This window comes from Sphingomonas sp. Sphisp66 (genome assembly GCF_047324325.1).
Taxonomy (GTDB): Bacteria; Pseudomonadota; Alphaproteobacteria; order Sphingomonadales; family Sphingomonadaceae; genus Sphingomonas.
The window spans coordinates 3,366,169-3,590,971 of the sequence record NZ_CP168508.1 but is presented as its reverse complement, the minus strand read 5'-3'; the positions used below and the strand labels follow the sequence as shown (position 1 = coordinate 3,590,971).

The 224,803-nt window shown below is 66.2% G+C and carries 210 protein-coding genes, 3 tRNA genes and 1 pseudogene (2 of these 214 running past the window's edge); 98 read left to right on the top strand and 116 right to left on the bottom strand.

Going from position 1 to position 224,803, the window contains the following annotated elements:
* From ACEN8G_RS16190 to ACEN8G_RS16180, 3 genes are all read right to left on the bottom strand, one after another.
* A protein-coding gene (locus ACEN8G_RS16190; protein ID WP_413417182.1) for a TonB-dependent receptor crosses the window boundary here: on the bottom strand, positions 1-1,921 show its 5' portion. Its footprint begins 953 nt before the window's first position; the window shows 1,921 of its 2,874 coding nt (coding positions 1-1,921); its start codon is at positions 1,919-1,921; its stop codon lies beyond the left edge, outside the window.
* A 167-nt stretch (positions 1,922-2,088) separates the two neighbouring features.
* Positions 2,089-3,192, bottom strand: a complete 1,104-nt coding sequence (locus ACEN8G_RS16185; protein WP_413417180.1) for a LacI family DNA-binding transcriptional regulator — start codon at positions 3,190-3,192, stop codon at positions 2,089-2,091.
* Positions 3,193-3,269: 77 nt separating this feature from the next.
* The gene (locus ACEN8G_RS16180; RefSeq protein WP_307117562.1) at positions 3,270-3,899 is read right to left on the bottom strand and encodes a helix-turn-helix domain-containing protein; all 630 of its coding nucleotides are present in this window, start codon (positions 3,897-3,899) and stop codon (positions 3,270-3,272) included.
* A gap of 149 nt (positions 3,900-4,048) precedes the next feature.
* Here ACEN8G_RS16180 and ACEN8G_RS16175 point away from each other — a divergent pair, with 149 nt between their 5' ends.
* From ACEN8G_RS16175 to ACEN8G_RS16145, 7 genes are all read left to right on the top strand, one after another.
* The gene (locus ACEN8G_RS16175; protein ID WP_413417178.1) at positions 4,049-6,022 is read left to right on the top strand and encodes a serine hydrolase domain-containing protein; all 1,974 of its coding nucleotides are present in this window, start codon (positions 4,049-4,051) and stop codon (positions 6,020-6,022) included.
* Between the two features lie 10 nt (positions 6,023-6,032).
* Positions 6,033-7,049, top strand: a complete 1,017-nt coding sequence (locus ACEN8G_RS16170) for a dipeptide epimerase (RefSeq protein ID WP_413417176.1) — start codon at positions 6,033-6,035, stop codon at positions 7,047-7,049.
* 148 nt (positions 7,050-7,197) lie between these two features.
* On the top strand, positions 7,198-9,390 hold the full coding sequence (locus ACEN8G_RS16165; RefSeq protein ID WP_413417174.1) for a TonB-dependent receptor: 2,193 nt from the start codon (positions 7,198-7,200) through the stop codon (positions 9,388-9,390).
* 11 nt (positions 9,391-9,401) lie between these two features.
* On the top strand, positions 9,402-10,439 hold the full coding sequence (locus tag ACEN8G_RS16160) for a DUF1611 domain-containing protein (protein WP_413417172.1): 1,038 nt from the start codon (positions 9,402-9,404) through the stop codon (positions 10,437-10,439).
* Entirely contained in the window at positions 10,436-11,563 is a 1,128-nt protein-coding gene (locus ACEN8G_RS16155; protein WP_413740621.1) for a hypothetical protein, read from the top strand. Before ACEN8G_RS16160 ends, ACEN8G_RS16155 begins: the two co-directional genes overlap by 4 nt.
* Positions 11,560-13,134 carry a serine hydrolase gene (locus tag ACEN8G_RS16150; RefSeq protein ID WP_413417422.1) on the top strand — a complete coding sequence of 525 codons (1,575 nt, stop codon included), beginning with the start codon at positions 11,560-11,562 and terminating at the stop codon, positions 13,132-13,134. Before ACEN8G_RS16155 ends, ACEN8G_RS16150 begins: the two co-directional genes overlap by 4 nt.
* Positions 13,131-14,318: a dipeptidase gene (locus ACEN8G_RS16145; RefSeq protein ID WP_413417424.1), complete on the top strand. Its 1,188-nt coding sequence runs from the start codon at positions 13,131-13,133 to the stop codon at positions 14,316-14,318. The genes ACEN8G_RS16150 and ACEN8G_RS16145 overlap by 4 nt, the downstream gene beginning before the upstream one ends.
* Here the strand turns inward: ACEN8G_RS16145 and ACEN8G_RS16140 are convergent.
* The gene (locus ACEN8G_RS16140) at positions 14,315-14,782 is read right to left on the bottom strand and encodes an Lrp/AsnC family transcriptional regulator (RefSeq protein ID WP_413417426.1); all 468 of its coding nucleotides are present in this window, start codon (positions 14,780-14,782) and stop codon (positions 14,315-14,317) included. The two genes, ACEN8G_RS16145 and ACEN8G_RS16140, sit on opposite strands and share 4 nt — an antisense overlap.
* A gap of 126 nt (positions 14,783-14,908) precedes the next feature.
* Between ACEN8G_RS16140 and ACEN8G_RS16135 the strand changes: the two genes are divergently transcribed.
* Complete coding sequence (locus ACEN8G_RS16135; protein ID WP_413417428.1) at positions 14,909-15,976, top strand: Glu/Leu/Phe/Val family dehydrogenase; 1,068 nt, start codon at positions 14,909-14,911, stop codon at positions 15,974-15,976.
* Positions 15,977-15,979: 3 nt separating this feature from the next.
* Positions 15,980-16,210 carry a hypothetical protein gene (locus ACEN8G_RS16130; RefSeq protein ID WP_413417430.1) on the top strand — a complete coding sequence of 77 codons (231 nt, stop codon included), beginning with the start codon at positions 15,980-15,982 and terminating at the stop codon, positions 16,208-16,210.
* Between the two features lie 85 nt (positions 16,211-16,295).
* Here ACEN8G_RS16130 and ACEN8G_RS16125 read toward each other — a convergent pair whose 3' ends face one another.
* Positions 16,296-16,925 (bottom strand): TetR/AcrR family transcriptional regulator, encoded by a 630-nt coding sequence (locus tag ACEN8G_RS16125; RefSeq protein WP_413417432.1) that lies wholly within the window; start codon positions 16,923-16,925, stop codon positions 16,296-16,298.
* An 89-nt stretch (positions 16,926-17,014) separates the two neighbouring features.
* Here ACEN8G_RS16125 and ACEN8G_RS16120 point away from each other — a divergent pair, with 89 nt between their 5' ends.
* The 3 genes from ACEN8G_RS16120 to ACEN8G_RS16110 are packed head-to-tail and all read left to right on the top strand — an operon-like array spanning position 17,015 to position 21,184.
* The gene (locus ACEN8G_RS16120; RefSeq protein ID WP_413417434.1) at positions 17,015-18,487 is read left to right on the top strand and encodes an efflux transporter outer membrane subunit; all 1,473 of its coding nucleotides are present in this window, start codon (positions 17,015-17,017) and stop codon (positions 18,485-18,487) included.
* A complete protein-coding gene (locus ACEN8G_RS16115) occupies positions 18,480-19,643 on the top strand; it encodes an HlyD family efflux transporter periplasmic adaptor subunit (RefSeq protein WP_413417436.1) in 1,164 nt (387 codons plus the stop codon). Before ACEN8G_RS16120 ends, ACEN8G_RS16115 begins: the two co-directional genes overlap by 8 nt.
* Before the next feature lie 11 nt (positions 19,644-19,654).
* Positions 19,655-21,184 carry a DHA2 family efflux MFS transporter permease subunit gene (locus ACEN8G_RS16110; RefSeq protein WP_413417438.1) on the top strand — a complete coding sequence of 510 codons (1,530 nt, stop codon included), beginning with the start codon at positions 19,655-19,657 and terminating at the stop codon, positions 21,182-21,184.
* 20 nt (positions 21,185-21,204) lie between these two features.
* Here the strand turns inward: ACEN8G_RS16110 and ACEN8G_RS16105 are convergent, their stop codons facing one another.
* Genes ACEN8G_RS16105 through ACEN8G_RS16095 form a run of 3 tightly spaced genes read right to left on the bottom strand, consistent with a single transcriptional unit; the run spans position 21,205 to position 23,302 of the window.
* The gene (locus tag ACEN8G_RS16105; RefSeq protein ID WP_413417440.1) at positions 21,205-22,296 is read right to left on the bottom strand and encodes an HlyD family secretion protein; all 1,092 of its coding nucleotides are present in this window, start codon (positions 22,294-22,296) and stop codon (positions 21,205-21,207) included.
* On the bottom strand, positions 22,293-22,712 hold the full coding sequence (locus tag ACEN8G_RS16100) for a PaaI family thioesterase (RefSeq protein ID WP_413417442.1): 420 nt from the start codon (positions 22,710-22,712) through the stop codon (positions 22,293-22,295). The genes ACEN8G_RS16105 and ACEN8G_RS16100 overlap by 4 nt, the downstream gene beginning before the upstream one ends.
* On the bottom strand, positions 22,709-23,302 hold the full coding sequence (locus tag ACEN8G_RS16095; RefSeq protein ID WP_413417444.1) for a TetR/AcrR family transcriptional regulator: 594 nt from the start codon (positions 23,300-23,302) through the stop codon (positions 22,709-22,711). Before ACEN8G_RS16095 ends, ACEN8G_RS16100 begins: the two co-directional genes overlap by 4 nt.
* A 65-nt stretch (positions 23,303-23,367) precedes the next feature.
* Here ACEN8G_RS16095 and ACEN8G_RS16090 point away from each other — a divergent pair, with 65 nt between their 5' ends.
* Positions 23,368-24,915, top strand: coding sequence for a DHA2 family efflux MFS transporter permease subunit (locus ACEN8G_RS16090; RefSeq protein ID WP_413417446.1), 1,548 nt, complete (start codon positions 23,368-23,370; stop codon positions 24,913-24,915).
* Between the two features lie 179 nt (positions 24,916-25,094).
* Here the strand turns inward: ACEN8G_RS16090 and ACEN8G_RS16085 are convergent, their stop codons facing one another.
* Complete coding sequence (locus tag ACEN8G_RS16085) at positions 25,095-25,493, bottom strand: winged helix-turn-helix transcriptional regulator (protein ID WP_413416819.1); 399 nt, start codon at positions 25,491-25,493, stop codon at positions 25,095-25,097.
* Between the two features lie 72 nt (positions 25,494-25,565).
* On the opposite strand from ACEN8G_RS16085, the gene ACEN8G_RS16080 reads away from it, so the two are divergent.
* Entirely contained in the window at positions 25,566-26,678 is a 1,113-nt protein-coding gene (locus ACEN8G_RS16080) for an NADH:flavin oxidoreductase (RefSeq protein WP_413416817.1), read from the top strand.
* Between the two features lie 97 nt (positions 26,679-26,775).
* Here ACEN8G_RS16080 and ACEN8G_RS16075 read toward each other — a convergent pair.
* From ACEN8G_RS16075 to infA, 5 genes are all read right to left on the bottom strand, one after another.
* A tRNA-Phe gene (locus tag ACEN8G_RS16075) sits at positions 26,776-26,851 on the bottom strand.
* 30 nt (positions 26,852-26,881) lie between these two features.
* On the bottom strand, positions 26,882-27,067 hold the full coding sequence (locus tag ACEN8G_RS16070) for a DNA gyrase inhibitor YacG (protein ID WP_413416815.1): 186 nt from the start codon (positions 27,065-27,067) through the stop codon (positions 26,882-26,884).
* A 2-nt stretch (positions 27,068-27,069) separates the two neighbouring features.
* Positions 27,070-28,014: a ribonuclease gene (locus ACEN8G_RS16065; protein ID WP_413416813.1), complete on the bottom strand. Its 945-nt coding sequence runs from the start codon at positions 28,012-28,014 to the stop codon at positions 27,070-27,072.
* Positions 28,007-28,576 carry a Maf family protein gene (locus ACEN8G_RS16060; protein ID WP_413416811.1) on the bottom strand — a complete coding sequence of 190 codons (570 nt, stop codon included), beginning with the start codon at positions 28,574-28,576 and terminating at the stop codon, positions 28,007-28,009. Before ACEN8G_RS16060 ends, ACEN8G_RS16065 begins: the two co-directional genes overlap by 8 nt.
* Positions 28,577-28,588: 12 nt before the next feature.
* Positions 28,589-28,807, bottom strand: coding sequence for a translation initiation factor IF-1 (infA, locus tag ACEN8G_RS16055; RefSeq protein ID WP_003049127.1), 219 nt, complete (start codon positions 28,805-28,807; stop codon positions 28,589-28,591).
* Between the two features lie 248 nt (positions 28,808-29,055).
* On the opposite strand from infA, the gene ACEN8G_RS16050 reads away from it, so the two are divergent.
* Together ACEN8G_RS16050 and ACEN8G_RS16045 are read left to right on the top strand one after the other, a co-directional pair.
* The gene (locus ACEN8G_RS16050; RefSeq protein ID WP_413416808.1) at positions 29,056-31,944 is read left to right on the top strand and encodes a VIT domain-containing protein; all 2,889 of its coding nucleotides are present in this window, start codon (positions 29,056-29,058) and stop codon (positions 31,942-31,944) included.
* Complete coding sequence (locus ACEN8G_RS16045; protein WP_413416806.1) at positions 31,941-32,768, top strand: hypothetical protein; 828 nt, start codon at positions 31,941-31,943, stop codon at positions 32,766-32,768. The genes ACEN8G_RS16050 and ACEN8G_RS16045 overlap by 4 nt, the downstream gene beginning before the upstream one ends.
* A 56-nt stretch (positions 32,769-32,824) precedes the next feature.
* Here ACEN8G_RS16045 and ACEN8G_RS16040 read toward each other — a convergent pair whose 3' ends face one another.
* The 3 genes from ACEN8G_RS16040 to nusB all read right to left on the bottom strand — a co-directional run bounded on the left by ACEN8G_RS16040 (position 32,825) and on the right by nusB (position 36,572).
* Entirely contained in the window at positions 32,825-35,005 is a 2,181-nt protein-coding gene (locus ACEN8G_RS16040) for a sodium-translocating pyrophosphatase (RefSeq protein WP_413416804.1), read from the bottom strand.
* 111 nt (positions 35,006-35,116) lie between these two features.
* Positions 35,117-35,959 carry a thiamine-phosphate kinase gene (gene thiL / locus ACEN8G_RS16035; protein ID WP_413416802.1) on the bottom strand — a complete coding sequence of 281 codons (843 nt, stop codon included), beginning with the start codon at positions 35,957-35,959 and terminating at the stop codon, positions 35,117-35,119.
* Positions 35,960-36,110: 151 nt separating this feature from the next.
* Positions 36,111-36,572, bottom strand: coding sequence for a transcription antitermination factor NusB (gene nusB / locus ACEN8G_RS16030; protein WP_269573964.1), 462 nt, complete (start codon positions 36,570-36,572; stop codon positions 36,111-36,113).
* A 29-nt stretch (positions 36,573-36,601) separates the two neighbouring features.
* Between nusB and ACEN8G_RS16025 the strand changes: the two genes are divergently transcribed.
* Complete coding sequence (locus tag ACEN8G_RS16025; protein ID WP_413416800.1) at positions 36,602-37,039, top strand: hypothetical protein; 438 nt, start codon at positions 36,602-36,604, stop codon at positions 37,037-37,039.
* Here the strand turns inward: ACEN8G_RS16025 and ACEN8G_RS16020 are convergent.
* From ACEN8G_RS16020 to hisG, 3 genes are read right to left on the bottom strand one after another with little or no spacing between them, the layout of a single operon-like run.
* On the bottom strand, positions 37,036-37,425 hold the full coding sequence (locus tag ACEN8G_RS16020) for a hypothetical protein (protein WP_413416798.1): 390 nt from the start codon (positions 37,423-37,425) through the stop codon (positions 37,036-37,038). The two genes, ACEN8G_RS16025 and ACEN8G_RS16020, sit on opposite strands and share 4 nt — an antisense overlap.
* Complete coding sequence (gene hisD, locus ACEN8G_RS16015) at positions 37,425-38,717, bottom strand: histidinol dehydrogenase (protein ID WP_413416796.1); 1,293 nt, start codon at positions 38,715-38,717, stop codon at positions 37,425-37,427. The genes ACEN8G_RS16020 and hisD overlap by 1 nt, the downstream gene beginning before the upstream one ends.
* Positions 38,714-39,367, bottom strand: a complete 654-nt coding sequence (gene hisG / locus ACEN8G_RS16010) for an ATP phosphoribosyltransferase (RefSeq protein WP_413416794.1) — start codon at positions 39,365-39,367, stop codon at positions 38,714-38,716. The genes hisD and hisG overlap by 4 nt, the downstream gene beginning before the upstream one ends.
* A gap of 63 nt (positions 39,368-39,430) precedes the next feature.
* On the opposite strand from hisG, the gene ACEN8G_RS16005 reads away from it, so the two are divergent.
* Positions 39,431-40,528: a DUF2332 domain-containing protein gene (locus tag ACEN8G_RS16005; RefSeq protein WP_413416792.1), complete on the top strand. Its 1,098-nt coding sequence runs from the start codon at positions 39,431-39,433 to the stop codon at positions 40,526-40,528.
* Positions 40,528-40,908, top strand: coding sequence for a DUF6157 family protein (locus ACEN8G_RS16000; RefSeq protein WP_413416790.1), 381 nt, complete (start codon positions 40,528-40,530; stop codon positions 40,906-40,908). The genes ACEN8G_RS16005 and ACEN8G_RS16000 overlap by 1 nt, the downstream gene beginning before the upstream one ends.
* Before the next feature lie 253 nt (positions 40,909-41,161).
* On the opposite strand, the gene ACEN8G_RS15995 is transcribed toward ACEN8G_RS16000, so the two are convergent.
* Positions 41,162-42,049 carry an alpha/beta fold hydrolase gene (locus ACEN8G_RS15995; RefSeq protein WP_413416788.1) on the bottom strand — a complete coding sequence of 296 codons (888 nt, stop codon included), beginning with the start codon at positions 42,047-42,049 and terminating at the stop codon, positions 41,162-41,164.
* Between the two features lie 101 nt (positions 42,050-42,150).
* Here ACEN8G_RS15995 and ACEN8G_RS15990 point away from each other — a divergent pair, with 101 nt between their 5' ends.
* On the top strand, positions 42,151-42,636 hold the full coding sequence (locus ACEN8G_RS15990; protein ID WP_413416786.1) for a hypothetical protein: 486 nt from the start codon (positions 42,151-42,153) through the stop codon (positions 42,634-42,636).
* A 271-nt stretch (positions 42,637-42,907) separates the two neighbouring features.
* Here the strand turns inward: ACEN8G_RS15990 and ACEN8G_RS15985 are convergent, their stop codons facing one another.
* A complete protein-coding gene (locus ACEN8G_RS15985) occupies positions 42,908-43,804 on the bottom strand; it encodes a pirin family protein (RefSeq protein ID WP_413419147.1) in 897 nt (298 codons plus the stop codon).
* Positions 43,805-43,868: 64 nt separating this feature from the next.
* Here ACEN8G_RS15985 and ACEN8G_RS15980 point away from each other — a divergent pair, with 64 nt between their 5' ends.
* Positions 43,869-44,477 carry a DUF6445 family protein gene (locus ACEN8G_RS15980; RefSeq protein ID WP_413419145.1) on the top strand — a complete coding sequence of 203 codons (609 nt, stop codon included), beginning with the start codon at positions 43,869-43,871 and terminating at the stop codon, positions 44,475-44,477.
* Between the two features lie 3 nt (positions 44,478-44,480).
* Here ACEN8G_RS15980 and ACEN8G_RS15975 read toward each other — a convergent pair whose 3' ends face one another.
* On the bottom strand, positions 44,481-44,765 hold the full coding sequence (locus ACEN8G_RS15975; protein WP_413419143.1) for a BolA family protein: 285 nt from the start codon (positions 44,763-44,765) through the stop codon (positions 44,481-44,483).
* Positions 44,766-44,801: 36 nt separating this feature from the next.
* On the opposite strand from ACEN8G_RS15975, the gene ACEN8G_RS15970 reads away from it, so the two are divergent.
* Positions 44,802-45,416: a J domain-containing protein gene (locus tag ACEN8G_RS15970; protein WP_413419141.1), complete on the top strand. Its 615-nt coding sequence runs from the start codon at positions 44,802-44,804 to the stop codon at positions 45,414-45,416.
* Here the strand turns inward: ACEN8G_RS15970 and ACEN8G_RS15965 are convergent.
* The 8 genes from ACEN8G_RS15965 to ACEN8G_RS15930 form a co-directional block, all read right to left on the bottom strand.
* Positions 45,413-46,054: a glutathione S-transferase family protein gene (locus ACEN8G_RS15965; protein WP_413419139.1), complete on the bottom strand. Its 642-nt coding sequence runs from the start codon at positions 46,052-46,054 to the stop codon at positions 45,413-45,415. The genes ACEN8G_RS15970 and ACEN8G_RS15965 overlap by 4 nt on opposite strands.
* Positions 46,051-46,839 (bottom strand): VOC family protein, encoded by a 789-nt coding sequence (locus ACEN8G_RS15960; RefSeq protein ID WP_413419137.1) that lies wholly within the window; start codon positions 46,837-46,839, stop codon positions 46,051-46,053. The genes ACEN8G_RS15965 and ACEN8G_RS15960 overlap by 4 nt, the downstream gene beginning before the upstream one ends.
* 181 nt (positions 46,840-47,020) lie before the next feature.
* Positions 47,021-47,371 carry a DUF1428 domain-containing protein gene (locus tag ACEN8G_RS15955; protein ID WP_413419003.1) on the bottom strand — a complete coding sequence of 117 codons (351 nt, stop codon included), beginning with the start codon at positions 47,369-47,371 and terminating at the stop codon, positions 47,021-47,023.
* Between the two features lie 23 nt (positions 47,372-47,394).
* Complete coding sequence (locus tag ACEN8G_RS15950; RefSeq protein WP_413419001.1) at positions 47,395-48,048, bottom strand: glutathione S-transferase family protein; 654 nt, start codon at positions 48,046-48,048, stop codon at positions 47,395-47,397.
* A 10-nt stretch (positions 48,049-48,058) separates the two neighbouring features.
* Positions 48,059-48,538, bottom strand: coding sequence for a VOC family protein (locus ACEN8G_RS15945; RefSeq protein ID WP_413418999.1), 480 nt, complete (start codon positions 48,536-48,538; stop codon positions 48,059-48,061).
* Between the two features lie 40 nt (positions 48,539-48,578).
* Positions 48,579-48,959 (bottom strand): DoxX family protein, encoded by a 381-nt coding sequence (locus ACEN8G_RS15940; protein WP_413418998.1) that lies wholly within the window; start codon positions 48,957-48,959, stop codon positions 48,579-48,581.
* A 27-nt stretch (positions 48,960-48,986) separates the two neighbouring features.
* Complete coding sequence (locus tag ACEN8G_RS15935) at positions 48,987-49,427, bottom strand: VOC family protein (protein WP_413418996.1); 441 nt, start codon at positions 49,425-49,427, stop codon at positions 48,987-48,989.
* A 25-nt stretch (positions 49,428-49,452) separates the two neighbouring features.
* Complete coding sequence (locus tag ACEN8G_RS15930) at positions 49,453-50,145, bottom strand: DUF899 family protein (protein WP_413418994.1); 693 nt, start codon at positions 50,143-50,145, stop codon at positions 49,453-49,455.
* Positions 50,146-50,304: 159 nt separating this feature from the next.
* Between ACEN8G_RS15930 and ACEN8G_RS15925 the strand changes: the two genes are divergently transcribed.
* The gene (locus tag ACEN8G_RS15925; RefSeq protein WP_413418992.1) at positions 50,305-50,919 is read left to right on the top strand and encodes a winged helix-turn-helix transcriptional regulator; all 615 of its coding nucleotides are present in this window, start codon (positions 50,305-50,307) and stop codon (positions 50,917-50,919) included.
* Positions 50,920-51,260: 341 nt separating this feature from the next.
* Here the strand turns inward: ACEN8G_RS15925 and ACEN8G_RS15920 are convergent, their stop codons facing one another.
* A complete protein-coding gene (locus tag ACEN8G_RS15920; RefSeq protein ID WP_413740620.1) occupies positions 51,261-51,818 on the bottom strand; it encodes a hypothetical protein in 558 nt (185 codons plus the stop codon).
* A 275-nt stretch (positions 51,819-52,093) separates the two neighbouring features.
* On the opposite strand from ACEN8G_RS15920, the gene cobS reads away from it, so the two are divergent.
* Positions 52,094-53,098 (top strand): cobaltochelatase subunit CobS, encoded by a 1,005-nt coding sequence (cobS, locus tag ACEN8G_RS15915; protein WP_307117630.1) that lies wholly within the window; start codon positions 52,094-52,096, stop codon positions 53,096-53,098.
* 41 nt (positions 53,099-53,139) lie between these two features.
* Here cobS and ACEN8G_RS15910 read toward each other — a convergent pair whose 3' ends face one another.
* A complete protein-coding gene (locus ACEN8G_RS15910; RefSeq protein WP_413418177.1) occupies positions 53,140-53,529 on the bottom strand; it encodes a hypothetical protein in 390 nt (129 codons plus the stop codon).
* A 54-nt stretch (positions 53,530-53,583) separates the two neighbouring features.
* Between ACEN8G_RS15910 and cobT the strand changes: the two genes are divergently transcribed.
* The 6 genes from cobT (at position 53,584) to ACEN8G_RS15880 (ending at position 60,149) form a co-directional block, all read left to right on the top strand.
* Positions 53,584-55,410: a cobaltochelatase subunit CobT gene (cobT, locus tag ACEN8G_RS15905; RefSeq protein WP_413418175.1), complete on the top strand. Its 1,827-nt coding sequence runs from the start codon at positions 53,584-53,586 to the stop codon at positions 55,408-55,410.
* 34 nt (positions 55,411-55,444) lie between these two features.
* Entirely contained in the window at positions 55,445-55,933 is a 489-nt protein-coding gene (locus ACEN8G_RS15900) for a hypothetical protein (protein ID WP_413418173.1), read from the top strand.
* Positions 55,930-56,187 carry a ribbon-helix-helix domain-containing protein gene (locus ACEN8G_RS15895; RefSeq protein ID WP_413418171.1) on the top strand — a complete coding sequence of 86 codons (258 nt, stop codon included), beginning with the start codon at positions 55,930-55,932 and terminating at the stop codon, positions 56,185-56,187. Before ACEN8G_RS15900 ends, ACEN8G_RS15895 begins: the two co-directional genes overlap by 4 nt.
* Positions 56,188-56,322: 135 nt before the next feature.
* Entirely contained in the window at positions 56,323-58,737 is a 2,415-nt protein-coding gene (locus ACEN8G_RS15890; RefSeq protein WP_413418169.1) for a TonB-dependent receptor, read from the top strand.
* Between the two features lie 12 nt (positions 58,738-58,749).
* Positions 58,750-59,466, top strand: coding sequence for a tetratricopeptide repeat protein (locus ACEN8G_RS15885; RefSeq protein ID WP_413418167.1), 717 nt, complete (start codon positions 58,750-58,752; stop codon positions 59,464-59,466).
* The gene (locus ACEN8G_RS15880) at positions 59,466-60,149 is read left to right on the top strand and encodes a Fe2+-dependent dioxygenase (RefSeq protein ID WP_413418165.1); all 684 of its coding nucleotides are present in this window, start codon (positions 59,466-59,468) and stop codon (positions 60,147-60,149) included. The genes ACEN8G_RS15885 and ACEN8G_RS15880 overlap by 1 nt, the downstream gene beginning before the upstream one ends.
* A gap of 332 nt (positions 60,150-60,481) precedes the next feature.
* Here the strand turns inward: ACEN8G_RS15880 and ACEN8G_RS15875 are convergent, their stop codons facing one another.
* The 4 genes from ACEN8G_RS15875 to ACEN8G_RS15860 form a co-directional block, all read right to left on the bottom strand.
* Complete coding sequence (locus tag ACEN8G_RS15875; RefSeq protein WP_413740619.1) at positions 60,482-61,366, bottom strand: FAD:protein FMN transferase; 885 nt, start codon at positions 61,364-61,366, stop codon at positions 60,482-60,484.
* A 256-nt stretch (positions 61,367-61,622) separates the two neighbouring features.
* Positions 61,623-62,549, bottom strand: a complete 927-nt coding sequence (locus ACEN8G_RS15870) for a DUF4198 domain-containing protein (protein ID WP_413740618.1) — start codon at positions 62,547-62,549, stop codon at positions 61,623-61,625.
* Between the two features lie 21 nt (positions 62,550-62,570).
* Positions 62,571-63,095, bottom strand: a complete 525-nt coding sequence (locus ACEN8G_RS15865) for a DUF2271 domain-containing protein (protein WP_307117640.1) — start codon at positions 63,093-63,095, stop codon at positions 62,571-62,573.
* Between the two features lie 14 nt (positions 63,096-63,109).
* The gene (locus tag ACEN8G_RS15860) at positions 63,110-63,769 is read right to left on the bottom strand and encodes a PepSY-associated TM helix domain-containing protein (protein ID WP_413416035.1); all 660 of its coding nucleotides are present in this window, start codon (positions 63,767-63,769) and stop codon (positions 63,110-63,112) included.
* Between the two features lie 156 nt (positions 63,770-63,925).
* Here ACEN8G_RS15860 and ACEN8G_RS15855 point away from each other — a divergent pair, with 156 nt between their 5' ends.
* Positions 63,926-64,168: a hypothetical protein gene (locus ACEN8G_RS15855; RefSeq protein ID WP_413416036.1), complete on the top strand. Its 243-nt coding sequence runs from the start codon at positions 63,926-63,928 to the stop codon at positions 64,166-64,168.
* A 69-nt stretch (positions 64,169-64,237) separates the two neighbouring features.
* On the opposite strand, the gene ACEN8G_RS15850 is transcribed toward ACEN8G_RS15855, so the two are convergent.
* Together ACEN8G_RS15850 and ACEN8G_RS15845 are read right to left on the bottom strand one after the other, a co-directional pair.
* Positions 64,238-68,836 (bottom strand): NAD-glutamate dehydrogenase, encoded by a 4,599-nt coding sequence (locus ACEN8G_RS15850; RefSeq protein ID WP_413416037.1) that lies wholly within the window; start codon positions 68,834-68,836, stop codon positions 64,238-64,240.
* Between the two features lie 250 nt (positions 68,837-69,086).
* Positions 69,087-70,376: a hypothetical protein gene (locus ACEN8G_RS15845; protein WP_413416038.1), complete on the bottom strand. Its 1,290-nt coding sequence runs from the start codon at positions 70,374-70,376 to the stop codon at positions 69,087-69,089.
* Between the two features lie 195 nt (positions 70,377-70,571).
* Here ACEN8G_RS15845 and ACEN8G_RS15840 point away from each other — a divergent pair.
* Positions 70,572-70,647 (top strand) — tRNA-Thr (locus ACEN8G_RS15840).
* A 251-nt stretch (positions 70,648-70,898) separates the two neighbouring features.
* Here ACEN8G_RS15840 and ACEN8G_RS15835 read toward each other — a convergent pair.
* Genes ACEN8G_RS15835 through ACEN8G_RS15820 form a run of 4 tightly spaced genes read right to left on the bottom strand, consistent with a single transcriptional unit; the run spans position 70,899 to position 77,953 of the window.
* Complete coding sequence (locus ACEN8G_RS15835; RefSeq protein WP_413416039.1) at positions 70,899-74,042, bottom strand: type I restriction endonuclease subunit R; 3,144 nt, start codon at positions 74,040-74,042, stop codon at positions 70,899-70,901.
* Positions 74,042-75,064, bottom strand: a complete 1,023-nt coding sequence (locus tag ACEN8G_RS15830; RefSeq protein ID WP_413416040.1) for an SIR2 family NAD-dependent protein deacylase — start codon at positions 75,062-75,064, stop codon at positions 74,042-74,044. The genes ACEN8G_RS15835 and ACEN8G_RS15830 overlap by 1 nt, the downstream gene beginning before the upstream one ends.
* The gene (locus ACEN8G_RS15825) at positions 75,064-76,341 is read right to left on the bottom strand and encodes a restriction endonuclease subunit S (RefSeq protein ID WP_413416041.1); all 1,278 of its coding nucleotides are present in this window, start codon (positions 76,339-76,341) and stop codon (positions 75,064-75,066) included. Before ACEN8G_RS15825 ends, ACEN8G_RS15830 begins: the two co-directional genes overlap by 1 nt.
* On the bottom strand, positions 76,334-77,953 hold the full coding sequence (locus tag ACEN8G_RS15820; protein ID WP_413416042.1) for an N-6 DNA methylase: 1,620 nt from the start codon (positions 77,951-77,953) through the stop codon (positions 76,334-76,336). Before ACEN8G_RS15820 ends, ACEN8G_RS15825 begins: the two co-directional genes overlap by 8 nt.
* A gap of 551 nt (positions 77,954-78,504) precedes the next feature.
* Between ACEN8G_RS15820 and ACEN8G_RS15815 the strand changes: the two genes are divergently transcribed.
* The 3 genes from ACEN8G_RS15815 (at position 78,505) to ACEN8G_RS15805 (ending at position 81,633) form a co-directional block, all read left to right on the top strand.
* A complete protein-coding gene (locus ACEN8G_RS15815) occupies positions 78,505-78,741 on the top strand; it encodes a hypothetical protein (protein WP_413416044.1) in 237 nt (78 codons plus the stop codon).
* 227 nt (positions 78,742-78,968) lie between these two features.
* A complete protein-coding gene (locus ACEN8G_RS15810; protein ID WP_413416045.1) occupies positions 78,969-79,631 on the top strand; it encodes a hypothetical protein in 663 nt (220 codons plus the stop codon).
* Positions 79,632-79,932: 301 nt separating this feature from the next.
* A complete protein-coding gene (locus tag ACEN8G_RS15805; RefSeq protein ID WP_413416046.1) occupies positions 79,933-81,633 on the top strand; it encodes a hypothetical protein in 1,701 nt (566 codons plus the stop codon).
* A 110-nt stretch (positions 81,634-81,743) separates the two neighbouring features.
* On the opposite strand, the gene ACEN8G_RS15800 is transcribed toward ACEN8G_RS15805, so the two are convergent.
* Positions 81,744-82,145 carry a MerR family transcriptional regulator gene (locus ACEN8G_RS15800; protein WP_413416047.1) on the bottom strand — a complete coding sequence of 134 codons (402 nt, stop codon included), beginning with the start codon at positions 82,143-82,145 and terminating at the stop codon, positions 81,744-81,746.
* A 122-nt stretch (positions 82,146-82,267) separates the two neighbouring features.
* Between ACEN8G_RS15800 and ACEN8G_RS15795 the strand changes: the two genes are divergently transcribed.
* The 6 genes from ACEN8G_RS15795 to ACEN8G_RS15770 all read left to right on the top strand — a co-directional run bounded on the left by ACEN8G_RS15795 (position 82,268) and on the right by ACEN8G_RS15770 (position 89,868).
* Positions 82,268-82,600 carry a hypothetical protein gene (locus tag ACEN8G_RS15795; protein WP_413416048.1) on the top strand — a complete coding sequence of 111 codons (333 nt, stop codon included), beginning with the start codon at positions 82,268-82,270 and terminating at the stop codon, positions 82,598-82,600.
* Between the two features lie 76 nt (positions 82,601-82,676).
* Positions 82,677-83,831 (top strand): efflux RND transporter periplasmic adaptor subunit, encoded by a 1,155-nt coding sequence (locus ACEN8G_RS15790; RefSeq protein WP_413416049.1) that lies wholly within the window; start codon positions 82,677-82,679, stop codon positions 83,829-83,831.
* Between the two features lie 3 nt (positions 83,832-83,834).
* The gene (locus ACEN8G_RS15785) at positions 83,835-87,020 is read left to right on the top strand and encodes an efflux RND transporter permease subunit (protein WP_413416050.1); all 3,186 of its coding nucleotides are present in this window, start codon (positions 83,835-83,837) and stop codon (positions 87,018-87,020) included.
* Positions 87,021-87,395: 375 nt separating this feature from the next.
* Positions 87,396-87,482: transfer RNA gene (locus ACEN8G_RS15780), tRNA-Leu, on the top strand.
* 164 nt (positions 87,483-87,646) lie between these two features.
* Entirely contained in the window at positions 87,647-88,912 is a 1,266-nt protein-coding gene (locus ACEN8G_RS15775) for a tyrosine-type recombinase/integrase (RefSeq protein ID WP_413413786.1), read from the top strand.
* A 140-nt stretch (positions 88,913-89,052) separates the two neighbouring features.
* Complete coding sequence (locus ACEN8G_RS15770) at positions 89,053-89,868, top strand: MerR family transcriptional regulator (protein ID WP_413413792.1); 816 nt, start codon at positions 89,053-89,055, stop codon at positions 89,866-89,868.
* Between the two features lie 163 nt (positions 89,869-90,031).
* Here ACEN8G_RS15770 and ACEN8G_RS15765 read toward each other — a convergent pair whose 3' ends face one another.
* The 5 genes from ACEN8G_RS15765 to ACEN8G_RS15745 all read right to left on the bottom strand — a co-directional run bounded on the left by ACEN8G_RS15765 (position 90,032) and on the right by ACEN8G_RS15745 (position 95,458).
* Positions 90,032-90,187: a hypothetical protein gene (locus tag ACEN8G_RS15765; RefSeq protein WP_413413785.1), complete on the bottom strand. Its 156-nt coding sequence runs from the start codon at positions 90,185-90,187 to the stop codon at positions 90,032-90,034.
* 22 nt (positions 90,188-90,209) lie between these two features.
* Positions 90,210-90,638 (bottom strand): winged helix-turn-helix transcriptional regulator, encoded by a 429-nt coding sequence (locus ACEN8G_RS15760; protein WP_413413784.1) that lies wholly within the window; start codon positions 90,636-90,638, stop codon positions 90,210-90,212.
* Positions 90,635-93,739: an efflux RND transporter permease subunit gene (locus ACEN8G_RS15755; protein WP_413413782.1), complete on the bottom strand. Its 3,105-nt coding sequence runs from the start codon at positions 93,737-93,739 to the stop codon at positions 90,635-90,637. The genes ACEN8G_RS15760 and ACEN8G_RS15755 overlap by 4 nt, the downstream gene beginning before the upstream one ends.
* Positions 93,736-94,758 (bottom strand): efflux RND transporter periplasmic adaptor subunit, encoded by a 1,023-nt coding sequence (locus tag ACEN8G_RS15750; protein ID WP_413413791.1) that lies wholly within the window; start codon positions 94,756-94,758, stop codon positions 93,736-93,738. The genes ACEN8G_RS15755 and ACEN8G_RS15750 overlap by 4 nt, the downstream gene beginning before the upstream one ends.
* A 136-nt stretch (positions 94,759-94,894) precedes the next feature.
* A complete protein-coding gene (locus ACEN8G_RS15745; protein WP_413413781.1) occupies positions 94,895-95,458 on the bottom strand; it encodes a TetR/AcrR family transcriptional regulator in 564 nt (187 codons plus the stop codon).
* A 135-nt stretch (positions 95,459-95,593) separates the two neighbouring features.
* On the opposite strand from ACEN8G_RS15745, the gene ACEN8G_RS15740 reads away from it, so the two are divergent.
* Together ACEN8G_RS15740 and ACEN8G_RS15735 are read left to right on the top strand one after the other, a co-directional pair.
* Positions 95,594-97,069: an efflux transporter outer membrane subunit gene (locus ACEN8G_RS15740; protein ID WP_413413780.1), complete on the top strand. Its 1,476-nt coding sequence runs from the start codon at positions 95,594-95,596 to the stop codon at positions 97,067-97,069.
* Positions 97,070-97,134: 65 nt separating this feature from the next.
* Positions 97,135-98,028, top strand: coding sequence for an NAD(P)/FAD-dependent oxidoreductase (locus ACEN8G_RS15735; RefSeq protein ID WP_413413779.1), 894 nt, complete (start codon positions 97,135-97,137; stop codon positions 98,026-98,028).
* A gap of 95 nt (positions 98,029-98,123) precedes the next feature.
* Here the strand turns inward: ACEN8G_RS15735 and ACEN8G_RS15730 are convergent, their stop codons facing one another.
* From ACEN8G_RS15730 to ACEN8G_RS15670, 13 genes are all read right to left on the bottom strand, one after another.
* Positions 98,124-98,324 carry a hypothetical protein gene (locus tag ACEN8G_RS15730; RefSeq protein ID WP_413413778.1) on the bottom strand — a complete coding sequence of 67 codons (201 nt, stop codon included), beginning with the start codon at positions 98,322-98,324 and terminating at the stop codon, positions 98,124-98,126.
* Positions 98,321-98,530: a DUF2274 domain-containing protein gene (locus tag ACEN8G_RS15725; protein WP_413413777.1), complete on the bottom strand. Its 210-nt coding sequence runs from the start codon at positions 98,528-98,530 to the stop codon at positions 98,321-98,323. Before ACEN8G_RS15725 ends, ACEN8G_RS15730 begins: the two co-directional genes overlap by 4 nt.
* A gap of 1 nt (position 98,531) precedes the next feature.
* Positions 98,532-99,746, bottom strand: coding sequence for a TrbI/VirB10 family protein (locus ACEN8G_RS15720; protein ID WP_413413789.1), 1,215 nt, complete (start codon positions 99,744-99,746; stop codon positions 98,532-98,534).
* 5 nt (positions 99,747-99,751) lie between these two features.
* On the bottom strand, positions 99,752-100,699 hold the full coding sequence (trbG, locus tag ACEN8G_RS15715; protein ID WP_413413776.1) for a P-type conjugative transfer protein TrbG: 948 nt from the start codon (positions 100,697-100,699) through the stop codon (positions 99,752-99,754).
* Positions 100,696-101,508 (bottom strand): conjugal transfer protein TrbF, encoded by an 813-nt coding sequence (gene trbF, locus ACEN8G_RS15710; RefSeq protein ID WP_413413775.1) that lies wholly within the window; start codon positions 101,506-101,508, stop codon positions 100,696-100,698. The genes trbG and trbF overlap by 4 nt, the downstream gene beginning before the upstream one ends.
* Positions 101,508-102,812: a P-type conjugative transfer protein TrbL gene (gene trbL, locus ACEN8G_RS15705; protein WP_413413773.1), complete on the bottom strand. Its 1,305-nt coding sequence runs from the start codon at positions 102,810-102,812 to the stop codon at positions 101,508-101,510. The genes trbF and trbL overlap by 1 nt, the downstream gene beginning before the upstream one ends.
* Positions 102,813-102,924: 112 nt before the next feature.
* On the bottom strand, positions 102,925-103,665 hold the full coding sequence (trbJ, locus tag ACEN8G_RS15700) for a P-type conjugative transfer protein TrbJ (RefSeq protein WP_413413772.1): 741 nt from the start codon (positions 103,663-103,665) through the stop codon (positions 102,925-102,927).
* Between the two features lie 5 nt (positions 103,666-103,670).
* Entirely contained in the window at positions 103,671-106,109 is a 2,439-nt protein-coding gene (trbE, locus tag ACEN8G_RS15695) for a conjugal transfer protein TrbE (RefSeq protein WP_413413771.1), read from the bottom strand.
* Complete coding sequence (locus ACEN8G_RS15690; protein ID WP_413413769.1) at positions 106,103-106,375, bottom strand: VirB3 family type IV secretion system protein; 273 nt, start codon at positions 106,373-106,375, stop codon at positions 106,103-106,105. The genes trbE and ACEN8G_RS15690 overlap by 7 nt, the downstream gene beginning before the upstream one ends.
* Positions 106,372-106,701 carry a TrbC/VirB2 family protein gene (locus ACEN8G_RS15685; protein ID WP_413413768.1) on the bottom strand — a complete coding sequence of 110 codons (330 nt, stop codon included), beginning with the start codon at positions 106,699-106,701 and terminating at the stop codon, positions 106,372-106,374. The genes ACEN8G_RS15690 and ACEN8G_RS15685 overlap by 4 nt, the downstream gene beginning before the upstream one ends.
* Positions 106,698-107,687, bottom strand: a complete 990-nt coding sequence (gene trbB / locus ACEN8G_RS15680) for a P-type conjugative transfer ATPase TrbB (protein WP_413413767.1) — start codon at positions 107,685-107,687, stop codon at positions 106,698-106,700. The genes ACEN8G_RS15685 and trbB overlap by 4 nt, the downstream gene beginning before the upstream one ends.
* Positions 107,684-108,085 carry a CopG family transcriptional regulator gene (locus ACEN8G_RS15675; protein ID WP_413413766.1) on the bottom strand — a complete coding sequence of 134 codons (402 nt, stop codon included), beginning with the start codon at positions 108,083-108,085 and terminating at the stop codon, positions 107,684-107,686. Before ACEN8G_RS15675 ends, trbB begins: the two co-directional genes overlap by 4 nt.
* A 1-nt stretch (position 108,086) precedes the next feature.
* A complete protein-coding gene (locus tag ACEN8G_RS15670; protein WP_413413765.1) occupies positions 108,087-110,108 on the bottom strand; it encodes a conjugal transfer protein TraG in 2,022 nt (673 codons plus the stop codon).
* 695 nt (positions 110,109-110,803) lie between these two features.
* Here ACEN8G_RS15670 and ACEN8G_RS15665 point away from each other — a divergent pair.
* Positions 110,804-111,259 carry a carboxymuconolactone decarboxylase family protein gene (locus ACEN8G_RS15665; RefSeq protein WP_413413763.1) on the top strand — a complete coding sequence of 152 codons (456 nt, stop codon included), beginning with the start codon at positions 110,804-110,806 and terminating at the stop codon, positions 111,257-111,259.
* 378 nt (positions 111,260-111,637) lie between these two features.
* Here ACEN8G_RS15665 and rlxS read toward each other — a convergent pair whose 3' ends face one another.
* The 6 genes from rlxS to ACEN8G_RS15635 all read right to left on the bottom strand — a co-directional run bounded on the left by rlxS (position 111,638) and on the right by ACEN8G_RS15635 (position 116,259).
* Positions 111,638-113,593, bottom strand: coding sequence for a relaxase/mobilization nuclease RlxS (gene rlxS / locus ACEN8G_RS15660; protein WP_413413762.1), 1,956 nt, complete (start codon positions 113,591-113,593; stop codon positions 111,638-111,640).
* Between the two features lie 255 nt (positions 113,594-113,848).
* Positions 113,849-114,205, bottom strand: coding sequence for a hypothetical protein (locus ACEN8G_RS15655; RefSeq protein WP_413413761.1), 357 nt, complete (start codon positions 114,203-114,205; stop codon positions 113,849-113,851).
* A 219-nt stretch (positions 114,206-114,424) separates the two neighbouring features.
* A complete protein-coding gene (locus tag ACEN8G_RS15650; RefSeq protein ID WP_413413760.1) occupies positions 114,425-115,018 on the bottom strand; it encodes a lytic transglycosylase domain-containing protein in 594 nt (197 codons plus the stop codon).
* A complete protein-coding gene (locus ACEN8G_RS15645) occupies positions 115,006-115,596 on the bottom strand; it encodes a S26 family signal peptidase (protein WP_413413759.1) in 591 nt (196 codons plus the stop codon). Before ACEN8G_RS15645 ends, ACEN8G_RS15650 begins: the two co-directional genes overlap by 13 nt.
* Positions 115,593-115,823: a helix-turn-helix domain-containing protein gene (locus ACEN8G_RS15640; protein WP_413413788.1), complete on the bottom strand. Its 231-nt coding sequence runs from the start codon at positions 115,821-115,823 to the stop codon at positions 115,593-115,595. Before ACEN8G_RS15640 ends, ACEN8G_RS15645 begins: the two co-directional genes overlap by 4 nt.
* 136 nt (positions 115,824-115,959) lie before the next feature.
* Complete coding sequence (locus tag ACEN8G_RS15635; RefSeq protein ID WP_413413757.1) at positions 115,960-116,259, bottom strand: DUF736 domain-containing protein; 300 nt, start codon at positions 116,257-116,259, stop codon at positions 115,960-115,962.
* Between the two features lie 380 nt (positions 116,260-116,639).
* Here ACEN8G_RS15635 and ACEN8G_RS15630 point away from each other — a divergent pair, with 380 nt between their 5' ends.
* Positions 116,640-116,855 carry a hypothetical protein gene (locus ACEN8G_RS15630; protein WP_413413756.1) on the top strand — a complete coding sequence of 72 codons (216 nt, stop codon included), beginning with the start codon at positions 116,640-116,642 and terminating at the stop codon, positions 116,853-116,855.
* Positions 116,842-117,237 carry a thermonuclease family protein gene (locus ACEN8G_RS15625; protein ID WP_413413755.1) on the top strand — a complete coding sequence of 132 codons (396 nt, stop codon included), beginning with the start codon at positions 116,842-116,844 and terminating at the stop codon, positions 117,235-117,237. The genes ACEN8G_RS15630 and ACEN8G_RS15625 overlap by 14 nt, the downstream gene beginning before the upstream one ends.
* A gap of 36 nt (positions 117,238-117,273) precedes the next feature.
* Here the strand turns inward: ACEN8G_RS15625 and ACEN8G_RS15620 are convergent, their stop codons facing one another.
* The 3 genes from ACEN8G_RS15620 to ACEN8G_RS15610 all read right to left on the bottom strand — a co-directional run bounded on the left by ACEN8G_RS15620 (position 117,274) and on the right by ACEN8G_RS15610 (position 120,486).
* Positions 117,274-119,049, bottom strand: coding sequence for a ParB/RepB/Spo0J family partition protein (locus ACEN8G_RS15620; protein ID WP_413413753.1), 1,776 nt, complete (start codon positions 119,047-119,049; stop codon positions 117,274-117,276).
* Between the two features lie 100 nt (positions 119,050-119,149).
* Positions 119,150-119,548, bottom strand: coding sequence for a DUF2958 domain-containing protein (locus ACEN8G_RS15615; RefSeq protein ID WP_413413752.1), 399 nt, complete (start codon positions 119,546-119,548; stop codon positions 119,150-119,152).
* A complete protein-coding gene (locus tag ACEN8G_RS15610; protein WP_413413751.1) occupies positions 119,545-120,486 on the bottom strand; it encodes an ArdC family protein in 942 nt (313 codons plus the stop codon). Before ACEN8G_RS15610 ends, ACEN8G_RS15615 begins: the two co-directional genes overlap by 4 nt.
* Positions 120,487-121,090: 604 nt before the next feature.
* Between ACEN8G_RS15610 and ACEN8G_RS15605 the strand changes: the two genes are divergently transcribed.
* The gene (locus tag ACEN8G_RS15605; RefSeq protein WP_413413750.1) at positions 121,091-121,333 is read left to right on the top strand and encodes a hypothetical protein; all 243 of its coding nucleotides are present in this window, start codon (positions 121,091-121,093) and stop codon (positions 121,331-121,333) included.
* A gap of 39 nt (positions 121,334-121,372) precedes the next feature.
* On the opposite strand, the gene ACEN8G_RS15600 is transcribed toward ACEN8G_RS15605, so the two are convergent.
* Genes ACEN8G_RS15600 through ACEN8G_RS15585 form a run of 4 tightly spaced genes read right to left on the bottom strand, consistent with a single transcriptional unit; the run spans position 121,373 to position 125,974 of the window.
* Entirely contained in the window at positions 121,373-122,767 is a 1,395-nt protein-coding gene (locus ACEN8G_RS15600) for a TolC family protein (protein WP_413413749.1), read from the bottom strand.
* Positions 122,764-123,660: a biotin/lipoyl-binding protein gene (locus ACEN8G_RS15595; RefSeq protein ID WP_413413748.1), complete on the bottom strand. Its 897-nt coding sequence runs from the start codon at positions 123,658-123,660 to the stop codon at positions 122,764-122,766. Before ACEN8G_RS15595 ends, ACEN8G_RS15600 begins: the two co-directional genes overlap by 4 nt.
* Positions 123,657-123,872: a DUF1656 domain-containing protein gene (locus ACEN8G_RS15590; protein ID WP_413413747.1), complete on the bottom strand. Its 216-nt coding sequence runs from the start codon at positions 123,870-123,872 to the stop codon at positions 123,657-123,659. The genes ACEN8G_RS15595 and ACEN8G_RS15590 overlap by 4 nt, the downstream gene beginning before the upstream one ends.
* On the bottom strand, positions 123,869-125,974 hold the full coding sequence (locus ACEN8G_RS15585) for an FUSC family protein (protein WP_413413746.1): 2,106 nt from the start codon (positions 125,972-125,974) through the stop codon (positions 123,869-123,871). Before ACEN8G_RS15585 ends, ACEN8G_RS15590 begins: the two co-directional genes overlap by 4 nt.
* A gap of 76 nt (positions 125,975-126,050) precedes the next feature.
* Here ACEN8G_RS15585 and ACEN8G_RS15580 point away from each other — a divergent pair, with 76 nt between their 5' ends.
* On the top strand, positions 126,051-126,875 hold the full coding sequence (locus ACEN8G_RS15580) for an AraC family transcriptional regulator (protein WP_413413745.1): 825 nt from the start codon (positions 126,051-126,053) through the stop codon (positions 126,873-126,875).
* 501 nt (positions 126,876-127,376) lie between these two features.
* Here the strand turns inward: ACEN8G_RS15580 and ACEN8G_RS15575 are convergent.
* The gene (locus ACEN8G_RS15575; RefSeq protein ID WP_413413744.1) at positions 127,377-127,781 is read right to left on the bottom strand and encodes a hypothetical protein; all 405 of its coding nucleotides are present in this window, start codon (positions 127,779-127,781) and stop codon (positions 127,377-127,379) included.
* A gap of 200 nt (positions 127,782-127,981) precedes the next feature.
* On the opposite strand from ACEN8G_RS15575, the gene ACEN8G_RS15570 reads away from it, so the two are divergent.
* The gene (locus tag ACEN8G_RS15570) at positions 127,982-128,818 is read left to right on the top strand and encodes a TIGR02587 family membrane protein (RefSeq protein WP_413413743.1); all 837 of its coding nucleotides are present in this window, start codon (positions 127,982-127,984) and stop codon (positions 128,816-128,818) included.
* A gap of 14 nt (positions 128,819-128,832) precedes the next feature.
* On the top strand, positions 128,833-129,225 hold the full coding sequence (locus ACEN8G_RS15565) for a hypothetical protein (protein WP_413413742.1): 393 nt from the start codon (positions 128,833-128,835) through the stop codon (positions 129,223-129,225).
* Between the two features lie 127 nt (positions 129,226-129,352).
* On the opposite strand, the gene ACEN8G_RS15560 is transcribed toward ACEN8G_RS15565, so the two are convergent.
* Positions 129,353-130,243 carry a LysR family transcriptional regulator gene (locus ACEN8G_RS15560; RefSeq protein ID WP_413413741.1) on the bottom strand — a complete coding sequence of 297 codons (891 nt, stop codon included), beginning with the start codon at positions 130,241-130,243 and terminating at the stop codon, positions 129,353-129,355.
* A gap of 103 nt (positions 130,244-130,346) precedes the next feature.
* Here ACEN8G_RS15560 and ACEN8G_RS15555 point away from each other — a divergent pair, with 103 nt between their 5' ends.
* Positions 130,347-131,210: an SDR family oxidoreductase gene (locus ACEN8G_RS15555; RefSeq protein WP_413413740.1), complete on the top strand. Its 864-nt coding sequence runs from the start codon at positions 130,347-130,349 to the stop codon at positions 131,208-131,210.
* 111 nt (positions 131,211-131,321) lie between these two features.
* Complete coding sequence (locus ACEN8G_RS15550; protein WP_413413739.1) at positions 131,322-131,564, top strand: hypothetical protein; 243 nt, start codon at positions 131,322-131,324, stop codon at positions 131,562-131,564.
* 72 nt (positions 131,565-131,636) lie between these two features.
* On the opposite strand, the gene ACEN8G_RS15545 is transcribed toward ACEN8G_RS15550, so the two are convergent.
* The 7 genes from ACEN8G_RS15545 to ACEN8G_RS15515 all read right to left on the bottom strand — a co-directional run bounded on the left by ACEN8G_RS15545 (position 131,637) and on the right by ACEN8G_RS15515 (position 139,100).
* Entirely contained in the window at positions 131,637-132,164 is a 528-nt protein-coding gene (locus tag ACEN8G_RS15545) for a hypothetical protein (RefSeq protein WP_413413738.1), read from the bottom strand.
* 487 nt (positions 132,165-132,651) lie between these two features.
* Positions 132,652-133,647: a DUF1861 family protein gene (locus ACEN8G_RS15540; protein ID WP_413413737.1), complete on the bottom strand. Its 996-nt coding sequence runs from the start codon at positions 133,645-133,647 to the stop codon at positions 132,652-132,654.
* A gap of 40 nt (positions 133,648-133,687) precedes the next feature.
* Entirely contained in the window at positions 133,688-134,746 is a 1,059-nt protein-coding gene (locus tag ACEN8G_RS15535; RefSeq protein WP_413413736.1) for a glycoside hydrolase family 130 protein, read from the bottom strand.
* Positions 134,747-134,771: 25 nt separating this feature from the next.
* Positions 134,772-135,626, bottom strand: coding sequence for a carbohydrate ABC transporter permease (locus tag ACEN8G_RS15530; RefSeq protein WP_413413735.1), 855 nt, complete (start codon positions 135,624-135,626; stop codon positions 134,772-134,774).
* Positions 135,623-136,504 (bottom strand): carbohydrate ABC transporter permease, encoded by an 882-nt coding sequence (locus ACEN8G_RS15525; RefSeq protein ID WP_413413734.1) that lies wholly within the window; start codon positions 136,502-136,504, stop codon positions 135,623-135,625. The genes ACEN8G_RS15530 and ACEN8G_RS15525 overlap by 4 nt, the downstream gene beginning before the upstream one ends.
* Positions 136,501-137,790, bottom strand: a complete 1,290-nt coding sequence (locus ACEN8G_RS15520) for an extracellular solute-binding protein (RefSeq protein ID WP_413413733.1) — start codon at positions 137,788-137,790, stop codon at positions 136,501-136,503. Before ACEN8G_RS15520 ends, ACEN8G_RS15525 begins: the two co-directional genes overlap by 4 nt.
* On the bottom strand, positions 137,787-139,100 hold the full coding sequence (locus tag ACEN8G_RS15515) for a hypothetical protein (RefSeq protein WP_413413731.1): 1,314 nt from the start codon (positions 139,098-139,100) through the stop codon (positions 137,787-137,789). The genes ACEN8G_RS15520 and ACEN8G_RS15515 overlap by 4 nt, the downstream gene beginning before the upstream one ends.
* A gap of 138 nt (positions 139,101-139,238) precedes the next feature.
* Here ACEN8G_RS15515 and ACEN8G_RS15510 point away from each other — a divergent pair, with 138 nt between their 5' ends.
* The 3 genes from ACEN8G_RS15510 (at position 139,239) to ACEN8G_RS15500 (ending at position 144,252) form a co-directional block, all read left to right on the top strand.
* Positions 139,239-140,309, top strand: coding sequence for a LacI family DNA-binding transcriptional regulator (locus tag ACEN8G_RS15510; protein ID WP_413740617.1), 1,071 nt, complete (start codon positions 139,239-139,241; stop codon positions 140,307-140,309).
* Positions 140,306-141,400 (top strand): ABC transporter ATP-binding protein, encoded by a 1,095-nt coding sequence (locus ACEN8G_RS15505; RefSeq protein WP_413413729.1) that lies wholly within the window; start codon positions 140,306-140,308, stop codon positions 141,398-141,400. Before ACEN8G_RS15510 ends, ACEN8G_RS15505 begins: the two co-directional genes overlap by 4 nt.
* Before the next feature lie 131 nt (positions 141,401-141,531).
* Positions 141,532-144,252 (top strand): TonB-dependent receptor, encoded by a 2,721-nt coding sequence (locus ACEN8G_RS15500; RefSeq protein ID WP_413413728.1) that lies wholly within the window; start codon positions 141,532-141,534, stop codon positions 144,250-144,252.
* Positions 144,253-144,469: 217 nt separating this feature from the next.
* Here the strand turns inward: ACEN8G_RS15500 and ACEN8G_RS15495 are convergent, their stop codons facing one another.
* Positions 144,470-145,120 carry a GAF domain-containing protein gene (locus ACEN8G_RS15495; protein ID WP_413413726.1) on the bottom strand — a complete coding sequence of 217 codons (651 nt, stop codon included), beginning with the start codon at positions 145,118-145,120 and terminating at the stop codon, positions 144,470-144,472.
* A gap of 365 nt (positions 145,121-145,485) precedes the next feature.
* On the opposite strand from ACEN8G_RS15495, the gene ACEN8G_RS15490 reads away from it, so the two are divergent.
* Complete coding sequence (locus tag ACEN8G_RS15490) at positions 145,486-145,689, top strand: hypothetical protein (protein WP_413413725.1); 204 nt, start codon at positions 145,486-145,488, stop codon at positions 145,687-145,689.
* 148 nt (positions 145,690-145,837) lie between these two features.
* On the opposite strand, the gene ACEN8G_RS15485 is transcribed toward ACEN8G_RS15490, so the two are convergent.
* A complete protein-coding gene (locus ACEN8G_RS15485) occupies positions 145,838-146,653 on the bottom strand; it encodes a hypothetical protein (RefSeq protein WP_413413724.1) in 816 nt (271 codons plus the stop codon).
* A 56-nt stretch (positions 146,654-146,709) separates the two neighbouring features.
* Positions 146,710-148,158 (bottom strand): thiol-activated cytolysin family protein, encoded by a 1,449-nt coding sequence (locus ACEN8G_RS15480; RefSeq protein ID WP_413413723.1) that lies wholly within the window; start codon positions 148,156-148,158, stop codon positions 146,710-146,712.
* Positions 148,159-148,598: 440 nt separating this feature from the next.
* On the opposite strand from ACEN8G_RS15480, the gene ACEN8G_RS15475 reads away from it, so the two are divergent.
* Entirely contained in the window at positions 148,599-149,417 is an 819-nt protein-coding gene (locus ACEN8G_RS15475) for a hypothetical protein (protein WP_413413722.1), read from the top strand.
* 179 nt (positions 149,418-149,596) lie between these two features.
* Here ACEN8G_RS15475 and ACEN8G_RS15470 read toward each other — a convergent pair whose 3' ends face one another.
* On the bottom strand, positions 149,597-150,139 hold the full coding sequence (locus tag ACEN8G_RS15470; RefSeq protein ID WP_413413721.1) for a DNA -binding domain-containing protein: 543 nt from the start codon (positions 150,137-150,139) through the stop codon (positions 149,597-149,599).
* Positions 150,120-150,398 (bottom strand): transcriptional regulator domain-containing protein, encoded by a 279-nt coding sequence (locus ACEN8G_RS15465; RefSeq protein ID WP_413740616.1) that lies wholly within the window; start codon positions 150,396-150,398, stop codon positions 150,120-150,122. The genes ACEN8G_RS15470 and ACEN8G_RS15465 overlap by 20 nt, the downstream gene beginning before the upstream one ends.
* Positions 150,399-150,519: 121 nt before the next feature.
* On the opposite strand from ACEN8G_RS15465, the gene ACEN8G_RS15460 reads away from it, so the two are divergent.
* The 10 genes from ACEN8G_RS15460 to ACEN8G_RS15415 all read left to right on the top strand — a co-directional run bounded on the left by ACEN8G_RS15460 (position 150,520) and on the right by ACEN8G_RS15415 (position 166,101).
* The gene (locus ACEN8G_RS15460) at positions 150,520-150,915 is read left to right on the top strand and encodes a hypothetical protein (protein WP_413413719.1); all 396 of its coding nucleotides are present in this window, start codon (positions 150,520-150,522) and stop codon (positions 150,913-150,915) included.
* Positions 150,916-151,364: 449 nt separating this feature from the next.
* On the top strand, positions 151,365-152,306 hold the full coding sequence (locus tag ACEN8G_RS15455) for a hypothetical protein (protein WP_413413718.1): 942 nt from the start codon (positions 151,365-151,367) through the stop codon (positions 152,304-152,306).
* On the top strand, positions 152,303-153,421 hold the full coding sequence (dbpB, locus tag ACEN8G_RS15450) for a DGQHR domain-containing protein DpdB (RefSeq protein WP_413413717.1): 1,119 nt from the start codon (positions 152,303-152,305) through the stop codon (positions 153,419-153,421). The genes ACEN8G_RS15455 and dbpB (ACEN8G_RS15450) overlap by 4 nt, the downstream gene beginning before the upstream one ends.
* Positions 153,418-154,749: a tRNA-guanine transglycosylase DpdA gene (gene dpdA / locus ACEN8G_RS15445; RefSeq protein ID WP_413413716.1), complete on the top strand. Its 1,332-nt coding sequence runs from the start codon at positions 153,418-153,420 to the stop codon at positions 154,747-154,749. Before dbpB (ACEN8G_RS15450) ends, dpdA begins: the two co-directional genes overlap by 4 nt.
* Positions 154,700-155,794, top strand: coding sequence for a DGQHR domain-containing protein DpdB (dbpB, locus tag ACEN8G_RS15440; RefSeq protein WP_413413715.1), 1,095 nt, complete (start codon positions 154,700-154,702; stop codon positions 155,792-155,794). The genes dpdA and dbpB (ACEN8G_RS15440) overlap by 50 nt, the downstream gene beginning before the upstream one ends.
* Positions 155,791-156,423: a 7-carboxy-7-deazaguanine synthase gene (gene queE, locus ACEN8G_RS15435; RefSeq protein ID WP_413413714.1), complete on the top strand. Its 633-nt coding sequence runs from the start codon at positions 155,791-155,793 to the stop codon at positions 156,421-156,423. Before dbpB (ACEN8G_RS15440) ends, queE begins: the two co-directional genes overlap by 4 nt.
* Positions 156,423-156,797 carry a 6-pyruvoyl trahydropterin synthase family protein gene (locus ACEN8G_RS15430; RefSeq protein ID WP_413413713.1) on the top strand — a complete coding sequence of 125 codons (375 nt, stop codon included), beginning with the start codon at positions 156,423-156,425 and terminating at the stop codon, positions 156,795-156,797. The genes queE and ACEN8G_RS15430 overlap by 1 nt, the downstream gene beginning before the upstream one ends.
* Positions 156,794-157,489 carry a 7-cyano-7-deazaguanine synthase QueC gene (gene queC, locus ACEN8G_RS15425; protein WP_413413712.1) on the top strand — a complete coding sequence of 232 codons (696 nt, stop codon included), beginning with the start codon at positions 156,794-156,796 and terminating at the stop codon, positions 157,487-157,489. The genes ACEN8G_RS15430 and queC overlap by 4 nt, the downstream gene beginning before the upstream one ends.
* 27 nt (positions 157,490-157,516) lie before the next feature.
* Complete coding sequence (locus tag ACEN8G_RS15420; protein WP_413413711.1) at positions 157,517-159,814, top strand: PD-(D/E)XK nuclease family protein; 2,298 nt, start codon at positions 157,517-157,519, stop codon at positions 159,812-159,814.
* Entirely contained in the window at positions 159,811-166,101 is a 6,291-nt protein-coding gene (locus ACEN8G_RS15415) for an AAA domain-containing protein (RefSeq protein ID WP_413413710.1), read from the top strand. The genes ACEN8G_RS15420 and ACEN8G_RS15415 overlap by 4 nt, the downstream gene beginning before the upstream one ends.
* A gap of 74 nt (positions 166,102-166,175) precedes the next feature.
* Here ACEN8G_RS15415 and ACEN8G_RS15410 read toward each other — a convergent pair whose 3' ends face one another.
* From ACEN8G_RS15410 to ACEN8G_RS15395, 4 genes are read right to left on the bottom strand one after another with little or no spacing between them, the layout of a single operon-like run.
* Positions 166,176-166,874 carry a hypothetical protein gene (locus tag ACEN8G_RS15410; RefSeq protein WP_413413708.1) on the bottom strand — a complete coding sequence of 233 codons (699 nt, stop codon included), beginning with the start codon at positions 166,872-166,874 and terminating at the stop codon, positions 166,176-166,178.
* Positions 166,871-170,233, bottom strand: a complete 3,363-nt coding sequence (locus tag ACEN8G_RS15405; protein ID WP_413413706.1) for a hypothetical protein — start codon at positions 170,231-170,233, stop codon at positions 166,871-166,873. Before ACEN8G_RS15405 ends, ACEN8G_RS15410 begins: the two co-directional genes overlap by 4 nt.
* Entirely contained in the window at positions 170,230-171,135 is a 906-nt protein-coding gene (locus ACEN8G_RS15400; RefSeq protein ID WP_413413705.1) for a hypothetical protein, read from the bottom strand. The genes ACEN8G_RS15405 and ACEN8G_RS15400 overlap by 4 nt, the downstream gene beginning before the upstream one ends.
* The gene (locus ACEN8G_RS15395; RefSeq protein ID WP_413413704.1) at positions 171,132-173,600 is read right to left on the bottom strand and encodes a DEAD/DEAH box helicase; all 2,469 of its coding nucleotides are present in this window, start codon (positions 173,598-173,600) and stop codon (positions 171,132-171,134) included. Before ACEN8G_RS15395 ends, ACEN8G_RS15400 begins: the two co-directional genes overlap by 4 nt.
* Positions 173,601-174,307: 707 nt before the next feature.
* Between ACEN8G_RS15395 and ACEN8G_RS15390 the strand changes: the two genes are divergently transcribed.
* From ACEN8G_RS15390 to ACEN8G_RS15380, 3 genes are all read left to right on the top strand, one after another.
* Positions 174,308-175,120: an alpha/beta fold hydrolase gene (locus ACEN8G_RS15390; RefSeq protein ID WP_413740615.1), complete on the top strand. Its 813-nt coding sequence runs from the start codon at positions 174,308-174,310 to the stop codon at positions 175,118-175,120.
* Positions 175,113-176,258, top strand: a complete 1,146-nt coding sequence (locus ACEN8G_RS15385) for an ATP-binding protein (protein ID WP_413413701.1) — start codon at positions 175,113-175,115, stop codon at positions 176,256-176,258. The genes ACEN8G_RS15390 and ACEN8G_RS15385 overlap by 8 nt, the downstream gene beginning before the upstream one ends.
* Before the next feature lie 74 nt (positions 176,259-176,332).
* Entirely contained in the window at positions 176,333-176,707 is a 375-nt protein-coding gene (locus tag ACEN8G_RS15380; RefSeq protein WP_413413700.1) for a response regulator, read from the top strand.
* A 58-nt stretch (positions 176,708-176,765) separates the two neighbouring features.
* Here the strand turns inward: ACEN8G_RS15380 and ACEN8G_RS15375 are convergent, their stop codons facing one another.
* From ACEN8G_RS15375 to ACEN8G_RS15360, 4 genes are all read right to left on the bottom strand, one after another.
* Positions 176,766-177,818, bottom strand: coding sequence for a calcium:proton antiporter (locus ACEN8G_RS15375; protein ID WP_413740798.1), 1,053 nt, complete (start codon positions 177,816-177,818; stop codon positions 176,766-176,768).
* A gap of 61 nt (positions 177,819-177,879) precedes the next feature.
* Complete coding sequence (locus ACEN8G_RS15370; protein ID WP_413413698.1) at positions 177,880-178,059, bottom strand: hypothetical protein; 180 nt, start codon at positions 178,057-178,059, stop codon at positions 177,880-177,882.
* A 58-nt stretch (positions 178,060-178,117) separates the two neighbouring features.
* The gene (locus ACEN8G_RS15365) at positions 178,118-179,074 is read right to left on the bottom strand and encodes a transglutaminase family protein (protein ID WP_413413697.1); all 957 of its coding nucleotides are present in this window, start codon (positions 179,072-179,074) and stop codon (positions 178,118-178,120) included.
* A gap of 206 nt (positions 179,075-179,280) precedes the next feature.
* Complete coding sequence (locus ACEN8G_RS15360) at positions 179,281-179,643, bottom strand: YegP family protein (protein ID WP_286711945.1); 363 nt, start codon at positions 179,641-179,643, stop codon at positions 179,281-179,283.
* A 153-nt stretch (positions 179,644-179,796) separates the two neighbouring features.
* Here ACEN8G_RS15360 and ACEN8G_RS15355 point away from each other — a divergent pair, with 153 nt between their 5' ends.
* The 3 genes from ACEN8G_RS15355 (at position 179,797) to ACEN8G_RS15345 (ending at position 182,062) form a co-directional block, all read left to right on the top strand.
* Positions 179,797-180,042 (top strand): hypothetical protein, encoded by a 246-nt coding sequence (locus ACEN8G_RS15355; RefSeq protein WP_286711946.1) that lies wholly within the window; start codon positions 179,797-179,799, stop codon positions 180,040-180,042.
* Positions 180,043-180,197: 155 nt separating this feature from the next.
* Positions 180,198-181,820: a chaperonin GroEL gene (gene groL, locus ACEN8G_RS15350; RefSeq protein WP_353681871.1), complete on the top strand. Its 1,623-nt coding sequence runs from the start codon at positions 180,198-180,200 to the stop codon at positions 181,818-181,820.
* A gap of 32 nt (positions 181,821-181,852) precedes the next feature.
* Positions 181,853-182,062, top strand: a complete 210-nt coding sequence (locus ACEN8G_RS15345; RefSeq protein ID WP_286711947.1) for a hypothetical protein — start codon at positions 181,853-181,855, stop codon at positions 182,060-182,062.
* Between the two features lie 4 nt (positions 182,063-182,066).
* Here the strand turns inward: ACEN8G_RS15345 and ACEN8G_RS15340 are convergent, their stop codons facing one another.
* From ACEN8G_RS15340 to ACEN8G_RS15320, 5 genes are all read right to left on the bottom strand, one after another.
* Complete coding sequence (locus ACEN8G_RS15340) at positions 182,067-182,393, bottom strand: DUF6481 family protein (protein WP_286711948.1); 327 nt, start codon at positions 182,391-182,393, stop codon at positions 182,067-182,069.
* A gap of 79 nt (positions 182,394-182,472) precedes the next feature.
* The gene (locus ACEN8G_RS15335; RefSeq protein WP_116841228.1) at positions 182,473-182,679 is read right to left on the bottom strand and encodes a cold-shock protein; all 207 of its coding nucleotides are present in this window, start codon (positions 182,677-182,679) and stop codon (positions 182,473-182,475) included.
* A gap of 152 nt (positions 182,680-182,831) precedes the next feature.
* The gene (locus tag ACEN8G_RS15330) at positions 182,832-183,110 is read right to left on the bottom strand and encodes a hypothetical protein (RefSeq protein WP_286711949.1); all 279 of its coding nucleotides are present in this window, start codon (positions 183,108-183,110) and stop codon (positions 182,832-182,834) included.
* 189 nt (positions 183,111-183,299) lie between these two features.
* Positions 183,300-183,488 carry a hypothetical protein gene (locus tag ACEN8G_RS15325; protein WP_286711950.1) on the bottom strand — a complete coding sequence of 63 codons (189 nt, stop codon included), beginning with the start codon at positions 183,486-183,488 and terminating at the stop codon, positions 183,300-183,302.
* Positions 183,489-183,525: 37 nt separating this feature from the next.
* Positions 183,526-183,747 (bottom strand): hypothetical protein, encoded by a 222-nt coding sequence (locus tag ACEN8G_RS15320; protein WP_413413696.1) that lies wholly within the window; start codon positions 183,745-183,747, stop codon positions 183,526-183,528.
* Positions 183,748-184,094: 347 nt separating this feature from the next.
* On the opposite strand from ACEN8G_RS15320, the gene ACEN8G_RS15315 reads away from it, so the two are divergent.
* From ACEN8G_RS15315 to ACEN8G_RS15305, 3 genes are read left to right on the top strand one after another with little or no spacing between them, the layout of a single operon-like run.
* A complete protein-coding gene (locus ACEN8G_RS15315) occupies positions 184,095-186,170 on the top strand; it encodes a catalase (protein ID WP_286711957.1) in 2,076 nt (691 codons plus the stop codon).
* A 21-nt stretch (positions 186,171-186,191) separates the two neighbouring features.
* Positions 186,192-186,659 (top strand): hypothetical protein, encoded by a 468-nt coding sequence (locus tag ACEN8G_RS15310; RefSeq protein ID WP_286711952.1) that lies wholly within the window; start codon positions 186,192-186,194, stop codon positions 186,657-186,659.
* Entirely contained in the window at positions 186,656-187,432 is a 777-nt protein-coding gene (locus ACEN8G_RS15305) for a transglutaminase-like domain-containing protein (RefSeq protein ID WP_286711953.1), read from the top strand. Before ACEN8G_RS15310 ends, ACEN8G_RS15305 begins: the two co-directional genes overlap by 4 nt.
* A 76-nt stretch (positions 187,433-187,508) precedes the next feature.
* Here the strand turns inward: ACEN8G_RS15305 and ACEN8G_RS15300 are convergent, their stop codons facing one another.
* The gene (locus ACEN8G_RS15300) at positions 187,509-187,679 is read right to left on the bottom strand and encodes a hypothetical protein (protein ID WP_289024851.1); all 171 of its coding nucleotides are present in this window, start codon (positions 187,677-187,679) and stop codon (positions 187,509-187,511) included.
* 252 nt (positions 187,680-187,931) lie between these two features.
* Here ACEN8G_RS15300 and ACEN8G_RS15295 point away from each other — a divergent pair, with 252 nt between their 5' ends.
* Positions 187,932-188,714, top strand: coding sequence for a hypothetical protein (locus tag ACEN8G_RS15295; RefSeq protein ID WP_286711955.1), 783 nt, complete (start codon positions 187,932-187,934; stop codon positions 188,712-188,714).
* Here the strand turns inward: ACEN8G_RS15295 and ACEN8G_RS15290 are convergent.
* The 4 genes from ACEN8G_RS15290 to ACEN8G_RS15275 form a co-directional block, all read right to left on the bottom strand.
* Positions 188,711-189,373, bottom strand: coding sequence for a hypothetical protein (locus ACEN8G_RS15290; RefSeq protein ID WP_286711956.1), 663 nt, complete (start codon positions 189,371-189,373; stop codon positions 188,711-188,713). The genes ACEN8G_RS15295 and ACEN8G_RS15290 overlap by 4 nt on opposite strands.
* Positions 189,374-189,613: 240 nt before the next feature.
* Positions 189,614-190,246, bottom strand: a complete 633-nt coding sequence (locus ACEN8G_RS15285; RefSeq protein ID WP_413413787.1) for a tyrosine-type recombinase/integrase — start codon at positions 190,244-190,246, stop codon at positions 189,614-189,616.
* Between the two features lie 211 nt (positions 190,247-190,457).
* A complete protein-coding gene (locus ACEN8G_RS15280; protein WP_413413695.1) occupies positions 190,458-191,381 on the bottom strand; it encodes a HEPN domain-containing protein in 924 nt (307 codons plus the stop codon).
* Positions 191,381-191,674 (bottom strand): RNA polymerase sigma factor, encoded by a 294-nt coding sequence (locus ACEN8G_RS15275; RefSeq protein ID WP_413413694.1) that lies wholly within the window; start codon positions 191,672-191,674, stop codon positions 191,381-191,383. Before ACEN8G_RS15275 ends, ACEN8G_RS15280 begins: the two co-directional genes overlap by 1 nt.
* A 477-nt stretch (positions 191,675-192,151) precedes the next feature.
* Here ACEN8G_RS15275 and ACEN8G_RS15270 point away from each other — a divergent pair, with 477 nt between their 5' ends.
* From ACEN8G_RS15270 to ACEN8G_RS15260, 3 genes are all read left to right on the top strand, one after another.
* Entirely contained in the window at positions 192,152-192,622 is a 471-nt protein-coding gene (locus ACEN8G_RS15270) for an RNA polymerase sigma factor (protein ID WP_413413693.1), read from the top strand.
* Positions 192,619-193,668, top strand: a complete 1,050-nt coding sequence (locus ACEN8G_RS15265) for a FecR family protein (RefSeq protein WP_413413692.1) — start codon at positions 192,619-192,621, stop codon at positions 193,666-193,668. Before ACEN8G_RS15270 ends, ACEN8G_RS15265 begins: the two co-directional genes overlap by 4 nt.
* 509 nt (positions 193,669-194,177) lie before the next feature.
* On the top strand, positions 194,178-196,271 hold the full coding sequence (locus ACEN8G_RS15260) for an ATP-binding protein (protein WP_413413691.1): 2,094 nt from the start codon (positions 194,178-194,180) through the stop codon (positions 196,269-196,271).
* 78 nt (positions 196,272-196,349) lie between these two features.
* On the opposite strand, the gene ACEN8G_RS15255 is transcribed toward ACEN8G_RS15260, so the two are convergent.
* Positions 196,350-197,885, bottom strand: a complete 1,536-nt coding sequence (locus ACEN8G_RS15255) for a putative bifunctional diguanylate cyclase/phosphodiesterase (RefSeq protein ID WP_413413690.1) — start codon at positions 197,883-197,885, stop codon at positions 196,350-196,352.
* Positions 197,886-198,290: 405 nt separating this feature from the next.
* Positions 198,291-200,258, bottom strand: a complete 1,968-nt coding sequence (locus ACEN8G_RS15250; RefSeq protein ID WP_413413689.1) for a putative bifunctional diguanylate cyclase/phosphodiesterase — start codon at positions 200,256-200,258, stop codon at positions 198,291-198,293.
* Between the two features lie 286 nt (positions 200,259-200,544).
* On the opposite strand from ACEN8G_RS15250, the gene ACEN8G_RS15245 reads away from it, so the two are divergent.
* Positions 200,545-202,368, top strand: a complete 1,824-nt coding sequence (locus ACEN8G_RS15245) for a methyl-accepting chemotaxis protein (protein ID WP_413413688.1) — start codon at positions 200,545-200,547, stop codon at positions 202,366-202,368.
* Positions 202,369-202,465: 97 nt separating this feature from the next.
* Here ACEN8G_RS15245 and ACEN8G_RS15240 read toward each other — a convergent pair whose 3' ends face one another.
* Positions 202,466-203,494 carry a nitrilase family protein gene (locus ACEN8G_RS15240; protein WP_413413687.1) on the bottom strand — a complete coding sequence of 343 codons (1,029 nt, stop codon included), beginning with the start codon at positions 203,492-203,494 and terminating at the stop codon, positions 202,466-202,468.
* 81 nt (positions 203,495-203,575) lie between these two features.
* Between ACEN8G_RS15240 and ACEN8G_RS15235 the strand changes: the two genes are divergently transcribed.
* Positions 203,576-204,472: a LysR family transcriptional regulator gene (locus tag ACEN8G_RS15235; protein ID WP_413413686.1), complete on the top strand. Its 897-nt coding sequence runs from the start codon at positions 203,576-203,578 to the stop codon at positions 204,470-204,472.
* 246 nt (positions 204,473-204,718) lie between these two features.
* On the opposite strand, the gene ACEN8G_RS15230 is transcribed toward ACEN8G_RS15235, so the two are convergent.
* The gene (locus ACEN8G_RS15230; RefSeq protein WP_413413685.1) at positions 204,719-205,468 is read right to left on the bottom strand and encodes an SDR family oxidoreductase; all 750 of its coding nucleotides are present in this window, start codon (positions 205,466-205,468) and stop codon (positions 204,719-204,721) included.
* 72 nt (positions 205,469-205,540) lie between these two features.
* Between ACEN8G_RS15230 and ACEN8G_RS15225 the strand changes: the two genes are divergently transcribed.
* Positions 205,541-206,128 carry a TetR/AcrR family transcriptional regulator gene (locus ACEN8G_RS15225; protein WP_413413684.1) on the top strand — a complete coding sequence of 196 codons (588 nt, stop codon included), beginning with the start codon at positions 205,541-205,543 and terminating at the stop codon, positions 206,126-206,128.
* A 114-nt stretch (positions 206,129-206,242) separates the two neighbouring features.
* On the opposite strand, the gene ACEN8G_RS15220 is transcribed toward ACEN8G_RS15225, so the two are convergent.
* Positions 206,243-208,156: a CocE/NonD family hydrolase gene (locus tag ACEN8G_RS15220; protein WP_413413683.1), complete on the bottom strand. Its 1,914-nt coding sequence runs from the start codon at positions 208,154-208,156 to the stop codon at positions 206,243-206,245.
* Positions 208,157-208,332: 176 nt separating this feature from the next.
* Here ACEN8G_RS15220 and ACEN8G_RS15215 point away from each other — a divergent pair, with 176 nt between their 5' ends.
* From ACEN8G_RS15215 to ACEN8G_RS15180, 8 genes and pseudogenes are all read left to right on the top strand, one after another.
* Positions 208,333-208,632, top strand: a complete 300-nt coding sequence (locus ACEN8G_RS15215; protein ID WP_413413682.1) for an EthD family reductase — start codon at positions 208,333-208,335, stop codon at positions 208,630-208,632.
* 74 nt (positions 208,633-208,706) lie between these two features.
* A complete protein-coding gene (gene bdcA, locus ACEN8G_RS15210) occupies positions 208,707-209,417 on the top strand; it encodes an SDR family oxidoreductase (protein ID WP_413413681.1) in 711 nt (236 codons plus the stop codon).
* A gap of 61 nt (positions 209,418-209,478) precedes the next feature.
* Positions 209,479-209,781, top strand: a pseudogene (locus ACEN8G_RS15205) (NAD(P)-binding domain-containing protein); the annotation flags it as partial.
* Between the two features lie 85 nt (positions 209,782-209,866).
* On the top strand, positions 209,867-210,433 hold the full coding sequence (locus tag ACEN8G_RS15200) for an NAD-binding protein (protein ID WP_413413679.1): 567 nt from the start codon (positions 209,867-209,869) through the stop codon (positions 210,431-210,433).
* Positions 210,430-211,278, top strand: a complete 849-nt coding sequence (locus ACEN8G_RS15195) for an oxidoreductase (RefSeq protein ID WP_413413678.1) — start codon at positions 210,430-210,432, stop codon at positions 211,276-211,278. Before ACEN8G_RS15200 ends, ACEN8G_RS15195 begins: the two co-directional genes overlap by 4 nt.
* Positions 211,279-211,301: 23 nt before the next feature.
* Positions 211,302-212,144, top strand: coding sequence for an alpha/beta fold hydrolase (locus tag ACEN8G_RS15190; protein ID WP_413413677.1), 843 nt, complete (start codon positions 211,302-211,304; stop codon positions 212,142-212,144).
* A gap of 112 nt (positions 212,145-212,256) precedes the next feature.
* Positions 212,257-212,787 carry a VOC family protein gene (locus ACEN8G_RS15185; protein ID WP_413413676.1) on the top strand — a complete coding sequence of 177 codons (531 nt, stop codon included), beginning with the start codon at positions 212,257-212,259 and terminating at the stop codon, positions 212,785-212,787.
* A 142-nt stretch (positions 212,788-212,929) separates the two neighbouring features.
* The gene (locus tag ACEN8G_RS15180; protein WP_413413675.1) at positions 212,930-213,433 is read left to right on the top strand and encodes a GNAT family N-acetyltransferase; all 504 of its coding nucleotides are present in this window, start codon (positions 212,930-212,932) and stop codon (positions 213,431-213,433) included.
* Positions 213,434-213,514: 81 nt separating this feature from the next.
* Here the strand turns inward: ACEN8G_RS15180 and ACEN8G_RS15175 are convergent, their stop codons facing one another.
* Positions 213,515-214,375, bottom strand: a complete 861-nt coding sequence (locus ACEN8G_RS15175) for a LysR family transcriptional regulator (protein ID WP_413413674.1) — start codon at positions 214,373-214,375, stop codon at positions 213,515-213,517.
* Between the two features lie 324 nt (positions 214,376-214,699).
* Between ACEN8G_RS15175 and ACEN8G_RS15170 the strand changes: the two genes are divergently transcribed.
* From ACEN8G_RS15170 to ACEN8G_RS15140, 7 genes are all read left to right on the top strand, one after another.
* Positions 214,700-215,203 (top strand): sigma-70 family RNA polymerase sigma factor, encoded by a 504-nt coding sequence (locus ACEN8G_RS15170; protein WP_413413672.1) that lies wholly within the window; start codon positions 214,700-214,702, stop codon positions 215,201-215,203.
* The gene (locus tag ACEN8G_RS15165; RefSeq protein ID WP_413413671.1) at positions 215,193-215,834 is read left to right on the top strand and encodes an NrsF family protein; all 642 of its coding nucleotides are present in this window, start codon (positions 215,193-215,195) and stop codon (positions 215,832-215,834) included. Before ACEN8G_RS15170 ends, ACEN8G_RS15165 begins: the two co-directional genes overlap by 11 nt.
* 112 nt (positions 215,835-215,946) lie before the next feature.
* The gene (locus ACEN8G_RS15160) at positions 215,947-216,525 is read left to right on the top strand and encodes a DUF308 domain-containing protein (RefSeq protein WP_413413670.1); all 579 of its coding nucleotides are present in this window, start codon (positions 215,947-215,949) and stop codon (positions 216,523-216,525) included.
* 57 nt (positions 216,526-216,582) lie between these two features.
* Positions 216,583-217,008 (top strand): organic hydroperoxide resistance protein, encoded by a 426-nt coding sequence (locus tag ACEN8G_RS15155; RefSeq protein ID WP_413413669.1) that lies wholly within the window; start codon positions 216,583-216,585, stop codon positions 217,006-217,008.
* A gap of 86 nt (positions 217,009-217,094) precedes the next feature.
* Positions 217,095-218,480, top strand: a complete 1,386-nt coding sequence (locus ACEN8G_RS15150; RefSeq protein ID WP_413413668.1) for an FAD-containing oxidoreductase — start codon at positions 217,095-217,097, stop codon at positions 218,478-218,480.
* Between the two features lie 117 nt (positions 218,481-218,597).
* On the top strand, positions 218,598-219,881 hold the full coding sequence (locus ACEN8G_RS15145) for a TIGR02281 family clan AA aspartic protease (RefSeq protein ID WP_413413667.1): 1,284 nt from the start codon (positions 218,598-218,600) through the stop codon (positions 219,879-219,881).
* A gap of 121 nt (positions 219,882-220,002) precedes the next feature.
* Positions 220,003-220,989: an alpha/beta hydrolase gene (locus ACEN8G_RS15140; RefSeq protein WP_413413666.1), complete on the top strand. Its 987-nt coding sequence runs from the start codon at positions 220,003-220,005 to the stop codon at positions 220,987-220,989.
* Between the two features lie 558 nt (positions 220,990-221,547).
* Here ACEN8G_RS15140 and ACEN8G_RS15135 read toward each other — a convergent pair.
* The 3 genes from ACEN8G_RS15135 to ACEN8G_RS15125 all read right to left on the bottom strand — a co-directional run.
* On the bottom strand, positions 221,548-222,426 hold the full coding sequence (locus ACEN8G_RS15135) for an NAD(P)H-binding protein (RefSeq protein ID WP_413414255.1): 879 nt from the start codon (positions 222,424-222,426) through the stop codon (positions 221,548-221,550).
* A 49-nt stretch (positions 222,427-222,475) separates the two neighbouring features.
* On the bottom strand, positions 222,476-223,381 hold the full coding sequence (locus ACEN8G_RS15130; RefSeq protein ID WP_413414254.1) for a helix-turn-helix transcriptional regulator: 906 nt from the start codon (positions 223,379-223,381) through the stop codon (positions 222,476-222,478).
* A 469-nt stretch (positions 223,382-223,850) separates the two neighbouring features.
* On the bottom strand, positions 223,851-224,803 hold the 3' portion of the coding sequence (locus tag ACEN8G_RS15125; protein WP_413414253.1) for an NAD(P)/FAD-dependent oxidoreductase. The gene runs 226 nt beyond the window's last position; only the last 953 of its 1,179 coding nucleotides appear in the window; its start codon lies beyond the right edge, outside the window; the stop codon is at positions 223,851-223,853.

The window sequence follows — 224,803 nt, the reverse complement described above, 5'->3', positions numbered from 1 at the left end:
TATAGCTGTCGGTCTCGAACACCTGCGACAGCGCGATCGGAGTGAGCGTCTGGTTGATCCGCAGGCCCGAGGACGACTGGAACTGCTGCACCACCTGCACGCCGACATTGCCGCGCAGCCGGCCCCAGTCGATGTTCGCCTTGGCCTTCCAGCTGATGACGTCTTCCTTGATCTTCCACGTCTTGTCGAAGTGGTTGGCGTCCTCGAGCGGGGTCTTGTCGTAATAGTTGTCGAGCGCGGCGGGCACGTTCCAGGCGATCACGTTGCCGAAGCCGACGAAATCGAGCGAGGTGGGGTCGAGCAGGTATTGCGACCCGATCAGCACCTGCTGGCGGCCGTTCTTCAGGTTGAGATCGAGCTCGTCGACCGTCTTGTGCTTGTTGCGCTGGGTGTAGTTCACGCCCAGCTCGATGCCGCTGAAGAAGCCCTCCAGGTCGTGGCTCAGCGTGAGATCCACCGCGCCCAGCTCTTCCTTGACGTGCGGCGACTTGAGCAGGCCGTCATGGCCCCAGCCGCCCCAGGGCGCGCGGTCGCCGAGCGAGACCTTGCTGGCATCGGCATAGTCCAGCCCGAAATCATAGCTCGGATAGGCGCCGTCGACCGGGAAGGAGAAGTCGTAGCTGTCCGGCGTGCGGGTCTGGAACGGGCCCGCGCCATAGCCGCTGTACGTCTCGATATAGGTCTCGTCGCGCTTGTTGGTCGAATAGCTGAGATCGGCGACGAAGCGGGTGCGGTCGTCGAGCTTGAACTCGTTGTTGAGCCCGATCGCGAACAGCTCGTCCTCGCGCGTGTTCATGTCGTTGCGCAGGATCGGAATGGCATTGGTGACGCGGCCCGAGGTGGCGAGCTGCGATCCGCCCACGGTGGTGGTGCCGATATTGGAGAAGGTCGCGCTGTCGGCCCAGCCGTTCGAGAACCACTGCGCGCCGCGGATCACTTCCTTCTGCTTGAAGCGCGAATAATAGAGGTCGAGCACGCTGTGGACGGTGTCGCTCGGCTTCCATTCGAGCGTGCCCATCACGCCGTCGCGCTGGTTGCGGCGATTGGTCGCCCAGGCTTCCTGGCCGTTGAGCTGAAGCGCGGCATCGGCGGAATCGGGGGTGACCGTGTCGGGCGAGCAGGACGGGGGAAGCGCGGTCCCCGGCTCGCAGACGCCGCCAAAGGCTTCATAGCCATAGGCCTTGTAGTGATCGACATGGCTCGGCGAATCGAGATGGGCATAGCCGATCGACCAGCCGAGCGTGCCGCTGGCATTCTGGTCGATATAGCTCGCCGTGCCGCGCCAGCCCCATTTGGAGAGATCGGCGTTCCGGCCGCCATCGGCATCGAGCTCACCGCGGATGTTGAGCGCGATCACCCGCTTGCCGAACGCGAGCGGGCGCACGGTGCGCAGGTCCGCGCTGCCCGACAGGCCCATGCCCGCGATGCTGGCGTCGGGCGTCTTGTAGACGACGACGCTCGACAGCAGCTCGGACGGATATTGATCGAACTCGACGGCGCGATTGTCGCCCGAGCTCGCCTGCTGGCGGCCGTTGAGCAGCGTGGTGGTGAAGTCGGGCGCGAGACCGCGGATCGAGATGACCTGCGCGCGGCCGTTGACACGCTGCGCGGCGAGGCCGGGCAGGCGGGCGATCGACTCGGCGATCGAGACGTCGGGCAGCTTGCCTATGTCCTCGGCGGATACCGCTTCGACGATCGAGGTCTGGTCGCGCTTGATGTTGATCGAGTTCTGCAGGCTGGCGCGCAGGCCGGTTACGACGATCGCATCCTCTTCGGCCGGCTGGTCCTGGTTGGCGGCGGCGCCGCTGTCCTGCGCCCAAGCCTGCACTGGCAACGTTGTCGCCAGAGCCAGCGTCGAAATGGTCAGCCCGAGATTGATCTTCGCGCGATTCATGACGCGCAACTGCGGAAGCTCCGCCATCGCCTCTTCCCCTCTCCTGTTAAGCGGCCGTTATCGACCGTCTTGTCCCCTGCAACGCCTCAAAACTGGAAGCGCTTCCAATTGGTATCATCGCGTCGCGCGAAATTGTCAACGCGTTACGGAAAACGCGTGCGGAGGAAGTTGGTGCCGCGCGCCTTGTGGCGGGTTCAGGCGCGGGGCGAGGCGACCGATTCGCGCAGGACGAGATGGTGGTCGATCACGTCGAATCCGGGGGTGCCGGTGCCCTGGCCGCGCAGCAGAGTCTCGATCAGGCGCTCCACCGCGCGCGAGGCGATCCGGCGGATCGGCTGGTGGATGGTGGTGAGCGGCGGCCAGATATAGGCGGCGACCGGCGCGTCGTCGAAGCCGACCACCGAGAGGTCGCCGGGCAGCGTCAGGTGCATGCGGTGCGCGGCGAACATCGCGCCCACCGCCATGTCGTCATTGGCGCAGACGATCGCGGTCGGGCGTTCGGGCCGGGCGAGCAGTTCCTCGGCAAGCTCGACGCCCGAGCGGAAGCTGAAGTCGCCGCGCAGGGCGATCACCGATTCCTCGCCGATCCCGACTTCGGCGAGCGCGCGCAGGAAACCGCCATAGCGCATCTCGGCGGCGAGATGCCCTTCGATGCCGAGCATGTAGCCGAAGCGGCGGTGCCCGGCGGCGACGACATGGCGCGCGATCTCGTATCCGGCCGCCGCCTCGTCGAAGCCGACGCTGGGCAGGAGCGCGCGGACTTCGTCGCTAGGCGAGATGCAGACCAGCGGACAGCCCTGCGCCATCAGCCTGCGGACGAGCGGCAGGTTGGCGGAAAGCGGCGGTGACAGGACCATGCCCGCGCTGCGGCCCGAGGCGAACAGCTCGACCAGCCGGTCGTCGCGGTCCTCGTCCTCGATATGGAGGTTATAGGTCGTCAGCTCGAAGCCGGCCGCGGCGGCGGCGCGCAGCGCGCCCAGCTCGATCGCGGCGAAATAATAGCTGTTGGGCGGCGCGTCGCGCGCGTTGCAGTTGATCAGGGTGAGCGTCTTGCTCGTCCGGCTGGCGAGATTGCGCGCCTGCGGATTGACCCGATAGTCGAGTGCTTCGACCGCGCGCATCACCCGGTCGCGCATCCGGTCGCTGACATGCGCCTGGTCGTTGAGCGCGCGCGACACGGTGGCCCGGCCGACCCCGGCCAGCGCCGCGACATCGTCGATCGTCGGCGGGCGGCCGTTGCGAATGGCATCGGAACCATGTGCGCCCGGAATTGGCGAAGATCTGGACAGCGATGACATTTCCGCCGCGATGGGTGGCACAGGCGCTGGCGAAGCGGCAACCTAAAATGCGTGTCCCGCTCGTGCCCGGGAAGCGCCTAGCCGTGCAGGTTGAGCAGCGAATCCATCAGCCCGTCCTCGGCGCTGGAGCAGACGCCCAGGATCACTGCCTCGTCGCAATCCTCGCCGGTCACATAGCCGTGGCCCATGTTCGAATCGATGTAGATCGATTCGCCGGCCTTGAGCGTGACCGGATCGTAGAATTCGGTATGCACGACGATGCTGCCGCTGACGACGTAGATATATTCCTCGCCCGAATGGTGGACGAGGTCGCCGAACTCCTCGGCGGTCTTGGCGCGCACCTTGGTGATCACCGGGATCATCCGCTTCCGGCGAAGCTCGGTGCAGAGATAATAATAGTCGTAGTTGGCGGTGTTCACCCGCACCGCGCGATCGAGATCGCCGATGCTGCGCCGCGCGGTGACCTGGGTCTCGGGCGCCGAATCATTCTCGGCGAACAGCTCCGACATGCGGATGTTGAGCCGCTGGCTGAGCTGCAACAGCTTGTCATAAGTCAGCGTCAGCCGGTCATGCTCGACCTTGGACAGAGTCGATACCGGAATGCCGCTCTTCAGGCTCATCTCCTTGAGCGTCCAGCCATTCCTTGCACGCAGCGCCTTCAGCAGCGTTCCCAGCGTCGGATGTTCGGCCTTCAGCTTCGTGGCCATGCGGCACCTCGGTTTGACATTTCTCTGAATAGGATCATCATGTCCCAATCAGGCGTATCTGTTTACATATCACAGCCTAGCCGCAGACACATACCGGCGCAATCGACATGCCGGAGTCCTGGCCAGGGAAGAGGGAGGACGACGCGCTCATGTGGAAACGTTCGCTCGGGGTGCTGGCAGCGGGGTTGCTCGGCATCGCCATTTCGGTGCCGGCCTTTACCCAGGCACCCGCATCACTCACGCCGGTAGCGCAGACCAACGCGCCGGCACCGACGGCCCGGCCGGCGGTCGCGCCGAACCTGACCAAGGCGGATGCGGACGCCTGGCTCGACGGCTTCATGCCCTATGCGCTGGCCCGCGGCGACGTCGCCGGCGCGGTGGTAGTGATCGTCAAGGACGGCCAGGTCGTCACCCAGCGCGGCTTCGGCTATGCCGATGTGGCGAAGCGTAAGCCGGTCGATCCGGCGACCACGCTGTTCCGTCCGGGCTCGACCTCGAAGCTCTATACCTGGACCGCGGTGATGCAGCTGGTCGAGGCGGGCAAGCTCAACCTCGACGCCGATGTGAACCAGTATCTCGACTTCAAGATCCCGCCCTATCAGGGCAAGCCGATCACGCTGCGCAACATCATGACGCACACGGCGGGGTTCGAGGAGATCATCAAGGGGCTGCTGGCCTTCGACAAGCCGGTGCCGAGCCTGGGCGACGTGCTCAAGCATCGCATCCCCGAGCGCATCTATGCGCCGGGCACGACGCCGGCCTATTCCAACTACGCCACCGCGCTGGCCGGCTACATCGTCGAGCGCGCCTCTGGGATGAGCTTCGACGCCTATGTCGAGAAGAACATCTTCGGGCGGCTGGGCATGCAATATGCCAGCTTCCGCCAGCCGCTGCCCGCCAACCTCAAGCCGTTCATGTCGCAGGGCTATGAGCTCGGCTCGGGCCCGGCCAAGGGCTATGAGCTGATCGGCATGGCGCCCGCTGGCGCCTCGGCGATCAGCGGCGGCGACATGGCCAAGTTCATGATCGCGCACCTCGCCAATGGCGGCCCGCTGCTCAAGCCCGAGACGGCGAAGCTGATGCACGGCCCGCAGGCGAGCGCGATCCCGGCGATCAACCAGATGGCGTTCGGTTTCTACGAGCAGCGGATCAACGGCCACCGCGCGATCGCGCATGGGGGGGATACGGTTTACTTCCACAGCGACCTGTGGATCTTCCCCGAAGACAATGTCGGGCTGTACATTTCGATGAACAGTGGCGGCAAGGACGGGGTCACCCGCGTGCTGCGCGGCTCGCTGTTCGACGAGTTCGCCGACCGCTACCTGCCCGATCCCAACAAGGCGCCGCCCAAGGAGCTGCCCACCGCCAAGGAGCATGCCAGGCTGCTCGTCGGCACCTGGACCAACAGCCGCCGGATCGATTCGAGCTTCGCCAAGATCATCGGCCTGATCGGCGATACCAAGGTGAGTCTCGACGCCGAGGGCCGTCCGGTGATCCCGGCGCTGACCAGCCCGGGCGGGGCGCCGCGCAAGCTGATCGAAGTCGCGCCGTTCGTCTGGCAGGACGCCTATGGCCATGAGAAGCTCGCCGCGCAGGTTGTCGACGGCAAGGTCGTGCGCTGGAGCTTCGGCGAAGTCTCGCCCTTCATGATCTGGTACCGCACGCCCGCCGCGCTCGACTCGGCCTGGCTGCTGCCGGCGGTGCTGTTCGGGCTGGGCGTGGTGCTGCTCACCGCATTGTCCTGGCCGGTCGGCTGGTTCGTTCGCCGCCGCTATGCCGCGCCGTTCAAGCTCGAGGGCGAGGCGAAGCGCACCTACCGCGTGCTGCGCGGCTTCGCCTGGCTGGTGCTGGCGGTGTTCGTCGGCTGGTTCCTGATCATCAGCGGGATCGAGAATTTCGAGAGCCATGGCTCGACCGACTGGCTGATCCTGCTCGTCCAGTTCGTCGGCACGCTGGCATTCTTCGGGATGTTCGGCCTGTCGGTGTGGAACGCCTGGCTGACCTGGCGCGACAAGCGCGGCTGGTTCGCCCGGATCTGGAGCGTGCTGCTCGTGCTCGGCAGCTTCTTCATCCTGTGGATGGCGCTGGTCTACAAGCTGGTCTCGTTCGGGACCGAGTTCTGAGGGCGTGGTGATGCGCCGCGTGCTCGATGTGACGGTGGAACGGCTGCCCTTCGCCAAGCCGTTCCGCATTTCCGGCCATGTCTTCACCGAGTCTCCGGTGGTGGTCGTCAGCCTGTCTGACGGCCTCCACACGGGGCGCGGCGAGGCGAGCGGCGTCTATTATCTGGGCGATGACGAAGCGACGATGACCGCCGCGCTGGCAAGCGTGCGCGAGGGGCTCGAACGCGGCATGACCCGCGCCGAGCTCCAGCACGCGCTGCCGGCCGGGGGCGCGCGTAACGCGGCGGACTGCGCGCTGTGGGAACTGGATGCGAAGCGCGAAGGCGTGCCGGTTTGGAAGCTCGCCGGCCTGCCCGAGCCGCGGCCCTTGCTCACGACTTTCACCTTGGGCGCCGACGATCCGGCGGTGATGGCCGAGGGCGCGCGGGCCTATGCGGACGCCCGGGCGCTCAAGCTCAAGCTGACCGGCGAGCTCGAGCTCGACATCGCCCGGGTGCGGGCGGTGCGGGCGGCGCGGCCGGAATGCTGGATCGGCGTCGATGCCAATCAGGGCTTCCGGATCGACGAGCTCGATCCGCTGGTCGCGGTGCTGGTCGAATGCGGGATCGCGCTGCTCGAGCAGCCGCTGGCGCGGGGGCGGGAGGCGGATCTGGACGGATTCAGAACGCCGATCCCGATCGCCGCGGACGAGAGCATTTTGACGCTTGCCGATGTCGATGGACTGGTCGGGCGGTTCCAGACGGTCAACATCAAGCTCGACAAGTGCGGCGGGCTCACCGAGGCGATCGCAATCGCAAGGCGGGCGCGGACGCTCGGGCTCGACGTGATGGTCGGCAACATGGTCGGATCGAGCTGGGCGATGGCGCCGGCCTGGCTGCTCGGCCAGCTCTGCGACGTGGTCGATCTCGACGGGCCGACGTTCCTGGCCGCCGACCGCGATCCCGGCATCGTCTATCGCGACGGCCATATCGATTGCCCCGCCGCGGTATGGGGAAACATTGCGACGGCTGCGCACGCGGCATCGTAACATAATTGCAAATTAGGTTGACTCTTCTCTAATCAGGATAATAGCATCCTGATCAGGCAAAGAGAGGGCCGGGAAGCGCCAAAGCGCGCACGGCCGCCACCGCCCCGAACCGGGCGGGTGACATCGAACTCCGAGGGGGAGACCGACGATGACGCGCATGACCAACCGGGCCAGTTTGTTGATTACCGTCGCGGCGGGAGCGCTGCTGCTGCCCGTCGCCGCCTTCGCGCAGGATGCGCAGCCGGCCGCCGCCCAGACGCCGGTCGCCGGCGACGACGAGATCGTCGTCACCGCGCAGAAGCGCGAGGAGCGGCTGCAGGACGTGCCGATCTCGATCAGCGTGGTCGGCGGCGAGCAGATGCAGCAGAGCGGCGCCTCGCAGCTTGCCGACTATGCCGCCTATGTCCCCGGCTTCCAGATCGACAATGCCGGCTCGCCGGGTCGATCGACGTTGTCGCTGCGCGGCGTCGCCCCGATCGGGCCGAGCGCCACGGTGGGCATCTATCTCGACGACGCCCCGATCGGCTCGAGCGGCATCTACAACCGCGCCCAGACCTTCTCGCTCGACCTGCTGCCCTATGACGTCGAGCAGATCGAAGTGCTGCGCGGCCCGCAGGGCACGCTCTACGGCGCCAGCTCGATCGGCGGCCTGCTGAAATACGTCACGGTGCAGCCCGACCTGAACAAATTCTCGGTACGCGCCGGCGGCGAGGTCTTCACCATCGCGCATGGCAGCGATGCCGGCTGGGCGGCGAGCGGGCTGGTCAATGTGCCGATCGTCGCCGACAAGCTGGCGATCAGCGGCAGCTATGCGCGCCGCAAGACGCCGGGCTTCATCGACAATGTGCTGACCGGCGAGAAGGACGTGAACTCCGCCGTCCAGCAGGGTGCCCGCGTCGCGCTGCTGTGGAAGCCGGACAACAAGTTCACGCTCAAGCTCAGCAGCCTGTGGCAGCGCACCGAGTCGGACAATTTCGGCATCCTCTACGAGACCCAGGGCAGCCCGGTGCCGCTGGCGCCCGGCGCGTCGTGGCTCAGCACCAACTCGCAGCTGCCCGAGCCCTTCCATAGCGACTTCAAGTTCGTCTCGGGCACCGCCAGCTACGATCTGGGCTTTGCCGAGCTGGCCTCGACCACCTCGTACAGCGAGCTGAAGATCCTCGAGACCAGCGACGCCTCGCGCGTCTATGGCGTGATCTGGGGCGGCCTCGCCAATTATCCGGCCAATTTGCACCAGAAGAAATGGACCGAGGAGGTCCGCCTCACCTCGGCATCGAGCAACCGCTTCGAATGGCAGCTCGGCTTCTTCTACACCGACGAGGACAACAACCACAGCCAGGTCGTCCGCGCGCTCGACGCCAGCGGCCAGCCGCTCGCGCCGTTCGATCCCTTCGCGATCGTCGGCCTGCCCAACACCTACAAGGAATATGCGGTCTTCGGGAACGCCACGGTCAAATTCGGCGAGGTCTTCCACGTCACCGGCGGGCTGCGCTGGGCGCGCAACGACCAGACCTTCACCCAGTCGACGCAGATCCCGCTGCTCGGGCTGAACAGCGGCGGCGACGGTTCGTCGAGCGAGGACATCGTCACCTGGAGCGTCAGCCCGCAGGTCAACATCAACCGCGACACGATGCTCTATGTCCGCGCGGCCAGCGGCTATCGCCCGGGCGGCCCGAACATCGCGCTGCCCGGCTTCCCGGCCACGGTGACCTCGGAAAAGGTGACCAGCTATGAGGCGGGCATCAAGGCCCGCTTCCTCGACCGCAAGGTGACGTTCAACGCCGCCGCCTTCCTGCTCGACTGGAACGACCTGCAGGTGGCCCAGGCATTCGCCAACGGCATCAACGGGCTGGTCAATGCCGGAACCGCACAGAGCAAGGGCGTCGAGGCGCAGCTGCTGATCCAGCCGGTGCCCGGGTTCAGCGTCGGCGGGAATTTCGCCTATACCGACGCCAAGTGCACCCAGACCACGCCGAACTGCACCGATGGCGACCAGCTGCCCAACGTGCCCAAGCTCGCCGCGGGCATGACCGCGGACTATGACTGGGCGCTGGGCGGATCGACCCGGGCGCATGTCGGCGGCGCGGTGCGCATCGTCGGCGACCGCATCTCGGCAGTGGCGAGCGATCCGCTGTCGGTGCCGGTCGACGGCTATGCCACCTTCGACCTCAACGCCTCGGTGACGTTCGACAGCAAATGGACGCTGCGCGCCTATGCCCGTAACCTGACCGACAGCCAGGGGCGGATCACCACCAGCGTCGCCACGGTCAATCCGGGTTACCTCTCCACCGTCCCCGTCCAGCCGCGCACGCTTGGCCTCGCGCTCGACCTGGCATTCTGATCGGAACGCACATGAACGCGCCCTTCGCCGCGCGCGGCACCGCCACGGTGCTGCCGCAGCCCTATCTGCTCTTCCTCGGCGACACGACCGAGCCCGGCTTCGCCAAGACCGCGTTCGGCCTGCGCGACTGGGCCGGCGAGAAGTGCGTGGGCGAATATGCGTGCGGCGCCACCGTCTCCACCGGCCTGCCGCGGCTGACGCCGGCCGAGGCGGTGGCCAAGGGTGCGCGCGGGCTGGTGATCGGCGTCGCCAATCCGGGCGGGGTGATACCGCCGAGCTGGCGTACCTCGCTGGTCGAGGCGCTGGAGGCGGGGCTCGACATCGTCTCTGGCATGCACGTCCGGCTGGCCGATATCCCCGAGGTGGCCGAGGCGGCTGCCTTGCTCGGGCGGCGGCTGATCGACATCCGCGTGCCCCCGGCCGACATCCCCGTCGCCACCGGGCGCAAGCGCAGCGGCAAGAGGCTGCTCACCGTCGGCACCGATTGCGCGCTCGGCAAGAAATACACCGCGCTCGCCATCGCCCGGGCGCTCGAGGCGCGCGGGATCGATGCGGACTTCCGCGCGACCGGCCAGACCGGGATCATGATCGCCGGCGGCGGCATGCCGATGGACGCGGTGATCTCCGATTTCGAGGCGGGTGCGGCGGAGGTGCTTTCCCCGGATGCGGCGCCCGGACATTGGGACGTGATCGAGGGGCAGGGATCGCTGGCGCATCCCGCCTATGCGGCGGTGTCGCTCGGCCTGCTCCATGGCAGCCAGCCCGATGTGTTCGTCGTCTGCCATGAGCCGGGGCGCAGCGTGATGCTGGGTACCGCGGGCTATCCGGTCGCGACGATCGAGGAGATCATCGACCTGACCACCGCGCTCGGCAGGCGGACCAACCCCAGCATCCGCTGCGGCGGGGTGAGCTTCAACAGCTCGGCACTGGACGAGGCCGAGGCGGCGGCGCTGATGGAGGCCGAGAGCAAACGCCTGGGCCTGCCCGTCGCTGATCCGGTGCGCGGCGGCCCCGCCTTCGACGCGCTGGTCGAAAGCTGCCTGGCATGAGCGCGCCGGCGGCAGGGTCGAGCTGGTTCCAGCGCTTCCTGCTGCCGGGCTTCGCGATGAAGGCCGTCATCATCGGCGGCGGCTATGCGACCGGGCGCGAGCTGGCGGAATATTTCCTGCCCGCCGGCCCCTGGGGCGGGCTTGCCGGCATGGTGCTGGCGATGCTGCTGTGGAGCGTGATCGCGGCGGCGACCTTCGCCTATGCCCGGATGGTCGGCGCGCTCGACTATCGCGCCTTCTTCGCCGACCTGCTCGGGCCGGCCTGGATCGCGTTCGAAGGCGCCTACATCCTGTTCGTCGTGCTGATCCTCGCGGTGTTCGGGGCAAGCGCGGGGGCGATCGGCGCGGCGATGTTCGGCTGGCCGGTGTTCGCCGGCACGCTGGCGCTGGCGCTGGCGATCCTCGCCACCGTGACGCTGGGCAATGCGGCGGTGGAGGGCGTGTTCAAATATGTCTCGTTCCTGCTCTACGCCGTCTATGCGATCTTCCTCGCGCTGAGCCTGTGGCGCTTCGGCCACCGCATCGCCGCCGGCTTCGCGACGCCCGCGCCGTGGAGCGGCTGGGCGAGCGGCGGGCTGACCTATGCGAGCTACAACATCATCGGCGCGGTGGTGATCCTGCCGGTGCTGCGGCATTTGACCAGCACGCGCGACGCGGTGGTCGCCGGCCTGGTCGCCGGGCCGCTGGCGATGCTGCCGGCGATCCTGTTCTTCACCTGCATGATCGCCTTCTATCCCGGCATCGGCGCCGAGACGCTGCCTTCGGACTTCCTGCTGCGCCAGCTCGATGTGCCCGTGTTCCACTGGGCGTTCCAGATGATGATCTTCGCGGCCTTGCTCGAGAGCGGGGCGGGCGCGGTGCATGCGATCAACGAGCGGGTGGCGGGGGTGGTGCGCCGGCGGCGCGGCGTGGCGCTGGGGGCAGGGGCCCGGGCCGCGATCGCCGGCGCGCTGCTGCTCGTCTGCATGTTCGTCGCCGACCGGGTCGGGCTGATCGCGCTGATCGCCAGCGGCTACCGGCTGCTCGCCTATCTGTTCCTCGCCGTCTTCGTGCTGCCGCTGCTGACCATCGGGCTGGCACGATTGCTCCGGCGCCCCGCCATTCCCCAGGAGATTGCCGCATGAAGCTGCGCCACCTGCTCGCCCTGCCGTTGCTCGCGCTCGCCACCCCGGCGCTGGCCGATCCGCCCGGCGGGCTCGACGCCAAGGTGGAGGCGCTGCGCAAGGCGAGCGGCGCGCCGGGGATCGCCGTCGCGATCGTCGAGCATGGCAAGACGACGCTCGCCAAGGGCTGGGGCTTCCGCAAGCTGGGCGACCCGGCAAAGGTGGATGCCGACACGATCTTCCAGACCGGATCGACCGGCAAGGCGTTCACTGCCGCCGCGCTCGCCATCCTGGTAGACCAGGGCAGGATCGGCTGGGACGACAAGGTGATCGACCACATGCCGTGGTTCCGCATGTACGATCCCTGGGTGACGCGCGAGATCACGATCCGCGACTTGCTCGTCCACCACTCCGGCCTGGGGCTGGGGGCAGGGGACCTGCTGTTCGTTCCGCGCGGGAGCCTGTCGCGCAAGGAGACGGTGAAACGGCTCGCCTTCATCAAGCCGGCGACCAGCTTTCGCTCCAGCTATGCGTACGACAACATCCTCTACATGGTCGCCGGCCAGCTGATCGAGGAAGTCAGCGGCAAGAGCTGGGAAGACTTCATGACCAGCGAGGTGCTCAGGCGCGGCGGCATGGCGACGGCGACTGCGACCTATGAGGCGCGCTGGGCGACCACGGACCGCGCCTTTCCGCATGCCCGGATCGGCGGGGCGGTGCGCGGCGACGGGCCGAACTCGGTGCTCGACGAGCGCGAGGAACTGGGCCGCGCGGCCGCGCCCGCGGGCGGGCTGGCGCTGAGCGCCAACGACCTGGCGCAATGGCTCAAGATCCAGCTCGGGCACGGCGCGCTGCCGGGCGGCGGGCGGCTGTTCAGCGCTGCGCAGGCGGCGGAGATGTGGAAGGGCGTCACCGTCCAGCCGCTCACCCCGTACCCCGGCAGCCTTGCGCCGCTGACGCCGAAGTTCAGCACCTATGCGCTCGGCTGGGAGGTCGAGGATTACAAGGGCGCGCGGATCATCTCGCATGGCGGCGGGGTGTTCGGATCGATCACCCATGTGATCCTGCTGCCCGACCAGGATGTCGGCATTGCGGTGGTGGTGAATTCGGAGGATGTGGCGCTGCTGCGCGGCGTCGCGCACCTGCTGGTCGACCATTATCTCGGGATACCGGACCAGGACTGGCCGAAGCGGTTCGGCGAATTCATGACCACGCGGATCGAGGGCGGCAAGGCCGCGCTCTCCGCGGTCAAGGCGGCGCCCGCCAAGGTCGGGCCCTCGCTGCCGCTGGAACGCTATGCCGGGACCTATCGCGATCCCTGGTACGGCGATGTCGCGGTGACGCAGGGCGCGGACGGGCTGCGGATCGACTTCAGGACGACCCCGCGCATGGCCGGCAAGCTGGTCCATTGGCAGTACGATACCTTCGTCACCCGCTTCGACGACAAGGCGATCGAGCCGGCCTATGTGACCTTCGCGCTCGATGCCGATGGCAAGGTGGCGCGGGTGACGATGAAGCCGGAAAGCCCGATCGCCGACTTCAGCTATGACTATCGCGATCTCGACCTGCGGCCGGTGGAAGACAAGAAATGACCAGGCATCTCGCGTTGCTCGCCCTGCTCCTATCCGGCTGCGCGGCGGCGCCTGTGGCCCAGGCGCCCGCGCAAAAGCCGCACAAGGACTTCCTCGTCCTCGACACGCATCTCGACACGCCGCTCCACTTCGCCCGGGCGGGGTGGAGCTTCGACGGCCATCACGATCCGGCGACCGACCTGGTCCAGGTCGACATGGAGCGGATGGCGGCGGGGGCGCTCGATGGCGGGTTCTTCGCCATCTACACCGAGCAGGGGCCGCTGACGGCCAAGGGCTATGCCGATGCGCTGGCCTATGCGCGCGGGCGATCGGACCTGATCGACTCCACGCTGGCGAAGTTTCCGGGGAAGATCGGGCGGGCGTTGACCCCCGAGGATGCGCTGCGGCTAAACCGCGAGGGCAAGCTCGTCGCGTTCAAGAGCATGGAGAACAGCTACGAGCTGGGCGAGGACGTCGCGCTGCTCAAGGAATTCCATGACCGCGGCGTGCGGCTGGCCGGGCCGGTGCACGCGGCCAACAACCAGTTCGCCGACAGCTCGGGCGACAAGCCGAAATGGAACGGCCTCTCTCCCCTCGGGCGCAAATGGGTGGCGGAGATGAACCGGCTGGGCATGGTGATCGACGCCAGCCATTCGTCGGACGCGACGTTCGACCAGATGCTCGAACTGTCCAAGACGCCGCTGCTGCTGTCGCACTCCAGCGGGCGCTGGGCGTTCGACCATCCGCGCAACCTGGACGACGGGCGCATCCGCAAGCTGGCCGCGAAGGGCGGGGCGATCTGCGTCAGCACGATCTTCCTGGCGAACATGAACATGACGCCCGAGCGCGCGGCGCTGTTCACCCGGTACGAGCATATCTCGGACCTGTCGCCGGCCGAGCAGGTGGAGCTCGCCCGCAAATGGCGGGAGCTCGACAAGACCCAGCCGATCTGGGGCAAGGCCGATTTCGAGCGCTACATGGAAATGGTCCTGCATGTGATCCAGGTCGCAGGCGTCGACCATGTCTGCTTCGGTGCGGACTGGGACGGCGGCGGCGGGCTGCCGGGGATCGCGGACATCTCGGCCCTGCCCAAGGTCACCGAGCGGCTGCGCAAGGCGGGGTACAGCGACGCCGACCTGGAGAAGATGTGGAGCGGCAACATCCTGCGGGTGGTCGGTGAAGCGCAGAAGGCGGCGGGGCGCTAGGGGATCGGCAGTGCCGTCGTCGCCTTGACTTGGCTTAGCGCGACGGTCGAGTTGATCTCCTGCACGCCGGGCAGCTTGGAGAGCTTGGTGAAGAAGAAGCGCTCATAGGCCTCGATGTCCGCCGCGACGATGCGCAGCATGAAGTCGAACACGCCCATCAGCACATAGGCCTCGAGCACCTCGGGGAAGGAGCGGATCGTCGCGGCGAACTCGTCGAGGTTCGCGCGGCCATGGGCGTTGAGCTTGATCTGCGCGAAGATGTGCGCGTTGAGGCCGACCTTCTGCCGGTCGACCAGCGCGACCCGCCTGGTGATGATCCCGTCCTTCTCCAGCCGGTCGACCCGGCGCCAGCAGGGTGAGCTCGACAGGCCGACCATCTCGCCGAGCTTCGCCGTGGGCATCGAGGCGTCCTCCTGGAGGACCTGGAGGATCTTGCGTTCGAACGGATCGAGGTCGGCGGGCAAATCTGTTCTCCGATGCGGCGAATATCGGTCAGATCATGCTGATCCTATGCCGAAAGCTGCAAACAAGGCCACATTCTCCCGCAAATCCATGGAAGAGTCACCTCCAGATTTCAGGAGCCCTTTCCCATGGTCGATACTGTCTGCGATACCGCCACCCCGCCCGAGAGCGTGCACGTGCTGCGCGACGAGGAGAGCGGGCTGAACGGCGTCATCGTGCTGCACTCGACCCGGCGCGGGCCGGCGGCGGGCGGGTGCCGGCTGTGGCGCTATGGCGACCATGCCGCGCTGGTCGGCGACGCGATGCGGCTGGCCGAGGGGATGACCTACAAGAACGCGATGGCCGACCTGCCGCTGGGCGGCGGCAAGGCGGTGCTCAACCTGCCCGAGGGCGAGTTCGACCGGCGCCGGCTGTTCGCCGCGTTCGGCCGGGCAGTGGCGCGGCTCGACGGGGCCTATGTCACCGCCGAGGATGTCGGCACGAGCGTCGCCGACATGGAGACGGTGCGCGGCGAGACCCGCCATGTCGCCGGCCTGCCGCCGCGCGACGGGCGGCCCGGCGGCGATCCCTCGCCCTGGACCGCGCGCGGCGTGTTCCTGGCGATGGAGGAAGCGGCGCGGCGCCAGCTGGGCAGCGAGCTCAGGGGCGTGCGCGTCGCGGTGCAGGGGCTCGGCAATGTCGGCTCGGCGCTGTGCGGGATGCTCCACGAGGCCGGCGCCCGGCTGATCGTCGCCGAGCCGCGCCCCGGCGTCGCCGCCGAGATCGCCTGCCGCTACGATGCCGAGATCATGGGACGCGACAGCATCCTCGATGCGCGCTGCGCGATCTTCGCCCCCTGCGCGCTGGGCGGGGTGCTCGACGGCGACAGCGTCGCCCGGCTGCGCGCCCGCATCGTCTGCGGCGCCGCGAACAATGTGCTGGCCACGCCCGAGGACGGCGACCGGCTCGCCGATCGCGGCATCCTCTATGCGCCCGACTATGTCGTGAACGCCGGGGGGATCATCAGCGTCGCCGGCGAATATCTCGGCTGGAGCATCGACGAAGTGGCGACGCGCGTCCATGCGACCGGCCTGCGGCTCGGCGCGGTGCTGAGCCATGCCGGGCGCGCGGGACTGGCGCCGCACCGCGCTGCCGACGCGCTTGCCCGCGCGCGGATCACCGCCGCGCCGCTTGCCCCGGTACGCGAAGCTGCCTGAGCGATGCGCCTGGACATCGTCGGCGAATCGAGCGCCGCCCTGTTGTGCCGGCTGGTCGGGCTGGCCGCGCAGCACGACCTGGCGGCGCCCGACATGGAGGTGCGCGTGACGGATGACGGCATGACCGTCCGGCTCGATCTCGAGCTGGACGGGCCGCCCGGCGTGATCGTCGCGGAGAAGATGCTGCGCTGCATTGGCGTCGAGGCGGTCACGCTCGACGGGGTGAGGCTCTAGGGCGTATCGACATTCATCTATCCTCCCCCTGGCGGGGGAGGATAGGGTTCGGTTGCATTGCTGAATGTCGATCGGCGCTAGCCGCTCACTCCGGCGCGAAGGCGCGCAGGAAGATGTCGGCCATCTCCCCGGCTTCGCGGTCGCGCTCGGCGGCCGACAGTTCAAATCCCCAGATCATCCTCTGCTGCACGCCGAGGCAGAGCGACGCGAGCACGCGAGCGGCGAACAGCGGGTCCACCCGCCGCAGCTGCCCCGCATCCATCGCGCGCTCGAAGAACGCCGCGAGCATCTGCTGGGTGGGCAGGGGGGCGCGGCGATAGAAGATTTCGCCGATCTCGGGAAAGCGGGCGACTTCGGAGGCGATCAGCCGGTGCAGACGCAGCCCGTCGGGCGAGCAGACCTTGGCGAGGAAGCCGCGGCAGAACTGCCGCACGGCGGCGCCGACATCCTCGCCGGGCTTGAGCACGTCGGCGAGCTGGGTGCGATACTCCCTGGTCGCGTCGTCGAGCACCGCGGCGAACAGCTCTTCCTTGGACGGGAAATAGCTCCAGAGCGTGCCCTTGGATCCGCCCAGCTCGGCCGAGATCGCCGACATCGATGCGCCCGAATAGCCCTGGTCGAGGAACACGCGCTTGGCGATCGCCAGGATCGCCTCGCGGCGTTCCTCCTTGCGTGCCTCGCGCTTGCCGGGCGCCTTCTCCACTATTTTTGTCATAACCGTACTATAGGGTACGATTTTGGGTTGACAAGATGGCAGGTCGCGCCCATTTGCGGCGCCGTACCAGACAGTACGGTATTTAAATCATGATCCGATTCTCTCTTCGCCCGTTGCTGTTCACTGCGACCGCCGGGACCGCGCTTCTTTCCGCTTGCGCACCGGTGCCGAACCTCGGCGCCCGCCCCGAAGTGCGCGCGGCGACGGCCTATGCCGCCGACCAGTCGCTGGCTGCCAGGGCCGATGCCTCGAACTGGCCCGCGAACGACTGGTGGAGCGCCTATGGCGATCCCCAGCTCAGCGGCCTGATCGCCGAAGGCCTGGCCGACTCGCCCGATCTCGCCGCCGCCGCCGCGCGGCTCCGCTCGGCCCAGGGCTATGCCCAGCAGGCGGGCGCGGCGCTGCTGCCGTCGGTCGGCGTCCAGGCCGGCGCGACCGAGGGCAAGCAAAGCTATAACAACGGCATTCCGCCGGCCTTCGTGCCAAAGGGCTGGAACGACAGCGGCCATGTCGATGCCAATCTCAGCTTCGATCTCGACCTGTGGGGCAAGAACCGCGCCTCGCTCGCCGCCGCCACTTCGGATGCCGAGGCCGCGCGGATCGAGCTCGACCAGTCGCGCCTCGTCCTTTCGACCAACATCGCCAGCGCCTATGCCGATCTCGCACGCCTCGCCGCGCAGCGCGAAGTGCAGGCCAAGGCGCTGGAGCTGCGCAGCCAGACGCAGAAGCTGGTCAGCGACCGGGTCACCAACGGCCTCGATACCCGGGCCGAATTGAAGCAGGCCGATGCCGCCGTCCCCGCCGCCCGCGCCGATCTCGCCGCGACCGACGAGGCGATCGGTCTGACCCGCAACCGGATCGCCGCGCTGCTCGGCAAGGGTCCGGACCGCGGCCTGACCATCGCGCTGCCGACCGGCCCGGCCGAGACCCACGGGCTTCCGGCCGGCGTCACCACCGACCTGATCGGTCGCCGCCCTGACATCGCTGCCGCCCGCGCCCGGGTCGAGGCCGCCGCCAGCCGGATCAAGGTGGCACGCGCCGACTTCTACCCCTCGGTCAACCTCAGCGCGCTGATCGGCTTCCAGTCGTTCGGCATCGGCAATCTGTTCAAGAGCGGATCGACCTATGGCTCGGTCGGCCCCGCCGTCAGCCTGCCGATCTTCCGCGGCGGCGCGCTTGCCGGCCAGTACAAGGGCGCGCGCGCTGGGTTCGACGAAGCGGTCGCCACCTATGATTCGACCGTCACCACCGCCTATCGCGAAGTCGCCGATGCGGTGACCAGCAAGAACGCGCTGGTCACCCGCCTTTCCGAGAGCCGCCAGGCGCTGAGCGACTCGGAAGCCGCCTATTCGATCGCCCGCCAGCGCTACGAGGGCGGTCTGTCGACCTTCCTCGACGTGCTGACCGCCGAGCAGAGCGTGCTGCAGAACCGCCAGATCGTCGCCGACCTCCAGGCGCGGGCCTTCACGCTCGACGTCCAGCTGGTCCGCGCGCTCGGCGGCGGCTTTTCCACCAACACCGCGGCAGCGAACGCCGCTTCCAAGGACTCGACCCATGGCTGACGCCGAACCCAATCTCCATGTCGCGAACGCCGCGCCCGAAGCCGCTGCTCCGGAGGCCCCGGCCAAGCCGAGCCTGCGCAGGCGCCTGCTGACCGGCATCGCCGGCGCGGTGCTGGTCGCGGGCGTCGGCTATGGCGGCTGGTACGCCTTGGTCGGCAGCCATTATATCAGCACCGACAACGCCTATGTCGGCGCCGACACCGCCAGCGTGACTCCGATGGTCGCCGCGCAGGTGGCCGGCGTCGCAGTGTCCGACACCCAGGTGGTGAAGAAGGGCGACATCCTCGTCCAGCTCGACGACAGCGACGCGCGGATCGCGCTCGCCCAGGCCGAGGCGGATCTCGCCAAGGCCCGCCGCCAGTACGGCCAGACCTCGGCCACCAGCGCGGCGCTCGCCGCGCAGGTCCAGGCCCGCGGCGCCGATATTTCCCGAGCCCGCGCCCAGCTCGTCGCCGCCGAGGCGGATTACGAGAAGGCGCGGGTGGACCTCGCCCGACGCCAGCGCCTCGCCCCCAATGGCGCGGTGTCGGGTGAGGAGCTCACTTCGGCGACCAACGCCTTCTCCTCGGCCAGGGCCAATCTGGAGCTGGCACGCGCCGGCGTCGCCCAGGCCAACTCGACCCGCGGCGCTGCCAGCGGCGAGCTGGCCGCTAACAACGCGCTGATCAGCGGCACCACCGCCAATTCGGCGCCCGAAGTCCTCGCCGCCCAGGCCAGGGTCGATCAGGCCCGGCTCGACCTGACGCGCACCGTGATCCGCGCGCCGGTCGACGGCGTCGTCACCCGCCGCGCGGTCCAGGTCGGCCAGCGCGTCGCCCCGGGCGCGCAGCTGATGCTGATCGTCCCCGTCGGCCAGCTCTATGTCGACGCGAACTTCAAGGAAGGCCAGCTGACCAAGGTGAAGGTCGGCCAGCCGGTGACGCTCAAGTCCGACCTCTATGGCGGCGGCGTGGAGTATCACGGCAAGGTCGTCGGCCTGTCGGGCGGCACCGGCTCGTCCTTCGCGCTGATCCCGGCACAGAACGCCACCGGCAACTGGATCAAGGTGGTCCAGCGCCTGCCGGTGCGCGTCGCGCTCGACCCGAAGGAACTCGCCGCGCATCCGCTGCGCGTCGGCCTTTCCATGGACGCCGAGATCGACGTCTCGAAGAACTGAGGACCCAGGCCATGAACGGCAAGGCCGAGGAAATGGCGCCGCTGAAAGGCGTGTCGCTGATCCTGGCGGGCGTGGTGCTCGCGCTGACCAACTTCATGGTGGTGCTCGACACCACCATCGCCAACGTCTCCGTGCCGCACATCGCCGGCAGCCTGGGCATCTCGGGCAGCCAGGGGACGTGGATCATCACTTCCTATGCGGTGGCGGAAGCGGTGTGCGTGCCGCTGACCGGCTGGCTCGCCGGCCGCTTCGGCACGGTGCGCACCTTCACCTTCGGGATGATCGGCTTCGGCGTCTTCTCGGTGCTGTGCGGCCTGTCGAGCTCGCTCGGCATGCTCGTCGCCTGCCGGATCGGTCAGGGCCTGTGCGGCGGCCCGCTGATGCCGCTCAGCCAGACGCTGCTGATGCGCATCTTCCCGCCCCAGCAGCGTGCCCAGGCGATGGGCGTCTGGGCGATGACCACCGTCGTCGCGCCGATCCTCGGCCCGATCCTCGGCGGCACCATCTCGGACAGCTGGTCGTGGCACTGGATCTTCTTCATCAACATCCCGGTCGCCGCGCTCTGCGCGTTCGGTGCGATGCGCCTGCTGTCGAAGGTCGAGACCCCGACGAGCCAGCTGCGCGTCGACCGGGTCGGGCTGATGCTGATGCTGCTGTGGATCGGCGCGCTGCAGATCATGCTCGATCTCGGCCGCGAGCATGACTGGTTCAACGACGGCACCATCGTGATGCTGGGCGTGATCGCGCTGATCGGCTTCCTGGTGTTCCTCGCCTGGGAAGGGACCGAGGACCAGCCGATCGTCGACCTGCGCGTGTTCCGCCACCGGGGCTTCACCGTGGCGGTGGCATCCCTGTCCTTCGCCTTCGCGACCTTCTTCGCCTCGGCGGTGATCATCCCGCAATGGCTGCAGACCAGCATGGGCTACACCGCGACCTATGCCGGCTATGCCACCGCCTTCACCGGCGTGGCGGCGGTGATCATGTCGCCGATCGTCGCCAAGCTCAGCACCAAGGCCGATCCGCGCGCGCTGGTCTGCTTCGGCATCCTGTGGCTCGGCTTCACCTCGCTGCTCCGCGTCCACTGGAACAGCCAGGCGGATTTCTGGAGCCTCGCCTTCCCGCAGATGCTCCAGGGCATCGGCATGCCCTTCTTCTTCATCCCGCTGACCACGCTCGCGCTGGGTTCGGTGCGGCCGGAGGAGACGGCGTCGGCGGCGGGCGTGATGAGCTTCCTGCGGACGATGGCGGGTGCGATCGGCACCTCGATCGCGACCACCGCCTGGGACGACAGCGCCCGGGTGGCGCGCAGCGAACTCGCCTCGAAGCTCAACAGCGACGGGACGGTGAATGCGCTGGCGGCGCAGGGCTTCTCGCTCGACCAGGCGCGCGCGACCATCGCCCAGCTGGTCGACAAGGAGGCGTTCGCGCTGGCGACCAGCCACATCTTCCTGCTCTCGGCGATCGTCTTCGTCGCCGCGGCGATGATCATCTGGCTGACCCCGCGCCCGACCCGGGCGGTCGGCCCCGGGGCGGCGCACTAGGAACGGCGGCGGCTCGCGGCCTAGCGCGCGAGCCGCACCGTCACCGTGGTCGACAGGCCGGGCCGCAGCCGGGACAGCGCCGGCTGATTGGCATCGAGCGCGATGCGCACCGGCACGCGCTGGACGATCTTGGTGAAATTGCCCGATCCCGGCTCGAACGGCAGCAGAGTGAATTCCGATCCCGAGCCCGGTGCGAAGCTCTCGACATGGCCGGTCAGCACCGCGTCGCCCAGCGCATCGACATGCACCCTGGCCGGCTGGCCGGCGAGCATGCGCGCGGTCTGGGTCTCCTTGAAATTGGCGACGACATAGAGCTGGCGGCTGGGCACCAGCGTCAGCAGCCGCGTGCCCGGCTGGACGAAGTCGCCCGGCTGGGCGCGGCGATTGCCGACCACGCCGCCCACCGGCGCGCGGACCAAAGTGTAGCTCTCATCCTGCTCGGCGAGGCGCAGTGCGGCGCGGGCACGCTCGGCGCCGGCCCGGGCGCTCTCCAGCGCGGCGAGCAGGCTGTCCTTCTGCGCGATCGTCACCCCCGCCTTGTCCTGCGAGGCGGCGAGGCTGGCGCCGCTCTGGCGCGCCTTGGCCCGCGCGTCGAGCAGCGCCGCATGGATGCGCTCGGCGTCGCGGCGGGTGGCGAAGCCCTGGGCGAGCAGCGCCTGGTAGCGGGCATCGTCGGCCTCGGCGCGCTGGAGCTCGGCCGCGGTCGAGGCGATCGCGGTCCGCACCACCGCCACGTCCGCGCCCGCCAGCCTTGTCTCGGCGCCGTGCGACTTGATCGCGGCGAGCGCGGCGGCGACCGCGGCATCGGCGTCGCGCACCGCGGCGCGCGCGGCGTCGAGCCGGGCGGCGAACTCGCGGTCCTCGATCCGCACCAGCGGGTCGCCCGCCTTCACTTCCTGGTTGTCGCGGACCAGGAGCTCGGCGATCTGCCCGCCGATCCGCGCCGAGACGATCGTGCTGTCGGCGCGCAGATAGGCGTTGTCGGTGGTCTCGCTCGACGCCGGGCTGGCGATCCACAGCGCGCCGCCGGCGGCGAGCAGCATGGCGACGCCGCCGGCCAGGGCGGCCCTGGGCAGCTTGCGCGGTTTCCGGGCTTCGGCCTGCTCGCTCATTGGCTGATCACCAGCAGGGTGGAGGTGGCGGAGGCGAGCAGCCGGCCCTCGGCGTCGGTGAGCTTCGCCTCGGCAAAGGCGACGCGCCGGCCGATCGAGACCACCGTGCCGGTCGCGCGGACCGGGCCGGTATTCTCGGTCATCGCGCGGTGATAGGCGATCTTGAGCTCGAGCGTGGTGTAGCTCTGCCCCTCGGCCAGCGCGCTGTGGGTGGCGATGCCGCAGGCCGAATCGAGCAGGGTCGCGGCATAGCCGCCATGGATCGTGCCGAGCGGGTTGTAGGCGCGCCGGTCGGGCACGCCCTCGAACACCGCATGGCCGCTGGCGACCTCGACCAGCGCGAAGGCGAGCGTCTCGCCGATCGGCGGCTGCTTGCCTGCGGCGAGCAGCGCCTGCACCTGTGCCAGCCCGGTCATTGTGCGGCCTCCAGTCCGTAGCGCGCGCGGATCGCGGCGGCGGAATCGGCGAGGATCGCGTCGGATTCGGCCGCATCGGTGACGGTGCGCGAGAGCAGCAGCGCGCCGACCAGCTCGGCCAGCATCGAGCGGCCGGCCGCGGGAGCGTTGGCGATGCCATGTCGCGCAAGCGCCTCGCCCAGCCGCTGCGCGAGCGCGGTGCTGCCCTTGGCGAAGCGCTCGCGGGCCGCGGGTTCTAGCCGCGCCATGTCGCCCGAAAGCGCCGCTATGGGGCAGCCGCGCCCGCGCGCGTCACGGTGGACCGGCGAGAGGTAGAAACCGACATATTTGTCGAGCGCCGCGCGCGGATCGGCCTCGGCCAGCGTCCAGTCGAAGCGGTTGCGCGCCTCCTCGAACATCACTCCGATCGCCTCGGCGACCAGCGCGTCCTTCGAACCGAAGTGCGCATAGAAGCCGCCATGGGTCAGCCCGGCCTGCTTCATCAGCGCCGCCACGCCCACACCCTCCGGTCCCCTGGCGCGGATCGCGGTGGCGGCTTCCTTCAGGATCTTCTCCCGCGTCTTCCCGCGGTGCTCGGCATCGTAGCGCATGGCGCATCCTTGTTTTATATTATGCTTATCATATAATCATCGCCACACGCGTTCAAGAGGTCCGGATGGCGCAGACGATCGATCCCCAGGCGCTGCCCGACAGCCGCAAGTTCCTGATCTTCGGGGTGATGGCGTTCGGCCAGTTCATGGCGCTGATCGACATCCAGATCGTCGCCGCCTCGCTCAACGAAGTCCGCGCCGGGCTGTCGGCGAGCTCGGACGAGATCAGCTGGGTGCAGACCGCCTATCTGATGGCCGAGCTGGTGATGATCCCCTTCGCCGCCTTCCTCGCCCAGGCGCTGTCGACCCGCTGGCTGTTCGCGCTCTCCGCCGGACTGTTCACCCTGGCGAGCGCGCTGTGCGGGCTGGCGTGGAGCATCGAATCGATGATCGCCTTCCGCGCCCTCCAGGGGTTCGTCGGCGGGGCAATGGTGCCGACGGTGTTCGCCACCGGCTTTGCGATGTTCACCGGCAAGCAACGCGCGATGATCCCGGCGATCCTCGGCATGGTCTCGGTGCTGGCGCCGACATTGGGGCCCACGCTCGGCGGCTGGATCACCGATGCGGCGGGGTGGCGCTGGATCTTCTACGTCAACATCCTGCCCGGCGCCGTGGTCACCGTGCTCGCCATCCTGTTCATCCGCGTCGACCTGCCCAACCTGGCGATGCTGCGGCGGATCGACTGGATGCACCTCGCCGCCATGGCAGTGTTCCTCGGCGGGCTCGAATATGTGCTGGAGGAAGGGCCGCGCAACGACTGGTTTCAGGACCACGCCATCGCCACCGGCGCCTGGCTGAGCTTCGTCGCGCTGCTGCTGTTCCTCGAGCGCTCGTTCCGCTCCGAGAACCCGATCGTCAACCTGTCGCCCTTCCGCAAGCCGACCTTCGTCTTCGCCTGCGTGTTCAACCTGGTGATCGGCTTCGGCATCTATTCGGCGACCTATCTCGTCCCCGTCTTCCTCGGCACGGTGCGCGGCTACAACGCGGCGGAGATCGGCACGACCGTGTTCATCGCCGGCGTGGTCCAGATGCTCGGCGTGCCGGTCGCAGCAGGACTGTCGCAACGCCTCGATCCGCGGATCATGATCACCTTCGGGCTCAGCCTGTTCGCCGCCGGACTATGGCTGTTCAGCTTCATGACGCCCGAATGGGGTTTCCACGCCTTGCTCTGGCCGCAGGCGGTGCGCAGCTTCGCGATCATGCTGTGCATCGTGCCGAGCGTGAACCTGGCGCTGGCCGGGTTCGAGGGGCCGGAGCTGCGCTACGCCTCGGGCCTGTTCAACCTGATGCGCAACCTGGGTGGAGCGATCGGCATCGCTCTGGTCAACACCTGGCTGCAGGACAATGCCCGGCTCCACATGCTGCGCCTGGGCGAGGCGCTGGGGGTCGCGGGCCGCACCGGCGGCGAACTGATCGACAATCTCGCCGCCTATGCCCGCAGCTACACGCCCGACAGTGCCGAGGCGTTGCTGATGGCGCAGGGCGTGGCGGGCCGGCTGGTCCAGCGCGAGGCGATGACGCTGGCGTTCAACGACGTGTTCCGGATCATGGCCTTCCTGTTCCTCGCCGCGTTGGTGCTGGTGCCGTTCTGCAGGAGGCCGAAGCTGGGGTAGAGGGGCGCCCTTCCTTCTCCCCTCCCTGCAAGGGAGGGGTCGGGGGTGGGTTGCGACCCCGGCGAAGGCCGGGGAGCCCAGCCAGTCGGCCAGCGGAAAACAGAAAAGGCCGGGCATCGAGCCCGACCTTTTCTAACCCACCCCTTGCCCCTCCCTTGCAGGGAGGGGAATTTTAATCCCTACGCCGCAGCCCGAGCGTCAAACGCCTGGCGGGCTTCCTCGACCACCGCGAGATGCTCGAACGTCCAGACGTGCAGCGCCTTGAACGGCCCCTGGAGCGAGCGGCCGAGCGGGGTGATCTCATATTCCACCGCCACCGGCGACAGCGGCAGCACCCGACGCAGGATGATCCCGTTGCGCTCCAGCCGGCGCAGGCACTGGGTCAGCGCCTTCTGGGTCACGCCTTCCAGCAGCCGCTTGATCGCGTTGAACCGCAGCGGCCCGCCGTCCAGCACCGCCAGCACCATCATCGACCATTTGTCGGCGATCTGGTCGAGCAGCTTCCGGCTCGGGCATTCGGCCGAGAAACGGGCGGGATCGCAAATGGGCAAAGTATCCTCCGATATACCTGGGCGCATGCAGGTGCGTTCTTGCGCCCAGGTTTACATGATATACCTAGTCTCGTCCAACCAACATGGATTTCATGCCCCATGCCTGACAGCGATACCCTGTTCCGCCCCTTCGAACTTGGCAGCCTGCGCCTCGAGAACCGTATCGTCATGGCCCCCATGACCCGCAGCTTCGCGCCCGAAGGCATCCCCGGCGCGCCGAATGCGGCCTATTATCGCCGCCGGGCCGAAGGCGGCGTCGGCCTGATCCTGTCCGAGGGCACGGTGATCGACCGCCCGGCGTCGCGCAACGAAGCCGGCATCCCCTTCTTCCATGGCGAGCAGGCGCTGGCCGGGTGGCAGGGCGTGATCGACGCGGTGCACGGCGCCGGCGGCAAGATGGGCCCGCAGATCTGGCACACCGGCTCGACCCGCAGCCAGGGCGGCTGGGAACCGGACAGCCCGGTCGAGAGCCCGTCGGGCCTGCTCGGCCCGGGCACGCCGCGCGGCGAGGTGATGAGCGAGGAAGCGATCGCCGACACCGTCGCCGCCTTCGCCCGCGCCGCCGCCGACGCCAGGCGCCTCGGCTTCGACCTGGTCGAGCTGCACGGCGCGCATGGCTATCTGATCGACCAGTTCTTCTGGTCGGGTACCAACGAGCGTGCCGATCGCTATGGCGGCGCCTCGATCCGCGAGCGCGCGCGCTTCGCCGGCGAGGTGATCGCGGCGGTCCGTGCGGCGGTGGGTCCCGACTATCCGCTCGCGCTGCGCGTCAGCCAGTGGAAGCAGCAGGACTTCGCCGCGCGCCTCGCCGAGACGCCGCAGCTGATGGAAGACTGGCTGCAGCCGCTGGTCGAGGCCGGCGTCGACATCCTCCATTGCTCGCAGCGCCGCTTCTGGGAGCCTGAGTTCCCAGAGATCGACGGCGAGGAGGGGCTGAACTTCGCGGGCTGGGCCAAGAAGCTCACCGGCGCCGCGACGATCAGCGTCGGCTCGGTCGGCCTGTCGGGCGAGTTCATCGCGGCGTTCGGCGGCGAGGCCTCGACCGGCACGGGGATCGAGAAGCTGGTCGCGCGGATGGAGCGCGACGAGTTCGACCTGATCGCCGTCGGCCGCGCGCTGATCAGCGACCCGAACTGGGTCGAGAAGATCCGCACCGGCGATACCGGCAGCCTGAAGGGCTTCGACCGCTCGGTGCTCGCCGAGCTGGTTTGAGCCGGAAGGGCGGGGCGGTCTCGATGGTCGCTCCGCCAACGGCTTGGGGACGCGAAGAGCCGTACCCCGCCGCTTCAGTTCATCGCTGTCTGGAAAGTGGTGCCCGGGGACGGAGTCGAACCGCCGACACTGCGATTTTCAGTCGCATGCTCTACCAACTGAGCTACCCGGGCACGCCCGGCGAGTGCCGGGGAGCGGGCCTCTTAGTCTCGCGAATCGGGGCTGTCCACCCCTGAATGTGCATGAGGATCAACTGCCTCGCCGGGAATGCGATAGCCTTCCCCCAGCCATTGCAGCAGGTCGCGGTCCTTGCAGCCGCGGCTGCAGAAGGGCTTGTGCGCCGGATCGATCGCCTGCCCGCACACGGGGCAGCCCTGGTTCTTCGTCATTTTCAGTCCTTAGCAGACGTGAATTCGGTCACGCCGCCGATTCGCCGCGCCAGCTCCGCGGTCCAGCTGGGTTGCTGGGCGAGGCGGCGCGCGATGTTCCTGGTAACCATATGGGTAGTCGGCGGCGGCGGGGGAAGCCGCTCGATCCGGCGCAGCTCCGCGCGCGTCTCGGCGCCGGCCGGGTCGGCGCGCAGCAATTCGGGCAGCGAGGGGCGCAGGCGCCGCCGTACGATCTGGAGGAAGCCGAAGCCGTTCACTGCGGTCCGCTCGAAGGGCTGGGGCAGGGCGGCGTCGATCGCCTCGGCCACGGCATTGCGCGCGCCCTTGCCGCTTAGGGTGGGGAAGTCGATGCCGATCGAGCCGGCGATGCCGTAGCGCTCGATCGCCCGCGCCACGGCGTGCGCCGCCGCAACCGCCAGCGTGTCGAGCGGTCCGTTGCCATCGACATCGAACAGCGCCATCGCGGGGGTAGGGGAGAGGCGCAGCGCGCCGCCGGCGAATGCGATCTCGCCGGTGATCGCCTCATCGAGGACTTCGGACCAGCCGGCCTCTTCCAGCGCATCGGGCTCGTGCGCGCGAAGCGTGCGGACGGGCAGGCCGGTGGCAGTAATCCGCTCGAGCAAGGTCGGGCCGTCGCTAAGCGGCTCCTCGCTCGGCACTGCCTTGGGCAGCTTGGCGCGGCCGGGCTCGGGGATCGCCTCGCGGGTGATCTTCACGCGCAGCTTCGCGCCCTGGGTGACCGCCTTGGGGATATGGTCGCACAGTGCTTCGCCGCCGCCGTCGAGCGCGATCAGCTTGGCGGCCTTGTCGACCAGCCGGGCCTCGAGCACCGCGTCGACGCGCGGGTGCGTGCCTTCAAGCTCGATCCGGGCCTTCCAGATGCTGCCGCGCGAGACCAGGGCGGCGCGGTTCTCGCCGATCCCGGCCTCGTAGAGCCACTCAGCCAAGGGAAAGGCCGGCGCTCTCTAGCAGCGCGCGCGTCTCGAACACGGGCAGGCCGACCACGCCCGAATGGCTGCCGGCGAGATAGCGGACGAACGCCTCGGCCTTGCCCTGGATGGCATAGCCGCCCGCCTTGCCCATGCCTTCTCCGCTGGCGACATACCAGTCGATCTCGGCATCAGTCAGCCGCTTGAAGGCGACCACGGTGTCGGAGATGCGGGTGCGCGCCTTGCCGTCGGTGCCGATCAGGCAGATCGCCGACAGGCAATGGTGGCGCCGGCCGGAGAGCAGGCCGAGCATGCGGCGCAGGTCCGCCTCATCCTCTGGCTTGCCCAGGATGCGCTTGCCGACCGCGATGGTGGTGTCACCGGCCAGGACGATCTCGTCCGCGGCGCGTTCGACGGCATGCGCCTTGGCGATCGCGACGCGCAGCACATAGGCACGCGGGCTCTCGCCCGGGCGGACATCCTCGTCCACGTCCGGAGCAGCGACGCGCGCAGGCTCGGCGCCGATCCGCCTGAGCAGATCGAGCCGACGCGGCGATGTGGAGGCAAGTACGAGCCGCACGTAGCGGACCGCTTATTTGAAGCGGTAGGTGATACGGCCCTTGGTCAGGTCGTAAGGCGTGAGCTCGACGAGCACTTCGTCGCCGACCAGCACGCGGATGCGGTTCTTGCGCATCTTGCCGGCGGTGTGGCCGAGGATCTCGTGATCATTCTCGAGCCGGACACGGAACATGGCGTTGGGCAGAAGCTCAACGACCTGACCCCGCATTTCAAGCAGTTCTTCTTTGGCCAAAAATTACCTCATGGGATTAGCGCGCGCGGAAAGTGGCGGTGCCTTTACTCCGGTGCGCGGCAAAAGGGAAGGAGTTGAGGCGCGGCGCGCGCAGTCGCACGCCGCTATCGCCCCGATATGGGTGCAACTGCCCGGTTTTGCCAGCGCGGCGCTGCGAGATACTTCTTCCAATCGGCTGATTTCTACGGCATGATACATAGTTACATAATCCGGAGGTGGGACGGATGATCGTGCGCTGGGCTTTGGGCTTGTTGTGTCTTCTGGCGCCGGTCGCCCTGTCGGCGCAGACCGCGCCGCCCAAGGGAAGTCCGAGCCTCACCGCACTCGCCAACGGGGTGCGCGACGAAGCGCATGCCCGCGACATTGCGCTGAGCCGGCTCGACATCGCCGTCACGCTGCGCGGCGGCATTGCCGAGACCGTGGTGACCGCGAAGTTCGCAAATGGCGGCAAGGAGCCGCTCGAAGGCGATTTCCGTCTGGCGCTGCCGGCCGACGCGGTGGTCACCGGCTATGCGCTCGACATCAAGGGCAGGCTGCTCGACGGCGTGCTGGTCGATCGCGGCCGGGCCAAGGCGGTGTACGAGGCCGCGGTGCGCGGCCGGATCGATCCGGGCCTTGCCGAGGTCGAGCCCGACGGCGTGTTCCACACCCGCGTCTTCCCGATCCCTGCCAAGGGCAGCCGCACGATCCGGCTGCGCTATGTCGCGCCCTTGTTCAACGCGCATCGCGGCGAGGACGTCTATGTCCTGCCGCTCGACCTTGCGGCGCCGCCCGAGGGCTGGTCGATCAGCGTGCGGGCCGAGGGAGTGGGTGCCGCGCCCAGCCTGACCTGGCCGGGTCGCGAGCCGATCGCGATGACGCGCGAGGGCACTGCCTTCGTCGCGCGCGAGGAGGGCAAGCGCGCGCTGAACGGGCCGCTGATCCTCGGCCGCCCGGCACTGCCCGAGGCGTTGGCCAGCCGCAACGCGCTGGGCGAGCGCTTCGTCCAGCTCTCGGGCACGGTGCCCGCGGGTGTGCAGGACGCCGCCGAGCGCGTGCGCATCTATTGGGACCGCTCGCGCTCGCGGCTCGGCGACCACAAGGACGAACTGGCGCTGTTGCGCCGGGTGCTCGCGGGGCTGAGGCCGCGCGAGATCGAGATCGTCACTTTCAATTCGGGCGGGGCCGATCGCCGCAAGGTCGCGAGCGCCGATGCCGCGATCGCGCTGCTGGAAGGCGTGCGCTATCGCGGCGCGACCAGCTTCGCAGCCCTTGCCGGCGACCTGGTCCGCGCCGATCGCTGCCTGCTCTTCACCGATGGCAAGCCGGCGATCGATCGCGATGCGAAGGTGGACCTGCCTTGCCGGGTCGATGCGATCACGGCCTCCAAGAGCGCCGACATGGCCTGGCTGCGCCATTTCGCGACGTTGCATGGCGGACGGGCCTGGCGGCTCGGCGACGACATCGGCGAGCTGGAGAAGGCGCTGGTGCGCACCGTGCCGACGGTCACCGCGGTCCTCGACGATCAGGGCCGGCGCCTGCCCTTCGTGCCGATCGAGAGCAGCAACGGCCAGTGGCTGGTCGCCGCGCGTGCGCCCGACCAGGGCGGCGTGCGGGTGCTGATCGGCGGGGCCGAGCAGCGCCGCGCCGTGCCTGAGGCGGCGGACTTTGCCGGCGAGAGCGCGCTGATCGCGGCGGACACGCTCTCGACTCTGGGCGCCACCGAGCGCCGCGCCGACTATGTCGCGCTCAGCCGGCGCTACGGCGTGGCGAGCCCGAGCCTGTCCTTCCTCGTCCTCGAAACCCCGCAGGACTATGTCAACGCGGATGTAGCACCTCCGGCGGGCTATGACGGCGAGGATCTGGCCAGCTATCGCGCGGCGCGGGAAAGCGCCGACAAGGAAGCGGCGGAAGCTAAGCAGGGACGGCTCGAACAGGTCGTCGGCCTGTGGAACGAGCAGGTCAGTTGGTGGCAGCGCAAGTTCGACCCTATGGCCCGGCCCAAGCGCGAGCGGGACGAGCGCCAGATAATGCCATCCCCCGCCATGTCCGCGCCGGCCCCCGAGCCCACGCCGACTCCCGAGCCGATGCCGTCGGACGATAGTGACGCGATCGTGGTGACCAGCCAGCGCGCTCCGGCGAGCGAGGCGGCGGCGAGCCCGGTCACCGCGGTCATCGCGGAAGACATCGGCAAATTCCCGGACACCTCGGGCCCGCGCATCGAGATCGACGCCTGGCAGCCCGAGCGGCCCTATCTCAAGGCGTTCGATGCCGCGCCCGCCCGCTTCGACGCGTTGTTCGTCGAGCAGGAGAAGATCCACGGCACGCTGCCGGCCTTCTATCTCGACACCGCCGAATGGCTGCGGCGCCATGGCCGCGCGGGGGAGGCGCGCGAGATGGTGCTCGCTGCGCTCGACCTGCCGGTCGCCAATGAAGTGACGCTCGGCCTAGTTGCCGCACGGCTAGAGCGTTACGGCGCCTGGGATCGCGCGATCGAGCTGCGCGCGCGGGAGGCGGCGCTCGATCCCACCCGCCCGCAGCCCAAAAGGCTGCTCGCGCTGGCCCTCGCCCGCCGGGCCGAGGCAGTGCCGGCGCATGCCCGTGCCGATCTGGAGCGGGCGATCGCCCTGCTCTCCGAAGTGGCGCTCACCCCCTGGCCGGACGCCTGGGCCGGCATCGAGACGATCGCGCTGATGGAAGCCAATGCGCTGATCCCCAAGCTGCGCGCGCTGGGCGGCGATACCGATCTCGACCGGCGGCTGATCGCGCTGCTCGACGCCGATATCCGGGTGATCGCCGAATGGAACACCGACGCGACCGACCTCGACCTGTGGGTCGACGAGGCCAATGGCGAGCGGGCGATCTACAGCCATCCGCGCACCGCGATCGGCGGCCACCTCTCCAACGACATGACCAATGGCTACGGCCCGGAGGAATATTTCATCCGCCGCGCCCCCCGGGGCACCTACACGATCCGCGCCAATGTCTTCGCCGGCGACCGGATCGATCCGAACGGCCCGTCGGTGATCACGGCGCACATCATCCGCAATTTCGGGCGGCCCAACCAGAGCGACGAGTCGGTCGATATCGAGGTGCTGGGCGATGACAAGGAAGGGCGGCTGATCGGCCGGGTCGTGGTCGGCGCGAAGCCGAAATGAGGGGCATCGTGCCGGGCATGCGCACCGCCATGGGAGCGGCGCTGCTGTTGGGCCTCGGCATGCCGACCGCCGCCGTATCGGGGGATCCCGACCCGATCGCCTATGAATGCTCGGCCGAGGTGAAGTTCACCCTGCCGGGCCCATATGGCGCGCCGCCGGTGTTCAAACACCCGCTCGAGCCGAAGCGACCGCGCTGGCAGTGGCAGGCCGGATCGCACGGCCCGGAAACCATCGAGGCGAGCCTGCGGGTCGATGCAGATGGCAATGTCACCGACCTGCATATCTCATGGATGCAATCGGGCCTGCTCGGCTGGCCGCAGATCGGGCGCGCCGACCTGGACGATATCGCGCTCCACGTGACCTTCGGCGAGGCATATGGTTCGAGGCGCAAGGCGGCTGCACCCACCGAGTTCGATCCCGCACTGCTTTCCGTCGAGGTCGAGGCGCTGGAGACGCGGAAGATGAAGCGGCCGCGGCTGCTCACGCTGCGCCGGAGCTGGGATGACGCGCCGCTGGGCGGCCTTGCCGACATCCCGCCATGGCTCAGGAGCGCATCGATCCATCTGCGCTGGGAAGAGCTGAAGGCCTTTGCCGGCGATCGCAGGAGCCTGGACTTCTCGATCGAGGAGATCGTGTTCCGCGATCGCCAATTCCATCACGACCGCATCCGGGGTGGCGCGCTCGACCTGTCGGTGATGCCACAGGTGATCGAGCGTTTCCGCGAGGCCGAGGCGCTGGTGAAGGCCAAGGCCGCGGACCCCAAGGCGCAGTGCCGCAGCATCGTTATGGGGCCCGACGAGCCGGACCCGGAAGCGGAGATATAGAAAGCCCCGCCCGGATAGGTTCCGGGCGGGGCCAGTATCGGGTTCTGTCGAAAGGATCAGCCGGCGGCGTGGCCCGCCAGTGCCGCGAGCAGCAGCAGCGCCACGATGTTGGTGATCTTGATCATCGGGTTCACCGCCGGACCGGCAGTGTCCTTGTAGGGATCGCCAACGGTGTCGCCGGTCACGGCCGCCTTGTGCGCGTCCGATCCCTTGCCGCCGTAATTGCCGTCCTCGATATACTTCTTGGCATTGTCCCAGGCGCCGCCGCCCGAGGTCATCGAGATGGCGACGAACAGGCCGGAGACGATCACGCCGAGCAGCATCGCGCCGACTGCCGCGAAGCCTTGCGACTGGCCGGCGACCGCGGTGATGATGAAGTAGATCGCGATCGGGCTGAGCACCGGCAGCAGCGACGGAACGATCATCTCCTTGATCGCCGCCTTGGTGACGATGTCCACCGTGCGGGCATAATTGGGTCGGCTGGTGCCGGCCATGATGCCCGGATCGTCGCGGAACTGGTTGCGGACATCCTCCACCACCGAACCCGCCGCGCGGCCGACGGCGGTCATGCCGAAGGCGCCGAACAGATAGGGCAGCAGCGCGCCGAGCAGCAGGCCGACGATGACGTACGGATTGTTCAGGCTGAAATCGACCGGCACGTCAGGGAAGAACTCCTTGAGGTCGGTCGTATAGGCACCGAACAGCACCAAAGCGGCGAGCGCGGCGGAGCCGATCGCATAGCCCTTGGTCACCGCCTTGGTGGTGTTGCCCACTGCGTCGAGCGCGTCGGTCTTGTGGCGGACCTCGTCCTCAAGGCCGGCCATCTCGGCGATGCCGCCGGCATTGTCGGTCACCGGGCCATAGGCGTCGAGCGCGACGACCATGCCGGCCAGCGCGAGCAGCGAAGTCGCTGCGAACGCCACGCCGATGATCCCGGCGATCTGGTACGCCGCGATCACCGCGACGACGATGACGAGCGTCGGCAGCGCGGTCGACTCGAGGCTGATTGCCAGGCCCTGGATGACGTTGGTGCCGTGGCCGGTCACCGAAGCCTTGGCGATCGACTTGACCGGGCGATAGTTGGTTCCGGTGTAATATTCGGTGATCCACACCAGCAGGCCGGTCACCGCCAGGCCGATCATCATGCAGATGAACAGGCTCATGCCGGTGAACTGCGCGCCCGAGGCGAGGCCGAGCGCCGCCTCGGCAGTGACATGGTCGTTCGCCTCCAGGAAGGCGGTCGGATCGACCGGCAGCGCGCCGATCGTCGCGTTCATGTCGCCCAGCGTGTACTGGGTGACCAGGTAGATTGCCGGCACCGACAGGATCGCGGTGGTCCAGAAGCCCTTGTAGAGCGCGCCCATGATCGACTGGCTCTTGCCGAGCCGGACCATATAGGTGCCGATGATCGAGGTGATGATGCACACGCCGCCGACGATCAGCGGCAGCGCCATCAGCTTGAGCAGCTGCTCGGACGCCAGGTCCTTCACCAGCAGCGCGATCGAGACCATGGTGAGGCCGAGCGTCACGACATAGGTCTCGAACAGGTCGGCGGCCATGCCGGCGCAGTCGCCGACATTGTCGCCGACATTGTCCGCGATCACGGCGGGGTTGCGGGGATCGTCCTCGGGGATGCCCGCCTCGACCTTGCCGACCAGGTCGGCGCCGACATCGGCGGCCTTGGTGAAGATGCCGCCGCCGAGGCGCGCGAAGATCGAGATCAGCGAGGCGCCGAGCGCCAGCGCGGTCAGTGCGAGCGTCACCGCGCGCGAATTGGGCTCGAGGCCGGCCGGGCCGGTCAGGTACCAGAACAGCACGGCGATCGCGAGCAGGCCGAGGCCCGCCACGAACATGCCGGTGATAGCGCCCGAGCGGAAGGCGAGGGTGAGCCCGCCCTGCAGCGATCCGCGGGCGGCCTCGGCGGTGCGCACATTGGCGCGGACCGAGATGTTCATGCCGATATAGCCGGCGACGCCCGAAAGCACCGCGCCGGCCAGGAAGCCGATCGTCGGCAGCGTGCCGAGCGTGAAGAACACGACCACGGCGACGATCACGCCGACGATGCCGATCGTGGTATATTGCCGGCCGAGATAGGCCTTGGCGCCTTCCTGGATGGCAGCGGCGATGCTCTGCATCTTCTCGTTGCCCGCCGGCGCCTTCAGCACCTGCTGGCTGGTCAACAAGCCATAAAGCACTGCGAGCACGCCGCAGGCTATGGCGATGTACACAATCGTCATGCGTTCAAGCCCTTCCCCTATTGGATATCGAGCCGCGCCGGTCTGTGTCGCCGGATTTAAAAGGCCCGGTATGGGGGAGGCTATAGAGGGTATAGCCTGAGCGCAAGCGGCTCAGCGATGCTGGTATCCCAGTGCGATTTCCGGGACTTGGCCATCGAGCAGCAAGAATGTCTTGCCCGCCGCCGCCATCTCGCCGATCCGCGCGGCCGGCACCGGCGGGACGAAATCGGCCGGCGCGGCGAACAGCAGCTCATAATCGTCGCCCCAGGTCACCGCGCGCAGCGGATCGGCGCCGGGGGCGAGCGGCACCCTGGCGAGCGTGATGCTGGCGGTGCAGCCGCTCGCCTCGGCCATGCGGCTGGCGTCGAGCAGCAGGCCGTCGGACACGTCCATCATCGCTGTCACGTGTGGCGCCAGCGCGCTCCCATCGGCCAGCCGGGGGCGGGGGCGCAGATAGGCGGTGCCCTTGCCGCTCTCGAACCCCAGCATCGCCGCGCCGACCGGCCCGGTGATCCACAGCCCGTCGCCCGGCCGCGCGCCGTCGCGCCGGGGCACGGGCGTCACGGTCGCCCGGCCGATCGCGGTGCAGCCGAAGGTGGCGGGGGAAACCGAGATGGTGTCCCCGCCGAGCAGCGGCACGTCGTACTCGGTGAGGATCGCCCGCAGTCCCTCGACGAAGCGCTCGGCGCCGTCGACCAGCACCGCGCCGATCAGCACGCCCAGCGGCTCGGCGCCCTTGGCGGCGAGGTCGGACAGGTTGGTGGCGACCAGCTTCCAGCCAATGTCGAACGGATCGGTGCCGGGGCGGTAGTGCACGCCCTCGGCGATCGCGTCATGGCTGAGGATCAGCGTCTCGCCGCCGATGGTGAGGGTGGCGGTGTCGTCGCGCAGCTCCTGCGCGCCCGGGTGGAGCGGCAGGGTGCGCAGCGCAGCGATGAACTGGGCTTCGTTCAATTCCCAAATCCTCCCTCTCGAAGCGGGGGAGGGGGACCATTTGCGCAGCAAATGGTGGAGGGGGCCTCTCCACAAGCGGCGCTACCCGGGGAGGCGGCCCCTCCGTCGCGCTGCGCGCGCCACCTCCCCCGCTTCGCGAGGGAGGATCTGTTCAACCCCGCACTTCCTTGGCGACGGCGTCGAGGATGCCGTTGACGAAGCCCTTCTCGCGGCGGTCGTAGAAGGCGTCGGTCACGTCGAGATACTCGCTGATCGCGGCGCCGACCGGCACGTCCTTGCGGGCCATCAGCTCATAGGTGCCGGCGCGCAGGATCTGGCGCATCGGCTTGTCCAGCCGGTCGAGCGTCCAGTCGGCGGTCAGCTTGCCGGCGATGATCCGGTCGATCTCGTCGCGGCGCTCGCTCACCCCGGTGACGATGTCGTCGAAGAAGGCGATGTCCGCCTCGGCATATTCCACGTCCTCGATCGTCGCGCCCAGGCGGTGATTGTGGAACTCGTGGAGCAGCGCGGGAATCGAGACCGCTTCCATTTCGTGCTGGTACAGCGCCTGCACGGCGGCGAGGCGCGCGGCTGCGCGCGCCTTGGAACGGGACTTTGCTTGATGGCTTGGCATGGTCCGCCCCATAGGTATGTTCGGCCGATATGGCAAAGCGTCTTGCACTGATCGGATTCCTGGCGGCCATAGCGACCGCTCCCGCCGCGCATGCCTGCTCGGTCATTGTCGACCATGAACCCACCTATGCAGAGCGTCGTGCGGAGGCGAGGAAGACCATAGCGGATGCCGCCGCCATCCTCGACGGCGAAGTTGTCGAGCCCGCTGATATCAAGACCCACAAGCCGGCGAAGATACGCGTCGTCCGTGTCTTCAAGGGCGAGGTGCCCGAATTTGTCTATGTGAAGTCGTTCACCAGCTGCGACATCGACTTCACTACCGCCGGCGAGCGTTGGCGCTTCGTGCTGCAGAACGGGCCGCAGGTGTATTCCACCTGGGTCGATTATTCGAACGCGCGACACATCGACCGCCTATTGCGATCCGATCGCCGTGAGGACTGGCCGCTCTTCCCGCGCAAGCAGGACTAGCCCCGCGGCCAACTCCGCAGCGGCTCCCGCGCGGCATAGGCGATGCTCTCGTCATTCCCCGTCTGCACTTCAATCACATGCTCCGGCCCGAACGGCACTTCGGTGCCCAGCCAGAACTCGTCATTCTCGTCGATGTCGGGCTCGTTATCGAGCAGGCCGAAATAGCCGCCATCCGCGGCTTCGCGCACCACCACCCACATCCGGTCGGTGATCGGCTCCTCGTCTTCCTCCACCGCGATCAGGAAGATCAGCTTGGCGAAGTCGCCCGGCTTCAGTCCGGTGCGCGCCGCTTCGTCGGGAATGTCGAAGGCTTCGGCGTCGAGCGCATGATAGTCCACCGCGCTGGCCAGGCACCAGCCATCCTCGTCGAGATCGGGTGCGCGCATCACTTGCTCCTCAGCCGGATCGCCACCGACTCGGCGTGCGCCGGCAGGCCTTCCGCGTTCGCCAAGGCTACCGCAGCCGGCCCGATCGCCGCCAGCCCGGCTTCGTCGAGCGACAGGAAGCTGGTCCGCTTCATGAAGTCGAGCACCGACAGGCCCGAGGCGAAGCGCGCCCGGCGCCCGGTCGGCAGCACATGGTTCGGCCCCGCGACATAGTCGCCCACCGCCTCGGGGGTATGACGGCCGATGAAGACGGAACCGGCATGGCGCACCATGTCGAACAGCCCCTCGGCATTGTCGCAGGCCAGCTCGAGATGCTCGGGCGCCAGCCGGTCGACCAGCGGCATCGCGGCGACCAGATCGGGCACCACGATGATCGCGCCATTCGCGTCCCAGCTCGCCCGCGCGGTCTGCTCGGTCGCCAGCTTTGCCAGCGCGCGCTCGACGGCTTCGGCAACCTGGTCGGCAAAGCCCGCATCGTCGGTGAACAGGATCGACTGGCTGGTCGGATCATGCTCGGCCTGGCTGAGCAGGTCGGCGGCGATCCAGTCGGGATCATTGCGGCTGTCGGCGACCACCACGATTTCGCTCGGCCCCGCGACCATGTCGATGCCGACCACGCCGTAGAGCTGGCGCTTGGCCTCGGCCACCCAGGCATTGCCGGGGCCGGTGATCACGTCGACCGGCGCGATCTTCTCGGTGCCATAGGCAAGCGCGGCGATCGCCTGCGCCCCGCCGACCCGCCAGATCTCGTCCACCCCGGCAAGATGCGCGGCGGCCAGCACCAGCGGGTTCACTTCGCCATTGGGAGTGGGCGTGACCATCACCAGCCGGCCGACACCCGCCGCACGCGCCGGCAGCGCGTTCATCAGCACCGAGCTGGGGTAAGCGGCCCGCCCGCCGGGCACATAGACGCCCGCCGCATCCACCGCCCGCCAGCGCGCGCCCAGGCGGACGCCGGCGGAATCGATCTCGTCGCGATCCTCGGGCTTCTGCTTGGAATGGTAGATGGCGATCCGCTCGGCGGCGAGTTCGAGCGCGTCGCGCAGCTCGGGGGTGAGGCCTTCCCAGGCGGCGAGGCAGTCGGCGCGGTCGAGCTTCCAGCCCTGGGCATCGAGGTCGAACCTGTCGAAGCGCTGGGTATAGTCGCGCAGCGCGGCATCGCCTTCGGTCCGGACCTTCGCCACGATCGCGGCGACATCGCGCGCGACATCCTCGTCGGCCTCGCGCCGGGCATTGACCAGATCGGTGAACGCCTTGGCGAAACCGGCATCGCGGGCGTCCAGCCGGATCATTCCGCCACCGCCTTCCTGAACTTGTCGACCAGCGGCACGACGTCGGTCGCCCGCGTCTTGAACGCCGCGCGGTTGACCACCAGCCGGCTGCTCACCTCGGCGATCACCTCGACCTCGACCAGTCCATTCTCCTTGAGCGTCCGCCCCGAGGAGACCAGGTCGACGATCCGCGGCGCCAGGCCCAGCACCGGGGCCAGCTCCATCGCGCCGTTCAGCTTGATGCACTCGGCCTGCACCCCGCGCGCCTCGAAATGGGCGCGGGTGATGTGCGGGTATTTGGTCGCGACGCGGACATGGCTCCAGCCGCGCGGATCGTCCTTTTCCGCCAGGTCGGCAGGCTCGGCGACCGAGATGCGGCAATGGCCGATGCCGAGGTCGACCGGCGCGTAGAGCTCCGAATAGTCGAACTCGGCCAGCACGTCCGACCCGACGATGCCCAGCTGCGCGGCGCCATGCGCGACGAAGGTCGCCACGTCGAACGCGCGCACGCGGATCAGGTCGATCGCCGGCGTGTTGGTCTTGAAGCGCAACGCCCGCGAGCGCTCGTCCGAAAAGTCGGGCTCGGGGATGATGCCGACGCGGGCGAGCAGCGGCAGCGCCTCGTCGAGGATGCGCCCCTTGGGGACGGCAAGGATCAGCGGTTCGGTCATCGAAGCCGGGGCTTTACTCGGGGCACCCCCAAGGCGCAACAGAGCGGCCGCGGAGGGTTTCTTATGGCCAGTGAAGAGAATAACCGCGGCGCGTTTCGCATCCAGGAATTCTATTGCCGCAAGATGGATGCGCCGATCTACGCGGCCATCTGCGCCGCGATCGCCGACGGGCTGGACCGCGGAAGCGAGACCGGGCGCAAGGTGCTCGACTGGCCGGGCGAGCCGACTCGCGATGCGCTCCCGCTGCGATTGATCGGCGGGCTCCATGCGCTGGTGCTGGCTGGCAAGGACGCGGAACTGGCCGAAGTCTTCGCCGGCAGGCTGGAGGGCGAGGCGCTGCAGGCGGCGCTCAACCGCGTGCTCGCCCGCAACGATGCCGCCCTGCTCCCCTGGCTCGACGGCCCGCCCCAGACCAACGAGCCTGGCCGCTCGGGCGCGCTGATCGCCGGGCTGCTCGAAGTCGCGCGGCGCCTCGGCCCGAAGCTGGAGATCCTCGAGATCGGCTCGAGCGGCGGATTGAACCTGCTGATCGACCGCTATCGCTTTGACCTGGGCGGTGCGCTGCTCGGCCCGGCCGACTCGCCGGTGACCATCGCGCCGGTCTGGCTGGGCGATCCGCCGGCGCTGCCCGAGCTGGAGATCGTCTCCACCCGCGGCTGCGACGTCCAGCCGCTCGACGTCACCGATCCGGCGGTCGAGGCGCGGCTGTCGGCCTATGTCTGGGCGGAGACGCCGATGCGACTGGAGCGGCTGCAAAAGGCGATCGGCATGATCCGCGAGCAGGGCGTCCGGCTCGATCGCGCCGATGCCGCCGACTGGATCGAGGCGCGGCTGGCCGAGCCGCAGGAGGCAGGCGTCACCCGGGTGCTGATGCATTCGGTGGTCTGGCAATATGTCCCCGATGCCAGCACCGCGCGCATCCGCGCCGCGATGGAGGCGGCTGGTGCCGCAGCGACGTCCGAACGCCCGCTCGCCTGGGTCGCGATGGAGCCCGATCGCGCGCTTGGCGAGCAGGTGGTGAGCGTGCGGACCTGGCCCGATGGCGGCTCGCGCATCACGGTCGCCACCGCGCACGCCCATGCCGCCTGGGTCCGCCCGGGTGCGGAGCGCAGTTCCGAACAGGGCATTCTCCTCGATGCGGCGGCGGAGGTGCGGATCTGATGAAGTCGACCAATTATCGCGACACGCTGATCACCGCCTCGCCGGACAGCCCGGTGTCGGCGGGGACGATCCCCGAAAAGCCCGGCACGGTGGCCGCGGTCCAGCATGCTCTGCTGGCCGAGCCCTATTCGATGACCAGCGACGACCTGCTCTTCGCCGCCTATCGCGAGCGCGGCGGCGACAAGGATCGCGACGAATTCTTCGCCAAGCCCCAGGCCTGCCTGCGCGCCTCGCCGCTGGTGAAGCAGTTCGGCTGGGGCGTGCATCATGACGGCGAAGGGCGGATCGCGCTGCTCGGCATGGAGAGCGCCGACTATCGCCGGTTGCTAGAAGATCCCGCCGTTGCCAAAACGCCGGGGATGCGGCGGAGTCGATCCTGATCCGCCATCCCGGCCGCCCCAATCGTCATCCCGGCGAAAGCCGGGATCTCAGGCGAAGGCGCGGACGGCAGGACAAGAGCCGCAGGAGATCCCGGCTTTCGCCGGGATGACGGGTGTAGTTGCAAGGTAGGATTTCGCCTGCTCTGGTCGCTGGATGGCGTGGCACGCACTTCGATTTCGGGGTGATTCGGATCGATGCGCAGGGCGCCCGGGCAAAGTGAAACGACTTGCCCCGACTCCCTTCACTTTGCGGTCAGGCGAGCCACTCCAATATCGCCTCGGTCACCAACTCGGGCTTCTCCCAGGGCACGAAATGCCCGGCATTCGCGATCTTCACCACGGTGAGGTCCGGCACATAGCGATCCAGCCCGTCGAGCTGCACCGGCAGCAGCGCGGTATCCCGCATAGCCCAGATCACCAGGGTCGGCTGGGTCACCGGCGGGAAGGGCGCGTCGAGCCATACCGGGCGTTCGGGCGTCTCGTCGGGGGCGGGCACCAGCACCGCGCTGCCGCGATACCAGTTGAGCATCGCAGTCAGCGCGCCGGGCGGGCTCCATTCGGCCAGATAGGCGGGCTTTTCCGGCTCGAGCAGCGCGGCGTCCGTGTATTTGGCGAAGCTCTGGTCGAAGAAGGTCTCCAGCCCGATCCGCTCGACGAACTGCTCGAAGTCCGGATTGCGGAACGCGGTCATGTACTGGCTCGCCGCGCGCTGGTCGGGATCGTCGAACAGGCTGCGCTGGAAGACCAGCGGGTGCGGCGCGTTGACGATGACCAGCCGGGCGATGCGCTGCGGGTTCTGCAGCGCCGCCATCCAGGCGATCGCGCCGCCCCAGTCATGCCCGACCAGGGTGAACGGCCCGATGCCGAGATGGTCGGCCAGCGCGAGCAGGTCGCCCACCGGCTTGTCCGGCGTGTAATTCTCCACCCCCTCGGGCTTGGACGAATGGCCGAAGCCGCGCTGGTCCGGCGCGATGACGTAGTGGTCCCGGGCGAGCGCCGGGATCTGGTTGCGCCAGGTGCGGTGCGATTCGGGGAAGCCGTGGAGCAGCACCACCGGCGGGTTGGCGGGATCGCCCGCAATCGCCACGTTCAGCTCCACGCCGGTGGGCAGCGTGATGCGCTGGAGTTCGAACTCGGTCATGTCGCCTCTCCCTTTTCGGCCGAGCCTAGCGAACATGCGACGACCTGCAAGGACCCGATGGTCGCCGCGGACGTTGAGCCGCGGGACGAGAGGAGAGGGACATGCTCGCATTGCTGCCGTTGATGCTGGGGCTCGCCCTGCCGGACGGGTTCGCGACCAAGAACATCAACAGCCTGGACGGCGAGGTGCTGGCGCTGCTCGGCCCGGGCTTCGTCAGCGCGCCGCGGCCGGGCAAGCTGGCCTATAGCTGCCCCGATTGCGCCGGTCAGCCGATCCTCGGCATCGAGTTCGGCCGCCAGGTCGACGGTACCGAGGGGCGGGTCCGCTCGGGCGAGACGAAGATCGAGGACCTGCAGGCGCAATGCCAGGCGCGCAGCCCGGAATGCAGGATCGAGGCGCTCGACGCCGGCCCGGCAGTCGGCTGGGTGAGCAGCTATGCGATCGGCGAGGACCAGGGCGCCACCGCGGTGCTGATCCGCGACGGCGACCTGCTGACGATCCGCTCGGTCGCCAACGACGCTGCCCTGGCCCGCGCCAATCTCGACAAGCTGCTGCCGCTGGTGCGGGAGAAGATCATCGGGGAATGAGGCAGAATCGTCATCCCGGCGAAAGCCGGGATCTCGTGCGGCTCTTTTCCCGCCATCGCCTGAGATCCCGGCTTTCGCCGGGATGACGATTTGAGGCGGCGGGGATGACGATCACGGGGAAATCTTCCCCTTGGTCCGGCTGGTCAGATGGAACTGCCAGCACCGGTCGCAGCGATAGGCCCGCAGCTCCCAGCCGCTCTTCGCGATCGCGGCCCGCGCATCCTCCCGGGTCGGATAGCGCGCCTTGCGCCGGCAGATGCTCAGGCGGGTGCTAGGGATAGCTCACCGTCTTGGGCACTTCGGGGATCGGGATGAATTCCTTGTCGTCGCCCGGCACCTTGGGGAAGTTGCCGGCCTTCCAGTCTTCCTTGGCCTGGTTGATCCGGTCGCGGCTCGACGAGACGAAGTTCCACCAGACATGGCGCGGCGTCGCGAAGTCCTCGCCGCCGCACAGCGCAACCCGGCCGCCCCCGGCCGAGCGCAGGATCGCGGTGATGCCCGGGCGCAGGATGTAGAGGGTCGCGACTTCCATCTCGATCCCGTCGATGCTGGCGTCGCCGTATGCGAGATAGACCGCGCGCTCGGTAGCCGACGGGTCGACCGGCACTGCGCCGCCCTCGGACAGCTCGATATCGGCATAGATGGTCTGGGCATAGGTGGTGGTCGGCGCCTTCGCCCCCCACAGCTCGCCCATGATCACCCGGCAGCGCGCACCCGGTTCCTCCACGATCGGCAGGTCGGCGGCGCTGACATGCTCGAAGGCCGGGTTCATCTCTTCCCGGTCCTCGGGCAAGGCGAGCCAGGTCTGGATGCCGGAGAGCTCGGGGCCCTTTTCCCGCTCGGCGCTCGGCGAGCGCTCGGAATGGACGATGCCGTGGCCGGCGGTCATCAGGTTGACTGCGCCCGGCTCGATCGTCGCGAAGGTGCCGAGCGAGTCGCGATGGTCGATCGCGCCGGCATAGAGATAGGTCACCGTCGCCAGGTTGATGTGCGGATGCGGGCGCACGTCGATGCCGGTGCCGACGGTCAGCCGGGCCGGGCCCATCTGGTCGAAGAAGATGAACGGCCCCACCATCGTCCGCGGCTTGGACGGCAGCGTGCGGTGGACCTTGAAGCCGCCCAGGTCATGGGTGGTCGGCGTGATGATCTGGGTGAAGAGCTCGTCCATGCCGCCTCGATAGCCGAAACTACCGGGCGTTGTCAGCCGCCCGAGCGGGTATTAGGCAGGCGTCATGCCCACTTCGCTGATCGTGATCGACGACTTCCTGGAGACTCCCGACGCGTTCCGCGCGGCGGCGCTCCAGCTGACCTATCCGGATCTGCAGGGCGAATTCCCCGGGCGCAACTCGCTCCAGCGGATCGGCCTGGATGGCCTTGAGCAGGAAGTGTCGCGGCTGGTTGGCGAGCCGCTGGTCGCGCACAATCCGCCGCTCTCGCACGCCAAGTGCCGGATCACCCTGGCGAACGACAGGGGGCTGGGCCGCGTCCATATCGATCCCGGCGTGCTCTCGGGCATCCTTTATCTGAGCCGGCCCGAGGATTGCCGCGGTGGCACCGAGTTCTTCCGGCACAAGGCGACCAACAGCGACCGCGCGCCGCTCACCCAGGCCGAACTGGCGGCGGCAGGCTATGCGAGCTTCGACGCGATGCGCGAGGGGATCATCGGCCAGGACGGGCTCGACGAGAGCAAATGGGAGAAGACGATGGAAGTGCCGATGCGCTTCAATCGCCTCGTCCTGCTGCGCCCCTGGATGTGGCACACCGCCGGCCCCGGCTTCGGCGACACACTCGAGAATGGCCGGCTGGTCTATCTGATGTTCTTCATGCCGGCGGGGCGCTGAGCTTCATTCTCCCGGCGCCCGCGCCTTGATCGCCAGCGCGTGGATGCGGCCGGTGAGCAGGTCGGCGAGCAGCTTGTTGACCATGCGCTGCCGTCCAACGCGCGAAAGCCCCTGAAAGGCGTCGCTCTCGACCACCACGGTCCAGTGCGATTCGCCGGTGCCGTCATCGCCGAGATGCCCCGAATGATGATGGCTGTCGTTGATCACCTCGAGATGCGTCGGGGAGAGGCCGGCGGTGAGACGGGCGGCGATGATGTCGGCGAGTCCGCCGCTGGAAGGGTTCGTCATCGCGCCTATATAGGCGGTTTGCGCAAGGGAGGTCACGTGGCTGAGAGCCAGCCCAAGAAGGACAGGCCGAATGCACGTTTCCACGGTCGGGTGGAGGCGCAGGGGAGGTTGTGCTCGGAGCCGGGCTGCAACGAGCCGGGCGAATTTCGCGCGCCGGCGACGGGCAGCCGCGCCACGTTCGACGGTCCGGGCGAATATCGCTGGCTGTGCCTCGATCACGTCCGCGCGTTCAATTCAGGCTACAACTTCTTCCAGGGGATGAGCCCCGACGAGATCCACGACGCCCAGCGGCCCTATGCCGGCTGGGAGCGCGAGACGCGGGCCTTCACCGGCAATGGCGGTGCCGACCGCCCGCCGCGCTGGGCCGATTTCGCCGACCCGCTCGATGCGATCGGCGCACGATTCCGCGACCGCATGAAGGATCGCGGCGAGCGCAAGGACGGCAGGCCGCTGTCGGGGCAGGACCGGGAGTCGCTCAAGATCCTCGACCTCGAGATCGACGCCGACCGCACCGCGCTGCGCAAGCGCTATTCGGAGCTGGTCCGCAAGTTCCACCCCGACCGCAACGGCGGCGACCGCAGCCATGAGGGCCGGCTCCAGCGGGTGATCGAGGCGTACCAGCACCTGAAGAAGGCGCCGGCCTTCGCCTAGGGCCGCACATTCACCGCCAGCTGGTCCGCGAACGCGCGCCGGTACGCCGGCCGCGCCTCGCCGCGGGCGACATAGGCGGCGAGCGTCGGATAGTCGTCGAGCATGCCCGACGGCCGCAGGCGGAGCAGCACCGAGACCATCATCAGGTCGCCCGCGCTGAACGTGCCGTCGAGCCATTCGGCATCGCCCAGCCGTGCGGCCAGCTGGTCGAGCCGGGGCCGGATGCGCGCCTGCACCAGCGGCAGCCGCTCCGCCGCCCAGGGCTTGTCGCCCTCGAATATCCTGGCGGTGACCAGCTCGAGGATCGGCGGTTCCACCGTGTTCACCGCGGCGAACATCCAGGCGATCGCCCGCGCCCGGGCGTCGGCATCCTCGGGGAACAGCCCGGGAAAGCGCTCGGCCAAGTGGAAGACGATCGCGCCCGTCTCGAACAGCGCCAGGTCGCCTTGCTCCAACGTCGGGATCTGGCCGAAGGGATGGATCGCCAGATGCGACGGTTCCTTGAGCGCGGCGAAGGTCACCAGGCGCACGTCATAGGGCTGGCCGACCTCCTCGAGCGCCCAGCGCACCCGCGTGTCGCGGGCCAGCCCCTTGCCGCCATCGGGGGAACGGTCGAAGGCGGTGATGGTGATCGTCATCCGCTCTTGCCCGGCGAGACGAAGCCGCAGGTCACGCCTTCGGGGTCGATGATGTTGATCACCCATTCGCCGCCCGGCACCTCGTGCGGGCCCCAGATGACCTTGCCGCCGCCGGCCTCCACCTTCGCCTGCGCCTCGGTGATGTCGGGCACGCGGAAATAGAAGCCCCAGCCGGCGGGCGTGCCTGGCTGCGCCTTCATCACCGCGCCAACCGCCTCGCCCTTGCTGTCGCCATTGGCGATGAAGCTGTAATCGCCCATCTCGCCCATCGGCATGGAGCCGACCTTCTCGATGGCGAACAGCTTGGCGTAGAAGGCGAGCGCCGCGGCATCGTCCGTGGTCAGCAGCTCGTTCCAGGCGACATGGCCGAAGCCCGTGCGCTGATAGGCGGTGCTGCTCTCGGGCGAGGCACCGCGCATCACATAGAAGGGCACGCCCTGCGGATCGGTGACCATCGCCAGCCGGCCGACATCGGGGATATCGAAGGCGGGAAGATGGACCTGCCCGCCCTCCGCCACCACCGCGGCGACCGAGGCATCGACGTCATCGACGCCCAGATAGCCGAGCCAGACCGGCTTGGCGCCGCCCGCGATCATGTCGGCGTTCAGCTGCATCACGCCGCCCGCCTGGCCGTCCCCGGCGTTGATCATGCGATAGTCCATGCCGCCCGGAGGCGCCTCGGCGTCGATGTTCCAGCCACAGATCGAGTCGTAGAACGCCTTGGCCTTGCCTGCGTCCTTGGTCAGCAGCTCGTACCAGATGAAGCTTCCATGCGCGTTGGACATGATCTGTCTCCTTAATTCCTCCCCGAGCTTGCTCGGGGAGGGGACCGCCCGCCGCAGGCGGGGGGTGGAGGGGCGCCGCGCCAGCGGCGGGAAGCGGATGAGGCCACCGGCTGCGCCGGCCCCTCCACCAGCCTGCGGCTGGTCCCCCTCCCCGAGACAAGCTCGGGGAGGATCTAATACGTTAAGCCTGGGTATCGACGATGCTCTCGAAGCCGCCCCAGAACATGCGCTGGCCGTCGAACGGCATGGGCTCGGGCGGCTTCATCCGCTCGTCGGCCATCACCTTTTCCCAGCCCGCGTCGCGGGTCGCCTTGTCGGGCCATTCGATCCAGGAGAAGACCGGCGTCTCGTTCTCCTCGGCCTTCACCGCCATGTAGAAGTCGGTCACCTTGCCGCGCGGCACGTCATGGCCGAAGCCTTCCACCACGCGCAGCGCGCCATGCTCGAGGAAGATCGGGGCGGCCTTCTTCGCCATCGCCAGATAGGCCTCCCGGTCGCGCGCCGGCGCGACAAAACCGTCGATATAAGCCATTTCACTCTCCTCTATTATCTCTGTCAGGCCGCGACCGGCGCGGGCTGGAAATCGGCGAGCTGCGCGTCCATCGCCCGCCGGAAGCCGGGCCGCGCCATGCCGCGCTCGACATAGGCGGCCAGCGCGGGCCGGCTGCTGATCAGCTCGCTGCCATCGGCATTGCGCAGCACCGTCACCATCGCGATGTCCGCCACGCTGAACTCGCCGACCAGCCAGTCGCGGTCGCCCAGCGCATCGGCCAGCCGATCCAGCTTCTTTCCGATATCCTCGATCAGGCTCGGCTTGCGCAGCTTCGCCCATTCCTCGTCCTTCGAGAACAGGGTGACGTTGCCCAGCTCGAACAGCCCGGGCTCGACGCTGTTGAGCGACGCGAACAGCCAGGCGAGCGTCGTCGCCCGCTGTTGCGGATCGCGCGACAGCAGCCGCGTGTCCTTCTCCGCCAGATGGAGCAGGATCGCGCCGCTCTCGAAAAGCTGGATCCCGGCATCGTGCAGCACCGGCACCTGGCCCCAGGGCTGCTCGTCGAAATAATAAGCCGGCTTGGGCGGGACCGGGCTGATCAGCCGCGTGGTATAGGGCTGGCCGATCTCCTCGCAGGCCCAGCGCGGCCTGAGGTCGCGGACATAGCCGCGGGCGAAGTCCGGCACCCAGTTGAAGCCGGTGATCTCGATGGTCATGGCTGCCTCCTCAACCTTTCGCCGCGGCTTCCACCGCCGCGATGTCGATCTTCTTCATCGTCATCATCGCCTCGAAGCCGCGGCGTGCAGCCTCGGGATCGGCACCGAAGTTTATCTCGATCAGGCGGCGCGGGGTGATCTGCCAGTTGAAGCCCCATTTGTCCTTGCACCAGCCGCACATGGACTCCTGGCCGCCATTGCCGACGATGGCGTTCCACAGCCTATCGGTCTCTTCCTGGTCCTCGGTGAGGATCTGGAAGGAGACGCTCTCGTTCGGCTTGAAGTTCGGCCCGCCGTTCAGCCCGGCATAGCTGCGCCCGGCCAGGGTGAACTCGACGACCAGCGCCGCGCCTTCCTCGGTGCTCGGATTGTCTCCGGGCGCGCGATACACCTTGCCGACATGGCTGTCGGGCAGCAGCGAGACGTAGAAGTTCGCCGCCTCCTCGGCCACATGGTCGAACCACAATACGGTCGTGATCTTGTCTGCCATCGGTCCTCTCCTCTGGACTCTCGGGTTTTCAGGCGGGTTCTCAGGCGATCGGGATCAGCGCGCGGACGCGGGGATCGCGGAACCACAGTCCGCCCCAGGCGAGCACGCCCAGATAGACGCCGAACAGGGTGTGGCTGAACAACGGGCTGCCCACCCGCCAGTGCATCGCGACGGCGCCGCCCAGATAGCCGGTGAGCAGGATCGCCCCCAGCACGGCGGTGCGCGGCACCGCATAGAGCAGCGTGCAGACCGCCAGGATCAGCCCGAGCTGCTGGTAGAGCCCGGGCTCGCCCGGGACGCCGAGCGGCGGGCTGTAGGCGATCATCTGCGCCGGTGCGATCAGCTTGCCGCCGGCGTCCATCGCCAGGAACAGGAGGACGAGGCCGCTCAGCACCCATCCGATGATGTTGTCACGCTTCATGCCGCGTCTCCCTGGTCCCGGTTTCGCTCAGGCCGGCTCGTGGGCCGGGCCTTCGGGGAAGGCGGCCATGGCGGCTTCCATGTCCATGAACATCGGCTCGAAGATGTGGCCGTCCGGATCCTCGAAGCTGCGGCCGTACATGAAGCCCATGTCCTGCTTCTCGCGCACGTCCGCCTTGCCGCCGGCCTTGCCCGCCGCCTCGACGATCGCGTCCACTGCGTCGCGGCTGTCGCGCGAGATGCAGATCAGCGCCTCGGTGACGCTGTGCGCATCGGCGATCTGCTTCGGGGTGAAGGTCTGGAAGAAGTCCTTCGACAGGATCATGAACACGATCGTGTCGCTCAGCTGCATGGCGGAGGCCTGCTCGTTGCTGAAGCGCGCATCCTTGGTGCAGCCGATCGCTTCGTAAAAGGCCGTCGACTTGGCCACGTCGCTTACGGGCAGGTTGACGAAGATCATCTGGGTCATGTTGCTCTCCTCGGGGGTATGTTCTTCAGTAGGTGAGGGAAGGGTACCAGTCGGTGCCGCGGCCCTCGGGTGTGCAATCCAATATCGTCCACAGCGGCATCAGGTCGGGCGCGCCGCGCGGGTCCTGGCCGGGGTCCATGCTCTCGGAACCCATCTCGCCCGCCCAGAAGAACCGGATCTTGCCGTCACGCCGGGTGAAGACCAGCAGCTGCGGGATGTCGCTGCCGTCCGGCGCGATCGCATTATAGTCGCGGCTGAAGTCCTGGTCGCCATCCGAATAGAGCGGAAGGTGCTGCCAGCCGCGCTCGGCCTTGAACGCCTTCAGCTTGTCGATCGGCGAGCGCGCGGTGACCGCGAAGCCGACCCGCTGCGCGATATCGGGCGTTTCGCCGTCCCAGGCCGAGAGCAGGGACGTGCACATCGGGCAGGGCCGCTCGCGCTGCGGGCCGAACATCCAGGTGTAGACCACCAGCGTATCGTGACCCGCGAACAGGTCGGCCAGCCGGACCGGGCCATTCTCGCCCTGGAAGACATAGTCCCTGGTCACTTCCGGCCCCGCCGGCAGTGCGCGGCGCTGCTCGGCCACGCGCTCCAGATGGCGGCGCAGCTCGATCTCCTCGGCGAGCAGTGCGGTGCGTGCTGCGCGATATTCGGAGGACTCGCCGGGCCAGCGCGAAGTCTCGCGCGCGGCCAGTTCGGCGGCAGGTACCAGTGTCATCGGACTAAACCTCCACTTCGGGTGGCCAGCGAATCGCTTTCTTGATCCTGATGCCCGACTCGGTTATTAAAAGCAACCATGGAGTCACAAAAAGTAACTAGCAACGATTTCGCCAAGGCGCGCCGCTGGTATCAGGACGCGTGCGGGACGGCGCTCGCAATGGATCTCATTGGAGAACGCTGGTCGCTGCTGATCGTTCGCGAATTGCTGCTGGGCCCACGTCGTTTCGGCGAAATCCGCGGCGCGCTGGAGGGATTGAGCGCCAATATCCTGACGCAACGGCTCGAAGGCCTGGAGAAGGGCGGCATATTGCGCCGCAAGCAATTGCCTTCGCCGGTCAACGCCCAGGTCTATGAGCTGACCAAATGGGGCGCCCAGCTCGAGGAGCCGATCTTCGCGCTCAGCCGCTGGGCGGCGGGCTCGCCCGCGCACGACGTCACCCTGCCGCTCAGCAACGGTGCCTTCATGCTGTCGCTCAAGACCATGATGAACCGCGAGGCTGCGCGCGCGCTGTCGGTCGATCTCGGCTTCCGGGTGGGCGGCGAGCCGTTCCGTGCGCATATCCTGGATGGCGGGCTGGTGATCGAGCGCCGCGATCCCGCCGGCGCCGATGTGCTCTTCGAAGGCGTGCCAACCCCGCTCGCCGCGACTTTCTACGGTCCGTTGCCGCTCATCGAATCGATCCGCGAGGGGCGGGTGGCGGTCACCGGCGACCTCGCGCTGGGCCAGCGCTTCGTCGACCTGTTCGGGTTGCCTCGGTTCGAGAATGACTGAGGCCCCTTGCTCGTCATCCCGGCGAAAGCCGGGATCTCAGGCGATGGCGCGGGACGCGGGAAAAGAGCCGCACGAGATCCCGGCTTTCGCCGGGATGACGGGAAGAGGAGGGGTGACGGCTGCCTTGCAAAATAGGATTTCGCCTGTTGCACTCCTGCAGCCGGGTCGCCGCCCGGTCGCTCTTTGACCCGGTAGGAAAGATAGGACCCCGCCCGCGCAACAATGCTGCGAGATGCGAAGCCTTCGCGGCAACCGTGTCAACTCAAGCGCCGCGAAAACCCGCTTTGGCGTGTACTTCGTGGACTTTGGCGAGTCGGTCCCGCCCGCGCGGTAGGAAAGCGTCAGACCCGGTTGCAGAAGCCCGGCTTGCGGTCGCCGGCGTCCCAGCAGCCGTCGAGGATCATCGTCTTCAGCGTCTCGCAGCCACGCTGCGGCCCGCACTGGCCGTCGGGATTGACCACTGCGCATTGCCGGGCGAGCAGCGCCGCCTTCTGCCAGCCGATCTTCGAGGCACAGGTCGGTCCGTTGTCGCGCCAGTTCCAGCGCTTCTCGCGCGGCCGATAATGCACCGGCCGCGGGCGAACCGGGGCGGGGCGCCACTCGGGCTCGGGCGTCCAGCGCTGCGGCCCGCGCAGGTAGCGGCGATAGGCAGTGGCGACGCACCCGGCGGTCTCGCAGGCGTCGCGCTCGCTCGCCAGCGCCTGGAGCTGCTGGCGCTGGACCCAGAGCTGCTGCTTGCTCGCGCCCTGCCGGTCCTCCGCCCATTGGCCGGCCAGGGTACGGTGCAGCCAGTTCAGCCCCTTGTTGTCGCAGACCAGCCACTGGCCGCGGCGCAGCCGGCCCTCGCAGCTGGGATAGACGGCCAGCCATTCGGGTTCGCGATCGATCGGGCGGGCCACCGGGGGCGGGGGACGGTGCGGCGGCGGTGCCGGCTGCTAGCCCCAGTCGCACGCCGCCAGCGGCGCAAGCAGCGCCAGGAACAACAGCTTCCCGTTCATCGACTTCCCCAAGAATCGGTGTTGGTACGCGACCGTTGCTTTGACGTCATGATCCCATGAAAGCCGATTCGAGGAAAGGGCTTGCGACCGGGGCGGCTGATCGTGCGATTTGCGCGAAGCCCGTTGCAGTGCGGCACGGGAGCTTCTAGTCGCCGTCGCGACGGAAGGACGAATAGATGGCGGACATCCCCAACACCCAGCCCGACAGCCGGGAAACCACGATCCTCGAAGCGCCCGACAAGATGGTGAAGGTGCGCGACCTGTTCGGGATCGACAGCGACCTCGAAGTACCCGCGTTCAGCGAGGCGGACGAGCGCGTGCCCGATCTCGATCCGGCCTATGTCTTCGATCCGGATACCACGCTCGCGATCCTGGCCGGCTTCGCCCACAATCGCCGCGTGATGGTCCAGGGCTATCACGGCACCGGCAAGTCGACGCATATCGAGCAGGTGGCGTCGCGCCTCAACTGGCCGTGCATCCGCATCAACCTCGACGCGCATATCAGCCGTATCGACCTGATCGGCCGCGACGCGATCGTCCTCAAGGACGGCCAGCAGGTCACCGAGTTCCGTGAGGGCCTGCTCCCCTGGGCGCTGCAGACCCCGACGGCTCTGGTCTTCGACGAGTATGACGCGGGCCGCCCGGACGTGATGTTCGTGATCCAGCGCGTGCTCGAGACCGAGGGCAAGCTGACCCTGCTCGACCAGAACCGCGTGATCCGCCCGAACCCCTATTTCCGCCTGTTCGCCACCGCGAACACGGTCGGCCTGGGCGACACCAGCGGCCTCTATCACGGCACCCAGCAGATCAACCAGGGCCAGATGGACCGCTGGAACATCGTGGTGACGCTCAACTATCTCCCCGCCGCGGTCGAGGCGCAGATCGTTCTCGCCAAGTCGGGCGATTTCGACAAGCCGGGCGGCAAGGAGCTGGTCGAGAACATGGTCCGCGTGGCCGACCTGACCCGAAAGGGCTTCGTCAACGGCGACATCTCGACCGTGATGTCGCCCCGCACCGTGATCACCTGGGCGCAGAATGCCGAGATCTTCAAGGATGTCGGCTTCGCCTTCCGCCTGTCGTTCCTCAACAAGTGCGACGAGGCGGAGCGCGCGCAGGTGGCGGAATATTACCAGCGCGTGTTCGGCAAGGACCTGCCGGAGAGCGTGGTCGGCAAGGCCTGAGCGACCGGGTCGACGCTCCGCGCCGCTGGGCGGTGCGGGCGTCAGGCCGTCTCGGTCACGCGGTCACGCGGGTTGAACTCGGCGATCAACGCCATGGCCAGCCACACCGCCAGCGTCGGCTGGAGCTTGGGCGGCAGCTGGGCGCCGGGCGAGACCATGGTGCCGAGCACATAGGGCAGTGCCGCGATGAGGGCGAAGGCGAGGATCGAGTAGGCGATCCGGTGCCGGCTCGACGAGACATAGAGGATGGTGATCACCATCGACGCCGTGGTGAACAGCACCAGCACATAGTCCTTGGTGCTCAGATTCTCGGTGGTCGCCATCACGAAGCCGAGCACCGCGCCGAAGAAGATGCCGAGCCCGCTGAGGTTCGCACTATACTCGCCATGGCTCATCCGGCCGACAAGGCCGATACGATCGAGAAACTTCATCTGATCCCCCTTCGGGCTTGATCCTGGGGGACAAGGCACACAAAGACAATCGCGATGGCTGCCGACTCTCCTCTCGACCGGTTCCGCAACGTCCTTGGCGGCACCGCCCGCGCGCTTTCGGGCGAGCGCGAGGCCGAACTGAGCTTCACCGGCGAGGCGCCGCGCCAGGACGGGCGCCAGATCAAGGTGCCGGCGCCCTCGCGCGGCCTGCCCGCCGAGGAAGTCGCCGAGGCGCGGGGCTTCGCCGACAGCTTCGCGCTGCGCATGCGCCACCACGACAATGCACTCCACCTGAAGAGCGCACCCAAGGAGCCGGTGGCGCGCGCGGTGTTCGACGCGGTCGAGACGGCGCGGGTCGAGGCGCTGGGTTCGCGCGGCTATGCCGGCATCGCCGCCAATCTCGAGCATGCGCTCGAGCTCAAACTGCGTGCCGATCCGATCAACCGTGCGCGCAACCGCGAGGAAGTGCCGCTTTCCACTGCGCTCGGCCTGATGGTCCGCGAGCGGCTGACCGGCCGCGAGTCGCCGGCTGCCGCTGCGCTCGGCATGGCGCTGATCCGCGACTGGATCGAGGAGCGTGCCGGCTCGGACCTCGACGCGCTGGCGCTGGCGATCGACGACCAGCGGGCCTTTGCCTCGCTCACCTCGAAGCTGCTTCAGGACCTCGAGCTGACCGAGGGCGATCTCCTCCCCGACGAAGCCGATGAGGGAGGCGGCGAGGACGAGGGCACCGACGACCAGGAACAGCCCGGCGACGAGGAAGGCGAGAGCGAGTCGAGCCAGAGCGAGGGCCAGGCCGAGGCGCGCGGCGAGCAGCGCGAGTCCGACCAGGGTGAGGAAGGCGAGCAGCAGCAGTCCGACGCGATGGAGGATGGTGACGGCGAGCCCGGCGACGAAGGCGAAGAGGGCATGATGCCCGTCCGCCCGAACCGTCCGTGGAGCGACCTGCCGCCGCAGTTCGAATACCGGCCCTACACCACCCAGTTCGACGAGGTCGTCGCCGCGACCGATCTCTGCGACACCGAGGAGCTGGATCGCCTTCGCTCCTATCTCGACCAGCAGCTCGTCCATCTCCAGGGTGCGGTGACCAAGCTCGCCAACCGGCTCCAGCGCCGGCTGATGGCCCAGCAGAACCGCAGCTGGGACTTCGACCAGGAAGAGGGCATCCTCGATGCCGCGCGGCTGGCGCGCATCGTCGTCAATCCGATGCTGTCGCTCTCCTACAAGAGCGAGAAGGACACCGAGTTCAAGGACACGGTGGTCACGCTGCTGATCGACAATTCGGGCTCGATGCGCGGGCGGCCGATCTCGATCGCGGCGATCAGCGCCGACATCATGGCACGCACGCTGGAGCGCGTCGGGGTGAAGACCGAGATCCTCGGCTTCACCACCCGTGCCTGGAAGGGCGGGCAGAGCCGCGAGAAATGGCTGGCCGACGGCCGCCCGGCCCAGCCCGGCCGCCTCAACGACATCCGCCACATCGTCTACAAGCAGGCCGACGAGCCGTGGCGCCGGGCCAAGAAGTCGCTCGGGCTGATGATGCGCGAAGGGCTGCTCAAGGAGAATATCGACGGAGAGGCGCTGCTCTGGGCCCACCAGCGGCTGATCGGCCGGCCGGAGGATCGCAAGATCCTGATGGTGATCTCGGACGGCGCGCCGGTCGACGATTCCTCCCTGTCGGTGAACTCCGGCTCCTATCTCGAGCGGCATCTGCGCCAGGTGATCGGCTGGATCGAGACGCGCTCCCCGGTCGAGCTGGTCGCGATCGGCATCGGCCACGACGTCACCCGCTATTACCAGCGCGCCGTGACGATCATGGACGCCGAGCAGCTCGCCGGCACGATGGTCGAGCAGCTGGCCGCCCTGTTCGATACGGAATGATGCCGAATCCGCACGCGAGCTGGCGGGAAGGGTTGTGAAGGCCGACCCCATGTTCGATGCGGCGAGTCGTCGGGCGCCGCCTGCGGAACTCGACCATGATCGCGGCCGGATAACCCCCGGCAAGGGGTCCGCGATCTTCACCGTGCTCGGTTCGGGGGCGTTGGCGGCGATTGCCTTCCTTTCCGCCACGGCTTGGGCAAAATGGGTCGGCGGGGTGCTGCTGCTCCCCGGCCTGTTCATGCTCCCCTCGCTGACGCGGTGGCATGATGTCTGCTGGGACGGCTTTGGCATCCAGGGTACGAGCAGGATGTTCGGGCCCACACTCGGATGGGCGCGGGCGAAGATCGCCTGGCGGGAGATCGTTCGCGTCGGCAAGACCATGACCGGCTATTGGTACGTCGAGGCCGAAGACGGGCGCCGTGTCTACTGGAGCTATCTTTACCTGGGATATCCGGTGCTGGTTGCCCGGCTGAAGCAGGCCTGCCCCGATCTGGATCTGGACGCTGCCGAGGGGCTGGAATGAACGGCCGTGGGATTGAGCCGCCCCCGGGTGGCTTCGCGGGGCCGGTCAAGCGGTCGGTCACCATTGCCGGGCACCAGACCTCGATCAGCCTCGAGCCGCTGTTCTGGGATGCGCTCGAAGCAGCTGCCGCCGAACGGTCGCTGCCGCTCAACGCGCTGGTCGCGGCGATCGACCACGCCCGGATCCAGGGCGAGGACCCGCCCAATCTCGCCAGCGCGCTTCGGACCTGGCTGCTGGCGCAACCGCGCGCCTGAGCGCTCCCATGCAGACCCGGCGGTAACGTTTCGTAACAATTTCGCGACAAAGTTGCGAACCGCTCTCATTAGCATTGACTCTGAGAACGCCTCGCAATAGCTGGCGGCGAAACAATCCGCTAAGGGGGTTACCCAGTGAATCTTTCGAACGGCGCCGCAGCGCCTGCTTTCCTCGCGCTCGCCTGTGTCGGCTTCGTCGCCAGCGCGCCCGCCCATGCCGCGACCGATGGCCCCGATGCCAAGACCCCCGCCGCGGCCGAGGACGACCAGGACCGCGCCGGGCAGGATCACATCACCGTCAACGGCCAGATCTATCAGCCGAAGCAGGAAAGCCCGAAGAACACCCGTCCGCTGCGCGACACGCCGCAGACGGTGACCGTGATCACCGCCGAGGTCATGGAGCAGCAGAATATCCTGTCGCTGCGCGACGCGCTGGCGACGGTGCCCGGCATCACCTTCGGCGCCGGCGAGGGCGGCAGCGGCTATGGCGACAGCATCAACCTGCGCGGCTTCAGTGCCAACAACGACATCACGGTCGATAACGTCCGCGACAGCGCGCAATATACCCGCTCGGACAATTTCAACATCGAGCAGATCGAAGTCACCAACGGCTCGAACTCGGTCTATTCGGGCGGCGGCTCGGTCGCCGGCAACATCAACCTGGTCAGCAAGCGCCCGACCGGCCGGGATCATTCGGTCGTGCAGGCCGGCGTCGGCACCGACGAATATTACCGCGCCACCGCCGATATCGAGCGCAAGCTGAGCGACAGCGTCGGCGTTCGCCTGAACGCCATGTACCACCACAATGACGTGCCCGGCCGCGAAGTCGAATATGCCAAGCGCTGGGGCGTGATGCCCTCGGTCACCTTCGGCCTGGGCAGCCCGACCAAGCTGACGCTGATCTACCTCCATCAGGAGGACAACAACATCCCGCAGTTCGGCGTGCCCTATGTCAGCAGCGTGACCAACGGGTTCACCGGCCAGGTGCCCGGCACCAGCCGCAGCGGCTATTACGGCTTCCGCAACCTCGACAAGCAGGACAGCAATGTCGACCAGGCGACGGCGATCATCGAGCACGAGCTGAGCAGCACGATCTCGCTGCGCAACCTCACCCGCTACCAGGACGTCGAGCAATACTCGATCGCGGACGGCCCCGAAGGTACCTTCTGCCTGCCGAGCGGCTTCACCGCGGCGGGCCTGGCCTGCACCACGCCGGGGCTGTTCACGCCGAGTGGCGGCTCGCGCGGCAATACCCGCGATACCCGCAACCAGATCATCTACAACCAGACCGACCTCAAGGGGACGTTCGACACCTTCGGCGTCGAGCATAGCTTCGACCTGGGCTTCTCGATGTCGCGGGAGTTCTACGACCTGCGCTCGGGCAATTCGCAGCGTAGCGCCAACGGCACGGCTGCCGTCATCCCGCCTTATGCCTGGAACGATCCGAACCTGAACGACCGCAACGTCTATAGCGGCCCGGTGAACTTCATCGTCGGTTCGCGGAGCCATGCCGAGATCGCCAACAAGGCGGTCTACCTGTTCGACACGATGAAGCTGTCGAACCATTTCGAGCTCAATGGCGGCGTGCGCTGGGAGCGCAACATCGGCGAGAACACCGCCTATACCATCGCGACCAGCGGCGCGGCGCTCGGCCAGATCACCGCCGTGACCCGGACCGGCAACCGCGACAGCCTGTTCTCCTACCGGATCGGCGCGGTCTACAAGCCGGTCGAGGCAGTCAGCCTCTATGTCGCCTATGGCAACTCCAAGACGCCGTCGCAGAGCACGGTCAACGGCAGCTGCTCGGCGACCGGCGCTTCGCAGACCTGCAACGTCAAGCCGGAAGGCGCCAAGAACTACGAGATCGGCGGCAAGGCCGAGCTGTTCCATGGCGGCCTGCTGCTGACCGCCGCGCTGTTCCGCACCGATCGCGACAGCTACAAGGTCGCCTCGAACGACCCGACCGTGCCGGACCAGCAGCTCGACGGCCATTCGCGCGTCGACGGCATCGCGCTGGGCGCCACCGGCCACATCACTTCGGCGTGGCAGATCACGGCGAACTACACCTATCTCAAGAGCAAGCTGATCCAGTCGCTCTCCGACGAGTGCCTGCGGGCAGCTGCCGCGGCGACCAACAACAATGTGATCGCGGGCTGCAGCAACAGCGCGCTGTTCCCGGATCCTGCCAAGGGCGCGGCGATCAACCAGACCCCCAAGCACTCGGGCAGCCTCTACACGGCCTATACTTTCCCGTTCGGCCTGACGCTCGGCTATGGCGCGACCTATCAGGGCAAGTTCGCGATCAACCTTCCGGCGATCGCCACGACGGGCGCCGGCGCCCTCACCACGCTGACCCCGGTGCTCTATTCGAAGGACTATCTGATCCACAATCTGACGGTGGCCTACGACATCACCCACGCGTTGCAGGCGCAGCTCAACGTCAAGAACATCGGCGACAAGCTCTACTACACCCGCATCCGCGCCAATAACGGCTGGGCGACCCCGGGCGACGGGCGGTCGGCTGTCCTGACGCTGAGCTACAAGTTCTGATATAGCCAAGGCATGACGCAGCTCGATCGACTGTCGAGCGAAGACATCGCCGCCCGCCTCTCCGGTTCGCCGGAGGCGCGGGCGGCGTTGATTCGCGAAGGGGCACAGGCCGGCCTGGCCGAGGCGCAGGCGGTGCTTGGCCAGATGCTGCTCGACCAGCAGAAGCCCGTCGAGGCGTTCGGCTGGTTCTGGAAGGCGGCGCAGCAGGGCAATGCGATGGGGCTCAACATGCTGGGGCGCTGCTACGACCTGGGCTGGGGCACGCCGGTGGACAAGCTGCGCGCGGCGGAATGTTTCCGCGTCGCCGCCGAGGCCGGGCTCGACTGGGGCATGTACAATTACGGCTCGGCGCTGGCACTCGGCGCCGGCTTGACCCAGGACAAGGCTGCGGCGCTCGGCTGGTTCGAGAAGGCGGCCGCAATGGGCCACGCCAAATCCACCAACTTCGTCGGCAGCTTCCATGAGGAAGGCACGATCGTTCCGCGCGACATGGCGGCGGCGGCAGCCTGCTATGCCCGGGCGGCCGAGGGCGGCGACTTCCGCGGCATGTTCAACCATGCCCGGATGCTCGCCGAAGCGGGCGACATCGACGGCGCCCTGCAATGGATCGAGCGGTGCGGGGCGGAGGCGAAGCCGGTGTTCCGCGACAAGGCGCTCGCCTGGCTGGCCCAGGTCCCGGACCCGCGTCTGCGCACCGAAGGCACCGCCGCCTTGCGGAAGGAACGCTGATGCTGATCGCCATTCCCGAGCTGCTCTCGCCCGAACAGGTGGCCGAACTGCGCGGCGTCATCGACGCGGCGGAGTGGGTGGACGGCAACGCCACCTCGGGCGCGCAGTCGGCGCTCGCCAAGCAGAATGAGCAGCTGCCCGAGGGCGGCGAGGCGCATCGCTGGGCCGGGGCGATGGTGCTCGACGCGCTGGGCAAGTCGCCGCTGTTCTTCGCCGCCGCGCTGCCGCTCAAGGTCTTCCCGCCCTTGTTCAACCGCTATGGCGGCGGGCAGAAATTCGACACCCATGTCGACAATGCCGTGCGCATCCAGCGCGGCAGCGAGTTCCGCATCCGCAGCGACCTGTCGATGACCGTTTTCCTCGAGGATCCCGCGGCCTATGACGGCGGCGAGCTGCTGATCGAGGGGCAGTTCGGCGTCCAGTCGGTCAAGCTGCCGGCGGGGCACGCGATCCTCTATCCCTCGTCGAGCCTGCACCGGGTGGCGCCGGTGACGCGCGGGCGGCGGGTGGCGAGCTTCTTCTGGATCCAGTCGATGGTGCGCGACGACAGCGCACGGCGCATCCTGTTCGAGACGGACCAGGCGGTGCAGCGGCTGGCCGGCACGCTCGGCAATGACGACCGATCGGTGATCGAGCTGACCGGCGTGTACCACAATCTCCTACGCCGCTGGGCCGACGCCTGAGCCAAAGTCCACGAAGTACACGTCCGAAGCGGGTTTTCGCGCGCGGAAGTTCACTAAGTTCCTGCCAGTGAGCCTCGCCACGAGCCTGGTGCGCAACATGCTTGCGCAGGCGTGATCCTATCTTTCCTACCGGGTCAAAGAGCGGCCGGGCGGGGCTCGGCTGCGGGAGCCAAGCAGGCGAAATCCTATTTTGCAACCTAGTCGTCATCCCGCACCTTACCGTCATCCCGGCGAAAGCCGGGATCTCAGGCGATGGCGCGAGGAAGGAGCCGCACGAGATCCCGGCTTTCGCCGGGATGACGGTTTGGGGGGAAAGGCGGTTGGGGTGGAGGCTAGAGCATCGCCTGCAGCACCGGGGAGAGATGCTCGGTGAAGCCCGTGCCGTCGCGCACTGCCATGTGCACCGCGAGCCCTTCGCGTTCCGCCAGTGCCATACCCTCCGGACCCAGCACGCTGAGCGCCGTCGCCCAGGCGTCTGCCAGCATGCAGCTCGGGTGCAGAACGGTTGCCGACGTCACGCCATTGTCGAGCGGATGGCCGGTGCGTGGATCGATCGTGTGGGGATAGTCGCGGCCGGCATGGGTGAAGCTGCGGCGATAGTCGCCCGAGGTGGCGACCGACAGGCCGTGCAACGCGGCGCGCATCGGGGCGAGGCGGCTGCCGGGCGGCACCTCGAGATCGACCCACCAGGGCTGGCCGTCGGGCTTGATGCCTTCGCCGCGCAGCTCGCCGCCGACCTCGATCAGGAAATCGCGCAGCCCCATGCTGCGGAGCATCTCGGCGACGCGGTCGACGCCGTGGCCCTTGGCGATGCCCGAGAAATCGAGCCTCGCCTCGGTATGGCGGCGGGCGCGGCGGTCGTCCTGCTCGATATGGGCGCGGCCGGAAAGGGCGCGGTCGGCGGCGATCTCGGCGTCGCCCGGAACGCCTTGGCGCGGGCCGGGCGGGCCGAAGCCCCACAGATCTGCGAGCGCGCCCATCGCGGGATCGAAGGCGCCGCCGCTCCTCTCCGCCACGTCGAGCGCGGCGGCGAGGACCTTGGCGAAGCCGATCGGCAAGGGCTGCCAGCGGCCGGGGGTGCTGCGGTTGAAGCGCGAGAGATCGGAGTCCGGCGCCCAGTGGCTCATCTCGGCGACCACGCGGTCGAGCTCGGACTGGATCGCGGCGGCGATGCCCTCGGGCGCAGCGACGATGCGGGCGGACCAGCTGGTGCCCATGGTCTGGCCGGCGCAGGCGACGACCGGGGCGCCCGCCTGGCGGCGATGGAATGCCGCCGGGGAGAGGGCGGGGGGGATGGCTATGCGGGGTTCGATTTTGGGTGTCCTGAACTGGCGCCGGTGCAAATAGCCCTCTCCCCATCGGGGAGAGGGTTGGGAGAGGGGCAGGACTTTGCCGCGCTCCCGGCGTTGGCGGATCGGGACACACTGCCCCTCTCCCCGGCCCTCTCCCCGATGGGGAGAGGGAGAAGGAGAATTACGGCGCCAGCACTTCGAGCGTGGTGACATAGCTCACGCGGGCACGGACCGGGCCCATCGGGCGGCCGCCGGGGCCACCCGGGCCTGCCTGCGGACCACCGGCCGGTGCGGCGCCCTGGCCGCCCGGAGCGCCCTGCGGACGCGGGCCGCCCTGGCCACCACCGCCCGGGCCTTCGCCGCGCTCGCCGCCTTCGTTGACCATCACCCAGTACATGCCGGGCTGGCCCCATTTGATCGAGACCTTGCCCTCGGCATCGGTCTTGAGGATCTGCTCGTGCAGCGCATCACGATAACGAATACCGCCCGGGATCACCGTGACCGTGAGGCCGGCGCCGGGCTTGCCGTTCTTGAGGAACTGGAAATTGCCGGGCTCATTGGTGACCAGGTCGTTCGGGTGGGTGACCGGCACCAGTTCGATGCCCTTGCCGCTGGTCTTGAACACGGTGTTGGTCGGCGCGCCCTGGGTGATGAAGATCTCGTTGCGCGAGACATTCTCGGCGGTCTGCACGTCGGTCGCGCCGGCCGGGATCGCCGCGGCGAGATTGGCGGTGTTGGTGCCGCGCGGCAGCATCTTGCGCTCGCCGTTCAGCACATAGCTGCCGAACACGCCTTCATTGACCACGGCGACCTTGTAGGTGCCCTGCTGGGTCAGATGCAGGTCGAAGGTCGCGCGGAACTTGCCGACATTGTGGTTCTCGACCTTGCCCTCGGTGCCGTCGGGCTGGGTGACCACGGGCACCGCGCGCAGCGGCTGGTGATCGAAGAAGAACAGGTCGTTCGACACGGCGGCGTCGACGGTCACCCAATTGTCGGTGCCCGAGACGGTGGTCGAGCTCGGCAGCATCCACTGGCGATGCGCGATGGCGGCAGGCGCTGCGATCGCGATGACGGCAGCGGCGGCGAGAAGCGGCTTGCGGAAGTTCATTGCTCTATTCCCCCTGAGAGATCAGCGCTTGATCGAGACGGTGACGGCGCCGAGTTCGCTCGCGCCCTTGGCGCTGGCGGTGACGGCCTTGCCGTTCCAGGTGAAGGGCACGGTGACGACCTCGCGGCCGCCGACTTCGCGCGCGGCCTCGACCAGCAGCTTGTAGTTGCCCGGAGCGAGCGCGGGCAGGCCGCCCTTGCCGCCGGCCAGCGCGATCTTGTGCGTGCCCGCGCCCTTGGTGGCGCCGGTGACGCCGTCGGCCGGGAAGGTCATGCCGCGGCCGACCACGCGCCACCACTGGCGCATGTCGCGTAGCCACTTGGTGCCGGCGCCCTCGGCGCTGCGCCCGTCGAAATCATACCAGACCTGGAGCGTGCGCGGGGCGGCGCCCTCCTTCTCCAGCCAGATCGCGACATAGGGCTTGTGATATTCGGCGACCCGCAGCTGCGGGATGGTGACCGACAGATCGAGCGTCTGCGCGCCGGCGGCGCCGGGCAGGCCCGCGCCGATCGCCGCGAGCGTGAGGCCGGTGATGCGATACTGCATGGATTTGGGCTCCCCTAGTGGATCAGGAAAATGGCGATGAGCGCCGGGATGACGAGGCCGGCGATGACGATCGGCCAGGTGCTCTTGCGGTGCTTCGAGTGCATCCACAGCAGCACCAGCCCGGTGAGCGTGAAGACGATGCAGGCGAAGACGAAGATGTCGATGAACCACTTCCAGGCGGTGCCGGCATTGCGGCCCTTGTGGAGGTCGTTGAGATAGGCGACCCAGCCGCGCGAGCTGACTTCGCTGGTCACCGCGCCGGTATCGCGGTCGATCGAGATCCAGGCGTCGCCGCCCGGGCGCGGCTTGGCGAGGTAGATCTCGCCGGCCGACCATTCGGCGGTGCCGCTCGCGTCGATCTTGACCTGGTCCTGCACCCATTTGGCGACATCGGCCGGGATCGGCTTCTTGCTGTCCGGCTGGTCGTCGGCCTTCACCTTGGCGAGCAAGGGCGCGGGCAGCTGCACGGCATGCTCGACCGACTTGGGCGAGGCCTCGATCTCGGCGGCATGGTTGAGCGTGAAGCCGGTGATCGCGAACAGCAGCAGGCCGACCAGGCTGATCGCCGAGCTCATCCAGTGCCAGGTGTGCAACTGCTTCAGCCAGAAGCTCTTGCGGGCGCGCTTGGCTTTGGCCTTGGCCAGTTCTTCTGCCTGGGCGGTGGGGGCGTGCATTTTGGGTGGGCGGTTCCGAACGATTCGATGTCGGTCCGATAACGCGAACGATTCGCAATTGCAAACCTGATGCGGGTGCCGGGGTGATCGATTCCGCGCCGCGCGGAGGCTGGACGCAGCGGAAAAAGACGGGCCGGAGTCCAATGCCCCAATGGCATGGAATCCAAGGTGTTTCTCGCTAATGCAGCAAAGATGCGCCGCAGTGCAGCGACGAATGTTTCTTGCCGTGTTCCAAGAAATTACGCAGCATCCTTCCAGATAAAGACTTGGGAGGACTGGATGTCGGCACTGTATCTTGGTCTTGCGGTGGTTTGCGTGGTCGGGGTTTCGGCCTGTCTGGGCGGCATGTACCTCATCCTGCGGAGCACCCCGGCGGTGCGGCGACCCGACGAAGCCTGAGTCTTCGGGGCATGAAAAACCCGGCCGGTCGCAAGGACCGGCCGGGTTTTTCTTTGCCCGTAGCTTGGCTTAGCGGCCGAGCAGCACGCGGGCCTGGCCGGCGATCTGCGCGAGCATCGCGGCATTGGGCACCGCCGACTGGCGCGCGCGGCGGACCAGGGCGGCGAACTGCTCGACCCGGCCGGCATTGGCGGCGAGCCAGGCATCGACCGCTTCCTGCGGCACGCCCTTCTGGCCGCGGCTCAGGAAGTCGAGCCGGATCTGCTGGAAGTCGCGGGCGAGGCCGGCGATCAGCAGCCGCTCCCACACATCGCCGGTGGTGATGCGCGCGGCGGTCGACTGGGCCCAGTCGAGCCCCAGCGCCTGGCCGAGCGAAGTGAAGGCGCGGGTGAGCGGGGTGACCTCGACGCCGAGGCGGACGCTGAGATCGGCCAGGCCTACCGCGCCGTCGAGCTCGAACAGCTTGACCACCTTGGCGACCAGCTCGCTCGGCGCGCCGGCGGCCTCGAGCCGCGACGAGATGCGGTTCGACTGCGCCTTGACCTCGTCGAGCAGCAGGCCCTTGGCGGCCTTGTCGAGCGCGTCGATGCCGGGCTTGAGGCGGGCGATCACCTCGGCCGGGCTGGCACCCGGCGGGGTGACGCGTAGCAGGTCGGCGACCTGGCCGCGCACCGCGACCGCCATCTCGTCGAGCAGCGCGATGCGCGCGCCTTCGGAGATCGCCGCGGTCTCGACCGCTTCCCACAAGGCGGGCAGGCAGAACAGCCGCTCGGCGACGACGAACATCGCCGCGATATCGGCCATCGCCGCGCCTTCCTCCTCCGCGAGCTCGAACGGGTGGAGCACGCCGAGGCGGTTCACCACGCGGTTGGCGAGCTTGGTGGCGACGATCTCGCCGCGCAGGCGGTGCTCCTCGATCGCCTTGCCGAAGCGCTTCTGCATCGCCTGGGGGAAGGCGTTGCACAGGTCGCTCTCCAGTGCCGGATCCTGGCCGAGCGCGGTGTGCTCGATCGCGTCCTGCAGCGCCAGCTTGGTCGAGGCGAGCAGCACGGCAAGCTCGGGGCGGGTCAGGCCGCGCTTGTCCTGGGCGCGGCGGAGCAGCTCCTCATTGCCGGCCAGCCCCTCGACCGCGCGGTCGAGCCGGCCCGAACCTTCGAGGATCTCGATGACGCGGACATAGGAGGGCAAAGCGACATAGCCGTCATTCTCCATGAAGGAGAGCGCGAGCGTCTGCAGGCGGTTGTCCTCGAGCACCAGGTGCGCGACGTCGTCGGTCATCGAGACGAGGAGCTGGTTGCGGTCCTCGAACTCCAGCCGGCCCTCGATCATCTCGCGGTTGAGCGCGATCTTGATGTTGACCTCATTGTCCGAGCAATCGACGCCCGCCGAATTGTCGATGAAGTCGGTGTTGATGCGGCCGCCGAGCGAGGCGAAGGCGATGCGCGCGGCCTGGGTGACGCCCAGGTTCGCACCTTCGCCCACCGCCTTGCAGCGCAGCTGCTCGGCATTGACGCGCAGGCGGTCATTGGCGGGATCGCCGACATCGCCATGGCTCTCGCTCGCCGCCTTGATGTAGGTGCCGATGCCGCCGAACCAGAGCAGCCCGACCTGGGCCTTGAGGATCGCCGAGATCAGCGAGGTGGGGTCGATCTCGGCAACGTCGAGGCCGAGCAGCTGCTGGACCTCGGGGCTGAGCGGGATCGACTTCTCGGTGCGCGGGAAGACGCCGCCGCCCTTGGAGATCAGCGCGGGGTTATAGTCCGCCCAGCTCGACCGCGGCAGCGCGAACATGCGGTCGCGCTCCTTCCACGATGCCGCCGGATCGGGATCGGGATCGAGGAAGATGTGGCGATGGTCGAAGGCGGCGACCAGCTTGATCGACTTGCTGAGCAGCATGCCGTTGCCGAACACGTCGCCCGACATGTCGCCGCAGCCCGCCACGGTGACCGGCTCGGACTGGATGTCGGTGCCCATTTCGAGGAAGTGGCGGCGGACCGAGACCCAGGCGCCCTTGGCAGTGATGCCCATCGCCTTGTGGTCATAGCCGACCGAGCCGCCGCTGGCGAAGGCGTCGCCCAGCCAGAAGTTGCGCTCGATCGCGATCGCGTTGGCGACGTCGGAGAAGGTCGCGGTGCCCTTGTCGGCGGCGACGACGAAATAGGGATCGTCGCCGTCGAGGATGCGGACGCTGTCCGGATGGACGACCTCGCCCGAGACGATGTTGTCGGTGATCGACAACAGGGTGCGGATGAAGATGCGGTAGCTCTCGGTACCCTCGGCGAACCAGGCGTCGCGGTCCACGGCGGGGGAGGGGAGCTGCTTGGGATAGAAGCCGCCCTTCGCGCCGGTCGGCACGATCACCGCGTTCTTCACGCGCTGCGCCTTCATCAGGCCGAGGATCTCGGTGCGGAAGTCGTCGCGGCGATCGGACCAGCGCAGGCCGCCGCGGGCGACCGGGCCGGCGCGCAGGTGGATGCCTTCGACGCGCGGGCTGTAGACCCAGATCTCGCGCCAGGGGAGCGGCTGGGGCAGGCCCGGCACCCTGGCCGAGTCGAGCTTGAAGGCCAGCGCTTCCTTGGCGGCGGGGGCATAGGCGTTGGTGCGCAGGGTCGCGAGGACGACGCCGCGGATGGTGCGCAGGATGCGGTCGTCGTCGATCGCCTGGACCTGGGCGAGGCCGGTCTCGATCGCGGTGCTGGCGGCCTCGATCGCAGCATCGTCGCCGGCGCGGGCCGGATTGTGCGCGGCGTCGAAGCGCTCGATCAGCGCGTTGGCGACCTTGGGCGCGCGGCGCAGCGCGTCGACCACCGTGGCCATGCCATAGTTCATGCCGGTCTGGCGCAGATAGCGGAACCAGGCGCGGAACAGCACGACGGAAGCGGGCTTCATGCCGCTCTCGACGATCAGCCGGTTGAACAGGTCGTTCTCGGCATTGCCCTCGAGCACCGCGGCGAGCGCGTCCTCGATCACCGCGACGTCGCCCTTCACTCCGCTGGCCGAGACCGCGAAATCATGGACGAAGGCGCCGCCGGCGAGGGCGGTCGGCACTTCCTCGATCACGCGGAAGCCGAAATTCTCGAATGCCGGCACCGCGTCGGACAGCGCCAGCGCGCCGTCCTGCGCATAGAGCTTCACGCGATATTCGCCGGGCTTGCCGTCGATCGCGGTGATCCGCGCCGAGCGGTCGCCCGGGCCTTCGAGCTTGGCGAAGCACAGGATGTCGCGCGCCGCCTCTTCGGGAGTGCTGGTGGTGCGATAGGCGGGTGGGAAAGCCTGGGCGTAGCGCAGCGCAAGCCGCGTCGCGCCGGTCGGCCCGGTATCTTCCATCAACGCCGCTTCCACCGCCGGCACCCAGCCGCGCATCATCCGTTCGAGCTGGCGGTCGAGCGCTTCGGCATCGGGCATGGTGCCGCCGGCGCGCAGATCGAGCGTGTAGCGCAGCAGCGCGACTTCGCCGTCCTCGAGCGCGATCGACCAGTTGATGATCTTGGCGTGGCTCGCCTCGGCAAGCAGCTCGCCCACCGCCTCGCGCCGGGTAGTGGTGACTTCGTCGCGCGGCAGCCAGACGAACGCGAACAAATGGCGGCCGAGCAGGCTCTTGACCAGCGCGAGCTTGGAGCGCGGCCGATCGGCGACCGACATCGAGGTGAGCACGAGATGCTCGAGCGAATCGGCGTCGAACGCGGTGGTCAGGTCATGCGGCAGCGCGGTGAGCGCGTGCGCCATCGCCTTGCCGGTATGGCCCTTGGGATCGAAGCCGAACTTGCGTTCCAGCCCCTCGAGCCGGGCGCGGAGCACCGGCACTTCGTCGGGATCGGCGAACAGCGCGGCGCTGGTCCACAGGCCGGCATGGATCGACAGGCCGGTCACGTCGCTGCCGGTGGTGATCGGCACCGCGACGATGTCGAGCGGCACGCGGCGGTGCACCGGCGAGATCGAATTGGACTTGAGCAGCAGCGGCGCCTCGCCGCCCTTCTTGAAATAGTCGATCGCGGCCTTGCGCGAGGCCTCGGCGAGGATCGGCGTGTCGAGCTCGTGCCGCGCGAGGCCCAGCTGATCGGACACGTCGCCATTGGTGCGCCAGGTCTCGTGGCCGAGCAGCGTCATCGCGCCTTCCTGGAACCAGCGGAGCAGCTTCGCACCTTCGCGCGAGCCGATCGTGGCGGCATCCGCGCCCATCGCGCCCTGCAGCGCGCGCCAGTCGTGCACGGCGTCGCGGACCTGGGCGAGGGTGCGCTCCAGCTCGACGACGAGGCTACGGCGCGCGCGCGCGTCGGCACGGTCCATCTCGATATAGATCATCGATTCGCGCTTGCCGGCGCCGATCGATTCGAGCTTGCCCGATGCCTCGCGCTCGACGGCGATGACGGGATGGATGATGCGGTGAACGGCAACGCCGTAGGTGGCGATCGCGCCGGAGATCGAATCGACGAGGAAGGGCATGTCGTCATTGACGACGGCGAGCCGCATCCGGCGGCTCTCCTCGCCCTGGAAGGTCTCCAGCGCGACCTTCGCGGTATCCGGCGGCCGGACGGCGGCGGCTTCCGCGACGAAATTCGCCGCCTCCGCGCGCTCGGCCTCGCCGAAATCTTCCAACTCTCCCGGCAGCGCTCCCTCGAGCAACCGCGCTTCGAACGCCTGCGTCAGCGACGTCATCATGCTTTTCATGAGAGTGAGGCCTACGCCTCTGCGGTGACCGGCTCAAGACTCTCGCGCAAGAAAATTACAATTTTGCGGAGAATGATCGGAAGGCGCACGAAAGTGTCGGGGTGGCTACCCAATCTTGCCGTCATCCCCGCGAAAGCGGGGACTAATCTCGCGGACTATCCGCGAATACGGCAGGCGTATTGGTTGCACGCGCAGGAGATGGGCCCCCGCTTTCGCGGGGGTGACGACGGGAACTGTGATGCAGGCGGGTTCAGGCCGCGGCCTTGCGGACCGCGCGTTCGGTGAGCGGGCTGTCCTCGACCCGGGCGACGATATCGAGGCCCTTCTTGCCGGCGCGGGCGAGCAGCACGACGAACTCGCTGTTCGTCGGCATGTCGACCGTGATGTCGATATGGGCGAGCGGCGGGCGGCTGCGCAGCTCGGCGGCAATCTGGGCGAAGGTGTCGGGCTTCGGCGCCGGGCGGCGGAACTCACGCTCGGCCTTCACCACGCCCTTGATGCCGCCCTCGGCCGAATCGAGGAAGGCGTCGAGCCCGCCCTGCGGCACGTCTGCGCGCTTTGCATGGCTGAGCACCGCGGCGAATTCGGTGACGCGGGTCTTGTCGTAATCGGCACCGAAGACGAGCTTCACTGCCGGGGTCATCGGCGCGCGGGCCTGGACGGTGAGGCCGGCATCGGCGAGCAGCTCGGCATAGGTCTCGCCATCCTCGTCGGCGGCGAGCGCGAAATCATAGGCGCGGGCGAGCGCGCGGTAGAGCGCCGAGCGGCTGCGGGTGTCCGAGGCGCGGGCGGCGGCGGCCGATTCGCGGGCGAGCAGCAGCTTGTCGGCCAGGCTGGCATCGGCGCGGGCGGGCGATTCGGCGGGCGCCTCTTCGGCCGGGGCGCTGGGCGCGAGGCCGGCGCTGGGACCATCGGCCCAGACCGGGGCGGCGACCAGGCTGCGCGGCGCGGTGCGGCGGGCTTCCTCGACCTCGGCCTCGAGCTTGGCCTGGGTCTCGGCGTCGACCAGTTCCTTCCAGTTGATCACGCCATAGATGAAGTCGATCGTGTCTCCATCGGCCTGGCTGTCGGACGAGAAGGGCATCAGGATGCCGCGATAGAGCGTGTTGTGCCCGCGCGTGCCGACGAACTCGGCCTCGAAGCCGATCGGCGCGCGATTCGCGATGATCTGGAGATAATGGTCGGTCAGGCGCGAGAGCAAAGAGCGGCTGGGCACCTGGGCGACATGGGTGATCGACGTGTCGAGCCCGGTCTCCTCGCGCAGCGCGCGGCCGAGGAAGCGAATCGCGGGATCGTCGACGCCCTTGGAGAAATCGAGCAGCACGCTGTGCGCGCCGAAATCCATGATGTTGTCCGGATCGAGGTCTTCGATCGACGGATAGGCGCGGCCGTGGAGCAGCGAGACCCAGTGGTTGTAGGCGCGCACGTGCATGCGGCGCTCGTCGGTGCCGATTTCGAGCGGGCGATCGTTGACGGCCTCGTCCGGCTCTCCTCGCGGGTTCGAGTCGAGCGGGTGATTGCTGCCGCGCGCCATGTCCATGCCAGATGCTCCACTCGGGGCGAACGCGCCCCCTTATTTGTAGAACGGCTTGTGCACGCCCTGTGGTAAACGACGCGTAAAGGCGGTGCTTTTACGGAGGTTTTGGCGGCAAGGGTTTCGGGGGCGCTTGTCAGCTACAAAACATGCTGGTAAGCGCGCCGCTCCTTCGGGGGTGGAAGCACTTCCGTTCGGTTGGCCGCCTTAGCTCAGCTGGTAGAGCATCGCATTCGTAATGCGGGGGTCACAGGTTCGAGTCCTGTAGGCGGCACCATCACCTTTATAGCGTTGAAACAAGGATATGCGGGCGTTCCCTTGCGGACGGGCGTTCGGCTGGATTGTGGCTTGGGTGCTGGGTGGGTGGTGCTTTGGGCTAGAGAGTGGGCTCAATCCGGCGTTACACCTCTTTGACTAGGCAGGAGGTTGGAATGTGCTGGACGAGTGCGCGGTTCGGACGCCTGCAGGCCCTGCGCCGCACCAAGGAAGGGCCTCAAAGAGTGTGAGCCCGGCTACCTAGCGCGTACGCTATACTGCAGCTGTCTCTCGAAGGAGTAATTCTGCTTGCTGCAACACCGTTTGGACGGCTTCGTCGGCGAGGTCGGGCGGATATCCATATTTTTTGAGGATGCGCTTGACGAGAACGCGCATTCGCGCACGAGCACTCTCACGTTTGTGCCAGTCCACAGTCACGTTGCTTTGTAGCTGTACGACAAGTTCATGAGCGATAACCTTGAGGCGTTCATTCCCCATCGCCTCGACTGCACTATCGTTGTCTGCGAGCGCGTCATAGAAGGCGAGCTCTTCTGCCGACATGCCAAGTTCGTCGCCGCGGTCCCGCGATGCGCGGATTTCCTTGGCGATCGCAATCAGCTCCTGAATCATCTCGAGCGCGGAGATAGTGTTGGCGTGATACCGAGCCACCGCTTCCTCCAGGCGCCTGGAAAAGGATCGAGCCTCGACGTGATTGCTTTTCGCGCGAATTGAAATCTCGCCGGCGAGCAGCTTCTTGAGCGCCTCAAGCGCCAGATTTTTCTGTTTGAATTGAGCGATCTCAGTTAGAAATTCCTCCGACAGGATCGAAATGTCGGGTGATTGCACACCGGCGGCTTTCAACACGTCAACGATTTCTGCATCGCCAACGGCGCGGTCGATCAATTGGCGGATCGCAAGGGATCGGTCGCCAGAAGATAGTTTCGAGCGCCCGTCCGATTTGATGAGCGCCGCCTTGATCGCTTCGAAATACCCCACCTCGTCACGGACGGCACTCGCGAACGAACTGGCTGCGGCGAGTGCGAACGCCTTGGACAGGTTCAGGACCATGCCGTCATAGGCCCGATGCGCATGTTTTGCGTCCTCCGGCGATCGGGCTTTCTGCGACTCCTCTTCCTGCCAGTGCAGGATCAGGTCGAGACCGCCCGCCAAAGCCGCCAGCTTTTCCCGCGGCGATCCCTGGAGCGCGGTGCGATATTCGAAGCCGTGAAAGAGTCCCGAAACACGTTCATACCATTCCTTGAGCGCGGCGACGGCTTGCTCCTCGTCGATGCCGGTCTTGTCCCGATCTTGCGAGCTGTAGTCCGCAAGCGCCAAGCGCATGTTCTGGTAGATGCCGATATAATCGACGATTAGACCGCCAGGTTTGTCGCGGAAGACGCGGTTTACGCGGGCGATAGCCTGCATCAGGCCATGTCCCCGCATGGGTTTGTCCACGTACATCGTATTCATGCACGGGGCGTCGAAGCCGGTCAGCCACATGTCGCGCACGATCACCAGCTTTAAGGGGTCCTCCACATCGCGCGCCCGCGCAGCGAGCGTGTCCCGACGCCGCTTACCGCCGATATGTTGCTGCCACTCCTTCGGGTCGGAGGCGGCGCCCGTCATCACGATCTTGATGGCACCTTTGTCGTCGTCCTCCGAATGCCATTCCGGCCGAAGCGCAACGATCTCGTTATAGAGCGCCACGCAAATCCGCCTGCTCATGCAGACCGCCATCGCCTTGCCTTCCAAGGCTGTCAGCCGCGCCTCGAGATGCGTCACAATGTCGAGGGCAACCTGTTTCAACCGCTTCTTCGAGCCGACCAGCGCCTCGACGCTGGACCATTTCGCCTTGAATTTCTCGGCTTCGGTCAGCGTGTCGTCTTCAACGAGCGCCTCGATCTCCGCGTCGATCAGCGGCTTTTCATCCTCGTCCAATGCGATGCGTGCCAGGCGACTTTCATAATAGATGGGGACGGTCGCCCCGTCCTCGACTGCGCGGGAGATATCGTAGATGTCGATATAGTCGCCGAAGATGGCAGGGGTGTTCCTGTCGCTCCCTTCGACCGGTGTCCCGGTGAAGCCGATGAACGACGCATTGGGCAGGGCCTGTCGGATATAATGGGCATAGCCATAGCGCTTCCGGCCGGTCCCGGAGTCGATGCGTGCGGCAAGGCCATATTGGCTGCGATGCGCTTCGTCGGCGACGACGATCACATTGCGCCGCTCGGTCAGGAGGGGGAAATTTTCCTCGCTGCCGATCGGCGAGAATTTCTGGACCGTCGCGAAGATCACGCCGCCGGCCGAGCGGTCGAGCAATCGCTTCAGATCCTCGCGGGTCTCCGCCTGCAGTGGCTTCTGCCGGATCAGATCGCTGCACAGGGCGAACGTCCCAAACAACTGGTCGTCCAAGTCGTTGCGATCGGTCAGCACAACGATCGTCGGGTTTTCCAATTCGGTCGAGGCGACGGCCAAGCCGGCGAAGAAGGCCATCAGGAAGCTCTTGCCCGAACCTTGCGTGTGCCAGATAACACCAATCTTGCGATCGCCGTCCGGGCGGCTGGCTTGGATCGCCTCGCGCACCGCCTTTTGCGCGCCGTGGAACTGGTGATAGCCCGCGATGATCTTGAACGGTCCTGCCCCCTTGTCGCCGAACACGGTGAAGTCGCGGATCAATCGCAGGAAATTGGCGCGATCGAACACGCCCTTCAGCAGCGTATCGAGTTCAGGCGTGCCCGGCGGCGCATAGTCTTCGCCGTCGATCGTGCGCCACGGCATAAACCGCTCTTCGTCCGCGGTGAGCGATCCGATGCGCGCCTTGATCCCGTCCGAAGTCACCAGCACGGCATTGGTGCGGAAGAGCGACGGCAGCTGCTGCTTATAGGTTTCGAGCTGCCGGAACGCCGCAGTCAGCGTGGCATTCTCCGATCCCGGATTCTTGAGTTCCAGCACGGCCAAAGGCAGGCCGTTGACGAAGAGCACCAGATCCGGGCGGCGGTTGTGCCTACCTTCGATCAGGGTGAATTGATTGACCACCAGCCAGTCGTTCATCTCGACATTGTCGAAGTCGATCAGCCACACCTTGCCGCCGGTGACACGCCCGTCGGGCAGGCGGTAGTCGATGTCGATCCCGTCGACCAGATAGCGATGGATGCGCCGGTTTTCCTCGATCAGGTTGGGCGTGTCGCTGGTCAGTAGCAGGCGGAGCGCTGCCTCGATCGCCTCGCCGGGCAGTGAGGGGTTGATCTGCGCTACCCACCGCTCGAGCCGGGGGATCAGCACCGCGTCGGAATAGCTGGGGCGCTGCGGCGAGACACCGTCCGGGGCGATGTCCTGTCCGTGCAGGTAGAGCCAGCCGAGCTGGCGCAGCGTTTCGATGCCGGCCTGCTCGATGTGTTCCTCGCGGAGGAAGGCCACTAGAGGCCGCCCTCCATCATCGTGATCAGCAGGTCCTCGATGCCCGCATCATGATCTTCCGGCGGATAATAGATAGGGTGTATTTCGGCTTCGCCCAGCGCTATGCGTCTCGTGGCGCGCCTCGCCTCGCCCGGAAATGGTAGAAAGGCGTAGTGCCGGACCGCCTCGCCATTGGCGGCATCGCGGATTTCCCGGAGCGCCTGAAAGGTCCGGTCAGTGTTCAGGCTACAGCCCATGAAGAGCAGGCTCTTCGTCCCGATCAGCGACGTAAGTGCACCGCGCAGACCGGCGTTCTCGGCATAGGCTGCGTTGTATTCGCTCAGCGTCAGCACCCTGTCTTCGGCGGTGGCGCCCTCACCGTGGAGGCGCAAAAGGCAATGCGGGTCATTCGCCATCCGCTGTGCCGCCTGACGCAGCTCCGATCCCTTGAACTCACGCGCAAAACCCGCGTCTGCGTTCCCGTAGGCCCGATCGAGCACATAGTCGAAATTCGTCGTGAACACTTCGGTGCGAAACAGGGCCGGGAACAATTGCACGGGCCCGGCCAGCGCCGCCGGTAGATGGTCGCCCATCTGGTTGGAAATTTCCTCGGCGAGCACGCCTGCCCCCAGGGTTTGCAGCACGCGCTCGGCGGCTTCCTCATATTCGTACAACGCCAAATGGGCCTGAACATCGGGCAACGCCTCGGGGAAATCCGCCATCAGTTGCGTCAGAAAATCGCCCCACAGCCGAAAACCACTAGCGAGCGACATGCCGGCGCCAACAAATGGCAGGACGAAGCCGTTGCGATGCCTTGCCATCATCGCCTGAAAACGCTGGAGGCATCCATAGTCGCGCAGGAAATCGTGGCAGCGGTCCTTGGCAGCGATCTTCTGCTCGTCGACCCAGCCGTTGAACACATCGCGCTCAGCGGCAGCGTCCATCGTTTCGAGCACTTGATGGCGCGTCCAGACTTGTCCGGCGACTTCGATATCACCTTCCTCGTTCAAGGCATCGATGAAGCGTTGGCGGAAATAGTTCATTAGCTAGCCCTCCGTTCCGCGTCGAAGATGCTGACTCTTCCGGACATCAGGTGAGGAAGTAGATAATCACGGGTTTGGGCTAATGCGTGATTTTCGGTAACCGAGGCAACCATCTTGCGAAGGCACGGCCCGACCACGGCTTGAAAATTCTTCCTGACGGACACATCAGCAATAGCCAATGGATACCTTTTCATTCTCGCCCAGCCAGTGCGAGGCATCTTGGTGCCGTCTGAATCCTGATTGGTGAAAGACACAAATGCTGCGCTGGCCGCACAACAGGCAATCAAGGCATGGTCGTGAACTAGATTAGCGTTCAGTACCACAATATCGGTTGATGAAACCCCATCTACGGCCGCGATGCCAACCTTGTGGAAATATGGACGGAGTTTGCCGAACAAGATGTCATTTTTTTTAAACGAAGTCTTGGCTGAATGCACCTCGCTTGCACTGCCCCACTGATCGAGTACCATCGACCTGCGAGGCATGTGCTCTAGGCCAATGTAGGGCATTTTAGCCGGCAAATTTGCTGGTTCGACAGTATTTCCGACTGTCTGAGCCAAGTCTCCGAATTCTCCCAAAGACCAGCCTACTGGGAGTCCATCCGCACCCAGTGCGCTGGGAAATAAGGCCGCAATCCGGGATGCCTGCGAATAATCTTGAATGAGACCACCTAAGACCCTGGTCGGGTCGGTCGCGCCGGCCAGTTTGCGGTGGACCGGGCCGAAATCTATGAACCAATCTCGGAACACTGCCTGCGCTATCGCTTCTAGTGTAGCATTGGAGCGCCTAATGAGCGCCAAGGTGTCATCCAAGCCCGATAGGATATGTACTGCCGCTTTTTGATAGAGTAAATTGGGGACGCGAAATTCATATTGTGCGAGATTGCCAAAGTAGATCCTTTCACGGACGGATCCTTGCCCAGCGAGTGCTAGCCACTTCCGCCAAATCCGGCTCTTTGTATGGTAGTAGAAAAAATCTGGAAGCAAATAGTCTTGGTCGCATTCAAATACAATGTAGTCTGGGCTGACAATCCCTGCTTCGTGTTCTGAAGAGCAGAAACCGATCGATCCAATGTTGAGTCGCATAGGATTATAGGCGAACATGCCCTGTTCCAAGCGCTTATATCGCGACAGGTTTGCTGATTGATAGCGCGGTTCAGACGTAAGGCCGACGGATTTGTCGACGCCGTATACAATTCCGTCGGTGTCTGATTTTCCAAATCTTCGCGTATTTTCGAATGCGACCTCGCCCAAGGCCCTTACAGGCGCGTCAGTCATGCGCCGACACACCGTTGAGGGCTGAAAGTACGGTCGCCTGTTGCTTCAAGGTCTCGGAAAACTGCTTTTCCAACGTGGCAAGCAAGCTAGCCAGGTGCCCTTCAAATTCGAAGCCGTCATCCTCTTCCTCCTCATTGCCGACGTAGCGGCCAGGAGTCAGGACATAGCCTTCCTTGGTGATGGTCGACCTGCTGACGCTGCGGCAAAATCCGGGCACGTCCTCATAGGGTTTCAGCCCAAGCGGCTCCAGATTTTCGGGCTTTGCTCGCCATCGATGATAGGTTTCGGTTAGCGCTTCGATTTCTCGATCAGAAAAATCCCGCCGCGTACGGTCCGCCATGAAGCCCATGTTCCGCGCGTCGATGAACAGCACCTCGCCCTTGCGATTGCGGTGCCCGTTCGCGCTCTTGTCGCGAGCCAGGAACCACAAGCACGCCGGGATCTGGGTCGAGTAGAAGAGCTGGCCTGGCAGCGCGATCATGCAATCGACCGCGTCCTTCTCTACCATCTGGCGCCGGATATCGCCTTCGCCGCCCGACTGGCTGCTCATCGATCCATTGGCCAGCACCACACCCGCGGTGCCGCGCGGCGCGAGGTGATGGTAGATGTGCGAGAGCCAGGCGAAATTGGCGTTGCCTTGCGGCGGCGTGCCGAAATGCTGCCACCGCGCGTCCTCGGCCAGGCTCTCGCGCCACCAGTCCGACACGTTGAACGGTGGATTGGCCATGATGAAATCGAACTTCTGCGTGGGAAAGGCATCGCGCAGGAAGCTGCCTTCATTGTTCCACTGGATGTCCGCGTCGATCCCGCGAACCGCCAGGTTCATCTTGGCGAGCTTCCACGTCGTGTTGTTGCGCTCTTGGCCGTAGATGGAGATCTGGCGCCTGGCCTTGTCGAGGTCCTTCTGGTCGGCGTGATCCTCGATGAACTGTTCGGACTGGACGAACATGCCCCCCGAGCCGCAGCAGGGATCGTAGACGCGGCCCTTATAGGGCTCCAGCATCTCCACGATCACGCGCACGACCGATCGGGGCGTGAAGAATTCGCCGCCGCGCCGCCCTTCGGCGCCGGCGAAGCCCGAAAGGAAATATTCGTAGGCGCGGCCGAGGAGGTCGGTTGGCTGCCCTTCGACGCCGCGCATGTCGATGTCGGAAAACAGCATGACCAGGTCGCCGATCATCACCTTGTCGAGCGTCGGGCTACCGTAATTCTTGGGGAGGACGCCTTTGAGCGTCGCTGCATTCGCCTTCTCGATCGCTTCCATCGCCGCATCGATCAGGCCGCCGATGTCGACCTTGCGCTCGGCGCCGGTCACCGGATCGGTGATCGGGATTTCGCGCGCGCGGGCATTGGCTTTCAGGTGCGACCAGCGGGCAATCGGCGGGACCCAGAACACACGTTCCGCCAGATACTCTTCCGGATCCTCCGGATCGGCGAACTCCTCCTTCTCCAGTTTCGCATGCTGGATGTCGAACGCGTCCGACACATATTTGAGAAAGATCAGACCAAGCGCGATATGCTTGTATTCGGACGGCTCGAGATTGCCGCGCAACTTGTCAGCTGCCTTGAAGAGCTCGGACTCGAAACCCAGGTCCGTGCCGGACGTCGCCATTCTTAATCCCCCAACGCGCGTAATTGCGGTTAGCTAGCAGTGGCGAAGGGTTAGCAGCAAGTGTTGCGCCTTTTGGGTTGCCTAGTCGTGGAGCTGAATCGCGACAGGCTCGCCATCTTATATGAAGGCATCCGCACCTCCAGCGCGCTCATTGCAAACCCCTATGCGAAGCCCATCGAGCCGGCTCATGATCGCAGTGCCTTCCGTGAAAGCCGGGAGGTGGGGCGTGGAAACCCCATTCAACGAAAGCTCGGTCAAGATTGTCGGCCGGGTGGCGCGTACGCATGCCCAACCGGTTCGCTGGCAAAGGTAGGCGCGCTTGTTGATCAGGTTTCCAACATCCGGCTTCGGCCGTCGCTCCGAGAGGTGCATTGGGGCGGCACGAGGGCTAAGCCGGCCCGCTCAGAATGATCCGCCTTCAAACCCGATGATCGTACCCCCCGCTGAGGTCAACGAGGTCTTCCGCTTCCTGTGCCGGCTCAAGCGAGGCTTTGGCCGCAAGCCCGACGAGAGTTGGCTCGCCCGGCTGTTGATCGGCGCTGCATCCTCGAATGCTTTGGTGCCTGCGCGCGCATCTCGGCACGCTGGTCGCGCCTGCTCTCGATTGGATTGGCCGTTGGGATATCGAGCCCGCTCGAAGCGAAAAGCGCGGCCATCTCGGAGCCGATTTCAGCTTCGATTTCGGCCAAGGCCGCCGCGTCCGCTCTCAGCGCAAGATAATCGATGACATAGGCGCGAAGCTTTTCGACTACGCGGGTGTATGCTCGAAACTCATCAAACTGCACTGATTGATCGGGGCCAAAGAGACTGAGAAGGTGGCGTTGGGCTTGGAAAGATACCATCCAAACCAATGCGGGACGCCCTCGATCGAGTAAGGCACATCGCTCATGCGCATCCCCTGCGCTCGCCTGGGGAAACCGATACTTGCTGAGCGCAGAAAGGCCACCATCATCCCGCGTCAACCAGCCAGGAGGAAGACTTGAGCGGCAGACCTAAGCGCGCCGTAAGGAGCAAGATGAAAACTTCGGCAAGCTCCGACCGTACACGACGGTGGCGGTGGAACCACGCCGTCCAACAGCTTCGCAAGGCTTATGAAGCTGCGCGTGAGCATCTCGACGCAGCGGTGAAGGAAGCGGAGGCGTTCGGGCGGGAACATGATAAGCGAAGGCCGTCCAAGATCGACGCCGATTATGAGCATTGGGTAGAATATGGCGATCACCTTGGCGAGGAGATACTAGAGGCACGCAACTCGCTTCAGTTGGTTCGAGAGGGATTTGCGGTAACTATCTACCATGCGTGGGAGCGGCACGCAGTTCATTGGATGAGCGATTCGGAGTCGCGGCGATACGATCACTTTCGCCACAAGAAGACCCTGACGGATGCGGGATACATCGTGGCCGAGGGACTGAACAAGCTCAACAAGGTGGTGAACTGCATCAAGCACAACAGTGACGAGCTTTGGCAGCAGAAATCTAATCGTAGCATGTTCGACCCTGTTGTTGCGCAGATCGAGGAAGCCTGGGCCGGACTGGATGGAGCTGGAGACAAGCCCAGGCACCCGAAGAAGCCCATCATCGATTACGCGCAATATCTTCGACTTAGCGAAGGTGACATGGATGAATTTTTTGACGCTCTTAAGGAAAGCGGGCCCTCGGCCTCTCCTAAGATCGAGCTTTGACGCTCAAGCTGGAGCACTTTCGCGCACCTCAGCCGCTGTGCGGCAAGATCTCGCCCGCTGCGCGGCTCGAGGGCATCTCGCGCACGCTAACGCCTAGTCTGTCTCTCTCGGCTCAGGTACTGCCATACCGGGATGATCAAGGACTTGGCAGGTCAGCACGTCGCTGATCGAGCGCGACATGGTCGCGGCGTGTCCGCTGGGGAGATGGACGAACATGCGGATGCCATTGAAAGAAGAGGGAGAGCCGTGGCCGTGGGTTCATCGGAAGGAGGCTGACACCCTACTTTACTTTGCACAATTGATGGATGAGCTCCTGAACAATCGCTCGCCCGATGCGCTGCGCGTCCTATCGCTCGACAGCTATCACCGTCTCCGCGAAGTTGAGCGCACCTGGGAGGAGGCACACGCAGCGGGCATCGCACTGTCGCTGTCGTTTCTAATTCAGGAGCTCAAGGCGTATCTGGCCCGTGATCCGATTGTCACGCACGAATACGCCGTGGCGTGGAACTCGGTCCTTCCGCGGCTGTCCAACGGCGGTGACAACCCTCGCGAGGCTATAGAAGCCGTGCGGTTCCTCGCATCGACACTCGCACCCGGATACCTTCGCAAATGCCGTGAATACATCGCGGCGGCGATCAAGCACGGCAAGCCAAGGAACCGGCGGTCCTTCCGTCTCGTGACCGAGAACTTTTGCGCCTATCTGCTCAATGCGGGCTACCACCCACAGTCGATCCACTTTCGGGTTCGGAGCTTTCTATTCGAACGGGAAATGGAGGAAAATCTTGTTCGAGAGGTTCAGGCATTCTTCGAGAACTTTCCTCACAACAAGTTGCACGACCACTTCGTGGGCATAGCGGTGTCGCCGGACTTGGCCGCGCTTCTCGACGATCGTGAGGAGTTCAAAGCTCTGACGAAAGCAGATTGGCCAAGCGGCTGGCCCCCGCACGCCCGACTGGAACTGCCGCCTGGAGGCGGGCTTCGCGTATATGGTTGGCATACACCGGCTCTTGACGCGGTCGACGCCAGAAACCGTTGCGAAGCGCACCTGTCGAGGCTTCGCGCGGTCGCGTACACCGACCGACCGCGCGCCAAGCTCTCTTGGTGGCCCGCAATCATCGCCGGGCGTGAAGAGGGTTCGGCCACGGTCCTTCGGGATCCGCAGGACTTGATCCGGGGGGGACGGGGAAGTGCCACGCCCACCGCGACAGATCGCCGCGCACGGTTTGCCTTTGTGCTGGATCGGCGATGGACTGAGCTGGATCAAAATCGCCTGACGAACGCACTGACGACCTATGCTGACGCGTTCCACTCGGAAAGCCCGTCAAGCCAACTGCTAGCGCTTTGGTCGAGCATCGAGGGACTTCTGCCGGCACCGAGCGGATCTGGCAGCCGAATAGCCGCGTTCAGCCACGACGTGGTGGCATGCCTCGAACAGCAGGCTTTTCACCGCCATGTTAAGACGTTGCACGATGATCTCCGGGGATTCTATCAGAACGACTATGTAGCGCTGTTGCAGCGCTCGGAATCTCCTTCGGGGGACTTTGTCACGCGGCTTGCGGCCACGTTCTGCTTGGCGCAGAACGCGCCCGTTCAAACGGAGATTGGCGAGCTTGTCGCCAACAACCCTCTCGCGCGGCAGCGCCTCCGCGAGCTATGGGAGGCCGGTCAGACCGTGGGCGACGCGTGGAAGATGCTGACCACGCGCTCGGATAAGAGCCGTTGGCAGCTGCAAAGAATTTACCGCGAACGCAACCGCATCGTGCATCGCGCCAGCCCCTCCGCCAACGTCGAAGGTCTGGTGCTTAACTTGAATGCCTACATCTTGGGCGTGTTCGACGCTCTGCTGGCAGTGGGCGGGCAGGCCGTCGACTCGGTACGGCTTGACGACATTTTCGCCCATTTGCGGATCATGCAGGAAGCCCGGACACGTTGGGCGAGCGCCAATGCTACGGCGGCGATGGACGGTGCGAAACTTCAGATTTTGCTCCGGGGCCATCTCTGACCCGTTCGTCGCGCAAGTCGCTTTCCCGGATTTCATCCAGCCAAAGTGTGTTTTCCGCAGGACGTGGCCGATTTGAAACAAGGGCGGATTGCACCGCAGGGTCGCGAGGGTCAGGCCGGGACGCGTCGCGGGGAGAGCGCCTCGATGATGCGGCAATCGGCGATCGTCGGGCCCTTGCAGCCATCCAGGCGGCGGACGAGCTCTTCCCGCAGCGCCTGCAGGTCCGCTAGCTTGCGGTCGATCTCGGCGACATGGGCGATGGTGATCGCGTCCACCTCGCTGCAGGGCGCGCCGCGGTCGTCGGCCAGCCGCAGCAGCGTCCGCACCTGGTCCAGCGTGAAGCCGAGATCGCGCGAGCGGCGGATGAAGGACAGCCGGTCGAGATGCGGCTGCTCGTAGATCCGGTAGTTGCCGCCGTTGCGCGCAGGCGCCGGGATCAGCCCCTCCGCCTCGTAATAGCGGATCGTCTCCACCTTGGTGCCGGTGGCGCGGGCCAGGTCGCCGATCTTCATCCTTGACCCTCTAGCCACTTCAGGGTGCACGGGTCGAGCCCGAAGCGCCGACTCAGGGGATGCCGATGGCGAATGACTGCCTCGCGATGACATTGCGATCCTCAGCGGCTATGCCGGGGGTGATGCTGCGACGCGCATGGGTCTTGCTCCTTTGCCTGCTGGCGTCGTCGCTGATGGCGACGGCGACCGTGCACGCGCAGGAGAACTATGGTGCGACCCCGGCCAGTTGCGAGGGCGCCGCGCACGTCGAAGGCGATGCCGATCAGGTTCCCGCCGATGGCGACCAGCCCTTCCCGCATCATCATGCCACCTGCCACGGGCACAGCCTGTCCGCGCCCACTGCTTCCCCGGCCTTCCTTCTGGTGACGAACAGGGGCGAGAGGCCCAGCGCGTCCAGCATGTCCCGGCTTGCGAAGCGCATGATCGATCCTGCCCTGGAGCCTCCGCGCGCCTGATCCTCGGGCCCTCGCGCCCGTCGTCAATTTTCAAGGCTCGCTCGGCGTGACTCTCCGCCGATCCAGGGAAGAATCCATGCAACGCATCTTTGCGGCATTGCCGCTCCTGTTCACGCTCGCCGCTTGTGGGGGCGGTGGCAACCCGTCCGGTACTCCGGAAAACCACGCCGAGGGAGAGGCCGAGGCCGGCCATACGGCGGAAGGCGTCGTCACCCTGACGCCGCAGCAGATCGCGACGGCGGGCATCGAACTCGTCCGGCCGACCCTTGGCGGCGCCGGCGGCGCGATCGAGGCCCCCGCCATGATCGAAAGCGATCCCGACCTGACCCGTGTGGTCGCTGCCCCGATCGAGGGCCGGGTCGTCGCGCTCACCCGCAACCTCGGCGACCAGGTTCGGCGCGGCGAGACGCTGGCGATCCTCGAAAGCCGCGAGGCTGCGTCGATGCAGGCGGAGGTCGAGAAGGCGGTCTCGCGGCTGAAGCTGGCCCGCGCCACGCTCGACCGCGACGAAGCGCTCTACAAGCGCGGGTTCCGGCCCCTGCGCGAAGTCCAGATCTCGCGCGCCGATTTCGAGCAGGCCGAAACGGGGTTGCGGCTCGCCCGGCAGCAACTCGCCGCTTCGGGCGTGCGCGGCACCAGCCTCAACCGGATCGTCGTCGCTGCACCGATTTCGGGCCGGATCGTCGCCCGGAGCGCCTCGCTGGGGCAGGTGTTCATGGCCGACGCGGCCGAGACCGAGCTGTTCCGTATCGCCGATACCGGCCAGCTGAGCATAACTCTGTCGCTCTCGGCGGCGGACGCTGCGCGCGTCAGGCCGGGCAGCCCGGTGGAGATCAGCGCGCCCGGCCGGCGTGCGACCGCCAGTATCCGCTTCATATCCCCCGCGCTCGATCCGCAGACCCGGCTGGTGCGGGCGATCGCGCGGCTCGACAATCGCAGCGGAAGCTGGCGCGTCGGCGAGACGGTCAATGCCGCGGTCCAGCTTCCCGGCGCGGGCGGCGATGGTGCACTACGCGTGCCGACCACCGCGGTGCAGACCGTCGAAGGCAAGGCAATGGTGTTCGTCCGCACCGACAGCGGCTTCCGCGCCACACCCATCACGCTTGGGCGGCAGGATGGTGCCGCGGTGGTCGTGACCGGCGGCCTCACCGGGCGCGAGCAGATCGCCGCGACCAACAGCTTCACCCTGAAGTCCGCGCTCGGCGCTGCCGAAGCCGGGCATGAGGACTGAGCGATGATCGGCAAGCTCGTCAGCTGGGCCGTCGACAAGCGCTGGCTTGTCCTGTTGCTCACCGCCATCGCCGCGATCATCGGAGCCGCCAGCCTGTGGCGCCTGCCGATCGACGCCGTGCCCGACATCACCAACAACCAGGTGCAGGTCAACGTCCTCGCACCGGCCCTGTCGCCCGAGCTGATCGAGAAGCAGGTCGCCTTTCCGATCGAGACGGCGCTGGCCGGGATCAAAGGGCTGGAGAACACCCGCTCGCTGAGCCGCAACGGCTTCGCGCAGGTCACCGCCGTATTCAGCGATTCGACCGATATCTATTTCGCCAGGGCGCAGGTGCAGGAGCGCCTGACCGCGGCGCAGGAGACGCTGCCCGACGGGGTCCGGCCCGAGATGGGGCCGATCGCGACCGGCCTGGGCGAGGTCTATATCTGGACGCTGCGCTATGCCGAGCGCGGCCATGCCCAGCATCGCCCCGGCGAACCGGGCCTCCAGCCCGACGGCAGCTATATCACCCCCGAGGGTGATCGGCTGGCGAACGAGGCCGACAAGGCGACCTATCTCCACACCGTGCAGGACTGGATCGTCGCGCCGCAGGTGAAGGCGGTGGACGGCGTGGCGGGCGTGGATTCGCTCGGCGGATACGAGAAGGAATATCTCGTGGTCCCCGATGCGCAGCGGCTGGCGGCGCTCCGGCTCTCGCTCGCCGATCTCGCGACGGCGCTGGAGCGCAACAACGTCGCCACCGGCGGCGGCACGGTCAACCGGAACGGCGAGGGGCTGGCGGTGCGTGCCGATGCGCGCATCCGCAGCCTTGCCCAGCTGCGCGACCGGGTGATCGCCACCTGGGACGGCGTGCCGATCACGCTCGGGCAGGTCGCGGAGGTGCGGCTCGGCCAGGGCGTCCGGATGGGCTCGGGCTCGGAGAATGCGAAGGAAGTCGTCACCGGCACCGCGATCATGCGGATCGGCGAGAACAGCCGCACCGTTTCCTCGGGCGTCGATGCCAAGCTCAAGGCGATCGGGCCCGCACTGCCGCGCGACATCGTGATCGAGCCGGTGCTCGACCGGACCAGGCTGGTCGATGCGACCATCGCCACCGTCGCGCGCAATCTCTCCGAAGGTGCGCTGCTGGTGATCGCGGTGCTGTTCCTGCTGCTCGGAAACCTCCGCGCGGCGCTGATCGCGGCATTGGTCATCCCGATCACCATGCTGATGACGAGCTTCGGGATGCTCCGTATCGGCGTGTCGGCGAACCTGATGAGCCTCGGCGCGCTCGACTTCGGGCTGATCGTCGATGGCGCGGTGATCATCGTCGAGAATGCCCTGCGGCGCATCGCGGATCGCCAGCATGCCGAGGGGCGGGCGCTCGCGCTGCCGGAACGGCTCGAAGTGATCGCCGCCGCCGCCCGCGAGATGATCCGCCCCTCGGTCTATGGCCAGGCGATCGTCATCCTCGTCTATGTGCCGCTGCTGACGCTGAGCGGGGTCGAGGGGCGGACCTTCGAGCCGATGGCGCTTACCGTGATCATCGCGCTGGCCTGCGCCTTCTTGCTTTCGATCACCTTCGTGCCGGCGGCGATCGCCTGCCTGTTGTCTCGGCCGGTCGCGGAGAAGGAGAACCGTATCCTCGCCTGGCTGCGCCGGCGCTACGAACCGGGGCTGGACCGTGCGCTGCACTGGCCGAAGCTGGTGATCGGTATCGCGATCGGCGCGGCCGCGATCGGTGGGCTGGCCTTCACCACCCTGGGCCAGGAATTTCTGCCCCAGCTCGATGAGGGCGATGTGCTGGTCTCGGCCTTCCGGGTGCCCGGCACCTCGGTCGAGCAGAGCCAGGCGATGCAGTTCCAGATCGAGCGCGCGCTGCGCGGCATGCCCGAGATCCGGACGGTGTTCTCGCGCACCGGCACCGCGGAGGTCGCCTCCGATCCGATGCCGCCCAACGCCACCGACACCTTCATCATGCTCAAGGACCGCAAGGACTGGCCCAGCCCGTCCGAGCCGAAATCTTCGGTGGTCGAGCGGATCGAGGCGCGGCTCGCGAGCGTCCCCGGCCATGCCTATGAAGTCACCCAGCCGATCCAGATGCGCTTCAACGAGCTGATCGCGGGCGTTCGCTCGGACGTTGCCGTGAAGGTGTTCGGCGAGGACTTTGCCGAGATGAACGCCACCGCCGCGAAGATCGCCGCGGTGCTGCGCCGCACGCCCGGGGCGCAAGATGTGAAGGTGGAGCAGACCGAGGGCCTGCCGATGCTCGACATCGCCTATGCGCAGGATCGTGCCTCGGTGGTGGGCGTCAGCGCGCAGGATGTGGCCGATACGGTCGCCATTGCCGTGGGCGGCCGCGAGGCGGGCAGGATCTTCGAGGGCGATCGCAGTTTCCCGGTGGTGGTCCGCCTCGACGACGCATCGCGCGCCGATCTCGAGAAGCTGGGGCAGACTCCGGTGCCAACGCCTGGGGGCGGCTTCGTGCCGCTTGCCTCGGTCGCCGATATCCGGCTGGTCGACGGGCCCAACCAGATCAGCCGCGAGAACGGCAAGCGCCGCGTGGTGGTGCAGGCCAATGTCCGCGGTCGCGACGTTGCCGGCGTGGTCGCCGATGCCCGCGCGGCGATCGGGCGCGAGGTGCAGCTGCCAGCGGGCACCTGGCTCGAATGGGGCGGGCAATTCGAGAACCTCGCCTCCGCGCGCGACCGGCTGATGCTGGTGGTGCCGGGCTGTTTCGCGCTGATCCTGCTCCTGCTGTTCGGGGCACTCGGCAATCTCCGTGACGCTGCGATCGTGTTCACCGGCGTGCCGCTGGCGCTTGTCGGTGGCGTGCTTGCCCTGCTGCTGCGCGGGATGCCGTTCTCGATCTCCGCTGCGGTAGGGCTGATCGCCCTATCGGGCATCGCCGTGCTCAACGGACTGGTCATGCTGACCGCGATCCAGCAGCTCGTCGCCGAAGGGCGTGATCGCGCGACTGCGGCGCGGGAAGGGGCGCTCGCCCGCCTGCGGCCGGTGGCGATGACCGCGCTGGTGGCGAGTCTGGGCTTCGTGCCGATGGCGCTCGGCCATGGCGCGGGTGCCGAGGTGCAGAAACCATTGGCCACCGTGGTGATCGGGGGGCTGATCAGCGCGACGCTGCTGACTCTGTTCGTGCTGCCGACGCTCTATGCGAGATTCGGCCAGGACCGTCGGCGGGCGGATGGTTGAGGTGGGGGCGGGTGGTGGCGCGTTCATTTCAGTCCTGAGATGCCACCATCCTTCTCTGGCGCTGGACCGGGGGCTGATCACGGCGGACGCGCATCGATCAGCCCAAGGTTTTGAAGCGCGCCATCTGTCCGGATCCGGCCGCGGCGTAAGCGCGCGTCGCGGCCGGCGGGTGGATGCCATTGGCGCAACACCGTGCCGTCGCTTCCCTTCAAGCGCCTGATCCTCCGGGCTGTATCGCGCGGCCCCGGCCGGCAACGCGGCCGACAGCGGGCGGATAGGTCCGCATTTGCGCAGCGCAATAAAATGATCCGCAAAATGTTTTCGGAGCTGTTGACAGCGGATTGGGTCCCCCGTAGAGGCGCTCGCCTACCCCGTGCCCAGATGGCGGAATTGGTAGACGCACCAGCTTCAGGTGCTGGCGCTCGCAAGGGCGTGGAGGTTCGAGTCCTCTTCTGGGCACCATTTTCCCAGTCCATTGACGTCCAGAGGCGTCGCGTAAGTGGCTGGGTAAAAAGCCTTTTTCCAAATATCTTTCCGACGAGATTTGGGCGGGTCCGCCGACATACCACCAACTTTGGTGGCATAAATCGGCAGTGGATTCGCCCGTTTTCGGACGGAGATACCCCATGGCTCTTACGGCCCTTACGATCAGAAACGCGCAACCTCGAACGAAGCCCTACAAGCTCAGCGACGAGCGCTCCCTCTTCCTCCTGGTGATGCCGAACGGCGCTAAGTACTGGCGACTGCGCTATCGCTTCCTCGACAAGCAGAAGACGCTCGCGATCGGCGTGTGGCCCGAGGTCAGCCTTGCCGACGCCCGCGTCAAACGCGACTCCGCGCGACGGATGGTCGCGGACGGCATCGATCCGATGGTCGAGAAGAAGCGCCGGAAGCTGCGCGCCCATTTCGATGCGAACAACACGTTCCGGGCGGTCGCCGAGGAGTGGTTCGTCAAGATCACCCGGGAAGAGCGGGCGGAAGTGACGCTCAGCAAGGTGCGCTGGCTGCTCGAGAAGGTCTATCCGTTCATCGGGGAGCTGCCGATACATGAGATCGAAGTGCAGGAAGTGCTGGCCGTGCTTCGAAAGATCGAGGCAACCGGCCGCTATGAGAGCGCGCGGCGCATGCGAAGTGTGATCAGCCGCGTGTTTCGCTACGGCATCGCCACGGGGCGGGCGAAGGTTGACCCTGCACGCGACCTGCGCGGCGCGATCATCGTCCCCAAGACAAAGCACTTCGCCGCGATCACGCGCCCGAAAGAGGTCGGCAAGCTGCTCCGGGACATCGACGATTGCCCCGGATACACGATCACCAAGCTCGCGCTGCGAATGACGCCGCACGTCTTCGTGCGCCCTGGAGAACTGCGCCGAGCCGAATGGAGCGAATTCGATCTGGAGCGCGCGGTCTGGTCGATTCCGGCCGAGAAGATGAAGATGCGCTGGCCACATCAGGTGCCGCTGTCGCGGCAGGTGCTCGACCTGCTCGACGAGATACGTCCGCTGACCGGCCACAGTCCCTATGTCTTCCCGGCCTCGCATACCTGGAAGCGCCCCATGTCGGAGAATACCGTCACCTTCGCGCTCCGGCGTATGGGTTACAGCGGCAGCGAGATGACCGCGCATGGCTTTCGCGCGATGGCAGCAACGCTGCTGAACGAGATGGGGCTGTGGAACCCGGACGCGATCGAACGGCAGCTCGCGCACATGGAGAACAACGGCGTGCGGCGCGCCTATGCGCGCGGACAATATTGGGAAGAGCGCGTGCGGATGATGCAGCACTGGTCCGACTATCTCGACCAGCTTCGCGGCGGAGACGATAGCGGAAAGCCCGCCGATGACAGCAAGGTCGTTACAGTCGATTTCGGCAGCCGATCAAGGCGATTACACGGGTAGGGGTGCGCGTCGGCCCAAATCGGCGGCGGTTTTGCGCCTCATTATCGGCCGTTAGGAGACTACGCTTCTACATTTGGAAGCGGTCGTGAGATTGTGCTTGCGCCGGCCCCTGGGGCAGGCCCGATAGGTTGGTGCGTTCGATGAAGGACGGCGTCGTGGCAAACTCTGGACCCAATCTTCGCACTGCCGAGGTCGCTCGCCGATTAGGGGTGAGCGTGAAAGCGCTCCGACTTTATGAAGCCCACGGCCTGGTAAAAGCGGACCGCACCGCGGCTGGCTGGCGAGTTTACGGGCCGGAGCAGATCGCGCGGCTCCATCATGTGATGGCGCTAAAGAGCTTTGGGTTCTCGCTCAGCCGGATAGCTGCTTTGGTATCCGGCGGCTTACCCGATCTCTCCAGCTTCCTCGCATTGCAAGAACGGGTGCTCCGCGAAGAAGCACGACGAGTGGAGCGCGCGCTTCACCTCATCGCCGCAGCGCGAGCCAAAATCGCCGTGAGCGCGGGCCTTTCACCGGACTATCTGATAAACCTCACCAAGGAAATCACGATGAACGAGAAGAGCAACGACGATCTGGCGGCGCGCTACGAAAGAATCGCGGCTAGGCATCTTTCTGCCTCAGACCAAGCAGAACTGGCGACCAATGGTGCGAAGAGCATGCTCGAACCAGACGCCGGCTGGGAAGCGCTGCACGCGGAGGCGACGCGGCTCATGGAGACGGGTGACCCGCACACGCCCGAAGCGGTGGACCTTGCCCGGCGCTGGATGAACAAGGTGTTCGAGGCGACCAACGGTGATCCGATCCTCACGCGAAAGGTAAAGGCAGTTGCGCGAGACATGCATGACGAGCCTGCCTTCGCGGCCGCGTCAAGCTCGTCCAATGCGATGATGGATTTTGTGTCGCAAGCCTATGGCGCGGCAATCGCTGCCGGAATCATGCCCAAGCCGGCCAGCTGATCCAGGCTGTGCCCTCCGGCCTGAGCAAGCATCAGGCCGGAGGGCTCTGAGATCACTGAGCGGGGCTGCTTCGCGCCCCACATCGGTGGTCTGCTAGCGTCATCGGCATTCCCGAAGGCTGCCCGTCGCGCGATCCGCCGGCCAACGATGCGGGGCGAGGCTATTAGGCGGAGATCTGGGACTTTTTGCCGATGTCGGTTACTGTACGTTCGAGCTGCTCGACTCGCGCCGTGAGATCGGCGAGCGGGTCATAGTCTGCGGCATCGGCCAGAGCCTCGAAAGTACGCCAGACCCGGCGGAGGGTTTCCTTCAGCTTCATCGTGACTGCTCCTTTCCAGGGCCTATGATTCACCAGTGCGACGCGAGGGGATGGAAATATCGGATTGCGTGGCTCGCCAGCTTGCGAGCGCGCCGAGAACCGGCTTCAACCCGGCGCCGATTTCGGTCAGCGCGTAAACGTGGCTGGCATGCGGGGGTGGGAGATAGCGCCGCTCAACGATCCCCGCGCATTCCAGCGCTCGGAGCCGGTCGGTGAGGATATTCGCGCTGACGCGTGGGATCGCAGACCGCAGGTCCGCGAACCGCTGCTCACCGGTGTTGAGACACGCAAGGATCCGCAATACCCATCGTCCCTCGAGCGGCGCGATCGGATCTTCGACGTCGCTACCATCGTGGGAAGCGGTTGAGGAATCGACAGGCCGGAGAGACTTCCTTATCCCGCTCTCCTGACAGGGCGTCGCGCCCAGCCCGCCAGGTTCCGCGGCACTCATGCCGCCGCTACCACCGCTGGCGGATTCTGCTCGCCGGGTTTGATCCGGTACCAGAGTGCATAGAGCGCGGGCAGGAAGACGAGCGTCAGGATCGTGCCGATCAGCGTGCCGCCGATCAGGGTGAAGGCCATCGCGCCCCAGAAGACCGAATGGGTGAGGGGCACGAAGGCGAGGACCGCAGCCAGCGCCGTCAGGATCACCGGACGCGAGCGCTGCACCGTCGCCTCGACCACCGCGTCGAACGGCGTCCGGCCCTGGTGTTCATTCTCGTGGATCTGGCCGATGAGGATCAGCGTGTTGCGCATCAGGATTCCGGCCAGCGAGATCAGCCCCAGGATGGCGTTGAACCCGAAGGGCTGGCCGGCCACCAGCAGCGTCGGCACCACGCCGATCAAGCCCAGCGGCGCGGTCAGCAGTACGATCGTCATCGCGGAGAAGCTGCGGACCTGCAGCATGATGACGATCATCATCAACAGGATCATGATCGGGAAGACCGGGGCGAGCGCGGCGTTGGCCTTGCCCGCTTCCTCGATCGAGCCGCCCATGTCGATTTGATAGCCCGGCGGCAGCGTGTCGATCACGGGCTGGAGCTTTCGTAACATCGCGGTCGAAACGTCAGGCGGCTGCAGGCCGTTGGCGATATCGCCACGTACGGTGATCGTCGGCACGCGGTCGCGGCGCAGCAGGATCGGGTCCTCCATGCGCAACTCGAGCTTGCCGACCTGGCTGATCGGAACGCGCTGGCCATTCGCCGCGGTCAGCGTGAAATCGCCGATGCGCGCGGGATCGAGTCGGGTCTCCCCGGCGGAACGCGCGACCACATCGACGGTGCGGATGTCCTCGCGCGCCTGCGAAACCGTCACGCCCGAGAGCAGGAACTGCAGCTGCTCGCCGACATCGCCCGAGGTAAGGCCCATGGCACGCAATCGGTCCTGATCGAGCACGAAGTGAAGCGTCGGCACGCGCTCGCCCCAGTCGGTGTTGACCGTGCGCATCATCGGATCCGCGACCATGATCGTGCGGACCTGCTCGGCGATGGCGCGCACCTTGTCGACATCGGGTCCGCTGACGCGGAACGCGACCGGATAGGGCGAAGGGGGACCGAACAGGAGCTGCGTCGCACGCACCTGCGCCGTCGGAGCGAGACCGTCAGCAACCGCACGCCGCAGCCGCTCCTTCAGCGCATCGCGCGCCTCCTCGTCCGGCGTGCGCACGATGATCTTGGCGAAGGACGGATCGGGCAGTTCGGGCGAAAGCGACATGAAGAAGCGCGGCGCGCCTTGCCCGACATAGGCGGTGACGATTTGCGCCTCCGGCTGTTTGCGCAGCCAGGCTTCGACCTGTTCGGTCGCAGCGCTGGTCTGCTCGATCGAGGTGCCCTTGGGCATCTGGACTTCGACCAAGACCTCGGGCCGGTCGGAAGTGGGGAAGAACTGCTTCTTCACCAGCACCATGCCCGCGCCGGCGACGAGGAATGCGACCAGCGTCGAGATCGTCACCAGCCGGTTGCGCGTCGCTGCCCAGCGGATCAATTGGCGCACCCTCTGGTAGCGCGGCGTCTGATAGATGGCGTCATGGCCGCCTTGGACCGGCTTGATCGCCGGCAGCAGCTTGACCCCCATATACGGCGTGAAGACCACTGCCACGAGCCAGGAGGCGAGCAGCGCGAAGCCGACCACCCAGAAGATGTTGCCCGCATATTCGCCGGCCGTGGACTTCGCGAAGCCGACCGGCATCAGGCCGATCACGGTCACCAGCGTACCCGCCAGCATCGGTGCCGCGGTGTGGCTCCAGGCATAGGCCGATGCCTTGATGCGATCGAAGCCCTCTTCCATCTTCACGACCATCATCTCGATCGCAATGATCGCGTCGTCGACGAGCAACCCGAGCGCCAGGACCAGTGCGCCCAGCGTGATGCGGTCCAGCACCCGCCCGGTAGACCACATGATGACCAGGACAATCGCAAGCGTCAGCGGGACCGCGCCCGCCACGACCATGCCGACCCTCCAGCCGAGCGCGATGAAACTGACGATCATCACGATCGCGAGCGCCTCCAGGAACGTCCGCATGAACTGATCGACCGCCGCCGAGATGTTCACCGACTGGTCGGTCACGGAGTCGAGAGTCATTCCCAGCGGCAGTTCGGAAGAGATCGCCGCGACTTCGGCCTTCAACGACTTGCCGAGATCGAGCCCGTTCCAACCCTCGCGCATGACCACGCCGAGCAGCAGCGTCGGCTCGCCCTGGTTGCGGATCAGGAAGGTAGCCGGATCCTCATAGCCGCGCCGGACCTGGGCGACGTCCGCCAGGCGCAGGGTCTTGCCATTGGCGGCGATCGGCAGGTCTCGGATCTTGTCGAGATCGTCGAAGGCGCCGTCGAGGCGCACCAGCACCTGCGGCCCGTTCGCCTCGACCGCGCCCGCAGGCGTGACCAGATTCTGCTGTGCGAGCGCCGAGAAGATCGCGCGCGGCGCTATGCCGAGCGTCGCCAGCCGATCCTGCGCGAACTCCACGAAGATGCGCTCGGGCCGCTCGCCGACGATGTTGATCTTCTTGACGCCGGGCACGTGCAGCAACCGCTGGCGCAGTGCCTCCGCCTGCCGGGCAAGCTCGCGCTGCGGCTCACCCTTCGCTTTCAGCGCATAGAGGGCGAAGGTCACATCGCCATATTCGTCGTTTACGAACGGACCGGCGACACCTTGGGGTAGCCTTGGCGTCTCGTCCTGCAGCTTCTTGCGTGCCTGGTAGAATTGTTCCTGCACTTCGGACGGGGGTGTCTGGTCGCGCAGGATCAGCGTCGTGAAGGCAAGGCCGGGGCGTGTGAACGTCTCCGCGCGGTCGTACCAGCGCAGCTCCTGCAGGCGCTTCTCGAGCGGCTCGGCGACCTGATCCTGCATTTCCTGCGCGGTGGCGCCGGGCCAAGCAGTGACCACGGTCATCTGCTTGATGGTGAAGCTCGGATCCTCGGCGCGGCCGAGGCTCAGAAAGGCGACGATGCCAGCGAGTGTGATGGCGACGATGAAGAACAGGGTGACCGCCCGCTCACGGACCGCCAGTGCGGACAGGTTGAACCTGCCCTTCGGCTCTGGCGTCTCGCTCAACGGACCGCCCCCACGATGCGAACCTGCTGGCCCTGGCGGAGCATGTGTGCGCCCAGCGCGACGAAACGCTCGCCCGGCCGCAGCCCTGCGGTGACGGTCGCGGCTTCCTCGCCGATCGTGACCAGTTTCACCGGACGCCAGCTGACCTTCGGGTTCGCCTGGCCGGCGATCGTCCAAACTCCCGGCCCTTGTCCGCGATCATAGATCGCGCTGAGTGGCACCGAGAGGGTCGAGGCCTGACCGGGCACGCCGAGCCGGATCGTAACCGTCGAACCCAGCGGGGCGGCCGCGGGAGCGCCGGCAAGGACGAAGCGCGCCTCGAAGGTCCGTGTCGCCGGGTCGGCGGCATCGCTGAGCTGGCGCAGCCGCGCGGTGCCGCCAAGGCCGCTATAGGTCCGCGCCTCCGCCTCGGTTCCAAGCGCGGGGCGGAGCGTCTCGGGCAGCGCAACGATCGCTTCGCGCGGGCCCGAGCGTGCAAGGCGGACGACCGTCTGGCCGGCCGCGACCACCTGTCCCGGCTCGGCAAGCGTCTCGGCTACGGTGCCGTCCGCGTCCGCGACCAGCACCGTATAGCCGGCATCGTTCCGGCTGACGCGCGCCTGCGCCTCGGCGGCGGAGAGCTGCGCACGCGCGGAAAGCGATGCGGCTTTCGCCTGGTCATAGGCGGAGGCGGAGACCGCGCCGGCCGAGACGAGCTCCCGATAGCGGCGCTCGTCGGCACTGGCCTGCACCTCGCGAGCGCGGGCGGCCGCCACCGTGCTCGCCGCCGCCTGCGCCGCGAGCGTGTAGTCCGTGGAGTCGATGCGCATCAGCGGCTGCCCACGGCGGACGACCTGCCCGGCATCGACCAACCGCTCCACCACCTTGCCCGCGACCCGGAAGCCGAGATCGCTCTGCACCCGCGAGCCGACGATGCCGGTGAATTCGCGATTCGCACCCTCAGCCGTGCCGGCGGCAGCGATTCGTACCAGTGGCGGTGCGGTTCGCGGATCAGCGTCCGGTTTCCCGCACCCTGCCAGCGCGCTGGCTGTCAGCCCAAGAAGCCCGATTGTTCGGGCGCTAGACGATATCGACAGGCGGGTTCCTCCTGTTCAGGCGGAACGAGATGTCATCAAGTGACCAATATGTCAACTAGTCACACATAAGCATTCAGCCTCAAGGTGCGAGGCTGCGCAGCACCAGTCCGGTCACCTCGGTCTGCGCATCGGGCAGGAGGTCGAGGCTGCGCTCGAGGAACACGGGGTCAATGAACGGCTTGAAGGCATAGAAGATCGATCGGCGGGTTTCGTCGAGCGGCGTCTTGCGCTCGAACTCGCCACTCTCGCGGCCTTCCTTCAGAATCTCTTCGAGGAGGCCCTGCAGGCGCTGGGTATAGACTCGCACGACCTCCCAGTTTTCGGACGAAGCATGGGCAGCGATCTCATAGAGCTTGCGATCGTTGAAGAGCAGCTCGACGGTCGCGTTGGTCAAGCTTTTCGCAAATCTGCGCAGCTTGTCGGTCGCGTCCTCCCCTTGGTCCACCGCCTCTCGGGCCTGGTCGAATAGCGCGGATACACATTCGGCGCAGATCGCTTCGCCGATCGCCTGCTTCGATTCGAAGAAGCGGTAGATATAGGCTTTGGAGAAGCCAATCTCGCGCGCGAGGTCTGATACCGTCGTCTTGTCATAGCCGTAATGCGCGAAGCATTCGCGTGCGGCCTTGACGATCTGATCCCGCACCGAATGCTCCGCCGGTCCCCGCGTGGCGACCTTGCTTGTAGCCTGAGTGTTCATGGGTCGGTCCATAGCGGCAAATGCCCGGATTGACAAATTGTGACCAATAATGTCATTGGTCACGAATTCATGAGATGGTTCATGAAGCTGCTGGCGGACGAGCGCATGCGCATTTCACCTTCGATTCTGACTATGGCCTCGACGGCCACGCTGCTCGGCGGCTGTGCCGTCGGTCCGTCCTATGTGGCGCCGGAGGTGGCAGCGCCACCGACGTTCATGGGCAGCCCCGCGGTCGAGACCGCCACGGGTCAGGCGGCAAAGGTCGACCTGGTGAACTGGTGGCGATCGTTCAACGATCCGCTGCTGGCGAGCCTGGTCGAACGCGCGCTGGCGCAGAATCTCGATTTGCAGCAGGCGGGTGCGCGCGTCGTGCAGGCGCGTGCCGCGCTGCGCCACGCCAAAGCCGATCTTCTCCCTTCCGGACAGGTCAGCGGCCAGGCGAGCGAGAATTATCAGTCGCTCGAAACGGCGCAGGGCCGGATCGCCGGCGCCTTGCCCGGTTTCGACCGCGAGGCCCAGAGCTATGATCTGAATCTCGGCGCGAGCTGGGAGCTCGATCTCTTCGGCGGCAAGGATGCCGCCCGCGATGCCGCGCGGGCCGACTGGCAGGCATCCGCGGCCGGCGCCGCTGCCGCACGGCTGGCCGTCGCGGCACAGACCGCCGACACCTATGTCGCGATCCGCAGCCTGCAGGCCCGGCTCGACGTCGCCCACAACCAGCTACAGGTCCAGCAGCAGCTGGTCGACCTGGTCGCGCTTCAGTATCGCAAGGGCGTGGCGGCCGAATTGCAGCTGCGCCAGGCCGAGGGCGCCCTGGCGCAAGTAAAAGCCGGCGTCCCGGAGCTCGAGCAGAATCTCGACACCGCGATGAACGCGCTGGATGTACTGCTAGGCCTTCAGCCCGGCTCGACCCGGCCCGAGCTCGCGGCGGTCGCGCCGATCCCCAACGTCCCTGCGGTCTCGGACGCGGGCGGTCCGGCCGCCTTGCTGCGCCGGCGCCCGGACATCATCGCGGCCGAACGCACGCTCGCCGCGTCGAATGCGCGGATCGGTGTTGCGATCTCTGAATATTACCCGAAATTCTCACTGAGCGGCCTGCTCGGCACCGCGACCATGGGCGTCGGCGGATTGTTCGGCGGCAATGCCACCCAGGCCAGCGGTGTTCTCGGACTGCGCTGGCGCCTGTTCGACTTTGGCCGCATCGACGCCGAGATCGCCGCTGCCCGGGGCCGCAACGCCGAGGCACTGGCGGCCTATCGCCTGACGGTCCTCAGAGCTTCGGAGGATGTGGAGAATGCCTTTTCGGCGCTCGTCAAGCAGCAGGCCCGCGCGCAGATCCTCGACCAGGGCGTCTCCTCGCTCGCCAAGGCCCGCGCGTCCTCCCTCGCCGCCTATAAGGGGGGCGTATCGAGCCTGCTCGATGTACTCGACGCCGATCAGCGCCTTCTCGCCAGCCGCGATGCCGAAATCCAGTCGAAAGCGGCTGCCGCCCGCGCCGCCATCGCCTCCTTCCGGGCTCTCGGCGGCGGATGGGATGCTGCGATTGCGCCCGGCTGAGCCGATGATGCGGTTGCTGCCTCCAGGTCGCCCAACACCCTCCCGCCACAACGGAGCGTATCACCATGGATGACGTCATCATCATCGGCGGCAGCTTTGCCGGCCTCGCCGCCGCGCTGCAGCTCGGCCGGGCCCGCCGCAAGGTCACCGTTCTCGATAGCGGCCTGCCGCGCAATCGCTTCGCCGGGCACTCGCACGGCATGCTCGGTCACGATCACAAGCCACCGCTCGACATCCTGGCCGAGGCGCGGCAACAGCTGGCGCGCTATCCCGCGATCAGGTTGGTCAATGCCCGGGCAGACAGTGTCTCCGGCGCCATCGACGATTTCTCCGTCCTCACTGCCGATGGCGAGAGCCTTGCGGCGCGGCGCCTGATCCTGAGCTATGGCGTGACCGACCAGATGCCCGATGTGCCCGGCTTCGCTGAAGGTTGGGGCAAGTCGATCATTCCTTGCCCCTATTGCGACGGCTTCGAGGTCGCCGATCAGCATTGGGGCCTCGTCTGGTCCGGCCCGCAGTCGCATAATCAGGTCAGGCTGTTCCACGATTGGACCGACACGCTGACGGTCCTGGCCGATCGCCACGACATTGCTCCCGATATCCGGGACGATCTGGCCCGCCGCGGCATAGCTGTCGTCGACGGCCGGATCGCCGAAATCGCCCATCACGCGGACCATAGCGCCATCGCCAGACTCGATAGCGGCTCCAAGGTTGCGGTGGACATCCTGTTCGCCCATCCGCGCAACAAGCCGTCCGCAAGCCTGCATGAAGGACTGGGCCTTGCCACAGTCGAGACGCCCCTCGGCATAATCCTGAAGGTCGACGAGCGTCGCGAAACGAGCATGCCCGGCATCTACGCCGCCGGCGATCTCACCAACCCCGGCATACCCTCGGTCACGACGGCATCGTGGCAAGGCGCGATGGCAGGCATCTCCGCCCAGCAGTCGATGTTGGTCTGAGCGACTAGGTTGGAGGATGAGCATCGACGTCGAACCGGACAGCGCGAGAAGTGGCTCGTCCGCCACAGGCTCTTAAGTGGACGAAGCCATTCGCTTTAGCTGCGTTCAAACAGCCGCTTCAGGCTGGGATAGAGGATGAAGGTCGATCGCCCGATCTTCACGGTCTCTATGGTCCCATCGCCGATGAGCTCGTAGATCGTGGAGCGACAGATGCCGGTGATCCTAACGGCGGTGGAGATCCGCACGCTGATCGGCTCCAGCGTAGTTTCATCGGGCTCCAGAGCACGCCGGCTCATTTCGGCCTCCCCTTGAATATCCGGTCGCTTTCCAAAAATGCAGCAAGCATGGCCGGAATCAGATCCGCCACCGGCTCCTCGCGGCCGTAGGTTTGCGCGTAGAGCGCTGCATACTCGCCGAGCGCCTGATGAAGATCTGGCATAAGGGAGATGGTGAGCTTGACCGGCGTGCGGTCCGGAAGCTGCGCTAGCTTGAGTTCGGGCATGTTATCGCTCCTGAGCTGGCCAGGGTGCGAGGACGATGTCCTTGTGCACCACGACGCGGAGGGGCCAGCCGGGCCGCACCTTGATGGTCGGCTGGACGTTAAGGTTCTTGGTGACGATCTGGTCGCCGGCGCGTGACGCGCCCTGCTGCGTGGACTCGCGGATGGCGCGGACGAGGTCCGTCTCACTGTTGCCCAGGCTAAGCTCGGTGCCGACCCCGAGCAGTGTCGAGAGCGCCACGCCCTTGAGCAATTGCCAGGTGTGCACATCAACCTTGTCCGAAAGCCCGGCATATCCCGCCATGTCCGTCGCCGGCACGTTATCGATCCGGATCGAGCTCCCGTTCGGGAGGACGATGCGCTGCCAGACGACCAATGCGCGGCGCTGGCCGAAGGCAACGACGCTGTCGTAGCTGCCGATCAGTCGGGCGCCCTGCGGGATAAGAAGGATGCGACCGCTGACGCTGTCATAGGCGTTCTCGGTCACCTGCGCCGTGACAAGTCCGGGCAGGTCTGAGTTGAGACCCGTGATCAGGCTGGCGGCGATGACGCTGCCGGCGTTCAACGTGTACGGCGAGACCGGCGCGACGAGCACGTGCGGGTTGATATCGCCGCCTTCATCCTTTGCCGCGAGAAACTCGGCCTTTCGCGCCTGACCGCCCGGATCCTTCTCGGGATCGAAGCCCATCTTCTGCGGCGCGGGTTGCTTGCCGGGATCAGTCGCCGACGCGGCGGTCATGCTCGGAGCACCGGAAGCACGGTCGGTGGCTCCGAGCTGGACGAGCACGCCGGACTCCCGCGCTGCCCTGTGTTCGGCCTCCCGCCGCTGGCGCTCGGCCTCGGCAGCCTGCGCAGTCCCGTCAACAGGGGCGGCCGGAGGTGCTTCCCCCAGCGCCTCCTGTCGCCGCAGGATCGGACGCCCGAGATCTCCCGGAAGCGGCGGGCCTAGCCTGGGCACGTCGCCATAGCTCTTAGGGGCGCCGGCAAGTGCATCGTCGGAGGCGTGGCCGGCGACATCCTTCTGGTCCTCGGCGCCTGCCACGATCCTGAACGTCGCCGGCTTGAGCGCGACCCAGGCGACGCCGACGATCGCGGAGGAGCTCAGGGCGGCGATCGCGATGATGGCCCCACGACGGAAGCGGACGATGCGGCTCGGGCGACCGCGCAGCACCAGGGTCTCGGGATCGACCTTGGGCAAGGGCGCGGCCGCGGGTGCCATCTCGCTCACGACGCCCTCCGCTGCCGGCGGCGAAGGCCCTGAGCAGCGCGAACGATCCGGACCACCGCCTGCTTCTTGGTCCCGAGACGCAGTTCGGCCGCGGCAAACAACCGGTCCACGATGTAGAAGCGCCCGGACATCCGGTAGTTGACGAGTTGCGGGTCGCCCTGTTCGCCGATGACGAAGAGCGGAGGCGCCTCGCCGACCGCTACGCTGGCCGGAAATTCGATGAAGGTCTGCCGGCCATCGTCGAAGGCGCGGAGCGGCCGCCACGCCGGACGGTCGCCCGTCACTTCGTAGCCGAAGTCGAGCCGCTCGACCGCCAGTCCCGTCGCGATCGGTTTCGCCGCCTCGGCCGACGCCTGCTGCCGCCGTATCGCGATCAGCTCGTCCTGCGGGTAGGTCCAGGACAGGGCGGCCATGGCGGTTGCCGGGGTACTCTGGAGCACCAGGTGATACGCCCGCCTGTCCGTCGTGATGACGAGATTCGTGGAAAGACCGGCCGCGAAGGGCTTCACGAGGATGTGCACGCGCCTGCTGTCGCCTGCGCCGCTGGTCGTGTCCCCGATCGTCCACCGCGCGGTGTCGCCGGCCGCCACCGAGACAATCGCCTCGCCAGGCTGCAGCGCGATGTCGCTGACCTGCTCCGGGGCGGCAAAGAGCCTGTACAGCACGCCCTCGCCGAACGGGTAGACCTGCACCGCGTTGACGAACGCCGGCGCCGCCGGTTCGTGAGTAGCCTTGGCATTGGCGGCCCGGACCCGGATCTCCGCGGCGGAGGGCTTGCGACGATGGGGTGGCGACGCGGGCACCGCTCTCGGGACGGGGGCGGGTGCGGCTTGCGGTGCCGCACTGGGGGTCGCGATGGCCATCGGTCCAGCCTGGGGCGAGGACGATTGCGCGAGAGCGGGCGACGCGACGAGCGCGCTCGCCGCGAGAAGCATGCGGTTCATGGGCGTGTCTCCGATGGAAATTGCGTTGGCTGGCCGAGGTTCGGATCGAGCGGGGAGCCGCTGGGCACGGTGGCGGGTGCGCTTCGAACCGGGTCGGGCGAGGAGCTCGCCGGGTGGTCGGCGGGTACGTCGAGCTCGCGGCTCCAGTCGATGGCGTCCACGTAGAGGCCGAGCGGATTCTTGCGGAGCGTGTCGGCGTCGCGGGGCGGCTTGATCAGGATGGTGACGATCGCCGTCCAGCGCGAGGTCGCAGCCAGGCTCCCACGGGCATAGGCGCGTTCCGACCATTTCACCTGGAAGCTCGTCGCGGATGCGCGCACGACGCTCGTCACCTGCACCGAGACCGTCTTGTCACCGACGTCGGCGAAGGGGTTCGCCGAGCGCGCATATTCACCGAGGAAGATCGCGCCGTGCTTGGAAGCGAAGTCATAGGCCTGCAGCCAGTTCTCGCGCATCAGCACGGCGTCGAGCGAGCGGCCGCGGACGTCGGCTATAAAGCGGCCGAGGAACCAGGCGATCTGCGGATCGGTCGGACGATATTCGGCGGCCGCGGGCGACACCGCCTGGGCCTGTCCCAGGCTATCGACCGCGACGACATAGGGAACCACGCGACTCTGCATCGACTGCCAGACCAGCGCACCGGACAGACCGGTGCTCAGTGCGAGGCCGCCAAAGGCCATGAGCCGCCAATTTCCTGCCTGGGCGCGGGCGGAGCCGATCCGTTCGTCCCAGAGCTGTCCGGCCCGGCGATAGGGCGTATCGGGTTCGTCCGTGCGCCCGTAGCGCTGGACGGCACGTTTGAAGCGCATCAGTCCTTCTCCTTGATGTCGGGGGTCGCGCCGCCGCCGCCACGATCCGCGCCCTGGAGAGCGTGGATCGCCGCTTGGCGATGGTGACGTCGGGATTGCGTGTTCTGGAGATCGCGCGCCCAACCCGGCATGCCGTTAGACGCAGCGCCCCCGGTCTCCCCGGGGTGCGCCTGCGCACCGGTGGTGCCGGCATTCCAGGCGGCGCGTTGTCCCTCGGCCGCCGCGGCACGGAGACCGAGAGCCCCCTCGATGCGCTGGCCGGCCGCTCCGCGCGCCGCGGTCGCGACGCCGCTCATGCCGGCGGCGACGGATTGCGAGCCGGAAGTCTCCTGGCCGAGCTTGTAGGCGGTCGATGCCGCCGAGCCCATCGAGGTCCCGGCGCGAATAGCGCCCAGGCCGGCACCCGCCAGTCCCTTCGCCGCGGCGGCGCCCGCGCCGCCGGCGACGGCGAACCCGCCTGCCGCCAATGCCGCCGTCGCGACCGCGGAGCCCGCGCCGAGCTGGGGAGCACCGGATACCAGGCCGGAGGCGATGCCGGGCCCGAAGATGCCGAGGCCGAGCAGCGCGAGGCTGGCGAGCACCAGGCTCATCGCCTGGCCGATGTCCGGCTCCTTGCCCTGCAGGGCGGAGGCGAACTCCGTGAAGAAGCCGGAGCCGATGCCGACGATCACCGCGAGCACCATGACCTTGATGCCCGAGGAGATGACATTGCCGAGCACCCGCTCGGCCAGGAAGCTCGTGCGGTTCCACAGCGCGAAGGGCACGAGGATGAACCCGGCGAGCGTCGTCAGCTTGAACTCGAGGATGCAGACGAACATCTGCACCGCGAGGATGAAGAAGGCGACGATGACGATCACCCAGGCGATCAGGAGCACCATGATCGTCATGAAGTTGTCGAAGAAGGTAGTGAACCCGAGCAGTTCGCTCGCCTGGTCGAGCAGCGGCCAGGCCGCCTGAAACCCGGTACCCGCGAGGCGGCCGGGACGCAGAAGATCGTCGGCCGAGAGCGTTCCTCCACCAGCGGTCAGTCCGGCCTGGGCGAAAGAACGGAAGATGATGTCGGTGAGCGTCGAGAAGCGGTTCAGGATCAGCGCGAACGCGCCGATATATAGGATCTTCTTGAGGAAGCGGCCGATGATGTCGCCCTCGCCGCCCATTGCCCAGAACAAGCCGGCGAGCGTGATGTCGATGCCGATCAGGACCGATGTCAGGAAGCCGACATCGGGCCCGAGCAGGCCGAATCCGCTATCGATGTAGCGGATGAAGTCGGCCATGAACCGATCGATCACGTTGAGGTCGTTCACGTGTCTGTCCTTGCAAAGGGTGCCGCGGGACCCTGGCAGGGGGAGCGAGTGCCAGGGCCCCGCGGGCTGCGGGCACGGCGGCCGGGGGCTGTTGCCGCCGCGCCCGGTCTCGCTATCGCTGCGGCGTGTAGGCCTGGCCGCTGCCGAGAAACTTTCGGGTCGCGGCGCGCGACGCCTCGGACTCGGTCAGCTGGCGCTGCTTCTCGATCGCGTCGGCGCGGAACTGGGCCGCCATCAGCTGCTCCAGCGAGAGCTGCTGCTTCGCGGTCAGCGCGAGCAGCTGATTGGTGGCCTGCTGAGCGCCGAGCGTTCCCTCGGCGCCCTGGCTCCGACCGACGATTTCCGCCAGGTCCGTGGCGTCGTCATGCGCCGCCTGAACGATCTGCGCCTGGACGGTCATCGTCCGCCTGAAGGCGTCCGAGCTGGCATCGTAGCGTGCCCTGGCCGCCTGCAGGCGCTGGTCGCGCGTCGAGGACGGATCGAAGCCGCGCGGGTAGAGCGCATTCAGCTTCTCCTCGAGCCGGTCCACCTCGAAGTCGACGCTCTGCGCCTGCTTCATCAGCCGGTCGACGCCGTCGAGCTTGTCGAGGAGCGCTTCGAGCTGCGGGAAGGCGATTCCCTTCAGGTTCCTGTCCATCCGGAGCAGCACCTGCGCCTCGTTCTGAAGCTGCTGGATCTGATTGTTGACCTGCTGGAGCGTGCGCGCTGCGGTCAGGATATTCTGGCTGTAGTTGCTGGGATCGAACACCGCGATCTGCGCATGCGCCGATGTCGCGAAGCCCATGGTCATCGAGCCCGCGGCACCGAGGCCGAGCGCGGTCGCGACCAGATATTTGCGGGAAAGGATACGCATCACTTCTACTCCTTCACTTGGGGATCGGGGAATTGGGCGAGCAGCGCCGCCGCCCAGTCGAGACCGGCCGCCTCGAAGAAGCGGGCCGCGAAATCTGCCGGACCATGCTCGGCGAGCAGCGCGTCGATGCGCGCCTGCGTGGCAGGATCGGAGGCCCCGCACAGCGCGAGCGCGACCGGGCCGAGGCCCAGCTCGAAGAGCCGGTTCCCGGCTGCGGACTGCAGGTAGTAGTGGCGCTTAGGCGTGGCGCGGCTGACCAGCTCGATCTGACGGTCGTTGAGCCCGAAGCGCCGATAGGCCGCCTGCCCCTGGGGCTCGATCGCCGCGGCATTGGGAAGCAGGATGCGTTGGGGACAGCTCTCGATGATCGCCGGCGCGATCCCGCTGTCCGCGATGTCCGCCAGGCTCTGGCTGGCGAAAATCACTGCCACGTTCTTCTTGCGCAGCGTCTTCAGCCACTCGCGGATGCGTGCGGCGAACAGCGGATGGTCGAGGAACTTCCAGGCCTCGTCCAGGATCAGCAGCGTCGGTCGACCGGTGAAGCGGCCCTCCAGCCGGTGGAAGAGATAGGTCAGCACCGGGGCGACGACGCTCCCCGTGCCCATCAGCGCCTCGGTCTCGAAACACTGGACGTCCGCCATGCGGAGGTCATCCTCCGCCGCGTCGAGCAGCCCGCCGAATGGCCCCTCGAGCGTGTAGGGCGCCAGCGCGGAACGCAGCGCGGTCGACTGGAGCAGAAGGGACAGGCCGGTGAGCGTGCGTTCCTCGACCGGCGCGCTCGCCAGGCTGGTCAGCGCCGACCAGACGGCTTCCTTAACCTCGGGAGTCACCACCACCTTCTCGTGCGCGAGCAGGGCGTCGATCCACTCGGCCGCCCAGGCGCGCTCGGCGGCGTCGCCGATCCCGGCGAGCGGTTGGAAGGCGATCGTCTCCCCGACATCGCCATCAAGGCCGAGGCCGTGATGCGCACCCCCCATCGCGAGGGTGGCGGCACGCGCCGAGCGGCCCATGTCGAAGATATAGAGCTGGCTGCCGGGATAGCGCCGGAACTGGAGCGCGATCAGCGCAAGCAGGACCGACTTGCCGGCACCGGTCGGGCCGACGATCATCATATGCCCGACGTCGCTGACATGGGTCGACAGGCGGAACGGCGTGGACCCGCTAGTCTCGGCGTAGAGGAGCGGAGGCCCGCCCAGATGCCGATTGCGCACCGGGCCGGCCCATACGCTCGAGAACGGCATCAGGTGCGCGAGGTTGAGCGTGTGGACGAGCGGCTGGCGGACATTGGCATAGACCTGCCCGGGCAGGCTCGAGAGCCAGGCCTCGACCGCATTCAACCCCTCGCGGATGCAGGTGAAGCCGAGCCCGTTGACGACCCGCTCGACGGCGCGGACCTTGTCCTCGACGCGCGCGCGCTCTTCGTCCGCGACCGTGATCGTCGTGGTGAGATAGCCGAAGGCGACATGGTCGCCGCCGAGCGCCTGGAGCGCGAGGTCGGCGTCGGTGGTCTTGTTGTCGGCGTCGCTGTCGAGCAGCTGGACCGGCTGGTTGTAGATCACCTCGCGCAGCATCGCGGTGACCGACTTGCGCTTGTTGAACCATTGGCGGCGCAGCCGCGTCAGCGCCTTGGTCGCGTCCGTCTTGTCGAGCGCGATGAAGCGCGTGACCCAGCGATAGCCGAAGTCCTGGTGATTGAGCGCGTCGAGGATTCCCGGGCGGCTGAGGCCGGGAAAGCCGAGAATGGTGAGGGTGCGCAAATGCAGTTCGCCGAGCATCGGCTCGAGCCCGCCGGTCAGCGGCGTGTCCGCGAGCAGCCCGTCGAGATACATCGGCGTTTCGGGGACGCGCACCCCATGTCGACGCGACGAGATCGTCGCGTGGAGGAAGGTGAGCGTCTCGGCGTCGTCGAGCGCGGCGATCTCCGGCATGAAGCCCGAGAAGAGATCGAGGGCGCGGTCGGTCTCCGCGACGAACGCGGCGAGCGCTTGTCGCCAGTCGCGACCCTGTGCGGCATCACCGCGCTCCAGAAGTGCGCGCCCCGCCGTGTCCGCCTGGTCCGGGGGCGGAAGGAATGTCAGGGTCAGATGATATCGGCTCTCGAAGTGAGCGCCCGCCGCTTCGAAAGACGCCCGCCGCTCCGCGTCCACTAGCCAGGACGCCGCCTCCGGGAATCGGTCTACCGGATAGCCGAGCGCCTCGCGTCGCTCGGCCTCGATATGAAGCGCCCAGCCCGAGCCGAAGCGCTTCAGGACGTTGTTCGCCCGGGCGCAGGCCGAGACAAGCTCCGCCTCGGTCGCGGATTCGAGATCTGGACCGCGGAAGCGCAGCGTCCGCTGGAAGCTGCCGTCCTTGTTCAGCACGACGCCGGGCGCGATGAGCGCGGCCCAGGGCAGATGATCGGCGAGCCGGTCGGCGCGGCTCCGATATTCGCGCAGGTTCAGCATGCGAGATACCCCCGCTGCCGGAGATGGCGGGTCAGCACCGCGGCGAAGTCGGGATCGCGCTTCGCGGCGAATACGGCGACGGTGTGCCCGAGGGCCCAGACGACGAGCCCCGCCGTCCATTGCTGCAGCCCGAGTCCGAGCGCGGCCGCGACCGTCCCATGGACGATCGCGATCGCGCGCGGCGCGCCGCCGAGCAGGATCGGTTCGACGAGCGCGCGGTGCAGCGGCGCCTCGAACCCCTCCAGATGCTGACCGTCGCCGATCATCCGAGCAGCGCCCCGCCGCCGAAGGAGAAGAAGGAAAGGAAGAAGCTCGACGCCGCAAAGGCGATCGACAGGCCGAAGATGATCTGGATCAGGCGCCGGAAGCCGCCCGCGGTCTCGCCGAAGGCCAGCGTCAGGCCGGTCACGATGATGATGATCACCGCGACGATCTTGGCGACGGGCCCCTGGACCGATTCGAGGACCTGCTGGAGGGGCTCCTCCCACGGCATGCCGGTACCGGCGGCCTGCACCTGCGTGGCGGCGACGATGGCGAGGGCAGTGCCGAGCAGCAGGCGCGGCCTGAGGCCGGCGGGGGAAAGTGTCTTCATGGTGGGGTTCCTTCGTTGGCAGGGTGAAAAGGGGTGAGCGCGTAGGCGCCGGTGTCGGGGTCGATGCCGACCACGCGCGAGATCGCTTCGATCGAACGGTGCGTGCCGCGCCCGGCGATGAAGACGACCAGGTCGATCGCTTCGGCGACGAGGCGCCGTGGGACGGTGACGACGGCTTCCTGCACGAGCTGCTCGACGCGATAGAGCGCGGCCTCGGCCGAATTCGCGTGGACCGTCGCGATGCCGCCCGGATGGCCGGTGTTCCATGCCTTGAGCATGTCGAGCGCCTCAGGGCCGCGGACTTCGCCGACAATGATCCGGTCCGGGCGCAGGCGCAGCGTCGAGCGCACCAGGTCGGTCATCGAGACGGTGCCGGGACGGGTGCGGAGCGCCACCGTGTCGGGAGCCGGGCTCTGCAGCTCGCGCGTGTCCTCGATCAGGATGACGCGGGCATCGACCCAGCTCATTTCGGCGAGCAGCGCATTGGCGAGGGTCGTCTTGCCCGAGCTGGTCCCGCCCGCGATGAGGATGTTGAACCGCTGGGTCACCGCGAGGCGCAGCACGTCGGCGATGCCTGCGGTCATGATGCCGTCGCCGACATAGTCGTCGAGTGTGTAGAGCCGCTGCGCCGGCTTGCGGATCGAGAAGGACGGACCCGTAGAGACCGGCGGCAGCACGCCCTCGAACCGCTCGCCGGCGCGGCCTTCGATCTGTGGGGGCAACTCGGCGGAGATGATCGGCTGGCCGGCATGGACCTCGGCACGGGCATGGCTGGCGACGAGGCGGATGATCCGCTCCGTCTGCGCCGCGTCCATCACGATGCCGGTGTCGAGCCTGCCTTCGCCGAGCCGGTCGAGCCGCAGTGACCCGTCCGGATTGACCATGATTTCGATGACCAGCGGATCGGCGAGCGCCGCGGCGATGTCCGGGCCCATCGCCGTGCGCAGCATCGCGCGCCGGCGCCCGGCGGAAAGCATGTCGGTCATCGCTCGTCCTCCACGGACAAGAGCGTGCGACGGCCCGTCGCGACCGCGCGGCCCACCTGCGCGACGAAGGCCTCGAACCGCTCGCGCGCGATGGCGCGGCCAGCCTGGTCGTTTTCGGCAAGCGGGGTCTGGATAGCGAGCTCGAAGCGCACGAAGAGCGCCAGCGTCTCGAGTGCGACATGGCCATCGCGCTCGATCCTGGCGAGCGCGTTGGACATGCGATCGAGGCGCAGCCCGAAGCGGTCCTCGAGTTCCGACGCGCCCCGCCGGTTGAGCCAGGCGGCCACTGCGTCGGCGAGGATCGCGGACTTGGTCGCGCCGGGAGCCGCGGCCAGGGCCTCGAGGCGGTCGCTGGTCGCTTTCGGCAGGAACAGCTGGTGGCGGACGCGCTCGACCATCTCAGAAGTCCAGCTCGAGATTGCCCGGCCGGGCATCGGTCATGTCGATCGCATAGGCGCGGCGGACCGCGCTCGTTGCCGCCTGGTCCATCGCACGCTTGTCGACGGCCGGATCGACCTCGTCCTCGCCGAGACCGAGCGGATCGGCCGGAGCGAGATCGACAGGCGTCGCGGGCTCCATCTCGTGCGCGGGATGACGCGCCTGCTCCAGGCCCCCGGCCTCTGCCTCGTCGTCGGCTGTGTCGGGGGCGAGGCGCGCATCGATGCCGCGCACGCGGTCCTGCCAGTCGTCGGCGCGGGCCTGCGGCAGATCTGTCGTCCGTCCGGCTCCAAGGCTCGGAGGAGGAAGGATGCGAGACTTTAAGGCCGCGTCCTCGAAATAGCGGAGCTTGCGCGCGCGAACCGGCGGATGTCCTGCGACCAGCACGACTTCGTCCGTCGGCGGAAGCTGCATGACCTCGCCGGGAGTCAGCAGCGCCCGGGCGGTCTCCTGGCGGCTGACCATGACATGGGCGAGCCACGGCGCCAGCCGATGGCCGGCATAGTTGCGCATCGCCCGCTGCTCGGTCGCGGTGCCGAGCGCATCCGATATCCGCTTCGCGGTGCGCTCGTCGTTCGTCGCGAAGGCGACGCGGACATGGCAGTTGTCGAGGATGGCGCTGTGCTCGCCATAGGCCTTTTCGATCTGGTTGAGACTCTGAGCGATCAGGAAGGCGCGGACGCCGTAGCCGGCCAGGAACGCCAGGCTGGTCTCGAAGAAGTCCAGCCTGCCGAGCGCCGGAAACTCGTCGAGCATCATGAGCAGCTTGTGGCGCCCCGGGACACCTGCGGCGTGCAGCTGTTCGGTCAGGCGCCGGCCAATCTGGTTGAGCACCAGACGGATCAGCGGCTTGGTGCGGCTGATGTCGGACGGCGGTACGACGAGATACAGCGACACCGGGTAGCTCGCGGCAACCAGGTCCTCGACCCGCCAGTCCGATGCGCCCGTAACCGCCGCGACGGTGGGATCGCGGTAGAGGCCGAGAAACGACATCGCGGTCGACAGGACGCCCGAGCGCTCGTTGTCTGACTTGTTGAGCACCTCGCGCGCGGCCGATGCCACCACCGGATGCACCACGGGCATCTCGTCGGTGCCGAGATGGTTCGTCGTCATCATCGAGCGGAGCGTCGCGACGAAGGGTCGCCGGGGATCCGACAGAAAGGTCGCGACCCGGGCGAGCGTCTTCTCCTCCTCGGCGTAGAGAACGTGAAGGATGGCGCCGACGAGAAGCGAGTGGCTCGTTTTCTCCCAGTGGCTTCGGCGCTCGAGCGCCCCTTCCGGATCGACCAGGATATCGGCAATGTTCTGGACGTCGCGTACTTCGTCGGCGCCGCGGCGAACCTCGAGCAGCGGGTTGTAGCGCGCGGAGCGCGTGTCGGTTGGGTTGAAGAGCAGGCAATGCGAGAAGCGCGCGCGCCAGCCGGCGGTCAGTTCCCAGTTCTCGCCCTTGATGTCGTGGACAACCGTCGAGCTGGTCCAGCCGAGCAGGGTCGGTACGACTAGGCCGACGCCCTTGCCGGAACGCGTCGGCGCGAAGGCCATGACGTGTTCCGGACCGTCGTGGCGCAGGTAGCGCTTGTCCACGCGGCCGAGGAACACGCCGGCGTCCGCCGCCAGCCCCGCCGCGCGGATATCGCGGGACCCCGCCCAGCGCGCAGAGCCATAGGTGGTGACGTTGCGCTGCTGGCGCGCGCGCCAGACCGAGCCCGCGATGGCGGCACCGCAGGCGACGAGGCCGCCGCCCGCGGCGATCGCGCCGGCCTCGTCGAACACGACTGGGGCATAGGCATCGAAATGGAACCACCAAGGGAAGATCGACCAGGGCGCGTAGACCGGCATATTTCCAAGCCGGAACCAAGGGGCACCAAGCTCGGGCTGATACGCGAGCGAGGCCGCCGCCCACTGGGTCGCGCCCCACACTCCCGCGACCACGATCGCGGCGACAATGAGCATCTGGCCGAGAAGGAGCTTGGTCGGGGTCATGCGGGCCTCCGCCCGCGCGACTCACTGGTGCGGGCTCGGTTACAAACCTCGCTGGATTTTGATCATGGCATCAGGATCTCGCTGGTGACTCGGGATACATTACTGGTGCCGTCTGAAGATGACGGCAGGATATGGACCGGTTGGGTGCGGGCGGGTCTCAGACGATCCAAGAAGGAAAGCTGCCATTCAGAGCTGACCCGCGCGCCCGACCGCTTTCGACCAACTCAAGCCAGTCAGAGTTAGAAGTTGGAGCGGCGGATTTCCCTGAAACCCGCCATTCACTGCGGCCGATAGACTGCGCCGGTTGGTAGAGCATGCACACCTCACGCCGGGGCAGGGGGCAGTGTGAAGCGCCTGCCGGCGCCCCCGAGTATTCCCTTTGATCACCCCTTAGCCGGCGCCGGCTAAGGGGCCGCCCACCGTCGCGGTAGAGACCGGATCGGCCGAGGAATGGGGTGGTTGCCCTTCTCGTGCGAAGCGGCTTGCGGGGATACATCACTCGCAGCCGGCGCGAGCGGCGGTGGAAATTCTGCACGTTGATGCGCTTGGATCACCTCTCCTTTGGTATGATCCGCCCTAGCTCACGAGACGATCCTCGCCTGGCGCGCGCAAGCGTAGAGGGAAAGCAAGGAAGCGAGGAGCACCTAGGATGGGGTCGCGAACCGCACCCCGAGAGAAGAGCTAAGGGCATCATCATGAGTGAGACGAAACGGTTGATATGGCACGAGGTCGCGCCACAGGGCGCGAAGGCGTTGTTTGGCATCCACCACTACCTCACAACTGGCACCAACCTGCCTGAAGAGCTGATACATCTCGTGTTTCTGCGGGTATCGCAAATCAATGGCTGTGCGCATTGTATTGATCTTCATACACGCGATCTGCTCAAGACGATGTCGGTCGACAAGGTCGCCCTGATCCCGGTCTGGGCGGAAGTGCCGCACCTTTTCCTGGAGCAATATCGCGCTGCACTCGCTTGGGCTGAAGAGGTCACACTAGTCAGCGAAACACACGCTTCGGAAGAGGCGTATGCAGCAGCATCGGCCGCATTCGAGTCAAAGGACCTGGTGGATCTCACCATCGCGATTGCGGCGATGAACGCCTTCAACCGGCTTGGCGCACCATTTCGGTTGCCCGTCAAGGCACAGGCCTGACCCGTTCCGGAACGGTCATCTCAATCCAACGAAAGACCAGAACGGCGATTGGAGATTTAGACGGGACAGCTAGATGGATCGGCTAGCGGCCTCCGTTCTGCGAAGGGTGAGCGCGCAACGGCCGCTTTAGCCAGTGCCGGCCCCAAACCTGCAATCCGCAGTCGGCCCAACGGCACTCAATCGACTACGGCTCCCGCGCAAGGCTGAGCGCCCGCTCTTGACGAAAGCGGTCATTCAAGTGGCGAACTGGCAACGACGGCTTTGTCCCAATGCCGGTCATTCAGTCGGCCGCCCAGTTAGGTGAACTATCGGCAAGTTTCGGGATCGCGTCGAACCCTGCTGAGGGGCTGAAATGCGGCGCAAACCCATCGTCAGTAATTACGAGATTTGGGGGCCTTCGCGCCTCTTTCCGAACTTCCAGTTGATCCCGTCGGCCCGCACGATGCCCGCGACCGGCTTGCCCAGTTGGCGCTCCAATACCGGTCGCCATGGCACGAGCGTGAATTCCCGGCTGCGCTCGACCAGGGCGAAGCGTCCGCTTGCCAGCTCGACCGCGCGTACGAGCCTGCCATCGACCCGCGCGCCCTCGACCGGCTCGACGAAGCGCTTGCCCAGCTCGCTCCCGATCTCGCCCGCGACCTTGAGCAGTTCGCGCCGCTGCAGGAGGGCGAGCGTGCCGCGCTTCAGGCGCGCGCCATCGCTCTCGGCCAGGCCTTGCTCGACCAGCCACTGGCGCCGAGCCGCGAGCGCGCCGCGGACCTCGCGCCCGAACCCGGCATCCCGCGCGACGATCTCGCCCTCGCCGGCGAGCGTGCGGTCGAGCCAGGTCGCGCCGTCGGCCGCGGGAAGTCGGTCGAGCGGAACGACGGACACCGTCTCGATCGCAACCGGCCGCTCGCGGAGCAGTCGCGCCTCATAGGCCGCGGCGCGGTCGACATGGTCGTCGGCGATGCGCCAGCTGCCATCGTCGAGCCGCTCCGCGAAACCCGCCCGGCGCATCGCCTCCAGCCGGCGGACATGCGCCTCCGCGAATGCCTGGCTCGCATTCGGGTCGTGCTCGAGATGCGCTGCGACCGAATAGATCCCGTCGTGCCTGCGGGCGACCGCGGCGATGGTGCTGTCGACGTCGCGGACGCCGGCGGTGCGTGGCGCCACGCGGACGATAGCGCCTTCCGGGGTCGGCCCGGTCGCGGTGGCGCGGCCGATATCGAGATAATGCACGCGACCATCGATCCCGTCGACGATCAGGTAATGGCGGTCGCGATGCTCGTCGGAGAAGCCGCGCCGGACGACGCGGCCGACGATCGGCGTCCGCAGTTCGCCCTCGATGACGCGATCGGCCTGCGCCCGCTCGAGCCGGCGTGCGGTCAGCTCGCGCTGCATCAGCCGGACGATGTCCCCGCGTTCACCCATGCGCCGCAGCGTGTCCTCGAGCCCCTGGGCGAGCCGCCATCGCCCGCCGCCCAGATCCTCGGCCAGGCCCATTGCGCCGAGCTTGCGCAGCCTGCCGGTGGCGACCGCCTGCTGGAACGGATCGTTGTGCGCGGGGCCGGTGACGCGATCGGCATCCATGCGGCGAAGCAGCCGCCGGTCGATCGCGGTCAGCCGTTCCTGCTCGACATCGTGGCGGAGCCGGTTCTCGATCTCCTGGTCGGTACGCGGGCCGAGATCGAGCGTCGCGAGTTCGACTGCGCGCTCGCGCAGGCCGTGCGCGATATATTCGCGCGCGATGACCAAATTCTCGCCGCGGTCGTCGACGCCGCGCAGCATGACATGGGTGTGCGGCTGGTCGGTGTTGAAATGGTCGACGGCGACCCAGTCGAGCCGGGTGCCGAGGTCGTGCTCGGCCTGCGCCATCAGCCGGCGGACATAGGGCTTGAGATCCGGATACTCGGCGCCGTCCTCGGCCGAGACGATGAAGCGGAACTGGTGGCGGTCGTCGGCGCACCGGTCGAGGAACGCCTTGCCGTCGGCGGTGTCGGCGTCGCGGCCGTAGAGCTCGCCGGGGTTGCCGTCGCGGGTGACGCCGTCGCGCTGGATGTAGCGCAAGTGCGCGCGGGCCGCCGCGAACCCCGTTCCGCCCATGCGGACCAGCCGAACCTTGACGATCGCACGCCTGGCCCGTGACCCGGCGAAGCGGTCGCGGCTCGAGAGCAGCCGGCCGATGCCGGCGCCGCGTCCGATCCGGCTGCCGTCGAACCGTCGCGCCCGCACGCCCGTCTTGGTGCCGGCCAGCCGCGCAGCGGCGAGCACGCGCCCGGCGTAGCGGACGAGCTTCCTGCCATCCTTGCCCCCGGACTTGCCGAGCTTGGGTTCGAACTCGTCGTCGCTCACCGGCGCGCTCCGCGAGTCTCGCGAAAACCGGCCGGAAACCGCGCATTTCCGCCGCTCCCGCGCGCGCTGTCTCGCGGGCCCAGCGGCCTGTCTCCCGAAAAAAGGATGTGCAGACAGCAGCTTAGGCAGGGTCGCGAGACACTGCCTTTATCTTGTTTTCCCTTCTTCCCCTGCTCCCCCGCATCCCGGCGCAAAAAGAAAGCCGGGACACGCTGCCGACCCGACAGCGCATCCCGGCCCGAAACTCTGTGATCTTCACGCATCCGCGAACGCCCTTCGTGCCTGCTCCGCCCTGGCAAAACAGCGCCTGCCGAGCATCCCGACCGCATCGCCATCGCCGTCGACCACCATCACCGCGACGAACCAGCGCCCGTCGATCCGGCCGATGATCCGTACCCGGTCGAGCTCGATTCCGGCGTCCTCGGCACCGTGATAGCTGCCCAGCCAGCGCTCCTGCACGCGCGCATCCCAGAGGAAATCGACCTCCTCTGCATCGAGGAAGCGTGCCGCCAAGGCCGACCCTGCGCTGCTTCCGAACTCGTTCTCGAGCCCCGAGACCAAAGCCGCCATCACGCGATCCGCCGCGTCCGAGAGCGATTGCACCTGTACCATGACCTGTCTCCGCTTGCGGTCCTCATCATCGAGGACAAGGCCTCGGGGACGGGTGGCGGAGCGGCGGTCAGGGCCGCCGCAGCGCCAGCGGAGGCGCCGCGAAGCGGACATGGGGGGAACCGATTTGCGCAGCAAATTGGGGGGCACCCATGGGCCTTGAGGGCCGGTCTGCCGGCCGTCATGCTGGGACTTCACGACGAGTCCTACCACCCCGCCACGTCACCGATCCTCGCGGCGAAGGACGAACAGGCCCATGGGCTGGCGGGGTCCAACGCTCGCCGCCGGGCCTTCCGGCGATGCGCGGCGCACCACGAACAGCGGCTCGGGCGTGGGCGTCGCACTCGGACTCTCGGGCATCGCCGATCCGCCGATGCCGCGCAGATAGGCGACCGTCTCGGCGGGCAGCACGGCCTTGCCGGCGAGCCAGTCGGCATAGCGGGCGGGGCCGGCATTGTACGCGCCGAACAGCCCGGGATAACCGAAGCGGTCGTACATTTGGCGGAGGTAGCACGCACCCGCGACGATATTGTCGGCGGGAACGTCCGGGTCCGCGCCGAGCCCGAGGTCGCGGCGCAGCTCGGCCCAGGTCGCCGGCATCAGCTGCATCAGCCCGATCGCGCCCTTGGGGCTGCGGATCGGGCGGCCGTCGAGCATCGTCCGTCCTCCGCTCTCCGCCCGCATGACCCGCGCGATCCAGTCGCCCGGCACGCCGCAGCGCACGGACGCGGCGTCGATCTCCGCCGCCCAGCGCCGGCTCCCGTCCTGGCCGGGCGAAGCGGCGACGAGCAGCGCGGCGAAGATCAGCGGTGCCATATCAGCCTCGCCCGGCCGACCAGCTCGGCGCGCGTGCTGATCCCGAAATAGCGACCGTCGAAGGCGTTCGGCGCGTCGGTCAGCAGTAAATATTCGCCCGGACCGAGCCGGCGGCAGCCCTGCCACCAGGCCAAGGCGCGCCCGCTCGGATCGCGCTCCAGTCGCAGCGCGACGACGCCGCCATCGACCGTGACCCGGGTCCCGTCTGCACAGACCAGCGCACCGCGCATGGCCGCCACGCGCTTCACCAGCGGCACGTTCGCCGGGAGATAATGGCGGCGGGCGGCGAGCATCCGCCAGCGCTGCGGCACCCGGGCGACGACCATCTCGCCGCGCGCGGGCATATCTCCGGGCCAGACCCAATAGAGCCCGGTCGGCGCGCTGGCGCTGGCATTCCAAACGAGGCGGGGCGCCGGCCCATAGGCCGCTGGCGCCACGACCAGCACCAGGCCGGCGCCGCCGAGGATGGCGAGGCGCAGCCGACGCAACTGCGCAAGACGATGACTGTGGCGCGCCTCGCCCCAGGCGAACAGCGGTGTCTCGCCCCCGGTACGGTGCGGCTTCTTGGGCGGCTTCACGACCGGATCCCGGTCGCGCTGTGCGCCCGGCTCCACGCGTCGAGGTCGTCGATATGATATTGGACATAGCGGCTGTGCCGGCGGAACACCGGCCCGTCGCCGCGCACGCGCAGCCGCTTCAGCTGGCGCGGCGATAGGCCGAGCCAGGCCGCCGCCTGCTCGGTGTTGAGGAAGGGCGAGCCGCGCTTGGCGCTGCTTGCCCGGTCGATATCGTCGCCGTCCATCATCCTGTCCCTCGTGCCGTCGAACGGCACCGGACATGACGGGCGGGACACCGCGCGAAGAGTGTCGAAAACCGCATGTGCCGATTTCGACACCCCCAGGGGAGGACGCCCCGTGCCGGCCGGCACGGGGCGCCAGGGCTCAGCGCGACCAGATCAGATTGTGGGTGCCGTGCTCGCCCTCGACCAACGTCGCGTAGATCGGCGCGGGGAGCGACGGGTCGTCGAGCTTGACCGAGACATAGGGCCGGTCCTCGCGGGAGGTCTTGGTCCAGCCGGCGCCGAACTCGACATTGCCCGAATTCACGACCCGGTAGTCGGGCGCCTTGTCATTATCCTTCGTGGAGGGCTTGATGCTCGCCTTCACGTTGAGGGTCAGGGTCCGGATGGTGCCGGTGAACACGCCCGAGTCGTCGCGGGTGAAGCTGCCGATGGTGGCCATGATGCGTCTCCTTGTGCTTCGACGCCGCGCCAGTGCGGCCTCGATGGCGACGTGCCGGCACCGCGAGCTGCCGGCATGCACCCGGGCCCGCAGGGCCGGGCCGCAGCACAGCGAAGGGCGGCCAAAGCCGGCTTTCTTGCCTCGCGAGGAAGGCGCGGGCGCGCAGCGCCGAGCCGGGGAAGAAAGCCGGCGACGCCGTTGCTGGCCGAGGCAGCGCGGTGCCAGTCGGCCATCCTCGAAGAGGCCGCATGCGGCTGCGCGCAGCAGGGAACAGGCATGTATCGCCACCCGGCCACGCGTCCCGCCGCCGTCCCGGGGTACCCGCGACCGGGATGCGCCGCGCGACATGGCGCGCTATCCTTGCCGAAAAGGGGAACGACATGACGGTTCTGGACCAGGTCCGGGCACTGATCGAGCGGCTGGCGCCCGAGCCGGCCTGCGACGACTGCATCGCCGAGCGGGTCGGCCTGAGCGTCCGGCAGCACGCCAACCACAAGACCCGCGAGCGCGCCGGCCAGGGCGGATTCGAGCGCCGCAAGGACAGTTGCTCGCTGTGCGGCGAGACCAAGCTGGTGATCCGGCGTGGCGCGCATTGAGGCCTGCGCCGTCGCGGCGCTGGTGCTGATCGCCGCCGCGCCGGGCCCGCAATCGGGCGTCGTCGCCTGGGTGACCGACGGCGACACCTTCCGGCTGGAGAGCGGCGAGCGCATCCGCATCGCCGGGATCGACGCGCCCGAGACTCAGCCCGGCAACGCGAAATGCCGCGCCGAACTGGTGCGCGGCAAGCAGGCGACGCAGGCGACGATCGCCCTGCTCAAGGGCAAGACGGTCGAGATCGAGCGCGTCGGGCGAAGCTACAACCGCACCGTCGCCCGGGTCCGGCTCGGCGGCCGGGACCTGGGCGAGACGCTGGTCGAGAAGGGGATCGCGCGCTGGTGGCCGCGTGGGCGACCCAAGCCCGACTGGTGCCGGGGATGAGGAAAGGCGGGGCGGCAGGACGCCGCCCCGGTCAGGTCAGGCGGCGAGCGGCTGGGGTTCCGGCTGGGGTTCGGGCGCGCGCGCGGCGAGCGCGGCCTCGACCTTGGCGCGCGCCGTGACCGTGCCGACGCCGCAGCGCGTCGTATAGGCGGCGGGCGGGAACGCCATCCAGCGCGGCACCCAGTTCTCCACCTTGGTCCTGCCTCCGGCCCCGGCCAGATGGTCGGCGACGATCCTGCGCAGCGTCTTGCCGGTCTCGCCGGCATTGGCGCTGGCGACGGTCGTGCCCGCGACTTCGGCGACGAGGCAGCCCAGCACTTCCTTGTCGCGGACCAGTTCGAGGAAGGCATCGTCGGCCTGCCACCACTCGGCCATGCGCACGCCAAGCTCGCCGCCGACCGCCTCGACCGCAGCGCTTCCCGCCGCGAGCGTCTCGCCCATCAGCACCGCGATCACGTCCAGGACCTTGGGGTCCGGCAGGTCGAGCAGGGTCAGGAACACCCCGACCACGCCATGCTCGTCATGCCCGTCGCACAGCGTCGGCGCCTCGGGATCGAAGCCGAGGACCGCCAGCAGCCTGCGCCGCTTGGCGTCGAACACGGTCTCGCCCCGGCAGGTCTCGACCGACTCTCGAATCGCGTCGCTACGCGCTTCCTGCGGCTCGACCGAGACGCGCCAGAGATGCGAGCCGGCGATGGCATGCGCCACCATCAGCCGGAGGGCGACCTTGGGCCGCGACAGCAGGTCGGCGCGGACGGCGGCATGGCGATGCAGGTCGATATAGGTCTGCATCGGGCCGCTGATCTCGGGCCGCACCGGCTTGGCCTGTGCGGCCTCGGGCGCCTCGCCGCGCGCGATCCGCTTGGCTTCCTTGCGCGTCAGATAGCCTTCGTGGAAGACGACTTCGCCATCGGCGCGGACGTCGATATAGACGCGCCCGCCCTTGCGCTTGGGCGTCTTGTCGTGCTCCCAGCCCTGATAGTGCTCGGATGGCCCGACGATCTCGACGCCGGTCCAGCCCGCCTCCAGATAGGCGGCGCGGCGCGCCTCGATCGCGGCGTTCTGCGCGGTCCAGAAGCCCTCGGCATCTGCGACGTAGCGCTGCTCGGCGAACAGGTCGGCGACGATGGAGAGGCCGCTCGCCTCCACGTCGAACAGCGCATGATGGACGCCGATCGCCTGCCCGCCGAGCAGCCAGCCGCGCAACTGCATGCCCGTGGGGCAATGCGCCTCGGGCGCATCCCACAGCGCCAGCCACTCTTTCTGCTTGGCCTTGCTGGCGAGGGTCAGCTGGCGGACGGTCTGCGCGTCGATCTTCTCGCGGGCGTAGAGGTCGCGGATGCGCGGCAGGAGGTTGCCGAGCGCGAGCGTGCGCCGGACGCTCAGCACCGGTAGCGCGAAGGTATCGGCGATCTCCTCCGGCGAGCGGCCTTCCCTGACCAGCCGGACGAACGTCTCCCAGCGGGTCACCTCGTCGGGGTCGAGCCGCGCCATGTTCTCGATCAGCGAGGCCTCGACGGCGGCGGCATCGTCGCCGTCTTCGAGGATTGCGCAGGGGAAGAGATAGGGCTCGGGCGCCGTCTCGCCTTCGTTCGCCCGTTCCTCGGCGACGATGCTGCCTGCGCGAAAGCGCCGCGCACCCGCGAGGATGCCGAAGCGGTCGTCGGCGCCGGGCCGGACGACGAGCGTCTGGAGGATGCCGCGCTTGCGGATGCTCGGCAGGATGTCGCCGACGTCCGGGGCCTTCCGACCATAGCGCATATTGGCCTTGTCGACATAAAGCTTGTCGAGGGAAATGAATTCGAGTTTCATGACACTGCTCCTTGTGAGCACCGGCCCCGTGTATCGTGAGAAGTGCGCGGGACCGGTTTCGGGACTGCGGCGAGAGGCGCGCCGCGCGCCTTTCCCGCCGTCACCCGGACGGCGGAAACCGGTCTGCAAGATCGCTGGCGGTACCCTTTGCGCGCCGCAGCAGCGCCTCGGCCCAGAGGATCGACCCGGCCTTGCGCGCCCAGTCCGCCCAGGCGGTGAGCGGCAGGTCGGTCGCGAAATGCAGGTCGCGCTCGATGCGCAGGCCATAGGGCAGGCGCAGCGCCTCGATCTCGGAAAGCGAGAACCAGCCAAGCTCGGGGCAGCCGAAGCCGAGATCGGCGAGCCCGAACAGCGCGTCGCCATCCTCGGCCAACTCGCTCGCCAGCCATGTCGCGGCGGACAGCGGGTGGAACAGCTTGACCAGCGGGCGCTTGTCCGGGGCGTCGCTGCGATATTGTTCGCGCAGCGCGGCGCGAAGCTCGGGGGTCAGCAGGCTCATGCGGCATCCTCCATCTCGGAGGGTTCGCGGCACGCCAGCAGCCAGTCGGCGGCCTTGGTGGCGAGGCTCGCGGCGCGGAAGATCGCGCGATTATCGGCGCGCAGCACTGCCAGCCACGATCCCAGATAATCGGCATGGCGGACGCTCGGCACGATCCCGAGCGCGGCGCAGAGGAACGCCGAGGCCAGTTCGGCGACAAGCTCCTCGCGGGCATAACCCGCGCTGCCGAACGGGTTCGACAGGTCGCGCGCAAGACGGCTGGCGTGCCCGGTCCAGTGGCCAAGCTCGTGCAGCGCGGTGCGATAATAGTCGATCTGGTGCCGGAAGGCCGGCTGCGGCGGCACCTGCACATAATCGGCGCCCGGCGAATAATAGGCCTCGGCGCCGCCGATCCGGAAGTCGGCAGCCGTAGCGGCGATCAGCGCCTCGGCGACCGGGACCAGCTCGCGCTCGGGCAGCGGCGCGGCGCCTGCCAGCATGCGCTCGGGCAGCCCATCGCACTGCGCGACGTTGAACACGGTGAAGCGCTTGAGGAACGGCACCGCCCGCGCCGCACCGCCCTCGGCGGCGGCACGCTCCTTTTCGGCCTCCGGAGTGAACCGATCGGCATAGACCACGCCGACGCCGTGCTCGCCCTTGCGCACGCACCCGCCGGCCTCGAGCGCCTGCCGGAAGGTCAGCCAGCCCTGCGAGGCATAGCCGCGCGCGATGACCTCGCCCCACAGGATCAGGACGTTGATCCCCGAATAGGCGCGGTGGGAGACAGCGTTGCGCGGCAGCCCCGGCGCGGCGACGGCCGAGTCCCAAGGCTGCACCCAAGGAAAGCGCCCGGCCTCCAGCTCGGCGACGATCCGCGCCGTCACCTCGTCATAGAGCGAGACGCGCGCCGCGTCCCCGCCAACCTTTCCCCCCGCACCACGCCTGCGACCCTTGCCCATGACAGCCTCCTCGATCCCAAAAACCGCACCCGGCCCCGGAAAGCGGGGTCGGCGGCGAGGAAGCCCGACAAGGCCCGCGCAATCAGGGCGGGGCGCACCCGAAGGGCGGCAACGCAGAGGAGGACCCGGTCCCGCAGGGCCGGGTTGCGCCGCGCCCGAGCGGGCCTAGAAGGGCGCGCCGGCCACCCCGCTTGCCGAGGCCGGACAAGCAACGCCGGCGCACAGCGCCGACACCATCCTGCGCCAGCGATCGTCACCCGAAGGGCCGGGACGCGCGAAGCGCGGCCCGGCGGCGCAGCCGCAGAGCGCGCTCGCACGGGAATAGCGATCCGGACAGGAAACGCACTCTTGCCGACACCGCAGGCGCGGCGGCGTGCGCGCGCAGACATGTGCGCCCGCCGCCGCCGCGTCCCCCGGTCCAAGGCAAGCGTGCAGGCGCGGCGGGAAAGGCGCGCGGACCCTGGGGCTGTCCACAGCGCCAGTGTACGCCCCGCAACCGCGCCCCGACCGGGATCGCCCGGCGAGGCGCCCCATGCCCCGGCTCCCCTGTAGCCGATGCGCCGCAAGGGCTTCCCCCACCGGCACGCGGCGCTATCACCCGCCAATGGCAAAGTACGACCCGCTAGGCGATCACCTGAAGGCCGATGGCAGCCCGCTGATCACGCTGTCCTTCGCGGCCATCGCCCGCCTCGTCGACGGCTTGCCCGCTTCCGCGTCCGACTACCGGTGCTGGTGGTCCAACCAGCGCGGCAACTCCCGCTATGTCCAGGCACGGGCCTGGCGAGAGGTTGGTTACCTCGCCGAGCCGGATATGATGAACCAGCTGGTGCTGTTCCGAAAAAGCTGAGTACAGCGGATTTACCCTGCCAACAATCCTGGCGTCGCGTCATTCCCAACCGCCGCCAAGCGCAAGGAAAAGGTCGATCTGACGGTCGACCAGGCCAGCGCGCGCAGCAGAGAGGCTGGTTTGCGCCTCGGCGTATCCCGCTTGTGCGTTCAACACGTCAAGAAAGGGCGTCCGGCCGAAGCGTTGGAGCCGCTCGACGTCCTTACTTGCCCTGTTCGCCGCGTTTGCCGCTTTCTCAAGCGCGTCGAGGCGATTTCGTGCCTGCGCGTAGGCTGACAGGGCCGTTTCTGTCTGGCGTAGCGCGAGCAGAACGGCGCCATCGAACCCGGCCAGCGCGGCATCGGCGTCTGCCCCAGCTTCCACGATGCGGGCACGCACCGCATTTTTATTGGGCAGCGACCAGGAAATGAGCGGGCCAAGGCTGAAGCCAAAAGACGAAGGACCCAGCGCGCGCCCAAAGGATGCGGCAGTCCCAACCGAGCCGCCCAGACTGATGCTGGGATAGAGTTCTGCCCGCACCACGCCGATGCCGGCTGTCGCGGCCGCGAGCATTCGCTCCGCCTGCCTGATGTCGGGGCGTCGCTTCAGTAGCATTGCACCATCGCCCACCGGCAAGGGGTTGGCGAGCGAGGGGATGACAGCGCAACCTTCCAGTTCGCGAGGATAGTCGGCGGGGAGCCGCCCCATCAACGCGGCAAGCTCGAACAACGCGGCCCTGCGATCGGCAAGGATGTCAGGAATCGCGGACTCGCTCGATAAAGCTGCCGCCCGGGCCCGATCGATGTCAAAGCGCGTGCCCCGACCCCCGCGCGCCATGCGCACGGCCACGTCGAGCGTCGAGCGCTGGATGGCTACGACACGCTGTGCAGCCGCCAGCGCCAGGCCATCGGCGCAGACGCGCGCATAGGTGCGGGTGATGCCGGCCGCCACGACCACGCGCACCTGGTCGCGCGCGGCCAGCGCCGCCTCCGCCTCGGCGCTCGCGGCCTCGATCCCGCGACGGATACCGCCCGCCAGGTCGAGCGGATAACCAACGTTGAGGCCGAGCGTATAGCTGAATGGCGCCGGCAGCCCGCCGGTCGGCCCGCCAATCCGCGCCACCGCCCCCTGACCGTCAACCCCGGCCCTCACGGTCCGTGCGGCGGCCGCCTCGCGAACCACTGCGCTCGCGCGGCGCAGATTGGCCTCGGCTGCGCGCAGGTCGGTGTTGGCGTCCAGCGCTTCGGTGACATAGGCGTCGAGCCGAGAGTCGCGGTACAGGCGCCACCAGTGCCGCGGCAAGTCCGACTGGGACACGCCGGGAGTTCCAGTGCCGAGAAATGGCGCCGCTGCCTCCGGACGCAGCGCCAACGCATCGGGCGGGACGCGATAGTCCTGGCCGGCGACGCATCCCGTCGCCAGCAACGCGATGCAGGGAGCGAGCGGGCACTTCACCGGCGACCTCCCGACCCGATCGTGGCAGCGGCGGGCACGATCTCGACTGTCGCGGTGCGCCCGGCGATCAGCCGCGTACCCGGCGGCACGCGATCGATATGCACCCGAACCGGGATTCGCTGCGCCAGCCGGACCCACGAAAAGGTCGGCGCGACTTTCGCCAGCAAGTTGCCGCTATCATCGCGCTGGTCGTCGGCGATCGCGGCAGCAATGCTCTCCACATGGCCGAGGATCAGCGCCTCCTCGCCCATGAGATGGATACGGGCCTGATCACCGACTGCGATCCCCCGCAGCTTTGTCTCTTCGAAATAGCCTTCCACCCGCAAGGATCCCGTCTCGACCAGCGCCATCGCCTGCGCGCCTGCCGCCAGATAGTCGCCCGGATGGATGTCCAGATTGGTGATGACGCCGGCCACCGTCGCGCGGATTTCGGTTCGCTGCATGTCCACCCGAGCGACGTTGCGATCGGCGATAGCGCGCGTGAGCGCGGCTTGGGCCGTCCTGACCTTGGCGACATTCTGCTCGCGCGCCTCGGTCGCGACGAGGTCGCCGAGCGCGACGTCGCGCCGCGCCTCCTTGCGGGCCTGGGCGAGCTGTGCCTGCGCCTCGGCGATGCCCGCATCCGCCCGGCCGATCGCCGCCTCGATGCGCGGCCGGTCGAGGACGATCAGCAGCTGTCCGGGGCGGACGATCTGGTTGTCGCGAACCATGACATGGGTGATTAGGCCGCCGACGTCGGTCGACACGCGCACAACGTCGGCGCGCACATGGCCATCTCGGGTCCAGGGCGTGCGCTGGTGCCGATGCCATAAGGTCAACGCGAACAACGCGGCGAGTGCGACGATACACAGCGTGATGCCGTAGCGAGCGAGCAAGGTGAGGAAAGGCTTCATGGTAACGGTCCGATGGCCGGCATGCCCTGCACGAGCAGGCCGAAGAGGATGACAAAGACGGCGATCTCGACGAGCGGCAGGAAGGCGAGCCGTCGGGACGCGCCGACCGCGGACAGCAGGCGCAACAGCGCAGTCGTCAGCGCCAGTGCGAGGCAGGCGAGCGCGAACAAGCCGGGGATGAGGACGCCGCCAATCGGGAGGTCGGGGATCATGCCGAACCGTGACCATCATGGTGGCGCGCCAGTGCGAACCGCAGATCGATGAGCGGATCGAGCAACGGGCGATCCGCGTCGGCTCTGCTCGCGGCGACCCGCGCAACGAGGCTCTCAACGTCACGGCTCAGTTCGGCGGTCTCCGCTGTGGGGGCGCGGCTGATGCCGTTCGCGAGATCCGACAGAATCCGGCGCGCGTCGTCGGCGACGGAGCCGGTACGCGCGCCGAGCTGCTCGTGAAGCCGCGCTGCCGCATGCCCGGTGCGCAGGTGGCGCAACGTCTCGTCGAACGTCTGCATCGTAGAGCGCTCGGACGCGCCCAGACGTGGCAGCAACAGCGCGGCGCGATCGATCATCAGGCCGGTCCAGGCTGCCTCGGCGGGACCCTTGCCGCGCGCGCGGCGCGCTACATCGCGGCGTCCGAGCCGCAACAGCCGGTCGATCGCGCGGTCAGGAGCGAAGGTCTGGAACAGCGTCATGCTGAGCGCGCCGAAGCCGGTCGCCACGAACAGCGCGATGCTGCTGTTGATCGCCTCGGCGAAATCCCCGCCATACTCGCCGCCCAGCCCCACCAGGATCGGGACCGTCAGCGTGATGCCGAGCGCCATGAACGCGGTCGCCGGCCGCGCCTGCAACGATCCGGCAAACAGGAAGACGGGCGCCAGCACCGCGACCAGCACGGTGAACTCGGTGACGCGCGGCAGGACGACGAAGCTGTAGGCAAGGCTGGCGGCGACGCCGTAGAGCGATCCCAGCATGTATTTGCGGACGTTGGGCGCGGGCGCGTCGACGTTGCCGAACAACGCGCAGGTTACGCCCAGCACCGACAAGGCCAGTCCGCCATCGGACCATGCCGACCAGATCCAGGCGACGCACCCGATGAAGATGCCCAGCACGGCGCCGGCTGCCGCGCGCGCCGCCGTTACCGGGTCGCGGTGGAAGACATACCCGGTCGCCCGCTCACCAGCCCCGAGCGGCCGCGCCTGGCGCCGAGGCATGCTTGCCGCAGCCGCCTGCCCAAGTCGCTCGCAATCGTGGAGCAGTCCGACCAGTTCTTCCAGGTGGCCGGCAAGGTTAGCGCCGAGCCCGTCCGCTACTGTCTCCGCTCGCGCATTTGCCAGCGCGCCGGCACGATGGACCAGCCAGAGTGCATCGGTCTCCCGGTCGAAGGGAATGTCTGTTGCAATCCAGCGGCGAACGTCGAGCAGCAAGTGCGCCGCCTCGGCCGGAACCGCTTCGGTGCGCGCGGCTATCGCGTCGATCCGCTCTTCGATTTCTGCGAGAAGCGGTAGCAGACGCGCCAGGCGATCGTGCAGGAGCAACAGCGTCGTGCGCTCCGGCGAGGCCCTGGCCGGATCGTAGCGAAGATGTGTCGCCATGCCGCGTATCGCGAGCAGGTCCAGAACCAGCCGGTGGCGATCGGCGCGGCGCCGGCTGTCCGGCACATCGTGCAGAGCGTCGCCCGCCAGTTCGCGGGCGTCGCGCAGCGTCGCCGAGAGCTTGCCGAGAAACTGGCCGGTCATCCGTCGGGGCAGCACATAACGGTGAACCAGCACCGCGCAGAGGATCCCGAGCGCAATCTCCTGTACCCGGACCGCGGCAGTGTCGAAGATCGCACCGGGTTCCGCCACTGCCGGAAACCCGATCAGGCTGGCGGTGTAACCGGACAGCACGAAGGCGTAGGCGCGCGGCGTGCGGTCGAGTAGCGACAGGAACAGGCAAAGCCCAATCCAGCCGGCGAGCACCAGGCTGCACACCAGCGGCTCGTTCGCGAAGGTAGGCAGGATTGCCACTGTCGCGAGCGCACCAACCAGCGTGCCGACCAGACGGTAGACACCCCGGCCAAGCGACGCCCCGGCCGACGGCTGCGACACGAGGTAGACGGTGACGATTGCCCAGGAGGGACGCGGCAATCCGATACGCAGCGCGATATAATAGGCAAGCATCGCGGCGGCAAAGCTCTTGCAGGAGAAGAGCAGCGCCTCGGCGTCGGCCCGGAGGGCGGGATTGCCCAGCGAGTTGCCGAACCGTGGCCGCGTCCACCGGATGCCGATCCCCTCGGGCCCATTCCACCCGCCATACCAGAAAAGCCAATATCCCATGGCTTATTGATAGCGGTTTGCAACAATCTCAAAAATAAGCTATTATGCCAGATAATCCCTAAAGGCTGCCAATCCGATGCTACCGACCAGCCTGGCGATCGCCGTTCTCGACCCAGACGCGATCGCCGCCCAGGCCATCGCCCACCGGCTTGATTTTGCCGACCATGCCGCCGAGGTGCCGACGCACGTCCATCGCAAGGCGCAGCTGATCCTTGCCTCGCACGGCGCGGTTACCTGCATTGCCGATGACAATGTCTGGATCGTTCCACCGCACTGCGGGATCTGGATACCGGGCGGGATCCCGCATAGCGCCCGTGCGACAGCGAATGCGCGCGTCGATTACCTGTTCGTCGAGCCGGGCGCGAGCCGTCTCCCCGAGCATTGCTGCGCGCTGGAAATCACGCCGCTGATTCGCGCCATGATCGATCGCCTCGCGCTCGAACCGATCGGCTATCCACCGGACGGCCACGCAGCCCGGCTCGCCCGCGTCATGCTCGACGAACTGGCTGACATGCCTCGGCAGCGTTTCAACCTCACGATATCGGGCAACGCCAAGATTCGCGCCATCGCCGATGCGCTGACGGTGGATCCGGCGGACCGCAGCACGCTGTCCGACTGGGCGCGACGGGTCGCGATGAGCGAGCGGTCGCTTGCCCGACTGATGGTTCGGGAAACCGGCCTGACGTTCGGCCGCTGGCGCCAGCAATTACACCTCGTCGTCGCGTTACGCGAACTGGCCGGCGGCGCCAGTGTGCAACGCGTGGCGGCGCAGCTTGGCTACGAATCGGTCAATGCGTTCATTACGATGTTTCGCAAGGCGCTCGGCAGCACGCCTGCCCAGTATTTCACGGCGCGCAGGCTATTTGGAGGTGCGGGCGTGGTGCAGGCTGCCCAGTCCTGACATCGGTCTCGATCAGGCAGCAGGCGGGGGCTTTGGCAGTTGCCCTCCGACGCGAGTAAAGTGCCTCAGAACCTGGCCATTTGGCCGGCCCGGGGCGACGCCCCAAGCCGGTGCGGTCATGGACAGGACGATCGGCATTGCGGACATTGCAGTTGGCGGGATGCGCAGCCTTTCGGCGGCCCCGCCGCCCTTCGGTCCAAGGCGCGCCCCACCAGAGCCCGGCCGGAACCTTGGCGGTTTGCGCTGCCACGGTGGACAGCGGTCCTCGCGTCACCTCCCGGGCCGAGGCGCCAACCGCCGAGGCGGTGATGGTTAAAGGGCAGAGCATCGCTTGCGCGCCAGGTGATTTCATCCTGAGGGTAGTCGCACGATTCGAGGCGGGCTTCGCCGCTCAGGATGGCGCGCGGTCAGTACGCAAGGGCAGCCGCTTTACCGGCAACAGGAGGGCCGCAACGCCCGCACGAGCCGGCACCAGGCATGCGGCGCGCCGCCGCGGCATCGTTATCCAGATGCGTGCGCGGCAGCGCTTTCCCGATCGGTGCGCCAAAGCATCCCGGCGGGCTTCAGCTCGCAGACCAACTGGTCGGCGGTGCATTGCGCGGGTGCCTTGTCGGGACGCCAGCGCAGCAACCGCGTCGCATGCCGAAAGCGCCCTGCGGTGACCTGGTCGTAGATCACCTCGGCGACCAGCCCGTGGTCGAGCGCGATATAGGCGCCGGTCTTTTCCGGGCTCCAGCGGCTGGGACCACCCGGCGCCTTGCCGGTAAAGCTGTCCCCCCCTTCATGCGGTGCGAGGACCCTTGCCAGCGCCTCGCGCTCGTCCGTGGCAAATGCCGAGCTGAACCCGACCAGGTCCAGCAGCCCCGCATCGTTGAACAATCCAAGCCCCTCCGCGGGAGAAGCCATCGATGCGCTCCGGCCCGACTCTGAAGACGCCGCACTCGCGGAGCGCCAGGCACTGCGTGAACCCAGCGCCCCGATGGCCCAGGCCGGCGACCCGGCGATCCGGGAGCATGGTGCTGGCCGCGATCGAGGACGGAGCGCTCGCCCGCTGAAGGATTAAAGCCGCCGCGGAACGAACCCGCGCGCTGCCGCATTTCGAGGCGATGACCTCGGCGGTGGCGAAACTCAACTGGGACTATGCGATCGGCCTGGCGCGCGCATCCGCCGGCGCGATCCTCTTCGGGCTGCCGCTGCTGATGACGATGGAGATGTGGGCGATCGGGCTACACATCGCGCCGCTGCGGCTGCTGCTCTTCCTGCTGTTCAATTTCGTCGTCCTCGCGATCCTGTCGCGGTTCGGCGGCTTCGAGCGCACGGCTACGCTCCTCGAGGACCTGCTCGACGCGCTCGCGGCCTATGCGGTGGGCATCGTGACGTCGCTGGCGGTGCTCGCGCTCTTCGGCCTTCTGCGTCCCGAGACGGGGTTCGGCGAGCTCGTCGGGCAAGTCGCGGTCCAGTCGGTGCCGGCAAGCTTCGGCGCGATGATCGCCCGCAAGCAGCTGGGTGCCGGCGACATCGACACGGATGAAAGCCTGGCGCAGCGCTCGGCAGGCTATGGGGGCCAGCTGTTCCTGATGCTCGCGGGCGCGCTGTTCCTCGCCTTCAACGTCGCGCCCACGGAAGAGATGATCCTGCTCGGCTACAAGATGGGTGCCTGGCAGGCGCTCGGCCTGGCCGCCGTCTCGATCGGCCTGTTGCACGCGCTGGTCTTCGCGGTCGGCCTGGCCGGGCAGGAACAGGCACCGAGCGGCTATGGCGCGCTGCGCCTGTTCCTGGTCTTCACCATCCCCGGCTACGCCATCGCGCTGCTGACGAGCCTCTATGTGCTGTGGACCTTCGGGAGCATCGACGGGCTCGGGATCGAGACGCTCGCGCGGATCGTCGTCGTGCTCGGCTTTCCGGCCGCGATCGGCGCCGCGATCGCGCGGCTGGTAGTCTAGAGGAGGGAAAAGCGATGGGCGAGCCGCATGCAAGGACCTCGGCGCTCGAATGGATCTCGGCCGCCATCGGCCTGGCGCTGCTCCTGCTGGTGGCCGCGGTGATCGGGCGCGATGCGCTGGCCGGCGACGATGCCCAGCCGCCGGCGATCACCGTCGAGCTCCGGCGGGTCGTCCCCTCGGGCAGCGGCTTCCTCGCGGAGTTCGAGGCGGTCAACGCAAGCGGCGGCACGGCGGCGGCGGTCGCCATCGAGGGCGTGCTGTCGGTGCCCGGCCGGCAGCCGGAGACGGCAAGCGCGACGCTCGACTATGTCGGCGGCAACGCGCGGGTGGCGGGCGGGCTGTACTTCCAGGGAGATGTGCGGCGGGGCACGCTCGCGCTGCGGGCGCTCGGCTACCAGCAGCCCTGAGCGAACAGGGCTGCCCGCGCGCGCCGGCACCGCAGTTGCCCGCCGACTGCCCACTGCCCGCCCACTGCCCACTGCTCACTGCTCACTGCTCACTGCTCACCGCCCGCCGACGCCCGACGGACGCCGCCTAGTCGAGAAATCGTGCCAGCTCCTCGGGTGTCCCTTGCGGGAACAGCCCGCCGAGATAGGCGAGGAAGGCCGAGACCCGAGGGCTCAGCAGGCGCCGCGAGGGGTAGAGCGCCCACAGGGCGATGTCGGGGCCCTCGACGTCACCCCAGTGCACCAGCCGCCCTGCCGCCAGGTCGCGCCCGACCAGCGACAGCGGCAGCCGCCCCGCGCCGGCGCCGAGCCGCACGGCGTCGCGCACCATGACCATTGAGGCCAGCGACAGCACCGGCCGGACGGCGACGCTCCCGGGCGCGCCGTCGCGGACCATTTCCCAGCGCTCCCCGGGGTCCGCCGAACCGCGCACGACCACCGGCACGGCGGCGCCGTCCGAAGGCCGGGCGAACCCCGGCGCGGCCACCAGCACCAGCCGGTCGCGGAGAAAGGCCCGGCCGACCAGGCTCTCGTCGGGCCGCGGATTGACCCGGATCACCAGGTCATAGCCTTCCTCGACCATGTCGACGCCGCGGTCCTCGGTCGTGACTTCCAGCAGCACCTCGGGATAGTCGCGCGCGAAGCCGGCGGCGATCCTGCCCATCGCGGTCTGGGAGAAGAGCAGCGGCGCGCTGACCCGCAGGCGGCCGCGCGGCCGGTCGCCGCCCGAGGCGATCGCCGCGGCGGTCTCGTCCAGCTCGGTGAGCAGGGCCGCGGTCCGCGCATGGAGCGCCCGGCCTTCCTCGGTGAGCTTCAGCGCGCGCGCGCCGCGCTCGAACAGGCGAAGGCCGAGCGCCGCCTCGAGCTCGGCAACGCGACGCGACAGCGTCGCCTTGGGCCGGTTGCTCGCGCGTGCCGCGCGCCCGAACCCGCCGTGCCGGGCGACGAGGTTGAAGTCGGCAAGGGCAAGCAGGTCCATCTGTTCCACCTGTGAGACGGTCTGTCCAGATATAGCGGCTAGTGGCGAAAATCTGGAACCCTAATTTCCGAGGTGTCGATCCAGACAGCAACGGAGATTGAACATGACCATCCTCGTCATCGGAGCCACCGGCCGCGTCGGCCGCCACGTCGTCGACCAGCTCGTCCAGCGCGGCGCCAGGGTGCGCGTCCTCACCCGCGATCCCGCCAAGGCGGCGTTTCCCCAAGGCGTCGAGATCGCCCAGGGCGACCTGCTCGACATCGACGCGCTCCGCCGGGCCTTTACCGGCGTGCGCAGCTTCTTCCTGCTCAATGCAGTGGCGGGGGACGAATTCACCCAGGCGCTGATCGCGCTCAACGTCGCGCGCGAAAGCGGCGTCGACCGGGTCGTCTACCTCTCGGTGATCCATGCCGACCGCTTCGTCAACGTGCCGCACTTCGCGGTGAAGTCGGGGGCGGAGCGGATGATCGCCCAGATGGGCTTCGACGCTACGATCCTGCGCCCGAGCTACTTCATCGACAACGAGCATATGATCAAGGACGTCGTCCTCGAGCACGGCGTCTATCCGATGCCGATCGGCGCGAAGGGCGTCGCCATGGTCGATGCCCGCGACATCGCCGAAGTCGCCGCGATCGAGCTCATCCGCCGCGACCGTGCGGACCAGAAGCTGCCGAACGAGACGATCAACCTGGTCGGCCCGGACACGCTCACCGGCGCGGACGTAGCCCGGATCTGGTCGGAGGCGCTCGGCCGCCAGGTCGCCTATGGCGGCGACGATCCCAGCGGATTCGAGGCCAACCTGGCCGGCTTCATGCCGAAATGGATGGCGTACGAAATGCGCTTGATGGCCGAGCGCTATGTCAGCGACGGCATGATCCCCGAGGCGGGCGATATCGAGCGGCTCACCGCGATCCTCGGCCGCCCGCTGCACAGCTACCGCGAATTCGCCCAGGCGATCGCCAGCTGAATTCGACCCGCCGTACCGAGCTAGGGCGCGCCACCCGGCGCGCCCGACGCCCGTTCGCGCCAGGGCGCCGCAGGGACTTCCCCTGCCGGCACGCGGCGCTATCACCCGCCCATGGCCAAATACGACGCGCTTCGCGATCACCTCAAGACCGATGGCAGCCCGCTGATCACGCTGTCCTTCGCGACCATCGCTCGCCTGGTCGACGGCTTGCCCGACTCCGCGTCCGACTACCGGTCCTGGTGGTCCAACCAGCGCGGCAATTCCCGCTATGTCCAGGCCCGGGCATGGCGCGAGGCCGGCTATGTCGCCGAACCCGACCTGATGAACCGCCTCGTCCAGTTCCGGAAGAAATGAGAGCCCGCCGCGCGAACCATCCCGCGCGCGTCGCGCACAGGCACGCATAGCGCCGCCACCAATAGAAACCGGTCAGCCGCGCCAGCGCGCAAGCGCGCGCTCGTAGCGGGTCTTCTCGTCATCGCGGGCCGCGCGCGCCTTGCGCACCGCGTCCTGCGCCGTCCGCTCGGCCGCCTGGCGCTGGCGCGCGAGCTCCCGCTCGCGTTCGCGAAAGGTGCCGGCGACGCGCTCGGCCTCGCGCTGCGCGGCGACCAGGGCAGCCTCGGCATCGTCGAGCGGCCGGCGGTCCGGACGCGGCTTGGGTTTCTTTGCACGCACCTTCGCCGTGCGCCTGGCCCTGCGACCCTCCTCGTCGCCGTCGCCGGCCCCGAGCGCCGCGAGATGCTCGGCCTCCGTCCCGCGCGATCGCCGTATCACCTGGCCGGGATGCGCCAGCGGTTCCACCGACAGCTCCGGATCGTCCACGACCTCGGCGGCACCGCGCGCGAAGAGATTGGCCTCCGCGCCCCAGGCCTCCAAGGCAGCCTTCTGGCTCGGCGCCGCGACATAGGCGTCGTGAAAACCGATCGCCGTCCGGAAGACCTTGAGCTTGCGTGCCATCCCCGCAGAACGTGCCATCGCCCGCACAGGTTCAGGCCGTACGATCATGCCGTCCGGACCGGACCATTCAACATTGTGCGCCCATGGCGCGCCTGGAAGATGGTCGAGGCGGAAGCCGGCGCCGTCCTGCCCTTGCTGATGCCGCCGGAACTCGGATTTCTTCCGAGAGCAGCTCCCGTCGCGGTGCTCCAGCACGAGGGCGCCGGACAAGGAATTCTCGGTAGCTTTCCAGATGGCTGTGTTTCTCGGCGCTTTGCCCGGCTAGGGAAATCGCCGTCGCCCCGGCGCGGACAGCACCTGGCTGGGGCGGCACCCGATCGACGTCGTCGCGCACTGCGCGCAAGGGGAACACAGGTCCGCTGCCCCCATCGGGCAGGTGGCGGGAGGGACTCCCTCGTCAAATCTTCCTGCGGTCATTCAGGGTGCGGTCTCCTCGCCCTAGTAGCCGCGCGAGAGCGTAGGGCGCGCTTGAATGGAGCTTGCGCGTTCAGGCGCGACCCTCTCGATCTTCTCCCGTGTCAGCCCGATCGCGCGGCGCCCAGTCTCCAGGCGATCTGGGGTGAGGAAAAGGATAGGGGATTTCGAGCCAGTGCGCCTCGGCATCGGACGTGCCGGCATATAGTCTGGTCACCGGCCCGATGCACTCGATCCCCGAGGAGAACACGACATCGGCGAGGTCCGGTCGCTTGGCTACGCCGGGCGCGAACTGACCACGCGCGGCAATGACCCGATAGTCGCGCCACCGGCGCGTCGCGGGATCGAACGTGAAGGCGATCGCATAGTAGCGCCGGCGTCCGGCGCTGTCGTCTTCCTCGAAATAGGCGGCGTGCGCGATGATGCCGATTTCGCCATTCTCGAGCAGATGCGCTTCGTTGGCGCCACCCCAGTCCTGCGGATGGAACATGTCCTCGATCATCGGCGCGCCTTCGATCGCTTCGATGCTCAGGTCGTCGATGGTCGTCACTTCGGTATAGCCGATCATGCCGCGCTCGCCCCATAGGCCGCGCGGACGGGTGAAGATGCCGACCCGGCCATCGGACAACTCGCACAAGCGAATGTCCTTCATGCCCATTGGCCCGGTGAAGAAGCGGCGCAGGTCGAAGATGTCCTGTCCGCGGTACAGGACCGTACGCCAGATCAGCCCAACAGGCTCATGACTGATCTCGACGCCGCCAAGGACCAGTTCGCCTGCGATTCGGGAGACGAACGGGTCCTGCAGAGCAAAGCGCGGCGCGCCGTCGATCGGGTACCAGACCCCGTCGCGCTCTTCGAAGAAGATCGCGGTCGCGTCCTCGCTGTCGCGGTGTTCCACCCGGCCCGCGATCACCCTGCGCCCGGCGGAGAGGAAGGGAGCGCTGACGTTATAGACGTCCTGCCCATCGACACCGGCGAAAAGCAGCCTGGCGGTCGGCTTTGCCTGCATGGAAGTCGCCGCAAAGGCGTCGTAGTGCACGCTCACGCGCACGATGTTCCGGCGATCCACGCTCCTATCCTCCTCAAATCAGATCGCGGGCGCTGTCGCGTCAGACGCCCATCGCATTCCAAAGGTCGGCGAGCGCGACGGTGCCCAGCGCCATCACCCGGTCTGCCGCGCCATAATAGACCCGCAGCTCCTCGCCTTCGATCAGCGCTCCGCAGCTGAACAGGACATTGTCGAAGAAGCCGTGCAGTTCGTAGGGCGCGCTCGGCTCGGCGAGCGGGCGGGCGAGGCGGGCGCGGACGATCCGCGGATCCTCGAGATCGAGCAGAAGCGCGCCGAGGCTGTAGCGCTGACCGGCATCGACACCGTGATAGATTTGCAGCCAGCCCTTGTCGGTTTCGAGCATCTGGGCGCCGCCGCCGATCTTGTTGCTTTCCCAGCCGGTGCCGACGCATCCGGCGAGGTGCCGGTGCGCACCCCAGTGGATCAGGTCGGGCGAGCGCGCGATCCAGATTTCCGGCGCACCGAAGTGGAGCGGTGCGGGCCGGTGCAGGCACCAGTAGCTGCCGTCGATCCGGCGCGGGAACAGGCAGACATCGCGATTGTCAGGCGCGTGGATGATGCCGAGCCGCTCGACCTGGGTGAAATCGTCGGTCACCGCGAGCGCGGTCGCGATGCCGAGATCGGACACGGCGGTATAGTTGATGTAGCAGCGTCCCTCGATCACCGTGAGGCGGGCATCCTCGCAGCCGAAGCGCTCGGTCGCGTCGGCAGGGAACAACAGCGGCGTGTCCGCGACGGTGAAGCTGGTGCCGTCGGTGCTGCGCGCAACGCGCAGATGCGACATCGAAGTGAGATGGACCCGGCGCGGATCGGCGCGCGAGACGATGATGCGCGGATCGGAAAAGTCATAGTCCGGATCGTCGGTGCGGAAGGTCCGCGTGGTACAGCGCCAGGCATCGCCCACCTGCTCGAGCAGCGGCACCCGGACTTCACCGGCACCGGCGTCCGCGACGCTCTCCGCGACGCGCACGAGCATGATCGTCTCGTCGCCGATGCGGGCGACGCCCGCGTTGAACGTGCAATCGACCTTCCAGCCCGGGCGGCTGGGCGGGACATCCTCGGGGGCCAGGATCGGGTTGCCGGGCCAGCGCTTCAACATGCGGATTCCTTCGGGCGTGGTGCCGTCACTTCAGAGTCAGGGACATGCCCTGCAGGAAGTGGCGGCGGAACAGGACGAACAGCAGCACCAGCGGCAGCGTCTGGAGCACCGCGCCGGCCATCACCGGGCCGGCATAGCCGCCATATTGCTTGCTGAAGGTCGCGAGAAGGACCGAGAGCGGCATGCGATCGGTGTCGGAGATCGCGATCAGCGGCCACAGGAAATTGTCCCAGGTGCCGGTGAAGGTGAACAGGGCAACGATGGCGATGATCGACTTGTTGAGCGGCGCGACGACCCTGGTGACCGTCTGCCACAGGCTGGCCCGGTCGAGCCGGGCGGCGTCGAAATATTCCTCGGGCATCGCCTTGAACGACTGCGCCATCATGTAGATGCCCCAGCCCGACATCATCGAGGGCAGGATCAGCGCGCCGAGCGAATTGAGCAGGCCGAGCTGCTTGATCAGGACGAAGAGCGGCAGGATGAACATCGTGGTCGGTATGACCATCTGAAGCAGCAGGAAGTCGCCGAACAGCTTGCGCCCGGGGAAACGCAGCCGCGCCAGCGCGAAGGCGATGAATGCCGAGGAGAGCAGGACCGACAGGGTGACGCTGACGGTCACCAGGAGCGAGATCCCCATCGCCTGGAGGAAGGGGCGGTCGAGCTTGTCGGCAGTGGCGAACAGGAAGCGGAAATTGTCGAGGGTGAAGTCGCCCTCGAACAGCCCCGTATTATAGATCTGCGCGGTCGGCTTCAGCGCGGCGGCAACCATCCAGAGAAAAGGGTAGAGCCAGGTCAGCGCCAGCGCATAGATGCCGATCGTGGCGGCCCAGCCGCTCGGGCTGCGCGCGCGCAGGAAGGTCCTGATCCGGGCGGCTATCATGCGAGTACGACCTTTCGTTCGAACAGGCGCCGGGCGATCACGATCAGCGTGTAGCTGGCGACCGAGACGAGGATACTCATCATTGCCGCGTGGCTCGGCTGGAGCCGGCGGAAGGCGGTTTCGTAGATCATCATCTGCGGCGGCATGGTGCTGTCGCCGGGCCCGCCGCCGGTGATCAGGAAGGGCTCGGTGAACAGGCCGAACGATACCAGGATGGCGAAGACCAGCACCATCATCAGCTGGGCGTTGAGCAGCGGCAGGGTGATGCGCGCCAGGCGCGTGAACGGCGAGGCATGGTCGAGCCGGGCTGCGTCATAGATGTCCTTCGGGATCGTCAGCAGGCCCGAATAAAGGATCAGGCCGTAATAGCCGACGAACTTCCAGGCGACGACCAGCGCGATGGCGAGCATCGCCAGCGTCGGATGCGTCGTCCAGGGAATCCGGATGCCGAGCCAGTCGAACAGCAGCGCGTTGAGCGGCCCGGTTGAACTGAAGATCTTGGTGAACACCAGCGACAAGGCGACGCCCGACGACACGTTCGACAGGAGGAAGCACAGCGCGACGAACGCCTTGCCCCGGCCGACATGCTGCAGCCCGAAGGCGACGACCAGCGCGCCGCCGAATGCGATCGGCACGTACATCACCAGGAAGCGCAGCACGTTCCACAGGGCCTGGAGAAACTGCGGGTCCTGCAGGGTCATCACCAGGTTGCGCGCGCCGGTGAACACCGGCTCGTCGAAGAAGCGCCACTGGGTGACCGACAGCCGGGCGAGCCAGAAGAAGGGATAGGCCCAGAAGATCGCCGCGAAGGCCATATAGGCGAGCGCGAGCGACAGCCCGATCCAGGCCTCGCGCGAGAGGCGCGTCCGCGGCCTCACATCTGCACCTTGAGCATCTGATCCGTCTGCGCAACCGCCTGGGCGAGCGCTGCTTCGGGGGACTTCTGGCCGGTCATCAGCGGTTCGACCAGACGGCCGGTCATGATCTTCTGGATGTCGATGGTATATTCCGACAGGGCCGGTGGCCTGGCGCTCGACACATGCGCGGCATAGGCGCGGCCGATCGGGCTGGTCCGGTAATAGTCCGCGAAGCGCGGGTTGTGGAGCAGGTCGCCGCGCGCGGGCGAAAGGCCGGTCCGCTGCAGCCAGAGCAGGTTCAGGTCCTCCTCCCCCAATGCCCAGGCGAGAAAGTCGAAGGCCTGGCGCGCGACCTTGCTGCTCTTGAAGATCACCACCCCCTTGCTGTCGGAAAAGGTCGCGCCGGGACCCGGTGACGCCGCGGTCCGGGCAATCATCGGCCCGACCTCGATGCGCGCCAGGGTCTGCGGGTAGATGCGCGCAAAGCGCTCGACATCCCAGGGACCGCGGACGGCGCCTGCGGCCAGGCCCGAGACGAGCGGCTCCTCGGCGTCGAAGTCGAGCGCCGTCCAGCCCTTGCGGAACATGCGGTTCATGAAGCCGGCGGCGTCGAGGCCGGGCGCATTGTCGTACAGCGCCCGCGCACCTTCGAGATAGGGCTGCCCGCGGGACGCGGCATAGTAGAAGGATATGAAGTCGAACCAGCGATCCGCCCAGGAGCGGCCGGCGACCACCTGCATGCCGTAGCGGGACCGCGCGCGGCCATAGCGTTCGCAAAAACCATAGACGTCATCATAGGTCCGCGGCGGCGCGGAGAAACCATGCGCTTCCAGCAGGTCGGCGCGCCACCAGATCAGCGTGGGGCTCGAATAGATCGGCAACGCGCTGACCTTGCCATCCTGCATCCAGCCCGGCACGATCCCGGCCATGTGGCGCTGCGCGATCAACGCGCCGTAACCGGGCATGGCGGCGAGGTTCTCGACCTGGCCGAGCGCCGCCAACTGGACGGCGAAGCCCGAAAAGACGTTGGTGCACAGATCGGGCTCGTTGCCCGAGACCAGCGCCGACAGCACGGTATCCTCCGAGCTTCCGGCGGTTGGGATGGTGGTGAAGCTGACCGGCAATCCGCGCCCGAGCGCGTTCCAACGCGCGACGGCGATCTTCCAGAACCCCTCTTCCGCTTCGTTCGGGGCCACCCAGAGGCGGATCCGGTCGGTACGTTTCTCGGCGCTTTTCGGCGAGCATCCGGCCAGCAGCGCGGCGCCGCCGGCAAGGCCCAGCCGCAGCATGGCGCGCCGGGCGATCACGGCAATGCCACGCCTTCGAGGGCACGTAGTGCCATCAGCCCCTCGACCGTCGATTCCGCGCCCGAATTGGGATTGGCCGAGCCAGCCGCGACGATCCCGTCGCGCATGCGGCCGCTGGCCGGATCATAGACCGGCACGCCGGCATCGTTGCTGCTTGAGAACCAGGCGCCAAGGCGGCGGGCGGTGTCCCGGTAGCGCGCCTGCCCCGTCACGCGATAGGCTTCCATCGACGCCAGGATCATCGGGCTCAGCCCATAGGCGATCTGCGGGAAGCGCTGGGTGTCGGCCGCTTCGGTGCGATCGCCGGAACGGCGCAGGGCGAAGCTGGCGAGCATGCCATGCTCGAGCAGATAGGGGTAGAAATGATCGATCTCGGCGAGCGCGCTGGCGGTGAAGTCGCGCCGGCCGAACAGCGCGCCTGCGCGCAGCAGCGCATAGGCCTGGGCGTTGCCCCAGCCATGCCACTGGTTGCGCCAGCTGAGATGGGCGCCGTGCGGGAAATGCGCCGCGTCGCCGGCCTGCATCCGCACAAGTCCCTCGCCCAGCCGCTCGGCGAGTGCTTGGGTGCCGGGATCGCGGGTGCGCTGGTAATAGGGGAGGAGGCCGAGCAATGCGGTCGCTCCGGCATCCGCGCCCGAGCCGAAGGGCAGCCAGCCTGGCACTTCGACCCCTTCGACCTTCTCCAGACTCCGATCGGCTGGCAGGTCGCGCTTCAGGTTGGCGACCAGCCGATCCGTCGCGGTCCGCGCCCGCGCGGCGGTGTCCGACTTGGCCGGCAGGCGGCGAAGCGCCGCTTCCAGGCCCCAGAGCGCGCGCAGCGACCACCAGTTGAGTTCGGCGCGCGAGGTCCGGTATTCGCGATTGATCCGGCCGTCCGCCCAGATGAAATTGTGGAAATAGCCGTTTTCGGCCTGCATCCGGAGGACGAACCGCGTCATCAGCTCAAGCTGGCGCAGCCGGGCCGCACCCAGCCTTGATTCCGCTGCCAGCAGCACCATCGCGCGCGCCACGTCATCGACGCAGGCATAGCCTTCATTGGGCTCGATCGCGAAGCGATAATCGGGCGCTTCGCTGTAGATGTGGAGCACGCCGACCCGTTCGCCTTCGACCGTCGCTTCGGCGAACAGGTGATCGAGATGGGCGAACGAGACCCGAGGCGCATCGTAGTTCGCGACCGCCTCGCCCGGAGCGGGCGGATGTGGGGTGGCACAGGCGAAAAGCGCCAGCGCAAGAAGCGCGGCTGCGGGACGAAGCGTGCGGGCACCACGCCGCGGCGCGCTGTCTTCCGGAGCTCTGCACGCGCTGACCATCGATGCGGATCGCTCCCCTCCAGCCCTTGATTAACAAGTGGCATGTTAAACGATAAACAAGCGCGGTTGTCTGTGTCAAGCTGGCGAGCTAGGCTTGGGCAAACCCTCGTAAGAACAGAAATGGGCAGGAGAGCAACGGTGCGGGCGAAACGGGCCACACTCAAATCGATCGCGTCGGACCTCGGCGTGACTTCGACCTCGGTCTCCAACGCCTATAACAACCCGGCCAAGGTCTCCAAGGCGCTGCGCGACCGCATCATCGCCCATGCCAGGTCGGTCAATTATGACGGCCCGAACCCGGCGGCGCGTTCGCTGCGAACCGGCCGCTGCGGCGCGATCGGCGTGCTGTTCAACGACCAGCTGAGCTATGCCTTCACCGATGCGCACGACATCACCTTCCTGCGCGGCATTTCGACGGTGTGCGAGGAGGAGGGGGCCAATCTGGTGCTCATCCCACTCAAGGACAGGCACCCCGAGCAGCGCGACACGCTGACCGCCATCGTGGACGGCTATATCCTCAACGCTCCCTACCAGAGCCACCCCACGATCCGCCAGGCGCTGGCGCGCGGCCTGCCGACCGTGGTCGTCGATTTCGACGCGCCCGATCTCGCCAGCGTGCAGACCAACGACCGCGAGATGATGCGGGACGTCGTCGGGCACCTGCTCGGTCTCGGGCATCGCAACGTCGCCATCGTGACCTTTCCGCGGTCGGAGGATCATGGCGAGATCTTTTCGCTCGAGCATGATTTCCCCGACGACAGCCATGTCGTGCACGAGCGGATCGCCGGCTGCCGCGACGCCTTGGATGCAGCCGGGGTGGCGCAGGGTGGGGTGCTGGTCTGCGAGACGGTCAACAGCGAGGAGGGCGGTCGGGGCGCCGCCGAGCGACTGCTCCGCCGGCGCCCCGACCTGACCGCGCTGATATGCTTCTCCGACCGGCTGGCGCGCGGGGCGATCGGCCATTGCGAGGCGCAAGGACTGTCGGTGCCCGGGCGGATCTCGGTAACGGGTTTCGACGGCCTCGACCCGCCCGGCCGGCCGGCCGAGATATTGCGGCTGACCACCGTGCGGCAGAATGCGTTCGAAAAGGGGAGAAGGGCCGCCGAGATCCTGCTGCGCGAGGGCGCATCGGTCGGCAGGTTCGGGGTCGAGGCGGAACTGGTGATTGGCGACACCAGTGCCGAGGCATGGAAGGCGCCCGGCGCATGACGGCATTGGTCCTGACGGGGCTGGGCAAGTCCTATGACGGCGTCGAGACGATCCGCGGCATCGACCTCGAAGTCGCTACGGGCGAGTTCGTCGTGCTGGTCGGGTCTTCGGGCTGCGGCAAATCGACGGTGCTGCGCATGATCGCGGGGCTCGAGGAAGTCACGAGCGGCTCGATCCGGATCGGCGGCGCCGATGTGACGCATGCGCCCGCCGCGGCGCGCGGCGTCGCGATGGTCTTCCAGTCCTATGCGCTCTATCCGCACATGACGGTGCGCAAGAACCTCAGCTTCGGATTGCGCAACATGAAGGTGCCGCGCGACCGGATCGCCGCGCAGGTCGCGCATGCAGCGGAAATCCTGGAACTGGAGGCGCTGCTCGACCGGATGCCGCACCAGCTTTCCGGCGGGCAGCGGCAGCGCGTGGCGATCGGCCGGGCGATCGTGCGCGATCCGACGATCTTCCTGTTCGACGAGCCGCTGTCGAACCTCGATGCCGATCTCCGCGTCCGGATGCGGCACGAACTTGCCCGGCTGCACAAGAGGCTGGGCAGCACGATGATCTATGTCACCCACGACCAGGTCGAGGCGATGACGCTGGCCGACCGGCTGGTGGTGCTCGACCAGGGGCGGATTTCCCAGGTCGGCACGCCGCTCGAGATCTACGAGCGGCCGGCCAACCTCTTCACCGCCGGCTTCATCGGCAGCCCGCGCATCAACCTGCTCGACGCGACCGTGATCAGCCGCCAGGGCGACGAGACGCTGTTCGAGGTTGCCGGCGGCATCCGCTTCGCCAGGGCCTGTGGCGAAGCGCTCCGCATAGGGGACCGGGTCACGATCGGCCTTCGCCCCGAGCATGTCCGCACCGAGCAGGGCAGCGACGGCATCGCGCTCGCGCTGCGGGTCGAGGCGGTCGAGGCGCTTGGCCATTCGACCTTCCTCTACGCGCATCTCGACCAAGTGGGCGAGTTCCGCGCGAAGCTGGACGGCCATCATGGCGTGCCCGTTTCGGAAACGCTGACCCTGTACGCCGATCCGGCCCGTATCCTGCTGTTCGATGCGGCGGGACAGGCAATGGCTTCCGGGACCTCCTGACGCATTCGTGCGTAGTGCGCTCGATCTGCCTGCTTGCCGTCTGCTTGGTTGATCGTTTAACAAGAGCAATCTCCGGGGAGAGAGTCCGCAAAGACGGGCAGCGCCACCGGAGGAAAAAGAGGAGGATAGCCATGAAGCCCAACAAGCGTTTTCGCTTTATCGGCATGACTGGAATGGCGACGATTCTGATCGCCACGGCACCCGCAATGGCTGCCGGCAATCCCGTCGATGCACGCCCGGTCCAGCCGCAGGATACCCCGACGCCGCAGTCCGCGGCCGCGCAGTCCAGCGTGCAACCCACCGAGGAAGAGCAGGCCATCGTCGTTAACGGCCTGCGCGAAAGCCTCAGGCGCGCGGTCGATATCAAGCGCTCGGCCGACAACATCGTCGATTCGATCGTGGCCGATGATATCGGCAAGCTGCCCGACCAGAACATCGCCGAGGCGATCCAGCGCATCCCAGGCGTGACCATCTCGCGCGACAATGGCGAGGGGCAGTTCATCACGGTGCGCGGCCTGGGGCCGGCGTTCAGCACCGCCCTCTATAATGGCCGCATCCTCGCGACCGAGAACCAGGGACGCGAGTTCAGCTTCGATATCCTGCCGGCCGAGTTGATCAACCGGGTCGACGTGTCGAAGACGCCGACGGCCGCGCAGGTCGAAGGCGGGATCGCTTCGACCGTCGACATGTACACCGCACGGCCGTTCGATTTCGGCAAGACCAAGCTCGTCGTCTCGGCGCAGGGCAATTACGACAAGCTGCGCGGCCAGGTCTCTCCCCAGGCCTCCGGGCTGTTCAGCACCACCTTTGGCGGTGGCAATTTCGGCGTGCTGGCGGCCTTTTCCTATATCGACCGCAAGATCGAGGGCCGGCGGATCTTCACCGACGGGTGGGAAGCCAATCAGAGCCTCGACTTCAACCGCGACGGCACGCCCGAGCACACCGGCGTGTCGCTGCCGACCTATGTCGAATACGGCGTCAACGCGACCAACCGCAAACGCATCTCCGGCCTGCTGACGCTGCAGGCGCGGCTGTCCGACAGCCTGGTCTTCACCGCCGACGGCCTCTACTCGAAGCTCGACGTCAACGACGATAACAAGGTGTTCTTCGTCTATGGCGGCCCGGGCGACGTGCGCGCCGGCACGGTCGATGCAAATAACACGCTCACCAGCTACACGGGCATTGCCTCGGGGCCGATGGTCACCAACCAGATCCGGCCGCGCCTCGCCCAGACCTACCAGCTCGGCGGCAATCTGGAATGGAAGCCGGATGGCCCCCTGTCCGGATTCCTCGACGTTTCCTGGTCCAGGGCCAAGGACGAGACCGGCGGCAACCAGGCCTGGTTCGAGAGCAATCTCGCGGCCCCGGGCTATTCGCCAGCTGCCGTGCAGATGCAGCTCCAGAACGGCCTTCCCGTCTATACCGGGCTCGGCAATTTTCTCGACACGACGAACGCCAGGCTCGGCTACATCACGTTTGAAGGCGTCAGCGTCTCCGATGAAATCTATCAGGTCAATTCCGAGCTGAAATATGATTTCGGCGGCGGACTGCTGCGTCAGATCGCGGTGGGCGGCAATTACTCGGACCGCAAGAAGGCGCGCTTCTCCTACAAGACGCCGGATGCGCTGCAGAGCGTGTTCGGCGGAATAGCGGTGCCGCAAAGCGTGTTCGGCACGCCGGCGGACGCCAGCGACTTCCTCGGGCTCGACATGTTCCCGAATGGCTTCCCCGCCTATAGCGCGAGCGATATCGCAGCCTATCTGCTCACCGACCAGGCGATCAACGCGACGTCCAATCCGGCCGCCACGCGCGCCGCACTCGCGGCGAACGGCGGCACGCTCGACGTCGCGCTGGTCCCCAGCAACAGCGGCTCGGCACAGGAGCGCACCTTTGGCGGCTTCGCCCAGGCCTCGTTCGGCGGCAGCCTCGGCTCGCACAACTGGTCGGGCAATATCGGCATCCGCTACACCAATACCAGGGTGACGTCGCGCGGGTTCGGCCAGGAGATCATCAGCATCACGACACCGCCCGGCCTCGATCCGGTCGTCAACCTGTCGGCCCCGCAGCCGATCGTCGCCAAGGGCTCCTACAGCCAGTGGCTGCCCAGCGCGAACGTCAAGTTCGACGTCGCCAGGAACCTGGTGTTCCAGGCGGCGGTGGCGAAGACGCTGACCCGGGCGACGCTGAGCGATCTCCTGCTCATCCGCAACATCAACCCGCGCCCGCGCGAACGCGCGATCACCGACGGCAATCCCGGCCTGCTGCCGATGATCGGGTGGAACTATGACGCGGCGCTGACCTGGTATCTCGACAAGTCGAGCTTCCTGAGCGTCGCGGCGTTCGCCAAGGACCTCGACAATATCTCGGAATCGGTGACGACCAACATCCAGATCCTGGGGCTCGATTTCCGCCGCACCCGGCCGGAGAATGTCGGCAGCGACAGCTACAAGGGCATCGAGTTCTCCGGCCAGTACACCTTCAGCGGGCTGCCCGCGCCGCTCGACGGCCTCGGCATCCAGGCCAATATCAGCCTGGTCGAGCCCAAGGGCACGACCTACAATGTCGTCGGCTTCTACGAGAAGGGCCGGCTGCAGATGCGCCTGGCCTATAACTACCGCAACGCCTATGAGCAGACCGCCCAGGGCAATCGCGGCCAGCCGGTCAATGTCGATGCCTACGGGATCTGGGACGCCAGCATCAACTTCGCGCTGAACGACCATGTCACGCTCTTCGCCCAGGGGCTCAACCTGTTCAACGAGAAGACCTTCACCTACTCGGTCTTCAAGGAACGCGTGATCACCTACGAGACGTACGGCCCGCGCTACGCACTGGGTATCCGCGCGAACTTCTAGATCGCCTCCTGCATCCTCCAGCGGCCGCCGGCGGCGGTCGCTGGAGGGGTCGCACCCGATCCCTGGCCGCCCGCGGCACGGCCCATCGGCTTCGGATCGTGGCCATCGACGATGACAACCGCGTCATTCTCGTGGAGCAACCGGCAATCGTTCCTGCTGCTACCTCGACTGGTCAGACACTCCAAGCGCGCGTCTTCGGCACACGCGACCAGCGCCGCTATTTCCAATGCGCCCCGAACTTCGCCTCCATCCGACGAAGTTCCTCATCGAGCACGGCCACTTCGGCGTCGTTCTGGTCCGCGACGGCGAAACGGATGCGGGTACTGAGCTCGGCAATCGCATATTTTGCGTACGCAAGTGCATTTGCCTCGCGCTCGATCACTTCCGTCGCCTGGCTGGCGAGGGACTTGAGCAATGCAAGGCCGCTCGCGTCCACGGTCCGGGGTTTCTGGTCCAGAAGGCACAATGTACCCAGCGCAAAGCCATCGCTGGTTACGAGAGGTGCGGCGAAATAGGCACGCACGTTCATTTCAAGCACGGCGGGAGCGAATTTGAAGCGTGGCTCGTGCCAGGCATCGGGGACACACAAGGGCGCGTAATTGCGAACGCCGATCGCGGCGTCGCAGAAGCTGTCGGGCCTGGCGAACTCCCTGGGATCGAAGCCATAGGCGACGGCGAGCCAGAGCGTGGAGCGGTCGACGATAGACACTGCGGAAAAGGGAAAACCGGTCCCTGCGGCGACCCGCTCAACGATCTGGGAGAGCTCGGCGTCGCCGCTCATGCCAAACACGCCGCTCGTCAGCACGCGCGCCTGACGGCGAAGCTCCGTGAGGTCCGGCGGGTTACATTCGCGCGCTTGTTCGATCAATGCGAAGTTCCTCAATCGATCCCAACTTCCCCTGGGCCCAATAGTTTCGCCTAACGCACGAGATATCAAGACAGGTTTTGCCCGCCGTGAGTATTGCCGGATGGGCTAATGGCATCGCATCCTTCGCTGAGCGAGAAGCGCAGGTACGCGTCTATGCTACCGAGCCAGGACTAATTGCCTTCGTCGGCACGCGCACAAAATCATCGCCGACTTGAGGCTGGCAACCGCAAGAAGCCTTAATCAGCCGCCCAACCTGTTCCCACTGTAATCGACGCGAGGCGAAGTTGCGAGCAGCCTGGCCGCTCACCATATGGCCGGGTCGCAGAGACTGCATAGCTCTACTTTGAAGAAGGAGGGTGAACTCGATGCTGGTGGCGGCACAACAGGCGATCGTGCGTAAGGCCGGAGCTGCGAAAGCCGTGGTCCTACTTGCAGGTCAAACCAAACACGTAAGCCTCATCGTGAAGTCGGCCGATGAATTCGGTATCTCCGCGGAGCCCGCTGCCGGAGATTCGCACGTCATCGTCATTCCGTGGTCGGCGATTACATCGCTATCGTTCGAAAAATAGGTCCTTGGTACGTCGCGGCGAGCAATGGAACTGCGACGCGAACCCTGGTCAGGCCGCGGGCACCGCGACGGCGAACAAGGCAGCCCGCGGATCACGTCGGCTGCCGGGGCCGATCGCTCGACCGTCCCGTCGGCGACGACGAGGCCCCCTATGGCGGATACACAGATGCAGGGTGTGCCGCGCGCGATGCCGCGCGCGGGCCGGCAGGATCTTCTACGTGCCGAACACCCCGCGCGAGCCCGGTCAACGGCGCTTGCGCCCGGTGCTTTTTGGCGGCCGGCGCCGCCTTCTGGTCCTTCGGCGCGAGTGCGACACCGAGACGAGTGGCCAGATTTCGACCGATCGCTGCGATGCTTTCCTCGCCCTGGCGCGTCAGGAGCGGCGGCGCGGAGAAGGTGCGCGCCGTCAGCAGGACGACCACGTGCTTCGATGCGGCCAGCCGCTTGACCGCGGGCATCTGGGATTCGTGAATCTCGCCGGCCCGGTCGATGATTTCCCCGACCCCCTCGATCGCATTCCTGACGAGACCGGCGAGGCCCGGGGTCCCGGCAAAGCCCGTGAACGGGGTCACGAAGCTGGTGAGGACGCCGTCGAAACTGTAGGTCTTGTCCGGGATGAAGGCATGCGCGTGATAGTCGCTCGGGATATCGACTTCATTGACGCGAATGACCTGCTCGTCCGGCCCGCCATAGGGGGAGGGCACGAATTCCTCGATCTTCGCACCGGCGGCGATCCCGCTCCAGACGAAGCGCTCCTCGTGGCCGGCCATTTCGCGGAGCACCGCCTCCAGCGCGTGGGTGCCTCTCCCCTCGAAGACGATATCCTTGAAGAGAAGGTTGTGGCGGCGCAGGACGGTGAGCGATCCGCTTCGCCTGCCACCCTTGAGCCACCGGGGCCCGAACGCGATTCCGGGGAGCGCCGCAGCCTGGTCGGACACGACCCAGCCATATCGAACCTTCGCCATGGAGTTTCTCCTTTCCTTCGCCCGGGATCGGGCGGTCACGCATGGGATCGAAATGCTCAGCAGGTGCCGGACTGCGGCTGCACGGTCGTCCCGGCGATGCGCAGGCAAGTGCCCGCGCGCCGCCTGGGGATGTCGTTCCAGTAGCCAGCCTGGCGCCAGTCATTGTGGAAGAAATCGAATTCGCCGAGCACGGTGAGGCCCCGGGCGTCCGCGGGAACGGAGATGGTGCGCCGCCAGCCCGCGGTCTGGACGCCGCTGTGCCAGCTTCTGTCCTCGGTCCCCTCGCCGACGCCACGCGGCTGCTGCCATCTGACGATGAACCGGCCCCGATAGCCGCCATCGTGGCGCAGCTCGATCGCGTAATTGTCGAGGGTCCTGCAGCTCGGTACCGCGAAAGGACCGTCGTAGCGGGCATGGGCCAGCTCGCCGGTCAGCAGATTGACCGTATAGCCGATCGGCAGGCCGGGATTGTCGCGGGCGAGCTGGCTGCCGCGCTCGATGATGTCCTTCACCTGCCGGTCGTTGTCGGGGCCCTGGGCGACGACGCGCGCCGCATGCTCGGCGCCGCCGCCGAGGACGATGACCCCGAACCGCGAAGCGTTCGCCACGCGCCGCGCATGCGCGCTGACCTGCCCCTCGGCGCCGGTCCCGCCCGTCGCATAGTCGAGCGCGGCCTTCGCATCCGCTTCGCTGACGGAGGCCTCGGTCTCCATGCTGACCAGGATGAGCCGGCCATAGGCGACGCTGCTCACATAGCCGGGCAAGCGGGCAGGGCCGAAGTCGCTGCGCAGCCGCGCGACGCTGACGTCCCTGCGGAAGAAGCCGGCGACGTTGCGCGGACGGTCGACCCCGACGGTATAGAAAACCTGCCGGAAGACCGCGAGGTAAGTCGCCCGGGACTGGTCGCTCGACGCCGACAGCATCGCCGATGCCCGGCCTCCGGCCCATTGCGCGCTGAAGCCGAGGCCGGCCGCTGCCTGTTGCGCGTTGTACGAGCGCGTCCTGCGGTAGCTGACGATCGCCGGCGCCTGATAGCCTCGACCTGCCGGGCCGGAGAGCCAGGTGCTGACGACGCCGTCCACCGCTGCATGGACCGTGCCCGCGCTGGGCTGCGGGACCAGGAATCGCGCATCGGCGCCGAGGCCGGGCAGCGAGATGTTGAGGGCGAGGGGCGGGCGCGGGTAGCTGGTGACGGTCGGCCGGCCCTGGGCGAGCCGCTCGTCGACGACCAGGATCGCCCCGGGGTAGATCCGGTTGGTATCGGCGGAGAGGATCGCGAAGGAATCCTCCAGCTGGCTGCCGCTGAGTTCCTGGGCTTCGCAGACGATCGTCTGCACGTTCGTCTCGCGCCGGGAAGCCGGCGGCACGGCCGGTGCCGAGAGCGAAAGCACTCGGGTCGCATCGCGCGGCAGGCCGAGCAGGAAGGACTCGACCGGGTCGGTGGCCGGGGCCGCGACGCCCGGGGCCAGGGCGAGAAGCAGGGTCGCTGGCAGCATGGCACGCATGAATGGCTGTCCTTTCCTCGGTTGGAGCGCGGCGACGGCGCAGCCGCCGCATCAAATATTCGAGCTCCGGCGAAGCACCCGGCATGGCCGGTGCCGGTCCCCCGGCCGAAGGACCCAGGCCCGGCGCCGTCGGCGCACCCCGCGGCACGACGCGGTTCCCGTGTCCGGGCGCCCCGCACCACCCGTCCGCGACCCGCCGACGGGTTCGGCGATAACGAGCCGCCGCGATCGTCGGGCGGTGCTTAAGGCCCCGCCAATCATGAACTGGTCTGGCCCGGCTTTCCGGCGGGCAATAGTCTTGGTCGACCGGCACATGCTACGTGCGGAGGACCGATCTGCAACGTAACTTTGGTGGCATATCCGCCGCGGCAGACGACGCGACGGCGACCTGCGCGCCCGCACCTGTGTTCGCGCGGGCAGCGGAGTGGATGGAGGAGGCAATGCGCCTTTTCTCGCATCCGGCCTTCGGTGCGGCGCTCGTCCGTCTCGGCGGCAACCTGCTCGCGATCTCCGAGGCGAACCGGTCCTGCGCCCGCGCGATCGGGCAGCATCGCCGCTACGGCGTCGCGGCGCTGGTCGTCTATTTCGACGGTCGCTTCCGAAGCGCGCTCGGGCCGGCGCCGACCCGGGCGATGCTGACCGGGCTGGCGGAGCGGGCGGGGCTGGGGACCCGCCGGGGCATCGGGTCGATCCTCGACGTGCTGCTGCATTTCGGCTTCGTCTGCGAGGCGGCCCTGCCCGATGCGCGGTCGCGGCGCCTGGTCCCGGCAGGGCCGCTGACCGACTATCTGGTCGCCGGCCTCGTCGCCCGGCTCGACGCGGCGGCCCTGCTCGGCCCGCTGCCGGCCGCCGCGGCGCGGCCCGATCGGATAGTGCCGGTCTATCTCGACCAGCTGGTCGCGCCGCTCCTCGAGGAGAACCGCATGCCGCGCCAGGCTTTTCCCGAGCTGGCGCCCTTCGCCGACCGCGTGGCAGGCTATATGCTGCTCTTCCACCTGCTGGCGCTGTCGGAGCAGGTGCCACCGGGCGCGCCGGTCGCGATCCGGGTCGGCGATCTCGCGCGCCGCCTCCACGTCTCGCGCATGCAGGTGGCGAAGATCCTGGCGGCGGCGGCGCGTGCCGGCCTGTGGACGACCCATGCCGGGCCGGCCATCCGCTGGAACCCGCAGATCCATCACCGGCTCAGGCTGTTCGCCGCAGTCGAGCTGGCGCGCGCGACCTGCGCCGCGCGGACTTGCGACTTGGCGATGCAGGGATAACCCTAACGGTACGAATCGTCCGCCTGTCCAGACAGATGTGCCGTAGAGGCAGAAGGAGTTCGCGAGCCCTGTGCCGCCCACAGCGCCCGCCCGACCCGGCACAGTATCGGCCTTGTCCGCGAAGCGCCCCCGGCCCGGCTGGCGTACCGCCTTCGCCCCGACCCAGGCAGGGGCACGCATCAAGTGCCAAGTAGTGCCCGCCATCCCCCCGCCGCCATCGCCCTGGCCTCGGCCACGCGCCGTCGCACGCGCGACATCAGGAAATCGGAGCGCCCTTTCCACTCCGAGCGAACCCGTTCCTCGCCATAAAGCGCAACCGCCATCTCGCGATAGGAGGCGCCCGCGGCGATCGCGTCCCCGACCCGAAGCGTCTCGAGACGCCGCGGCAGGCCGGGCTCGGTCGGATAGAGCAGCCGCGCGAACCGGCCGGTGCGCCACAGGCCCAGCATGCGCCGCAGGGTCAGCACCGGCGCCTCGACGCGGGTCAGTCCCGATAGCAGATAGTCGAGCCGGGCCGGTCCTTCCTCGACGAGCGTTCCTTCGACCACATCGATCCGGATGCGGTGCCAGCCATCGGACAGGGCGACATGCTCGCGGCCGCCGCCGCGCACGATCGTTGCCCAGCGCGCCAAGCGGGCAAGGTCGATCGCCTCGGGATCCGAGCCAGCACTCGGCACCGCGCGGACCCGCAGCACGAAGGGATCAAGGTCCGCATGCCACAACAGGCGCGCCTCGGGCGCCGGACGGTCGGCGTCCTCGGCGAAAGCACAGGCCGAAAGCCCGGGCGTCCGCCTCCATTTCCAGATGCAGCGGCGTCCCGACCCCGACGCGCCGCAGCCGCGCGCTGAGCGCCACATAGGCGGGATCGCGGCGCAGCCATTCCCAGGCGAGCCCGGCGCGATCGATCCCGGCCAGCGCGCGGTAGGGCGCGCTGTCCCGCCAGTCAGGACGACGGTCAGACGCCGGCGCCATTGCCGGCATGCCGGAGTAAAAGCCTTGTGCCCAAGCGACTAGGCTCCAGCTCTTGCCAAGCGCATTCGCCAAGCCCCCAGAACCGGATCAAGCGCGGCGTCCTATCGGTCCGACCGCGGCGGCGACGGGAATGCGCCGGGCGCGGACAGCGCAGGGTTCGGTCACCGACACAGCAGCTCGGGGCACGTCCTTCATCGGTATCGCGTTGCCCACGGGAGGCGCGACAGCACGAGAGTTCGCCACCCCTATCGAAACCGCGAATTTCGACGGCGCGCGTCGCCTGTCCGACATCCAGCGAACCGATGCCGTCCGTCCGCGGCTCAGCGATCGCCAGCGCGACTGCATCTACCGGGCAGCCGGAGGCAAGTCGGAGGGGGAGACGGCGCAGATTCTCGGCATCGGCCATGGGACGGCTCCAACACATGAAAGAGGCGCGGAAGCGCTACTGTTTCTTCAACGAGACCAGCTCGCGATCCACGCCCTCTATGACGGGGCGCTCACCTTCACAGATGCGATGCGCAGGTAAACTCCCCATTTCTGGGGAGTGGTCATCCACTGCGCCCAAGAGCAGTATCGACCCGCCACAGCCGGGCGAGCCCGACCCGTCGTTCATCCAATACGACGCCAGCGCCCCCAGTACTGCCGTGATGCGCGCTATGTTCGAAGCCAGTAAGCCGTCTTCGTCGACCTGCTGGGGCTGGTATCTGCCGGTCCTGGCCGGCCGCCACGAGATTGACCAGTTTGACGACCCCATGCGCACTAGCTGATCCTCGCCGACGCCGACCAGAACCACCTCGGCTCGAAGCGGCTGCCACCGACGACGTGTCCGCACATCCTAGGCGATCTTTTCGCTCTTTTCGCTTGGTTGTGCGACGCACTCCAAGTCCATTGTGCGGTAAAGTGGCCCTGCCAATCGCGAAGGAGAGGAGTAAATGCAGACTGGATTGCACGACTGATCGAGTATATGACATTGCATTGCTCGAATTTGCCGTAGTTTATGCCATGCCTCTTGTCGTCAGTGCCTGTACCAAGAAAAAGATGGGTGGGGCACAGGTGCGCGCAGCGGATATGCCCTCTGGCACGCTGGAAGTCGTCGGCGGCAACTGGATAGCCGCACTGCGCGGGGTCACGGCGCTGACGGATGCGGCGAAGCTCTATCAGGGCGCTAGCCACGCCGAAAGCCGGCGCGCCGCGCTGGACTCAGGTTATCCCCATCTAATCGTCTCGGCCGGACTCGGGCTGATTTCGGCGGACGCTCGGGTTCCGAATTATGCGGCTTCGGTGCTGATGGGCGAGGATGATATTCTCGCTAAGCTTCGCGACGGCGCCAAGGCGAGTTTGTGGTGGCGCTGGCTACAAGAACGGTCGCCATTTGCCCGATCTCTCAAGGCTGCGATTCAGTCAATCGACGGTCCATGCCTTATCGGGCTCTCGCAGGCGTACCTCGAGATGGTGCGGGATGACCTGTTGTCCCTCCCGGAAGATGTGCTCGGTCGGGTCCGCCTATTCTCCGGATCGCGCGTGCCGCGAGTGCTTGCGCATCTGCAAATGCCTTATGACGATCGATTGGACGGCCCCTCGAGCCCGTTCAGAGGCACGCGATCGAACTTCGCGCCGAGAGCCATGCGGCATTTCGCGACGCAACTCCTGCCAGGTAAAGAGGGCGAAACGGTCGAGCGGCATGCCGCGGCGGTCGAAAATGCGCTGGCAGATTGGACCTTCCCGTCGCGGACCATGGGTGCCCGGAAGACCGATGCGGAGCTTCGCGATATTCTAAGTGCGCATTGGGATGCGACAGGCGGGCGATCCACCCGGATGCTCCGGCTCCTTCGCGACGATCTGGGGATAGCCTGCGAGCAAGGCCGGTTCGCCGGCCTGATGCGCGATATGCGTGCGGCGCGGAGCGGGGGCGCATGAAGAAGACGCAGGAAAAATTGCGGGTCCGGGCGACGCGCACCCGCCAAGGCGACGGCATCGAGGTCTTTTCGTTTTTTCTGCGCGGCGCCGATGTGGCGCGGATCGCCGACATCAACCGTGTCGGGCGCTCGAACGACGAACTCGAGGGTTTTCAGCGACCGGAGATCAAGGATCATGTCCGCTCGATCACCGAGTTTCTCGATTCGGGCTCCGTGCTCTTCCCCAACGCGATCATTTTGGCCTTCTCGTCGGATGTCTCTTTTCGAGCGGTCCGCGGACGCGGGGTCAAGGATTGCTCGGACATCAGCGATGGCGGCGTGATCACCATCCCCGTGCGCGATCAGGGAAAGCGCGCCGCGTGGATCGTTGATGGTCAGCAGCGCTCACTTGCGCTCGCCCAGGCCAGGAATGATACGCATGTCGTGCCGGTCGTGGGCTTTTTGAGCGCGGACCTTGCGACCGCCCGCGAGCAGTTCATCCTCGTCAACAAGGCGAGGCCGCTCTCGGCGCGACTGATCGACGAATTGCTGCCTCAAGTCGGGGGCTTGCTGCCGCAGGATCTGGAGGAGCGCCGACTGCCGAGCGTGCTCACCGATGAGCTGGCCAAGGATCCCAACTCGCCGTTCTACAAGATGCTAAAGCGCAAGTCCGACCCGGCAAATGCGGGCGTCATCACCGATTCCTCGCTGCGCGCGGCGATTGGTCAGAATCTGAAATCGTCTATGGGTGCGCTGTCGCAATATCGCGGCGGCGATGAGGTCGATACCGACGCGATGTACCGGACGCTGTTCACCTACTGGAGCGCGGTGCGCGACGCCTTTCCCGAGGCCTGGGGGAAGAAATCGACCCAAAGCCGGCTCATGCACTCGGCGGGCATTCGCGCGATGGGCGTGCTGATGGACCAGATCATGGTTCGGGCGGATAGCACCGCGGACCCCGAAAAGGAGGTTCGCGCGTCGCTCGAGCGCTTGGCGCCGCACTGTCGCTGGACGAGCGGAGTGTGGGAGGAACTTGGCCTGAAATGGAATCAGGTTCAATCCATGACCAACGAAATCCAGAAGCTCGCCGAGCATCTGTGCCGCATCGACCGTAAGCTGGCGCGGGTGAAAGCATGAAGTTCATTTTCGCCGACAGCTTGGACTATGTGGATCCGGCGTTCGACTTCATTGCCGATCGCAGCCCGGCCGAGCGTCAGCCCTATTGGGACGACGCCTATCCGCACGAGATTCTCGGCTATGCACCGTATGACGGCGTGCTGGTTTCGCGCGGGATCATCGGCGACCACAGGGTCAAGGGGAAATACACTTCGAGTCAGGCCCGGCGTTTCCACCTCGTCGGCGCCCGAAAATTCCTTCGGCTCGACAAGCCGCAGTTCAAGGATCTGGATATTTTCGGCGACTGCGGCGCCTTCACCTATGTCCAGGAGGAGCGGCCCCCGTACAGCGCGGTGGAAATGGCCGAATTCTACGACGAATGCGGCTTCACCCACGGCGCGTCGGTCGATCATATCATCTTCGACTTCGACCCGGCCGCCAAGGGCATGGGCGGCGGCAGCGACGATGCGAAGGCGCGGTTCGAGATCACGCTGGAGAACGCCGATGCCTTCCGCCGCGAGGCGCTGGCGATGGATGCGAGCTTCACCCCGATGGGTGTCGTCCAGGGCTGGTCACCCGATAGCATGGCTGAGGCCGCGCGACGCCTGGTTGCGATGGGCTATGGCTATCTGGCGCTGGGCGGCATGGTCCCGCTCAAATCCCCCGAGATCAAGCTCTGCCTGGAGGCAATCCGGGATACGATCCCGCAAGAGACCCGCATCCATATTCTCGGCTTCGCCAAGGCGGAGGATATCGACAGCTTCCACGGCTATGACATTTCGAGCTTCGACACGACCTCGCCGCTAATCCGCGCGTTCAAGGATGCGAAACAAAATTATTACCTGCCGCGCGCAGGCGGTGGGCTGCGTTACTATACCTCGATCCGCATCCCGCAGGCCCTCGAGAACCCCAAACTCCAGCGCGCAGTCAAGAAGGGCCAGTTCCGTGCCGAGGATCTGGTGGTAATGGAAAGCGCCGCGCTTTCGGCGCTCAGGGCCTATGACGCTGGCGGCGCCAGTATCGAGGACGTCCTGCAGGCAGTCCTCGTCTACAGCGCGCCGCTCGTCGAAGAGAAGCCCTATCCCGACTGTACGGGCAGCGTCGCGCTTGCCCGGCTGGGCGAGCGCTATCGCGAAACCCTGACCGAGAAGCCCTGGAAGCAATGCGGCTGCTCGATCTGCACCACTGCCGGGGTGGAGGTGATCATCTTCCGGGGCAGCAACCGAAACAAGCGGCGCGGTATCCATAACCTCGCCATCTACCACGACCATATCGAACGATTGGATTTGAAGCGTGCAATTGACCGATCCGATGACTTACCTCGCCGTTTGTGCGCGACAGAGCGTTGAGCATCAGCTCTTCACTTTCGCGGCTAAGGCCGGTGACATTCTGCGCTTTGCGACGATCGACCGGATCGGCCGCAACGCGGAAGGGGAGCTCAGCGGGTTCCAGCGTCCTCAGGTCGCAGCGCATATCCGCGAGATCCGCGATTATCTCGAAAAGCCGAATGCTGTGCTACCGAATGCGATCGTGGTTGCGTTTATCGATGGCGTCACGGTCTCGGCGAAGGACGGCGCTGCGATGCTGAGCATCGATGTCAGCGACGGCGCACCAGGCTTGGTCGTGGACGGTCAGCAGCGGCTCTCGGCCCTTGCCGAACTCGACCGCGAGTTCGAGGTGTTTGTCTCGGCGCTGATCTGCCGCGATGAGGCCGAGCTCCGGCGCCAGTTTGTGCTGATCAATAACACCAAGCCTCTGCCGAAATCCCTGATTTACGAGCTGCTGCCGACGGTGGATGATTTGCCGCCGCGCATGGCCCGACGTTCAACCGCGGCCTCGATTACGGCGCGCCTCAACAACGAGAAGACCGCGCTCAAGGGCCGTATCAAACAGCATACGATGCCCGATGGGATAATTGCAGACACGCTTATTCAGAAGGTCGTGATGGAATCGCTCACCAACGGCGTGATGCGTGACTTTATCAACATGCCCCGTGGTGAGCAGAAATGCGTGGAGATCATGTCGAACTTCTTCGACGCGGTAAAACGCGTGTTTCCAGGTGACTGGCACGGCCATAAGCCTGCGACGTCGCGCCTGCTCCACGGGGCGGGCATTCAGGCTCTTGGCGATGTCATGGAGGTCCTCGCCGAGCGTGCTGATGCGCGTTCGATCGGCGATTTCGAAGAGGGTCTCCTGTGCCTTCGCGGGCGCACTGCCTGGACCTCAGGCGAATGGGACTTCGGCGATGAGATCAGGCGTTGGAACAGCCTCCAGAATCTCAACCACGATATCGCGCTGCTCAAACATTACCTGGTGGGTATCGTGAAGTCCGACCTGCGCCGTCGCGCCAAAGCCAGCGCCGAAGGCCCGCCGGAAGAGGCTGCAAGCCAATGAGCTACGCGGTCAAAGAGATCTTCAAGACGCTGCAGGGCGAAGGCGCCCAGGCCGGCCGTGCCGCGGTCTTTTGCCGCTTCACGGGCTGCAATTTGTGGTCGGGCCTGGAACGCGACCGGGCGACGGCTCAGTGCAGCTTCTGCGATACCGATTTTGTCGGGATGGACGGCTCCGGCGGGGGGCGGTTCGCTACCGCCGAAAGCCTGGCGCAAGCGATCGCGGACGAATGGGGCGAGAGCCCGGTCCGGCGTTACGTCGTGCTGACCGGGGGCGAGCCCTTGCTCCAGGTCGATGACGCGCTCATCTCCGCATTGCACGACAGTGGGTTCGAGATCGGCGTCGAGACCAATGGGACGCAGGTCGCGCCCGCCGGCATCGACTGGATTTGCGTGTCGCCTAAGGCAGACAGCCAAATCGTCCTGACCGCGGGCCATGAATTGAAGCTCGTTTATCCCCAGGCCAAGGCAGCGCCCGGCCGCTTCGAACATCTCGATTTCCACCACTTTTTTCTGCAGCCGATGGACTCTGCCGAGGCCGATGCCAATCTGGCCGCGGCGATTGCATTTTGCACCGAAAACCCGCGCTGGAGGCTCTCTATTCAGTCGCACAAAATGATCGGGATCCGCTGATGTTTGAACTGAGCAAGCAGTTCCGCTTCGACGCCGCACACACCCTGGAGCGCTCGATTGAGACCGAATCCAGTCGCCGCATCCATGGCCACAGCTACCGCGCCGAAGTTACCGTGCGCGGACGCCCGGACCCCACGACCGGGATGCTCATCGACCTGGGTATGCTCCAGCGCGCGATGGAAGACGCACGTGATGCGCTCGACCATCGCTTCCTTGACGAGATTAATGATCTCGGCCCGGCGACAATGGAGAATCTCAGCCGTTGGATATGGGATCGCTTGCGCCCGGCTATCGCCAATCTGCACAAAATCAGCGTCTACCGGGACTCGAGCGGCGAGGCCTGCAGCTATTGGGGTGAGGAAGCCGTCGCATGAGCGAAGGGGCCCTGGTTCTTTTCTCTGGCGGACAGGACAGCGCGACATGCCTTGCCTGGGCGCTTGAGCGCTTCGAGCGGGTCGAGACGATCGGGTTCGACTATGGCCAGCGCCACCGCATCGAGCTGGAGGGCAGAGCTGCGTTTCGGGAGAGCCTGGCTGGCCTTCGCGCCGATTGGGGTGCGCGGCTTGGGCCCGACCATATGCTCGATCTCTCGATCCTAGGGCAGATCAGCGATACGGCCCTTACCAGCGCCGCAGAGATCGCGATGCGGGAAGACGGGTTGCCCAACACTTTTGTGCCTGGGCGCAACCTGCTGTTCTTCACGCTGGCCGCGGCCCTCGGGTATCGCCGGGATCTGCGCCATCTGGTCGGTGGCATGTGCGAGACCGATTATTCGGGCTATCCTGATTGCCGCGACGACACCCTCAAGTCACTCCAGGTGAGCTTGAATCTTGGCATGGATAGTCGCTTCATCGTGGAGACGCCGCTGATGTGGCTCGACAAGGCTGCGACTTGGTCCTTGGCGGAAGAGCTAGGTGGGTTGGAGTTGGTCGAACTCGTTCGGACCGCCACCCATACTTGCTACAAGGGCGAGCATGATGTGCTCCACGCCTGGGGCTATGGCTGCGGCGACTGTCCGGCCTGCGATCTTCGCGCAAATGGTTGGAAATCCTACGCGTTGCGCTAGAACCTTCTGCCAAGGGCAGGGGGGACAATGGCTACCGGGCTAAGCGGCTCCACAATCAAATCCTGGTTCCAGTATCGGTGCGAGCGCAAGACGCGCTACGAGATCATGGACCCCAAAGAACTCGCCGCGATCCCGATCGCCAAAGACGATCGCGAGCAACCCTGGGCCGTTCTGGGGATCGATTTCGAGGATCGTGTCGTCGCGCGGCTGGCCCGGCAGACTGGCGTCTTGCGACCGCCGCGGGGCAAGGATGGTGGTCTCCCCGCGCACGAGACGATTGCCTTTCTCCGTGGTGAAGGCAGTGCGGAATATGCAGCCCAGGTCAATTTGCGCCCTGAGCGCCGGCCCAGATTTGTTGGAGGCACGGGCGATATCCGCATGCGCAACAGCTATGCGGACCTGATCCGTCGCGAGAAGACGCCTGACGGACTCCGCTTCCGCGTCATCGATATCAAGGCGACGCGCGCGGCGCGGGCCTTTCATAAGACGCAAGTCGCCTTCTATGTGCTGCTGCTGCGGGAGATGCTCGAAGAACTGGGTATTGCCGCGGCGATCGATGTCGAAGGCCAAATCTGGCGCATACCAGATGATGGGTCAGCGGAAGGGGATCGATGGAGCGAAGACAGTTTTGCGCTCGCTCCCTATGTTCGCCTCGTCCAGGATTTTTGCACAAATACCCTGCCCGGGATTGCCGCTCGAAAAGTCGTGCCAGGGGACGATGAGACCTTCTTCCACGTCTATTTCAAATGCGAGCAGTGCGGCTACCTGCCCCATTGCGGCGAGGCCGTCGGCCCGAACCGCCGGCCAGAACGCCGTGACGTATCGGCAGTAGCCGGGCTTAGCCATGAGGCGAAGAGAACCTTGCTCGCCAATGGCGTCGGCACTGTCCAGGCCCTTGCCAGCATGGGCAGTGCCCTTGGCCGAATTGATGGCGCGGGCTGGTCTCTGTCGAAGCGTGCCGATACGCTGATCGCCAGAGCTAAGGCCCTGCGCGATGATAGGATCGGGCCCGGAAGCGAGCCGCATAGTTTTCTGATGCCGCCACGCGTCGATACTGCGATCTATCTCGTCGCCGATAACGATCCCGTCGACGACACGTTGGTGACGCTGGGCTATCGCCGGGTCGATGACACCGGCGTGGTCGATCATATCGAAGTTCTCGCGGCGTCTGACCGCGCGAGTGAAGCCGATGCCCTGGTGCGGATCTTTTCGAGACTGATCGCGGACCTGCAAGCGATCGATGCGCACAATGCCGGGCTGGCCGACTCCGATCCGGCGGCCCAGTTCGCGCACATCTTCCTCTATGAGGCGAGCGAAGCGGTTTCACTGCAAAATGCGGTCAAGCGCCATCTGGGCGATCCTCGAGTCCGGGGCGGCCTGCTACACATGGTCCGCCTCTTTCCCCCCGAGGAAGTAATTCCGGAGCCCGAATTTCGAGGCATGCAGCATCTACCTGCCACCGCACTACGCAGTGTGGTCGAGCAGTTGATCGCCGTGCCGGTGACGGTCTCCTATGATCTGCGGCAGGTATCCCAGGCGTTGGCGCGTGAGGGGAGTATCGCTGCCCCTTATTTTCCGCAGACTGGGTTCGAGCGACCTTTCTCTGCATTGCTCGCGCTCGATATCAGCCGCGATCTGCGCGAAGGCCGCGAAACCGTCGATGCGGAAAAGGTTCGCAGCGATGTCACCGCGCGTCTCAATGCCACGCAAGCGATCGCCGAATGGCTGCTCGCCGAGCACCGCGAGCGCGTCGAGCGCGGAGATCCCGAGATGCTCCGCCTCCGAAAACAGCCGTTCCGGCTCCAGGCGAGCTTTGATCCTCTCGACGCCGGCGACCTCGACGTCTTGCGCGCATTCGAGCTTCTGGAAAACCGATCCGGCCTGCTCGAGACGATGATCAAGCTTGCTCAGCCCGCGCGCGTTCGCCGGGACGCTGGCCGTTCGATCGGACCGATGCGATTGTTGCGCGTGAGTGAGAAGGGGCGGTTCGCCTATCTTACCTTCGCGATCCCGCGCGAATGCGAGGATGCTGATCTTGCAAGCGGCGCCATGGGATTGATTCTGACCGACGGTGAACCGGACCTGCTGCTGGAGCCACGTCTGTGGCGCAATGTCGGTTGCGACCTGCTCGATGCGGGGACGGGCGACGGAGCTAATATCCTGCGGGTTCGTGTCTTTATCGGCAATTTCCGAGGGGCGGTGTTCCAGGGCCTGCGTCAGCGTGCCGGCGAACAGAATTGGTGGCTCGACCAAAGCTTCGTTGATTACAATTCTCCCAAAGCCGACGCCTATCTCTCGTTTCTTGGTACGGGCGCCAATCCATGACCACGCGCGACGACGTCCTCGCTTTTCTGCGTGATCCGCGCGCTTTCGCGGCAACGGCCAGCGAGCCCGAACTCTGGACCGACGGGCTCGTCAACTTTGCGATCCCTTCGATCGAAGCAAATGGCGACCGGTCGTTGCGCCCCGCACAGGACGCGGCCTGGCGCGGGCTGGCCACCAACAGGGCAGGGCTGGTGCTTGGCCCGCCGGGCACCGGCAAGACGCACCTTCTGTCCTGGCTGATCACCGGTCATGGCGCGGTGCGCGGTATGTCGGATAAACCGGCGCGGACCTTCGTCACGGCATTCACAAAAAACGCTGTGGGCAATGTGCTGGACGCGGTCGCCAAGCGCCAAGCGCTCCACGATCCGAGCGCACCGCCGCCAATATTCTATGGGGATCCCCCATCGAGTGGCTTGTCGCCGGGCGTGGCGCACATTGGCCGAGGTGACGAGGCCGAAGTCGCAGCGGCACTTGCCACTGGCCGTGCGGTGATCGGTGCAACGATCTGGTCCCTTTATCGTCTGATCGGCTCGGGCGCGGTCGCGAGCGCCGATGGCTATACCGCGCCGCTGTTCGATCTCATTTGCATCGACGAAGCGTCTCAGCTCGTGCTTGGTCAGGGACTGATGGCGCTGGCCGGGATGGCGCCTGACTGCCGCATCGTCGTTTCAGGTGACGATCAGCAATTGCCGCCGGTACGCGCGATGCGCTCGACAAAGGTCGAGGGGCGCGAAGTCGGGGGATCGCTCTACGCATTTCTCAAATCGGCCGAAGTCGCCGAGTTCCCGCTTGAAGAGACTTTTCGGCTGAACGCGCCGCTTGCACACTTCCCTGAGCGCAAATTCTATCCGGGCAGATATGTGTCCGCCGTCCCCGAGGCCAGGCTCGCGTTATTGCCCGATTGGTCAGATGGGTTGGATCTTGTCACGCGCGTGGCACTTGACCCGGCCTTGCCGATCGTGGTGCTGGTTCATGATGGCCCGGCGGCCGCGACGTCGAACCCTTTCGAAGCGCGCATCGCTGCGCGGATCGCCCAGGCACTTGCCGAACGCATCGACAGTGGAAACGGGAGCCCGCCGGATGCCGACAGGTTCTGGAAAGAGATCGCCGCCATCGTGAGCCCGCACCGGGCACAAAATGCTGCGATCCGGGGGTTGCTGCCAGAGAATCTGCGCAGCGACGCCTTTGTCGAGACGGTCGACCGCATCCAAGGCAAAGAACGCGATGCGGTGATCCTCTCTTATTGCGTCGCCGATCCCGAATTCGCCGTTGCAGAAGGTGAGTTTATCTTCTCATCGGAGCGGCTGAACGTCGCTTCGACACGCGCGCGCAACAAGCTCGTGCTGCTGATCAGCCGGCGCTTGCTCGAAGCGGTTCCGGGTGAGCAGGAGACGATGGACAAGGCCGAGCTCCTGCGTGAGTTCGTCTTCGCATGCGAACCGCTTGCCGATACGGTGCTCGAAGGGCCTCAGGGTCGGCAGATCAAAGCGCAACTGCGCGCCCGCGGCTTTGAGGGGGCGACTTACGATGTCGATCTGACGCCTGATGTCGCGGTGCCGCCGCCCAGCCTGACTATGACACCGGAACTCGAAGGTGTTTTGCAGGCGATACGCGGGGTCGTGGCGCGGGGCGATTTCGCCTCCGCTGCACTGTTCGAGGTCAAGCGCGCGATGGCGCTTTCCCTCGAGCCTTTCGAGCCCTGCCGGCACCTTCATAGCTTGGGTTGGATTTCGCTGCACCAGCGTGACGGTAAGAAGGGCCAGTTCTGGCTGGCCAGACCCTTCGAGAGGGCGCGCCAAGTCTATCCTGTCGATATCGGAACGGTTCGCCTTCGTGTCGCCGGGCTCATTCGCGAGGAGCGCTCGGGCAAGCATTGTTTCTATGACCGGGTCCGCGACCGCTTCGCCTGGATGGACGAGGCCGGTCGCGATTCACTGCTCCCCGTGATCCAACTCCTTCAAGCCGAAGGGCTTGTGATCCTAGACACGGTCAATGGAAGTACGACCTTGGCGATGGCGAAGGCCGCTACCGAGTTGCCTGCTGAATCTCAAGATCCTGCGCCGTCACTCGATACCGCAGACTTCATCTTGCTCAACCGACTCGAGGATATCGAAGCGGCGCGGATCAATTTCGGCGTATTCGATGCATGGGTCTCGGTAGTAGACTTGGCGAGGCAATCAGGGATTTCCGCCGGTCAAGCCTTGGCGGCGCTGTCACGCCTGGAGGCTCAGGGCTATCTCATGCTAGCCGAAGATGGGCGCGTGCGCAGCCGGGTAGGCGAACTCGCCCGCGAAGTCCGGCACATCAAGCAGCGCTTCAAGGCCGACGACGCCGCAACGCGGCCCTTCCTCGTTCGTAACCTGAAGCTCGAGCTTCGCAATCGTCGTAAGCCTGACCGCAGTGAATCGCTTGAGAGCGTATTCGAAGCGGCTCGCGAAGGCGCGAATGCCACTCAAGTAGAAGCCCTTTTGGGGCTCGAACGCGCCCTGGGCGGAATCTGGGGCGAGGGCGCGGCATTGGCGCGCTTTCAGGCGAAGGGGCTTATCGAAGGATTGGCGGCATGGCGCGGCGACGGTAGCGCGAGCCTCGCAATCGCGGCCGACACCGGATCAGGCAAGACGGAAGCCGCGGCCTTGCCGCTTATTGCTGGTGCCCTGGCCGATCGGCTGGCCGGCATCCAGGGTACGCGCGCCGTGTTGGCTTATCCGCGCGTCAGGCTCGCGGCTAACCAGGCACAGCGCCTAGCCGGCTATCTCGCGGCCACAGCAAGCATACCCAATATGCCTCTGCTGACTCTGGGTCTGCAGGTCTCGGATGTGCCTGACAGCTTCGCAGGCATGCATGCGCGCTATCACGAGGCCTGGCGCAGCGCTGGGCCCGATCAATTTCTGTTTCCCTTCTTTGCTTGTCCGTCTTGCGGGCATGCGCTCCACCTGCGGCCCGGCGCAGGTCGGGAAGGGGCGGATGCGCTGGTCTGCGGAAAGGGCGACTGGCGATTTGATGGCTGGGTTGGCTCCAAGCAGGGATTGCGTGAACGACCGCCTGCCTTGTTCCTCCCGACGACCGACAGCCTTCATCAATGGCTGCACGATCCACGCTATGGCTCCCTGTTCGGCGATCACAGCGGCTTTGCACCTCCACGTGCGCTGCTCGCCGACGAGATCCACCTCTACACCCATATCCACGGTGCTCAGGTCGGGCTGACGCTACGTAGATTGGCAGCGCGCGCGGCTCGCAATGCGCCGAACGCGCCCGATATGCTCGCGATTGGCATGAGTGCGACCATCTCCGAGCCCGGTGAGGCTTGGGGGCGACTCATCGGACGCGACGATGTGCGCGTCATTCGACCCGAGATGGAGGAGCAGAAAGAGAATCCTCGGGGCCGCGAGACTTTCTATTTCATCCAGCCCGAAGTCGAATCCCGCGGCGCCGATATCGCGGGTGCATCGACGACTATCCAAAGCCTGATGTGCCTTGGTCACGGCATGCGCCGTCGGACAGGCTCGGAGGGAGGATATCGCAGTCTCGTCTTCTTCGACTCGATCGACAAGATGCGACGGTTGCACGGCGCTTATAGCGATGCCGAAGAGGGCAAGGAATTGGCCTCGCTACGCACCACCAACTATGGCGATGATCCGACGGGGCAGCCGCAGACGCGTTGCTGCGGACAGCCGATCGGCTGCGATCGCTTCGCCGATGGCGAATGCTGGTGGTTCGCTGCCAATGATGCTCGTCAGTGCGGCGCCCTGGGCCACCGGGCGCCCGGGGACCCGCTCAATGTTGCGCGTACGCCAATCTACTCTGGTACCAGCAGCGATGCGGAAGCGCTGGTAAAGGGTGCCGATGTCGTGTTCGCGACATCTTCGCTCGAGGTCGGCTATGACGATCCCGATATCACTTTGGTGTACCAGCACTATGCGCCCCAGAATCTGGCGAGCTTCGTGCAGCGTAAGGGGCGCGGCGGCCGCGGTCTGGACGATCGGCCGACCACCGCGGTCACCTTGTCGATTTTCTCTCCTCGCGACAATTGGTGGTTCCGCCGTCCTGCCGAAATGATTGCGCCGAGCGGGTTTCAAATTCCGCTCAATGCGGACAATTTCTTCGTACGGCGCGGCCAGGCGCTATGCGCTTTGCTTGACGGACTTGCCCAAAATAGTGCCGATCCGTCCAGGCCGTTCAGCCCATCGGCGTTGCGTCAGGCAGGTTTGCTCGTCGAAGCGAGCCTGGGCGAGGGGATCTGGCGAGAATTCGGCGCGGCTGACCCGGAGGCTTTCTGGGCCTTGGCTCTTGCCGCGCAAGGACCGGTTCAGGCGCGATATTTCAGTGATTGGCGCGCGGCGCTTGTCTGGGTGCCAAATTTGCTCTTCGACACCATAAATCTGCCGGCAGTTCGGGTCATCGGGCCGGAAGTATCGGGCGGTGGCTCCGAAGATATCGGTCTGGCGCTCGCGACGATTGCTCCTGGCAACGCGACCCGGCGCTATAGTGCTGGCGTCGTGCATTGGCGGCCTCCTGTCGATGGCAGGGCGCCCTGGCTGGCCGCGGACGATTATAACCATGCTGAGCGGCAGGCGCTCGCTGATTCAAGCGAAGCGGTTCTGTCCCAATTACCGATCGAGGCGCGTGCCGAACTTGGCGAATGCCATATTTCGCTCTGTCGCCCCACCCAGGCGACGCTCGAACGCGTCGGCTGGATGGCGGGCGCCTTTTGGACGCCCGAGATTGGCTTCGCACCCGATGCCGATCCGCAGCTTCGGCCGATCCAGGAGCGCGACTTGCCGGTGCGCCATGACAGCAACGCCTTTTTGCGCGGCTTTCTGCTGGTGGAAGCTGACCCGAAGCTTGCGCGCGCAGTAGGCATTTTGGGCGAACCAGGGCGTCTCATGGCGGATGCGCATATCAGTGGACCGGCTAGTGCCGGGACCGCTGGTCTGCGTGTCGCGCGGGTATTCTGGGGTGCGGACAGCGAGTTGCGATTTGACGTGCCGAAGACGCCTCCGCTCGGGCGATCGCAGATCTTCACTGATCCAAAGGATGGCTTGCCGCTTCTCCATGGGTACCGAGTGGAGACCGAGGGGCTACGAATTGCCGTCGATGATGGGCGGGTCACCGATACGGTCGACGCTGTCATGGCTTCGTTCGAGGATGCGCCAGGCGCACGCGAAGCGGTTAAGGCGCGGCTCCTTCGATTTCGGATAGAGAGCCGCGGCCGCGCGATCGGCTTGCCTGGTCATGATTTGCGCCTTGCCGCCACTTTGATTGCGGCAGCGATAGGCGACAGCCAGTTGAGGGGGCAATTGGTGCGGCTGTTGCGATTCTGGGAAGGCACGGCACTTCGTGACTTCTTCCTCGATATTCGCAATCAGCTGCTGGGCCAGCATCCGCTTATGACGGAGGCACGTGTCCGCCGCGCGGGTGATCTACTTGCGACGGATGATTTCCAGCAACTGCTGCAAGAGAGTCTTCAGGAAATTCGCGATGATGAGGCCTTGCCGGCTTATCTTCGCAGCGCGCTGCTTCATAGCCTGGCCCTGCGATTGAAAGCGCTGGTTTCTCAGGTGGGACAAGGCGATGAGCGCAAGTTGCTCGCCCATGTGGCATTGCCGCTCCAATTCGATTCAGACGCGGGCACGGTGATCACGGTTTGCGAAGCAGGGGCGGGTGGCGACGGAACGATCCGCGGCATTATCGACGGATGGGATGAAGCTCAGGCCTTGGTCGCGCGCGGCTTTTTGGAAGCATGCCGCAATGCGGAAGAGGATGCGCTGGTTCGCCGCTTTTGGTCGCTGCACGATGAGCATTCGCGTTGGCGCGAGGCCGATGCCCGCGATCCGGCGGCACTCGCTGCGATTGGCGCCGAACTCGGCACCGACGCTCCGCTTCCCGCCGTTTTGGTCCGTATTCTTTTCGATCGGGAGGCGATCGAGGCGGAGCCCTTCGCGCTCTATGATATCGCCGAGGACCTAGAGAATGTGCGGGCGAGACTGGCCGGCAGATTGCAGCGTCCGCTGGAAGGCTGGGAACTCGCGTCGGCCGCTGTCGGCGAGGCGATCGCCGGTACAGCGCCGGTGTTGCAGAGGCTCCGTGCAGCCTTCGAAGCCTTCGATCCCAATGCGCAGGGATCGTTGGGTGCCGATGCGCAACTTGCCGAGCAGGTATTCCGGCTCGGTGCGCCGCTTTGCGTCGATGGTTGCCGCGCCTGCGTGCACCAGCCCAGCGACCTGATGCATGATAGCCTCATGGAAGCGAGTGTATCGCGCAGCCTGCTGGCGCGGTTCTTGGGCTAGAGGACCTGATATCGTCCCGGAAGCTCAGCTATCAAAAGCTAGTCTGGACGTGGCTTCCGGACTGTTGATGCCGTCTAGCGCGTGTTGACGCCGAGCCTATCAAGCGCCTCATGCGCTTCGAGCCAGGCACGGACCTTGTCTGTGACCATCGCGAGCGTTGCGCGTCGCTCAGCGAGCGCGTTGATGAATTCGCCCACTTCGTCCTCACCGATCTCGCGCGCACGTTCGGCTTGAAGTGTCGCGTAGTCGTTCATCAGGCAGCGGACCTGTGGGAGCAGGTCAGTGACCGTGCCGAGGCTTGCGGTGTTCTTTGCCTGATTGCCGCAGGCAGCGAGCCGTCCGCCAAGGTCGTCGGGGACATTCATCGCGCTGAGTAGCTGGCCTATGCCAACCATCGGCGCGAAGCGTTCACCGACGACGACACGCCAGCGCTCGCGAATATGCTGCTCGAACCCGCGGATCGCCGGCGGCAGGCCATTGTCATATTCATGGATCGCGAGCCGCAGCGCCTCCTCGCTATCGGCTTTCTCGAGCATTTCACCGAGGTCGGTCGCGATCTCGATCATTTCCTCGCGTGCTTCGCGCTGCTCTTCGGTAGCGCCGAACTCGATCATCGGTGCAAGTTCGATCAGTGCGGTCATCCGTGCGACTTGATGATCGACGGTTCGCAGCGATACCAGCGCCTGGCTCAGCCTTTGCCCAAGGCGGCGCCGATCGACCGCGTCAGGCAATTGCGCGAGCAGCCTCTCGGCATCTTCCAATATATCGCTCATTCGGCTGCCTCAGCCTTCTCGATGTCGCCAACGGCGGCGCGGATGGCCCGCCCGGCAGCCTTTACCTGGGCCAGCGAGCCCATGCCGCCGGCTTCCGACACGCAATCGCGGGCAAAGTCTCGTAGCGATTCAACGAGTTTCTCGCCTGTCATTGCCGCCCCGAGCAAATCCTCCAAATCTCGAGCAGGGGCGGCCGCCAGCCAGCCCAGGCGAAGCGTGGGCTTGGTGGGTGCTTCTTCCGCTTCCAGAGCGATGATCAAATCTTCGACACGGCGGCCGGCGCCGTCTTCGAGCCGCTGTTGTACGCGAGGATATATGGTTTTCCAGTTGGTGACACGGTCCGGCACTGCGCTTGGTAGCAAATTCGAGATACCGGTGATGCAGTCGTCCAGCCTGGTGAGATGGGCAGCAACGCTCTTGTTGCGCAGCAGCTTGTCCAGGCTGCTTGCACGATTCTCTATTTGCGCGAACTCGGTGCGCTCGATCTGGGCGCGCTTCTCGGACCAGTGTTGAGCGAGATCGCGAGCGCGGGCGAAGGGTTCAGGGAGCGCTGCCTCAGCGTCGGGGAACGGGTCGAATTTGCCGGTCTGTGCGAGGCGAACCACTGCGCCGGCAAGTTCGCTCGCGTCCGTGAGCGGAGCGCCGCCACTGCCTTCCGAAATCCCGAGGCCCACCATGATCCGCAGATGCGCGAGGAGCGGTTCCTGGGCTCTGCGAGTGGCGCTTAGCCAGTCTTGCCATGGTGCGCTGCGGCTGGCGATACCGCTTTCCGGATCGGCTTCATCGCTCAGAACCGTACGCATCTGCTCAACGATTGGAGCGTCCGGGCGTGTCGTACCGCGCGCCCAGGCACGCGCGAGCAAGATCTGTGCGAAGGTGGCGACGGGCGACCAGAGGCTACCGTCGCCGGCTGACGGAATGCGGCGGGCAAGATAGCGACGTGCTTGCGTCTCCAATCCGCGCATCAGCGCTGCCAGGCGCCCTCGATGGAAGGCGTCATCGTCACTTGATCGCCCGGCATCGAGCCGAAGGGCCAGATAGGCCTCAAGGCCATCGCGTACCCAGGGCTCGGGTTTGATGAGCAAATAGTCGCGCGCGCCGCTGGTTGTGCCCTCCAGCTTGACCATTTCCGTGGTGATCACCTTGGCGATCAGCGCGCGGGGGTATCCGAGCCGGCGCGGGTCGAGACTGGAAATCAAATCATAGAGCAGCTGATTCCATTGATTGGCATCATCGATACGTTCACCCGTTACCCAGGTGCGTATCTGATCCCGCATGGTTTCGAGCTGGCTCTTCTTCTGCATGAGCCGCTGCGGCTTGGGCGGCGTCAGGGGAGGTCTTGTCGTACGAGGGCCGCTGGTCGACGCGGTGGTTAAGCCCGACGGATTTGCGGCAGGCGGCTGCTCGGGCTGCTCTGCGCCAGGTACGACAAACAAGCCGAAACCGGGCTCTCCCTCGGCGGGGGGGATAGGGCCCTGGCCTTCTCGAAGGCGCTCTCCAAGCACGCCGTCATCCGAGCCTGCGTTCTGGTAGGAGTTCTCGGAGGGCGACACGGGCGCCACGGCACTGGCAGTGTCCCCGCCAATCCAGGGAAGCCCAAATGCCTCATACAGCCTGCGCGGAGCACCGGCGAAAGCAGGCTTGCCTTCGACCAGTGTCACGTCGGCGCGGTCGGGGTCCGCCCAATAAGCGAGCATGCGCCGCATCCGCGCAGCTTCTTTTATATTGGGGATCGCGTTCTCGACGATCTTGTCCAGACGGTTCGCTATGACCCTGGCCGAGCGCCGGTCCGGGCTGAAGGCCTCAGGCTCGATCGTAGCATTCGGATAGAGCCCAGCCTCGAGCGTATCGGGCTGGATCAGATTGGGATTGAGGATTGCCTGCAAGATTCCGCGCGGGGTTTTCCAGGTCTGGCCATTGTCGTTGTCCTTGAGCGCTTCGAAGAAGCGATCAAAGGCATGAGCGGTGAAGGGAAATAGACCGATCGAGCCCTCGGCGCCGAACGTCGCGAAACATTGATCCTGCCTTGGGCAGCTTTCGCAGCGATTGGGAGGCGCCAGAGTGTGATCGTCGCGCGCGTCGACGAGCCAGCGCTCAAGAGCGGCAGGACCGGAGCGGACCGCGGACAAATAGCGGACCGCGAATTGTCGGCGATTATCGCTCTCGCGCAGGGTCGCAACATCTTGGAGGCTGCCGGTCACCTCGCCGAGTTGAATTTCATGCGTGATACGTTGGCGGTAATTGCCCTGAAGCTTGTCATAATAGTTGGGGGTCACGCCAACGACAGAGATAAGCGGGCACACCAGCTTCTCGGTGTCGCCGCGCGCCGACGCGTTGACCACAAGCACGTCGATCAGGCTGTCGTCCAAGCCTTCCCAACTGGTGATATCCTCGAGAAGCAGGATGAGGCGCTGGCTGCGTTCGGCGAGCTTTTCGCGGACTTGCCGGAATAGGGTCTTGAGGCCCTGCGCCGATACGCCGAGCACATTTTGGATTGCGTCGTTTCGCCGCCGGTTGAGCGCGTTCATCAGCATCAAGCTGTTTTCGAAGCGATCGGGGTATGTGCTCGCGAGTTCGGCTGCCAGCCATTGCTGCTCTCGATAGGCGCGGATCTCTTCCGCTTCCCGTGCCAGGCGATTGGCGAGCGGCTGCGAATAGGCGATCGCGGCACTGCCTTTCAGCGTCGCGACGATCTCGGCCAATTCCTGGATATGGAACAGGTCGAATGACGCGGTTGCGGAATTGCGTTCGCCTTTGGCGCCTTCGAGCAAGCTCAGGATGGCACCGGGCGCGGCCCATTTCGCCTTCACCGCGGGCTGGCTCAGGAGTTCGGCCGGATGATTCTGGCGACACCAGTCCTCGTCTTCGAGCGGCTTTTCGAATTGGCCGGGTTCGAGGGTGTTCGCAAGCGTGCTCAGAAAGACATTGGCGCGGCCCTGCATCGAGAAGCGCTGCGCGCGGCCGAGATTTTCGAAAAGCGGCGCGAACTCTGCCGGCAAGCGGCCTTTCAGCTGATTGAGTGCACCTTCCAGGCTGCCATCGGCACGACGCAGCAGCAGCTTGATGTCGTTCGCATGGGGCCAATTGACCGCGATCCATCGAATGAGGTGCGATTTACCAGACCCGGGCTCTCCCTGGACCACGCAAAAGGCATGTTCGCGTGTCGGATCGGCAAGGGCTTCAAGTACGGCATGTTCGTCACTGTCGCGGATCTCGCCGGCGTCGCGCCCGGCAATATTGAATCCTTCGATAGGCGAATGGGTCGCGAGAAAGATCGCGTCATTACCCTCAAGTGCTTCGGTGACGAAGATCGCGCGCGCATCCTCGGCGCGCCAGCAAGCAGCGACTGACGCGTTCATGATGCCGTCTCCGGCGTCACAATGACTGTAGTGAATGCCTGGAATTTATGCGCGGGATCGGGAGTAAGGCGGATATGGGTGCCGGCATCGCCCGCCAGGGCGAGGCGGATCGTACCTTCATCGTGCAGGTCGCGCAGCGCCAAGCTTAGCAAGGGCGAAGCCTGGCGAGCCGGTGTGGGGTGACCGATGCGCTGACAGGCCGCTACGAATAAGCGCCCGCGGTCGAGATAAGGCATGTGCTTGGCAATGAATGCCAGGAAGGCTTCGGCTGTGATCTCCGCTCCCGCGCTGATCTCGCCGCTGGTCGATGCGCGCTCGAGCTCGCGGGCGAGGCGGATTGTCGGGACAGGCAGTTCGGGGGTCTGATGGAGTGGCAAGGGGACCCCGAGCCCAATGAAGGTGAGCCAGCGGCGCCAGGCCGTTATGTTGGTCGGGTTGATCGAACCCTTGAAGCTCGTATCGCTGCGGCCTTCCCTGCCGGCCTTTTCGGCGAAGTCCTTCTGCGGCCAGTCGTAAAACCAGCCGAGATTGCCGACCCGGTCGCATTCCGCTGCGAGCCATGCATAGGCTTCGAGCAGCGTCGCTTCGATGTCCTCGCTGGGAAGATCGACCAGATAATCATGAACATGGTCGGCGAGCGCCGCATAGTCCGTGACGCTGTAGCCTTCGCCGAGCTTCACCTGGTCGCGGGCAAGATCGATAAGGCCCAGCGCTGAAGCGGCGTTCGAAGCATCGCCGGCCAGGAGGTCTTTCGCGCGAACTTCCTCCCCGTCCTTGATGTAGCCCGGGTTGAGAAGTGCATTGAATGTCGCACGGTCGGTGTCACCGCCAAGCGCATGCAAGCCGGCGACCACCGACCAGACGCGTTCCGGCGTGCCTTGCGGGCTCGACAACAGGCTCATTGCACCGCGTCCGATCCGATCGCCCATTCAGCGAGTGTCGCCTCGCCATAATAGGCGTAATGCGAGACGGTCTGGTGGAGGGGGCGTCCGCGCAGCGTTCGTTCGGCGCGCGCGACGATGAGCATGGGAACTGCCGCGTTTTCTTGAAAGGCGGCAACGCGAGAAAGTGCTGCTTCAGCTAGTCTGTCGTCGTCTGGCAATAGAAGTGCGCTTGGCAGGCGTGCCAAGGTCGCTTCACCAATCCATTCCCCCATGCTCAAGACCAATCCAAATCGAGCCCCAGTGGGCAGCATATCCTGAGCGATGCGGTTTGCTAGGGCATTCGGCGCAATAATTTGTTCCACTCCGGCATTAGCCAATGCGGTGACAAGCCTTGTTAGGCCCTTTTCAAACTCGGGGTCCGTGGGAGCTATCAGCGTGGTCTGGGGCGGTAGTGCAGTTTGCAGGGGGTAGGGGGCTTCCCAAGCCTTTTCGAGCCCCGAAGTCTCGAGCACAGAGGGAGGCGGGAGGCCGACCGCGCGGCAGGAGGGACAGCGTCCACAAGGAGGCGCATAAGATTTGGGCTCGATCAACTCAAAAGCTGCGCGCGTGATGCAGGTCGCCTCGGGGTTGGTCATCGCGTCCACGAAAACATGCATGTCATCACGCACGTCCGCGACTTCGGCGTCGCGCACCGCACTTACCTTGTCCCAATTCGCGCCCTTGAGGCCGTCAAGCAGTTGCGAGTCGAGGATCTCGATGTCCCAGGTAAATTCAGCCTGATCGCCCTGGTTCGGCACGTCGAGGATCGTCAATACGCCCGCGCGCTGCATCAGTGTCAGGAGGGTCATATTCCACCCGCGGTTCCAGTCCCCAACGACCGGCTTAAGGCCCTCGCGGAACGCGTCGAGATTGATCGTCAATTGCCGTTTGCCGTCGTTCGACCACCGTGCATTCGTGGCTGCATCGAGCAGCCCTGCCCAACGGGCCTCGGCAAGTTCGTGTGTCAGCCAGCCCGACGTTGCCAGGCCATAGGCCTGTTTGATGTCGCCCTCGCGATTATTGCCGGTGAACAGGCAGGCGGCCAGCCCCTGGCCCCCATCGCGCGAAGCGCGTCCGATTTCCTGATACCAGCGCGCTGGCCCTTCGGGCAGGCAGGCATGGATCACTGAGCGAACATCGGGTTTGTCGATGCCCATGCCAAAGGCGGACGTCGCGACTATGATGTCATATCGATCCGCGGCCCAATCCTCGACAATCTGCTTGCGGCTTCGGGCTGGCGTATCTCCAGTAAAGAGGGCGAGCCGGCCAAAGCCTCTTTCCTGTCTCAGTCGATCAAACAGATCTCGCGCTGCCTGGATTTCCGTCGTGTAGAGGATGAGCGGCCGCGGCGCGCGGTCGATGACGTGATCGAGTGCGGCTTGGCGTTGCCTATCCCAGCCGAAATGGCCGATCACCACATCGTGCTCATAGCGCGGTGTGCGCGCATCGACCTCAAGCCATTCTCCGCTTTGCCGCCAGCCATCTCGCAGCACTCGCCTGGCGCTATCCGACAATGTCGCGGACAAGAGCACGGCGCGTATCGAGGGGTTCGATTGCCGCAAGCGCTGGAGCAGGGCGGGAAGTCGCTGGAAGTCCGGACGAAAGCTGCGCCCCCAACTCTCGACTATATGCGCCTCGTCCACGAAGACATGGGTCAGCCGAGCTTCCAAGCCGAACTCGACGGATCGCGGCTCGGCCGCTTCGACGAGATGAGCCAGCGTCCCGGGATGCAGTGCCTTTTCGGGCGAGAGCAACAGGACAGGTACGGTGCCCCGCCTGAACGCATTGATGATCGCTTCTACTTCCTGAGGTGGCGTATCGCCGACCAGTGCCCGGCTATTCTCCAGGCCCTTCATTCCGGACAGGGTGCGCTCGTGGTCGAGCGCGAGTGCTACAGTAGGGGTCAATACGATAGCACATGCGCCGGGCTGGCTTTCACGCTCAAGATTGGCAGCGAGCTGGAAGAGCAGGCTTTTGCCCGAACCGGTCGGCATGCTGACCATGAGCCCGGAGCCGGGCGGCTGCGTGAGGAGCGCTCGAACTGCGGCCTTTTGAGCGGCGGTACGATACTGAGCGTGATTGCTGTGGCGCAGCAACGCGGCGTCCGGTGTGCCAGGCACATAGACTTGACGCGGTCGGCTATCGAGCAGAAGCGTGTGATTGAGGCCTTGGAGATCTGGCAGATCATCTTCGTCTATGAGGCGAAGGCTCTCCCCATTGTTGGTCAAGGCCAGTCCGAAGCGGCTGACCAAATCTGCCTCTAACGAAGCGATGGAGACCGATTCCGCAGCTAGGTCAAGCCGGCCGCCAAGCAATCGAACGAGCGATCGGATCAGTGCCAAGCGATCTGCCGAGGAATCCGCAGCCTGCAGCGCAGTGCGACAACGCGCTATCGCCTTCTGCAGCCATGGCGGGCCGGGCTCATCCTTGATCGCAAGCGGCATCGCGCCATCCTCCCCATTCTTCAGCAAACCACTCGAGTGCCAGCCGCCCCATCCGCAGGGATAGCTCAAATTTGACGTTCGCGGGAGAATCGTTCGTTTCGTCAGGCACCTGGCCGTCGGAGCTAAACCGCGTCGAGTCTCGCAATTCAAACTGAAACGGCAGATCGTAGCCGCCCGCGGGATCTCGTTGCGGAAAGAACGTATGGCTGCGCCGGCCGGATCGTGACTAAGGCCGCCTTCGCCGGGGCGATGAGGCCTCGGCCGAGCATTTTGAAGCACATTTCCGACCGGCGGTTGGCACCGAAACCAGCAGCTTCTGGGCCGGAAGCGGACCGGCAGCTTCCGGTGGACGCTCCCGGAAAGCGGACGTTTCCGCGTCCGCCTCCATCTTGGCGGGACGGCAGTTCGTCGGCCCGACTTCTGCCATCCCTGACTGATCGGCCAATGGCCAGACCGTTCACCTGAGACCCCGGCGCGAGCTTGGTGCATGGCGATGCGTTGGATCAATCAGGCCCGTTCAAGCCAGCCTGCAAGGCGAAGATTAGGGAGGCGTCTCCGGCATCGACCAGATAAAGCCAAGGGCGCGATTTACTCGGGTTCTTAGAGGCTTGACCATGTGCTATCTGTCCAGATGGCGACGAGAAATCTCGGCCAGACGGACCGAAGTTGAGGCGCCGATGACAATATTCACTCGAGATGCGAACGGCATGATGCGTGATGCGCCAGATAGCCAGCGCACGCTCGACCGCCTGAATGTCAGGATAGGCGGAGCGGGGCACCGAACGATGGTATTCGCCCATGGCTATGGGTGTGACCAGAATATGTGGCGCCTGGTCGCGCCCGCATTTGAAAGTCAGTTTCGGACGGTGCTGTTCGATTATATCGGGGCGGGCGGATCCGATATCTCGGCATATGACGCTGATAAATATGGCTCGCTCGAAGGCTATGCCGACGACGTGATCGATCTGGCGGGCGCCCTCGGCATCACCGATGGCGTGTTTGTGGGTCACTCGGTGAGCGCGATGATCGGCTTGATCGTCGCGCGCCGCGCGCCCCATCTCTTCTCGACCTTGGTGCTGGTCGGCCCTTCACCCTGCTACATTGATTGCGGAGACTATGTGGGCGGGTTCAGCCGCGAGCAGATCGACGAGCTGCTTGAGTTCCTCGACAGCAATCATCTGGGCTGGTCGCAGGCGATGGCACCCGTGATCATGGGCAATTCCGATCGGCCGGAATTGGGCGACGAGCTCACCGCCAGCTTCTGCCGCACCGATCCTGACATCGCGAAACGGTTCGCCCGCGTCACCTTCCTGACGGACAGCCGCGCCGAATTGGGCGCGGTAGATGCGCGCGTGCTGGTTCTCCAGTGCCGCGAGGACGTCATCGCGCCGCCGTGTGTCGGCGACTTCGTCCAGCGAGCCATCCCCGGTAGCAGTCTGGTCACGCTCGATGCGACGGGTCATTGTCCCAACCTGAGTGCACCGGAAGCCACGATCGCGGCGATCCAAGCCTTTGTCTAAAACCGGGCACCAACAGGCCGACACCGACAGTGCCATCGACTTCGAAGACTTGTTCGAGACGGCCCCGTGCGGCTATCTGCTGACCGATCGCGACGGCCGCCTCGTGCGCGTCAATCGGACCTTCGCGAACTGGGTCGGGTCCAGCCCGGAAGCGCTTCGCGGCAAGCGCCTCCCCGACATTCTCACGGTTCCAGGCAGGATTTTCTACGAGACTCATTTCGCGCCGACACTGCGGATGCAGGGCCGTCTCGACGAGATCGCGCTCGACCTCGTGACCGCCGACCAGCGCAAGCTCTCGGTGCTGGTCAACGCCGCCGAGGCGCGCGGTGCCGAGGGCAAGGATGTCCAGGTCCGTTTCGCCGTTTTCATGGCGACCGAGCGCCGCGGGTACGAACGCGGCTTGATCGCGGCCCGCGACAAGGCGGAAGCGACGATCGCCAACGAGCGCGCGGAATCCGATCTCCGCGAACAATTCATTGCGGTGCTTGGCCATGACCTGCGCAATCCGCTGGCGTCCATCAGCAGCGGCATTCAGATCCTGGCGAAGGAGGGTCTGAGCGAACGCGGCAGCAAGGTCGTGGCGCTGATGAGTGGCAGCGTCGTGCGCGCCGCAGCGCTTATCGACAATGTCCTCGATTTTGCCCGCGGCCGCCTAGGCGGTGGCATTACGCTATCCTTGGGCGCCAGCGAGCCGCTCGAAACCATTCTTCGCCAGGTCGTATCGGAACTTCAGTCGATCTCGCCGGATCAGGAGATCGACACGAGCTATGCGTTGGTGGAACCGATCATCTGTGATCGCGTCAGGATTGGCCAGCTATTGTCGAACCTCCTGGGCAATGCGCTCACCCACGGCGCGAAAGATCAGCCCGTGCGGGTCGATGCCTCCACCGCTTTGGGTGACCTCACCATATCGGTTTCGAACGGCGGTGCACCGATCCCGCCTGCCGCACTCGAGAAGCTGTTTCAGCCTTTCTTCCGCGGTCATGACAGGGTCCGACAAGGTCTCGGTCTAGGATTGCACATCGCTTCGGAAATCGCGCGTGCCCATGGCGGCACCTTGGTCGCCCGCTCCGATGAGAACGCAACAACCTTCCTTTTCACCATGCCGCTCGCCAAAGTCGAGGAACCTGGCGAGTGATGTACCCATAAGCGCCGCTCCCGCGTTGAGGAGCAACCAAAATGGCCGGGCACTTCCCGGGCGGAGAGCCGGGAATGTCGATCGATCATGGAGCAATGACCGTACTGGTGGTCGAGGACGATGCGTTGATCCGCATGCATGGGGTCGACATCCTGGGGGATGGCGGCTTTCACGTCCTTGAAGCAGCCAACGCTGACGATGCGCTCGTCATTCTGAGCGATAGGGCCGACGTGCAGCTGCTGTTCTCGGACATCGACATGCCGGGCAGCATGGACGGCCTGAACCTGGCCCGTGTGGTTTGCGAACGTTGGCCGTCGATCCATCTGCTGCTGACCTCCGGCCAGCACGGGCTGCAGGATGGCGATGTTCCCGGGACCGCCCGCTTCGTGCGCAAACCGTGGTCCTCGCAAGGGCTCCTCGATCGCGTTCGCGACATGGTGAAGGTCTGATCTTTCGTGCGCGATAATCCCGGTCTGGGGGCAGCGGCGAAGCAAGTCGCCTGAACCGTCAGGGACTGAACACAAGCACGAGGAAGACCGAAAATAACGAGAGGTGCACCGCCCCTTCCAGCATGGTGGTCCGCGTGCCGGAGAAAGTAAGCGTGTTGAGCATCAGCGTTACCCCGAGCAGCACCATGTTGGCGGGCGAGACGCCCAGGATCACGGGTTGACCCGTTGCCAGGCCGATGAACAGAACGGCGGGCACCGTCAAACCCAGCGTCGAGGTGGCGGCTCCAAGGCAAAGGTTGATCGCCCGCGTAAGCTGGTTGGCCGCGACCGCGCGCAGCGCCGAAATGCCCTCCGGCGTGAACACGATCAGCGCGATCAGGATGCCGCCCAGGGCGGTCGGTGCGCCCAGCACTGCGATTCCATGATCGAGCAGCTTCGCCAGATCCTTCGACAGGATCACGATCGGGAGGATATTCGCGAGAAGCAGCAACACCCGACTGGTATTCGAGCCGGGCGCACGCTCACCATGGGGTGATAGGATTGCGACATCCTCCCCGGCCTGCTGCCCGACCGCGACGAAGAAGCCGCGATGCCTGCCGGTCTGGAGCCACAGGAAGCCGATATAGAGTGCGAAGGTGAAGGCGGAGAAGAACAGCGCCTGTGGCAAAGACAGCATGCCTGTCGCGCTCGAGGTGGTGAAGTTGGGGAGCACCAGCGCGATCACGCTCAGCGGGATGATTACCGCAAGATAGGCTGTCGCGCCCTGAAGATTGTAGCTCTGCTGGTGGAAGCGCAGCCCGCCGACCAGCAGGCACAAGCCGACCACGCCGTTGAGTACGATCATGAGCACCGCGAACATCGTGTCGCGTCCCAATGTCGGCACGGCCTTGGCGCTGAGCATGACCGCGCCGATCAACGCCACTTCGATGATGACGATCGACAAGGTGAGCACGAGCGTGCCCAGCGGCTCGCCCAGGCGCCCGGCCACTTCCTCGGCCTCATGCACCACCCCGAATGCTGACCACAGGATCACCGCCAGCAGCCACGCGAACAGCAGCGCCGTGATCACCGGATGCGCGCCGACTAGCCGCACCGGGTCGGCGAGCAGCATCGCGGCCACGGTGGTCCAGGCAACCGCGAGGCGGATAAATCCCGGCCTCGTCACTAGTGGCTCATGGATGCGGCGGATCCTGTTCGGGCAGCTGCGCCCGGGCATGGGCGCGCGCTTCGCGGCGGAGCCTGCGCGCATATTGCCGCTCGTGCGTGTGGTAGATTCGGTAACCCACGAACGCGGCAAGGAGCAGCGCCATGAGCAGCATCAGGGTATAGGCGACCATCAGTCTCGGTTCCATTTCATATCTCCGCCGCCCGCATATGCGCGCCGGCCTCCGGTAAGGATGCCATTCGCGCCTAGGCGGGCGCACGCACCTCCAGGCCCGGCTGTGCGGTCAGGCCGCTGCCGGAGCTCACCGTTACCTTCACCGTCATGTCGATCAGATCCTCCGCATTCCCCGTATAGCGGCCCTCCAGCGGCGGAATCTGCGCAATGTTCCGCGCTACCGCGACCGGCACCAGGTTCGCCTGGCCCATCTTGCCGTTGGTAGGATCGAATGCGATCCAGCCCGCACAGGGCAGGTAGACCTCCGCCCATGCGTGCGTCGCGCCATGCTGTGGCACTTGCCCGTCGCCGGGGGTGGGGGGATCGTAGAGATAGCCGGAGACTGCTCGCGCGGCAAAGCCGAGATGGCGCGCCGCTTCGATGAACAGCGTCGCGAGATCGCGGCAGGCGCCGGATGCGTGATCGAGCGTCTCCAAGGGTGATTGTGTGCCTTCCTCGCGCCGCTCGACATAGTTGATCCCGGCGCGGGCAGCGCTGTTGAGGTCCTGTAGCAGGGCAAGCGTGTCGGTCCGCTCCGCAGCGACGATGGCTTGCGCCCAGTCCCGCAGCCGTCGCTGGGGATCGGGATGCTCCGGCACCAGCAATGCGCCCAGATCTACGCGCTCGTCGTGCGAATAGGCGAAGGGATAATGGTGCGCGTGCGGAGCAATCGGGAATACCGGCCAGGCGGCCGCGTCCTGCTCGACCACCAGCTGGCCAGTCACGATAAGCGTGTCGGCCATTCCGAAAAAGCTGGCGGTCGCGATCAGGTTGCCGAACACATCCTGTGTCCATTCGATATCGGCAGGAGGCGAGCAACTGAGCAGCGTCCTCACCGGCTTGATATCATGGCTACCCCGCGGGCTCAGCATCATCCGGTGCGGAAGCAACGTCACCGCCCGCGCATAACGGTAGGTTGTCTCATGCCAGATTGTGAGTCGCATCATCTTCGGCGCCTCCGGGATAACCGTCCGTTCCGCGCGCGACATGCGTGCAGAGCCAGGCAGCGTGAAAGGGAGATGCCGGTCCCGAGAGACCTCAAGTCCGTCGCAGGCGACGATAGCTTTCTTAATATGGGAACGGCGCACGCCACCGGCAATGGTCGCTCGACTTTTCCTCGTCAGTCGCGTTTCGCCGGCAGGTAGCCGGACTTCCCTTCAGCGACGGGCGGACAGTTGCCGGTATATTCGTCGGCTCAGTCCGGGGAACCTCGCACCATTGCTGCGGCGGCGCCGTTGCGCAGTGCCGAAACCGCCGCCGCGCATGCATGCTCGCTGGAATAGCCGATGCTCAATGCAATCGGCACGCCGCTCGCTGAGCAGAAGCGCCACCGCCAGTCGCCGCCGGAGAACAGGATTGAGGTAAGGCTGACGCGCTCGGCTCGATAGATCTCGAAATAGGGCTCGCCGTCCGCCTCGGGGTGAAGCTGGCCTTCGCTATTGGATGGCGCGTCCGGCGAACGGCCGATGCGGAACAGGGCTGCGGTGATGTCCCGGGGCAGTTCCCCGGCATCACGGCGCGGCGGAGCGAATTCGCTAAGTGCCATGCTGGCGGACACATGATTCTCCCATCGAACAAGCGGGAGCAATCCGTTTCTCTCTGGCGTCGCGTGCTTGCAAAAGAATCTGCGACGATCCTGCATATATAGCAGCATGCCTGGCGCTTGACCATGCTACAAAGCCGGCGAGCCGGGGATCTCAAGGAGCACCTCGTGTCGATCCGCACCACGTCCAGCACGGCCACGTTCGCTTCGCCCTTTCGGCTGAAAGGCGTCGACGAACTCCTTCCCCCCGGCACCTACCGGGTCGAGACCGATGAGGAAGGTATGGAAGGGAACGAGCGCACCGTCTTTCGGCGAGTTGCCACGCTCCTCTACGTCCCTACCGCATCGGGCATCCGCGTCTGCACCGTAGACGCTGACGATCTGGCCGCCGCGCTGGCCTCCGACAATCGGTAATCCCGCACGGCCACTTGCCACGAGGCACGGGCGGGCCCACATGCTGGATTATGGGTTTGCGATCGAAGCGGGCCCGTTCGCATAGCGGCGGCGCTGGCTTCCGGTTGTGACAGCGACGCCCCGTCGCGGCCCAGCGACCCGATCGGTCCCCATCCATGGCAGCCAAGGACATACGCTTCTCGCGCGACGCGCGGGAAAGCATCGCGCGGGGCGTCGACCAGATGGCCGACGCGGTACGCGTAACGCTCGGGCCGAAAGGCCGCAACGTGGTGATCGACAAGGGCTATGGCGCCCCGCACATCACCAAGGACGGCGTCACCGTCGCCAAGGAGATCGATCTCAGCGACCGATTTGCGAACCTGGGCGCGCAGATGCTTCGTGCCGTCGCCACGCGAACGCAGTACCATGCCGGCGACGGCACCACCACCGCGACGGTGCTCGCGCAGGCGATCCTGCGCGAGGGGATGAAGTCGATTTCGTCAGGCGTCAGCCCGATCGAACTCAAGCGCGGCATCGACATCGCCGTCGCGCGCGTCATCGAGGAGTTGAAGGCCCGTTCGCGCCCCGTCTCGAGCACTGTAGAAATCACGCAAGTCGGCATCGTCTCCGCCAATGGCGACGCAGAGATCGGCAACATGATCGCGGCGGCCATGGATAAGGTCGGCAAGGAAGGGGTGATCTCGATCGAGGATGCGCGCGGCACCGCGTTCGAGCTCGAAATCGTCGAGGGAATGGAATTCGACCGCGGCTATCTCAGCCCCTATTTCATCACCGACGAGGGCAAGATGACCGTCGATCTGCACGAGCCGTACATCCTGCTCCACGAGCAGAAGCTGTCGGACCTGCATGCATTGCTTCCGGTGCTGGAGGCAGTCGCGCAGTCGGGCCGCCCGCTGGTGATCATCGCCGAAGACGTGGAAAGCGAGGCGCTCGCCACGCTGGTGGTCAACAAGATGCGCGGGAGCCTCCAGGTCGCCGCGGTGAAGGCGCCCGGTTTCGGCGCTCAGCGTAAGGCCGTGCTCGAGGATATGGCGATCCTGACCGGGGGCACGCTGATCGCGCCGGATCTCGGCATCAAGCTGGACAGCGTCACGCTCGACATGCTCGGTACCGCCCGCAGGGTGACAATGGACCGGAACGACACAGCGATCATCGGCGGCGCGGGCGATCCCGCGGCGATCGCCGGTCGCATCGCGGCGCTCAAGCAACAGATCGAACTCAGCACGAGCGAATATGACGAGGGCAAGCTCCAGGACCGGATGGCCAAGCTGGGCGGCGGCGTCGCCATCATCCGGGTCGGCGCCTCGACCGAAGTCGAGATGCGCGAGCGCAAGGACCGGCTCGACGACGCGCTACACGCGACGCGCGCCGCAGTGGAGGAAGGCATGTTGCCCGGCGGCGGCGTGGCCCTCCTCTATGCGTCCCGGGGCCTCGACGGCATCAGGGGCGAGAACGACGACCAGACCCGCGGCATCGACATCATCCGCAGGGCTCTATCGGCACCCCTTCGCCAGATCGCAGAAAATGCAGGACACGACGGCGGCCTGATCGCGGGCCGGCTGATCGACGGCAACGACCGCGATGTCGGTTTCAATGCGCAGACCGGCCGCTACGAGGACATGGTTGCTACCGGGATCGTCGATCCCACGCTCGTCGTCCGATCGGCATTGCAGGACGCCGCGTCGGTCGCTGGGCTGCTGCTCACCACCGAGGTGGCGATCGTCGGCAGCTCGAAAAACTCACCTACCAATCAGACGATGGCACCAGCCGGCTTCTGATCCGCCGGCCACGAATCCCAGGAGTATATACAATGTCACGAGTTCCCCTTCGCCCTTATCTCGTTACCAAGGACGAGGAAGGCATTTTCCGCGTCACCGTGCGGACCACACGCTTCAATTCACAGGGCTATCCGCTGGTCTCGGCCGAAGTCCTGGACGACGCGTTCAAGACACAAACCGCGGCGAAGGCGTTCGTGCGCGAGGAATATCGCGCCGAAGCCAACCAAATCGCCACCAAGTAGCGAGTTACTTGCGCGCCTTGCGGGCGGCGTAGCGTGCATCGCGTTCCGCCTTTCGCTCGGCGTCGCTTTTCGCCGGGACGATTTCCTCCGCAGCACTGGCAGCGATCTCGGCCGCCTGGGCGCGGGCATCGCACACCGCCTGCTTTTCGGCGGCGCGCTGGGCACGCCGGGCGGCCTGCGCGGTCTCACGCTTGAGTCCGGCGGCCTTGCGCTCGGCCAGCTTCGCCTCGCTGGGTGCGGGCTTGGCCCGCAGCAATGCCAGCGCCTTCAGCTTGGCGGTGCGGGAAAGCGCGGCGCGCTCGTTGAAATCGGGTGCTCGATAGGCTGTCATCTTGGACTTTCTGCAACAGATGCCGAAAGGGCGGACCCGGCGCACGCCGGACCCGCCCCATTCATTTCAGTAGGCCTGATCAGGCCGCCTGGAGATTCACCGCGGACGACTTGCCGCGCTGGTCGTTCTCGATCTCGTACGACAGGCGCTGATCCGCATTCAGCGTCGCCATACCGGCGCGCTCGACGGCGCTGATATGGACGAAGCTGTCATTGCCGCCGCCCTCGGGCGAGATGAAGCCATAGCCTTTGTCGATATTGAAGAATTTGACGGTGCCGATGGGCATGGGGATGTTCCTTTCGCGAACATGGGATTGTCCGCGCGCAGCTGCGCGCAGAGCCAAGAAGCGAGAAAAGGAAGGGTCGGCCCGGAAGCGTCGGTTTCCGTCGCAGGCGACGATAGCAATACGGATATGGGGTGCCGTCTGCGATATGCAACCTAGACTTCAATATTCCCCACATCGGCGAAGCCGCGATCGGGATTCTCGCTGAGGCCGCGATCCTTGTGGGCGACCAGTTCGAGCGCCTTCGCAGCATCCGTCGCGCCTTGTTGTCGCACGGCCGCCCGCTTGTCGCGCTTGTCGGCGTCCAGCGCCTCCTTGGCCCAGGCCGCCGCCGCGGTCGTCGCAATGGCCCGAACATTGGGCAGCACGGCATTGGCGGCAAGGGTAAGCTGGCGAGCCTGCTGCGCGCGGCACATGATGGCGGTGGGTTGCATCAGATTGTCCTTTCGAGAGGGAAGGCTGTGTAGGGTGGGATCAGATTATTCGGCACGGCCGGCGCGCCAGGGCAGGCCGGGCCGACGCACCATGTCCCCCGCACCGCGTGCACGCGCTCGTGAAATGGCCGCGATCCCAATGATTGCGGGCCGGCGGGAACATGGTTCCCGAACAACCGATGGAGGAGATCAAGCACCGGCGGCGCTTCCACCGGCCGCCGCCCGCTTCGCGGCCGCGACCGCGTCCTTGAGCGTGGTGTAGCGATAACCGTTCCAATGGAAATACGCCACGGGCACGCACTCGATGCCATAGGCCGCCATCAGTTCTTCGGCGTTCTGGGCATCGTGCTGTGGCACGGCAGCAAATTCGGTATTCATTCGGAATTCCCTGGTGCGGCTGATAGCCGAAGAGAAGTCAGCTGACGCGCCGCTGGGCCCAGTGACTGCGCGTGACCGTGCCGATCAGGACCTTCGAGCCATAGGCGCGTGTCACAGCCGCGGCGTCATCCGCATTGACGAAGACCACTCGCGTCCCGCTGGGGATAAGCGGTTCGATTGCGCTGATCACCGCGTTGAGCCTGGCTGAAGTGGCAATGACGTGATCGATCGCCGCATCGACGTTGACAGCGCGCGTCACGATGGTTTCCCCGAGCCGGATGGGGGAGCGGCCTCTCGCGAAAGGAGGGTTAGCTTCGGCCGGACGATCTTCGGATCGGGTTCGGGCGAGCGGAGAAGAGGCGATGGCGAGATCTGGGGCATGCACGGCTCCACGCAGAGCGGGAGCACGAACCATCTCTCAGTCGCATCCATGCTCGTGGCAAGGTGGAGCGATGCGCATCATATGGGGTGTCGTGCGCGTATTACGAGTGCTGCAAACAGGGCGGCCCGCCAATTCGCAATATCTTCTCGCACAGCCGGACATTCCCTGCCGCCGGCGCGTTCTCAACCCGACTTGCCGGATCATCGGCGACAAGGGAATTCCCATTGGCAATCAAAGACACGCGCAACGCCGGCAACGGCGGCGAAACCCATCAGCGCGCTGAGGGCGATGCCCCCGCCCTGACGACGAACCACGGCGTTCCGATCAGCGACAACCAGAACAGCCTGAAAGCTGGCACGCGCGGCCCGACCCTGCTCGAGGATTTCGTCCTTCGCGAGAAGATCTTCCATTTCGATCACGAGCGCATCCCGGAGCGGATCGTGCATGCGCGCGGCTCGGGCGCCCATGGTGTCTTCGAGGCGACGGACGATATCTCTGATCTGTCCAAAGCGGCGGTCTTCACCAAAGGCGAGAAGACCGAGGTGTTCGTCCGGTTCTCAACCGTCGCGGGCGGCGCCGGCTCTGTGGATACGCCGCGCGACGTGCGGGGCTTTGCAGTGAAATTCTACACGCGGGAGGGCAACTGGGACCTGGTCGGCAACAACATCCCCGTCTTCTTCATCCAGGACGCGATCAAGTTCCCCGATCTCGTCCACGCCGTAAAGATGGAGGCCGATCGCGGCTATCCGCAGGCCGGCAGCGCGCACGACACCTTCTGGGACTGGGCCTCGCTGATGCCCGAGACCACCCATATGCTGATGTGGGCGATGTCGGATCGCACGCTGCCGCGCTCGCTTCGCATGATAGAAGGCTTCGGCGTTCACACCTTCAAGCTGGTAAACACCGAGGGCAAGGCCAGCTTCGTCAAGTTCCACTGGAAGCCGCGCCTTGGGCTTCAGTCGACGATCTGGGACGAAGCGCTGAAACTTCAGGCCGCCGATAATGACTATCACCGCCGCGACCTGTTCGAGGCGATCGACACCGGCGCTTTTCCGCAGTGGGATCTGGGCATCCAGGTGTTCGACCAGGTCTTCGCTGACGCGCAGCCCTATGACGTGCTCGACGCGACCAAGCTCATCCCCGAGGAGGACATTCCCGTCCGCCTGATCGGCACGCTGACGCTCAACCGCAACGTCGACAATTTCTTCGCGGAGACCGAGCAGGTCGCCTTTCTCCCCAGCAACATCGTGCCCGGCATCGATTTCTCGAACGATCCGCTGCTTCAGGGCCGGTTGTTCAGCTATCTCGACACCCAGAAATCGCGCCTCGGCACCACCAATTTCCATCAGATCCCTATCAACACGCCGCGTTGCCCTTTTGGCAATTTCCAACGCGACGGCATGATGCAGACGATGGTTCCCAAGGGCCGCGCGAACTACGAGCCCAACAGCCTGGCCGATCATGGCGAAGAGGGTGGCCCGCGCGAGAGCCCCGCCACGGGGTTTGTCACTACCGACGAGCGTTCGGGGCCGGACGAGCAGGGCGAGAAGCTGCGCGTTCGCGCAGAGACCTTTGCCGATCACTACAGCCAGGCGCGACTCTTCTTCCTGTCGCAGACCGAAAGCGAGAAAGCGCATATTGCTTCGTCGTTCGTGTTCGAGCTGTCCAAGGTCGGCCTGCTCGATCAGGTGCCGCCGCGAATGGTGGCAAACCTGCGAAACGTCGATGAGGATCTGGCGAAGCGTGTTGCCGATGGCCTTGGCATCCCCCTGCCCAAAAAGGCGCCGGCTGCCCGGGAGCCGGTGGATATGGCCCCTTCCGACGCGCTGTCGATCCACAAGAACATGAAGACGACGCTTGAGGGACGCGCTGTCGGCATCCTGATTGCTGATGGAACCGACGCCGGGGAACTCGCCGCGCTGGTGGCAGCGGTGGACAAGGCTAAGGGAAAGCCGGTGATCGTCGCACCCAAGGTCGGCGGCGCGAAGCTGTCCGATGGATCGCAGCAAAAGGCCGATGGTCAGCTGGCGGGGATGCCGAGCCAGATTTTCGACGCAGTTGCGATCGTCCTGTCGGAGGCGGGCTGCGCCGCGCTTCTGAAGGAGGGCGCCGCGGTCGAGTTCGTGATGAACGCGTTCGGCCACCTCAAGGCGATCGGCGCCAGCGCCGCCGCGAAGCCGCTCCTCGACAAGGCCGGCGTCGTACCGGACGAAGGCGTGACCGACCTGACCGCCGCTTTCATCAAGGCTGCCAGCCAGCGCTTCTACCCACGCGAGCCCTCGCTTCGTACCCTCGCGTGACCGTCAGTAAGGGAGTTGGCCATGATTGACCCTTTCACTGCCTGGTCGCGCGTCGCCGCGGCGGGCTTCGAGATGCAATCGACCTGGTGGCGGGGCATCGAGACGCTCCAGGCGTCAGGCACGGTGATCGGCGCGCGGAGCGAGATGATGCGCCGTGACGCGGGAAGGCCGGCACAGTCCGATCTCTCCGAATATGCGCGGATGGGTCCCGAGAAGGTCGACGCGTTCGGGCGAAGCGCCGGCGCGGTCATGCGTGACACGGCGAAGATGCAGGCTTCCTGGATGCGCCAGATGCAACGGGTCGGCCTGGCCATGCTTTCTGGAAGGACGCCAACGCTCGCGGAGGCGTCCGCTCTGGCAAGCCAGAGCGCCGACTATGCATTGGACGCAGTCGCCGCCACCGCCAAACTATATGAGGCTGCCCTTGCCCCCATTCATCGCACCGCGACCGGAAATGCGCGGCGGCTCGGCAATGCGGGACGCAGATGAGTATCGAGATACGGACCCGGCTCGACTATTGGTTCGACTGCCCAACCGATGTTCTTCTGCAGATAGAGGCAGCCGCGATACCGGAGCAGGTGATCGAGACAGCGCGGCTCGATATTTCGCCGACCGAGCATTTTGCCCGGGTACCTGCGCAGGACATGATCGGAGAGCGCATCTGGCTCCGCGTCGAGGGACGGCTGCTGGTCGATTATCAGGCGCGCGTGACGATCGCGCGCGACCTGGACGATTGCCTGTCGCTGCCGATCATCCCGCCTCACCAGCTTCCCGGCGAAACGGTCCAATATCTGATGGCATCGCGCTACTGTCCGTCCGATCAGTTTCAGCCGTTCGTCGATGCCGAGTTCGGCGGTATCGAAGGCGGCGCCAAGATTATGGCGATGCGCGACTGGATTGCCGGCCACTTCTCTTATGTGCCCGGGGCAAGCGACGCCGAGACCACTGCCCTCGACACGTTCGTCAAACGACAAGGCATTTGCCGTGATTACGCGCACGTCATGATCGTGCTGGCACGCGCCGCCGGAGTGCCCGCCAGGATGGCGAGCGTTTATGCGCCTGGCGTCGAACCTCCTGACTTCCATGCGGTCGCCGAGGTGTTCGTCGGCGGGGCGTGGCATCTTGTCGATGCGACCGGCATGGCGAGGGAGAGCGACATGGCCAAGATCGGCATCGGCCGCGACGCGGCAGACGTCGCTTTCCTGACCGCTTTCGGCAATGCCACGATGAACGCGCAATCCGTTCAGGTCGATCTGCGATAACGTCAAGGCGGAGCCCGATAGCCGGCCAGCGACAACTTCTCCCAGGCAGGCAATCTTCCTCTGCCCGGGCAACGCGTCATTCAGGCGGCTTGCCTCCCCTCCATTCGATTGCCTCGAGCTGGGAGATCAGGTCATCGAAATCGGCATCGGGCTTGATCGCGAACGCGAGGTCGAACCCCTTGCCGAGCCGCTCCAGGTCCTTGGCCGTGAGTAGCCCCACGGCAACGATGCGTTCGTTGCGGTCCATCGATTTGCGACCCATTGTTGGCTGTTTGCGATTTAACGCACGCGCTGCAGCGCGCGTGCCATTCCCGCTAAAGATAATTCTTCGCCCGCGCCATCGCGGCCGCATTCCACACGCGCCGGCGTTGTGACGAAAGCAGACCGGGCTTATCCTTCGCTCCGAGGACTGGTAGGCTCGGCCGGTGGGCGCGTTCTCACGTCGGAACGCCGGCCCTATCGACATATCGACTGCACGATCATGGAGATTGCGATTGTGATGAAACGCCTTGCACCTCTGCTTGCGATCGCGCTCTTTGCGCCTTGTGCTGCCTCCGCCCAGTCCGCTCCGGATCTTGCCGATCTGGTAGGCTCCCGTGCGGCCGGCGGGGAGACCCAGCTTGAGGCCAGAGGATATGCCTTCATCACCGTCAACACGGTGCGCGATACCAAATGGTCCCTGTGGTGGAGTGATCGCCAGCGCCAGTGCGTCCAAGTGGCGACTTCCGACGGACGCTATGCAGCGATCGAGCGGGTACCGGAGGCGAATTGCAATCGCGGCGGCGGCCAGCCTTCCCGTCCGGACTATGCTCCGTCTGCGACGCGTCCGGGTGGCCCCGACTATGGAGCGGGAGCCGGCGATCGGTTCGGCCCGTCGATCACGCTCGTCTGCTATGGCGGCGGCAGCACGCCCAGTGCGCAATATCAATCGGGCTATGTCTATAATTCGCGCAGCCATCGCTTCGAGCCGCAATATGGCACGACGCTCGGCCGCGACGGCTTCTCCTCCGATCTCCAGATCGAAATCTGGCACGGTCGCGGCCGCATCCGGCCCGAGGGCAAGCTGGTCTCACCGATCCACAGCGGCGGCGACAACGGATGGTGGGACATTCAGAACCTGGTAGTCACACCCGACCGCATCACCGGCGAATATCGGATGAACGGGCTTAACAAGCCGCGGTTCGAGATCGATCGCCGCACCGGTATCATCCGCATCAAGGCTGCTACCAGCTTCAACGGCCGCTGTGACGCGGGCGACTGGCGCGGCGGCGGCGGTTTCTAGGCGAGCAAGGCGGCGAGCAGCGCGAAAACCAGCAGGCACTCGACCATCGTCAACGTGGCGATCCCGAAGCCGCGCAGCCTGGAGATGCGCAACGCATGGGCGAACCAGAAAGTCTGCAGCACGCCGTACCAGAGGAAGGCGCTCAGAGTCATTCCCAGCCCGGCGACCTGAAATGCCTGGTTCCCGTGGAATTGCGTCGACACCCCGCCGATACCGAGCACCAGCGCGAACACGCCGGCGGGATAGCATTGCGCATAGAATAGCGGCTTCAGGCTGTCGCGAGTCAGCTTCTCCTTCTGCCACCGCAGCATCGCCACCGCCATGATGAGCGGGAAGACGGCGAAGAAGAGAAGCCGCATGAGCAGCAGGCTGGTGTCGTCGCTGATCAATCCCGCGAGCCCCTGCTTCTCGGCCACGATCGCACTCTGCCCGACAAGGGCGAGCTCAATCGTGTGGCTCAGCAGCAGCGTGAGAAGCAGGAAGATCGGCGGACTGAGGACGTCGGGATATTGCTGCTCAGGCGTATCGCCGAGCTCGCTGTCGGCATAGGCCATCATCGCGAAAGGATGCCTGATCGTCCGCCATAGCGTGACCGGATAGAAGACCAGCCAGGTGATGATCTCGTAGAGCAGGTCGTCGAGCGACTTGAGGAATTGCATGAAATTCACGGCGGCTATTCAGCACATTTCGCGTCAAGCTGCATCGACAAACCCGGCCCGCAGCCGACGCCACGTTCGGCGCTCGCCAGCCGTATTCAGCGGCCTGCGGTCATGTGCGCCGGCAATTCGGTGCCGAAAAGACGTGTCCGTCGGCACGTGGGCCAGTGATGAAACTACTGGGGCGCATAGTAGTCCGGCATCAGAGCGGCCCATCCTGAGCACGGATGGGCCGCCCTAGCCTTAAATTTCCGTTCGTTCAGCAAGGGTCAGAGCATCTTCAATGTCGACGCCGAGATATCGGACAGTGTTCTCGATCTTCGTGTGGCCTAGCAGAATCTGGATCGCGCGAAGGTTGCCCGTGGCCTTGTAGATCATCGATGCCTTCGTGCGCCGTAGCGAGTGCGTGCCATATTCGGCACGGCGAAGTCCGACTGCCTCCACCCATTCATCGACAAGTCGAGCGTATTGGCGCGTGCTGAGGTGGCCGGCATGGTCGACTCGGCTTGGAAAAGCATAATCGTGGATTGTGCCGCCGCGGCGTTCGAACCAAGCGAACAAGCTTGCTCTGACATCGGCCGTCAGCTCGAACTGCACGGGTTTTCCGGTCTTCTGCTGGATGACGATCGCCCTTGTCCTGATGTCAGCTCCAGATACGAGATCGCCAATCTTGATTTTCACCAAGTCGCAGCCCCGCAGCTTGCTGTCGATCGCCAGGTCGAACAGCGCCCTGTCGCGGACGCGGCCTTCACGATCCAGGAAGAAACGAACGGCCCAGATTTGCTTCTGTGTCAGCGGTCGCTTGGCACCGACGGTCTTTCCGGCGTTCCACGCAGGCCGGCACTGCGCGACAGGATCATAATGTGAGTGTCCCATTGTTCGTCTCCACGGCCACAATTGGCCGCTGAGTGAACGCGTTGACCCAAATTGGCTTCGCCGCGATGCGGCAGCTGCCACCCAATAGAGGATGTCTAGCGCCTGCATGAACGACAGTCCGCTTTCGGGGTGCGCTGAAATGGTGCCGAATGACCGCTCTTGGGGCGCAAAACTGCCGCGCCAAGCCCGGATCAACTGGGGGTCGATTGTTCTACGCCGCCGCGCTTCTTTCAAGAGCTGCGATGTGCTCCTCGCAGATGACTTGAACAGTTCGGCCAAGCTCTTCTACGTGCTCGCCGAGCCAAGCCAACTCCTCGACACTAACGCGATAGTGCTTTGAGTAGCGCGCCTTCACGTATGCTTCCTTGAGCTTTTCGAAGCGTCCGCGGTCTGCTCGGGTGTCGCGCGGCCACGCATCGATGAGCCGCGGATCGATCCGCTCCGCCTGAGTCCGTAGGAAACCTAGGTTGTGCACATGCGGTGTGTAGAAGGTGCACACCAGCAACACGCAGTGATAAAGGCGCTCCGTGGCCTGATGGAGCTCAAACGCAGCCTTGTTGTTGCGGCCTCGATCGGCATTCGACCTGAAGTCGTCAAAGAATTCGCCCGCGCTTGGATACCATTGGCTGAAGTACTCCTGAGCCATCGCCAACGCCTGCTGCGGCGTCTTCGGCGTGGGCTTGTGCAGCTCCGTGCCGTCGCTTTCATACAGAGCGATCCCATCCCGGGCGACGTCCATGAAGAAGTAACGCCCGTGCGCCAGCCCGTCGTTCACCTCATGCAGGGTATGCACGATAAAGTTGACCGGTGTGCGCAGCGTCTTGGTGACGGCCAACTCTCGGTTCAGTCGCTCTTCGGCATTCGTCCAGAAGGCGGCACGATCGGTAAGCTTCTCGTGGTTGACGACGATCAGCAGGTCGAAGTCGGACTGGTAGCCCTTCGCCGTATGCGGCTCGTCGACCCAGCCACCGCGCGCATAGCTGCCGTAGAGGATGACCTTGAGGATGCGCGCCTGACGCTTCCAGTCGACCGTGGCGGTCGCGGTCGCGTCGCGGAATTCCTCGAACAGGATCTGCACCACGCGCTCCAGCTCGCGCTGCTTGGCCGGGGGCAGATGATCGAGGTCGGTACGCATCAATCCAACCCTAGCCACCGCACGAGGCGATGCAACCGGGTGACGGGCCGTTTGGCGCCGGATTCGACCAGACTGCGCGCCCGCGACGCCGTGTCGAGGTGGCGATCGATGGCGATCAGCGCCGCGACCAGCAGTCGTTCGACCTGCTCGATATCGATGCCGAGCCGCTCGGCGATCGCCGGATAGTCGAGCCCGTCCACCGCGCACAGCCGGAACACGGAGCGCTCCAGCTCGGGCAGCGCCGCGACCGCGGCGCGCATGTCGCGCTTCAGGGTGGCTTCGTCGTCGGACATGATCTGCTCCTTCCGCCGGCCAGGAGGGGCCGGCAGCGACGCACACCGGGCACGCCACAAGCGGTGGCCCGCACCGAAGGGCGAAGCGCCAGCGGAGCACCCGGCATCGCCGGGTTGCGGGGCGCCGCGGCGCGCCCGACAGGCGGCGTCCGGCCCCCCTGGCGGAGGAGTAAGAATCCAGCGCCGTCCGCCAGCTGTTGCGAACGGCCGCGAACTGACGCAGACTCGGGCCGCAGCGCGGTATCGAGCCGGCAGCCCGCTGCGGACTGACCGCCAGGCATCAAGCGCTTCCGGCCATCACGGTCGGCGGTAATCTTCCGAGGCATTGCCCGGCACGAGACAGGCGCTCGTGCGATCGACCATTCATGTCCGCGCCCCGCGCGGCGGCAGCTGCACGCGGTAACGCGGATGCGGCGGCCGGACGACGACCCTGGCGAGGCCCCCGGTGGTGGGGGCAGCGGCCAGGCACGCTTCGATATGCTCTACCGCGAGCAGGCGCCGCGCCTGCGGCGCTGGCTGGGCGCGCGCCTGCGCTCGAGCGAGGAGGCAGGCGACCTGGTGCAGGATGCGTTCGCGCGCCTGCTGAAGTCCGAAGCCTCGCAGGAGGTTCGCCAGCCCGAGGCGTTCCTCAACCGGATCGTGCGCAACCTGATGATCGACCGCTCGCGCCGGCTGTCGATCCGCACGCCGCACGTGCCGATCGACGAAGCGAACGAACCCGCGACCCGCGCAACCCAGGAGGATGGCATCGAGCTGGCACAGTTGCGCGAGCGCTACCGGGCCGCCGTCGACGCGCTGCCGCCGCGTACGCGCGAGGTGTTCCTGCTCCACCGCACCGATGGCCTGGGCTACAAGGAAATCGCGACTCAGCTCGGCATCAGCATCCGCACGGTGGAATGGCATGTCGGCGAAGCGCTGGTGCGGATCGGCAAGGACCTTGGGCAATGACCAGCGCCGACGGGCGCGCGGAGGACGATGGCGAGGCACTCGCCCGCGAGGCCGCGCACTGGTTCGCGCGGATGCGCAGCCCCGATGCCGGGGAGAGCCGCGCCGAGTTCGAGGCATGGCTCGCAGAGGATCCGGAGCATCTGGTCGCGTACAACCGCGCCGCCGAGATCTTTGCTATGGGAAAGTTGCTGTCGGAGCCGTACCAGTCGGTTCCCCTACCGGCACCGGCCCGACGGCGCAGGGTGCCGGCATGGGCGCTGGCGACGGTGGCCGCCTGCGTGGCCGGCATCGGTGGCTGGACCGCGCTGCATCGCTCGGGACTGGCTCCGAATCCTACCGAAAGCATCGCCGCCGCGACCGATCATCGCAGGATCTCGACGATCGCCGGCGAGACGCGCGTCGTGCGGCTGGCGGACGGATCGACCGTGCATCTCGGCGACGGGACCGTGCTCGACGTGGACATCGCCGTCCGGCAGCGCAACCTGAGGCTGCTCCAGGGCCAGGCACGGTTCGAAGTCGCGCACGAGCCGCGTCCCTTCATCGTCCAGGCCGGTGGCGGCAGCGTCACCGCGCGCGGCACGATCTTCGAAGTGGCGCTGACCCGCGCAGGCAAGGTCGATGTCCGCCTGCTGCAGGGCGCGGTCGACGTCGCGCTGCCGCGCCCGGTGTCGAACATACAGCCGGCGATCCGCAGGCTCGCGACGGGCGAGGGCGTGTCCTTCGCGGCGCAGCCGGTATCGCCCGAGCCGACGGCTACGCCGGCAGGCGCCGCGCCTTCGCCCTCGGCCGCTGCGCGCGACTTCGAGGCGACCCCGGTCGCCGAACTTGTCGCGCTCGCGAACCGCGGCGCCCGGCGTCCGATCCGGCTGGCAGATGCCGCGCTCGCCGGGCAGCGCGTGTCCGGGCGGTTCCGGGTCGACGACACCGAGCTGCTGGCCCGGCGGCTGGCTGCGCTGTTCGGCCGCGACGTGGACGCCAGCCATTCCGGCGAGATCGTGCTGGCGTCGACAAGCGGCGATGTCGCGACCGGCAAGGCGGGTGACTGACGGCGGGGGCTGGTGACCGGCCCGCGGTTTCAGCGGGCCGGTGAGGTGGATCCACGGGCGCGTCATCGGGCATCGCCGCATCTTTGCGGCAACGGGCGGCCTGCGGTACTTGGCGTCGCCGGCGGCGATCGGTGTTGCCCAGGCCAGGGTGCCTGGCGCTCAGCCCCATGCCGGTGCCGAAGAGCCTGGCGACGGTTGCCGCGACCCCGAAGCCCCCCTCGGCGCGTGCGGTACGCGAGACCGAACCGCACGCGCGGCGGGCTGCCCGGCGCCGCGGCGAGTTCGTGATTGCGCGACGAGCCCTTATGGGCCTCGTCGCCTGCCGGGCAACTCGCGGTGGACGGTACGAAGTACCGATGCCCGGGCGGGGTCGACACCTCCGAGCAGCTCCCAAGTCTCCAGCCATCCTGCGGGCCCGCACCAGGGCGAGCCCGGACTTGCGCGGCAAGGATCATCCATGTTCGAAACTGGTGCGTTACATGCTGCCCGCGACAGGATGATTGCCAGCGATGTCCGATACCCGGAAGCTTCCTCCGAAAGTTCAGAAAGCCTCTTCGGGAGTTCCTTCCCTGCTTCTCGTCGCGGGCGTCGCCGCCGCCCTGCTGCTGCTGATATGGGGCCTGATCGGACGCCAGATAGCCTTTGAGCGCGAGACCGCACTCGATCTTGCCCGCGAGCAGAATGACGACCGGGTGCTCATGCTGCAGCAGTTCGTCTCGCAGACCCTCGACAATGCCGATCACGCCGCCTTGCATTTTTCGGCGCGGCCAGCGGGCGATTTCGAGCGGCAGGAGGATGCGGCAGGCCCGCGACTACTCTCCGACGCCATCGCCAATGACGAGGATTTCGCCAATCTCGAAATCTTCGACGCGGCGGGGAGGCTCGTTGCCACCACGCTGCGCGAGCCCGGGCAGCGGGCAGAGGCCATCCAGGCTTTCAACGCCCTGCCGCATCCGGGCACCGCAGACGACACGCTGCAAGTCAACAAGCCGATCTATGCGCCTTCGCGCGGCGAAAACCTGATCTGGCTGTCGAAACAGGTGCCCGGCACCAAAGCCGGCACTAAAGCCGGCGGCAGCGGCGGCGATACGATCCTGATCGCGATGGAGCCTTCCCAGCTCACCGAGATTTTCGGCAAGGTGGCGGTCAAGCCATCCGAATCCGCCTGGGTGGTCGGGCTGGACGGGACGATACGTTCGCGTGCCACCGGCGACAAGACCACGTCCGGCGAGGACGTCCGCGGCGGGCTGCTCTTCCAGAAGCAGCGAGCGACCCAGGCCGGCAGCTTCACCGGGCCCGGCACGCTCGATCACCGCTTGCGCATGGTAAGTCACCGGCGGGTGCCGGGATATCCGCTGTTCGTGAGCTACAGCATCCTCGAAGACGAGGTGCTGCGCGAGCCCCGCGGCCGCGCCCGGCTCTTCGCGATCGGCGGCGCGCTGCTGTCCGCCGCCACGATCCTGCTCGCCTGGATGCTGGTGCGGATGATCCGCGACCGCGAGACGAGGGCAGCCGAAGCCGCCGCGGCCAGGGCCAGGCTCGAGGAAGCACAGCGGATCGCCGAGATAGGCGACTGGGCCCTCGATCTCCGGGACAACAGCGTCACCTGGTCGCCCCAGCTCTATGCCATGTACGAGCGGGATCCGGCGCTCGGCGCGCTCACCGAGGCGTCGCCGTCGATGTTCTCCGAGGCTTCGATCGAAGCCGACCGGCAGGCGCGTGCCCGGCTCATCGAGCAAGGGCTGCCAGCGACCTGGGAGCTGGAGGTCAGCTTGCCGAGCGGGCGGAATCGCATCCATCGCCTGTCGGCGGTGCCGACGCGCGACCAGGCCGGGACGATCACCGGGTTTCACGGGACCACGCAGGACATCACGGAAATAAAGAGGCACGAAGCGCTGCAGCGCGAACTCGCGCATTATGCGCGGATCGGCGCGATGAACTCGCTCGCCGCGACCCTTTCCCACGAACTCACCCAGCCGCTCGCTGCCGCGAGCAACTATCTGAGCACCGGCCGCTTCCTGGCCGCCGGCATGACGGTGGAGCCTGGGCCGGTGATCGTCGACCAGCTCACCCATGCCGGCACCCAGATCAAGCGGGCAGGGGAGATCATCCAGCGCATGCGAAGGCTCGTCTCCGGAGGATCGGGCGAACGGGCCATCGTGTCCGTCGAGGAGATTCTCGATGAAGCGCTCGCGACGATCTCGGCGCTTCGCATCTGTGCCGGCGAGGTACCGTGCCGCCTTCCCGAAGAGCCCGCCTATGTGCTTTGCGACGGCGTCCAGATCCAGCAGGTCGTGCTCAATCTCGTCCGTAACGCCTGCGAGGCGCAGAAGGGCATTTCCGAGCGCCCGCCCGAAATCGATGTCAGAATCGAAGGCGAGATGATCGTGATCGCGGTGCGCGATCACGGACCCGGCTTTCCCGACCGACTGCTCCAGAAGATATGCCAACCCTTCCTGACCTCGAAGGAAGAGGGGATGGGCCTCGGCCTGTCGATCTCGCGCACCATCGTCGAGTCGCACGGGGGATCGCTGCGGGCCGAAAACGCGCCTTCGGGCGGGGCGATCGTGTCGCTGGCGCTGCCGCGGCACGAACCCGACTGAGCTTCGCGATGCCAGCCCGACGCAAATGTACGCCTGCCCTTCGTCACTGGCATAACGGGACGCGGGTGCCCGCCGGTCTCAGCCGGCCTGGCCGATCCGGGCCTGTGGGAAAAGCGCGGCCGCTTCCTCGGCACCCAGCGGCGTGCCGAGAAGGTCTCCCTGGCCCTGCTCGCACCCGGTGCCGAGCAGGGCGCCTTCCTGGTCGCTGGCGATGATGCCTTCGGCGGCCACGGTGAAGCCAAGGCCCCTGCCGAGACCGATCAATGCCCGCACGATGCTTGCGCTCTCGCGTTCCTCGGTCATCGCCTGGACGAAGCTGCGGTCGATCTTAACCTTGTCGAGCCGGAAGTTGCGCAGATGATAGAGGCTCGAATAGCCGGTGCCGAAATTGTCGAGCGCGATGCGGATGCCGGCATTCTGCAACGCGCCGAGGCTGCTGCGGGCATTGTCGAGGTCCGCGACGAAGGCGCTTTCGGTGATGGCGACTTCCAACCGGGACGGGGCGATACCGGCCTCACCGAGAATGCGCAGGAAGCGCGCGGCCAGCAAATGATCCCTGAGCTGGCTCGCATGGAGGCTGACGCCCAGTGTCACCTGCTCGGGCCAGGCCCGGGCGGCCGCGCAGCCCAGGCGCAGGATGCGTTCGCCCAGTGCGTGGATCAGGCCGACTTCCTCCGCGATCGCCAGGAAGCGCTCGGGTGCGATGCCGGCGTTCCGCGGATCGAGCCAGCGCGGTGCCGCGTCGAAGCCGGTGACGGCGTGGGTTCGCAGGTCCCGGGTGGGGCGCAGCGCGATTTCGATCCGGTTTTCGTCGAGCGCGGTACGCAGGCCGGCCTCGAGCGCCGCGCGTTCCTGCAGCCGCGCATCCATGGCCGGCTCGAAGAAGCGCAGGGCGGAGCGCCGCTCGGCCTTGGCGCGGTAGAGCGCGACATCGGCCTTGCGCAACAACTCCTCCGCGGTCGCGGCGTCCGTCGGCATCAGGGCGATGCCGATGCCCGCACCGACGCGGTGCGACGCACCCGCAGCGTTCACCGGTTCGTCCAGGGCCTCGATGACCCGCAGCGCGATATTCGCCGCCGCCTCCGGGTCGGCAAGATGCGTGGCGAGGATCGCGAACTCGTCTCCGCCGAAGCGGGCGACGATGTCCCCGTCGCGCATCGCGGCGAGCAGGCGCTGCGCGACGACCAGCAGCAGCGCGTCGCCCGCGCCGTGGCCGTGAATGTCGTTGACCGACTTGAACCCGTTAAGGTCGATCAGGAACACGGCATGCGCGGCGCCGGCGCGCGGCGGCGCGTGGATCGCAGCATCCAGCGCGTCCTCGAATTTGCGCCGGTTGGGCAAGCCGGTGAGCACGTCCTGATAGGCGAGCTTGCGTACCTCGCGTTCGGCGGCGAGCCGCTTGGACATCTCCCGCCGCTGCCGCACATATTGGGATATCCCGAAAAGCAGCAGGCCGGCACCGAGGCAGATGCCGAGCAGGAGCGCCTCGTCGAGCTCGATTTCCGCCTGCCTGATGCCGATGCCCGGTTCGTTCTCGAAGATGTCGAAGGCGAACGCGCAGTAGGTCAGCGCTGCCATGGCGGCAAGCACCACGCCAATATCGCGCAGGGCCATGCGATGGCGAATGACGAAACTCCTGAGTGTTTTCCAGTCCATGAAAGACCTCTCGCGATCTCCACTATACCGGATCGGTTTTCAAAAGGTTGCGCGACTTGCGCTGGATTTGCGGATAATTTGATTCAACATTTCCCGGCTATGGAAACCCGTGCGTGCTTCTCCGGCGATTCGCCGGGCGCGCCGGGGATAGCTAGTCGGAGGCGATCATGGGGCGAGCTGCCCTTCTTGCATTGTGCGCCCTTGCCCTGCCCGGATGCGGCCCACGCTGCGCGGACCATACCGGCGACGGGATTTGCGTGGACGGAAACGCGGCGGACAATCACGAGCAGGCACCGGACGCGAACGCCCTGCGTGCCGCCTCGGACATCTAGCGGCGCGCTTTGCGCCGACGCTGCGAGGCGGTCAGGCCGCCACGCGGCCCGAATCCCGCGCGACGGGCGCGGAGATGCGGGACAGGAACTTGGCGGCTGGCATCGGCCTGCCCAACAGATATCCCTGCGCCGCGCCATAGCCGAGCGCCCGAACGACATCGAGCTGCCCCTGCCGTTCGATGCCTTCCACGACGCAACCCAGACGCAGATGGTCGCATAGCCCCTTGATGGCAGCGAGTACGTCCTTGTCGCAGCCGCCTTCGCTGGTCACGAAGCTTCGATCGACCTTGACCTTGTCGACCGGGAAGCGGCGCAGATAGCTCAGGCTCGAATAGCCGGTTCCGAAATCGTCGAGGACGATGGTGCAGCCGACGTCCCTGAGTGCATGCATGCCGCGTATCGCCTGCTCGAAGTCCTGCATCAGCGCGGTCTCGGTGAGCTCGAATTGCAGGCGCGTGGGCGCGACCGCGCGGCGGCGCATCTCCGCGAGCAGGAAAGCCACCATATCCGTCGAGACCACGTCGTGGACGGATAGGTTGAAGGAGATGCGGAAGCCATCGGGAAGGGCGGCCAGGGCATCCAGGGTCTGGCGAAACAACGCCCGGGTGACCTTGTGGATCAGCCCCAGGCGCTCGGCCGCCGGGATGAAGAGATCGGGCGGGACATTGCCGAGCGCCGGGCTGCGCCAGCGCGCGAGACCCTCCGCCATGGTCGTGCGCATCGAGTCCAACGTGACGATCGGCTGCAGATACAGCGCGAGCTCGCGATCGAAGTCCGCTGCCTGGAGCGCGGCCTCGATACTGTGCTTCGACCGGATGCTGTCCTCATGGGCTGGAGAGAATAATGCGCACTGGCCCCGCGCCTCGGACTTGACATGGTAGAGCGCAAAATCGCTGCGGTCGAATACGGCATGCGCGGAATGCCCGGCGTCCGGGAAGATCGCGAAACCGCCCGAGCAGCCGATCGAGAGGCGAAGATCCTCGATCAAATAGGGTTGCCGGATCATGTGGCAAAGGCTCTCGCCGATTGCCTGTGCCCCGTCGCAACCGGCAAAGAGGATGACCCCGAACTCGTCCCCGCCGAGCCGGGCCACCACCATGTCGTCGGTCGCAAGGACGGAAAGCCGGCGCCCGACCTCGACGAGCAGCTGGTCGCCAAGCACATGCCCATAAGTGTCGTTGACCGGCTTGAAGCGGTCGAGATCGAGCACGCCCACCGCGAAGCGCAGATCGGCATGGCGCGCCGCCTCGATGGCTGCTTCCAGCCGCATGAAGAAATAGCGCCGGTTGGGTAAACCGGTCAGGCTGTCGGTCATGGCGAGGTGGGCATTCTCCTCGCCGAGCCGCTCGGTCTCCGCATTTTTGGCGACCATGTCGCGCTGGGAGCGGACGAGCTCGACGAACGCACGGAAGCTGTTGAGCAGTACGCGTATCATCACCAGCGACACCAGGGCGATGTTGACGGCGATCGCCCTCCAGACGGCGCTGTCCTGGAGGAGATAATGGGCGAGATAGGGACCGGTTACCAGCAGGCAGCCGAGAAGGGCTGCCTGGGGAAGCGCCATGAGGCAGAAGATGCAGGCGATGACCGTCGCGGCGATATACACCGCGACATGGGCCTGCTGGAACGGCCCGCCATACTGCGTGAGACTGAGCGACCATACAACGGAGGCAAGACCGAAGGCACCGGCAAAGGCGATCGAGCGCTTCAGCTGGCTGCGGGCGCCGGCTACCGCTACCGGCGTTCGCCCGATAAGGAGCCATTTGGCGATACGCAGCAACGAGATAGTGCAAAGGCCGAGCGGCATCGCAAGCGTCAGCCATGCGGGTGCCACTTCGCGGTGCGTGAATGCGACCGCGGCGGTGTTGACGATCAGCAGCGAATAGAGCCACGGGACCTGCCGCGTGACTTCACGGTGCTGGGCGAGGATGACTTCGGGCTCTTCGCTGAGGGCCAGCAACCGAAGCGCCCGAGCGATTGCAATGATCGGCTGCCGCACGTCGTTCGTCTCAAATCAATGGGTTAGCTATACTCCATTATAGAGGACGGTCGCCCCGACCGGATTCAGCAGTCGATCGCCCAGGTGAGCGTCCCGAGCAGGATGCCTGGAGCGCAACAGCCCGCGATCCGAGGCGGGCACCGGCATAGATCCATTCTGGATGAAATTTTGTTCACAAGAACGGTCGGCGCTTCCGCCCCTCTACATTGGGTAATCTTCCTGATGCCGGGAACGGGCCACGGCGGCGGGTCGGATTGACCAGGGTCCAAGAACAAGGGAATCGCGCGTGTCGCTCGACAACATCCCCATCAAACGCAAGCTGCTGCTGGCCTTCGCCGGAATTCTCGCGGTCTTCGGGCTGGTCGGGGCCGTGGTCGTCACGAACCTGTCGGGCCTGCGCCGCGCCGCGGACGACAAAGAGCATTCGCTGCGGGCGATGGCGCATGTCCAGACGATGATGAGCAACGTCCTCGAGCAGCAGAATGCCGCACGGGCCTTCGCGCTGCTTGGGACCGAGGCCTTTGTCGACGACTATCGGGCCGGGTACGGGAAGTTCCAGCAGGCGGTGGCTGCCTTCAGGCAGGACTCGACCTCGGCCGAGCAGCTTGGCCGTGTCGACAAGCTGGTCGCCGACGTACAGGCGCTGCGCGAGAAGCTCGACCGGGTCATCGCGCTTGCCAGGAACCCGGCGACGCGCGCGGAGGCAGCGCGGCTTTCGGGGGTGAAGATGCTGGGCGACATCCGCGCGACCGTGGGCGCGATCGACACGACGCAGCAGCAGCGCGTCGACATGCGCATCGAGGCCGAGGACGCGGCGGCGGCGAGCGCCTTCTGGGCGATATGGGTCGGCGGTGCGATCTCGCTCGCCCTGGCGGGGTTGCTCGGCTGGTTGCTGTCGCGCGGCATCGCCAAGCCTGTCGCGGAAATGACCGGTGCGATGAACCGGCTTGCCGGTGGCGACAACGGTATCGACGTGCCGGGCACGCGGCGCGGCGACGAGATCGGCGCGATGGCCAAGGCAGTGCTGGTATTCCGCGATGCCGCCATCGTCAAGGAAGCCGCGGATGTGGCCAAGCAAGCCGCCGATGCCGAGCAGCAGAAGGTCGTCGAGACGCTTGCGGTCAATCTTGGCAAGCTCGCGCAGGGCGACCTGACCAGCGAGATCGTCGAGAGCTTCTCGCCGGCCTATGAATCGGTAAAGACCAACTTCAACGCCGCGCTGCAGGAACTGCGCACGCTGATTGGCCGCGTGATGGAAAGCACCGCCACGATCCAGACCGGCTCGGGCGAGATCGCCCAGGCTTCCGAGGACCTCGCGCGGCGCACGGAGGCCAACGCGGCCAGCCTCGAGGAGACTTCCGCGGCGGTGAGCCAGATGGACGGTCGCCTCAAGGCCACCGCCCAGGCGGCCGAGCGTACCGTGGCCAGGGCCGATGGCGCCATCGCCACGGTCGCAGGCGGGCGCGGTATCGCCGACGACGCGGTGCAGGCGATGACGCGGGTTGCAGACTCGGCCAAGGGCATCGACAGCGTGATCGAGGGCCTCGACAAAATCGCGTTCCAGACGCGGGTCCTTGCGATGAACGCGGCAGTCGAGGCCGGCCGTGCCGGCGAGGCTGGGCGCGGCTTCGCGGTCGTGGCCGACCTGGTCTCCGCGCTGGCGATGCGCGCCGAGGAAGAAGCGGGGCGGGCCCGCGACCAGCTAACCGCGACGCAGAGCGACATCGTCTCGGCCGTCGAGATGGTCCAGCGCGTCGACGGCGCGCTCGCCGGGATCTCCGCCGATGTCGGCGAGGTCCATACCCTGCTCGCGCAGATGGCATCCGACAACCAGGCCCAGTCGACGGCGATCAGCGAAATCGCGACGGCGGTCGGGACGATGGACCAGACGACCCAGCAGAATGCCGCCATGGTCGAGCAGACGTCAGCGGCGGCTCGTAATCTGTCGAGCGAAGTGACCGCGCTTGGCCAGCAGGCATCGAAGTTCGATCTGGGTACTCGGGCGACCGGCCGAACCGAAACCGTCATCCGGGCGGGCGCTGCCGCCCAGGTCCGTTTTCCGCAACCCGTTTCCTCCGCCGCGATGTCGCAGGACTGGGCAACGTTTTAAAACTGCGCAGCGTCGCTCCCGGCGAAGCGCGTATCGTTCGCAACCAACTGCTCGACAGCAGAAGCGCGCGAGCGCTGCTCGCCAAACGCCACGCGCCCTATTGGCACCCGCTGACGCGGGGCAGGGCACTCGGATACTCGCTTGAGCATGCCGATGCCTTGGCGTGGCCGTCGCCTCCGAACCGGGTCGCATGTGGCGACAACTCGGTTCCGTCCCGTTCGGTCAGTCTCGCATAGAGCTCTGGTCGGCGTCCGCGCATCCATCGCCGCCCGCTACTCGTAGCAATCAGGTCCAGGTCAAGTTGGGCCACGACCATGTCGTCGTCCAGGGAAGCCGACTCCCCGAGAATGTCTCCATAGGGATCGAGGACCATCGCGTGTCCCGTGCGAACCTCGTCCTGATCGCGGCCTACGCCATTGCTGAAAACGATGAAGAGCCCGTTGTCATGCGCACGCGCAGGGAGCCATCGCATAAGCCAGGCTCGGCCGCTTGGGCCCGCGAATGCCTGCTTGCACCGTTCGGGTTCGAGATGGCGCTCCTCCCAATATTCGACGGGGATGGGTTTCATGCCTCGCGGGCTGAGTGAGTTGGTTCCCCCTGTCTGGTGCGGTGCCAGCAGGACTTCGGCTCCGAGCAAGGCGCAAGCGCGTGCGTTCTCGACGAGATTGTTGTCCCAACAAATCAGAATACCCAGTCTCACACCCCAGGGAGTGTCGAAAACCGTGTAGCGCTCGCCGGACGCGATCAGCGGATGCTCGAAGGCGTGGAGTTTGCGATGCGTGTGGCCGCTGCCATCCGGAAAGCACACCCGATAGGCATTGTAGAGGCATCCGTCTTCGCCGAGTTCGAGCCAGCCGACGCCAATTGCCAGATCGAGATGTTGTGCGAGTGAAGCCACACGCACCACACTCGGGCCGTCCACCGGCTCCGCGATTGCATGCAGTCCTGCCTCATTGAGGAAAGGCACATGCCAGTAGCCGGAAATGCACATCTCCGGCATGCATACGAGTTGGGCACCCGAGGTCGCCGCCTGTCGGGCAAAATGTTCTATTCGAGAAAGATTATGGTCCTTGTCTCCTGCTCGGTGCTGGAACTGGATAGTCGCAACGCAAAGATTTCTGGTCATGGGGCCTCCTGAGCCACCGATGCCAGCTTCGCGCTGCAAAACTCCAATGAAAGATATGGTCGCCTGTGATAGCTGATTGGAATGGACGTTGAGCGACTACGCGCATTTCTGGCGGTTGCGGATCAGGGGCATTTTGGCCATGCCGCCGAGCGACTGCACATTACCCAGCCTGGGCTGACGAAACGGGTCCGAGCGCTCGAGGAGCAAATCGGCGGTCAACTTTTCGATCGTGACAGGCAGCCCGTGCGCCTGACTCCGCTCGGGACCCTTCTCCTTCCTCAGGTTCGGCGGCTTGTTCGGGATGCGGATGCCTTGCTGCACGATGCGCGTGGTGCCGTCGATGGTCAGATCGGCCATTTGAATATTGGTTTCGGGCTGTCGACGATCGCGGTCGCGCCCCGGCTTATCGCTCGCTTTCGTGCCGCGCATCCCGGCGTGTCCGTATCAATGGATGACTACTCTTCGCAGGAGCAGGTCAACCGACTTAGAAGGGACGAACTCGATCTCGGTTTCATTCGTTTGCCCGCGCCACCGGACCTGACGGCGTGTCCGCTGGCATCCGACCGTCTTGCGATCGCAGTTCCTCAGAATCTGGACATCCCCTCGGGAGCGAGATTGCGAAGTTGGCTCGCAACACAGGACTTCATTGCGCTGCGGGAGGCACGCGGACCTGGGCTCGCCGCCCAAGTTCGAGTCTGGTGTCGCTCCGCCGCTCTTGATCCGAAGGTGATGCAGGAAGCCGATGATATACAAACGGTCCTCGCACTGGTTTCAGCAGGGCTGGGCTGCGCCATCGTGCCGGTCAGTTCGGAAGCATTGCTTCCCGGCCGGTTGAGGCTTCTGCCTGTGGAGGGGAAGGAAGGGGCCTGGAGCATCGGCGCCGCGTGGAAGGCACAGCGTGAGGTTGGCGCGCTGGGCCACTTGGTCCGCATTGTCAGAGCAGGGTTGCCAATGCCGGAAGGCTTCGGCGGATATTGACCACGCAATTATTAGATCTGTTACTGGGCACGCCGCTGGAGAGCTCCCGCGTAATCCGCCGGTCAGCTAAGCGCCTCAAAAGTGGCCGTTCAGCCGGCCCCCATCTCCGAGAAGCCGCCGTTCTTTCATCTGGCTCTAGGCGGCAGCAGGAGCGGCGGGAATGGGGATTTTGCTGCCGGGCAGCTTGCAGATTTGGGAGGTCGCAAGCTGCCGCACGGCTGGGAATCTAACCAGCTTTGATGATGGTCACGATCCGAAGTAAGCCTTCAGCGCACCATGAAGCCAAGGATAATGATCTTCGGCATCGGTGCTCAGCCTGGATTTGAGGTCGCGGGTCTGCTCATCGGCGAGCACCTCAAGCTTCCCCGCCGCGATCCCGTCATATGCTTGGGTCACGACGCTTTCCGGACTGCTCTTCGGCACGTGATATTGCGCGGACATCGGTGTGTCTATCATGCCGACCAGAAGCCCAACGACCTGTGTGCCCTGCTGCTCCAGCGCGAAGCGCAAGCCGTTGGTGGCTGACCAGGCCGCTGCTTTCGAGGCGGCATAGGACGTAGGAAGGCTGACCCACACCGACGACGACAGCACATTGACCAATGTGCCGCCGCCATGGGCGGCCAGCACCGGCGCAAAGGCGGTCGCGAGCCGAAGTGTGCCGAAAAAATTGGTATCGAAGATGCGACGGGCTTCCTCTTCCGGGCCGAAAAGGGTGTCGTCCGCCGGTGCGATCGCGGCGTTGTTGATGAGCATGTCTACATCGGCTGCGGCTGCGACCGCGTTGGTGACGGCATCGGCATCGGTGATGTCGAGAGCCAGTGGCTGGATGCGCGGATCGGGCCAATTCTTGGGCGTCCGCGCCGCTGCATATACCTTCGCCGCGCCGCGTTCGAGCGCCTGCCACACGAATTGCTCGCCTAGCCCGCCATTGGCTCCAGTGACGAGGACAACTCGGCCGTCGAGCGTCGCTGCCGGCTTGCTTGAGGATAGGGTCATGCGCTACTCCAAATCTAAGTGGGGATCGTCCCCGCATTTATCTGGGGACTATCCCCACTTATTCAAGGGCGGATGATGACGGTTGACCCAGGTGCGCCAGCGCCCCGTCCCCTGCGGGCCGATGCGCGTCGGAATCGCGATGCGATCCTGCGCGCGGCACGCGACATCTTTGAACTTGAGGGAGTGCTCGCTTCGATCGACAAGATCGCGATCAAGGCCGGCGTCGGGAACGCGACTCTCTACCGCAACTTCCCCGCCCGAGAAGATTTGCTGGCGGCGGTCATGGAGGCGGATCTCGCCGACGCGAGGGCAAAGGCAGAGGCGTTGATGCGCGACGAGCTTCCGCGTCAGGGTTTGGCCGAGTGGTTGGCTTGGCTGACGTGGCGGCTGAGGATCTGGCACGATCTGCCGCAATGCGTGGCAGAAGCCCAGATCGCGCCGGACTCGTCGATGAACCCGGCCGTCTCCATGCTCGTGGCGCAGACCGGCGCTTTGGCCGAACGGGCGCACAGGGCGGGCGATGCGATCGGCTCCGTTTCAGCCACCGAGCTGTTCGAATTGGTCACGGCGCTTTCGTGGGCGGTCGACCGCTTCGGGGATGACGAGACCGCCGCCCGAAGGCGGGTCGAGGTGGCGACCGCTGGACTTTTTACACGGTGATACGGGGTAGGATCTCGACAGCGTTCGAGATCGCTCGACACGAGTGCCGCACTGGAGGCTGGCGCACATCGTCACGCAGCGTTCGATCGAAATAATCGCGCGCCAGAAAGTGCCTTATGGCTCGGCGGTTGTTGATGACGCGACGATCGGCATTAACACGGCACTCGCGCCGGACATGCCGTGCTCGATCGTGATGGTCGCGGGCCGATAATCATCGGGCTTGGCGAAGAATATGTTGGGCACATAGGTCTGTGGGTTTCGGTCGTACAACGGGAACAACGACGACTGCACCTGGACCATCATGCGATGACCGGGCTTGAACGTGTAGTTCACCGTCGGCAGCCTGAACTTGTATTCCTGCGCTACGCCAGAGGGAATTGCGGTCGGGTGTTCGGGGCTTTGGCGATACCGGCCCCGGAAGATCGCGAGACTTACGGGAAGCTGGTAGCCGGCGAGTTCGGGCGCGTCGGCATTGGTCGCCGGATACACGTCGATGATCTTGACCACGACATCGGTGTCGCTGCCGGTGGTGCTCAAGAAGATGTCGGCGAAGGGCGCGCCTTGGACGCGCACCGCCTTTTCAAGGATCGGTGTTTGGTAGCTCAGCACGTCAGGCCGCGTGGATACGAAGCGCTGATCCTGCACAAGCCATGTCGACCAGCTTGCATGGTCGCCCATCCTTACCGGAAGTTGCTCGAACGGCACCGGCTTGGCGGGATCGGATACATAGCTTTGGCGTCCCGATGCCGGACGGGTGTGCGCCAGGCCGCCCCCCGGTTGCAGATACATCGGCGTCAGCGCCTCGGGACCGGCACCGGGCCAGTCGGCAAACCTGTCCCATCTGTCTTCCGCCGGATCATAGATAATGACATGCGGGGTAGGCTGCGCGGGTTTCCTGTCGCGCAGATAGGTGTCGAAGAACGGCACCAGCACCTCGCGGCGAAAATAGGCGGCGGTGTCGCCGCTCCATTTGAGGGGCCCCAGGGCATCGCCGCGTCCGTTGATCTGGCTATGATACCAGGGCCCCATGGCGAGATGGTTGTTCGCCGCCATGCCCTTCGCCTTCAGCGCCTCCCAGCTGTGGACGGCCCCGTATATGTCCTCCTGGTCCCATAGCCCTTGCAGCCACATCGTCGGAACGGAGGAAGGACGTGCGGCGATGATCTTGTCCAGGGCCTGGCCCTGCCAAAGCGCATCATAGGCGGGGTGGGCGGACATGCGTTGCCACCAGGGCAGCCGATCGATGCCGTGGGCCGAAGCATAGGCCCCGGCCGAGCCAGCATCGAGCATTTCCTGATAGTCGTCGCGACCGGTCCGGGAGATCGCGCTGCCTTCCCGTTTCGCGCTGGTCTGCTCGGCGAAATAGTCGAACATCTTCTGTCGGAATGCGCCGTGCTGAAACCAGTCGTCTCCCATCCAGCCGTCGATCATCGGGCTTTCGGGTGCTGCCACCTTCAATGCGGGATGGGGATCCAGGAGCGCCATCACCACTGCCCAGCCGTCATAGGAAGACCCGATCATCCCGACGCGGCCATTGCTTTCCGGGACATGCTTCACGAGCCAGTCGATCGTGTCAAAGGCATCGGTGGTATCGTCGGTCTTCGTCGGATTGAGCGGACCGATCGGAGGCCGAGTCATCACATACGTGCCTTCGGACCCGTATTTGCCGCGCATGTCCTGCGCGACCATGATGTATCCGTTGTCCGCCCAAATTCGATCGCCCGGCAACAGCCGATCGCGGAGCCTGGGACTGTTGCCTGAAAGAAATGAGCTCGCGTCATAGGGCGTCCGTTCAAGCAATATCGGCGCGCGGGCGGAGCCACGCGGAAGCACGATCACCGTATGCAGCTTCACGCCGTCGCGCATCGGGATCATCACCTCACGCCTGACGAAATCCTGGTCGCTGGCGGGCTCGTGCCACTCCTTTGGGATGTCGCTGCCGGTCTGGACGGGACTGACCTGTGCTTGTGCCCATATCGGAGAGAAGGTCAGGAGCAGGGCCGCAGCAGCAAATACCTTGGATGACATTCGTTATCACTCTTTTTCAGGACGACACGCTTCCCACCAGGATGGCTGGGACCGGCGTGTTCCGACCAAGCTGACCTGAAGCGCCTCAACGGCCGCTGAGCGACCCACAATATTGAACGGAGAGAGTTCAATCCTGTAAGTTTACGATCATTGTTGATCGGCCCACATGCTCGCCCATGGCACACGCAATCCTCACAGTCACGTGCAGCGGCGGCACCTATTTCGATCGCGACCATTACGTCGATGTCCATCTTCCCCTGGCGCTTGCCTGCTGGCAGCCACACGGGCTGGAGAGCGCCTCCGCCTTCTTCCCACGTGATGCCGACGCCGCGGATGTTTCCGTGGGCATCTACCGCTTCCGCGACGAGGACGCTCTGCATGCAGCGCTCGCATCTGCCGAGACAGCAGAAGTGATGGCCGACGTTCCCCGCTGCACCGATGCGACCGTGTCTCGGACTGTGGGCACTACGCTCTGACAATATCGCGCGTTGCTCGGGCAACCGCGAACGGCACGCGCAGACATCCTTTCTCCAGTTGAAGGACAAGCACCATGAAATTCTCTGATCGCAAGGTATTCGTCGTCGGCGGCAGCCGCGGCATCGGGGCCGCTATCGTGCGGCAATTCGCTTCCGCCGGCGCAACGGTGACGTTCACCTATGCCGCTTCGGCCGGCGCTGCAGAGCAGCTTGCCGCCGAGACGGGCGCGCAGGCGCTACGGGCGGATGCGGGCGCGCGCGACGAGCTGATCGCGGCGATCCGTAACGCTGGTCCGATCGACATCTTCGTCTACAATGCCGGCCTGCTGGTGTTCGGGGATCCCCTGACGCTCGACGCCGATGACGTCGACCGGATGATCGACGTCAATGTCAGGGGTGCCTATTTCGGAAGCGTCGAAGCGTCGCGCCTGATGCCCGAAGGCGGCCGCATCCTCGTCATCGGATCCAATACTGCCGACAGCATGCCGTTTCCGGGCCTTGCGGCCTACGTGCTCACCAAGGCGGCGATGCAGGGCATGGCACGGGGCCTAGCACGCGATCTGGGTCCGCGCGAGATCACGGTCAACGTGATCCAGCCAGGACCGACCGACACAGACATGAACCCGGCCGACGGTCCGCGAGCGGCTGGCATGCTCGAGCCGATGGCGATCAAGCGCTACGGCACCGCCGACGAAGTCGCGAGCCTGACGCTCTATCTCGCCGGATCGCAGGCTCGCGGGATCACCGGCGCGATGCACACGATCGACGGCGGTTTCGCCGCCTGACTTCCGACGTTCACCGAGCGGTCTAGGAGGGGATGCGGACGGGGTCGATCGGTCCAACAGCATGGGCCGCGCCGATCCCGCGAACATCTCTCATCCGAACAACAGGAGACAGAACATGCAGATCGGATTCATCGGTCTCGGCAGTATGGGCTCGGCAATGGCCCTGAACCTGGTGAAGGCAGGCCATGATGTTCGGGCCTGGAATCGTAGCAAGGTCGCCCAGGATAGTGTTCCAGGCGTGACCCTGGTCGAACTCGCAGCGGATGCATTTGAGGCTGATGCAGTCTTCACGATGCTGTCCGACGATGCCGCCATCCGGGAGGTCATTGTCGATGCCGGCCTCCTCGAAAGCGCGCAACCAGGGCTGACCCATGTCGTCACATCGACGATCTCGGTCGCGTTCGCACGGGAACTGGAGCGCCTGCACGAGGGGGGCGGGCATCGGCTATGTGTCCGCACCGGTCCTGGGTCGACCGAATGTGGCTGCGAGCGGCCAGCTCAACATCCTGGCGGCCGGGAAGGCGGATGCAATTGCCGCGATCGAGGCGCTGCTCGCGCCACTCGGCAAGAAGGTCTGGAAGCTGGGGGAGAACCCGGCTCGGGCGAATGTGGCGAAGCTCGCCTGCAACATGATGATCGCCATGGCTATCGAAGCGATGGCCGAGGGTGTCGTGCTCACCGAGAACGTCGGCCTCGACCGTGCGGACTTCTTCGAACTCATCCTGAACACCCTGTTCTCGGGCCGCGCCTATGAGAGCTACAGCGCGCAGATCACGGAACGCTCCTTCGAGCCGGGTTTCAAAGCCAGGCTCGCTATCAAGGACATGCGTCTGGCGACCGAGGCCGGCAACGACATCGGACGCACGCTCCCGATGCTCGAAGCTGTCCGCGAGGGACTCGGCAAAGCCGTCTCGGCGGGCTTCGGCGAAAAGGACTGGTCGATCATGGCCGATATGACGGTTCGTGGTGGCGACAGCGTTGCCGCGTCCGGAAACAGCGCGGAGAAGCGGTCGTGAAAACCTGGTTCATCACAGGCTGCTCGAGCGGCTTCGGCCGGCGACTTGCGCTCGCTGCCGTGCAGCGTGGCGATCAGGTCATCGCAACCGCCCGCAGGGTCGAGACGATCCAGCAGATCGCCGAGCCTTTCGGCGGCCGCATGATCACCTTGCCACTCGACGTGACCGATGCGGCGGCAGCGCAGGCGGCGGTCGCAAAGGCGGTCGAGAGCTTTGGCGGGTTCGACGTGCTCGTGAACAATGCCGGCTACGGACTGTTCGGCGCGATCGAGGAAGGTACGCCAGAGGAATATCGGCCGATGTTCGAGGTGAACGTCTTCGGTCTGATCGAGACGACCAGAGCTGCCCTGCCTTTCCTGCGACGCTCGGGCGGAACGATCGTCAACATGTCGTCGGGCGCGGGAATCGCGGGCGGCGGCGGCGGCGGATATTACAACGCGGCCAAGTTTGCCGTGGAAGGGATTTCCGAGGCGCTCGCGGGCGAGCTGGCGCCGTTCGGCATTCGCGTGCTGATCGTCGAACCTGGCCCGTTTCGCACCGATTTTCTTGGCCGTTCGATCACGATGGCCGTCAACGAGATGCCGGAATACGCCGCGAGCTCGCGCAAGCACTACCGCGAAACCAACGACGGCAATCAGGCGGGCGACCCCGACAAGGCCATCGCGGTGATCCTGCAGGCGGTCGATGCTGATGATGCTCCCCTGCATTTGCCGCTCGGCCCGATCGCGCATGCGATCGCCGAGCGAAAGCTGGCTGCCTTCCGCAGCGATATCGACGCTTGGCGCGACGTCACGATCGCCACCGATTTCGACCACCCCCGAGGGCTGGACCCTAGCTCTGTCTGAACGTCCACATCTGATTGGAAGCGATGATGATCGCAGCTTTGAACGGGTTTACCCAGCAGTTGGTGCCGGTGAATGGCATCAAGATCAACGCCGTCACAGGAGGTTCCGGCCCGGCGGTCCTGCTACTTCACGGCTGGCCGGAAACCTGGTGGGAATGGCACAAGGTGATGCCGCTCCTTGCCGAGCATTTCAGCGTGGTGGCGATCGATCTGCGGGGCGCGGGCTTTTCCGACTGTCCGCTGGACGGCTATGACAAGGCGACCATGGCGCGCGACGCCCACGAAGTCATGACTGCCCTCGGGCATGAACACTACGCCGTGTGCGGACATGATATCGGCGGAATGGTCGCCTTGCCGCAGGCAGCCATCTATCGGGAAGCGGTCACTCACTTGGCCGTCCTCGACGTTCCGCTTCCCGGCTGGACCAAATGGGAGGCGACGACCGCGAGGCTCTGGCACTTCAGCTTCCACATGAACCGGGATCTGCCCGAGCGCCTGATCCATGGCCGTGAATATGACTATATTTCGACCTTCATGGCTGAGCGGTTCTACGATCACAGCACGTTCGATCCGGCAGACGTAGAGATCTACGCCAGGGCGATGGCGCTCCCTGGCCGCACCCGCGGCGGCATGGAATGGTACCGCACCCTGGATGTCGACCACGCGGTCGCGCTCGAATACAAGAAGCAACCGCTCGAAATACCGGTGCTGGGCCTCGGTGGGGATCAGCGCTTCGGTGCGCAGATGGTGCCGATGCTCAAGGAGTTCGCCACCAATGTGACGGGCGGCTCGATCGCACGATGCAGCCATTATGTCGCGGACGAACGGCCGGCTGAAGTCGCAGCCGCCCTGATCGAGTTCCTCTAGGTCGATTGAAATTCGGCGCCTGGGCAATCGAGGCCCCGTCGGATCGCGAGGCCGCGGGGGAATTGCACCGGCGGCGATCGCAATGGGCCGAACAACAGCAAAGGAGACTGTCATGACCGCACCCGTCATTCGCGGCGTCAATCATATCGGCATCACGGTGCCCGATATCGAAGCAGCAAAATCGTTCCTGGTGGAGGCTTTTGGCGGCCAGGTTATCTACCAGTCTTTCGGCCCCCAGGATCCGCCGCGGCAGGGTCCGGAATTCGAGCGGGCGGTCGGTGCTTTCCCTGGAACGGTCGTCCGTGGTCAGGCAATGGTAAAGATCGGGACCGGGCCGGACATCGAGCTGTTCGAGATGCATGGGCCGGAACAAGCCCAGCCAATCCGGGCGAGCGACTTCGGCATCACGCACTTCGCGCTCTACACCGACGATATCGAGGCATCCGTCGAGCGCTTCGAGAAGGCGGGAGGCACAGCTCTCACCGCGCCGCGCGCCATTCCTTATGCAACGGAGAAGGGCCCCGGCAACAAGGTCTGCTACTGTCGCATGCCCTGGGGCACGACGATGGAATTCATCACCACGCCGGACCGCATGGCCTATCATGACCAGACGGATCTGCGCCGGTGGCAGGACGAGGACTGAGCAAAGCGTGAAACCGGATCTGCTTCGGTCGAGTGGTCGCGATGCAGGCCCCGCCGGGAGGTTCGACGCGTTCAAAGCCGCGTCGGATCGACCGCGCGGCGGCAAACCTGAGGCTTTTGCGCCATAATCATTCCGGAGGCATATGATCGAGACTGAACGGCTCCTCCTTCGTCAATATGAACCCGACGACGTTCCTGCGATCCTGACGCTGACCGCCGATCCCGTCGTCCGCAAATTCATCGGCAATCTGCCGGACTCGGAGGAAGCCGCATGGACAAGGTTGCTGCGTTGCGCGGGCCATTGGAGCCTCTTCGGTTGCGGCACATTCGCCGTCGTAGAGAAGACGAGTGGCGTGCTTCTCGGAGAGGTCGGTGCGGGCTTTTTCCATCGCGGCGTCGATCCGCTGCTCGACCGCTTGCCCGAGACCTCCTGGCTTTTCTCCTCCGCATACAGAGGATCGGGTTTTGCGTTCGAAGCGATGTCCGGCCTGCTGCGCTGGATCGAGCATGCAACAAGCCATGATCGCGTCGCTTGCCTGATAGAGCCGATCAACCTTCCCTCGTTGAAACTCGCGGAGCGGCTGGGCGTTCGTCCTGTCAAGGACGTCTCTTACCGAGACAAGCCGTTCATCCTTCTGGCAACCTAGGCCTGGCCGCTCCGGGCGCGGCGAGAAGAGGGCGGGCGCCGGCCTCCCGCCGTTACCGGCATGGATTGACCCGGCGTGGGATCACGGCAGCACCTCTCGCAGATGATCCTCCACCACCCCGATGAAAGCGCGCAGGCGCTGCAGGTGCTTGAGATCGCGATGATAGCCCATCCAGATGTCGCGGCTTGGCGGCTCTGAGGGGAGGTCGAGCAGGCGCAGTCCCGGAGTCTGGTTACCGACAGCGCGGGGAAGGACGGCGATGCCGACGCCCTGTCTGCACATGCGCGCCTGAACATTCCGGTTGTTCGAACGCATCACCGGCGTCGCATTGGGGAAGCTTTCGGTCAGCCAGGCGATATCGGGGAACTGCCCCGTCGATGTGTCATGGGTGATAAGGCGGAAGCCCGTCCCGTCGCCGAATACCGGCTCGGCTGCGCCGGCAGCGACATATACGCCGTAGTTCAGCCGGGTGAGCCGCCGTTGCACGATGTCGGAGGTGTCGAAGGGCACGATCCGGAAAGCGATGTCCGATTCGCGCTGCGCGAGGCTGAAAAGGCGCGTCCCGGTAAGGATCTCGACATCCACGCCCGGATAGGCGTTCGTATATTCGGCTATGATGGGGGGCAGGACATAGGCACCGAACCAATCGGCCGAGGAGATGCGCAGGCAGCCGCGCAGGTTCTGCTCCTGCCCGGCAAGTCGCCGCTCCATGGCCAGTGCGCCCTCTTCCATCTGCTCCGCCAGCGCAACGATGGCGCTCCCTTCCTCCGTCAGGATGAGCCCATCGGCAGTCCTTTGAAACAGCGTCTGGGCGGTCGCCTCCTCGAGCGCGCGGAGGCGCCGGCCGACTGTGGGATGGCTGAGACGCAGCGAGCGGGCAGCGCCGCCCAGCGTGCCGGCCCGCACCACGGCCAGGAAGATACGAACGTCGCTCCACTCCATCTCATGCCCTCACGCGTTGTACTGCGGGTAGAGCCCGGCGTCTCTTCGAACAATCGCGGATCGATCTTTCCGCCTTCCATCCCCGCCGATTGCCAGGCTGGCACCATGGCCGAAGTCGGGGCCGACCGCAGCGAGAGGGACACAGGCTGCAGGGAATTTCGACAGAAAAGTTCGACATGGAGTGACCAACATCGCTTGGCGCGCGAATAAGAGGTCATGCGCTCGGACTTTCTGTCGAGATTTATCTCAGCATCGTCGCCTGGCGCGGCGCCGGTCAGTCGTGAGCGGCCATCCCGGACCGCACCGGACAGCTGGAGCAGCCTTATGGAAGCTGCCCAGAATGGCCATGGCGGTGCCTATAGGCGGCTCCTCGGGGAGACATCGGAATGGCTCACGCGCTACTTCGAGCGGCGGCTGCCGCCGGGCGACGTGGACGATGCCGTCCAGGAAACGTTGCTGGCCATTCATCGGCGGCGGCATACCTACGATCCGCAATACCCATTTGGACCCTGGCTGGCGGCCATCGCCAAGAACAAGTGGGTCGACCAGTTGCGCAGCCTTGTGCGGCGCCCGATCGACGAGCTGTCGGAGGATATTGCGGTTGGGGATCATGAAGCGGCGGTGATCAGCAGTTCCGTGCTCGCCAGCCTTCTGGAGGAACTCCGCCCGGCGCAAGCCCAGGCTATCCTGCTGGTCAAGGTGCAGGGCTTCAGCGTCGATGATGCCTCGCTCCGGATCGGACTCTCGCCGTCCGCAGTGAAGATGAACATCCACCGTGGCCTCGCCCGCCTTACGGCATTGATTGAGAAGACCCCCGATGTCGAATGAAGCCTTGATCTTGGACCTGTCGTCCGACCTCGCGCCGGTTCGGCGCCGCAGTACGGTGCGTGAAGGCGTGCTCGTCCTCGCGCTCTGCGCGGTGGAGCTCGCGCTTTTCCTCGGCTTGGGCGCGATGCGGCCGGACATGAGTCACATGGACGCGTCACCTTACCTCATGTGGCGCGTGGGAAGCCTTGGCCTTCTGGCCGTGGCAGCCTGTGTGCTGGCCGTCCGGTCCTTCTCGCCGACCGCGCGGCCCCGGCGCGGGCTGATGATCGCATGCGCTCTTGCGGTGCTGGCCATCGTCGGAGGCGCCTTCGTCGCGCCCGAGGGAGTGAGCGATCACGCGCTGATCGACCGCATCAAACCGGCAAGCGGAATATTGTGCGCCATATCGATCTTCGTGCTCTCGCTGCCGATCGTCACGTTGCTCGGGGTCTTGATGCGGAGGGCCGCGCCGACCCAGCCCCGGCTCAGTGCACTAGCCTCGGGCATTGCCGCAGGCGCGTGCGGCGCCTTCGTCTTCGCGTTCTGCTGCCCCTTCAACGACCCGCTTTACGTGGTGGTCTGGTACACCGTCGGGTGCGCCGCCGTGGCTGCCGCGGCCCGATGGCGGCTACCGCGACGCTTCCACCTCTAACCAGAACCGACGCGGCAAATAGCGAGCCGCGCACCGCCTGAACCACCGGTCACCGACCCACCCGATTCCGGGACGGGAGACGTGTGCCTGCATCACAGAAAGGAACCATGCCATGAAGACCATTACCGACACGGAGTCCCCGGACCGGGACTGGCTCAAGACTTACTATTATCTGCGCTTCGCCGTCTCCGCGATCTGGGTCGTGCTCGCCTTCACGGTAGCCAAGTCCATGCCGCCGCTGGCCGCGGTGATGCTCGTCGCCTATCCCGCCTGGGACGCCCTGGCGAACTACCTCGACGCCAGCCGGAGCGGGGGCCTGGCCAAGAACAAGAGCCAGATGCTGAACTTCGTCGTCAGCGTGGTGACGGCCGTCGCCGTCTCAGCGACCATTCCGCATGGCATGCACGCGGTTCTTCAGATCTTCGGCATATGGGCTGTCCTGTCCGGCCTCTTCCAGCTCATCACCGGCGTGCGGCGCTGGAAGTCCTATGGCGCCCAGTGGGCGATGATCCTGAGCGGCGCCCAGTCCGGCCTCGCCGGGGCGCACATGCTCAGCAAGGCCGCCGGCACGGCGCCGGTCAGCATCGCCGACATCGCGCCATACGCCGCCTTCGGCGCCTTCTACTTCCTCATCTCGGCGGTCTCGTTGACGGTCAGTGCGTATCGCCGCTCCCGGGTCGTTGCAGCCTGATCAAGGCCCGGCAATCGCCGCGGCAGGGTCCGCGGCATTTTTCGGAAGGATTGAATCATGACCGTCGATGTCAAATATCGCACCACCGCCGCTGCGACCGGGGGGCGTGACGGCCGCGCGCGCACCGATGATGGCAAGCTCGATGTGCAACTGTCCATCCCGCAGGAGCTCGGTGGACCCGGCGGCGAGGGGACCAACCCGGAGCAGCTGTTCGCCGCAGGATATTCCGCGTGCTTCCTGGGGGCGCTCAAGTTCGCCGCAGGCCAGCTCAAGGTCCAGATACCGGCGGATACGACGGTTGCGGCCACGATCGGGATCGGCATGCGATCCGAAGACGGTTTCGGCCTGGAGGTCGAGCTCGCCGTGACGCTTCCTGGCCTGGACCGTGGCGATGCGCAGCGTCTGGCCGAAGCTGCGCACCAGACCTGCCCTTATTCGAACGCGACGCGCGGCAATATCGACGTGCGTCTCAGCGTTATCTGATCTTCGTCGGGCCCGCCACGTGCGGGCCCCATGGTTTTAACGCATCGCCTCTCGCGACCCCCAACAAGACAAGGGTATCCTGAATCATGCGCAGCTTTGACGCGATCATCATAGGCGCCGGCCAGGCGGGACCTGCGCTCGCCGGCCGACTGAGCGAGGCGGGCCAATCGGTCGCCATCATCGAGCGGCACTTGGTTGGCGGCACGTGCGTCAACACCGGTTGCAGGCCAACCAAGGCTCTCGTGGCGAGCGCCTATGCGATCCACACCGCGCGTCGCGGCGCAGACTATGGCTTCAGTATCGCCGGAGCTGTCGATGTTGATATGAAGGCGGTCGCCGCCCGGGCGGACAGGATCATCCGGGATGGACGTGCGGGCAACGAGAACTGGCTGTTCGGCATGACCAATGTCGAGCTCATCCGGGGACATGCGCGCTTCGAAGAGCCTAATATCGTTTCGGTCGATGGCGAGCAGCTGACAGCGCCGCGCATCTTCATCAACGTCGGCGGCAGGGCCGTGGTGCCGGACATGCCCGGCGCGGACCAGATCCCGATCCTCACCAACACCGACATGGTCTCGCTCGACGTGCTTCCCCGGCACCTCGTGGTGATCGGCGGCAGCTACATCGGGCTTGAGTTCGCCCAGATGTATCGGCGCTTCGGCGCTCAGGTCACGGTGGTGGAACGCATGGACCGTCTCATTGCGCGGGAGGATCCCGACGTGTCGGATGCCGTCAGGCAGATCCTCGAGGCCGAGGGCATTACGGTCCGGACGGGTGCGGACTGCATCGGCTTTGCCAGGCGCGGCGACGACGTCGAGGTGCGGGTGGAGTGTGCCGAGAACGCCGAGCCGGTCGTCGCCAGCCACGTCCTGATGGCGGTCGGGCGGCGGCCGAACACCGACGACCTCGGACTGGAGGCGGCGGGCATCGCCGTCGACGCGCGCGGCTACATCACCGTGGATGACAGGCTTGAGACCAGTGTCCCCGGCATATGGGCACTGGGCGACTGCAATGGCCGGGGCGCCTTCACGCACTCCGCCTATAACGACTTCGAGATCGTCGCCGCGAACCTCCTCGACGGGGACGACCGCCGCGTCACCCAGCGCCTGCCGGGCTACGCCCTGTACATCGATCCTCCGCTCGCGCGGGCCGGGATGACGGAAGCGGATGCGCTCAAGTCCGGGCGACGCCTGCTCCACGCAAAGCGGCCGATGTCCCGTGTCGGCCGTGCGGTCGAGAAAGGCGAGACCCAAGGGTTCATCAAGGTGGTGGCCGATGCTGAAACCCGCCGCATTCTTGGCGCGGCGATACTGGGCACGAGCGGCGATGAAGCGATCCACGGCATCCTCGACATGATGCACGCCGACCAGCCGATCGAGCAGCTTCGCTGGGCGGTGCCGATCCATCCCACCGTCTCGGAGCTGATCCCGACACTACTGCTCGATCTTCAGCCCTGGGACGGAAGCGCATGATGGGCATGATTGGCCTCATCGGTGACATGAGCTGGGAGATCTCGGCGGAATACTATCGCGTCCTCAACGAAGGCGCGCGCGCGGGCGTGTCAGCACTGATTTTTCGGAGTTTATCGAATGTCGCCGCTCAGCATTTTCATACTTCCGGTTGCCGCTCTGGCTACCCAGACTGCTTCCTCATTGTCCGCGCCCGTGTCGCCTGTCGATGCCGCCCTCGCGCGGTGGGACATGGCCGAGGCGCGCGTTGTTGCCGAGGCGATGCCGAAGGGAGCCGATCGCTGCGTCGTGAAAGGCATTATCGCAAACCGCGACAATCGACTTGATGAGGCGGCGAGATTGCTTCCGCCATGCCTGGCGGTGCTCGAGCGAGCCCGATCTCCTCGAGCGCAGGAAGCATTTGAGACACTACTCGACACCTATCGCCGTCGTGGCGAGTACGAGCGGGAATATCGGTTGATCGTGCGATGGCTCGCCGCGCATGAGGATCGCAACGACCCCGACAAACTGGCTGATCTGCGCAACGAACTCGGAACGGCGGCAATGCTGCGTGATCTGTCCAGGCCCAGCGCGACGGGTAGCAGGGTCGCAACGTTACGCAGCCACCTCAATGTGCTGGGCACGCGGAATGTGGATCTGACCGTAGGCGGCATAACGCTCCCATGGATGATCGATACTGGCGCCAACTATTCCGTCGTTTCCGAGAGCGCCGCCAGGCGGATGCACCTGGCGGTTCGTGATGCCAGCTACCAGGTGGCCGGAACGACAGGCCATTCAGTTCCGACCCGGATCGGCGTCATAGACCGGCTTCCGGTTGGCGGCATCATACTTCGGAACGTAGTGGTGATCGTCGTGCCGGATGCCGCACTGCGTATCCGGCCTCCGGGAAGGGACTACCAGATCGAGGCGATACTCGGCTATCCGGCGCTGGTGCAGCTCGGTCGTTTCCGGATCGATCCCGACGGTACTTTCGCAATCGATCGGGAAGCGCCTTTGCTGCGGTCGGGGGCGAGGCTTTACATGAACCAGTTAACGCCTTTGGCCGAGGTGGAGATCGCGGGTCGTAAAAGTCTGCTGAGCGTCGACACAGGAGCGAACTGGACCACCCTCTACGCGAGCTATGCTGCCCGGTTCGTTGACCGCGCGGGCCTTTGGTCGAAGAAACGGGACACCTCCCTAGGCCTGGGAGGCAGCTTCGAGGGCGATGTGGCGGTCGAGCCGCAACTGACATTCACAGCGGGCGCGGCAACAGTCATCGAACACGATGTCGCCGTCACGTTGGACGGGGACAAGGCGGCCCCCATTCTCGGTAATCTTGGGCAGCCTGGTTTGACTGCGAAAGGCAGCTACACATTCGATTTCCGCTCGATGCGTCTGCTGCTCGGACGGGAGGATTCGGATTGATGCGTCGCGCAGTCGAGAGTTTGACCCTGGCTGCCGGTGGGTCGACGAGATCCATCCCCACTTGGCTGCTGCGCCGGGCCGTAGTTTGCCGAAATGAAGCAGGGAGCGCTAGCGTACCGATATGAGTGACCAGAAAAACGGCGTAGCGGTTCATAGCCGTATGATCCCCTTTCCTTCGTCGATCAGCGCGCAGGCGCGCGCCAGCCTCGCACGCCTCGTGAATGAGGATGGCATTCCATTGAACGCGCTGTACACGATGCCGCCGCCTGACGATCATGCCAGCTGGCTGAAGATCAAAGCTGCGGCGGACCAACAATATGCGGCAGCGGTGAAGGGGCTCGCCGGCACGCTGCGAGCAGGCGTCGAGACGATCCGAACCGGTGACGCCATCATTCATGTCGCGACGCCCGAAACTATGCTCAAGCCGGACTGCGCCTATCTGGACTTTCATGGTGGCGCACTGGTGTTCGGTGGCGGCGAGGCCTGTCGCGCGCAGGCGCGAATGCAGGCGGATCAGCACGGGGGAATCTGCTACGGCGTCGACTACAGGATGCCGCCGGAGCATCCATATCCCGCGGCTCTGGACGATGCGGTGACCGCGTATCGCCATGTACTGGAACGCCATGCGCCGTCGCGCATCGTCGTCGGCGGCCGATCTGCGGGCGGCAATCTGGCAGCTGCGATGCTCCTGCGCGCGAACGACGAAGGTCTTCCTCTACCCGCAGGGCTTATCCTGCTCTCCCCTCAGGTGGACCTGACCGAATCTGGTGACAGCTTTCAGGTCAATCAAATGGTAGATGTTGTGCTGCCTGGCTCGCTGATGCGAAACAACGAACTGTACGCCAGCGGGGCCGACCTGTCGCACCCTTATCTTTCCCCGTTGTTCGGCGATCTAAAGGGCTTTCCGCCAACCTTGCTTCAGTCAGGCACCCGTGACCTTTTCCTGTCCAATGCGGTTCGGATGCACCGCGCGTTGCGCCGTGCGAGCGTGGACGCTGAGTTGCACGTCTTCGAGGCCATGCCGCACGGTGGATTTCAGGGAAACACGCCGGAGGACCATGAGCTAGCGGCGGAGATATCCCGGTTCGTCAAAGCCCATTGGGACTGATACGCGCTGTCGAAGTTCGATCAACTGGCACTTTTATGGGCGGGACTTACCCGCGTCGGGGGGGCGATGGCTGCCGGGCGGGAGGTTCCTCAGGATCAGCCATTCCGGCAGATGCCAGCAGCAAGTTTCGGCAAGCCCTGAGCCAAGCTTAACGTCGGGAACTGGTCGAAAGCGGGTGGGCGTGTGGCTAAGCTCAGAACGGCAGCTTCCGCCGTCGATCGTCTGAAACCTGTCAGTCTGAAACCGGCCCAGTTGCTGCCAGGCCGCTGCTTACACAACCTGCCGGTCGGCAATGCGCTCCAATATCGGTCGTTGGCAATCGCTGGCGCCCGCCCGAAAGCGTACGCTGTTCCGAATTCCTTTCTAACAAGATTGGAAGATATCCGCCCGGCTCCATGCCGCTGTCGACGCTCTATTGAGCCCAACCGCTCGTGGTGCTGTACGTCCGGCCCCTCTCCCGACTGCGTGGTCGGTCTCTTTCCGAAAGGGTTCGATCTGAAGCCGGGCTCGCGGGACGATCCCCGCGAGCCCGGCTGACGGCTGGACGCTTTCGCGCTCTCACCGCGGCAAAAGCGATCGCAATGCGTCAATTAATTCGGTCGGGCCGTAGCGAACCGTGCTGACATCGGGCTCGATATCGACCAGACCGCCCTTGTTCTTGGCGTCGCTCGCCTTGATGAGAAGATCGGCCAGGCTCGGGGGCATCTTCGCAAACGCGCCTTCCCAATGTTCACGGGGTACCGCGACCGCCGTAATCGTTCGAGAAGAAAGCGCGCTCAGCGCCGCCGCCACATCGGCGGCGCTGTAGCGGCGTGGTCCCTCGGCATGGACGATCTCGACACCGTCCGGGGCATCCGTCCGCAGCAGTAACTCGGCCGCGATCCGGCCAAGATCTTCCGCGGCGATCGTCGCCTGCGCCCTGTCGACGGGGTCCTGGAAACCCAGCATCGTCCCCGACTTCAAGGCCTCCGGGATGCCGCGTGCTGCATTATGCATATGCTCGGCCGAGCGCAGGATCGTCACGTCGCCGCCGAGCGCGTGCAGCTCGGCTTCCAGGCTATGGAAGATGCTCGGCATCCCGATGTCGCGGTCGACATGCGCGCCATAATCGGAAATCGCCAGCACGCGCTTGGGCGCCGCTTGGCGCAGCGCCACGATGATGCTGGCGATCGAATTCCGCATATCCTGCGCCGGGTCGGGAGTCTCCAAGTGCAACGGGATGATGATCTGGACGGCATCGGCGCCGGCAATGGCCCTTGCCAGCGTGGTACTGTCCTGAAGATCGGCAATGGCTAGCCCGCAACCGATGGCGGTCAGTCGCTCGCCCTTGGCCGCATTACGTAAGATCGCACGAACCGGCGCGCCGGCGTCACGCAGCGCCCTCGCTGTAGAAAAGCCGACATTGCCGGTGGCGCCGATGATTGCGAACATGATCATTTCCTCGTTGTGCCGAGCTACACCTAGGAAATGCGATGACGCCATGCGCTCAGATTTGGCCCGATCTCCGCAAATTCGGACCAGGCGCGCGTTGCGGGCGAGGAATGTCGCTGGGCACTTGCCCGAACAAGCGCCGCATCGTCGAGGCCATATGGCTCTGATGCGAGAAGCCGGCGGCAAGCGCGATCTCGCTAGCCGGCATCCGGGTGGTGGCGATCAGCGTGCGGGCATATTCGGCGCGGCGACGCACGACATACTGATGGACCGGCAGCCCGGTGCTGTTGCGGAACAGGATCTTGAGCCGCGTGACGCTGACGCCTGCGACCGTTGCCAGGTCGGCGAGCCCAAGCTTGCGGTCGAGATTCGCCTCGATGAATTCGACGAGCCAGGCGAGTTCTCGCGCTGGCAGGCGCTGCGAGTCGGCGTCATCGTGCGGGCCCAAGTGGGTCGCGCTGGCCATTTCGATCAGGCGGACCGCCAGAGCGTTGGCGAGATGAGCGACAAAGAGCGGATCGGCGGGCGTGGCCGCATCGAGGTCCGCCTTGATCGCCCAGAGGATCGCCTCGATGCCGGGATCTCGCATCCGGAGCCGCGGAACCAGTTCCATGGTGGCGGGGTCGCGGCCGAGATCCTCGGCCACCTTGCCGAGCAGCGATCGCCGCAGGCTGAGGCGCAGGACGTGGCATTCGGCATCGTCTTCCCAAGCACCGTCAAAGCCCGCCGGCACGAAATCCATGTCGCCCGACTTCTGCACCGCTCGACTTGTCTTATCGCCGATACGGCAGTCGGCATTGACTGGGCGGCCGAAATGCATGCCCAGCACGTGCTCGTCACCGCCCGGAACCACGGCCTTGCCGCGCGGGATTTGCACGAACGCCGCTTCGAGGCCATTCCAGTTCCTCCCGGCGCTCGACGTCAGGATGCGCGGGAATGGCTCGGGCGTCGAATAGTTCATGAAATGAGGGGACTCTGGCTCGCGTGCCCGCTAAGTGGAGCGTCGCGCCTATGGGAGCAAGCTGAGCTTGAAGCTGAATCAGGGAGCGGGCACCGCTCGCTCACTTGCACAACGTCATTTCGTGGCCGAACACGATCATAGGTGAATCCGCTGCTAGTTTGCAGTTTGACGCGCATCTATCGTTCGTCGACTGATTTAAGATGATGCAAACACGATGGGCAAGCGTGGTGTAGTCCACCGCACATAGACTCTACTGCTTTGTCGGCGACCGGAACTTCTGCTTTGGTTGTGTCAATTACCGAACTTGCCTCTCCGCTATCGGCCCAAGGTCTGCCGGGCAGCTTTCGCGCAACCTGCCAGTCGGCAATTCGCCCCATCAGCCGCAATTCAACCTTTCGGCTGATGGCCCCGGAACAGTCGTTCATTCAGTTCGCTCAGCGCGAGGTCGAGAACACGCCCATAACAGCCTCTAGATAAAGCGATCGGGTCGAAACATCGCCAGCGGTTCGACCTCAACGCCATCAAAAATCTCCACGGTCGCGAGGCGGCCCAATGCGGGCGCGAGCGTGACGCCGCTATGGGTGACGGCGACGTAGAGCCCGCCAAGCTTCGGCGCGAACCCGACGACCGGGAAGGAATCCGCCGGCACCACGCGCTGGCCGACGCTGACGTGCTCGATCCCGGCATCTACGACGCCCGGCAGATAGGTGGTCACCGCGCGCTGGATTGCCTGTCCGAAGGCTTCGACCCCCGCTCCTTGCGGTGCCCCGCCCTCATGCCCGCTGATGCTGGCGACGAAGCGGCCATCCGCCATCTGCTTGAAGGTACTATGCGGGGCGAAGACGACCCGGTCGAGTACCGACCTTTGTGGACGGGTGTGGAGAAGCACGCCCGGCGAGGCGGTGAGCGGCAGCCGTATGCCGGCCTGCCCGGCAAGCGCCTCGCTACCAAGGCCGGCCGCGAGCACCACGGTATCGGCTTCGATCACGCCCTCCGCCGTCTGCACGCCGGCGATCTTGCCGCCGCGGACGAGCAGTGAGCGCACTTCGACCGGCGCCCGCAATTTCGCGCCGAGCTTCCCCGCGCGCTGAAGCAATGCGGCTACCGCACCGGCGGGATCCACTGCACCTTCCTCGGGGAAGAAGGCTGCCGCCGAGACCGGGCCGATGCCGAGACCCGGCAGCAGGGTCTTGAGCGTGTCCGCATCGATCGCGCGCCCGGCATAGCCCCATGCCTGCGCGATCCTGAGGCTGGCCTCCAGCCTGGCCGCCTCGGCCTCGCTGTCGCGCCAATAGGTGGCGCCGCCCCATTGCAGGGGTAGCGCGGGGCCGGCCTCCTGCTGCCAGATCCGCCAGCCGGCCATGCCCAGCCAGTTCAACTGGAAATAGGGCCGCGAGCCGGTCTTGGTCGAGGCGTTGAGAT

Bases quoted from the DNA above. Each gene is read 5' to 3' on its own strand.
- ACEN8G_RS15430 (WP_413413713.1), top strand. From the start codon at position 156,423: ATGTTTGAACTGAGCAAGCAGTTCCGCTTCGACGCCGCACACACCCTG.
- ACEN8G_RS16025 (WP_413416800.1), top strand. From the start codon at position 36,602: ATGGCAAAGCGTCTTGCACTGATCGGATTCCTGGCGGCCATAGCGACC.
- ACEN8G_RS15295 (WP_286711955.1), top strand. From the start codon at position 187,932: ATGAAACGCCTTGCACCTCTGCTTGCGATCGCGCTCTTTGCGCCTTGT.
- ACEN8G_RS15690 (WP_413413769.1), bottom strand. From the start codon at position 106,375: ATGATCGGCGACGGTCAGCATCTGGAGGGGTTCGAGGCGCCGCTGCAC.
- ACEN8G_RS16115 (WP_413417436.1), top strand. From the start codon at position 18,480: ATGGCTGACGCCGAACCCAATCTCCATGTCGCGAACGCCGCGCCCGAA.
- ACEN8G_RS15635 (WP_413413757.1), bottom strand. From the start codon at position 116,259: ATGGCCACCATCGGCAGCTTCACCCGCGACGACTCGGGCGTGTTCACC.
- ACEN8G_RS15870 (WP_413740618.1), bottom strand. From the start codon at position 62,549: ATGAACTTCCGCAAGCCGCTTCTCGCCGCCGCTGCCGTCATCGCGATC.
- ACEN8G_RS16165 (WP_413417174.1), top strand. From the start codon at position 7,198: ATGACGCGCATGACCAACCGGGCCAGTTTGTTGATTACCGTCGCGGCG.
- trbF (WP_413413775.1), bottom strand. From the start codon at position 101,508: ATGCGCTTCAAACGTGCCGTCCAGCGCTACGGGCGCACGGACGAACCC.
- ACEN8G_RS15155 (WP_413413669.1), top strand. From the start codon at position 216,583: ATGACCGTCGATGTCAAATATCGCACCACCGCCGCTGCGACCGGGGGG.
- ACEN8G_RS15735 (WP_413413779.1), top strand. From the start codon at position 97,135: ATGGATGACGTCATCATCATCGGCGGCAGCTTTGCCGGCCTCGCCGCC.
- ACEN8G_RS15230 (WP_413413685.1), bottom strand. From the start codon at position 205,468: ATGACCCTATCCTCAAGCAAGCCGGCAGCGACGCTCGACGGCCGAGTT.
- ACEN8G_RS15810 (WP_413416045.1), top strand. From the start codon at position 78,969: ATGAAAACTTCGGCAAGCTCCGACCGTACACGACGGTGGCGGTGGAAC.
- ACEN8G_RS15805 (WP_413416046.1), top strand. From the start codon at position 79,933: ATGGATGAGCTCCTGAACAATCGCTCGCCCGATGCGCTGCGCGTCCTA.
- cobT (WP_413418175.1), top strand. From the start codon at position 53,584: ATGGCTGCCGACTCTCCTCTCGACCGGTTCCGCAACGTCCTTGGCGGC.
- ACEN8G_RS15240 (WP_413413687.1), bottom strand. From the start codon at position 203,494: ATGACCAGAAATCTTTGCGTTGCGACTATCCAGTTCCAGCACCGAGCA.
- ACEN8G_RS15800 (WP_413416047.1), bottom strand. From the start codon at position 82,145: ATGAAGATCGGCGACCTGGCCCGCGCCACCGGCACCAAGGTGGAGACG.
- ACEN8G_RS15980 (WP_413419145.1), top strand. From the start codon at position 43,869: ATGCCCACTTCGCTGATCGTGATCGACGACTTCCTGGAGACTCCCGAC.
- trbB (WP_413413767.1), bottom strand. From the start codon at position 107,687: ATGACCGACATGCTTTCCGCCGGGCGCCGGCGCGCGATGCTGCGCACG.
- ACEN8G_RS16090 (WP_413417446.1), top strand. From the start codon at position 23,368: ATGGCGCAGACGATCGATCCCCAGGCGCTGCCCGACAGCCGCAAGTTC.
- ACEN8G_RS16100 (WP_413417442.1), bottom strand. From the start codon at position 22,712: ATGACCGGGCTGGCACAGGTGCAGGCGCTGCTCGCCGCAGGCAAGCAG.
- ACEN8G_RS15260 (WP_413413691.1), top strand. From the start codon at position 194,178: ATGTCCGATACCCGGAAGCTTCCTCCGAAAGTTCAGAAAGCCTCTTCG.
- ACEN8G_RS15995 (WP_413416788.1), bottom strand. From the start codon at position 42,049: ATGACCGAGTTCGAACTCCAGCGCATCACGCTGCCCACCGGCGTGGAG.
- ACEN8G_RS15945 (WP_413418999.1), bottom strand. From the start codon at position 48,538: ATGGCAGACAAGATCACGACCGTATTGTGGTTCGACCATGTGGCCGAG.
- queE (WP_413413714.1), top strand. From the start codon at position 155,791: ATGAGCTACGCGGTCAAAGAGATCTTCAAGACGCTGCAGGGCGAAGGC.
- ACEN8G_RS15420 (WP_413413711.1), top strand. From the start codon at position 157,517: ATGGCTACCGGGCTAAGCGGCTCCACAATCAAATCCTGGTTCCAGTAT.
- ACEN8G_RS16120 (WP_413417434.1), top strand. From the start codon at position 17,015: ATGATCCGATTCTCTCTTCGCCCGTTGCTGTTCACTGCGACCGCCGGG.
- ACEN8G_RS16175 (WP_413417178.1), top strand. From the start codon at position 4,049: ATGTGGAAACGTTCGCTCGGGGTGCTGGCAGCGGGGTTGCTCGGCATC.
- ACEN8G_RS15865 (WP_307117640.1), bottom strand. From the start codon at position 63,095: ATGCAGTATCGCATCACCGGCCTCACGCTCGCGGCGATCGGCGCGGGC.
- ACEN8G_RS15225 (WP_413413684.1), top strand. From the start codon at position 205,541: ATGATGACGGTTGACCCAGGTGCGCCAGCGCCCCGTCCCCTGCGGGCC.
- ACEN8G_RS15270 (WP_413413693.1), top strand. From the start codon at position 192,152: ATGCTCTACCGCGAGCAGGCGCCGCGCCTGCGGCGCTGGCTGGGCGCG.
- ACEN8G_RS15265 (WP_413413692.1), top strand. From the start codon at position 192,619: ATGACCAGCGCCGACGGGCGCGCGGAGGACGATGGCGAGGCACTCGCC.
- hisD (WP_413416796.1), bottom strand. From the start codon at position 38,717: ATGATCCGGCTGGACGCCCGCGATGCCGGTTTCGCCAAGGCGTTCACC.
- ACEN8G_RS16105 (WP_413417440.1), bottom strand. From the start codon at position 22,296: ATGAGCGAGCAGGCCGAAGCCCGGAAACCGCGCAAGCTGCCCAGGGCC.
- ACEN8G_RS16135 (WP_413417428.1), top strand. From the start codon at position 14,909: ATGGTCGATACTGTCTGCGATACCGCCACCCCGCCCGAGAGCGTGCAC.
- ACEN8G_RS15575 (WP_413413744.1), bottom strand. From the start codon at position 127,781: ATGGCTTCTCCCGCGGAGGGGCTTGGATTGTTCAACGATGCGGGGCTG.
- ACEN8G_RS15665 (WP_413413763.1), top strand. From the start codon at position 110,804: ATGAGTGAGACGAAACGGTTGATATGGCACGAGGTCGCGCCACAGGGC.
- ACEN8G_RS15990 (WP_413416786.1), top strand. From the start codon at position 42,151: ATGCTCGCATTGCTGCCGTTGATGCTGGGGCTCGCCCTGCCGGACGGG.
- ACEN8G_RS15560 (WP_413413741.1), bottom strand. From the start codon at position 130,243: ATGGACCTGCTTGCCCTTGCCGACTTCAACCTCGTCGCCCGGCACGGC.
- ACEN8G_RS15550 (WP_413413739.1), top strand. From the start codon at position 131,322: ATGGCCAAATACGACGCGCTTCGCGATCACCTCAAGACCGATGGCAGC.
- ACEN8G_RS15535 (WP_413413736.1), bottom strand. From the start codon at position 134,746: ATGTTGAAGCGCTGGCCCGGCAACCCGATCCTGGCCCCCGAGGATGTC.
- ACEN8G_RS15325 (WP_286711950.1), bottom strand. From the start codon at position 183,488: ATGAATACCGAATTTGCTGCCGTGCCACAGCACGATGCCCAGAACGCC.
- ACEN8G_RS15965 (WP_413419139.1), bottom strand. From the start codon at position 46,054: ATGACGATCACCATCACCGCCTTCGACCGTTCCCCCGATGGCGGCAAG.
- ACEN8G_RS15670 (WP_413413765.1), bottom strand. From the start codon at position 110,108: ATGACCCCGACCAAGCTCCTTCTCGGCCAGATGCTCATTGTCGCCGCG.
- ACEN8G_RS15150 (WP_413413668.1), top strand. From the start codon at position 217,095: ATGCGCAGCTTTGACGCGATCATCATAGGCGCCGGCCAGGCGGGACCT.
- ACEN8G_RS15785 (WP_413416050.1), top strand. From the start codon at position 83,835: ATGATCGGCAAGCTCGTCAGCTGGGCCGTCGACAAGCGCTGGCTTGTC.
- ACEN8G_RS15880 (WP_413418165.1), top strand. From the start codon at position 59,466: ATGCTGATCGCCATTCCCGAGCTGCTCTCGCCCGAACAGGTGGCCGAA.
- ACEN8G_RS15235 (WP_413413686.1), top strand. From the start codon at position 203,576: ATGGACGTTGAGCGACTACGCGCATTTCTGGCGGTTGCGGATCAGGGG.
- ACEN8G_RS15955 (WP_413419003.1), bottom strand. From the start codon at position 47,371: ATGGCTTATATCGACGGTTTTGTCGCGCCGGCGCGCGACCGGGAGGCC.
- ACEN8G_RS16080 (WP_413416817.1), top strand. From the start codon at position 25,566: ATGCCTGACAGCGATACCCTGTTCCGCCCCTTCGAACTTGGCAGCCTG.
- ACEN8G_RS15275 (WP_413413694.1), bottom strand. From the start codon at position 191,674: ATGTCCGACGACGAAGCCACCCTGAAGCGCGACATGCGCGCCGCGGTC.
- ACEN8G_RS15950 (WP_413419001.1), bottom strand. From the start codon at position 48,048: ATGACCATCGAGATCACCGGCTTCAACTGGGTGCCGGACTTCGCCCGC.
- ACEN8G_RS15220 (WP_413413683.1), bottom strand. From the start codon at position 208,156: ATGTCATCCAAGGTATTTGCTGCTGCGGCCCTGCTCCTGACCTTCTCT.
- ACEN8G_RS16070 (WP_413416815.1), bottom strand. From the start codon at position 27,067: ATGACGAAGAACCAGGGCTGCCCCGTGTGCGGGCAGGCGATCGATCCG.
- ACEN8G_RS15395 (WP_413413704.1), bottom strand. From the start codon at position 173,600: ATGCCGCTTGCGATCAAGGATGAGCCCGGCCCGCCATGGCTGCAGAAG.
- cobS (WP_307117630.1), top strand. From the start codon at position 52,094: ATGGCGGACATCCCCAACACCCAGCCCGACAGCCGGGAAACCACGATC.
- ACEN8G_RS15605 (WP_413413750.1), top strand. From the start codon at position 121,091: ATGGCAAAGTACGACCCGCTAGGCGATCACCTGAAGGCCGATGGCAGC.
- ACEN8G_RS15380 (WP_413413700.1), top strand. From the start codon at position 176,333: ATGTCGATCGATCATGGAGCAATGACCGTACTGGTGGTCGAGGACGAT.
- ACEN8G_RS15725 (WP_413413777.1), bottom strand. From the start codon at position 98,530: ATGCCCGAACTCAAGCTAGCGCAGCTTCCGGACCGCACGCCGGTCAAG.
- ACEN8G_RS15185 (WP_413413676.1), top strand. From the start codon at position 212,257: ATGACCGCACCCGTCATTCGCGGCGTCAATCATATCGGCATCACGGTG.
- ACEN8G_RS15345 (WP_286711947.1), top strand. From the start codon at position 181,853: ATGTCACGAGTTCCCCTTCGCCCTTATCTCGTTACCAAGGACGAGGAA.
- ACEN8G_RS15885 (WP_413418167.1), top strand. From the start codon at position 58,750: ATGACGCAGCTCGATCGACTGTCGAGCGAAGACATCGCCGCCCGCCTC.
- ACEN8G_RS15570 (WP_413413743.1), top strand. From the start codon at position 127,982: ATGACCTCGGCGGTGGCGAAACTCAACTGGGACTATGCGATCGGCCTG.
- ACEN8G_RS15620 (WP_413413753.1), bottom strand. From the start codon at position 119,049: ATGAAACTCGAATTCATTTCCCTCGACAAGCTTTATGTCGACAAGGCC.
- ACEN8G_RS15760 (WP_413413784.1), bottom strand. From the start codon at position 90,638: ATGAGTGCCGCGGAACCTGGCGGGCTGGGCGCGACGCCCTGTCAGGAG.
- ACEN8G_RS15975 (WP_413419143.1), bottom strand. From the start codon at position 44,765: ATGACGAACCCTTCCAGCGGCGGACTCGCCGACATCATCGCCGCCCGT.
- ACEN8G_RS16095 (WP_413417444.1), bottom strand. From the start codon at position 23,302: ATGCGCTACGATGCCGAGCACCGCGGGAAGACGCGGGAGAAGATCCTG.
- ACEN8G_RS15545 (WP_413413738.1), bottom strand. From the start codon at position 132,164: ATGGCACGCAAGCTCAAGGTCTTCCGGACGGCGATCGGTTTTCACGAC.
- ACEN8G_RS15290 (WP_286711956.1), bottom strand. From the start codon at position 189,373: ATGCAATTCCTCAAGTCGCTCGACGACCTGCTCTACGAGATCATCACC.
- ACEN8G_RS15910 (WP_413418177.1), bottom strand. From the start codon at position 53,529: ATGAAGTTTCTCGATCGTATCGGCCTTGTCGGCCGGATGAGCCATGGC.
- ACEN8G_RS15960 (WP_413419137.1), bottom strand. From the start codon at position 46,839: ATGTCCAACGCGCATGGAAGCTTCATCTGGTACGAGCTGCTGACCAAG.
- ACEN8G_RS15740 (WP_413413780.1), top strand. From the start codon at position 95,594: ATGAAGCTGCTGGCGGACGAGCGCATGCGCATTTCACCTTCGATTCTG.
- ACEN8G_RS15505 (WP_413413729.1), top strand. From the start codon at position 140,306: ATGACGGCATTGGTCCTGACGGGGCTGGGCAAGTCCTATGACGGCGTC.
- ACEN8G_RS15160 (WP_413413670.1), top strand. From the start codon at position 215,947: ATGAAGACCATTACCGACACGGAGTCCCCGGACCGGGACTGGCTCAAG.
- ACEN8G_RS15145 (WP_413413667.1), top strand. From the start codon at position 218,598: ATGTCGCCGCTCAGCATTTTCATACTTCCGGTTGCCGCTCTGGCTACC.
- ACEN8G_RS15640 (WP_413413788.1), bottom strand. From the start codon at position 115,823: ATGATGGACGGCGACGATATCGACCGGGCAAGCAGCGCCAAGCGCGGC.
- ACEN8G_RS15730 (WP_413413778.1), bottom strand. From the start codon at position 98,324: ATGAGCCGGCGTGCTCTGGAGCCCGATGAAACTACGCTGGAGCCGATC.
- ACEN8G_RS15300 (WP_289024851.1), bottom strand. From the start codon at position 187,679: ATGGACCGCAACGAACGCATCGTTGCCGTGGGGCTACTCACGGCCAAG.
- ACEN8G_RS15335 (WP_116841228.1), bottom strand. From the start codon at position 182,679: ATGCCCATCGGCACCGTCAAATTCTTCAATATCGACAAAGGCTATGGC.
- nusB (WP_269573964.1), bottom strand. From the start codon at position 36,572: ATGCCAAGCCATCAAGCAAAGTCCCGTTCCAAGGCGCGCGCAGCCGCG.
- ACEN8G_RS16185 (WP_413417180.1), bottom strand. From the start codon at position 3,192: ATGTCATCGCTGTCCAGATCTTCGCCAATTCCGGGCGCACATGGTTCC.
- ACEN8G_RS15655 (WP_413413761.1), bottom strand. From the start codon at position 114,205: ATGGTACAGGTGCAATCGCTCTCGGACGCGGCGGATCGCGTGATGGCG.
- ACEN8G_RS15130 (WP_413414254.1), bottom strand. From the start codon at position 223,381: ATGAACTATTCGACGCCCGAGCCATTCCCGCGCATCCTGACGTCGAGC.
- ACEN8G_RS15500 (WP_413413728.1), top strand. From the start codon at position 141,532: ATGAAGCCCAACAAGCGTTTTCGCTTTATCGGCATGACTGGAATGGCG.
- ACEN8G_RS16130 (WP_413417430.1), top strand. From the start codon at position 15,980: ATGCGCCTGGACATCGTCGGCGAATCGAGCGCCGCCCTGTTGTGCCGG.
- ACEN8G_RS15215 (WP_413413682.1), top strand. From the start codon at position 208,333: ATGGCACACGCAATCCTCACAGTCACGTGCAGCGGCGGCACCTATTTC.
- ACEN8G_RS16125 (WP_413417432.1), bottom strand. From the start codon at position 16,925: ATGACAAAAATAGTGGAGAAGGCGCCCGGCAAGCGCGAGGCACGCAAG.
- ACEN8G_RS15930 (WP_413418994.1), bottom strand. From the start codon at position 50,145: ATGACACTGGTACCTGCCGCCGAACTGGCCGCGCGCGAGACTTCGCGC.
- ACEN8G_RS15280 (WP_413413695.1), bottom strand. From the start codon at position 191,381: ATGCGTACCGACCTCGATCATCTGCCCCCGGCCAAGCAGCGCGAGCTG.
- ACEN8G_RS15555 (WP_413413740.1), top strand. From the start codon at position 130,347: ATGACCATCCTCGTCATCGGAGCCACCGGCCGCGTCGGCCGCCACGTC.
- ACEN8G_RS15170 (WP_413413672.1), top strand. From the start codon at position 214,700: ATGGAAGCTGCCCAGAATGGCCATGGCGGTGCCTATAGGCGGCTCCTC.
- ACEN8G_RS15860 (WP_413416035.1), bottom strand. From the start codon at position 63,769: ATGCACGCCCCCACCGCCCAGGCAGAAGAACTGGCCAAGGCCAAAGCC.
- ACEN8G_RS15405 (WP_413413706.1), bottom strand. From the start codon at position 170,233: ATGAACGCGTCAGTCGCTGCTTGCTGGCGCGCCGAGGATGCGCGCGCG.
- ACEN8G_RS15135 (WP_413414255.1), bottom strand. From the start codon at position 222,426: ATGATCATGTTCGCAATCATCGGCGCCACCGGCAATGTCGGCTTTTCT.
- ACEN8G_RS15855 (WP_413416036.1), top strand. From the start codon at position 63,926: ATGGAATCCAAGGTGTTTCTCGCTAATGCAGCAAAGATGCGCCGCAGT.
- ACEN8G_RS16045 (WP_413416806.1), top strand. From the start codon at position 31,941: ATGAGGGGCATCGTGCCGGGCATGCGCACCGCCATGGGAGCGGCGCTG.
- ACEN8G_RS15175 (WP_413413674.1), bottom strand. From the start codon at position 214,375: ATGGAGTGGAGCGACGTTCGTATCTTCCTGGCCGTGGTGCGGGCCGGC.
- ACEN8G_RS15530 (WP_413413735.1), bottom strand. From the start codon at position 135,626: ATGATAGCCGCCCGGATCAGGACCTTCCTGCGCGCGCGCAGCCCGAGC.
- ACEN8G_RS15650 (WP_413413760.1), bottom strand. From the start codon at position 115,018: ATGGCACCGCTGATCTTCGCCGCGCTGCTCGTCGCCGCTTCGCCCGGC.
- ACEN8G_RS16160 (WP_413417172.1), top strand. From the start codon at position 9,402: ATGAACGCGCCCTTCGCCGCGCGCGGCACCGCCACGGTGCTGCCGCAG.
- ACEN8G_RS15595 (WP_413413748.1), bottom strand. From the start codon at position 123,660: ATGAAGCCTTTCCTCACCTTGCTCGCTCGCTACGGCATCACGCTGTGT.
- ACEN8G_RS15515 (WP_413413731.1), bottom strand. From the start codon at position 139,100: ATGGTCAGCGCGTGCAGAGCTCCGGAAGACAGCGCGCCGCGGCGTGGT.
- ACEN8G_RS15615 (WP_413413752.1), bottom strand. From the start codon at position 119,548: ATGAGCCTGCTGACCCCCGAGCTTCGCGCCGCGCTGCGCGAACAATAT.
- hisG (WP_413416794.1), bottom strand. From the start codon at position 39,367: ATGACCGAACCGCTGATCCTTGCCGTCCCCAAGGGGCGCATCCTCGAC.
- dbpB (WP_413413717.1), top strand. From the start codon at position 152,303: ATGAAGAAGACGCAGGAAAAATTGCGGGTCCGGGCGACGCGCACCCGC.
- ACEN8G_RS15475 (WP_413413722.1), top strand. From the start codon at position 148,599: ATGCGCCTTTTCTCGCATCCGGCCTTCGGTGCGGCGCTCGTCCGTCTC.
- ACEN8G_RS15375 (WP_413740798.1), bottom strand. From the start codon at position 177,818: ATGCTGCTCGCCGACCCGGTGCGGCTAGTCGGCGCGCATCCGGTGATC.
- ACEN8G_RS15935 (WP_413418996.1), bottom strand. From the start codon at position 49,427: ATGACCCAGATGATCTTCGTCAACCTGCCCGTAAGCGACGTGGCCAAG.
- ACEN8G_RS15480 (WP_413413723.1), bottom strand. From the start codon at position 148,158: ATGCGTGCCATGCTGCCAGCGACCCTGCTTCTCGCCCTGGCCCCGGGC.
- ACEN8G_RS15580 (WP_413413745.1), top strand. From the start codon at position 126,051: ATGCTACCGACCAGCCTGGCGATCGCCGTTCTCGACCCAGACGCGATC.
- ACEN8G_RS15770 (WP_413413792.1), top strand. From the start codon at position 89,053: ATGAAGGACGGCGTCGTGGCAAACTCTGGACCCAATCTTCGCACTGCC.
- ACEN8G_RS16170 (WP_413417176.1), top strand. From the start codon at position 6,033: ATGCGCCGCGTGCTCGATGTGACGGTGGAACGGCTGCCCTTCGCCAAG.
- ACEN8G_RS15410 (WP_413413708.1), bottom strand. From the start codon at position 166,874: ATGAGCGATATATTGGAAGATGCCGAGAGGCTGCTCGCGCAATTGCCT.
- ACEN8G_RS15365 (WP_413413697.1), bottom strand. From the start codon at position 179,074: ATGTCGCGCGCGGAACGGACGGTTATCCCGGAGGCGCCGAAGATGATG.
- ACEN8G_RS15485 (WP_413413724.1), bottom strand. From the start codon at position 146,653: ATGGCGAAGGTTCGATATGGCTGGGTCGTGTCCGACCAGGCTGCGGCG.
- ACEN8G_RS15720 (WP_413413789.1), bottom strand. From the start codon at position 99,746: ATGGCACCCGCGGCCGCGCCCTTGCCCAAGGTCGATCCCGAGACCCTG.
- ACEN8G_RS16145 (WP_413417424.1), top strand. From the start codon at position 13,131: ATGACCAGGCATCTCGCGTTGCTCGCCCTGCTCCTATCCGGCTGCGCG.
- ACEN8G_RS15985 (WP_413419147.1), bottom strand. From the start codon at position 43,804: ATGGACGAGCTCTTCACCCAGATCATCACGCCGACCACCCATGACCTG.
- ACEN8G_RS15415 (WP_413413710.1), top strand. From the start codon at position 159,811: ATGACCACGCGCGACGACGTCCTCGCTTTTCTGCGTGATCCGCGCGCT.
- ACEN8G_RS15310 (WP_286711952.1), top strand. From the start codon at position 186,192: ATGATTGACCCTTTCACTGCCTGGTCGCGCGTCGCCGCGGCGGGCTTC.
- ACEN8G_RS15845 (WP_413416038.1), bottom strand. From the start codon at position 70,376: ATGGACATGGCGCGCGGCAGCAATCACCCGCTCGACTCGAACCCGCGA.
- ACEN8G_RS15370 (WP_413413698.1), bottom strand. From the start codon at position 178,059: ATGGAACCGAGACTGATGGTCGCCTATACCCTGATGCTGCTCATGGCG.
- ACEN8G_RS15305 (WP_286711953.1), top strand. From the start codon at position 186,656: ATGAGTATCGAGATACGGACCCGGCTCGACTATTGGTTCGACTGCCCA.
- ACEN8G_RS15565 (WP_413413742.1), top strand. From the start codon at position 128,833: ATGGGCGAGCCGCATGCAAGGACCTCGGCGCTCGAATGGATCTCGGCC.
- ACEN8G_RS15765 (WP_413413785.1), bottom strand. From the start codon at position 90,187: ATGAAGCTGAAGGAAACCCTCCGCCGGGTCTGGCGTACTTTCGAGGCT.
- ACEN8G_RS15140 (WP_413413666.1), top strand. From the start codon at position 220,003: ATGAGTGACCAGAAAAACGGCGTAGCGGTTCATAGCCGTATGATCCCC.
- ACEN8G_RS15390 (WP_413740615.1), top strand. From the start codon at position 174,308: ATGATGCGTGATGCGCCAGATAGCCAGCGCACGCTCGACCGCCTGAAT.
- trbE (WP_413413771.1), bottom strand. From the start codon at position 106,109: ATGCTGAACCTGCGCGAATATCGGAGCCGCGCCGACCGGCTCGCCGAT.
- ACEN8G_RS15340 (WP_286711948.1), bottom strand. From the start codon at position 182,393: ATGACAGCCTATCGAGCACCCGATTTCAACGAGCGCGCCGCGCTTTCC.
- ACEN8G_RS16040 (WP_413416804.1), bottom strand. From the start codon at position 35,005: ATGACGATTGTGTACATCGCCATAGCCTGCGGCGTGCTCGCAGTGCTT.
- ACEN8G_RS15590 (WP_413413747.1), bottom strand. From the start codon at position 123,872: ATGATCCCCGACCTCCCGATTGGCGGCGTCCTCATCCCCGGCTTGTTC.
- ACEN8G_RS15330 (WP_286711949.1), bottom strand. From the start codon at position 183,110: ATGCAACCCACCGCCATCATGTGCCGCGCGCAGCAGGCTCGCCAGCTT.
- ACEN8G_RS15775 (WP_413413786.1), top strand. From the start codon at position 87,647: ATGGCTCTTACGGCCCTTACGATCAGAAACGCGCAACCTCGAACGAAG.
- bdcA (WP_413413681.1), top strand. From the start codon at position 208,707: ATGAAATTCTCTGATCGCAAGGTATTCGTCGTCGGCGGCAGCCGCGGC.
- ACEN8G_RS15940 (WP_413418998.1), bottom strand. From the start codon at position 48,959: ATGAAGCGTGACAACATCATCGGATGGGTGCTGAGCGGCCTCGTCCTC.
- ACEN8G_RS15685 (WP_413413768.1), bottom strand. From the start codon at position 106,701: ATGAAGACACTTTCCCCCGCCGGCCTCAGGCCGCGCCTGCTGCTCGGC.
- ACEN8G_RS15165 (WP_413413671.1), top strand. From the start codon at position 215,193: ATGTCGAATGAAGCCTTGATCTTGGACCTGTCGTCCGACCTCGCGCCG.
- ACEN8G_RS16000 (WP_413416790.1), top strand. From the start codon at position 40,528: ATGAAGTCGACCAATTATCGCGACACGCTGATCACCGCCTCGCCGGAC.
- ACEN8G_RS15610 (WP_413413751.1), bottom strand. From the start codon at position 120,486: ATGGGCAAGGGTCGCAGGCGTGGTGCGGGGGGAAAGGTTGGCGGGGAC.
- ACEN8G_RS15675 (WP_413413766.1), bottom strand. From the start codon at position 108,085: ATGGTCGAGCGCGTCCGCCACCAGCTGTTCCTGCCGAAAGCGACCAGC.
- ACEN8G_RS16110 (WP_413417438.1), top strand. From the start codon at position 19,655: ATGAACGGCAAGGCCGAGGAAATGGCGCCGCTGAAAGGCGTGTCGCTG.
- ACEN8G_RS16150 (WP_413417422.1), top strand. From the start codon at position 11,560: ATGAAGCTGCGCCACCTGCTCGCCCTGCCGTTGCTCGCGCTCGCCACC.
- ACEN8G_RS15490 (WP_413413725.1), top strand. From the start codon at position 145,486: ATGCTGGTGGCGGCACAACAGGCGATCGTGCGTAAGGCCGGAGCTGCG.
- ACEN8G_RS15190 (WP_413413677.1), top strand. From the start codon at position 211,302: ATGATGATCGCAGCTTTGAACGGGTTTACCCAGCAGTTGGTGCCGGTG.
- trbG (WP_413413776.1), bottom strand. From the start codon at position 100,699: ATGAACCGCATGCTTCTCGCGGCGAGCGCGCTCGTCGCGTCGCCCGCT.
- ACEN8G_RS16180 (WP_307117562.1), bottom strand. From the start codon at position 3,899: ATGGCCACGAAGCTGAAGGCCGAACATCCGACGCTGGGAACGCTGCTG.
- ACEN8G_RS16020 (WP_413416798.1), bottom strand. From the start codon at position 37,425: ATGCGCGCACCCGATCTCGACGAGGATGGCTGGTGCCTGGCCAGCGCG.
- ACEN8G_RS15285 (WP_413413787.1), bottom strand. From the start codon at position 190,246: ATGGGACACTCACATTATGATCCTGTCGCGCAGTGCCGGCCTGCGTGG.
- ACEN8G_RS15180 (WP_413413675.1), top strand. From the start codon at position 212,930: ATGATCGAGACTGAACGGCTCCTCCTTCGTCAATATGAACCCGACGAC.
- ACEN8G_RS15925 (WP_413418992.1), top strand. From the start codon at position 50,305: ATGGATCTCATTGGAGAACGCTGGTCGCTGCTGATCGTTCGCGAATTG.
- ACEN8G_RS15895 (WP_413418171.1), top strand. From the start codon at position 55,930: ATGAACGGCCGTGGGATTGAGCCGCCCCCGGGTGGCTTCGCGGGGCCG.
- ACEN8G_RS15850 (WP_413416037.1), bottom strand. From the start codon at position 68,836: ATGAAAAGCATGATGACGTCGCTGACGCAGGCGTTCGAAGCGCGGTTG.
- ACEN8G_RS15790 (WP_413416049.1), top strand. From the start codon at position 82,677: ATGCAACGCATCTTTGCGGCATTGCCGCTCCTGTTCACGCTCGCCGCT.
- groL (WP_353681871.1), top strand. From the start codon at position 180,198: ATGGCAGCCAAGGACATACGCTTCTCGCGCGACGCGCGGGAAAGCATC.
- ACEN8G_RS15465 (WP_413740616.1), bottom strand. From the start codon at position 150,398: ATGCCGGCAATGGCGCCGGCGTCTGACCGTCGTCCTGACTGGCGGGAC.
- dpdA (WP_413413716.1), top strand. From the start codon at position 153,418: ATGAAGTTCATTTTCGCCGACAGCTTGGACTATGTGGATCCGGCGTTC.
- ACEN8G_RS15830 (WP_413416040.1), bottom strand. From the start codon at position 75,064: ATGAACTATTTCCGCCAACGCTTCATCGATGCCTTGAACGAGGAAGGT.
- ACEN8G_RS15825 (WP_413416041.1), bottom strand. From the start codon at position 76,341: ATGACTGACGCGCCTGTAAGGGCCTTGGGCGAGGTCGCATTCGAAAAT.
- ACEN8G_RS16005 (WP_413416792.1), top strand. From the start codon at position 39,431: ATGGCCAGTGAAGAGAATAACCGCGGCGCGTTTCGCATCCAGGAATTC.
- ACEN8G_RS15460 (WP_413413719.1), top strand. From the start codon at position 150,520: ATGCGCCGGGCGCGGACAGCGCAGGGTTCGGTCACCGACACAGCAGCT.
- ACEN8G_RS15255 (WP_413413690.1), bottom strand. From the start codon at position 197,885: ATGGCCCTGCGCGATATTGGCGTGGTGCTTGCCGCCATGGCAGCGCTG.
- ACEN8G_RS15815 (WP_413416044.1), top strand. From the start codon at position 78,505: ATGCTTTGGTGCCTGCGCGCGCATCTCGGCACGCTGGTCGCGCCTGCT.
- ACEN8G_RS15875 (WP_413740619.1), bottom strand. From the start codon at position 61,366: ATGGGCACCAGCTGGTCCGCCCGCATCGTCGCTGCGCCCGAGGGCATC.
- ACEN8G_RS15585 (WP_413413746.1), bottom strand. From the start codon at position 125,974: ATGGGATATTGGCTTTTCTGGTATGGCGGGTGGAATGGGCCCGAGGGG.
- ACEN8G_RS15795 (WP_413416048.1), top strand. From the start codon at position 82,268: ATGCTGCGACGCGCATGGGTCTTGCTCCTTTGCCTGCTGGCGTCGTCG.
- ACEN8G_RS15400 (WP_413413705.1), bottom strand. From the start codon at position 171,135: ATGAGCCTGTTGTCGAGCCCGCAAGGCACGCCGGAACGCGTCTGGTCG.
- ACEN8G_RS16085 (WP_413416819.1), bottom strand. From the start codon at position 25,493: ATGCGCCCAGGTATATCGGAGGATACTTTGCCCATTTGCGATCCCGCC.
- trbJ (WP_413413772.1), bottom strand. From the start codon at position 103,665: ATGCGTATCCTTTCCCGCAAATATCTGGTCGCGACCGCGCTCGGCCTC.
- ACEN8G_RS15630 (WP_413413756.1), top strand. From the start codon at position 116,640: ATGACGGTTCTGGACCAGGTCCGGGCACTGATCGAGCGGCTGGCGCCC.
- ACEN8G_RS15820 (WP_413416042.1), bottom strand. From the start codon at position 77,953: ATGGCGACGTCCGGCACGGACCTGGGTTTCGAGTCCGAGCTCTTCAAG.
- queC (WP_413413712.1), top strand. From the start codon at position 156,794: ATGAGCGAAGGGGCCCTGGTTCTTTTCTCTGGCGGACAGGACAGCGCG.
- ACEN8G_RS16155 (WP_413740621.1), top strand. From the start codon at position 10,436: ATGAGCGCGCCGGCGGCAGGGTCGAGCTGGTTCCAGCGCTTCCTGCTG.